At 67.1% G+C, this 229,174-nt stretch carries 214 protein-coding genes and 7 pseudogenes (1 of these 221 only partly in view); 92 read left to right on the top strand and 129 right to left on the bottom strand.

Annotated elements, in window-relative coordinates; genetic code table 11:
- From K0O64_RS01390 to K0O64_RS01380, 3 genes are all read right to left on the bottom strand, one after another.
- Positions 1-1,187 carry the 5' portion of an amidohydrolase family protein gene (locus K0O64_RS01390; RefSeq protein ID WP_220045936.1) on the bottom strand. The gene continues 127 nt to the left of window position 1, outside the view, so the window shows 1,187 of its 1,314 coding nt (coding positions 1-1,187); it begins with the start codon at positions 1,185-1,187; the stop codon falls past the left edge of the window.
- Positions 1,181-2,254 (bottom strand): CoA transferase, encoded by a 1,074-nt coding sequence (locus tag K0O64_RS01385; RefSeq protein WP_220045935.1) that lies wholly within the window; start codon positions 2,252-2,254, stop codon positions 1,181-1,183. The genes K0O64_RS01390 and K0O64_RS01385 overlap by 7 nt, the downstream gene beginning before the upstream one ends.
- 76 nt (positions 2,255-2,330) lie before the next feature.
- Positions 2,331-3,344 carry a MaoC family dehydratase gene (locus tag K0O64_RS01380; protein WP_220045934.1) on the bottom strand — a complete coding sequence of 338 codons (1,014 nt, stop codon included), beginning with the start codon at positions 3,342-3,344 and terminating at the stop codon, positions 2,331-2,333.
- A gap of 75 nt (positions 3,345-3,419) precedes the next feature.
- On the opposite strand from K0O64_RS01380, the gene K0O64_RS01375 reads away from it, so the two are divergent.
- Together K0O64_RS01375 and K0O64_RS01370 are read left to right on the top strand one after the other, a co-directional pair.
- Positions 3,420-4,577: an acyl-CoA dehydrogenase family protein gene (locus K0O64_RS01375; protein WP_220045933.1), complete on the top strand. Its 1,158-nt coding sequence runs from the start codon at positions 3,420-3,422 to the stop codon at positions 4,575-4,577.
- 6 nt (positions 4,578-4,583) lie between these two features.
- Positions 4,584-5,303 carry a GntR family transcriptional regulator gene (locus K0O64_RS01370; protein ID WP_220045932.1) on the top strand — a complete coding sequence of 240 codons (720 nt, stop codon included), beginning with the start codon at positions 4,584-4,586 and terminating at the stop codon, positions 5,301-5,303.
- Here K0O64_RS01370 and K0O64_RS01365 read toward each other — a convergent pair.
- The 5 genes from K0O64_RS01365 to K0O64_RS01345 all read right to left on the bottom strand — a co-directional run bounded on the left by K0O64_RS01365 (position 5,300) and on the right by K0O64_RS01345 (position 12,129).
- Positions 5,300-6,238, bottom strand: coding sequence for an enoyl-CoA hydratase/isomerase family protein (locus K0O64_RS01365; protein WP_220045931.1), 939 nt, complete (start codon positions 6,236-6,238; stop codon positions 5,300-5,302). The genes K0O64_RS01370 and K0O64_RS01365 overlap by 4 nt on opposite strands.
- Positions 6,239-7,774: a fatty-acid--CoA ligase FadD4 gene (fadD4, locus tag K0O64_RS01360; protein ID WP_096309585.1), complete on the bottom strand. Its 1,536-nt coding sequence runs from the start codon at positions 7,772-7,774 to the stop codon at positions 6,239-6,241.
- 64 nt (positions 7,775-7,838) lie between these two features.
- Positions 7,839-9,665, bottom strand: coding sequence for a phosphoenolpyruvate carboxykinase (GTP) (locus K0O64_RS01355; RefSeq protein WP_096309584.1), 1,827 nt, complete (start codon positions 9,663-9,665; stop codon positions 7,839-7,841).
- Between the two features lie 125 nt (positions 9,666-9,790).
- Entirely contained in the window at positions 9,791-11,251 is a 1,461-nt protein-coding gene (locus tag K0O64_RS01350) for a hypothetical protein (RefSeq protein ID WP_096312641.1), read from the bottom strand.
- Positions 11,248-12,129, bottom strand: coding sequence for a hypothetical protein (locus tag K0O64_RS01345; protein ID WP_425574754.1), 882 nt, complete (start codon positions 12,127-12,129; stop codon positions 11,248-11,250). The genes K0O64_RS01350 and K0O64_RS01345 overlap by 4 nt, the downstream gene beginning before the upstream one ends.
- A 102-nt stretch (positions 12,130-12,231) precedes the next feature.
- Here K0O64_RS01345 and trmB point away from each other — a divergent pair, with 102 nt between their 5' ends.
- The 3 genes from trmB to mmpL3 are packed head-to-tail and all read left to right on the top strand — an operon-like array spanning position 12,232 to position 16,671.
- Positions 12,232-12,990, top strand: a complete 759-nt coding sequence (gene trmB, locus K0O64_RS01340; RefSeq protein ID WP_096309582.1) for a tRNA (guanosine(46)-N7)-methyltransferase TrmB — start codon at positions 12,232-12,234, stop codon at positions 12,988-12,990.
- Positions 12,991-12,995: 5 nt separating this feature from the next.
- Entirely contained in the window at positions 12,996-13,679 is a 684-nt protein-coding gene (locus K0O64_RS01335) for an NYN domain-containing protein (RefSeq protein ID WP_425574756.1), read from the top strand.
- A 49-nt stretch (positions 13,680-13,728) separates the two neighbouring features.
- The gene (gene mmpL3 / locus K0O64_RS01330; protein ID WP_096309581.1) at positions 13,729-16,671 is read left to right on the top strand and encodes a trehalose monomycolate exporter MmpL3; all 2,943 of its coding nucleotides are present in this window, start codon (positions 13,729-13,731) and stop codon (positions 16,669-16,671) included.
- A 67-nt stretch (positions 16,672-16,738) separates the two neighbouring features.
- Here mmpL3 and K0O64_RS01325 read toward each other — a convergent pair whose 3' ends face one another.
- Positions 16,739-17,893 carry an AI-2E family transporter gene (locus K0O64_RS01325; RefSeq protein WP_096309580.1) on the bottom strand — a complete coding sequence of 385 codons (1,155 nt, stop codon included), beginning with the start codon at positions 17,891-17,893 and terminating at the stop codon, positions 16,739-16,741.
- Between the two features lie 309 nt (positions 17,894-18,202).
- Positions 18,203-18,637, bottom strand: coding sequence for a hypothetical protein (locus tag K0O64_RS01320; RefSeq protein WP_096309579.1), 435 nt, complete (start codon positions 18,635-18,637; stop codon positions 18,203-18,205).
- Here K0O64_RS01320 and K0O64_RS30115 point away from each other — a divergent pair.
- The 3 genes from K0O64_RS30115 (at position 18,594) to K0O64_RS01305 (ending at position 23,122) form a co-directional block, all read left to right on the top strand.
- Positions 18,594-21,464 carry a hypothetical protein gene (locus K0O64_RS30115; protein WP_096309578.1) on the top strand — a complete coding sequence of 957 codons (2,871 nt, stop codon included), beginning with the start codon at positions 18,594-18,596 and terminating at the stop codon, positions 21,462-21,464. The genes K0O64_RS01320 and K0O64_RS30115 overlap by 44 nt on opposite strands.
- A gap of 71 nt (positions 21,465-21,535) precedes the next feature.
- Positions 21,536-22,708, top strand: coding sequence for a lysylphosphatidylglycerol synthase transmembrane domain-containing protein (locus K0O64_RS01310; RefSeq protein WP_096309577.1), 1,173 nt, complete (start codon positions 21,536-21,538; stop codon positions 22,706-22,708).
- A gap of 30 nt (positions 22,709-22,738) precedes the next feature.
- Positions 22,739-23,122 (top strand): DUF3054 domain-containing protein, encoded by a 384-nt coding sequence (locus K0O64_RS01305; RefSeq protein WP_096309576.1) that lies wholly within the window; start codon positions 22,739-22,741, stop codon positions 23,120-23,122.
- Here the strand turns inward: K0O64_RS01305 and K0O64_RS01300 are convergent.
- From K0O64_RS01300 to K0O64_RS01285, 4 genes are all read right to left on the bottom strand, one after another.
- Positions 23,113-24,384 (bottom strand): HAMP domain-containing sensor histidine kinase, encoded by a 1,272-nt coding sequence (locus K0O64_RS01300; RefSeq protein ID WP_225933803.1) that lies wholly within the window; start codon positions 24,382-24,384, stop codon positions 23,113-23,115. The two genes, K0O64_RS01305 and K0O64_RS01300, sit on opposite strands and share 10 nt — an antisense overlap.
- 64 nt (positions 24,385-24,448) lie before the next feature.
- A complete protein-coding gene (locus K0O64_RS01295) occupies positions 24,449-25,117 on the bottom strand; it encodes a response regulator transcription factor (RefSeq protein ID WP_170310646.1) in 669 nt (222 codons plus the stop codon).
- Positions 25,118-25,174: 57 nt separating this feature from the next.
- On the bottom strand, positions 25,175-25,546 hold the full coding sequence (locus K0O64_RS01290) for a heme-binding protein (RefSeq protein ID WP_071948119.1): 372 nt from the start codon (positions 25,544-25,546) through the stop codon (positions 25,175-25,177).
- 165 nt (positions 25,547-25,711) lie between these two features.
- The gene (locus tag K0O64_RS01285; RefSeq protein WP_096309574.1) at positions 25,712-26,299 is read right to left on the bottom strand and encodes a hemophore; all 588 of its coding nucleotides are present in this window, start codon (positions 26,297-26,299) and stop codon (positions 25,712-25,714) included.
- Positions 26,300-26,575: 276 nt separating this feature from the next.
- Between K0O64_RS01285 and K0O64_RS01280 the strand changes: the two genes are divergently transcribed.
- The 3 genes from K0O64_RS01280 to K0O64_RS01270 are packed head-to-tail and all read left to right on the top strand — an operon-like array spanning position 26,576 to position 30,425.
- Positions 26,576-29,512 carry an MMPL family transporter gene (locus K0O64_RS01280; protein WP_071948121.1) on the top strand — a complete coding sequence of 979 codons (2,937 nt, stop codon included), beginning with the start codon at positions 26,576-26,578 and terminating at the stop codon, positions 29,510-29,512.
- Positions 29,509-30,003 carry a transcriptional regulator gene (locus K0O64_RS01275; RefSeq protein ID WP_096309573.1) on the top strand — a complete coding sequence of 165 codons (495 nt, stop codon included), beginning with the start codon at positions 29,509-29,511 and terminating at the stop codon, positions 30,001-30,003. Before K0O64_RS01280 ends, K0O64_RS01275 begins: the two co-directional genes overlap by 4 nt.
- Positions 30,003-30,425: a CoA-binding protein gene (locus K0O64_RS01270; protein WP_174714095.1), complete on the top strand. Its 423-nt coding sequence runs from the start codon at positions 30,003-30,005 to the stop codon at positions 30,423-30,425. Before K0O64_RS01275 ends, K0O64_RS01270 begins: the two co-directional genes overlap by 1 nt.
- Here K0O64_RS01270 and K0O64_RS01265 read toward each other — a convergent pair.
- Together K0O64_RS01265 and K0O64_RS01260 are read right to left on the bottom strand one after the other, a co-directional pair.
- Positions 30,412-31,101: a hypothetical protein gene (locus K0O64_RS01265; RefSeq protein WP_096309571.1), complete on the bottom strand. Its 690-nt coding sequence runs from the start codon at positions 31,099-31,101 to the stop codon at positions 30,412-30,414. The two genes, K0O64_RS01270 and K0O64_RS01265, sit on opposite strands and share 14 nt — an antisense overlap.
- Positions 31,098-31,685 (bottom strand): hypothetical protein, encoded by a 588-nt coding sequence (locus K0O64_RS01260; protein WP_220045930.1) that lies wholly within the window; start codon positions 31,683-31,685, stop codon positions 31,098-31,100. Before K0O64_RS01260 ends, K0O64_RS01265 begins: the two co-directional genes overlap by 4 nt.
- 70 nt (positions 31,686-31,755) lie before the next feature.
- On the opposite strand from K0O64_RS01260, the gene K0O64_RS01255 reads away from it, so the two are divergent.
- Positions 31,756-33,768: a M13 family metallopeptidase gene (locus tag K0O64_RS01255; protein ID WP_225933595.1), complete on the top strand. Its 2,013-nt coding sequence runs from the start codon at positions 31,756-31,758 to the stop codon at positions 33,766-33,768.
- 53 nt (positions 33,769-33,821) lie between these two features.
- On the opposite strand, the gene K0O64_RS01250 is transcribed toward K0O64_RS01255, so the two are convergent.
- The gene (locus K0O64_RS01250) at positions 33,822-34,169 is read right to left on the bottom strand and encodes an ArsR/SmtB family transcription factor (protein WP_096312639.1); all 348 of its coding nucleotides are present in this window, start codon (positions 34,167-34,169) and stop codon (positions 33,822-33,824) included.
- Positions 34,170-34,282: 113 nt separating this feature from the next.
- Here K0O64_RS01250 and K0O64_RS01245 point away from each other — a divergent pair, with 113 nt between their 5' ends.
- Positions 34,283-35,494 (top strand): MFS transporter, encoded by a 1,212-nt coding sequence (locus tag K0O64_RS01245; protein ID WP_096309569.1) that lies wholly within the window; start codon positions 34,283-34,285, stop codon positions 35,492-35,494.
- On the opposite strand, the gene K0O64_RS01240 is transcribed toward K0O64_RS01245, so the two are convergent.
- From K0O64_RS01240 to K0O64_RS01220, 5 genes are all read right to left on the bottom strand, one after another.
- A complete protein-coding gene (locus tag K0O64_RS01240) occupies positions 35,460-36,911 on the bottom strand; it encodes an alpha/beta hydrolase (RefSeq protein WP_425574742.1) in 1,452 nt (483 codons plus the stop codon). The genes K0O64_RS01245 and K0O64_RS01240 overlap by 35 nt on opposite strands.
- Positions 36,912-36,960: 49 nt before the next feature.
- Positions 36,961-38,004: a L,D-transpeptidase gene (locus tag K0O64_RS01235; protein WP_220045927.1), complete on the bottom strand. Its 1,044-nt coding sequence runs from the start codon at positions 38,002-38,004 to the stop codon at positions 36,961-36,963.
- A 144-nt stretch (positions 38,005-38,148) separates the two neighbouring features.
- Positions 38,149-39,360 (bottom strand): MFS transporter, encoded by a 1,212-nt coding sequence (locus K0O64_RS01230; protein WP_220046456.1) that lies wholly within the window; start codon positions 39,358-39,360, stop codon positions 38,149-38,151.
- A gap of 82 nt (positions 39,361-39,442) precedes the next feature.
- A complete protein-coding gene (gene ricR / locus K0O64_RS01225) occupies positions 39,443-39,733 on the bottom strand; it encodes a copper-sensing transcriptional repressor RicR (RefSeq protein ID WP_220045926.1) in 291 nt (96 codons plus the stop codon).
- Positions 39,734-40,327: a DUF305 domain-containing protein gene (locus K0O64_RS01220; protein ID WP_096309567.1), complete on the bottom strand. Its 594-nt coding sequence runs from the start codon at positions 40,325-40,327 to the stop codon at positions 39,734-39,736.
- A gap of 79 nt (positions 40,328-40,406) precedes the next feature.
- On the opposite strand from K0O64_RS01220, the gene ilvD reads away from it, so the two are divergent.
- Positions 40,407-42,104, top strand: a complete 1,698-nt coding sequence (gene ilvD, locus K0O64_RS01215) for a dihydroxy-acid dehydratase (RefSeq protein ID WP_071948129.1) — start codon at positions 40,407-40,409, stop codon at positions 42,102-42,104.
- 79 nt (positions 42,105-42,183) lie between these two features.
- On the opposite strand, the gene K0O64_RS01210 is transcribed toward ilvD, so the two are convergent.
- The 3 genes from K0O64_RS01210 to K0O64_RS01200 all read right to left on the bottom strand — a co-directional run bounded on the left by K0O64_RS01210 (position 42,184) and on the right by K0O64_RS01200 (position 45,883).
- Positions 42,184-43,647, bottom strand: coding sequence for a PE-PPE domain-containing protein (locus K0O64_RS01210; protein WP_220045925.1), 1,464 nt, complete (start codon positions 43,645-43,647; stop codon positions 42,184-42,186).
- A gap of 113 nt (positions 43,648-43,760) precedes the next feature.
- A complete protein-coding gene (locus tag K0O64_RS01205) occupies positions 43,761-44,543 on the bottom strand; it encodes a DAPG hydrolase family protein (protein WP_220045924.1) in 783 nt (260 codons plus the stop codon).
- Positions 44,543-45,883 carry an FAD-binding oxidoreductase gene (locus K0O64_RS01200; protein WP_220045923.1) on the bottom strand — a complete coding sequence of 447 codons (1,341 nt, stop codon included), beginning with the start codon at positions 45,881-45,883 and terminating at the stop codon, positions 44,543-44,545. Before K0O64_RS01200 ends, K0O64_RS01205 begins: the two co-directional genes overlap by 1 nt.
- A 109-nt stretch (positions 45,884-45,992) precedes the next feature.
- On the opposite strand from K0O64_RS01200, the gene K0O64_RS01195 reads away from it, so the two are divergent.
- Together K0O64_RS01195 and K0O64_RS01190 are read left to right on the top strand one after the other, a co-directional pair.
- Positions 45,993-46,733, top strand: coding sequence for an IclR family transcriptional regulator (locus K0O64_RS01195; RefSeq protein ID WP_220046455.1), 741 nt, complete (start codon positions 45,993-45,995; stop codon positions 46,731-46,733).
- Positions 46,734-46,799: 66 nt separating this feature from the next.
- On the top strand, positions 46,800-49,022 hold the full coding sequence (locus K0O64_RS01190) for a molybdopterin-dependent oxidoreductase (RefSeq protein ID WP_096309566.1): 2,223 nt from the start codon (positions 46,800-46,802) through the stop codon (positions 49,020-49,022).
- Between the two features lie 86 nt (positions 49,023-49,108).
- Here the strand turns inward: K0O64_RS01190 and K0O64_RS01185 are convergent, their stop codons facing one another.
- From K0O64_RS01185 to K0O64_RS01165, 5 genes are read right to left on the bottom strand one after another with little or no spacing between them, the layout of a single operon-like run.
- Positions 49,109-49,723 carry a pyridoxamine 5'-phosphate oxidase family protein gene (locus K0O64_RS01185; RefSeq protein WP_096309565.1) on the bottom strand — a complete coding sequence of 205 codons (615 nt, stop codon included), beginning with the start codon at positions 49,721-49,723 and terminating at the stop codon, positions 49,109-49,111.
- 27 nt (positions 49,724-49,750) lie between these two features.
- Entirely contained in the window at positions 49,751-50,248 is a 498-nt protein-coding gene (locus K0O64_RS01180) for a TIGR04338 family metallohydrolase (protein ID WP_096309564.1), read from the bottom strand.
- Positions 50,245-50,994, bottom strand: coding sequence for a DUF2786 domain-containing protein (locus tag K0O64_RS01175; protein ID WP_071948137.1), 750 nt, complete (start codon positions 50,992-50,994; stop codon positions 50,245-50,247). The genes K0O64_RS01180 and K0O64_RS01175 overlap by 4 nt, the downstream gene beginning before the upstream one ends.
- A 48-nt stretch (positions 50,995-51,042) precedes the next feature.
- Positions 51,043-52,074 (bottom strand): alpha/beta hydrolase, encoded by a 1,032-nt coding sequence (locus K0O64_RS01170; RefSeq protein ID WP_425574741.1) that lies wholly within the window; start codon positions 52,072-52,074, stop codon positions 51,043-51,045.
- Entirely contained in the window at positions 52,071-52,910 is an 840-nt protein-coding gene (locus tag K0O64_RS01165; RefSeq protein ID WP_096309563.1) for an alpha/beta hydrolase, read from the bottom strand. Before K0O64_RS01165 ends, K0O64_RS01170 begins: the two co-directional genes overlap by 4 nt.
- A gap of 64 nt (positions 52,911-52,974) precedes the next feature.
- On the opposite strand from K0O64_RS01165, the gene K0O64_RS01160 reads away from it, so the two are divergent.
- Positions 52,975-53,970 (top strand): sigma-70 family RNA polymerase sigma factor, encoded by a 996-nt coding sequence (locus K0O64_RS01160; RefSeq protein WP_225933594.1) that lies wholly within the window; start codon positions 52,975-52,977, stop codon positions 53,968-53,970.
- On the opposite strand, the gene K0O64_RS30110 is transcribed toward K0O64_RS01160, so the two are convergent.
- The 4 genes from K0O64_RS30110 to K0O64_RS01145 are packed head-to-tail and all read right to left on the bottom strand — an operon-like array spanning position 53,967 to position 56,521.
- Positions 53,967-54,092, bottom strand: coding sequence for a hypothetical protein (locus K0O64_RS30110; RefSeq protein WP_256385467.1), 126 nt, complete (start codon positions 54,090-54,092; stop codon positions 53,967-53,969). The genes K0O64_RS01160 and K0O64_RS30110 overlap by 4 nt on opposite strands.
- A 42-nt stretch (positions 54,093-54,134) precedes the next feature.
- The gene (locus K0O64_RS01155) at positions 54,135-54,551 is read right to left on the bottom strand and encodes a nitroreductase family deazaflavin-dependent oxidoreductase (RefSeq protein WP_071948141.1); all 417 of its coding nucleotides are present in this window, start codon (positions 54,549-54,551) and stop codon (positions 54,135-54,137) included.
- A 16-nt stretch (positions 54,552-54,567) separates the two neighbouring features.
- Positions 54,568-55,521, bottom strand: coding sequence for an L-lactate dehydrogenase (locus K0O64_RS01150; protein WP_096312637.1), 954 nt, complete (start codon positions 55,519-55,521; stop codon positions 54,568-54,570).
- 37 nt (positions 55,522-55,558) lie between these two features.
- Positions 55,559-56,521 carry a ferritin-like domain-containing protein gene (locus K0O64_RS01145; protein WP_220045922.1) on the bottom strand — a complete coding sequence of 321 codons (963 nt, stop codon included), beginning with the start codon at positions 56,519-56,521 and terminating at the stop codon, positions 55,559-55,561.
- Between the two features lie 492 nt (positions 56,522-57,013).
- Between K0O64_RS01145 and K0O64_RS01140 the strand changes: the two genes are divergently transcribed.
- Positions 57,014-57,412, top strand: a complete 399-nt coding sequence (locus K0O64_RS01140) for a heme-binding protein (RefSeq protein WP_071950166.1) — start codon at positions 57,014-57,016, stop codon at positions 57,410-57,412.
- Positions 57,413-57,528: 116 nt separating this feature from the next.
- Here K0O64_RS01140 and K0O64_RS01135 read toward each other — a convergent pair whose 3' ends face one another.
- Entirely contained in the window at positions 57,529-57,975 is a 447-nt protein-coding gene (locus K0O64_RS01135; protein WP_071948144.1) for a MarR family winged helix-turn-helix transcriptional regulator, read from the bottom strand.
- 92 nt (positions 57,976-58,067) lie between these two features.
- Here K0O64_RS01135 and K0O64_RS01130 point away from each other — a divergent pair, with 92 nt between their 5' ends.
- Positions 58,068-58,823, top strand: coding sequence for a pirin family protein (locus K0O64_RS01130; protein ID WP_071948145.1), 756 nt, complete (start codon positions 58,068-58,070; stop codon positions 58,821-58,823).
- Positions 58,804-60,075: a PQQ-dependent sugar dehydrogenase gene (locus tag K0O64_RS01125; protein ID WP_096309561.1), complete on the top strand. Its 1,272-nt coding sequence runs from the start codon at positions 58,804-58,806 to the stop codon at positions 60,073-60,075. The genes K0O64_RS01130 and K0O64_RS01125 overlap by 20 nt, the downstream gene beginning before the upstream one ends.
- Positions 60,076-60,078: 3 nt before the next feature.
- Here the strand turns inward: K0O64_RS01125 and K0O64_RS01120 are convergent, their stop codons facing one another.
- Entirely contained in the window at positions 60,079-60,357 is a 279-nt protein-coding gene (locus K0O64_RS01120; RefSeq protein ID WP_071948146.1) for a GlsB/YeaQ/YmgE family stress response membrane protein, read from the bottom strand.
- Between the two features lie 279 nt (positions 60,358-60,636).
- Here K0O64_RS01120 and K0O64_RS01115 point away from each other — a divergent pair.
- Positions 60,637-61,671, top strand: a pseudogene (locus K0O64_RS01115) (phosphodiester glycosidase family protein).
- On the opposite strand, the pseudogene K0O64_RS01110 reads toward K0O64_RS01115, so the two are convergent.
- The 16 genes and pseudogenes from K0O64_RS01110 to fadD5 all read right to left on the bottom strand — a co-directional run bounded on the left by K0O64_RS01110 (position 61,664) and on the right by fadD5 (position 78,524).
- A pseudogene (locus tag K0O64_RS01110) lies at positions 61,664-62,479 on the bottom strand (fructosamine kinase family protein). The pseudogenes K0O64_RS01115 and K0O64_RS01110 overlap by 8 nt on opposite strands.
- Positions 62,480-62,487: 8 nt before the next feature.
- Positions 62,488-63,312, bottom strand: coding sequence for an SDR family oxidoreductase (locus K0O64_RS01105; protein ID WP_071948148.1), 825 nt, complete (start codon positions 63,310-63,312; stop codon positions 62,488-62,490).
- 10 nt (positions 63,313-63,322) lie between these two features.
- Positions 63,323-64,027: a YoaK family protein gene (locus K0O64_RS01100; RefSeq protein ID WP_071948149.1), complete on the bottom strand. Its 705-nt coding sequence runs from the start codon at positions 64,025-64,027 to the stop codon at positions 63,323-63,325.
- Positions 64,028-64,052: 25 nt separating this feature from the next.
- Positions 64,053-64,715: a mammalian cell entry protein gene (locus K0O64_RS01095; protein WP_071948150.1), complete on the bottom strand. Its 663-nt coding sequence runs from the start codon at positions 64,713-64,715 to the stop codon at positions 64,053-64,055.
- Entirely contained in the window at positions 64,682-65,239 is a 558-nt protein-coding gene (locus tag K0O64_RS01090; RefSeq protein ID WP_071948151.1) for an Rv1363c family protein, read from the bottom strand. Before K0O64_RS01090 ends, K0O64_RS01095 begins: the two co-directional genes overlap by 34 nt.
- Entirely contained in the window at positions 65,236-66,231 is a 996-nt protein-coding gene (locus tag K0O64_RS01085; RefSeq protein ID WP_083542766.1) for an RDD family protein, read from the bottom strand. The genes K0O64_RS01090 and K0O64_RS01085 overlap by 4 nt, the downstream gene beginning before the upstream one ends.
- On the bottom strand, positions 66,228-66,866 hold the full coding sequence (locus K0O64_RS01080; protein ID WP_071948152.1) for an Rv1363c family protein: 639 nt from the start codon (positions 66,864-66,866) through the stop codon (positions 66,228-66,230). The genes K0O64_RS01085 and K0O64_RS01080 overlap by 4 nt, the downstream gene beginning before the upstream one ends.
- Complete coding sequence (locus K0O64_RS01075; protein ID WP_071948153.1) at positions 66,836-68,386, bottom strand: virulence factor Mce family protein; 1,551 nt, start codon at positions 68,384-68,386, stop codon at positions 66,836-66,838. The genes K0O64_RS01080 and K0O64_RS01075 overlap by 31 nt, the downstream gene beginning before the upstream one ends.
- A 14-nt stretch (positions 68,387-68,400) precedes the next feature.
- A complete protein-coding gene (locus tag K0O64_RS01070; RefSeq protein ID WP_276040912.1) occupies positions 68,401-69,546 on the bottom strand; it encodes a virulence factor Mce family protein in 1,146 nt (381 codons plus the stop codon).
- Between the two features lie 8 nt (positions 69,547-69,554).
- A complete protein-coding gene (locus K0O64_RS01065; RefSeq protein ID WP_220045921.1) occupies positions 69,555-71,195 on the bottom strand; it encodes a virulence factor Mce family protein in 1,641 nt (546 codons plus the stop codon).
- Positions 71,196-71,198: 3 nt separating this feature from the next.
- Complete coding sequence (locus K0O64_RS01060; RefSeq protein WP_071948155.1) at positions 71,199-72,746, bottom strand: MCE family protein; 1,548 nt, start codon at positions 72,744-72,746, stop codon at positions 71,199-71,201.
- Positions 72,743-73,783, bottom strand: a complete 1,041-nt coding sequence (locus tag K0O64_RS01055; RefSeq protein ID WP_071948156.1) for a virulence factor Mce family protein — start codon at positions 73,781-73,783, stop codon at positions 72,743-72,745. Before K0O64_RS01055 ends, K0O64_RS01060 begins: the two co-directional genes overlap by 4 nt.
- Positions 73,780-74,991, bottom strand: coding sequence for an MCE family protein (locus tag K0O64_RS01050; protein ID WP_071948157.1), 1,212 nt, complete (start codon positions 74,989-74,991; stop codon positions 73,780-73,782). The genes K0O64_RS01055 and K0O64_RS01050 overlap by 4 nt, the downstream gene beginning before the upstream one ends.
- Before the next feature lie 5 nt (positions 74,992-74,996).
- Positions 74,997-75,866 (bottom strand): MlaE family ABC transporter permease, encoded by an 870-nt coding sequence (locus tag K0O64_RS01045; protein ID WP_071948158.1) that lies wholly within the window; start codon positions 75,864-75,866, stop codon positions 74,997-74,999.
- A 1-nt stretch (position 75,867) separates the two neighbouring features.
- The gene (locus K0O64_RS01040; RefSeq protein WP_071950170.1) at positions 75,868-76,668 is read right to left on the bottom strand and encodes an MlaE family ABC transporter permease; all 801 of its coding nucleotides are present in this window, start codon (positions 76,666-76,668) and stop codon (positions 75,868-75,870) included.
- A 230-nt stretch (positions 76,669-76,898) separates the two neighbouring features.
- The gene (fadD5, locus tag K0O64_RS01035) at positions 76,899-78,524 is read right to left on the bottom strand and encodes a fatty-acid--CoA ligase FadD5 (RefSeq protein WP_071948159.1); all 1,626 of its coding nucleotides are present in this window, start codon (positions 78,522-78,524) and stop codon (positions 76,899-76,901) included.
- A 155-nt stretch (positions 78,525-78,679) separates the two neighbouring features.
- On the opposite strand from fadD5, the gene K0O64_RS01030 reads away from it, so the two are divergent.
- A complete protein-coding gene (locus K0O64_RS01030) occupies positions 78,680-79,372 on the top strand; it encodes a GntR family transcriptional regulator (RefSeq protein ID WP_071948160.1) in 693 nt (230 codons plus the stop codon).
- Positions 79,373-79,461: 89 nt separating this feature from the next.
- Here the strand turns inward: K0O64_RS01030 and K0O64_RS01025 are convergent, their stop codons facing one another.
- Positions 79,462-79,899: an SRPBCC family protein gene (locus K0O64_RS01025; RefSeq protein ID WP_071948161.1), complete on the bottom strand. Its 438-nt coding sequence runs from the start codon at positions 79,897-79,899 to the stop codon at positions 79,462-79,464.
- 19 nt (positions 79,900-79,918) lie between these two features.
- Positions 79,919-80,566 carry a TetR/AcrR family transcriptional regulator gene (locus tag K0O64_RS01020; RefSeq protein ID WP_071948162.1) on the bottom strand — a complete coding sequence of 216 codons (648 nt, stop codon included), beginning with the start codon at positions 80,564-80,566 and terminating at the stop codon, positions 79,919-79,921.
- 168 nt (positions 80,567-80,734) lie between these two features.
- On the opposite strand from K0O64_RS01020, the pseudogene K0O64_RS29795 reads away from it, so the two are divergent.
- The 4 genes and pseudogenes from K0O64_RS29795 to K0O64_RS29785 all read left to right on the top strand — a co-directional run.
- Positions 80,735-80,845: pseudogene (locus tag K0O64_RS29795) on the top strand (CAP domain-containing protein); the annotation flags it as partial.
- Between the two features lie 21 nt (positions 80,846-80,866).
- Positions 80,867-82,015 (top strand): low temperature requirement protein A, encoded by a 1,149-nt coding sequence (locus tag K0O64_RS01015; protein ID WP_164519993.1) that lies wholly within the window; start codon positions 80,867-80,869, stop codon positions 82,013-82,015.
- Positions 82,012-82,236 carry a hypothetical protein gene (locus K0O64_RS29790; RefSeq protein ID WP_225933593.1) on the top strand — a complete coding sequence of 75 codons (225 nt, stop codon included), beginning with the start codon at positions 82,012-82,014 and terminating at the stop codon, positions 82,234-82,236. Before K0O64_RS01015 ends, K0O64_RS29790 begins: the two co-directional genes overlap by 4 nt.
- Positions 82,233-82,478 carry an acyl-CoA thioesterase family protein gene (locus K0O64_RS29785; protein ID WP_225933592.1) on the top strand — a complete coding sequence of 82 codons (246 nt, stop codon included), beginning with the start codon at positions 82,233-82,235 and terminating at the stop codon, positions 82,476-82,478. Before K0O64_RS29790 ends, K0O64_RS29785 begins: the two co-directional genes overlap by 4 nt.
- Here the strand turns inward: K0O64_RS29785 and K0O64_RS01005 are convergent.
- Both K0O64_RS01005 and K0O64_RS01000 read right to left on the bottom strand, forming a co-directional pair.
- Positions 82,475-83,680: a sensor histidine kinase gene (locus K0O64_RS01005; protein WP_083542767.1), complete on the bottom strand. Its 1,206-nt coding sequence runs from the start codon at positions 83,678-83,680 to the stop codon at positions 82,475-82,477. The two genes, K0O64_RS29785 and K0O64_RS01005, sit on opposite strands and share 4 nt — an antisense overlap.
- A complete protein-coding gene (locus K0O64_RS01000) occupies positions 83,673-84,317 on the bottom strand; it encodes a response regulator (protein ID WP_071948164.1) in 645 nt (214 codons plus the stop codon). Before K0O64_RS01000 ends, K0O64_RS01005 begins: the two co-directional genes overlap by 8 nt.
- 147 nt (positions 84,318-84,464) lie before the next feature.
- Between K0O64_RS01000 and K0O64_RS00995 the strand changes: the two genes are divergently transcribed.
- The 3 genes from K0O64_RS00995 to K0O64_RS00985 all read left to right on the top strand — a co-directional run bounded on the left by K0O64_RS00995 (position 84,465) and on the right by K0O64_RS00985 (position 86,840).
- Positions 84,465-84,629, top strand: a complete 165-nt coding sequence (locus K0O64_RS00995) for a hypothetical protein (protein ID WP_156909850.1) — start codon at positions 84,465-84,467, stop codon at positions 84,627-84,629.
- Positions 84,630-84,831: 202 nt separating this feature from the next.
- Complete coding sequence (locus tag K0O64_RS00990; RefSeq protein WP_096312636.1) at positions 84,832-86,049, top strand: acyl-CoA dehydrogenase family protein; 1,218 nt, start codon at positions 84,832-84,834, stop codon at positions 86,047-86,049.
- On the top strand, positions 86,046-86,840 hold the full coding sequence (locus K0O64_RS00985; RefSeq protein WP_071948166.1) for a tyrosine-protein phosphatase: 795 nt from the start codon (positions 86,046-86,048) through the stop codon (positions 86,838-86,840). Before K0O64_RS00990 ends, K0O64_RS00985 begins: the two co-directional genes overlap by 4 nt.
- Here the strand turns inward: K0O64_RS00985 and K0O64_RS00980 are convergent.
- The gene (locus tag K0O64_RS00980; RefSeq protein WP_071948167.1) at positions 86,829-87,314 is read right to left on the bottom strand and encodes a DUF456 domain-containing protein; all 486 of its coding nucleotides are present in this window, start codon (positions 87,312-87,314) and stop codon (positions 86,829-86,831) included. The genes K0O64_RS00985 and K0O64_RS00980 overlap by 12 nt on opposite strands.
- A 290-nt stretch (positions 87,315-87,604) precedes the next feature.
- On the opposite strand from K0O64_RS00980, the gene K0O64_RS00975 reads away from it, so the two are divergent.
- Positions 87,605-89,137 carry a Re/Si-specific NAD(P)(+) transhydrogenase subunit alpha gene (locus K0O64_RS00975; RefSeq protein ID WP_096312635.1) on the top strand — a complete coding sequence of 511 codons (1,533 nt, stop codon included), beginning with the start codon at positions 87,605-87,607 and terminating at the stop codon, positions 89,135-89,137.
- Between the two features lies 1 nt (position 89,138).
- A complete protein-coding gene (gene pntB / locus K0O64_RS00970) occupies positions 89,139-90,560 on the top strand; it encodes a Re/Si-specific NAD(P)(+) transhydrogenase subunit beta (RefSeq protein ID WP_071948168.1) in 1,422 nt (473 codons plus the stop codon).
- 15 nt (positions 90,561-90,575) lie between these two features.
- On the opposite strand, the gene K0O64_RS00965 is transcribed toward pntB, so the two are convergent.
- From K0O64_RS00965 to K0O64_RS00945, 5 genes are all read right to left on the bottom strand, one after another.
- Positions 90,576-91,298: a haloacid dehalogenase type II gene (locus K0O64_RS00965; protein WP_071948169.1), complete on the bottom strand. Its 723-nt coding sequence runs from the start codon at positions 91,296-91,298 to the stop codon at positions 90,576-90,578.
- A gap of 2 nt (positions 91,299-91,300) precedes the next feature.
- The gene (locus K0O64_RS00960) at positions 91,301-92,164 is read right to left on the bottom strand and encodes an SDR family oxidoreductase (protein WP_071948170.1); all 864 of its coding nucleotides are present in this window, start codon (positions 92,162-92,164) and stop codon (positions 91,301-91,303) included.
- Positions 92,165-92,241: 77 nt separating this feature from the next.
- Positions 92,242-93,177: a class I SAM-dependent methyltransferase gene (locus K0O64_RS00955; protein WP_071948171.1), complete on the bottom strand. Its 936-nt coding sequence runs from the start codon at positions 93,175-93,177 to the stop codon at positions 92,242-92,244.
- A 150-nt stretch (positions 93,178-93,327) separates the two neighbouring features.
- A complete protein-coding gene (locus K0O64_RS00950; protein WP_071948172.1) occupies positions 93,328-93,963 on the bottom strand; it encodes a TetR/AcrR family transcriptional regulator in 636 nt (211 codons plus the stop codon).
- Positions 93,964-94,271: 308 nt separating this feature from the next.
- Positions 94,272-95,672: an aldehyde dehydrogenase family protein gene (locus K0O64_RS00945; RefSeq protein WP_071948173.1), complete on the bottom strand. Its 1,401-nt coding sequence runs from the start codon at positions 95,670-95,672 to the stop codon at positions 94,272-94,274.
- A gap of 135 nt (positions 95,673-95,807) precedes the next feature.
- Here K0O64_RS00945 and K0O64_RS00940 point away from each other — a divergent pair, with 135 nt between their 5' ends.
- On the top strand, positions 95,808-96,368 hold the full coding sequence (locus tag K0O64_RS00940; protein ID WP_071948174.1) for a TetR/AcrR family transcriptional regulator: 561 nt from the start codon (positions 95,808-95,810) through the stop codon (positions 96,366-96,368).
- Between the two features lie 34 nt (positions 96,369-96,402).
- Positions 96,403-98,532, top strand: coding sequence for an FUSC family protein (locus K0O64_RS00935; RefSeq protein WP_225933591.1), 2,130 nt, complete (start codon positions 96,403-96,405; stop codon positions 98,530-98,532).
- Here the strand turns inward: K0O64_RS00935 and K0O64_RS00930 are convergent, their stop codons facing one another.
- The gene (locus K0O64_RS00930; RefSeq protein ID WP_096309557.1) at positions 98,533-99,504 is read right to left on the bottom strand and encodes a pirin family protein; all 972 of its coding nucleotides are present in this window, start codon (positions 99,502-99,504) and stop codon (positions 98,533-98,535) included. It abuts the gene before it with no gap.
- Between the two features lie 34 nt (positions 99,505-99,538).
- The gene (ptsP, locus tag K0O64_RS00925; protein ID WP_425574740.1) at positions 99,539-101,236 is read right to left on the bottom strand and encodes a phosphoenolpyruvate--protein phosphotransferase; all 1,698 of its coding nucleotides are present in this window, start codon (positions 101,234-101,236) and stop codon (positions 99,539-99,541) included.
- 103 nt (positions 101,237-101,339) lie between these two features.
- On the opposite strand from ptsP, the gene K0O64_RS00920 reads away from it, so the two are divergent.
- The 4 genes from K0O64_RS00920 (at position 101,340) to K0O64_RS00905 (ending at position 105,473) form a co-directional block, all read left to right on the top strand.
- Positions 101,340-102,119: a DeoR/GlpR family DNA-binding transcription regulator gene (locus K0O64_RS00920; protein WP_096309555.1), complete on the top strand. Its 780-nt coding sequence runs from the start codon at positions 101,340-101,342 to the stop codon at positions 102,117-102,119.
- Positions 102,116-103,093, top strand: a complete 978-nt coding sequence (gene pfkB / locus K0O64_RS00915; RefSeq protein ID WP_096309554.1) for a 1-phosphofructokinase — start codon at positions 102,116-102,118, stop codon at positions 103,091-103,093. Before K0O64_RS00920 ends, pfkB begins: the two co-directional genes overlap by 4 nt.
- Positions 103,094-103,110: 17 nt before the next feature.
- Positions 103,111-105,153: a PTS fructose transporter subunit IIABC gene (locus K0O64_RS00910; protein ID WP_096309553.1), complete on the top strand. Its 2,043-nt coding sequence runs from the start codon at positions 103,111-103,113 to the stop codon at positions 105,151-105,153.
- A 62-nt stretch (positions 105,154-105,215) separates the two neighbouring features.
- The gene (locus tag K0O64_RS00905) at positions 105,216-105,473 is read left to right on the top strand and encodes an HPr family phosphocarrier protein (protein WP_047328422.1); all 258 of its coding nucleotides are present in this window, start codon (positions 105,216-105,218) and stop codon (positions 105,471-105,473) included.
- A gap of 7 nt (positions 105,474-105,480) precedes the next feature.
- Here the strand turns inward: K0O64_RS00905 and K0O64_RS00900 are convergent, their stop codons facing one another.
- From K0O64_RS00900 to K0O64_RS00890, 3 genes are read right to left on the bottom strand one after another with little or no spacing between them, the layout of a single operon-like run.
- Entirely contained in the window at positions 105,481-106,683 is a 1,203-nt protein-coding gene (locus tag K0O64_RS00900; RefSeq protein WP_096309552.1) for an NAD(P)/FAD-dependent oxidoreductase, read from the bottom strand.
- A gap of 18 nt (positions 106,684-106,701) precedes the next feature.
- Entirely contained in the window at positions 106,702-108,081 is a 1,380-nt protein-coding gene (locus K0O64_RS00895; RefSeq protein ID WP_096309551.1) for an MBL fold metallo-hydrolase, read from the bottom strand.
- 29 nt (positions 108,082-108,110) lie between these two features.
- Positions 108,111-108,986, bottom strand: coding sequence for a sulfite exporter TauE/SafE family protein (locus K0O64_RS00890; RefSeq protein WP_096309550.1), 876 nt, complete (start codon positions 108,984-108,986; stop codon positions 108,111-108,113).
- Positions 108,987-109,163: 177 nt separating this feature from the next.
- On the opposite strand from K0O64_RS00890, the gene K0O64_RS00885 reads away from it, so the two are divergent.
- The gene (locus K0O64_RS00885) at positions 109,164-110,609 is read left to right on the top strand and encodes a chloride channel protein (protein WP_096309549.1); all 1,446 of its coding nucleotides are present in this window, start codon (positions 109,164-109,166) and stop codon (positions 110,607-110,609) included.
- A 118-nt stretch (positions 110,610-110,727) separates the two neighbouring features.
- Complete coding sequence (gene aqpZ, locus K0O64_RS00880) at positions 110,728-111,486, top strand: aquaporin Z (RefSeq protein WP_096312634.1); 759 nt, start codon at positions 110,728-110,730, stop codon at positions 111,484-111,486.
- Between the two features lie 9 nt (positions 111,487-111,495).
- Here aqpZ and K0O64_RS00875 read toward each other — a convergent pair whose 3' ends face one another.
- The 8 genes from K0O64_RS00875 to K0O64_RS00840 form a co-directional block, all read right to left on the bottom strand.
- Positions 111,496-112,047 carry a Dps family protein gene (locus K0O64_RS00875; RefSeq protein WP_096309548.1) on the bottom strand — a complete coding sequence of 184 codons (552 nt, stop codon included), beginning with the start codon at positions 112,045-112,047 and terminating at the stop codon, positions 111,496-111,498.
- Between the two features lie 80 nt (positions 112,048-112,127).
- Entirely contained in the window at positions 112,128-113,039 is a 912-nt protein-coding gene (locus K0O64_RS00870) for a DNA-3-methyladenine glycosylase family protein (protein WP_096309547.1), read from the bottom strand.
- Between the two features lie 4 nt (positions 113,040-113,043).
- Positions 113,044-113,421, bottom strand: coding sequence for a DUF427 domain-containing protein (locus tag K0O64_RS00865; protein ID WP_071948186.1), 378 nt, complete (start codon positions 113,419-113,421; stop codon positions 113,044-113,046).
- Between the two features lie 59 nt (positions 113,422-113,480).
- A complete protein-coding gene (locus tag K0O64_RS00860) occupies positions 113,481-114,851 on the bottom strand; it encodes an NAD(P)/FAD-dependent oxidoreductase (RefSeq protein ID WP_096309546.1) in 1,371 nt (456 codons plus the stop codon).
- Positions 114,852-114,860: 9 nt separating this feature from the next.
- Positions 114,861-115,634, bottom strand: coding sequence for a class I SAM-dependent methyltransferase (locus K0O64_RS00855; RefSeq protein ID WP_071950175.1), 774 nt, complete (start codon positions 115,632-115,634; stop codon positions 114,861-114,863).
- Positions 115,635-115,696: 62 nt separating this feature from the next.
- The gene (locus tag K0O64_RS00850) at positions 115,697-116,056 is read right to left on the bottom strand and encodes a cupredoxin domain-containing protein (RefSeq protein ID WP_071948188.1); all 360 of its coding nucleotides are present in this window, start codon (positions 116,054-116,056) and stop codon (positions 115,697-115,699) included.
- Positions 116,057-116,098: 42 nt separating this feature from the next.
- Complete coding sequence (locus K0O64_RS00845; protein ID WP_096309545.1) at positions 116,099-117,154, bottom strand: NAD-dependent epimerase/dehydratase family protein; 1,056 nt, start codon at positions 117,152-117,154, stop codon at positions 116,099-116,101.
- Positions 117,151-117,651, bottom strand: a complete 501-nt coding sequence (locus K0O64_RS00840; RefSeq protein WP_096309544.1) for a nuclear transport factor 2 family protein — start codon at positions 117,649-117,651, stop codon at positions 117,151-117,153. Before K0O64_RS00840 ends, K0O64_RS00845 begins: the two co-directional genes overlap by 4 nt.
- A 117-nt stretch (positions 117,652-117,768) precedes the next feature.
- On the opposite strand from K0O64_RS00840, the gene msrB reads away from it, so the two are divergent.
- The gene (gene msrB / locus K0O64_RS00835) at positions 117,769-118,230 is read left to right on the top strand and encodes a peptide-methionine (R)-S-oxide reductase MsrB (RefSeq protein ID WP_096309543.1); all 462 of its coding nucleotides are present in this window, start codon (positions 117,769-117,771) and stop codon (positions 118,228-118,230) included.
- Complete coding sequence (gene msrA / locus K0O64_RS00830) at positions 118,227-118,736, top strand: peptide-methionine (S)-S-oxide reductase MsrA (protein ID WP_096309542.1); 510 nt, start codon at positions 118,227-118,229, stop codon at positions 118,734-118,736. Before msrB ends, msrA begins: the two co-directional genes overlap by 4 nt.
- 80 nt (positions 118,737-118,816) lie before the next feature.
- Here msrA and K0O64_RS00825 read toward each other — a convergent pair whose 3' ends face one another.
- Positions 118,817-120,145, bottom strand: coding sequence for a cytochrome P450 (locus K0O64_RS00825; protein WP_096309541.1), 1,329 nt, complete (start codon positions 120,143-120,145; stop codon positions 118,817-118,819).
- Positions 120,146-120,255: 110 nt separating this feature from the next.
- On the opposite strand from K0O64_RS00825, the gene K0O64_RS00820 reads away from it, so the two are divergent.
- A complete protein-coding gene (locus tag K0O64_RS00820) occupies positions 120,256-120,873 on the top strand; it encodes a TetR/AcrR family transcriptional regulator (RefSeq protein ID WP_071948194.1) in 618 nt (205 codons plus the stop codon).
- Here the strand turns inward: K0O64_RS00820 and K0O64_RS00815 are convergent.
- Positions 120,863-122,041: an alcohol dehydrogenase catalytic domain-containing protein gene (locus K0O64_RS00815; protein WP_096309540.1), complete on the bottom strand. Its 1,179-nt coding sequence runs from the start codon at positions 122,039-122,041 to the stop codon at positions 120,863-120,865. The genes K0O64_RS00820 and K0O64_RS00815 overlap by 11 nt on opposite strands.
- Positions 122,042-122,092: 51 nt before the next feature.
- Entirely contained in the window at positions 122,093-122,611 is a 519-nt protein-coding gene (locus K0O64_RS00810) for a hypothetical protein (RefSeq protein ID WP_220046454.1), read from the bottom strand.
- Between the two features lie 101 nt (positions 122,612-122,712).
- Between K0O64_RS00810 and K0O64_RS00805 the strand changes: the two are divergent.
- The 3 genes and pseudogenes from K0O64_RS00805 to K0O64_RS00795 all read left to right on the top strand — a co-directional run.
- Positions 122,713-122,895, top strand: a pseudogene (locus K0O64_RS00805) (BatC protein); the annotation flags it as partial.
- Positions 122,896-122,906: 11 nt separating this feature from the next.
- Positions 122,907-124,115, top strand: coding sequence for a cupin domain-containing protein (locus K0O64_RS00800; RefSeq protein WP_071948198.1), 1,209 nt, complete (start codon positions 122,907-122,909; stop codon positions 124,113-124,115).
- Positions 124,112-125,032, top strand: a complete 921-nt coding sequence (locus tag K0O64_RS00795) for a ferredoxin family protein (protein WP_220045920.1) — start codon at positions 124,112-124,114, stop codon at positions 125,030-125,032. Before K0O64_RS00800 ends, K0O64_RS00795 begins: the two co-directional genes overlap by 4 nt.
- Here K0O64_RS00795 and K0O64_RS00790 read toward each other — a convergent pair.
- Positions 124,980-125,435, bottom strand: coding sequence for a PPOX class F420-dependent oxidoreductase (locus tag K0O64_RS00790; protein ID WP_071948200.1), 456 nt, complete (start codon positions 125,433-125,435; stop codon positions 124,980-124,982). The two genes, K0O64_RS00795 and K0O64_RS00790, sit on opposite strands and share 53 nt — an antisense overlap.
- A 67-nt stretch (positions 125,436-125,502) precedes the next feature.
- Between K0O64_RS00790 and K0O64_RS00785 the strand changes: the two genes are divergently transcribed.
- From K0O64_RS00785 to K0O64_RS00760, 6 genes and pseudogenes are all read left to right on the top strand, one after another.
- Entirely contained in the window at positions 125,503-126,543 is a 1,041-nt protein-coding gene (locus K0O64_RS00785) for a zinc-binding dehydrogenase (RefSeq protein WP_071948201.1), read from the top strand.
- A gap of 84 nt (positions 126,544-126,627) precedes the next feature.
- Positions 126,628-127,281 carry a TIGR03085 family metal-binding protein gene (locus tag K0O64_RS00780; RefSeq protein WP_220045919.1) on the top strand — a complete coding sequence of 218 codons (654 nt, stop codon included), beginning with the start codon at positions 126,628-126,630 and terminating at the stop codon, positions 127,279-127,281.
- 148 nt (positions 127,282-127,429) lie between these two features.
- A pseudogene (locus tag K0O64_RS00775) lies at positions 127,430-128,682 on the top strand (GTP cyclohydrolase II).
- Positions 128,682-129,890, top strand: coding sequence for a URC4/urg3 family protein (locus K0O64_RS00770; RefSeq protein WP_220045918.1), 1,209 nt, complete (start codon positions 128,682-128,684; stop codon positions 129,888-129,890). Before K0O64_RS00775 ends, K0O64_RS00770 begins: the two are co-directional and overlap by 1 nt.
- Complete coding sequence (gene upp / locus K0O64_RS00765; RefSeq protein ID WP_220045917.1) at positions 129,890-130,519, top strand: uracil phosphoribosyltransferase; 630 nt, start codon at positions 129,890-129,892, stop codon at positions 130,517-130,519. Before K0O64_RS00770 ends, upp begins: the two co-directional genes overlap by 1 nt.
- 25 nt (positions 130,520-130,544) lie before the next feature.
- The gene (locus tag K0O64_RS00760) at positions 130,545-131,285 is read left to right on the top strand and encodes an LOG family protein (protein ID WP_220045916.1); all 741 of its coding nucleotides are present in this window, start codon (positions 130,545-130,547) and stop codon (positions 131,283-131,285) included.
- Here K0O64_RS00760 and K0O64_RS00755 read toward each other — a convergent pair.
- Positions 131,282-131,899 (bottom strand): phosphatase PAP2 family protein, encoded by a 618-nt coding sequence (locus K0O64_RS00755; RefSeq protein WP_225933590.1) that lies wholly within the window; start codon positions 131,897-131,899, stop codon positions 131,282-131,284. The two genes, K0O64_RS00760 and K0O64_RS00755, sit on opposite strands and share 4 nt — an antisense overlap.
- A gap of 75 nt (positions 131,900-131,974) precedes the next feature.
- Here K0O64_RS00755 and K0O64_RS00750 point away from each other — a divergent pair, with 75 nt between their 5' ends.
- Positions 131,975-133,885, top strand: coding sequence for an ArnT family glycosyltransferase (locus K0O64_RS00750; protein WP_096309532.1), 1,911 nt, complete (start codon positions 131,975-131,977; stop codon positions 133,883-133,885).
- Here the strand turns inward: K0O64_RS00750 and K0O64_RS00745 are convergent, their stop codons facing one another.
- Positions 133,886-134,983 carry a fatty acid desaturase family protein gene (locus K0O64_RS00745; protein ID WP_096309531.1) on the bottom strand — a complete coding sequence of 366 codons (1,098 nt, stop codon included), beginning with the start codon at positions 134,981-134,983 and terminating at the stop codon, positions 133,886-133,888.
- An 18-nt stretch (positions 134,984-135,001) separates the two neighbouring features.
- Positions 135,002-136,048 (bottom strand): ferredoxin reductase, encoded by a 1,047-nt coding sequence (locus tag K0O64_RS00740; RefSeq protein ID WP_096309530.1) that lies wholly within the window; start codon positions 136,046-136,048, stop codon positions 135,002-135,004.
- Positions 136,049-136,118: 70 nt separating this feature from the next.
- Between K0O64_RS00740 and K0O64_RS00735 the strand changes: the two genes are divergently transcribed.
- The 5 genes from K0O64_RS00735 to glgX all read left to right on the top strand — a co-directional run bounded on the left by K0O64_RS00735 (position 136,119) and on the right by glgX (position 141,019).
- On the top strand, positions 136,119-136,829 hold the full coding sequence (locus K0O64_RS00735; RefSeq protein ID WP_096309529.1) for a TetR family transcriptional regulator: 711 nt from the start codon (positions 136,119-136,121) through the stop codon (positions 136,827-136,829).
- Between the two features lie 78 nt (positions 136,830-136,907).
- Entirely contained in the window at positions 136,908-137,579 is a 672-nt protein-coding gene (locus tag K0O64_RS00730) for an HAD family hydrolase (protein WP_071948210.1), read from the top strand.
- Between the two features lie 41 nt (positions 137,580-137,620).
- Positions 137,621-138,364, top strand: coding sequence for a pyrimidine reductase family protein (locus tag K0O64_RS00725; protein ID WP_225933589.1), 744 nt, complete (start codon positions 137,621-137,623; stop codon positions 138,362-138,364).
- Positions 138,361-138,786, top strand: a complete 426-nt coding sequence (locus K0O64_RS00720; protein WP_071948211.1) for a hypothetical protein — start codon at positions 138,361-138,363, stop codon at positions 138,784-138,786. The genes K0O64_RS00725 and K0O64_RS00720 overlap by 4 nt, the downstream gene beginning before the upstream one ends.
- A gap of 100 nt (positions 138,787-138,886) precedes the next feature.
- Positions 138,887-141,019: a glycogen debranching protein GlgX gene (glgX, locus tag K0O64_RS00715; RefSeq protein WP_096312631.1), complete on the top strand. Its 2,133-nt coding sequence runs from the start codon at positions 138,887-138,889 to the stop codon at positions 141,017-141,019.
- 233 nt (positions 141,020-141,252) lie between these two features.
- Here glgX and K0O64_RS00710 read toward each other — a convergent pair whose 3' ends face one another.
- The 7 genes from K0O64_RS00710 to K0O64_RS00680 form a co-directional block, all read right to left on the bottom strand.
- Positions 141,253-141,576: a hypothetical protein gene (locus K0O64_RS00710; protein WP_071948212.1), complete on the bottom strand. Its 324-nt coding sequence runs from the start codon at positions 141,574-141,576 to the stop codon at positions 141,253-141,255.
- Positions 141,577-141,622: 46 nt separating this feature from the next.
- Positions 141,623-142,228 (bottom strand): GNAT family N-acetyltransferase, encoded by a 606-nt coding sequence (locus K0O64_RS00705; protein WP_071948213.1) that lies wholly within the window; start codon positions 142,226-142,228, stop codon positions 141,623-141,625.
- 9 nt (positions 142,229-142,237) lie between these two features.
- The gene (locus K0O64_RS00700) at positions 142,238-143,122 is read right to left on the bottom strand and encodes an SDR family NAD(P)-dependent oxidoreductase (RefSeq protein WP_096309528.1); all 885 of its coding nucleotides are present in this window, start codon (positions 143,120-143,122) and stop codon (positions 142,238-142,240) included.
- A complete protein-coding gene (locus K0O64_RS00695) occupies positions 143,119-143,922 on the bottom strand; it encodes an enoyl-CoA hydratase/isomerase family protein (protein WP_225933588.1) in 804 nt (267 codons plus the stop codon). The genes K0O64_RS00700 and K0O64_RS00695 overlap by 4 nt, the downstream gene beginning before the upstream one ends.
- 386 nt (positions 143,923-144,308) lie before the next feature.
- The gene (locus tag K0O64_RS00690; protein WP_096309527.1) at positions 144,309-145,547 is read right to left on the bottom strand and encodes an NRAMP family divalent metal transporter; all 1,239 of its coding nucleotides are present in this window, start codon (positions 145,545-145,547) and stop codon (positions 144,309-144,311) included.
- Positions 145,544-146,368: a PRC-barrel domain-containing protein gene (locus K0O64_RS00685; protein WP_071948215.1), complete on the bottom strand. Its 825-nt coding sequence runs from the start codon at positions 146,366-146,368 to the stop codon at positions 145,544-145,546. Before K0O64_RS00685 ends, K0O64_RS00690 begins: the two co-directional genes overlap by 4 nt.
- Before the next feature lie 93 nt (positions 146,369-146,461).
- Positions 146,462-147,205 carry an SDR family oxidoreductase gene (locus K0O64_RS00680; RefSeq protein ID WP_096309526.1) on the bottom strand — a complete coding sequence of 248 codons (744 nt, stop codon included), beginning with the start codon at positions 147,203-147,205 and terminating at the stop codon, positions 146,462-146,464.
- 246 nt (positions 147,206-147,451) lie between these two features.
- Here K0O64_RS00680 and K0O64_RS00675 point away from each other — a divergent pair, with 246 nt between their 5' ends.
- Positions 147,452-148,747, top strand: coding sequence for an acyl-CoA dehydrogenase family protein (locus K0O64_RS00675; RefSeq protein WP_096309525.1), 1,296 nt, complete (start codon positions 147,452-147,454; stop codon positions 148,745-148,747).
- Positions 148,748-148,758: 11 nt separating this feature from the next.
- Complete coding sequence (locus K0O64_RS00670) at positions 148,759-149,397, top strand: TetR/AcrR family transcriptional regulator (RefSeq protein ID WP_096309524.1); 639 nt, start codon at positions 148,759-148,761, stop codon at positions 149,395-149,397.
- 80 nt (positions 149,398-149,477) lie between these two features.
- On the opposite strand, the gene K0O64_RS00665 is transcribed toward K0O64_RS00670, so the two are convergent.
- The 5 genes from K0O64_RS00665 to K0O64_RS00645 all read right to left on the bottom strand — a co-directional run bounded on the left by K0O64_RS00665 (position 149,478) and on the right by K0O64_RS00645 (position 152,951).
- Positions 149,478-150,047 (bottom strand): hypothetical protein, encoded by a 570-nt coding sequence (locus K0O64_RS00665; protein WP_125477362.1) that lies wholly within the window; start codon positions 150,045-150,047, stop codon positions 149,478-149,480.
- A 32-nt stretch (positions 150,048-150,079) separates the two neighbouring features.
- A complete protein-coding gene (locus K0O64_RS00660) occupies positions 150,080-150,418 on the bottom strand; it encodes a hypothetical protein (RefSeq protein WP_125477361.1) in 339 nt (112 codons plus the stop codon).
- A 193-nt stretch (positions 150,419-150,611) separates the two neighbouring features.
- Entirely contained in the window at positions 150,612-151,409 is a 798-nt protein-coding gene (locus K0O64_RS00655; protein WP_096309521.1) for an acyl-CoA thioesterase, read from the bottom strand.
- Entirely contained in the window at positions 151,406-152,620 is a 1,215-nt protein-coding gene (locus K0O64_RS00650) for a CoA transferase (protein ID WP_096309520.1), read from the bottom strand. The genes K0O64_RS00655 and K0O64_RS00650 overlap by 4 nt, the downstream gene beginning before the upstream one ends.
- Positions 152,621-152,645: 25 nt before the next feature.
- Complete coding sequence (locus tag K0O64_RS00645; protein ID WP_083542769.1) at positions 152,646-152,951, bottom strand: hypothetical protein; 306 nt, start codon at positions 152,949-152,951, stop codon at positions 152,646-152,648.
- A gap of 76 nt (positions 152,952-153,027) precedes the next feature.
- Here K0O64_RS00645 and K0O64_RS00640 point away from each other — a divergent pair, with 76 nt between their 5' ends.
- Genes K0O64_RS00640 through K0O64_RS00620 form a run of 5 tightly spaced genes read left to right on the top strand, consistent with a single transcriptional unit; the run spans position 153,028 to position 155,814 of the window.
- Positions 153,028-153,204 (top strand): hypothetical protein, encoded by a 177-nt coding sequence (locus K0O64_RS00640; protein ID WP_096309519.1) that lies wholly within the window; start codon positions 153,028-153,030, stop codon positions 153,202-153,204.
- 16 nt (positions 153,205-153,220) lie between these two features.
- Entirely contained in the window at positions 153,221-153,721 is a 501-nt protein-coding gene (locus K0O64_RS00635; protein ID WP_096309518.1) for a metallophosphoesterase family protein, read from the top strand.
- Positions 153,722-153,747: 26 nt separating this feature from the next.
- Positions 153,748-154,194: a MarR family winged helix-turn-helix transcriptional regulator gene (locus tag K0O64_RS00630; RefSeq protein ID WP_071948225.1), complete on the top strand. Its 447-nt coding sequence runs from the start codon at positions 153,748-153,750 to the stop codon at positions 154,192-154,194.
- Positions 154,191-155,000: an ATP-binding cassette domain-containing protein gene (locus K0O64_RS00625; RefSeq protein ID WP_096309517.1), complete on the top strand. Its 810-nt coding sequence runs from the start codon at positions 154,191-154,193 to the stop codon at positions 154,998-155,000. Before K0O64_RS00630 ends, K0O64_RS00625 begins: the two co-directional genes overlap by 4 nt.
- Positions 154,990-155,814 (top strand): ABC transporter permease, encoded by an 825-nt coding sequence (locus K0O64_RS00620; protein ID WP_096309516.1) that lies wholly within the window; start codon positions 154,990-154,992, stop codon positions 155,812-155,814. The genes K0O64_RS00625 and K0O64_RS00620 overlap by 11 nt, the downstream gene beginning before the upstream one ends.
- 28 nt (positions 155,815-155,842) lie before the next feature.
- Here the strand turns inward: K0O64_RS00620 and K0O64_RS00615 are convergent, their stop codons facing one another.
- The gene (locus K0O64_RS00615) at positions 155,843-156,289 is read right to left on the bottom strand and encodes a nitroreductase family deazaflavin-dependent oxidoreductase (RefSeq protein WP_096309515.1); all 447 of its coding nucleotides are present in this window, start codon (positions 156,287-156,289) and stop codon (positions 155,843-155,845) included.
- A gap of 180 nt (positions 156,290-156,469) precedes the next feature.
- On the opposite strand from K0O64_RS00615, the gene sigI reads away from it, so the two are divergent.
- Positions 156,470-157,321: an RNA polymerase sigma factor SigI gene (gene sigI, locus K0O64_RS00610; protein ID WP_096312629.1), complete on the top strand. Its 852-nt coding sequence runs from the start codon at positions 156,470-156,472 to the stop codon at positions 157,319-157,321.
- Positions 157,322-157,396: 75 nt separating this feature from the next.
- Here sigI and recD read toward each other — a convergent pair whose 3' ends face one another.
- Genes recD through recC form a run of 3 tightly spaced genes read right to left on the bottom strand, consistent with a single transcriptional unit; the run spans position 157,397 to position 165,686 of the window.
- Positions 157,397-159,130, bottom strand: coding sequence for an exodeoxyribonuclease V subunit alpha (gene recD / locus K0O64_RS00605; protein WP_220045915.1), 1,734 nt, complete (start codon positions 159,128-159,130; stop codon positions 157,397-157,399).
- Positions 159,127-162,426, bottom strand: coding sequence for an exodeoxyribonuclease V subunit beta (recB, locus tag K0O64_RS00600; protein ID WP_220045914.1), 3,300 nt, complete (start codon positions 162,424-162,426; stop codon positions 159,127-159,129). Before recB ends, recD begins: the two co-directional genes overlap by 4 nt.
- The gene (recC, locus tag K0O64_RS00595) at positions 162,426-165,686 is read right to left on the bottom strand and encodes an exodeoxyribonuclease V subunit gamma (protein WP_220045913.1); all 3,261 of its coding nucleotides are present in this window, start codon (positions 165,684-165,686) and stop codon (positions 162,426-162,428) included. Before recC ends, recB begins: the two co-directional genes overlap by 1 nt.
- Positions 165,687-166,248: 562 nt before the next feature.
- Here recC and K0O64_RS00590 point away from each other — a divergent pair.
- Complete coding sequence (locus tag K0O64_RS00590; protein ID WP_225933587.1) at positions 166,249-169,368, top strand: Calx-beta domain-containing protein; 3,120 nt, start codon at positions 166,249-166,251, stop codon at positions 169,366-169,368.
- A 206-nt stretch (positions 169,369-169,574) separates the two neighbouring features.
- On the opposite strand, the gene K0O64_RS00585 is transcribed toward K0O64_RS00590, so the two are convergent.
- From K0O64_RS00585 to K0O64_RS00575, 3 genes are all read right to left on the bottom strand, one after another.
- On the bottom strand, positions 169,575-170,855 hold the full coding sequence (locus tag K0O64_RS00585; RefSeq protein ID WP_220045911.1) for a maltokinase N-terminal cap-like domain-containing protein: 1,281 nt from the start codon (positions 170,853-170,855) through the stop codon (positions 169,575-169,577).
- 68 nt (positions 170,856-170,923) lie between these two features.
- Positions 170,924-171,898, bottom strand: coding sequence for an NADPH:quinone oxidoreductase family protein (locus tag K0O64_RS00580; protein WP_071948234.1), 975 nt, complete (start codon positions 171,896-171,898; stop codon positions 170,924-170,926).
- A 7-nt stretch (positions 171,899-171,905) separates the two neighbouring features.
- On the bottom strand, positions 171,906-172,391 hold the full coding sequence (locus K0O64_RS00575; protein ID WP_220045910.1) for a GreA/GreB family elongation factor: 486 nt from the start codon (positions 172,389-172,391) through the stop codon (positions 171,906-171,908).
- A 131-nt stretch (positions 172,392-172,522) separates the two neighbouring features.
- On the opposite strand from K0O64_RS00575, the gene K0O64_RS00570 reads away from it, so the two are divergent.
- The gene (locus K0O64_RS00570; protein ID WP_220045909.1) at positions 172,523-173,200 is read left to right on the top strand and encodes a Crp/Fnr family transcriptional regulator; all 678 of its coding nucleotides are present in this window, start codon (positions 172,523-172,525) and stop codon (positions 173,198-173,200) included.
- Here the strand turns inward: K0O64_RS00570 and K0O64_RS00565 are convergent.
- From K0O64_RS00565 to K0O64_RS00550, 4 genes and pseudogenes are all read right to left on the bottom strand, one after another.
- Positions 173,197-174,246: an ABC transporter ATP-binding protein gene (locus tag K0O64_RS00565; protein WP_071948237.1), complete on the bottom strand. Its 1,050-nt coding sequence runs from the start codon at positions 174,244-174,246 to the stop codon at positions 173,197-173,199. The two genes, K0O64_RS00570 and K0O64_RS00565, sit on opposite strands and share 4 nt — an antisense overlap.
- Positions 174,243-174,958: pseudogene (locus K0O64_RS00560) on the bottom strand (ABC transporter permease). Before K0O64_RS00560 ends, K0O64_RS00565 begins: the two are co-directional and overlap by 4 nt.
- 65 nt (positions 174,959-175,023) lie before the next feature.
- A complete protein-coding gene (locus tag K0O64_RS00555) occupies positions 175,024-175,869 on the bottom strand; it encodes an ABC transporter permease (RefSeq protein ID WP_220045908.1) in 846 nt (281 codons plus the stop codon).
- Positions 175,870-175,875: 6 nt separating this feature from the next.
- The gene (locus tag K0O64_RS00550) at positions 175,876-176,994 is read right to left on the bottom strand and encodes an ABC transporter substrate-binding protein (protein WP_220045907.1); all 1,119 of its coding nucleotides are present in this window, start codon (positions 176,992-176,994) and stop codon (positions 175,876-175,878) included.
- A 111-nt stretch (positions 176,995-177,105) separates the two neighbouring features.
- On the opposite strand from K0O64_RS00550, the gene K0O64_RS00545 reads away from it, so the two are divergent.
- Positions 177,106-177,906 carry a HugZ family pyridoxamine 5'-phosphate oxidase gene (locus K0O64_RS00545; RefSeq protein ID WP_096309505.1) on the top strand — a complete coding sequence of 267 codons (801 nt, stop codon included), beginning with the start codon at positions 177,106-177,108 and terminating at the stop codon, positions 177,904-177,906.
- Position 177,907: 1 nt separating this feature from the next.
- On the opposite strand, the gene K0O64_RS00540 is transcribed toward K0O64_RS00545, so the two are convergent.
- Positions 177,908-178,153, bottom strand: coding sequence for a hypothetical protein (locus K0O64_RS00540; protein WP_096309504.1), 246 nt, complete (start codon positions 178,151-178,153; stop codon positions 177,908-177,910).
- Between the two features lie 118 nt (positions 178,154-178,271).
- Positions 178,272-179,276 (bottom strand): VWA domain-containing protein, encoded by a 1,005-nt coding sequence (locus K0O64_RS00535; protein WP_225933586.1) that lies wholly within the window; start codon positions 179,274-179,276, stop codon positions 178,272-178,274.
- A gap of 94 nt (positions 179,277-179,370) precedes the next feature.
- Between K0O64_RS00535 and K0O64_RS00530 the strand changes: the two genes are divergently transcribed.
- A complete protein-coding gene (locus K0O64_RS00530) occupies positions 179,371-180,375 on the top strand; it encodes a VWA domain-containing protein (RefSeq protein WP_174714093.1) in 1,005 nt (334 codons plus the stop codon).
- A gap of 8 nt (positions 180,376-180,383) precedes the next feature.
- Here K0O64_RS00530 and K0O64_RS00525 read toward each other — a convergent pair whose 3' ends face one another.
- The 3 genes from K0O64_RS00525 to K0O64_RS00515 all read right to left on the bottom strand — a co-directional run bounded on the left by K0O64_RS00525 (position 180,384) and on the right by K0O64_RS00515 (position 184,651).
- The gene (locus tag K0O64_RS00525; protein WP_220045905.1) at positions 180,384-182,183 is read right to left on the bottom strand and encodes a hypothetical protein; all 1,800 of its coding nucleotides are present in this window, start codon (positions 182,181-182,183) and stop codon (positions 180,384-180,386) included.
- A 327-nt stretch (positions 182,184-182,510) separates the two neighbouring features.
- Positions 182,511-183,599, bottom strand: a complete 1,089-nt coding sequence (locus K0O64_RS00520) for a sulfotransferase family protein (protein WP_198044332.1) — start codon at positions 183,597-183,599, stop codon at positions 182,511-182,513.
- A gap of 26 nt (positions 183,600-183,625) precedes the next feature.
- The gene (locus K0O64_RS00515) at positions 183,626-184,651 is read right to left on the bottom strand and encodes a 3-oxoacyl-ACP synthase III family protein (protein ID WP_071948247.1); all 1,026 of its coding nucleotides are present in this window, start codon (positions 184,649-184,651) and stop codon (positions 183,626-183,628) included.
- A gap of 472 nt (positions 184,652-185,123) precedes the next feature.
- Between K0O64_RS00515 and K0O64_RS00510 the strand changes: the two genes are divergently transcribed.
- The 3 genes from K0O64_RS00510 to K0O64_RS00500 all read left to right on the top strand — a co-directional run bounded on the left by K0O64_RS00510 (position 185,124) and on the right by K0O64_RS00500 (position 187,660).
- The gene (locus tag K0O64_RS00510; RefSeq protein ID WP_071948248.1) at positions 185,124-185,348 is read left to right on the top strand and encodes a hypothetical protein; all 225 of its coding nucleotides are present in this window, start codon (positions 185,124-185,126) and stop codon (positions 185,346-185,348) included.
- A gap of 88 nt (positions 185,349-185,436) precedes the next feature.
- A complete protein-coding gene (locus K0O64_RS00505; protein ID WP_071950185.1) occupies positions 185,437-186,240 on the top strand; it encodes an SGNH/GDSL hydrolase family protein in 804 nt (267 codons plus the stop codon).
- Positions 186,241-186,418: 178 nt separating this feature from the next.
- Positions 186,419-187,660 carry an MCE family protein gene (locus K0O64_RS00500; protein WP_071948249.1) on the top strand — a complete coding sequence of 414 codons (1,242 nt, stop codon included), beginning with the start codon at positions 186,419-186,421 and terminating at the stop codon, positions 187,658-187,660.
- Here the strand turns inward: K0O64_RS00500 and K0O64_RS00495 are convergent.
- The 3 genes from K0O64_RS00495 to K0O64_RS00485 form a co-directional block, all read right to left on the bottom strand.
- Positions 187,650-188,558 (bottom strand): LLM class F420-dependent oxidoreductase, encoded by a 909-nt coding sequence (locus K0O64_RS00495; RefSeq protein ID WP_425574739.1) that lies wholly within the window; start codon positions 188,556-188,558, stop codon positions 187,650-187,652. The genes K0O64_RS00500 and K0O64_RS00495 overlap by 11 nt on opposite strands.
- Complete coding sequence (locus K0O64_RS00490) at positions 188,551-189,273, bottom strand: TetR/AcrR family transcriptional regulator (protein ID WP_225933585.1); 723 nt, start codon at positions 189,271-189,273, stop codon at positions 188,551-188,553. Before K0O64_RS00490 ends, K0O64_RS00495 begins: the two co-directional genes overlap by 8 nt.
- Before the next feature lie 100 nt (positions 189,274-189,373).
- Positions 189,374-192,571: a hypothetical protein gene (locus K0O64_RS00485; protein WP_071948251.1), complete on the bottom strand. Its 3,198-nt coding sequence runs from the start codon at positions 192,569-192,571 to the stop codon at positions 189,374-189,376.
- Between the two features lie 253 nt (positions 192,572-192,824).
- Between K0O64_RS00485 and K0O64_RS00480 the strand changes: the two genes are divergently transcribed.
- The gene (locus K0O64_RS00480) at positions 192,825-194,492 is read left to right on the top strand and encodes an acyl-CoA synthetase (protein ID WP_071948252.1); all 1,668 of its coding nucleotides are present in this window, start codon (positions 192,825-192,827) and stop codon (positions 194,490-194,492) included.
- 66 nt (positions 194,493-194,558) lie between these two features.
- On the opposite strand, the gene K0O64_RS00475 is transcribed toward K0O64_RS00480, so the two are convergent.
- Positions 194,559-195,383, bottom strand: a complete 825-nt coding sequence (locus K0O64_RS00475) for a mycofactocin-coupled SDR family oxidoreductase (protein ID WP_096309499.1) — start codon at positions 195,381-195,383, stop codon at positions 194,559-194,561.
- A 22-nt stretch (positions 195,384-195,405) separates the two neighbouring features.
- Here K0O64_RS00475 and K0O64_RS30105 point away from each other — a divergent pair, with 22 nt between their 5' ends.
- Positions 195,406-195,531 carry a hypothetical protein gene (locus K0O64_RS30105; protein WP_256385465.1) on the top strand — a complete coding sequence of 42 codons (126 nt, stop codon included), beginning with the start codon at positions 195,406-195,408 and terminating at the stop codon, positions 195,529-195,531.
- Positions 195,528-196,199 (top strand): YoaK family protein, encoded by a 672-nt coding sequence (locus K0O64_RS00470; RefSeq protein ID WP_164519991.1) that lies wholly within the window; start codon positions 195,528-195,530, stop codon positions 196,197-196,199. The genes K0O64_RS30105 and K0O64_RS00470 overlap by 4 nt, the downstream gene beginning before the upstream one ends.
- Here the strand turns inward: K0O64_RS00470 and K0O64_RS00465 are convergent, their stop codons facing one another.
- The gene (locus tag K0O64_RS00465) at positions 196,200-197,000 is read right to left on the bottom strand and encodes an SDR family NAD(P)-dependent oxidoreductase (protein ID WP_071948256.1); all 801 of its coding nucleotides are present in this window, start codon (positions 196,998-197,000) and stop codon (positions 196,200-196,202) included.
- A gap of 4 nt (positions 197,001-197,004) precedes the next feature.
- Positions 197,005-197,850 (bottom strand): LLM class F420-dependent oxidoreductase, encoded by an 846-nt coding sequence (locus K0O64_RS00460; protein WP_071948257.1) that lies wholly within the window; start codon positions 197,848-197,850, stop codon positions 197,005-197,007.
- Between the two features lie 97 nt (positions 197,851-197,947).
- On the opposite strand from K0O64_RS00460, the gene K0O64_RS00455 reads away from it, so the two are divergent.
- The 3 genes from K0O64_RS00455 to K0O64_RS00445 all read left to right on the top strand — a co-directional run bounded on the left by K0O64_RS00455 (position 197,948) and on the right by K0O64_RS00445 (position 202,027).
- Positions 197,948-199,420: an adenylate/guanylate cyclase domain-containing protein gene (locus tag K0O64_RS00455; RefSeq protein WP_071948258.1), complete on the top strand. Its 1,473-nt coding sequence runs from the start codon at positions 197,948-197,950 to the stop codon at positions 199,418-199,420.
- Between the two features lie 64 nt (positions 199,421-199,484).
- Complete coding sequence (locus K0O64_RS00450) at positions 199,485-201,611, top strand: elongation factor G-like protein EF-G2 (protein WP_096309497.1); 2,127 nt, start codon at positions 199,485-199,487, stop codon at positions 201,609-201,611.
- A 32-nt stretch (positions 201,612-201,643) separates the two neighbouring features.
- Positions 201,644-202,027: a PaaI family thioesterase gene (locus K0O64_RS00445; RefSeq protein WP_096309496.1), complete on the top strand. Its 384-nt coding sequence runs from the start codon at positions 201,644-201,646 to the stop codon at positions 202,025-202,027.
- A 3-nt stretch (positions 202,028-202,030) separates the two neighbouring features.
- Here the strand turns inward: K0O64_RS00445 and K0O64_RS00440 are convergent, their stop codons facing one another.
- The gene (locus tag K0O64_RS00440) at positions 202,031-202,816 is read right to left on the bottom strand and encodes a thioesterase family protein (protein WP_071948261.1); all 786 of its coding nucleotides are present in this window, start codon (positions 202,814-202,816) and stop codon (positions 202,031-202,033) included.
- Between the two features lie 86 nt (positions 202,817-202,902).
- Here K0O64_RS00440 and K0O64_RS00435 point away from each other — a divergent pair, with 86 nt between their 5' ends.
- The 3 genes from K0O64_RS00435 to K0O64_RS00425 all read left to right on the top strand — a co-directional run bounded on the left by K0O64_RS00435 (position 202,903) and on the right by K0O64_RS00425 (position 206,819).
- Positions 202,903-203,469 carry a TetR/AcrR family transcriptional regulator gene (locus K0O64_RS00435; RefSeq protein WP_071948262.1) on the top strand — a complete coding sequence of 189 codons (567 nt, stop codon included), beginning with the start codon at positions 202,903-202,905 and terminating at the stop codon, positions 203,467-203,469.
- An 8-nt stretch (positions 203,470-203,477) separates the two neighbouring features.
- The gene (locus K0O64_RS00430) at positions 203,478-205,727 is read left to right on the top strand and encodes a molybdopterin-dependent oxidoreductase (protein ID WP_096309495.1); all 2,250 of its coding nucleotides are present in this window, start codon (positions 203,478-203,480) and stop codon (positions 205,725-205,727) included.
- Between the two features lie 123 nt (positions 205,728-205,850).
- Complete coding sequence (locus K0O64_RS00425) at positions 205,851-206,819, top strand: enoyl-CoA hydratase/isomerase family protein (RefSeq protein ID WP_096309494.1); 969 nt, start codon at positions 205,851-205,853, stop codon at positions 206,817-206,819.
- Here K0O64_RS00425 and K0O64_RS00420 read toward each other — a convergent pair.
- A complete protein-coding gene (locus K0O64_RS00420; protein WP_425574738.1) occupies positions 206,767-207,429 on the bottom strand; it encodes a TetR/AcrR family transcriptional regulator in 663 nt (220 codons plus the stop codon). The genes K0O64_RS00425 and K0O64_RS00420 overlap by 53 nt on opposite strands.
- Positions 207,430-207,657: 228 nt before the next feature.
- Between K0O64_RS00420 and K0O64_RS00415 the strand changes: the two genes are divergently transcribed.
- Positions 207,658-208,464: a lysophospholipid acyltransferase family protein gene (locus K0O64_RS00415; RefSeq protein ID WP_071948265.1), complete on the top strand. Its 807-nt coding sequence runs from the start codon at positions 207,658-207,660 to the stop codon at positions 208,462-208,464.
- Position 208,465: 1 nt separating this feature from the next.
- On the opposite strand, the gene K0O64_RS00410 is transcribed toward K0O64_RS00415, so the two are convergent.
- The 5 genes from K0O64_RS00410 to K0O64_RS00390 form a co-directional block, all read right to left on the bottom strand.
- Positions 208,466-209,899, bottom strand: a complete 1,434-nt coding sequence (locus K0O64_RS00410) for a WS/DGAT/MGAT family O-acyltransferase (protein ID WP_071948266.1) — start codon at positions 209,897-209,899, stop codon at positions 208,466-208,468.
- 77 nt (positions 209,900-209,976) lie between these two features.
- On the bottom strand, positions 209,977-211,200 hold the full coding sequence (locus K0O64_RS00405) for a cytochrome P450 (protein WP_096309493.1): 1,224 nt from the start codon (positions 211,198-211,200) through the stop codon (positions 209,977-209,979).
- Complete coding sequence (locus tag K0O64_RS00400; RefSeq protein ID WP_071948268.1) at positions 211,200-211,904, bottom strand: NIPSNAP family protein; 705 nt, start codon at positions 211,902-211,904, stop codon at positions 211,200-211,202. The genes K0O64_RS00405 and K0O64_RS00400 overlap by 1 nt, the downstream gene beginning before the upstream one ends.
- Before the next feature lie 3 nt (positions 211,905-211,907).
- A complete protein-coding gene (locus K0O64_RS00395; protein ID WP_096309492.1) occupies positions 211,908-212,102 on the bottom strand; it encodes a ferredoxin in 195 nt (64 codons plus the stop codon).
- A 14-nt stretch (positions 212,103-212,116) separates the two neighbouring features.
- Positions 212,117-213,358, bottom strand: a complete 1,242-nt coding sequence (locus tag K0O64_RS00390; RefSeq protein ID WP_174714092.1) for a cytochrome P450 — start codon at positions 213,356-213,358, stop codon at positions 212,117-212,119.
- 105 nt (positions 213,359-213,463) lie between these two features.
- Between K0O64_RS00390 and K0O64_RS00385 the strand changes: the two genes are divergently transcribed.
- Both K0O64_RS00385 and K0O64_RS00380 read left to right on the top strand, forming a co-directional pair.
- Positions 213,464-214,009 carry a TetR/AcrR family transcriptional regulator gene (locus K0O64_RS00385; RefSeq protein ID WP_083542772.1) on the top strand — a complete coding sequence of 182 codons (546 nt, stop codon included), beginning with the start codon at positions 213,464-213,466 and terminating at the stop codon, positions 214,007-214,009.
- Positions 214,010-214,044: 35 nt separating this feature from the next.
- Positions 214,045-214,940, top strand: a pseudogene (locus K0O64_RS00380) (LLM class flavin-dependent oxidoreductase).
- Here K0O64_RS00380 and K0O64_RS00375 read toward each other — a convergent pair.
- Positions 214,937-215,947, bottom strand: coding sequence for a zinc-dependent alcohol dehydrogenase (locus tag K0O64_RS00375; protein ID WP_096309490.1), 1,011 nt, complete (start codon positions 215,945-215,947; stop codon positions 214,937-214,939). The pseudogene K0O64_RS00380 and the gene K0O64_RS00375 overlap by 4 nt on opposite strands.
- A 125-nt stretch (positions 215,948-216,072) precedes the next feature.
- On the opposite strand from K0O64_RS00375, the gene K0O64_RS00370 reads away from it, so the two are divergent.
- Positions 216,073-216,825, top strand: coding sequence for an SDR family NAD(P)-dependent oxidoreductase (locus K0O64_RS00370; RefSeq protein ID WP_096309489.1), 753 nt, complete (start codon positions 216,073-216,075; stop codon positions 216,823-216,825).
- Position 216,826: 1 nt separating this feature from the next.
- On the opposite strand, the gene K0O64_RS00365 is transcribed toward K0O64_RS00370, so the two are convergent.
- A complete protein-coding gene (locus K0O64_RS00365; RefSeq protein ID WP_096309488.1) occupies positions 216,827-217,873 on the bottom strand; it encodes a phosphotransferase family protein in 1,047 nt (348 codons plus the stop codon).
- A complete protein-coding gene (locus K0O64_RS00360; protein ID WP_096309487.1) occupies positions 217,873-219,033 on the bottom strand; it encodes an Rv3169 family protein in 1,161 nt (386 codons plus the stop codon). The genes K0O64_RS00365 and K0O64_RS00360 overlap by 1 nt, the downstream gene beginning before the upstream one ends.
- A gap of 37 nt (positions 219,034-219,070) precedes the next feature.
- Here K0O64_RS00360 and K0O64_RS00355 point away from each other — a divergent pair, with 37 nt between their 5' ends.
- Together K0O64_RS00355 and K0O64_RS00350 are read left to right on the top strand one after the other, a co-directional pair.
- Positions 219,071-219,694, top strand: coding sequence for a TetR/AcrR family transcriptional regulator (locus K0O64_RS00355; protein WP_096309486.1), 624 nt, complete (start codon positions 219,071-219,073; stop codon positions 219,692-219,694).
- A gap of 167 nt (positions 219,695-219,861) precedes the next feature.
- Positions 219,862-220,779, top strand: a complete 918-nt coding sequence (locus K0O64_RS00350; RefSeq protein ID WP_096309485.1) for a phosphotransferase family protein — start codon at positions 219,862-219,864, stop codon at positions 220,777-220,779.
- Here the strand turns inward: K0O64_RS00350 and K0O64_RS00345 are convergent.
- Positions 220,776-221,984 carry an FAD-dependent oxidoreductase gene (locus tag K0O64_RS00345; protein WP_096309484.1) on the bottom strand — a complete coding sequence of 403 codons (1,209 nt, stop codon included), beginning with the start codon at positions 221,982-221,984 and terminating at the stop codon, positions 220,776-220,778. The genes K0O64_RS00350 and K0O64_RS00345 overlap by 4 nt on opposite strands.
- 36 nt (positions 221,985-222,020) lie before the next feature.
- Positions 222,021-223,922, bottom strand: coding sequence for a potassium transporter Kup (locus tag K0O64_RS00340; RefSeq protein WP_096309483.1), 1,902 nt, complete (start codon positions 223,920-223,922; stop codon positions 222,021-222,023).
- A 96-nt stretch (positions 223,923-224,018) separates the two neighbouring features.
- On the opposite strand from K0O64_RS00340, the gene K0O64_RS00335 reads away from it, so the two are divergent.
- The 4 genes from K0O64_RS00335 (at position 224,019) to K0O64_RS00320 (ending at position 227,362) form a co-directional block, all read left to right on the top strand.
- Positions 224,019-224,762, top strand: a complete 744-nt coding sequence (locus tag K0O64_RS00335) for a (Fe-S)-binding protein (RefSeq protein WP_096309482.1) — start codon at positions 224,019-224,021, stop codon at positions 224,760-224,762.
- A complete protein-coding gene (locus K0O64_RS00330) occupies positions 224,759-226,216 on the top strand; it encodes a lactate utilization protein B (protein WP_096309481.1) in 1,458 nt (485 codons plus the stop codon). Before K0O64_RS00335 ends, K0O64_RS00330 begins: the two co-directional genes overlap by 4 nt.
- Complete coding sequence (locus tag K0O64_RS00325; RefSeq protein WP_096309480.1) at positions 226,213-226,833, top strand: LutC/YkgG family protein; 621 nt, start codon at positions 226,213-226,215, stop codon at positions 226,831-226,833. The genes K0O64_RS00330 and K0O64_RS00325 overlap by 4 nt, the downstream gene beginning before the upstream one ends.
- Positions 226,834-226,909: 76 nt before the next feature.
- Positions 226,910-227,362 carry a hypothetical protein gene (locus tag K0O64_RS00320; protein ID WP_096312626.1) on the top strand — a complete coding sequence of 151 codons (453 nt, stop codon included), beginning with the start codon at positions 226,910-226,912 and terminating at the stop codon, positions 227,360-227,362.
- A 1-nt stretch (position 227,363) separates the two neighbouring features.
- Here the strand turns inward: K0O64_RS00320 and K0O64_RS00315 are convergent, their stop codons facing one another.
- A complete protein-coding gene (locus K0O64_RS00315) occupies positions 227,364-228,227 on the bottom strand; it encodes a rhomboid family intramembrane serine protease (protein ID WP_096309479.1) in 864 nt (287 codons plus the stop codon).
- 475 nt (positions 228,228-228,702) lie between these two features.
- Here K0O64_RS00315 and K0O64_RS00310 point away from each other — a divergent pair, with 475 nt between their 5' ends.
- The gene (locus K0O64_RS00310) at positions 228,703-229,134 is read left to right on the top strand and encodes an STAS domain-containing protein (RefSeq protein WP_083542973.1); all 432 of its coding nucleotides are present in this window, start codon (positions 228,703-228,705) and stop codon (positions 229,132-229,134) included.
- Positions 229,135-229,174: the final 40 nt, after the last annotated feature.

Genomic DNA, 229,174 nt, shown 5'->3' with positions numbered 1-229,174 from the left:
TGGCCGGCGTCGATGGTCCTCGGCACGTCGGGGCGATCGGCGTGCCCGGTGAACAGTGTCAATGCCGTTGTGGGCGTGACGCATTCGCTGCCGTTCACCACCGCGCCGGTCTTGGTGGCGCGGTGCACCGCGGCGCGCATGGACGCCCACGGGTCGGCGTCGCCGAACGGCAGGTCGGTCGACAGCGCCACCCGCACACCGGCGTCGAGCAGGGATGCCAGGCGCCACAGCGCGGGCTGGTCGTGCGGTTCGACGTCGATCAGGTACTGATCTCCGCGTTCGGCAACGAAGTTCGGCTGGGTCACCACCAGCACGCCGATGTCGGCGAGCTCGGCCAGGGAATCGGCGGGCACCACGGCGGCGTGCTCGATCCGGTCGCCGGGATGAACGCCCGCTGCCCGCAGCGCGGCCAGCGTGACGACCAGCTGGCCCGCCGTCACACAGTGCAGGGCGACAGCTCTGTTCTCCCGGTGCGTTGCGCGGATCCAGTCGGCGAGTTCGTCGAGATCGAGGGAATCGTCATGCAATATCCGCTTGCCCGGCGCCAGCCAGTGCACCCGCTGATGCAGAAAACCATGCCGGTGTTCCTCGGTGAGCGTGACGATGTCATCGGCCCCGAGGTTCGGGGTGGCGTCGGTGACACCGGTGACGCCGTATCGGAGAAGCCGGCGGCTGATCGCGGCCAACGAGGTGTCACGGCGCGCGACCGCATCCGACCAATTGTCATAGCTGCGCAGCCTGCCGTCCGGGTGATCAGGCAGCCCGACCGCGGCCAGCCCGGCCGAGTTCAGGTACCACAGCACGCCGCTGCGGTGTTGAATGCGCACCGGCACAGCGGGAGTGAGTTCATCGAGCAGCTGCCGGTCCAGTGGGCCGGCAGCGGATTCGTGGTAGCCGACCGCCCGGATCCAGCCGTCCTCGCCGACCGGCGCGTGGGCCAGCACGTCGGCGAGCTCGGTGCGGTTATGGACCAGCGCCGGTCCGACCTGGACCGAATCCCGTGCAGCTGCAGCCGCCCGCAAATGTACGTGGTGGTCGTGCAGGCCCGGTATCACGGTGCCGCCCGCAGCGTCGAAGGTGTCCTCACCAAGGCGCGGGGTCAGCCGCTCGGCAACCTCGTCGATCTCGGTGCTCACCCGGATGTCGACTATCCGCCCGTCCAGGAGGTGCGCCTGGTGGATCAACATGCGACCGAGCTCCGCTGTTGGACGAGCGCTTCCACAGTGGCATTGTCGGCGCCCAGCGCCGAAGCCGCTGCAGTGATCTGCGGCGGTGACGACGGTATGGGTGTCTCGGCGGGCAGCGCCGCGTACGTCGCGGCGACGGCGGCCATTGCCACCTCAATGGTCTCGCCACCGCCCCGCTGAAGTGAATGCGCCACGGCGAGTGCAGCTTCCAGGCCGGTAAGGGGATCGGCGATGGCGTCCCCACGGAACACCGGCCCGCTGGGGCTGGTGTCGACCAGTCCACCCGCGACAGCCGCGTCGTCGCCGAAGGCCGCGCGGGCCGAGTCCGGTCCGTGGCCGGTGATGCGGAGCCAGATTCGGCCGTCCGGCCCGGTCAGCGTTTCGGGACTCAAACCCCGCCGCGCCAGGACACCGGGTCGCGAGCCTTCGATCACCACGTCAGCGACCGCCAGCAATGCGGCAATGCGGTTGCTGTCGAAATCGACGGTGTACGACAGCTTTCCGTGATTCATCCAGTCGTAGAACCTCTGGTCGCCGGTCCTGGTGCCGTCGGGGCGGGCCGGGCTTTCCACCTTGACGACGGTCGCGCCCGCGGCCGCGAGGAGTTGGCCGCACAGCGGGCCTGCCCACATCGACGACAGGTCGGCGACCAGCAGGCCGGTCGCCGTACGAGCTTCGGTGCGCCGCCCCGACATCCGCACGATCGGCGCCGCGGGCGCCGTCTCACCGAGCCGTGCGGCAGGCAGACCCAGCAGCGCCGCCCGCTCGACAACGTCCTCGCCACCACGCGTGGCCGCCCACTCCTCGATCGCAGGCCACGGGTCGGCGGGCACGGCGTCGGCTTCGACGAGTGCGGGTACAGCCTCGATGTCGTCGGCGCGCGAGAGCGTCAGCGCCCACCAGCCGTCGCGCGTGGGCATCAACCGCGTCGCGCCGCCCGCCGAGATGCGCCCCCGCCGCCGCAGGCCGAGCAGCGCGGCCCGCCCGGTCACGATGGTGGCAGCGTCCACATGGACGCCCAGCACATCGGTGAGCTCGGCGGCAACGGCCTGAGCGCGGGTCAGCATGCCCCTATCTTCGCCCAGACTGCACTTCGTGAACACATCGCCCGAGTACGGGCGCAAACAAGTGCAGTCTCGGCGCCTAGAAATGCAGCGCGCTGAACCGCCAGTTCAGCACCGGACGGTCGTCGCCCTCGTCGGCCACCGCGTAGACCACCGAGCGCAAGGTCAATACCCCGCCGCGGTCGTCGGGCAGCGGCTCGGCGGCCTCGATGTGCAGCTCGCTGTACAACGTGTCGCCCTCGTGGACCGGGCCGGTGTGATCGCATGACGCCCAGCCCAGCACCGTCGCGAGGTTGGGCAGCAACCGGCTGGCCTGAGCCAGCGCCAAGCCGATGGTGTGCCCGCCGTACACCAGCCGCTGACCACCCACCCGCGAATCATGATGTGTGGCAGCGATATTCAAACTCAGCCGAGCCAGCTCCGGTGCCGAGCTCACGACATCGCCGGTGCTGCGCAGGACTGAGCCCGCCATATCGGGGTAGAAGTGCGGGCCGGGAACGCGCTCGCGGAACGCCACCGCATTCCAGTCGGCCGTCGGCTGCGGCGCGGCGGGCAAGTTTGCGCCGATCAACGACAGATCATCCGCATGTCCGGTATCCGGGGCGTCCGGACTCAGCGGCAACATCGCGCAGCGGTAGAAGTCGAGCACCAGCCGGCCAACCTGGTCGATGGTGGTCATCCGCAGCGCCGCCAGACCCGTCGGCGCCCGACCGGGCTTGGCGGTGTTCTGCCGCAGCCCGACCACCTCGGTGCGGGTGAACAGGCTGTCCCCGATGACCGGATAGCGGTAGAAGGTCAGTCCGCGGTAGAACAGGTTGGCCTTGACCCGCTGGGTGGCCAGCGTGCTCTGCCCGATCGCGACGTCACACACCAGCGCCGGATGGGCCAACGGGGCGCCTGCCCCGACGACGGCGTAGGCCAGGCCGGCATCCAGGGACAGCCGCAGCCGGTCCCCGAGGATGGCCTGATGAGTCGCGGCGGCGCCGGAGGTCAACGTCATCGAGGGCGCCCAGTCGAAGACCTGGCCGACAACCAGGTCGTCGAAGTACGGGCCGCCAGCCTCGCCACCGCCAATATGGCCGTACAAAGTCACAGTCGCCCATACTGGTGCTTCACCCAAGACCGTGTCAATATGGCCGTACATTTCGGCGATCTTGGAGCGAACCTGGTGAGCACTGCACTCAACGACGAAGAAATGATGCTGGTGGAGACCGTGCGGGCGTTCATCGACCGCGACGTCAAGCCGTCGGTTCGCGAGGTCGAGCACGCCAACACCTACCCCGAGGCGTGGATCGAGCAGATGAAGCAGCTCGGCATCTACGGCCTGGCGATCAGCGAGCAGTACGGCGGCAACCCGGTGTCGATGCCCTGCTACGTCGAGGTCACCCAGGAACTCGCTCGCGGCTGGATGAGCCTGGCCGGCGCGATGGGCGGGCACACCGTGGTGGCCAAGCTGCTGGAGATCTTCGGCACCGAGGAGCAGAAGCGGACGTACCTGCCGAAGCTGGCCACCGGCGAGGTGCGCGCGACGATGGCACTGACCGAGCCCGGCGGCGGTTCGGATCTGCAGAACATGGCGTGCGTCGCCCGCCGTGACGGTGACGACCTCGTCATCAACGGGTCCAAGACCTGGATCACCAACGCCCGCCGGTCCGGCCTGATCGCGCTGCTGTGCAAGACCGATCCGCAGGCCACGCCACGCCACAAGGGCATCTCGGTGGTGCTCGTCGAATCGCCGATCGGCGGCCTGACGGTGTCGCGCGATCTGCCGAAGCTCGGCTACAAGGGTGTCGAGTCCTGCGAGCTCTCGTTCGACGGCTGCCGGGTGTCCGCGTCGGCGATCCTCGGTGGCGAGCCCGGCCGCGGATTCGGCCAGATGATGAAAGGCCTTGAGACCGGCCGCATTCAGGTGGCTTCCCGAGCGCTTGGCGTGGCGACGGCGGCCCTCGAAGACGCGCTGGCCTATGCCCAGGACCGGGAGAGCTTCGGCCAGCCGATCTGGAAGCATCAGGCCGTCGGCAATTACCTGGCAGATATGGCCACCAAGCTCACCGCCGCGCGCCAGCTGACCCGCTACGCCGCCGAGCGCTACGACAGCGGCGACCGCTGCGACATGGAGGCCGGGATGGCCAAGCTGTTCGCCTCCGAGGTGGCGATGGAGATCGCGCTCAACGCGGTGCGAATCCATGGCGGCTACGGGTACTCCACCGAATACGACGTCGAGCGCTATTTCCGCGACGCACCGCTGATGATCGTCGGCGAGGGCACCAACGAGATCCAGCGCAATGTCATCGCCGGTCAACTCGTCGCGCGGGGCGGCATCTAGTCGGCCATGAAAACCGAGCCCGCGTATCAGGTTCTGCGGCAACGGCTTCGCGACGAGATCGCGGCCGGGGCCTACCCCGAGGGTGTCCGGTTGCCGACGGAGTCGGAGCTGGTGGCCGAGCATGGGCTGTCCCGGCAGACGGTGCGCCGGGCGTTTCAGGATCTGGTGGCCGAGGGAGTCGTCTACCGGGTGCCGGGTCGCGGGACTTACGCCAATCGCGGGTACTTGAGGCAGCTGGGTTCGATCGAGGACCTGATGAGCCTGTCCGAGGACACCACGATGGAAGTGCTCCAGGGTCTGTCACGCCGTGTCGACGTGTCGGCCGCCAGCAGGCTGCGGCTGGAGCACGACGTGGTATACACCGTGGTGTTCCGGCGGCTGCACGACGGCATGCCGTTCGTGGTGACCACCGTGCACCTGCCGGAGTCGGTGGCGCGGCTGGTGTTCGACTCCGCGGAGTTGGCCGACGGCGCGGTCGGCACCAACACCGTGATCGGTGTCCTGGAGCCGCACCTCGATCAGCCGATTGCCGAAGCGGCGCAGTCGATCACCGTCGCGCCCGCCGACGAGCAGGTCGCCGACGCGCTGGGCTGCGCCATCGACCACCCGATGCTGAGGGTGGACCGGCTCTACTCCGATACCACCGGCACCCCGGTCGAGTTGTCGGTCAGTCACTTCCTGCCCGAGCAGTACACCTACCGGGTGACGCTGCGGCGCTCGAGCTAGACGATCTCGTCGACCAGGCCCCACGTCAGCGCCGTCGCCGGATCGATGGTCTGGCCGGACAGCACCAAATAGGCTGTGCGCCAACGCCCGATCCGCCGGGGAATGCTCACGGTGCCGCCCGCGCCGGGGATCAGCCCCAGCATCAGTTCGGGCAGGCCCAGCACCGCGTCGGGCCGGCAGCTGACCCAGCCGCAGAACGACGCCATCTCCAAACCGCTGCCCAGCACGCGGCCGTGGATCTCGGCACGGCAGGCGCGGCCGAGCCGCCCGGTCAGTTCGTCGAGCGCCAGTGCAGGGCTGTGCCGAGTCCGCGCCAGGTGCGCCGCGGCCGGATCGACGAAGGTGCCGAACTCACCGAGATCTCCACCGCTGCAGAAGGATGCGCCGGCGCCGCTCAACACCACCTCGGTGACGGTGTCGTCCAGCAGGGCGACGGTCAGCGCCTCCAACAGCAGGGCCCGGGCGTCGGTGCTGAATGCGTTGTGTCGCTGCGGCCGGTTGAACCGGATTCGCAGGGTGCCACCGTTCCGCTCGGCGAGCACCGGGTCACCGATGTCGGGCAGGCTGGCCGGTCCCCGCGAGTCCAGCCAGCGAGCGAATTCAGGTCCGGCCTGCAGCGTCGAGTACGCCAGTGATTCGGTGATGACCCCGGGCAGGGCGAGGCCGGTGACGTCGACGGACCGAAGCACGTCGTCACAGACCGCAGAGGCATGCGGCCAGCGTTCACACCGCTCCCGCAGTTCGGCCACCGCATCATCGACCGACGCGACGACGACGCACCGCCGGTCTTCCTGCTCACTCTCGACAAGGGCGAATGTGGCTGTGTCGAGCCAGAATTCACCCTCCGGAGTCGATGACTCCCCGACCGCCACGACGACGCCCGGCGGACCGGTCACGCCGATCGGGGGCGGGTCTGCGAGATCGACAACCCGCATTTAGCCGGTGGGTGCGGGCGAGTACTTGGCGATCAGTTCCTGCTTGTACAGCTTGCCGGTGTCGGTCCGGGGCAGCTCGGCCTCAAACGAGATCGATCGCGGGCACTTATAGTGCGTCAAGCGATCTCGCAGCCACGCCAACAGCTCCTCGGCGAATTCGTCCGTTGCCTCCGCGGGATCGACCAGTTGGACCACGCCCTTGACGCTCTGGCCCATCTCCTCATCCGGCACACCGAAGACCGCGGCGTCCATCACCTTCGGGTGCGTGACGAGCATGTTCTCGGCCTCTTGGGGGTAGATGTTCACCCCGCCGGAGATGATCATGTGGTGCCTACGGTCGGTCAGGTACAGATAACCGTCCTCGTCGAGATAACCGATGTCGCCGACCGTCTTCCAGCCGTGCCCGTCGCGCGACTTCGCGGCCTTTTCGGCATCGTTGAGGTACTCGAAGTCCAGACCGCCCTCGAAGAAGATCTCGCCGGCCTGCCCGGGGGGCAGCTCGTTGCCGTCTTCATCGAGGATGTGCAACGCACCCATCATCGGCTTGCCGACCGACCCGGGATGGGTGAGCCAGTCCTCGGCGAAGATCAGCGTCGAGCCGATCGCCTCGGAGGAGGCGTAATACTCGTCGACAATCGGACCCCACCAGTCGATCATCTGCTTCTTGATGTCCACCGGACAGGGCGCGGCGGCATGCATGACTCGCTGCAGGCTCGAGATATCGTACGAAGCACGCACGTCCGCAGGCAGTTTCAGCATCCGGGTGAACATCACCGGGACGAACTGGCCGTGTGTGACCTTGTGCGTCTGGATCGCGTCGAGGCAGCCCTGCGCGTCGAACTTCTCCAGGACCACCGTGGTAATACCGGCCGCCAGCGTCTGCATCGACCACACTGACGGTGCGGTGTGGTACAGCGGGGCGGGGCTGATGTACACCGCATCCGGGGTCATCCAGAACCCGATGAGCCCCGCCATCATGCCGGGTACCTCGGTCGGCGGCAGGTGTGGCAATTCGCGCTTGATTCCCTTGGGCCGCCCCGTTGTTCCCGACGAGTACTGCAGCAGGTCGCCCTCGATCTCGTCGTCGATGGGCGTAACGGGTTGATCCGCAACACATTCCGGATAGCTCAGCCAGCCGTCCAGCTGACCGTCGATGATGACGCGCAACTGCGGCAACCCGTTGGGCAGCTCGGCGGCGAGCCCGGCCAGCGTTTCGCGCAGCGCGACCGAGCCGATGACGGCCTTGGCCTCGCTGTTGTCGATGATGTACGCGGCTTCGGCCGCGTTCAGGTGCGTGTTGATCGGCACGTAGTAGAGCCCGCAGCGCCGCGCCGCCCACAACACGGTGTGGAAATGCTCGTTGTTCTCGATGAGCACGGCGACGGCGTCGCCCTCGCGCAGTCCAGCCTTCCGGAACAAGTGCGCGAGCTGGTTGGCTCGGGCTTCCATCTCGCCGAACGTGACGGTTTTTCCGGAGGGATACAGGATGACGGCCGGCTTGTCGGGATTGGCCTCGGCATGCTCGCGGATCTGCATGGGAGCACTGTACGACAGAGCCAGTTGACAGGTGTCAACTGGCTCCCCGTTAGTCGCTCAGCAGTTACTCGGCTTCGGCCAGGCGCTGCTTGAGCGCCTCGAACTCGTCCTTCACGCCGGTCGGCAGCTTCTCGCCGACGAACTCGAACCACTCTTCGATCTGCGGCAGTTCGTCGCGCCACTCCTGGACGTTGACCGCCAGCGCCTCGTTCACGTCGGCCGGATCGGCGTCCAGGCCCTCGAGGTCGAGATCGTCCGCGCTCGGCACGATGCCGATCGGCGTTGTGGAGCCGTTGGCCTTGCCCTCGACCCGCTCGATGATCCACTTCATCACGCGGCTGTTCTCGCCGAAGCCCGGCCACAGGAAGCGGCCGTCGTCGCCGCGGCGGAACCAGTTGACGAAGAAGATCTTCGGCATCTTGGACTCGTCGGCGTTCTTGCCGAGGTTGATCCAGTGGGCGAAGTAGTCGCCGACGTTGTAGCCGAGGAACGGCAGCATGGCCATCGGGTCACGACGGACGGTGCCGACCTTGCCCTCGGCGGCGGCGGTCTGCTCGGAACCCAAAGTGGCGCCGATGAATACGCCGTGCTGCCAGTCGCGGGCCTGCGTCACCAGCGGCACCGTCGTCTTGCGGCGTCCGCCGAACAGGATGGCCGAGATCGGCACGCCCTGCGGGTCGTCCCACTCCGGAGCCAGCGTCGGGCACTGCGACATTGGGGTGCAGTAGCGCGAGTTGGGATGGGCAGCCTTCTCGCCGGACTCCGGCGTCCAGTCGTTGCCCTTCCAGTCGATCAAGTGCTGCGGATCGCCTTCGAGGCCTTCCCACCAGACGCCGCCGTCGTCGGTCATCGCGACGTTGGTGAAGACGGTGTTGCCTGCGGCGACGGTCTTCATCGCGTTCGGGTTCGAGCTCCAGTTGGTGCCCGGCGCGACGCCGAAGAAGCCGAACTCCGGGTTGGTCGCGTACAGCCGGCCGTCCTTGCCGAAGCGCATCCAGGCGATGTCGTCACCGACGGTCTCGGCGCGCCAGCCGGGGATGGTCGGCTGCAGCATCGCAAGGTTGGTCTTGCCGCAGGCCGACGGGAAGGCGGCAGCGACGAAGTACGACTTGTTCTCCGGGGAGATCAGCTTGAGGATCAGCATGTGCTCGGCGAGCCAGCCCTCGTCGTGGGCCATCGCCGAGGCGATACGCAGCGAGTAGCACTTCTTGCCCAGCAGCGCGTTGCCGCCGTAACCCGAACCGAAGCTCCAGATTTCGCGGGTCTCGGGGAAGTGGGTGATGTACTTCGTGTCGTTGCACGGCCACGGAACGTCTGCTTCGCCCGCCTCGAGCGGAGCGCCGAGGGAGTGCAGCGCCTTGACGAAGAACCCGTCGTCGCCGATCTTCTCCAGCGCGGCCTTGCCCATGCGCGTCATCGTCCGCATCGAGACGACCACATATTCGGAGTCGGTGATCTCCACGCCGAGCTTGGGGTCGTCGGCACCGAGCGGACCCATGCAGAACGGCACCACATACATGGTGCGACCGCGCATCGACCCGCGGTACAGGTCGGTCATGATGCCGCGCATCTCGGCCGGGTCCATCCAGTTGTTCGTCGGGCCGGCATCGATCGCCCGCTCCGAGCAGATGAACGTGCGTGACTCGACGCGGGCAACGTCCGACGGCGCCGAGCGCGCGAGGTACGAGCTGGGCTCTTCCGAGTCGCTCAGCTTGGTGAAGGTTCCGGCGGCGACCAGTTCGTCACACAGCCGCTGGTACTCCTCTTCGGAGCCGTCGGCGAAGACCACCCGGTCGGGCTGCGTGAGTTCGGCGACTTCCTGGACCCAAGCGAGCAGGCCCTCATGCTTGGTCGGTGCGCTATCCAGACCGGGGATGGTCGCTGAAGTCATCGCTCTAATCTCCTGCTTACTTTTATGGCCAGGACGCAGGCCGGATTCCGCGTCGAGACACGGTCCTCCCTGAAAAGTAGGTTAACGCGGGTGAGATACCCGCGGTTAATCGGGATTATGTCCGATCACTCACAGGAACGATTCAGAAGCTCATAATTGGCGCCTTTGCATCGATTCAGTGCGTCGAGTTCCTCGCGGACCGCAACCAGCGCACTCTCGATCACTGGGACATGCCGGTCTCGGGCCGCGGCCGCCCGGGCCCCGGCGACGGCGTGTTCGCGGATCTCCCGGTCGATGCGGGCGACCGATTCCGCGGTTCGCGCGCTGTCCGCGGCATCGCGTTCGGCGGCGGATCGGCCCAGCGATGCCTCGGCCGCCAGCACGCTCCGGCCCACCCACTCCTCCATCGCGGTGCGCACCCGGCCGGTCACCTCCACTACCCAGCGGTCGAGCACTGCCCGGTCCTGCAGCAGGCTGCGCACACCGACCACCCACAGCGTCAGGACCACGCCGAGCACCGCCCCGCCGATGGCACCGCCGACCGACCACTGCGGGGCCAGGTCGGCGAGCATCCGGCTCAGCGTCAGTGCGACGCCGAGGCCGAAGCCCGCGCCGAGGAGCAGCATCAGCCGGTTCTCCGGACCATGGGGGCGCAGGGGCGCGGCACCCACCTCGACGACGGGGCGCGAGTCCACGGGTTCGACGGCCAAGTCGAGTTCCTCGCCGATGTCGGCCAGCTGCCGGGACACGCCCACGGCCACGTCGTCGGCCACCTCCGTCGCCCGGCGCCGAACCTCGTCGCTGAAACCGTCCACGGAGCGTCGGCTCAAACCCGCGATGTCCTCCTGTAGTTCGGCCCGCACCGACGCACACCGGTTGCGCGCAAAGTAGGACAGCTGCAGCCGGGCCTGCTGAATCTGGCTGCGCAGGGCGATCGAACGCTGCGACTTGTCCAACCGGAACTGCTGCAGCACTGCGGTGCGCTGCTCGCGCAGGGTTGCCAGCCGCGCTTCTCGGCCTGCGCCGGCCACGTCGCGATCGAGTCGACTCCGCAGTGTCAAGAGCCGATTCTCCCACGCGCGCAATCGGTTTCGTCGATCCAGGGTGTCTTCGGCGAGGGCATGCCGAAGGCAGTCGACGAGCTCCTCGACGACGGGTGTCCCCAGATCCGGGGCAGCGGCGGCACCCACCCAGGGCACATCGCGGTATCGGGGCGCCCGCTGCGCCAGCAGCGCACGGTCGGCGTCGAGCACCTCGCGCCATGTGCGGTGCACGTCGATCTTCGACACGACCCCGATCACCGCGTCGGTGTCGGCGGCGACGGAATCCAGCAGCGCACAATCCGACTCGGTCAGCGGTGCGGTCGCCGAGACCACGAACACCACGGCGGTCGGCGCGTCCCCGGCGGCGAGTGCGTCGGCTTCGACGACGGTGCACTCGGGCAGCCGGTCTCCCAACGCGGCGACCACACTGCTCACCCCGGCCAGCCACGGACCGGACACCAGCACCACGTCGCGACGGACGATCGACGGCGCGGGCAGCCTCGGGTCGATCTGCGATACCAGGGTGTCGACGGGGTCGGTCACGGCGTGCGCTCCACCGGCTCGGGGATGCCGCCGGCGCACTCCCACAGCCGCAGCGAGCCGCGGGCAATGTCAGCGCCGCAGCGGGCGTGCAGTCGCGAGACCGGCCCCCGCGAATACCGCTGCCAGACGATCGCGCGCCGCAGGTGCGCGGCCGCTCCCGCACCGCCGTCGACCGTCATCCCGGCGGCCTGCACGACATCGATCGCCGCGGCCATCCTGGCGGCGACGGCGTCGTCGTCGGCCGACTCGGCTAGCCGCTCGTAGCGCATCGGCGCCGCGGCCGCGTCGATCCCGGCCAGTAGTCCGTCGAGTGCACTGGCCCGCCGCAGCGCCGCCACCACCCCGGCCCGGTCCGCGCCGTCGCGCAGTGCCCGCACCGCGTGCGCGATCCCGAACAGGTCGAGGTGGGCAAGCAGCCGCTGCCGCGTCGACCCGGGCAGCCGGTGGTGCCCGGCCGCGAACCGGTCGGTGGAGCCGAGGTCGGCCGGTTCGGTGGTCAGCACCCGCAGCGCGGCGAGCATGTCGTCATCGAGCACCGAGTCGTCGACGGCCGCGAGCGCGGCGAGGGCGGCCAACGGATAGACGGGCACGGTGTCGCTGAGCAGCCGGCACCGTTCGGCGGCCGCCGCCATCGGTCCGGCGCCGCCGAAACCGGTCAGATCCGCCTTGGTGAGGACCGCGACGACGGGCCGCGGGCAGTCGGCCAGTGCGCGTCTGTCCTCGGGTTTGAGGGTTTCGGCGAACACGTAAACGTCCAGGTCAGATGGCTGCGACGGGTCCGCCACCGCCACACCGGCCCCACGCAGCACGCCTGTCACCGTGCGCCGCCCGCACCCGGGCCTGCCGACCACCCCGACGCGCACCGGCTGCCCCACCACACCGCACATGCTGGCATCAGCGGGCGTGTGGCGCGAGCCACTACCAGGAGAAGGCAACTGTTGGGTATCAATCTGCACCACGAGGCGGGTACTCCTCTGATCATGAGCGACCATGGACGGATGCATGCGCAGCGCCAAGGCGGCTCAACCACGCCTGATGCCTGGCCAGCGCATCCGTATCCCCGCATCACCAGCTTCCGTTCACGCCGATCCACCCTGACCGAATCGCAGCAGGAGGCGTGGGACAGGTTGTGGCCCGAGATGGGCACGCAGGCCCGGATCGGTGAGAAACCTGCGGATCTGCTGGACACGGCCGCGTGGTTCGGCAGGCAGGCGCCCGTCGTCCTGGAGATCGGCTGCGGAACCGGCACCTCCACTCTCGGCATGGCCATGGCCGAACCGGACATCGACGTGGTGGCGGCCGAGGTCTACAAGCGGGGCTTGGCTCAGCTGCTCAGCGCCGTCGACCGAGAGGGCGTCTCCAACATCCGGCTGGTCCGCGGCGACGCCGTCGACGTCCTGGAGCACATGTTCGGCCCGGGCTCGCTGACTGGTATTCGGGTGTTCTTTCCTGACCCGTGGCCGAAATCACGGCATCACAAGCGGCGGCTGCTGCAGCCCAACACGATCGCCCTCATCGCCGACCGGCTGCGTCCGGGCGGTGTCCTGCACGCCGCCACTGACCACGCGGGTTACGCCGAGCAGATCGCCGAGGCCGGCGACGCCGAACCGCTGCTGCGTCGTGTGCAGCCCGGCGACGAGCTGCCGATCTTGGTGCGGCGACCGACGACGAAATATGAGACGAAGGCCGCTGCCGCGGGTAGCCCGGTGGCCGAACTCTTGTGGGTGAGGCGACGATGAGTGTGATGGAAGACGCGGCGGCGGCGCCCGCATTGCCGGACAGCGGAGATCAGCTGGTGACTCCGCCGATTCAGCGGGTACTTCTGGTCTGGGACGCACCCAACCTGGACATGGGGCTGGGTTCGATCCTCGGCGGCCGGCCCACGGCCGCACACCGGCCGCGGTTCGACGCGCTGGGCCGCTGGCTCTTGACCCGCACCGCCGAACTGTCGGCCGGCCACCCGGACATCTCGGTGGAACCGGAGGCGACAGTGTTCACCAACATCGCGCCCGGCAGCGCGGACGTCGTCCGCCCCTGGGTGGAGGCGCTGCGCAATGTGGGATTCGCGGTGTTCGCCAAGCCCAAGGTCGACGAGGACAGCGACGTCGACTCCGACATGCTGGCCCATATCGAACTGCGCCGCACCGAGGGCCTGGCCGCCGTGTTGGTGGCCTCGGCCGACGGGCAGGCGTTCCGCGCGCCACTGGAGGAAATCGCCAGGGCGGGCACCCCGGCCTACGTGCTCGGATTTCGCGAACATGCCAGCTGGGCGTTAGCGTCGGATACCTTGGAGTTTGTCGACCTGGAGGACATTCCTGGTGTTTTCCGAGAGCCGCTGCCGCGAATCGGCCTAGATTCGCTCCCAGAGCAGGGGGCATGGTTGCAACCGTTCCGGCCGCTGTCCTCATTACTGACATCGCGCGTCTGAGTAGGAGAAACCGATGCGCAGGTCGCAGAAGATTTGGTTAGGAGCTTAGGTGTTCGCCTGGTGGGGTCGAACTGTGTATCGCTACCGATACATCGTGATCGCGGTCATGGTCGCGCTGTGTGTCGGCGGCGGCATCTACGGAGCCAGCCTCGGCAAGCACGTCACCCAGAGTGGGTTCTACGACGAGGGCAGCTCGTCGGTGAAGGCGTCGCTGCTCGCCGACGGTGCGTACGGCCGCGACACGTCGGGCCACATCATCGCCATCTACACCGCGCCGGACGGTAAGACCGTCGACGACCCGGACTTCCAGAAGAAGATCCTGGACAACCTGGCCCAGGTCGAGCGGGACCACCCCGACGAGATCCTGCGGTCGATCGGCTACTTCAAGAGCCCGCAGCTGCTGTCCAATATGGCCGACGCGAGCAAGAAGCACGCGTTCATGTCGATCCAGCTCAAGGGCAATGACGACGACACGATCCTGAACAACTACAAGAAGGTCGACAAGGACTTCTTCATCAAGGACGTCGACGTCAAGCTCGCCGGTCTGCAGCCGCTGGCCGCCGAATTGACCGGCACCATCGGCGAGGACCAGCAGCGCGCCGAGGTGGCCGCCATCCCGCTGGTCGCGGTGCTGCTGTTCTTTGTCTTCGGCGGCGTGGTCGCCGCCAGCCTGCCCGCCATCATCGGCGGTCTGTCCATCCTCGGCGCGCTCGGCATCATGCGGTTGATCGCCCTGGTCACGCCCGTGCACTTCTTCGCCCAGCCGGTCGTGACGCTGATCGGTCTGGGTATCGCGATCGACTACGGGTTGTTCATCGTCAGCCGGTTCCGGGAAGAGATAGCCGAGGGCTACGACACGGAGGCGGCGGTCCGCCGGACGATGATGACGTCGGGTCGCACGGTCATCTTCTCCGCGGTGATCATCGTGGCGTCGTCCCTGCCGCTGCTGCTGTTCCCGCAGGGCTTCCTGAAATCCATCACCTACGCGATCATCGCCTCGGTCATGCTGTCGGCGGTCCTGTCGATCACCGTGCTGGCCGCGATCCTGGCCATCCTCGGCCCGAACGTCGACGCGCTCGGTGTGCGGACGCTGCTGCGGCTGCCGTTCCTACGCAACTGGGGTTTCTCGCGCGCGATCATCGACTGGTTCGCCGAGAAGACGCAGAAGACCAAGACCCGCGAAGAGGTCGAGGCCGGTTTCTGGGGCAAGCTCGTCAACCGGGTGATGAAACGCCCGATCCTGTTCGCCGCCCCGATCGTCATCTTCATGATCGTGCTGATCGTGCCGCTCGGGAAGCTGTCGCTGGGCGGCATCAGCGAGAAGTACCTGCCACCGGACAACTCCGTGCGTACGGCCCAGGAAGAGTTCGACAAGATCTTCCCCGGTTTCCGCACCGAGCCGATCACGCTGGTGATGAAGAACACCGACGGCCAGCCGGTCACCGACCAGCAGGTCGCCGAGGTCCGCAACAAGGCGATGGCCGTCAGTGGGTTCACCGATCCGGACAACAACCCCGACGCGATGTGGAAGGAACGTTCCTACCTCGACGGGGCCTCGAAGGACCCGTCGGTGCGGGTGATCCAGAACGGTCTGGTGAACCGCAACGACGCGGCCAAGAAGATCGCCGAATTGCGGTCGATCACGCCACCCAGGGGGGTGTCGCTCTACGTGGGCGGCACGCCTGCGCTGGAGCAGGACAGTATCCATAGCCTGTTCGCGAAGCTGCCGCTGATGGTGGTGCTGCTGATCGTGACGACGACGATCCTGATGTTCCTGGCGTTCGGATCGCTGGTGCTGCCGATCAAGGCCGCGTTGATGAGTGCGCTGACGCTGGGATCCACGATGGGCGTACTGACGTGGATGTTCGTCGACGGGCACGGCTCCGGGGTAATGAACTACACGCCGCAGCCATTGATGGCGCCGATGATCGGGTTGATCATCGCGGTGATCTACGGCCTGTCCACCGACTACGAGGTGTTCCTGGTGTCCCGCATGGTGGAGGCCCGCGAACGCGGCATGTCCACCACCGAGGCCATCCGGATCGGTACCGCCACCACCGGTCGGCTGATCACCGCGGCCGCCCTGGTGCTGGCCGTGGTCGCCGGCGCGTTCGTGTTCTCCGACCTGGTGATGATGAAGTACCTGGCGTTCGGTCTGCTGATCGCACTGCTGCTGGACGCCACGATCGTCCGCATGTTCCTGGTGCCGGCGATCATGAAGCTGCTCGGCGACGACTGCTGGTGGGCGCCGCGCTGGATGAAGCGTCTGCAGAACAAGATCGGTCTCGGCGAGACGCACCTGCCCGACGAGCGCAAGCGGCCCGTCGTGCGCGAGCCGGACCCTGCCCTGGTCGGTGCGGGCGCTCCCGTCGCGGCCGCGCGTCCCGTGCACGATCCGACCCATCCGGGCATCGAAGGCCGGGCCCGTCCCCGCGTGGTGGGCCGCGCCGAGTACCGCAACCCGCCGCCGCAGGAGGCGCCGTCGGCCGCCGGTACCGCGCGGATGCCCGACCCGGTCGAAGCCAGCACTGACGCACCGACCACCCGATTCTCGGTGGCCAAGAATGCCGTCAAGAACGCGGTGAACACCGCGGCCTCGGCGACCCGGGCCAACCGTCCGCCCGCGCCGCCCGCGCCCGACCGCGAGATCGAATCGTGGCTGGGCGAGCTGCGCGGCAAGCCGGGTGCCGGTGGGCCCACTCCCCCGCCGCAGCCGTCGGCCGAGCCCACTCGGGCGATGTCGGGTCCGGAGGACACCACCACGGCGATCCCGAACCCCACCGACAAGAACGGCGCCGACGACGTCTCCCCCGCCGTCAGCGCCGAGGAGACCCGCGCGATCCCGGTCAGCCGCCCCGATCAGGGCGACTCCGAGGTGGCCACTGAGAAGCTGAACTCCCGCGGCAAGAAAGAGGGCGAGGAGCAACGCCGTCGCGGTAGCGGTGGCGGGGTCAGCGCCGCGGATCTCTTGCGCCGCGAAGGACGCCTGTAGTCCATTCAGAACGGAGAGCGCCGACCCAGCCGGTACGTCGCTCTGAGTTCTGACTCGGCGCTGTGCACTAGTCCTTGTCGCGCCTCGGCGGGACGACGTCGGGTTCGGCGTTGATGACGACGGCGTCGTCGCTGTCCTCGAGTTCGGCCGCCTCCTTGGCCGGATCGTCGGCGGCCAGCACCCGGATCGCGCTGTTGAGGAAGGCCAGCAGCGGGACCGACAACAGGGCGCCGACGATACCGGCCAGCACGCCACCGCCGGCGATGCCGAGCACCACCGCCAGCGGATGCAACGAGACGGCACGGCCCATCACCAGCGGCTGCAGAATGTGCGCCTCCAGCTGCTGCACCGCGACGATCAGCCCGAGCGTGATCAGCGCGTACACGACACCCTTGGCCAGCAGCGCCACCACGACGGCGAGGAACCCGGTGACGACGGCACCGACCAGCGGGATGAACGCACCGAGGAAAACCAGTGACGCCAGCGGCAGCGCCAACGGGATGCCCATGATCGCCAGGCCGGTGCCGATGCCCACCGCGTCGACGAGCGCCACCAAGAACGTCGCCCGCACGTAACCGATCAGCGAGCCGAACCCGGCGCGCCCGGCGTCGCGCACCCGCTCACGGGTGTGGGACGGAACGATCTTGGTCACGAACGCGTAGATGTTGCGGCCACCCTGCAGCAAGAAGATCAGCGTGAAGAACACCAGCAGCGCACCGGTGACGATCTCGGTGAGGGTGGCCGCCGTCGACAAGGCTCCGGTGGTCAACTGCTCCTGGTTGTCGCGCAGTGCCTTGATGGCGGTGTTGCCTGCGTTGTCGATCTGCTCGCGGCTCAGATGTGCCGGCCCGTCGACGAGCCAGCGGCGCAATCCGTCGATGCTGTGCGTGACCTGCTCCACCAGTCCGGGTAGGCCCGAAACAAATTGGCTGACAACGAAAGTCAGGATTCCGCCAAAGATCGCGAATCCGCCCAAAAGCACAAGGGCCACCGCGCCGCCGCGCGGTGCACCCCGGCGGTCGAGCCAGTCGACCGCTGGCAGCAGCAGCGCCGCGAGCATGGTCGCCAGGGCCACCGGAACCACGATGACCTGGAGCCGCTGCACGAGCCACAGCAATGCGATGATGGCCGCGCCGACCACCAGTAAGCGCCAGCACCACGCGGCGGATTTGCGGAGGAAGGGATCGACCGAATCGTCGTCCAGGGCTCGGGTCGCCGGCATGCGGCCAAGCGTAGTGGGAGAGGGTTCGACTGCTTGATGGAAGCGTGGTTTCCCGCACGACCAACGGCCGGCCGTGACGGTCGTTCAGCAAAAAAGATAGGCAATACAACCTTGCACTGACAACAAAAGTAAGCGCGGTTATGGACAGCGGCGTGAATTGGCTTTACGCTCCCATTTGCTGCGTCGTCAAAAACGTTGGTGGCGGCTGGCTTTCCTGTCGATTCAAACCCAAACGGGGGGTGGGGTCGTGGATTCTGTCGGCTCAAAAACAGTTCATGAGGGTGCGCGCTGCACCGGCTCGGGCGGTCGTCACAGTGGCCGCGCAACCAAGATGCAGTTGAACCGGGTCGAATTCGGCCTTGCCGCACTTGCCAATTCGCACGCATTGACATGGCTCGGCGCGTCAGCCGTTGCGTTGGGTGTCGGGGCTGCGATCGCATCGATGCCCGCCGTGGCCTCCGCCGATGCCACCGGTTCGGCCGGGCCGAAGGGACCGTCGACGTCGAGTAGCTCGTCGGCGGGTGCGCCGTCGAAATCCACCGGGCATTCCGCGGCGTCGAGGTCCAACGTCCGACCCAAGGCGTCGAACAACGCCGTCTCCGGCTCCGACTCTGCCCAGCAGAACTCCGAAACAGCAACCTCGAGCAAGAAGTCGACCAGCACCCGGCTCGCCACCCCTTCGGCCGCCGCGACACCGCGCGTGTCGGCACTGCCGACGCCGGAAGCCGCCGCCCAGAACCTCATCAGCTTCTTCGTCGGCGACGGAACCGCCGCGCACCCCAACGCCGGGATCATCGCCGGTAACGGCTACAGCTGGACCGCCGACACGTGCCCGTCGAACACCTCCTGCAAGGGCGGCAACAGCGGCGTCTTCGGCAACGGCGGCGCAGGTTTCAACGGCGGCAACGGCGGCAGCGCGGGCTGGTTCGGTAGCGGCGGCGCCGGTGGCGCCGGGCTTGCGACAGTCAACGGCGGCGCAGGCGGCAACGGCGGCCGCGGCGGCATCATCACCGGCAATGGCGGCGAAGGCGGCGCGGGCGCAACCACGCTGGCGGGTTCGACTGGCGGCCAAGGTGGTTCGGCCGGCCTGTCCGGCAACGGCGGTGCCGGTGGCGCCGGCGGGACGTCGACCGGTGATTTCCGCGGCGGCACGGGCGGTGGCGGCGGCGCTGGCGGCCTGTACATCGGCAATGGCGGCGCAGGCGGCGAAGGCGGAAACGCCATCCTCAACGGCCAGACTGGTGGTACGGGCGGCAACGGCGGCGACACCGGACTCGTCTCGTTCTGGGGCATCGCCGGTGACGGCGGCGAAGGCGGCGGCGCCGGTGCAGGCGAGGGCGGCGCCGGTGGTGCGGCGAGTTTCGGCGGCCGCGGTGGGAACGGCGGCAACGGAGGTTTGTTCTCGCTCTTCGCATTTGGCGGTGACGGCGGAGCCGGCGGCGACAGCCCGGCGAAGGGTGTGACCGCGACCGACCACGGCGGGAACGGCGGCAACGGCGGACGCGGCGGACTCTGGGCCGGCAGCGGCGGCGACGGCGGCAACGGCGGAATCGGTGGCGGCGACGGCGGCAACGGCGGCAGTGTCGGACTTCTCTCGTTCTTCGGCGCGGGCGGCGACGGCGGCGCGGGCGGTGTCGGCCAGGGCGGCATCGTCGGCACCAACGGCGCCGACCCCGGCAAGAATCCGTCGTACTCGATCGACGGCGGCAATGGGGCGCCTGGCGGTAAGGGCGGCTCGGGCGGCAACGGCGGAAACGGCAGCTCGGTCATCGGCACCGGCGGCCATGGCGGAAACGGCGGCCAAGGCGGCGACGGTGGCCAGGGCGGGACCGGCTTCTCGCCCGACGCCCAGAGTATTGATCCCGGGCTGAATGGCGGAAACGGCGGAAACGGCGGCGCCGGTGGCGCAGGCGGGGCTGCTGGTGGGGCCGCGGGTACGGGCCGGGTCCTGTTCCTCATTGCCTCGAACGGGAGCGCCGGCAGCAGCGGTGCCGGCGGTGCAGGCGGAAAGGGCGGGCCCGGCGGATACGGCCGTTCGCTCAACGGGCTGACCGGCGGAAACGGCGGAAACGGCGGAAACGGCGGCCCCGGTGCGACCGGTGGCGCCGGTGCGGCCGGCGGTGACGGCGGCGCAGGCGGCGCAGGCGGCGGGGGCGCGTTCGGCGGCGGCTCGGGCGGCTCGGGTGGCAACGGCGGCCCCGGCGGGGACGGCGGTGTGGCTACCGCCACGGACGGTCCCGGCCGCGGCGGTGCGGGTGGCTCGGCCGGTGACGGCGCAGCCGGCGGCGACAGTGACCTGGACGCCGGCCCCGGCGCGGCCGGCGGCGACGGCGGGAACGGTGGCGACGGCGGGAGCGGCAGCGAGGCCGGTTTGGGCGGCGATGCCGGGCAGGGAGGCATCGGCGGCACCACACGCGGTGGTTCGGTCGGCCAGCAAGGCACAACCGGAACCCGCGGGGCCGACGGAAGCTCGACGACGGCGAGCGCGCTGGCGGCGCGATCGGCGTCGGCACAGCCAGCAGGTCCGCAGGCGTTCTTCGAGGAGATCGGCAAGCAGATCGCCTATATCTTCTTCAACCGCGCTCCGAGCGTGGATCCCGATGTCGGCGGCCAAGCCGGCCCGGACAAGCAAATCACCGTGAAAGTCAACGGCGAGGGCAACAACGGTTACGGGGTCAGCTATACGGTCAAGGACGGCCCCCGTTACGGCACGGTCGTGGCGGGCAGCACGCCGGGTTCGTTCGTCTACACGGCCAACGACGCGTTGATCCAGCCAGGGATCGTCGACCACTTCACGATCACGGTGAACAACGGGACCGCGGCCAAGCTGCCGGGCATCGCCGGCATGATCCAGGGAATGCTGCATTCCTTCGCGATCATGGTCGGTGCGGCCAAACCCGACACGTTCGACAAAGAGATCTGGGTGACCGTCGACGGCACCGGCCAGTACGGCAACGCCGCGGCCGCCGCGGACTACTGGGTGAACCAGAGCTATTCGAACTGCCAACTGCAGGCCGCGGCATCAGCCGTCCTGCAGGCGACCAAGACGCTGCCGACGTCGACGACCGAGCAGACCTGGGTCGACTGGGCGAAGACCACCGACAGCGTCAAGACGCCGGGCGCCAAGATGTACCTGGACGCCAATATCGAGGAGGGTGTGGCGACCGAGGACGCCGTGGCGCTGATCAACGAGCACTTCAATGTCACCGCGACCTACCGGGAGTACGACAAGACCCAGGAGGCGGGCGAAGAAGCGCTGCGTGACCTACAGGCCGCGCTGGCCGAAGGCAAGGCGACGATGGTCGCATACCCGGTGTCAATCGTCTGGACGGCGGTCACCGACTTCAAGCCCACTCCGAAGGACAGTTACTTCGTCGCCGATCACGCAGCGGTGGTGACGCAGGTCGACCTGAAAAACGGGCTGGTGTACGTCAACGACAGCTCGATGACGAACGCGAACCAGAGCGTGGGGCAGGCCAAGGCGCTGCCGATCGGCGTATTCATGAGCGGGTGGCAGGCCGCCGGCTACGACCTGACGATCATTACCCCGAACGCCCCGGCCACCGTCTAGGAAGGCCGGGCCGGACCGACATCCCGCGGCGGACACCGTCGCGGGATGTCGGCGGCGTTACGCTGATCGGCGTGTCCTATGACGCGTCGGTCGACACCGCCCGCGAGGATCACGAACCCCCGGCACGCGGGAAGTACTGGTGGGTCCGCTGGGCGGTGCTCGGCGTCGCACTGATCGTGCTGGTCGTCGAGGCCACCCTGGTGTGGGATCAGCTGGCCAAAGCTTGGAAGAGCCTGATTTCGGCCAACGGCTGGTGGGTGCTGGCTGCGGCCGCCGCGGCCATGCTGTCGATGCACAGCTTCGCCCAGATCCAGCGGACGCTGCTGGGTTCGGCCGGGGTGGTCGTACACCAGTGGCGTTCCGAGGCCACGTTCTACGCCGGCAACGCGCTGAGCACCACGATGCCCGGCGGTCCGGTGCTCTCGGCCACGTTCAGCTACCGGCAGCAGCGGCTGTGGGGTGCCTCCCCTGTGGTCGCGTCCTGGCAGCTGGTGATGTCGGGCGCTCTGCAGGTAGTCGGACTGGCACTGCTGGGCCTCGGCGGCGCATTCCTGTTGGGCGCCAAGAACAATCCGTTCTCGCTGCTGTTCACCCTCGGCGGATTCATCGCGCTGCTGCTGCTCGCGCAGGCGGTCGCCACCCGGCCCGAGCTCATCGACGGCATCGGGGTGAAGGTTCTGGGCTGGGTCAACTCGGTGCGCAACAAGCCGGTCGACACCGGCCTGCACAAGTGGCGCGAGACGCTCAAGCAGCTGGAATCGGTCAGCCTGAGCCGTCGCACTCTGGGCGTGGCGTTCGGCTGGTCGTTCTTCAACTGGGTCTGCGACGTGGCGTGCCTGGCTTTCGCCGCGTACGCGACCGGTGGCAGGCCGTCGCTGGCCGGACTCACCGTCGCCTACGCCGCCGCCCGCGCCGTGGGTTCGATCCCGCTGATGCCGGGCGGGCTGCTGGTGGTGGAGGCCGTGCTGGTGCCCGGCCTGGTGTCCAGCGGGATGGCCCTGCCTGCCGCGATCTCGGCGATGCTGATCTATCGGCTGGTCAGCTGGATCTTCATCTCGACGATCGGCTGGGTGGTGTTCTTCTTCGTGTTCCGCACCGAAGGACCGCTGGACCCGGATGCCGTCGCCGACGAGATCGCCGCGGCGGAGGCCGAAAGCGAGGCGGCCGCGGATCCGGCCGACACCGCGCTGCAGGGCCCGCTGCCCCCGCCGTGCCCGGACCCAGACGACGACGCCCCGCGCTGACGCCGTCGGCAGGCGTGCTTGAATCCGAGCATGGCAGTTCGTACCGACACCCGTACCGTCGCGCTCGCGCTGGCCGGTGACGTCGTCTGCGTCGTGGTGTTCTGTGCGATCGGCCGGCGCAGCCACGCCGAAGGCCTTACGCTCGCCGGAATTGCCGAGACCGCATGGCCGTTCCTGTCCGGCACGCTCCTCGGTTGGGTGATCCCCCGCGGCTGGCGGGCGCCGACCGCGATCGCGCCGACCGGCGTCATCGTCTGGCTGGCCACCGTCATTGTCGGAATGTTGTTGCGCAAGGCCAGTTCTCAAGGCGTGGCGGTGAGCTTCATCATCGTCGCGTCGGTGGTGACCGCGCTGCTGCTATTGGGGTGGCGCGGGGTGGCGGCTGTCCTACGCAGGCGCCGTATTCAGGCCTGACCCGTCGGGGCGGCCGGCTCGGGAGCCGTCGACACCGTCAACACGGCACGCAGGCCCCCGAGCGGACCGTCGGAGAGCTCGATGGTGCCACCGTGCAACGCGGCCTGCTGCGCCACCAGCGCCAGCCCGAGGCCCGAGCCGCCGGCGGTGGCGGTGCTGCCACGAGCGAAGCGGCCCAACACTTTTCGATGTTCCTCGGCGGGTAGGCCGCGCCCGTTGTCGTCGACGGTGATCGCCAGCAGCGGTCCCTGCCGGTGGGCGCGCAGCACGATGCGGGTGGCCTCGCCGTGCGTGATCGCGTTGCGCACCAGGTTGTCCACGGCCAGCCGCAGCCCGGCAGGCCAGCCCCACACCGTGCCGGCCTCGTCGGCTTCAACGATGATCTCGCCCACCCCGGAGCGGATATTCTCCCGCGCGACGCGGTCGAGCATTTCGGCGACGTCGATCGTCTCGCGGTCCTCGGCACGGGCCAGCTGCCCGGACGCCAACTGTCCCAGCGCGGTGATGATCGCCTCGACGCGGCGCTGCGCGCGGGATAGGTCGGTCACCACCTCCTCGCGTTCCTCCGGCGGCAGGTCGTGGATGCGCAGCGTGTCCAGGTCGGCGCGCATCGCGGTCAGCGGGGTCCGCAGCTCGTGGGCGGCATTGGCCGCGAAATCCTGGGCCGCCTGAAGCGAATTCGTCGTCGCCGCTTGGGCATCCGCCAACCGGTTCAGCATGGCGATCATCGCCTCGGAAAGGTCTTCGGCCTCCCGGGAGCCGTGCACCGGATCCAGCCGGTCGTGGCCCGTGCCGAGCCGGCGGGTCTGCTCGGTGAGCTTCAGCAGCGGCCGGATCGCCGGGCCCGCCAAAATCCAGCCCAGCGCCAGCGCAACCATCACGGCAAGGCAAACGATCAACACATAGAGCGGAATCCTGGCCCGGCTCAACAGGATGCTGTCGGCACGGATACCGATGGAGACCAGGATGCCGCCGGACTGTTCGACGTTCACCGTCCGCACCCGATAGTCGACGCCGTTGACGGTGACCGTCGCGGTGCCGGGCGGCAGCGGCGGCAATTGAAATCCGCGCTGGAACATCACCTGTCCGGTCGACCGGGATCGTCCCGTCGTCACCACCCGGCTCGGATCACGCAACTGCTCGGGATACATGCTGGCGTCGACGATCGAGTCGAGCCGCTTATCCAGTTGCGCCTCATCGTTGTTCGCCAAGACGATCGACGTCAGCACCGCCAGCAGCGCGACCACGATCGCGGCGGCCATCGCGGCGGCCAGGGCGACCCGGCTACGGAGGGACAGGCTCTGGCCCAGCGAACTCACGACCGGATCACGGCTCCGACCGGAGGACGTACCCGATGCCGCGCACGGTGTGGATCACCCGCGGCACACCCTCGCGCTCGAGTTTGCGGCGCAGGTAACTGATGAACACATCGGCGACGTTGGTGTCGACGTCGAAGTCGTAGCCCCACACCAACTCCAGCAGCCGCTGCCGGGACAGCACCACACCGGAGTTCTCGGCGAGCACCGCCAGCAGGTCGAATTCTCGTTTGGTCAGTTCGACCCGGTCACCGTTGACGAACACCAGCCGCCGGGCGGTGTCGATCGTGAGCGGCCCGATCGTGACGGCGTCGGAACCCTCATGGGAATGCGATGCCCGGCGCAGCAGTGCGTGCAACCGGGCCACCAGCTCGCCCAGATCGAACGGCTTGGTCAGATAGTCGTCGGCACCGGCCTCCAGACCGGCGATGCGGTCGTTGACGGTGTCGCGTGCCGACAGCACGCAGATCGGAATGTCGTTGCCCAGTGCGCGCAGCGCGGTCACCACCGCGACGCCGTCGAGCTCAGGCATTTGGACGTCGAGCACCAACGCGTCGTGATTCTCATTCGCCAACAGCCGCAACGCTTCCTTGCCGGTCGCCGCGACCCGGACGTCGAATCCGGAGTGCCGCAAACCGCGGGCCACCGAAGTCCGGACATCCGGGTCGTCGTCGACCATCAGGACGGTGCGGCCGGCGCCTTCCTGCGCGGGCTGCTGTCCTACCCGCACCGCGGGCTAGGCGCCAGGGACGTCGGGCGCGTTACCGCAGCGGTTCTTGAGATCGACCAGCGGCTGGCGAATGCCCTGCAGGTCGGCCTTCACCGAGGGGTTGTAGTCCAGGTACTGCTTCACCTCGGACCGGATGGTGTCGCGCGGCGCACCCTCCAGACCGGTGAAGAACGCGTTGACGTCCGGATGGGTGAACAGGTAGGCCGAGGTTGCCGCGGACACGCCCGCAGCCACGCCGGCAAGGTCAGCGGCGGTGCAGTTCGGCGGCGGATCGGCCAGCGCGGACGGCGCTGCGGCGATCAGCATCGCGCCGGCGACGGCGCCCGTGCCGATCGCTCCGACGACCGCGCGACGAGCCAGACGGGCATTAAGCAACATGCTCGGACTCCTTAACGTAGGGAGAAGCAGTGCCAGTAACCGCTACTGACAGGGGAAAGCTAAGCAGAATTGCTTCAGACTTTCGCGCCTTGAGCTTAACCAATCGTGAGAATGTTCCGACGTCGCTGCTCAGAGCGTTTCCCAGCGGATGCCGAGCCGCGCCGGTCAGCGGGGGCTGACGACGGCCGGACCGGGTAACGGACCGTTGCTCAGCGGAGCCGGCGTGCCCGACGCCGGGGCCGTCGCGCCGGAAACCTGTTGTGCCGTCGTGATACCCGGAAGCGCCCCCGGACCGATTCCGGGGATGCCACCGGTCGCCGGCCCCGTGCCCGGCGCGCCGCCGGTCTGAGCCGACTGCAGCAGACCGAGCAGCTGCGGCAGGCTCACCGGCAACTTGCATTGGGTGGACATGCTCGTCAGCGGCTGCTGGATCGCCTGCAAGTCCTTGGCCGCTTGCGGGTTGGCGTCGAAGTAGGTCTTGAGCGCCACCACGGTCTGCGGGCCGGCCTGCTGCTGGGAGATCGTCGTCAGCGCCTGGTTGGTCTGCGGGTGCGCATCCAGATAGGTGCCGGTGTTGGTGGCCACCGTGCCGACGGTCTTGGCGAGCTGGCTGGCCGCGCACGGATCGGGGGCGGCGGTCGCCGACGACGTCGACAGCACCAGCGCGGCCGCCCCGCCGGCCGCAGTCGCGGCCAAAACCACGCACAAACCGCGGCGCACGCCGGCAATCGACGACAGGGTGGACGCAGACATGAGGACTCCTCGAATTCGCTGACGTTTGGCTGACGTCACGCCGCGGCGCAGCATCGCTGCGACCCGGCACAGTCCCCGACCCCGGACGTGGTCATCGGACATCCTGCCATCGGCAACGGTTGGGTCGCCAATCGAGGGCGGGTAACGAGGGCCTGATCAACAGGTCTCAATCCAGCTAAGACCGCCGGTCACGACGGGTCAGCGCACAGTCATCTGCGGTACGCTCGCAACCACGCAATCCGGGGAGAATGCGGGGAGATCGCCATCCAGCAGTTCATGATGCGCCTGAGCAGCAACCTGCGCAGATTCCGCTGGCTGGTATTCACGTGCTGGTTGCTGGCTTTGGTGCCGGCCGTCTATCTGGCCCTGACGGAGTCCAACCACCTGACCGGTGGCGGCTTCGACGTCGCCGGCTCCCAGTCGCTGCATGTGCAGTACCAACTCGAGGACCACTACCCGCAGCAGGGCGCCTCCCCGCTTGCACTCGTCGCCGCGCCGCGCGCCGACGCCAGCTACGCGGACATGAACACCGCCGTCGCCCAGCTGGAGGAGGCGGCCAAACAGGTTCCCAGCGTCGTGGTGGTTCCCAACCCGGGCCAGCCGGCGCCCGCCCCGGACCGGCCGTATGTGGTGTCGCTGCGGCTGGACTTCAACAACACCGGCGCCGTCGACGTGGCCCGGCAGCTGCGGCAAAAGATCGGCGTGACCGGTGACCAGCCGGGCCAGATCGACAACGGCCGAGTCAAGCTGTACGTGATCGGCCAGGGCGCGCTCGGTGCGGCCGCCCAGACCAGCACCAAGCACGACATCGCCGAGGCCGAGCAGTGGAACCTGCCGATCGTTCTGATCGTCCTGCTCGCGGTGTTCGGTTCGCTGGCGGCCGCGGCGGTGCCGCTACTGCTCGCGGTCTGCACCGTCGTGGTGACGATGGGCGTGGTCTATCTGCTGTCGACGGTCATGAGCATGTCGGTGTTCGTGACGTCGACGGTGTCGATGTTCGGTATCGCACTGGCCGTCGACTATTCGCTGTTCATCCTCATGCGATTCCGTGAGGAGCTGCGAGCCGGCCGCGATCCGCAGCAGGCCGCCGACGCCGCGATGGCCACCTCAGGTCTGGCGGTGCTGCTGTCGGGTCTGACGGTGATCGCCTCGCTGACGGGCATCTATCTGATCAACACCCCGGTGCTGCGCTCGATGGCCACCGGCGCGATCCTCGCCGTGGCGATCGCGGTGCTGACCTCGACCACGCTGACGCCCGCGGTGCTGGCGACGTTCGGGCGCCCGGTGGCTCGGCGCTCGTCGCTGCTGCAGTGGTCGCGGCGCGGTGAGGCTACGCAGTCCCGGTTCTGGACCCGCTGGGTCGGCGAGGTCATGCGACGACCATGGCTGTCGGCGTTGGGGGCGACGGTCGTGCTGCTGGCGATGGCCGCGCCCGCGTTCTCGATGGTGCTCGGCAACAGCATGCAGCGTCAGTTCCCGGCCACCCACGAGGTCCGCGGTGGCGTCGCCGCCGCAGCGCAGGCGCTCGGGCCCGGCGCCCTGGGACCGGTCCGCGTCCTGGTCACCTTCCCCGGCGGGGCGGCGTCCGATCCGAAGAACGCCGCCGCCCTCGAGGCCATCAACACCGAGATCTCGAAGGCGCCCGACGTCGTCTCGGTGTCCACACCGGTGTTCGCCGACAACAACGGCAGCGCACTGATCTCCGCGATCCTTTCGGTGGACCCCGAAGATCTCGCCGCCCGCAACTCGATCGACTGGATGCGCAGTCACCTTCGCGCGCTTCCAGCGGCGAATGGGGTGCAGATCGATGTCGGCGGCCCGACCGCGCTGATCAAGGATTTCGACGACCGGGTCGGCCATACCCAACCGCTGGTGTTCGTGTTCGTCGCCGCGATCGCGTTCGTGATGCTGCTGATCTCGGTGCGCTCGGTGTTCCTGGCCTTCAAGGGCGTGTTGATGACGGTGCTGTCCGTCGCCGCGGCCTACGGCAGTCTGGTGATGGTCTTCCAGTGGGGCTGGCTGGAAGGGCTGGGCTTCCACCGGATCACCTCGATCGACAGCACGATTCCGCCGCTGGTGCTGGCGATGACGTTCGGCCTGTCGATGGACTACGAGATCTTCCTGCTGACCCGCATCCGGGAGCGTTATCTGCAGGCCGGTGACACCCGCGACGCCGTCGCGTACGGGGTGTCCACCAGTGCTCGCACGATCACCAGCGCCGCGCTGATCATGATCGCGGTGTTTATCGGGTTCGCGTTCGCCGGTATGCCACTGGTCGCCGAGCTGGGTGTGGCGTGTGCGGTGGCGATCGCCGTCGACGCCACGATCGTCCGGCTGGTCCTGGTGCCGGCGTTGATGGCGATGTTCGACCAGTGGAACTGGTGGCTGCCCGGCTGGCTGGCGCGCATCCTGCCCTCGGTCGACTTCGAGAAGCCGCTACCCAAGGTCGACCTCGGCGACCTCGTGGTGATCCCCGACGACATTTCGGCGCTGGTGCCCCCGAGCGCCGATTTGAAGATGGTGGTCAAGGGGGCGGCACGGCTGAAGAGTCTGGCGCCCGACGCGGTCAGCGTGGCCGACCCGCTGGCGTTCACCGGGTGCAGCGAGCTCGCGGGCAAGGTCAAGGGCAGCGACGACGCCCGCGCCCGGCCGATGCGCATCGGCCCCGGCGGCACCTCGACCGTGAAGCTGATCCGCGGATATCGCAGCGCCCGGATGGCGACGGCGCGGCCGGTTCATCCGGTCACGATGTGGCGTGGCCGGCTCGCGATCGCCCTCGACGCCCTGGAAACCGGCGCCGACACCCGACATCCCGCGGTGGAGCGGCTCAGCCCGGTGGAAACCACCCACGTCCAGCTGCCGACCGGTGACCGGCTTCAGATCCCGACGTGTGCCGAGACCCTGCGGATGCAGGCCTACCTGGTGCTGTGCCGCAACAGCCGGTCGGACTTCGCCGAGTTCGCCGACCTTATCGGCGGGATGGATACCGAGACCGTTGCGGTGGTACTCGCGGGGATGGACCGGTATTACTGTTCTGGACAAACTGAGCGACAATGGGTGGCGACCCAGTTGGTGCGCCGGCTCGCCGACCCCGACCCGTCCGACGTCGAGGACGACGACAGGTGGGCTGGGCCGGAGGGGGCCGCCGAATGGGAGCGGATCAGGCAGCGTTGCCTTGCGGTGGCGGTGGCGATCCTGGAGGAGGCGAGGTGACGGTGGCAGCGGAACGCGATGCCGTACCCGCATCGGCCACGCAGTCATTCCCCGATAGCCGTCCCGTCGAGTTCTGGCCCACCGCCTCGATTCGCGAAGCGCTGGAGACTGGCGACATCACCGTCTGGCAGCGGATCGTGATGGCGATCAAGCGCGATCCGTACGGCCGAACCGCACGACAGGTCGAGGAAGTGCTCGAGCATTCCCAGCCCTATGGCATCTCCAAAGCGCTGTCCGAGGTGCTGGTGCGCGCCCGCGGTCACCTGGAGGCCAACGAGCGCGCCGAGGCCGCCCGTCATGTGCGATTGCTGCTCGACCGGTCCGGTTTGGCCGAGCAGGAATTCGCCTCACGGATCGGGGTGGCCCAGTCGGATCTGGCCGCTTACCTCGAGGGCACAGTCAGCCCGCCTGCGTCGCTGATGATCCGGATGCGCAGGCTCTCGGACCGGTTCGCCAAGATGCGCGCGCAGCGCGCAGCAGGCGGAGCATAGTGGCAGCCCCGAATTCGGCTGAGCTGCAAGAGATTCTGCGTGACACCCGCACGGTCGCGGTGGTGGGTGCGTCGAACAATCCGGCCCGGCCCAGCTACCGCGTGTATCAATACCTGGCTCGCTTCAGCCATTACGAGCTGTATCCGGTGAATCCCACGATCAGTGACATCGACGGCACGCCGGTCTATCCGTCGCTGGCCGATCTGCCCGTGGTGCCCGACATGGTCGACGTATTCCGCCGCTACGACGACCTGCCCGCCGTGCTGGCCGATACGCTCGCGCTGACCCCGCACCCGAAATACCTGTGGCTGCAACAGGGTTTGTGGCATGACGAGGTCGGCGAGCAGGCCGAGGCCGCCGGGTTGCGCGTGGTGATGGACCGGTGCTTGAAGGTGGACTACGCGCAGCTCATCGGACGTTGATCGGCGAGATGTCCGTGACCAGCCACTTGCCGTCCTGCTTGGACAGGCCGACCCGCAGCGCCAGCACCGCCGTGCTCGGCTGTTGACCCGGCTGGCTCTGCGTTCCTCGCATCACCACCGCCACGCTGGCCGCCGCGGGGCCTAGTGCCTCCAACCCGGCGGACATGGTCTGCGCGGTCGCGGAGATGTTCTTCTTCGCCAGATCCGATGTGGCTTGGCCGAATTCGTTCTTGAAGGCGTCGGCCCGGTCGGGCGCCATGAACGTGGCCGCCCGATTGATCGACGACGTCGGGTCGGCCGGGGTGAACGTCGCGGTGGCCTCGGCGGCGGCGGTGGCGATGCGGACCACCTCGGCGGAGTCGCGGGTGAAGGTCTGGTCTGTGCGGGTCCACTGGGTGTAGCCGACGACGACGGCGGCCACCAGCGCCGTGGTGGCCAGGGCGACGACGGCAAGACGCAGGCCGGGGCCGTCGTCGTCGGTGCCGACCGTCACCGAATCCCGGCGGAACAACACGACGTTGACGATCACGCCCTCGACGATGAGCAGGCACAGCATCGAGCACACCGCGACCCACCACAGTGGCCAGCCCAGCACGACCCCGATGGCCAACAAGCCGGCGATCGCGGCCAGCGGCGCCGCGACGTCGAAGGCCAGGACCCGAGCGAGGTTCCTCATCGCAGCGACTCCAGCCGCGAGATCATCAGCTTGCCGTCGACGTCGGAGACGCCGAGCCGCAGGTTCCAGCGCACCGTCGTCGGCTTGTTGCCGGCGTTCTCGCTGACCGAGGTCGCGACCACCAGCACGGAGTCGGTGCGCTTGGCCAGTTCCGGCGGCAGGCTGGCGGGGGCCGGCGGCTGACCGGGTTGGGCGTTCAGGTCGTGGTGGACCGCCTCGAAGGACACCGACTCGATCTGCCCGGTGGTGCGGGCCTGCAGGGTGCGGACCACCTCGCGGTAGGGCTTGATGGCGGCCTCGAAGTCGGAGTTGAGCTGCCCGGCGGTTCCGTCATGCAGTTTCGCCAGGCTGGTGTCGACGTTGTCGACGTTCATGTTGATCAAGACGCCGGTCCAGTCCGCGGCAGCCGACATCACCTTGGATTGGTAGGCCCGCTCGTCGGTGGCGTCGCGATGCCCGGTCCAGATCAGCACTCCCAGCACGACGGCTGCGACGGCCACCACACCGAGGACCGCGGAGCCGACGCCGTAGCCGGTGAAGACCCGGTCGGGCGCCTCGTCGGCGGTCGGTTCGGCGTCAGGCATGCAGGCGAGGCTACCGGGCGGTCACCTGCGTGCCGTACACCGAGGTCGGACCTCTGGTATGGATGGTTGGGTGACGGTAGAAACGCTGCGCTCGGGTATCGACTTGTCCCACGTCGAAGCCGAGGTTCGCCCTCAAGACGATCTGTTCGGCCACGTCAACGGACGCTGGCTGACCGAGTACACGATTCCGGGCGACCGGGCCACCGACGGCGCGTTCCGGACCTTGTACGACCGGGCCGAGGAGCAGGTCCGCGAGCTCATCATGCAGGCTTCCGGCGGGCAGGAGCGCAGCGACTCGGGGAATGGCAGCGGGGAGCCGGGCACCGACGAGCAGCGCATCGGCGATCTGTACGCCAGCTTCCTCGACGAAGACGCCGTCGAGCGCCGCGGGGTGCAGCCGTTGCTCGACGAGATGGCCCGTATCGATGCGGCGGCCGACCCGGCCGCGCTGGCCGCGGTGATCGGTGGGCTGCAGCGCACCGGAGTCGGCGGTGGTGTCGGCCTCTACATCGACACCGATTCGAAGAACTCCTCGCGCTACCTGGTGCACGTCACGCAATCGGGGCTTGGCCTGCCGGACGAGTCGTACTACCGCGACGATCAGCACGCCTCCATCCTGGGCGCCTACCCGGCGCACATCGCCACGATGTTCTCCCTCGTGCTGGGGGGCACGGCCGACGATCACACCGAGCGGGCCGCGCGGATCGTGGCGCTGGAGACCAAGCTCGCTGCCGCGCACTGGGATGTCGTCAAGCGTCGCGACGCCGATTTGACCTACAACCTGCGCACGTTCACCGATCTGCCCACCGAGGCGCCCGGCTTCGACTGGGCGGGTTGGGTCGGCGCCCTGGGCACCTCCCCGGATGTGGTCGCCGAACTGGTTGTACGCCAACCGGATTACCTGACCGCATTCGCCGAGCTGTGGTCGAGTCACGACTTCGCCGACTGGCAGGACTGGGCACGCTGGCGGCTGATCAACGCCCGCGCCGCATACCTGACCGATGCGGTGGTGGAGGCGAACTTCGACTTCTACGGCCGCACCCTGTCGGGAACCGAGCAGATCCGCGAGCGCTGGAAGCGGGCTGTGTCACTGGTCGAGGCCCTGATGGGCGACGCCGTCGGACGCGTCTACGTCGAGCGCCATTTCCCACCGGATGCCAAGGCGCGCATGGACGTGCTCGTCGACAACCTGCGCGAGGCCTACCGGGTCAGCATCAACGACTTGGAGTGGATGACGCCGCAGACCCGCCAGCGCGCGCTGGCCAAGCTGGACAAGTTCACCGCCAAGATCGGCTATCCGAAGAAGTGGCGCGACTACTCCACGCTGGTGATCGATCGCAATGATCTGTACGGCAACGTGATTCGCGGCGCCGAGGTGGAGCATGACCGCGAGCTCGCCAAGCTCGGCGGCCCGGTCGACCGCGACGAGTGGTTCATGACGCCGCAGACGGTCAACGCCTACTACAACCCGGGGATGAACGAGATCGTCTTCCCCGCCGCGATCCTGCAGCCGCCGTTCTTCGACGCCGACGCCGACGACGCGGCGAACTACGGCGGGATCGGCGCGGTGATCGGCCACGAGATCGGTCACGGCTTCGACGACCAGGGCGCCAAGTACGACGGTGACGGCAACCTCGTCGACTGGTGGACCGACGAGGATCGGGCTGAATTCGGCACGCGCACCAAACAACTCATCGAGCAGTACGAGGAGTTCGTCCCGCGCGGGCTCGAGCCGTCTCATCACGTCAACGGGGCGTTCACGGTCGGTGAGAACATCGGCGACCTCGGTGGGCTGTCGATCGCGCTGCTTGCCTACGAGCTGTCACTGGGCGGCAAGCCCGCACCGGTGATCGACGGGCTGACCGGCCAGCAGCGGGTGTTCTTTGGCTGGGCTCAGGTGTGGCGGACGAAGTCCCGTGAGGCCGAAGCGATTCGGCGACTCGCGACCGACCCGCACTCGCCGCCGGAGTTCCGCTGCAACGGCGTCATCCGCAACATGGATGCCTTCTACGAGGCGTTCGACGTCAGCGAGGACGACCAGCTGTACCTGGAACCCGACCGGCGCGTCCGCATCTGGAACTAGGGTTCGCCGAGCCTGTAGTTATCGACTGAAAGTTCGAGTAACCCGCACGGTAACTACAGGCTGGCTGAGGAGTGGGCGCCCGCTTCGCGGTTGGCGCCGTCGACCACCGAGGCCAGCAACCCCGGTAGCGCCTGGTCGACTTCCTCGGCGCGCAGTCGCTGATGAGTGAGGCCGCCGAGCACCAGTCGTTCCAGCAAGCCCGCTTCCCGCAGGATCTTGAAGTGGTGGGTGGCGGTGGACTTGTTGATGCCGTCGTAGAGCGCACTGCACTGCAGCGGCGCACCCGCGTTGTGCAGTCGCCGGATCATCTCCAGCCGCGCCGGATCCTGGAGCGCGGCGAGCACCTGATGCACGGAGCCGACCGGATGCACCGGATAGCTGTCGGCGTGGAATGCCTCCACCTCAACCACGGTTGTCTCCTGTGTCCGCCGTCACGGCCTGCGAAGTTTGATCGCTATCAAACCCAGCGTACGCTCGAACGAGTTCGATGACCATCAAACTACCGGGAGTCCTCATGGCGTGTGTGCACGAGGCACCCGCGGGCCGCGCCACCAGCCAGCGCTGGGCGTATCCCCTGCTGCTGGTCCTCAGCGGTGTCGCGCTCGGCGTCTCGGGACTGCCCGCGCCGCTGTACGGGATCTACGAATCGAACTGGCATCTCTCGCCGCTGGCCACCACGATCGTGTTCGCGGTCTACGCGTTCGCGGCATTGGCGGCGGTGCTGGTGTCCGGCCGGATCTCCGATGTCGTGGGCCGCAAGCCCGTGCTACTCGGCGCGTTGATCGCGCTGATCGCCGGGCTGGGCATCTTCCTGATCGCCGACAGTATCGAGATGCTCCTGCTCGCCCGCACCATCCACGGTGCGGCGGTCGGCTCGATCGTGGTCGCCGCCGCCGCGGCACTGCTCGATCTGCGACCGCAGCACGGCGTGCGCTCCGGACAGCTCAGCGGTGTCAGCTTCAACATCGGCATGACGGTGGCCATCGTCGGCTCGTCGCTGCTGGCGCAGTACGTGGCGCATCCGCTGCGCACCCCGTATGCCGTCGTCGCGGTGGTGTGCGCGATCGTCGGCATCGGTGTGGTGGCGCTGCGGGAGACCCACGCCGGCCGCACCGGCGGCCGCATCCGGATCAGCAAACCTGCTGTGCCGCCACAGATTCGCGAGGACTTCTGGTTCGCCGCCCTTGGCGCGATGGCGTCCTGGTCGGTTCTTGGTGTGCTGCTGTCGCTGTACCCGTCACTGGCCGCGCAGCAGACCCATGTCCACAATCTGGTGTTCGGCGGTGGTGTGGTCGGGGTGACCGCCTTCGCGGCGGCCATGGCTCAGCTGGTGGCCACCCGCGTCCCGGCCCGCCGCTCGGCGGTGATCGGCGATATCGGGATGGCCGCCGCGCTGCTGCTGACGATCCCGGTGCTGCTGACCCACCGCTGGCCGCTGGTGTTCGCCGCGGCCGCACTGCTCGGCGCGACGTTCGGGCTCGGATTCGGTGGCTCGCTGCGCCACCTGTCCGACGTGGTGCCGTCCGACCGGCGCGGCGAGACGATGTCTGCGTTCTACCTGTTGGCCTACACCGCAATGGCGTTGCCGACGATCGCGGCAGGCTGGGCCGCTACCAAATGGCCGCTGGCGCAGGTCTTTCCGTGGTTCGCGACGATCGTCGCGCTGGCCTGCCTGGGGGCGGCGGTGGGCGTCAGGCAGCCGAGTCCGTCGCGCCCGGCGTCTTGATCTGAGCTGCCAGCCACGGCAGCGCATCGGAGAACGCCCGCTCGGCGAACTGCCAGGTGTGAAAGCTGATGATGCGGTGCACCGAGCAGGAGATACCCACCGATTGCGCTGTCGCGCAAAGGTCGTCGGCCGCTCCGGCCTCGTCGGAGTCCTTGAAGTCGTCGCGCCCGCCGAACCCCGACGGCGCGTCGGACTGCGGCCGGTGCCCACCGCCTTTGCCGTACGGTGACGCGGTGTTGGTGGGGGTGACGGTGTCCTCGAACCAGCCGGCGACACCCTGATACGGTCCGTGCTTCTGCATCACGGTGCGCGGATCGAACATGTCCCACAGCGCGGCGTCGCCGCCGTAGAGCCGGCTGATCGTCTGCTCCTTGGTGCCCGCGGTGGGGCCGTGGTCACCGGCGATGTCCTCGAACGTGCTGAACAACTCGGGGTGCATCACAGTCAGGTCGATCGCGCAGGTGCCGCCCATCGACCAGCCGACCACCGCCCAGTTGGCCGCCTGGTCCGATGCGTTGAATTGCTTGACCAGATAAGGCCGGACGTCCTTGGTCAGATGGTCGGCGGCGTTGCCGCGGGGACCGTTGACGCATTCGGTGTCGTTGTTGAAGCTGCCACCGGAGTCGACGAACGCAAAGATCGGGGCTTGTCCCCCATGGCTTTTGGCGTAGCCGTCGATGATCGGCATCGCGTTGCCGGTGCGGATCCAGTCTGCCGGGGTATTGAACTCACCGGCCACCATCATGATGACCGGCAACTTCGGCGGGGTGGCACCGGCAAACCAAGCCGGCGGCAGGTAGAGATACTCACTGCGGTGTTTGAATCCGCTTGCGTCTGACGCGATGTCGACCTCGACGAGCTTGCCCGTGGACTGCACGGTGTTTCTCAGTTCGGGGAGCTCGGAGGCGTCGACCTGGTTGGGTAGCGGGCCGGCCGTCAACGCGCCCCACGCGGTCTGCACGCTCGGGTAGTAGCCGACCCACTTGTTCAGCGCGACCAGCGCCGCCAAGAATGTCAATGGAATCGCCAGCACCGCGAAACCCCGCCGCCACCAAGAGTTCCCACGCCAACCCAAGACCGCCACCCCGATGCCGACGACGAAAACGCCGACCCAGACCCACAAATAGAACGGCGCCGGGTCGGAGGCCAAACCCTCGGAGTTCACGTACATGCGCGCGGCGAGCGCCCCGAGCACGCCGAGCACGGCGCAGACCGGCAGCCACAGCAGCCACCAACGCCGGGTCCGGCGCCACCCGATGGCGACGATCAGCGTGATGGCAGCGACGATTTCGATCGTCAACGGCAGCCAGCCACCCAGCAGCGAGATGCCGTGGGCGTACTGATGCAGGTCAGGCGCCGGCAGCTGAGGCAGGGGCGCCGGCGGCGTTGGCGACGGGGTGGGCGGCACGGACCCCATTGTGGAGTCCGATTCTGTGCCTAAGCTTTGAAACTCCGTGGCCCACTGGCTAAGCCAGTTGCCACTGCCAGTCGTCGGCGCCGTCGGGGTTGTTGTACAGCCCCACGGAGTTCTTCACCACGATCGGGTCACCGCTGCCGAAGTTGTCGTAGAACCACTTGGCGTTGTCCGGCGAGAGGTTGATGCAACCGTGGCTGACATTGCGCTTGCCCTGATCGGCCACCGACCACGGCGCGCTGTGCACGAAGGCGCCACTGTTGTCGATGCGCACCGCCCACTGGACTTTCAGCTTGTAGCCCTCGGGGGAGGTGTTGGGCACGCCGTAGGTGGCCGAGTCCATGATGATGTCCGGGAACTTCTCCAGCACGTAATAGGTGCCGTTCTTGGTCTCGTGCTTGCCGTCGGGCTTGCCCATCGAGACCGGCATGGTCTTCTCGACCTTGCCGTTGCGGGTGATGGTCATCTGGTGGGCCTTGTCGTCGACGGTGGCGACCAGGGTGTCACCGACGCGGAAGCTGGACTTGGCGCCGCTGGCGTCGATGTTGACGACCGTGCCCTGTGGCCAGAAGTTGTAGGGACGCCAGCGGACCTGGGTGTCGGTGGTCCAGTAGAACGCGCCGGGAACCGGCGGCACCGACGAGATGTGGATCGCCGACTCGGCCAGCGGCCGGTTGGCGATCGGCCGGGCGAAGTTGATGATGATCGGCTTGGCCACGCCGACCATCGCGCCGTTCACCGGGTTGAATGACGGCGGCGCGAACACCGGGTCACCGGTGTAGGGCGTCGGGTTCTGACCCTTGACCGGGCCGGCTGCTGCCGCGGCGGCCTGCTGGGCGGCCACCGGGTCGACCGGCGGTGCGGGCGGCGGCGCGAACGGATCCGGTGCCGGGGGCGGGAAAGCGGCCGGGTCGGCCGGCGGCGGAGCGAACGGATCAGGCGCGGGCACCTGCGCCGGTGGCACGTCGACGATCCCGGGATCGCCCGGCGCGAGGTCTGGATCGGCCAGCGCCGAACCGCTGCCAAGACTGATTCCGGCGGCCACTCCGACCACGCAGAGCGCGGTGGCGATCGCCCCCTTCACCCGCAGCGTCATAACGAAAACTCCCTCGAACCGACGTTGACCCAGTCTCGCATAACACGCTGGGTGCACCCATGGAGTTCATTCGCCAGCGAACCTGGCCACAAACCCCGTCACTGCCCTGAACTGTGCAGATCGTCGGGATGGGGGTGAGAAGCGTTACTTTTCGCTGGTAGCCGGACGGACCGCGAACAGGCCCCGGCTGATCATCACGCAGGCCAATGCGGCGAGCATCAGGCCCGCCGACGCGCTGAGCATCGCCGGCACCCCGGCGTGCTGATAGAGCAGTCCGCCGGTCAGCGATCCGGCCATGATGCCGACCTGGAAGCACGCCACATACAGTCCTGACGCGCCGTCGGGATCCTCCGGCGAGTGCCGCATCGCGGCGGCTTGCAGCATCGGCGGCATCGCGTTGGCCGTCGCTCCCCACCCGACGATCGCCACCGCACCGACCGCCGCGACGGCGACGGTGTGCCAACTGAGGTAGCCCAGGGTCGCCAGCACCGCGAACGCCAGTGACGACCCGGCCAGGCAGCCGAGCACGGCCGTCTTCGGCCGCCGGTCTCCCGGCCGCGCCAACACCGCCATGCCGGTCAGGCCGGCGACCCCGTAGGCGGCGAGCAGCCACGCCAGATGCGCGCCGTGCACGCCGACCACGTCGCGAAGGATGACCACGATGAACGTGTAGGAGATGAAGTGAGCGGTGACGCCCACCAGCGTCAGCACGCTCAGCACGACCAGCGGCCGGTTGCGGTGATGCCCGATCGGTCGCGGACGGACGCCGTCGACGGCGTCGGTCATCGTCATCACCGGCAGCGCGAACCGCGCCGCCACCAAGACCACGACCGACGCGACGGTGATGGCGCCGACCGCCAGCCGCCAACCCCACAGCTCACTCATGGCCGCGGTGAGGGGGCTGCCGACCACCAACGCCAGACCGGTGCCGACGTAGACCGCCATGGTGGCGCGCCCTGCGTGACTCGGTGGCACCAGCCGCACGCCGATCGGGGCGATCACCGACCACATCAGTCCGTGGGTCAGCGCGCACAGCACTCGGCCGACGGCCAAGACTTCGAAGCTCGGGGCGAGCGCTGAGATCAGTTGCGACACCGAAAGGCAGGCCAGCGTCCACAGCAGGGTGCGCCGTCGCGGCCAGGCCGCCGTCCAGCGAACCAGCGGCATGGTGGCCACCGCCGCGACGAGGGCGTAGCTGGCCAGCAAGGTACCCACCACGGCCTCACTGACATGGAGGTCGCGCGCGATCGCGGGCAGCGCACCGACCGGCATGATCTCGGCGGTGACGTAGATGAACGCCGCGGCGGCCAGCACGGCCAGCGCTGTGGCGACTCGCGGTGTCCACGTGCGCTGCACTGTGGGCACCGGTTCACGGTATCGGCTGTGACGCCGAATGAGCCGTACGTTGCCCGGTGTCGCACTGCGCGGATCGAAGGCGTCAGGACCGGACCAGACGGGCGATCGCGGCCGATGCCTCGGCCAGCTTCTTGTCCGCCTCGTCGCCGCCCTCGGCGACGGCGTGGCTGACGCAGTGGCCGAGGTGCTCCTCGAGCAGGCCCAGGGCAACCGACTGCAGGGCACTGTTGACGGCGCTGATCTGGGTCAGCACGTCGATGCAGTACTTGTCCTCGTCGATCATCTTGGCGATCCCGCGGACCTGACCCTCGATGCGGCGCAACCGCTTGGTGTAGTTGTCCTTGCGCGCTGAATAGCCATGTGCGCCAGTCATTTAGCCTCCAAGCATCTGCTTCATCTGGTCGATCTCGGCCTGCTGCGATGTGACGATGGACTTGGCCATCGCGGTCAGGTCGGCGCTCTGACCGTTGGCGATCTCGGCCTTGGCCATCTCGATGGCGCCCTGGTGATGGCCGATCATCGCCTGCAACCACAGTGTGTCGAACTCCGGGCCCTTGAGCGACTTGAGTTTGGTCATCGTCGCGTCGTCGACCATGCCCTGCATCGCGGCGCCGTGCCCGCTGTGGTCACCCATCGCAGGGTCGACGTCCCACTGCAGCAGGAGCGCCTTCATCGCGTCGATCTCCGGCTGCTGGGCGCCCGCGATGGTCGATGCCAGCTTGAGCAACGCCTGGTTGTCGGTGTGCTGCGGCGCGAGTCCACTGAGCTCGACCGCCTGCTGGTGGTGCGGAATCATCATCTGCGCGAACATGACATCGTCGGCGTTGTGGGCGGCCACCGTGGCACTGCTGCTGGTGGTCGAGGTGGCGTGCTGGCTGTGATCCTCGGTTTTGCTGCACGAGGAGACGACGACGGCGGTGGCCAGGGCTGCGGCGACCGCGACAATGCGGACGGGCGTGGATGTCATGTTTCCACCGTACCCGAATACCCCTCGGGGGTATGAAAAGGATTTTGGTGGGCACCCTCGACCACGGCATACTTGACCGGTGAGCCAAAGCCCCGATCTCAAGCCCCGCAGTCGCGACGTCACCGACGGTCTGGAGAAGGCCGCCGCCCGCGGGATGCTCCGCGCGGTAGGCATGGGCGACGAGGACTTCGCCAAACCGCAGATCGGTGTGGCGTCGTCCTGGAACGAGATCACTCCCTGCAACCTGTCGCTGGACAGGCTGGCCAAGGCCGCCAAGGACGGTGTGCACGCCGCGGGTGGCTATCCGATGGAGTTCGGCACCATCTCCGTGTCCGACGGCATCTCGATGGGTCACGAGGGCATGCACTTCTCGCTGGTCTCCCGCGAGGTGATCGCCGACAGTGTCGAGACGGTGATGATGGCCGAGCGCCTGGACGGTTCGGTGCTGCTGGCGGGCTGCGACAAATCACTGCCGGGCATGCTGATGGCCGCCGCGCGACTCGATCTGGCCGCGGTGTTCCTCTACGCGGGTTCGATCCTGCCGGGCCGGGCCAAGTTGTCCGACGGCACCGAGATGGACGTGACGATCATCGATGCCTTCGAGGCCGTCGGCGCGTGCGCGCGTGGACTGATGTCACGTGAAGACGTCGACACCATTGAGCGCGCGATCTGTCCGGGCGAGGGTGCGTGTGGTGGCATGTTCACCGCGAACACGATGGCGTCCGCGGCCGAGGCGTTGGGGATGTCGCTGCCGGGCAGTGCCGCACCGCCGGCCACCGACCGCCGCCGCGACGGCTACGCCCGGCGCAGTGGTGAAGCGGTGGTCGAGCTGCTGCGCCGCGGGATCACCGCCCGCGACATCTTGACCAAAGAAGCGTTCGAGAACGCGATCGCGGTCGTGATGGCGTTCGGCGGGTCCACCAACGCGGTGCTGCACCTGATGGCGATCGCGCATGAGGCCGGGGTCAAGCTGGACCTGTCGGACTTCACCCGGATCGGCGCCAAGGTGCCGCACCTGGCCGACGTGAAGCCGTTCGGCAAGCACGTGATGTTCGACGTCGACCGCATCGGCGGTGTGCCGGTGGTGATGAAAGCACTGTTGGACGCTGGCCTCTTGCACGGTGACGTCATGACGGTCACCGGCGAGACGATGGCCGCGAACCTGGCCCACATCGCTCCGCCGGATCCCGACGGCAAGGTGCTGCGTGCGCTGAGCAACCCGATCCACCCCACCGGAGGCATCACGATCCTGCACGGCTCGCTGGCGCCCGAGGGCGCGGTGGTGAAGTCGGCCGGCTTCGACTCGGACGTGTTCGAAGGCACTGCACGGGTTTTCGACGGCGAGCGGGCGGCGATGGACGCGCTCGAGGACGGCACGATCGTGGCCGGCGACGTCGTCGTCATCCGCTACGAGGGCCCCAAGGGCGGCCCGGGGATGCGCGAGATGCTGGCGATCACCGGCGCGATCAAGGGTGCCGGGCTCGGCAAGGATGTGCTGTTGATGACCGACGGCCGGTTCTCCGGCGGCACCACTGGCCTGTGCGTTGGGCACATCGCGCCGGAGGCGGTCGACGGCGGCCCCATCGCGTTCGTCCAAGACGGTGACCGGATCCGCCTCGACGTCGGCAAGGGGACGCTGGACGTCCTGGTCGATGAGGGCGAATTCGATTCGCGCAAGGCCGGATTCACCCCGCCGGCGCCGAAGTACACCACCGGTGTGCTCGCCAAGTACCGCAAGCTGGTCGGCTCGGCGGCGAGCGGCGCAGTCTGCGGGTAGGCCTGTCGTCGACTGTGGGGGTCATGCAGGGAAATCGCTCAGATTCCCTGCATAAGGCCCACACTCGCGGTGACCGCCGCTAGCTGGCCGCGCGCTTCGATCCGCCGACACCCTTCTTGGCCGACGCCTTCGGTGCTGAACTCTTGCTGCGGGAAACCGAATTCGACTTCTTCGACGGCTTACCGGACTTCGCGCTGGGCTCCGCAGCAGTAATCGCCACCGTCGCGGTAGCCGTTGACGGCACAGCCGCCACCGGCAGTTGCGGGGCATGCGGATCCGGCACGTTCGGTGCCGATGTGGACTTGCCGGACAACACATCCCGGAATCCGTTCACCAGCGCCTTGACCACATCGCCCGGGACCGCGGCCCACTCCTGCGGAGTCAGCGTGGCCCGCGACAGGAACGGAACATACTGTCCCGATTGGTCATACGTGCGGTTGTAGGTGCCGCCCTCGCTCGGCGTCTGCACATCGGTGTAGCCGATGTTGACCAGGATCGATAGCGCGGGCTGCAGCGCGTCGGCCAGCGGAGTGCCCAAGGTGATCGGCACGCCCACCTGTTTGAAGACTGCGTTGAGGATGCGCGACGGCAGCCGCAGCGGCTCCAGCAGCGGCAGGTCGTTGGGGGCGAATGTGCTGTAGGAGGTCGTGCTTGTGCCGGCGAGTAGCAGCGCAGCGAGATTGCCGATGATCGTGTCGGTGCCATCGCCCTTGATCGTTCCGCCGTCGACCAGGTAGGTCGGTAGGAGGCCGGCAAGGAAAGAGTTGGCGAGCGAGAACGGGTTCAGTGTCTCCGGGAAGTCCGACAGGAAGTCGTAGCCGAGCGCGACATTAACGATCGAGGAGTTGAACTGGATACCGGTGCTCGAACCCGACTGCGCGTTGGGGCTCACCGGGTTCGAGCCGAACAGATTGAAGATCGGGGCAAACCGCGCGTACAGCCCGCCGTTTGGCGTTTCGGGATTGCGGATCAACGCAATTGGCAGGTTGGTGACGTTGGTGCCCTGCAGACAGCCGAAGCCTCCGGTGCAAGACTGGCCGAGTGCGTTGACCTTGCCCGCCGCCTCCAACGGGTCATAACCAGGCAGTGTGTTCCCTTTGGCACTCGACAACATCGCCTGATACGCCTGAATCGCGGCAGGCACGCCCGTCCCGACCGCAACCAGCAGCGGCCCGGTACCGCCACTGGCCAATAGATTTGGGCGCGTCGCGGTATACGCCAGAAAACCACTGAACGGTGCCAGGTTGAGCTCGTTGTTCAGCGCAACCGGATCGGCTTTGGTCCAGTCGAGGTTGATGGTGAGCGGCCCGATCGGCGCAGGCACGCCGGGGATCGTGATGCTGTCCACGCCCAGCTCGTTGATCAGCCACAGCAGCGGCCCGGTGGTGGTCGCATCCAAGGTCAGTGCGTTTGCCGACGGTGCCACCGGTTCGGCGACCGTGCCCATCGTCATGGTGACCGCCGTGGCTGCTGCCGCACCGAACAGTGCGGCCTTCCTGCCCCCGACCGCGAATCCCTGCCGAATCTTGTGTGAAAACGCCACAGCTACCATTTGAAACCCCCGATGCCCGACCCATGGAACTGTTCAGCGAACATAACCCTTGAGGTCGGTGGCGGTGGCGATTTGGCGATCTCCGTTAGGAGTAACCCCGAGCCTCAGGACTCAGCGAACTCCGCGTAAATTTCCGGCAGGAAGCCCGCGAGGTGGTTCATCTCCTGCGAGCAGTGCACCAGCAGGTCGCGAGGATCCGGCAGCTGATGGGCGGCGATCGGCCGGATCACCGAGTCGGCCAGTCGGTTGCCCCGGCGCACACCGATGTACGGTCCGCCCATCCAGAACCGTGACCGCATCTCGGCTCCGCCGGCGACCGCTCGCACGTGGTGGACGAACCAGCCGATGTCGACCGGCACCTCACTGGACCCCAGCCGTGCGCACACCGCGACGTCAGTGCCGAGCCGCGACACGTCGAACCCGAACGTCGACGGCTCGACGAACGCGATGGCCGCCTTGGCGTACGCCGACCCGAGGTACTCCTCGATGATCGACGTCCGTCCGACGTAGCTTCCGTCGGGCCCGCTGTCACCCCAGTGCGCCGAGGCGTGCGCGCGCGGATGCCACAACTTGTAACGAGTGGACTCGCTGCCATGCCAGCCGAACCACCAATCCCACATTGCCGGTGTGACACCGGGCATGTCGGTGCGGATCGCGACGTGGAATCCGCCACCGCGCAGCGTGCCGTAACCATTTTCGGTCTGCTGGTATCCGGCATCCAGAAGTGTTGCTGCCGAATCGAATCCGAGCATCACCTGGTCGGCCTGCGGACCGTGCTCGAGCGCGACGACGGCGTGCCGGGGCAGTTCGGCCATCTCCGGAGTGAAGTACTTGCCCCACGCGGTGTCACCGTCGCCGGGACGGTAGCCCAAGTATGTCTCGGCCATTAGACCCGGCCCATCCAGCTGTGGAACCGGCCGTCGGGATCGTATTGCGCGCGCACTTCATCGAGCCGCGCCATGTTCTCGTCGGTGACGAACTTGGCCGGCCGGCGGCCCAGGTTCTCGTCCGCCAACTGGATTCCGGTCGCCAATGAGGCCATCGACGCCATGTTGGATCGTGGCCAGTCTCCGTACTTTTCGTCGTCCGCGGGATCCATCCAGCCGGCGTACAGCGCCAGGTAGATCTCGCTCTCCAGGCTGTAGGCCATGTCCTGGCGCTGCGGTGACGGGCCCCAGTTCAGCCACAGGAAATGCGAGGGGTGCGGTGGCAGGGTGTCCAGGATGCGGTGAATGCCCGGCATCAACTCCTCGGCCGAGGCGTTCGTCCACATGTTGTCGGCGGTGTAGCGGTGGTCCTCGAGGTAGTTACTCATGACTGCGGTGTACCAATCCGCAAGCGGCACTGGAGCATACGGGAACGCGGCCAGCGCCTTGTCGACGACGGGGCACCGGTCGAGGATGCCGAACGCCTCCTTGGCCTCTTCCTCTGTGTCGGCGAACGCCGGGGAGGCCATCACGATCGCGGGCCGGTCGATGCCGGCGTTGGGCACGCTCTTGGTGGCGACGATCTGCAACTCGACGCGACGGTCGACCTCCGCGGATATACCCCGGGCCCAGGTGAAGATCTCGTCGGCAAGCTCGATCGGGTAGGCGTAGAAGCTGCTGCCCAGCACCGCCGGCTTCTTGTAGAGCTTGAGGTGGAATGCGGTGACCACGGCGAAGAAGCCGGGCCCGGCGCCGCGGGCGGCCCAGTACAGATCGGGATGGTTGTCGGCGTCGATGTAGATCTTGTCGCCGTCGGCGGTCACCACATCCAGGCCGATGACACTCTCGCAGGCCGGCCCCACCACCCTGCTGTTCCAGCCATAACCGCCCTGCAGCAGATAACCGCCGATGCACACCCCCTTACAGTGGCCGGCGGGAAAGAACAGTCCGACCGCGTCGAGTTCGGCGGCCAGCACGCTGCCGCCCTTGCCCGGCCCCGCGACCGCGGTCATCGCGTCGGCGTCGATGCTGGTCTGGTCCACCCGGCTCATGTCCAGCAGCACCGCGCCGTCGCGCAGGTGGCTCGCCGCCCAGCTGTGCCCGCCGGATTTGATGCTGACCTTCTTGTTGTTGGCCTTCGCATAGCGCAGTGCCGCGACGACGTCGTCGGCGTCGACCGCCTGCACGATGACGTCCGGGTAGCGGTTGGGCACGCGCTGGTTCCACACCGTGGCGCGGCGTGCGTCCTCGTAACCGTCGTCGCCGTGAAAGAAATGGCGACCTTCAGGAAGTGACCCCACCAAAGCCTCCTATGGTTCACATAGCGAATCGCTATGATCCGTATTGCGGCACACTACCGCTGCGGGAACGCCGAGGGAAGGGATGTAGTTGACTGACGCGAAAATTTCTATGGTCGACGGCGGACGCCCATCGAATGCCCGTGACGACGGCATTCAGGTGCTGCGCCGCGCCGCCGCCGCCCTCGAGGAGATCGCGACCGCCCCGGGCCGGCTGCGGCTCGTTGACCTGCACAGCCGCCTCGGACTGGCCAAGTCGACGGCGCGGCGACTGCTCGTCGGTCTGGTCGAGGTGGGATTCGCCGCGGTGGACGACGACGGGCGCATCGTCCTCGGCGAGCGACTGCTCGGCCTGGCCAACGCCGACGCCGCCCACATCACGTCCGCATTCCGGTCCACCCTGGACCGGGTGGCCGAGGCCACCGGTGAAACCGTCGACCTCTCGGTCTACCGGGGCGGCCAGATGCTGTTCATCGACCAGATCGAGTCGCCGCACCGGCTCCGCGCGGTCTCGGCGATCGGCGGCCGATTCACGCTGCCCGACACCGCCAACGGTAAGGCGGTCTTGGCCCTGTTCGACGACGCCGATGTCGACCAGGTGCTCGCCGCCCTCGACCCGGCCGAAGCCGACCGGGTGCGCGCCGAGATCCGGGGCATCCGCACCGACCGGGTGGCGTTCGACCGCGACGAGCACACCGACGGCATCTCGGCCGCCGGGATCGCGGGCCGCGGGGCAGGCGGCAACATCGTCGCGATCTCGGTACCAGCGCCCACCGAGCGGTTCAACGCCAACCGAGATCGCATCGTCGCCGCATTGCATGACGCGCTGGCGTCACCAGTCTGGACCAGCTGAAGCCAAATCTGACCATCCGGTGGTTGGGCTTGCCACCGGGGTCGGTCGCAGAGCACAGTGACAGGCATGAGCCGCACCGCTTTGCGAATCTGCCCGCTGTGCGAGGCCACCTGCGGGATGGTCCTCACCATCGACGACAACGACCGGGTCAGCGCTGCCCGGGGTGATCGCGACGACGTGTTCAGCCACGGCTTCATCTGCCCCAAGGGCGCGAGCTTCCCCGAACTGGACAACGATCCCGACCGGCTGCAAAACCCGCTCGTGCGCCGCGACGGTGAACTGGTCGAGACCACCTGGGCCGAGGCCTTCGCGGCAGCCGCCGAGGGCCTGCAGCGCGTGATCGCCGACACCGGCGGTTCATCGGTCGCGGTGTACCTCGGCAACCCGAATGCGCACACCATCGCAGGCTCGCTCTACGGACCCGTCGTCATCAAGTCGCTGGGCACCCGGCAGGTGTACTCGGCCAGCACACTGGACCAGATGCCCAAGCACGTCTCCTGCGGGTACCTGTTCGGAAACCCGGTGGCCTTCACCCTCCCCGACCTCGACCGCACCGACTATCTGGTCGTGATGGGCGCAAATCCGTTGGTGTCCAACGGATCCCTGGCCACCGCGGCCGACTTCCCCGGCAAGCTCAAGGCATTGCGCCGCCGCGGCGGCAAGTTGGTGGTGATCGATCCCAACCGCACCCGCACCGCGGAGATGGCCGATCGCCACCTCGCGCCGCGCCCCGGCACCGATGCCGCGCTGCTGTTCGCGATCGCTCATGTGCTCTTCGACGAGGATCTGGTCGACCTGGGCCGGCTGACCGAGCACGTCAGCGGGTTGGAGCGGGTGCGGGCGGCGGCGCTGGATTTCCCGCCGGAGGCGGTGGCCGGACACTGCGGTATCGACGCCGACGAAATCCGTACGCTGGCACGCGAACTCGCCGCGGCCCCAACGGCGGCGGTCTACGGCCGCATCGGCACCTCGACCGTCGGGTTCGGCACGCTGACCAGCTGGCTGGTCGACGTGGTGAACATTCTGACCGGCAATCTGGACCGCCCCGGCGGGGTGATGTTCGCGCACTCACCGATCGCCGGTGCTCCGCGCCCACCGCGTCCCGGTCGGGGTTTCGCCACCGGGCGTTGGCGCAGCCGGGTCTCCGGTCACCCCGAGGCGCTCTCCGAATTGCCCGCGGTCGCGCTGGCCGAGGAGATCGAAACACCCGGCGAGGGACAGATCCGGGCGATGATCACGATCGCCGGCAACCCCGTGCTGTCCGCGCCCGACGGCGCACGGCTGTCCGATGCCCTCGACGGCGTCGGCTTCATGGTGTCGGTCGATCCGTACCTCAACGAGACCACCCGGCACGCCGACGTCATCCTGCCGCCGCCTCCGCCTTCTCGCGCAGCGCATTACGACCTCGCGCTCAGCGGGGCGGCGGTGCGCAACAACGCCAGGTACTCCCCACCGGTGCTGCCCTTGGAAGACGGGCGGCCCGACGAGTGCGAGATCCTGGCTCGCCTGGCATTGATCGTGCTAGGGATGGGTGCCGACGCCGACCCGACATTGGTGGACGACCAGGTGATCGCGACGACGCTGGGCAAGGAGGTCGCCGACGAGCACTCCCCCGTCGCAGGCCGGTCCGTCGAGGAACTGACCGCGATGCTGCCCGACGGCCGCGGCTACGAGCGACGCCTCGACATGATGTTGCGGCTCGGCCCGTTCGGCGACGGCTTCGGCGCCAACCCCGACGGCCTGACCCTGCAGAAGCTCAAGGGGGCGCCGCATGGGATCGACCTCGGTGCGCTGAGCCCGCGAATTCCGGAGATACTCCGGACTCCTTCGGGCACAATCGAATTGGATCCCGAGCCGATCCTCGCCGACATCCCGCGACTGCATGCGGCGCTCACGTCGGAACCCGGCTTCCTGCTGATCGGCCGCCGACATCTACGGTCGAACAACAGCTGGATGCACAACCTGCCTGCGCTGTCCGGCGGAACCAACCGCTGCACACTGCAGATCCATCCCTCCGATGCCACACGGCTGGGCCTCGAGGAGATGGCGGTGGTCACCGGTCCGGGCGGGAAACTCGAAGTGCCCGTTGAGATCACCGACGCGATCCGCCCCGGCGTGGTGTCATTGCCGCACGGTTGGGGGCACACCGAGCCGGGCACCCGGATGCGGGTGGCTGCCCAGCACCCGGGCGTGAACGTCAACAACCTCAACGACGGCACGCTGCTGGATCCGTTGTCCGGAACCGCGGTGCTCAACGCGCTGCCGGTGGAGGTGGCTCCAGCCGGCTAGCACCCTCGGCGAGGCTGTAAAAGTACCGCGAGGCTTACTCGCATTTCGTGTCGATAACTGCAGCCTGGGCGACATAGCGCGGCCGGCTAGTACAACACCTTGCGAATGTTGTCCTCGCAGTAACGTTCCTCGAGTTCGGCGTCGGTCCAGTCGTACCGCAGCGCCTTGGCCATCTGGGCCACGCTGGGCAGCGCGGTCGGATTCCAGGTCTCAGGTTTCCAGGTGTCCGACCGCAGGAACGCCTTGGAGCAGTGGAAGAACACCTCTTCGATGTCGACCTCGAGCGCCAGCAGCGGCCGCTTACCCTTCACCGCCATGGCGTCGAAGTAGTCGGCGTCGGCGAGGATGCGGGCCCGCCCGTTGATCCGCAACGTATCGCCGCGGCCGGGGATCACGAACAGGGTTGCGACCTGCGGGCGCTGCAGCACATTGAGGTAGCCGTCGACCCGTTTGTTGCCCGGCCGATCAGGAATCGCGATCGTGCGGTCGTCGATGACGTGGACGAATCCGGCTGGATCACCTTTCGGTGAAACATCAACGCGGCCTTGGGCATCGGTGGTGGCGACAAACGCCAGCGGCGAATGTGCCAGCCAGTCCCGCTGCACGGCCGAGAGCCGGTCCTTGACCTTGTTGGCGACGTAGTGGTCGGGCTCGCCCACGATCTCCCGAAGCTCGGCGACGGTCGTCACTTCACGGTGCATCGCTCGAGTATCCTCCACCGCGGCCGTCTAGCGCACGCCTTCCTTGGCGTACACGACGCGCAGCACGTGCCCGACTTCAGGACCCATCACCACGGTGGCCAGCTCACAGAAGGTCGCGACGAAGTTCGGGCCGTGGGCCGGCCCCTGCGGCGTCAGGTGGTGGGCGATCTCGTGCAATAGCACCAGCTCACGCATGGCCCAGTCGGCCGTCGACCGGTCGGGTACTGCGATAACGCCTGTGCCGCCGATGTTTTCGTAGTGCGCAGCGGTGGCGGCTCGGCGGGCGCGCACGCTAAGCGGTCCCGGCGCGGGCCATCGGGAGGTCACCGCGGGCAGTCCCAGCACGTCGTCGACGTAGCGCTGCACCGACGGCATGGACGCGAACCGCCCTTCCGGAGGCAACGTGAGCTGTGCGCCGAAGAAGTCGATGGTGCGTGAACTGTGTTGGGCGGCACGGTCGAAGAGTGTTCGGACGAACTCCTCGGCCGCGTAGACGCGGGAGCGTTGGCTGTCGCGCGCCGTCACCGCGGCAGCCGGGTCCGCGCCCCCGGCAACTCGGGGCTGGACCCCAGCCGGGCTTGCTTGCCGGCTCGGTCACCGGCGCGCCGGGCCGCCGACGAATAGCCCGCCGACGCGCGGCTGGCCTGCCAGGTGCCGCGCGCTTTGGACGTCTGCCGATAGTGCTCGCGCAGCTCGAGTTCCTTGTTGCGCAACGCAATTGCGGTTCCCGGCGCGGACTTGCGATCCCGGGTGGCTTCCTGCCGGGCTTCCTCCCGCGCCTGCGCCAGTCGTTGGGCGACACGGGCGCCGAAGGCGAGCTGAAAGTTCAGCCGAGCGGTAATCGTCGGCGTCGGCTTGTGCGCACCGGTGGCGAGGTAGGCGTCACAGGAGCGCACCATCTGCACCACCAGGCTCGCGTACAGCGCGTGGCTGGCGTCGATGTCCTCGGCGAACCCATAGGCGTAGACGAACGCGGAGTTCGACGCCACATCACACTGCACGTCGTTGGCCGCGGCGATACCGGCGAACAGCTGCACATAGGTACGCAGGCCGCGAGCGCCCGGCTCGCCGATGGTGATCGTGCGCTGGGTCGGCGCCTGCGCCGCACTGCGGGTGGCCGAATGTGCCCGCGCGACGGCCAGATCGATCGACGTCGCGGTCGCCAAGCGCTGGGCGGCGGCCATGAACGCCTCGGCCTCGTGCGCGTTGTCGGTGCCCTCGGCTTGCCGCAGGAGCGCGGCGATCCGCGCCAGCATCTTGTCGTCGGTCACGTCTGGCAACCTAGCCGAGCGCGACGACATCGGTGCGCGGGCACGAAGTCAATTGTTGATGAACCCGTTCAGCGCCGCCGTCAGCTGCGGCGACAGCGGCGCCGGCTTGGAGTAGTTGCCGACGTTGTCGGTCGGGTCGTCGCGCAGCACGTGGTTGACCCCCTTGAGCGCCACCAACGACAGCGACGTGTGATCCAGCGCGTCGGTGAGCGGCTTCATATCGGCGCAGTTGGCCTGACCGTCGGAGTCCGAACACGTCAACAGCACCGGTGTTCCGGCCGGAATCGCGGCGGCCAGCTTCAGCGGGTCGATGGCGTCGGATTCGACGACGGCCTTGACGTTGTTCGGGTTGAGGATCGCGCTCAGCCCGTCGGGCAGCGTGGCAGGCGCCGTCGATGTGGTGCGGGCCTGCGCGACGGCGGCGTTCCAGTCGGCGATCGTCTTGTCGGCCTGCGCTTGCGTTTTCTGACCGCTCTTGACGGCGGCGGCCACGTCGTTGCGGACCCGGTTGGTGATCAGGTCGAGGTAGCGGCCCGCCAGCGGCTGCAGCAGACCGAGGGAATGGACCCTGGGCGCCCCGGCGGAGGTGTCGTCGGCCAGCGTCATCGCGTGGACGGTGCCTTCGCCGAGGGCGTACACCGAGATGCGCTTGGGGTCGGTCGCGGCTTCTCCGGCCAGGAAACGCACCGCGGCCTTCGCGCCACTGGTGTAGACGGCGCTGCCCACATCGGCCGGATGGCTGGCGTACGGACCGAGGCCGGTCTTCCCGGTGCCGACCTTGTCGTAGCGCAACGACGCCACCCCGTGGTCGGACAGGTATTCGGCGAGCTGGCGCATGTTGCCGATCGGCCCGGCGACGTTGTTGTCGCCGTTGCGGTCGGTGCGGCCGCTCTCCGAGATCAGCAGCGCCGCGGGTCCCTGCTGGTCACCGTGCTGGTGGCGGTAGGTGCCGTAGATGGTCAGCCCGTCGGCGACGAATGTCACCTCGTCCTCGACCCAGGTGTTGGGTGATTCGGTCTTCGAGCAGCCCGCCACCAGCAGCAACGCTGTCGCCACCACGGCGACGAAGCGCCATCTCACAGCCTGGCCTCGATCCACGCGGTGACGTCGTCGAGCACCCGGTCGCGCTCGGGCTCGTTGAACACCTCGTGGTACAGGCCCGGATACACCTTGAGGTGCACGTCGGAGGAACCCACGCAGTCGACGAGCAGTTGGCTGCCGGCGGCGGGCACCAGCGCGTCCTCGGCGCCATGCACCACCAGCAGCGGCTTGGTGAGCTGGCGTGCGCGCTGCGGCATGGTCTCGCCGACCGTGACCAGCGCCTTGGCGATGCCGGCGGGGATCTTGCCGTGCCACACCAGCGGGTCGGCGTTGTAGGCGGCGACGACCGCGGGGTCGCGGGAGATGGCGTTCGAGTCGAGTTCCTCGACGGGCAGGTCGGGCAGCAGCGAGCCGACCGCCTTGCCCAGGAGCAGCTTGCCCCGGGAGACCCCGGTCTGGGCGGCGACCGCCGGGCCGGACAGCACCATCAGGTCGAAGTCATCCTGGTGGTCGACGCCGTAGGCGAACACGATGCCGCCACCCATGCTGTGCCCGAGCACGATTCGCTTCAGGCCAGGGTGCGCTGAGGTGGCAATTGTGACGAGTGTGTCGAAGTCGCCGGTGTACTCGTCGATCGACCTGACGCGCACCCGCTTGCCGCCGGACCGGCCGTGTCCGCGGTGGTCGAGCGCATAGGTGATCAGACCGGACTCGCCGAACCGCTCGGCGACGTGGTCGTAGCGGCGGGCGTGCTCGCCGAGGCCGTGGGAGAGCACGACGACGCCGCGCGGCTCGGTGTCCGGTGTCCACACGTCGTAGACGATGCGGACGCCACCGACGCCGTCGAAGGTCCGCTCGGTACGTGTTGTGACCATCTGGGGAGCCTAACTGTGTGCGCAGGCCGGTGACGTGTCGGTGCTGGTGCGTAAGCTCGGGTCCGTGAGCGTGCTCGCACAGAGTTTGGACGACGGGCTCGACCCGAGCCGGGGCGATTTCCTGGCGCAGGCCGAGCCGTACCGGCGCGAACTGTTGGCGCACTGCTACCGGATGACCGGCTCGCTGCACGACGCCGAAGACCTGGTTCAGGAGACCTTCCTGCGGGCGTGGAAGTCCTATGACCGCTTCGAGGGCAAGTCCTCGGTGCGTACCTGGCTGCATCGCATCGCCACCAACACGTCGCTGACCGCGCTGGAGGGAAGGCAGCGCCGGCCACTACCGACCGGACTCGGCGCGCCCAGTTCGAACCCGACCGACGAGCTCGTCGAGCGCGCCGAGGTGCCGTGGCTGGAGCCACTGCCCGACGACGCATCGGATCCGTCGGTGATCGTCGGGTCACGCGAGTCGGTTCGGTTGGCTTTCGTTGCGGCACTACAACATCTGTCGCCGCGGCAGCGGGCTGTTCTCCTGCTTAGGGATGTGCTGCAGTGGCGGGCCGCCGAGGTGGCCGAGGCCATCGACACGTCCGTTGCGGCCGTCAACAGCCTGCTGCAGCGGGCCCGGGCCCAACTCGAGGCGGTCGGCCCCAGCCAGGACGACGAACTCACACCGCCGGACTCTGACGAGGCACGCGAACAGCTGGCCCGTTACATCCAGGCTTTCGAGGACTACGACATCGACCGGTTGGTGGACATGTTCACCGCTGAGGCGATTTGGGAGATGCCGCCATTCGACGGCTGGTATCAGGGTGGCCCAAACATCGGTGCGCTCATCCACCAGAACTGCCCGGCCAATCACGCCGGCGATATGCGGCTACTGCCGCTGACCGCCAACGGCCAGCCGGCCGCGGCGATGTACATGCGCCTGCCCGATACCGGTGGTCGTCATGTTCCGTTCCAGCTGCACGTTCTGGATATGCGCGCCGACGGTATCTCGCACGTGGTGGCATTCCTGGACACCAGCGTGTTCGCGAAATTTGGCCTGCCCGAACTGCTTTAGCCTTCCGTCTCGCCCGGATCGTCGGCACCTTCGGCCTGGTCCGGCTGGGTCGGCACACGGTCGGCGGATTGCAGCATCTCGGGATCCCCGTCGGGATCGAGGTCATTTGGATCTGTGCTCATGGGCTCACCGGATTCCCCGGGGGCGGGCGTCGAAACCCGCAGTCAGGACCGCTGCAGCTCGACTACCGGGATGATCCGCGACGTGCTCTTCTGGTAATCCCCGAACTGTGGTTGCGCGGCGACCTGCTTGGCGTAGATCTCGTCGCGTTCGGCTCCGTCCAGCACCCGGGCGGTGACACCGAACGTCTCGGTCCCCAACTCGACGGTGGTCTCCGGGTGGGCGACGAGGTTGTGGAACCAGTCCGGGTTGGTGTCCGCGCCGGCCTTGCTGGCGAAGATGAAGATCCGGCCGTCTTCGAGGTACGGCACCAGCGGCGTGATCCGTTCGGTTCCCGATTTGGCGCCGACGTGGTGGACCAATACCAGCGGCTTGCCCTCGAACATGCCGCCGGCCTTGCCGCCGTTGGCTCGGAACTCGTCGATGACCTTCTGGTTCATCTCGTTGAAGTTGGCTGTCATGACTTCACCGTAGCCGTTAGAGACCCAACGAATGCTGGGCTTGTCGCAAGGTTTTCGCCGACGCCTGCAAGCCGAGAAGCTCGGGCACCGCGAGGGGAACCTCAAGCACCTCACCAGCGGCGCCGGCCGACACGACGGTCGGCAAAGACAGTGCCACATCGGCGATTTCATACGCGCCGCGTTGGACCGTGGAGATAGGCAGCACCCGATGCTGGTCACCGAGCACCGCTTCGATGATCCGTGCGGTGGACAGGCCGATCGCCAGGTTTGTCGCACCCTTGCCCTCGATGATCTCGTAGGCGGCGTTGACCACGGCGGCGGAGATCCCGGCCTGGGCGGCCTCGTCGAAGACGAGCATCCCGTCACGGCGGAAGTGCGCCGCCGGCACACCGCCGATCGAGACGCTCGACCACAGCGATATCTCCGAGTCGCCGTGCTCACCCACGATGAACCCGTGCACATTGCCGACGGCGAGCTCCGCGCGCTGGGCGATGAGATAGCGAAAACGGCTGCTGTCCAACACCGTTCCCGATCCGAAGATGCGCCCGGATGGTGCGTCGACGGACTGGGCGGCGGCGTAGGTGACAACGTCGACGGGGTTGGTGACGAACACGATCACCGCGCGTGGGGACAACTCCAGGAGCTGCGGCGTGAGTTCTTGCGCCATGGCCACATTCGTGGCTGCCAAGTCCAGCCGGCTCTGGCCGGGATGCTGTCTAGCCCCGGCCGTGACCACCACGACCGCCGACCCGGCGGTGATGTCGATCTGGTCAGATCCGGTCACCGTGCAGTGCGGCACGAACTGACTGCCGTGATTGAGGTCGAGGACCTCGGCCCGCACTTTCTTCGGATTGGTGTCGTAGAGCGCCAAAACGCCTGCCGATCCGCGGATCAGGCAGGCGTAGGCGATCGCGGTGCCGACGCTGCCGGCCCCGATGATGGCTACTTTGCGGTTCCGGTGTTCGGACACCTCACCATCATCGGGTACGGCGCGCGGCCCGGCCACATCAGTCGATGCCGACGATCTCCTGCGCGATGGCGGCTACTCGGGTCTGAGCAGCCGACACCAGCCGCTGACGATTCTTGTTCGCCTCTTCGTAGGCGATGATCGCCCGGATGTCGGCCGGATCGTCGAGATCCTTCACCGCCGCGACGGCCTCGTTGAGGTTCAGCTCGTCGTAGCCGGCGATCGGCAGTTCTTCCGACGTCAGAATGCCGGTAGAGCTACGCAGCGAGTGGATGGCGTCGGCGGCGCCGTCGGCGCCCTCGCGATGAGCCACCTTCTCGGCGGTCTCGAGCGCCGCGTCGCGTGCTCCGGCTGCCGCCTTGACGGCCACCTCACCGGCGTGGGCACTGCGGTTGACCAGCTGGTCCACGGCAGGCCGGGTGTTGCGCAGGGCCTCCAGGGTGCGGTCGATGCCGCGGACCGAGGAGATCACCGGCCAGTTGGCCACCCGAACAGTCAGCCCGGTCAGGATCTGCAGCGGCGTGCGCCGCAAAGCGGCCGGCCCACCGAGAGCGTCTTCGGCCAGGACGGTGGTCAGCCAATCGACGGTCGCCGAGTGCGCCGTGATCAGGCGGTTGGCCAGGGACTCGATCTCGGGCTGCCGAGCTGCCACGGCCAGCGCCTTGACGTAGCGGGCGCGGTCGAGCAGCTGGCCCTCGAGCGCGAGGTCACCCAGCAGCGCCTCGTCGAACGGCTGCGCCTGCTCGGTCAGCGCCTCGACGGCCGCGGCAGCGCGCCCGAAGAACGGGCCGATCACGTCCGGGAAACCGCCGAGGTCGCGGATCGCGTTCTCGATGGCCTCGGCGCGCTCACGCCCGTTGGCCGCGTTCTGGGTGAGTTCGGTGCGCACCGCGTCGGTGCGCGCCTGCGCCACCCTGGTCTCGGCGATCTGGACTTCGGTGTTGGTCAGGTCGAGGATCGCTCGCAGCTGGGCGAGCAGAGAGGTGGTATCGGGTTCAGTCATTTGTGTTTGTCCCCTAGTGCGTTGACGGATTTCGTGCCGGCGCGGGGTTTGCACCTCGACGGGCCGTCTACCCGATCCCACCGATCGGTATGCGCGTCGACGGGGTCTCCAGGCTTTCTGCAACCCATCTCACAGTCGTGCGGCGCGCTGGCCAGGCACTGGTGTTTCGATCTGCCAAATTTCCAAATACGTCAATTCCCTTCGGAATTCACCCCCGGCGGCTTGCGTTTGCCGGTGTCTCAATTCCATAACACCGGTTATCACGATCACTTAAGAGACCGGCGTGGCGATTAAGGCTTCTCAGAACGCGCCTACCGTTGACTAGACGGGAGTGCGCCAATTGAGAGCCAACTCACCGGGTTGGGCTGTAACACTTCGCAATTCGGTGCATCCTGTTCGCCGCGTGCGGGTTTGCTGCAAAACCTCATGGGTACTTTGGGTTCCAGGACGGGGGAAACAATGACCGAATGTGAGTCGGAGAGAGAAGTGATCATGAAGTTCAGCGGTATCGCGTCGAGTAAGAGGGTCGCGGCCGTGGGTACCGGTTTGCTCATGGGGGGCATGGCGGTGGCCACGATGGCCGCACCGATGGCCTCGGCGGCGCCGGATTGCAGCAGCGCCGGAGTTGCCAACACCGTCAGCTCGGTGACCGGTTCGGCCAACCAGTACCTGGACGGCCACCCCGGCGCCAAGCAGGTGTTGACGGCCGCCTATGGCCAGCCTCGCCCGCAGGCCGAGGCCAACGTGCGTGGCTACTTCACCGCCAACCCCGGTGAGTACTACGACCTGCGCGGAATCCTGGCCCCGATCGGCGACACCCAGCGGGCGTGCAACGTCACGGTGCTGCCGCCGAATCTGGCATCGGCCTATGACGCGTTCATGGCCGGCTGATTGATGTCGAGATAGAACTCAGAGCGAAGAGCGTGCGAAAAGTACGCTCTCAGTTCTGAATCGACGCAATAGACGACAATCCGCCGCCACGGCCCACGCTGTGGCGGCGGATTGCTTTATTCCGCCAGCCGGTTCAAGGCCGTGGTGAGCACCGTGTCGAAGGCCCGCAATTGCGTCGCGGTCATCCCGTCGAAAAGCACCGAGCGAACCAACGCGACGTGATCGGGCGCCGCCGTGCGCAGCGCCTCGCTGCCGGCGCCGGTGATCTCGACCGTGGCGCCTCGCCGATCGTGCTCGCTGTCCTGCCGTTCGAGCAGGTCGCGACCGCGCATCCGGGTGAGCTGATGAGACAGCCTGCTCTGTTCCCACCCCAGCGCGGCAGCCAGTTCGAGCACGCGAATCGGGCCGCGCTCGGACAGCACAACCAGCACCTCGTAATCGGCCAGAGACAGGCCGCACCGGGCTTGCAGCTGGCGGTTCATCGCGGCCTGCAGGCGACTGCTCAGCGCCAGGTAGTTGCGCCAGATCCGCTGTTGTTCTTCGGTCAACCAGCGCTGGGCCATTCCCTCACGATAGCGGAATACATGACACGTCATCTATGTTGTCGCTGGCAGTGTCAGCCACCTAGGCTGGCAACGACCCGAGGGGTGATGACATGGCCGCAACCGTCGACATCAGACGTGCCGCCGACCGCGCTGCAACGAAGATCGACTGGCTCGATTCCAAGCACTCGTTCTCGTTCGGCCACCACTACGAACCCAACAACACCCACCACGGCCTGCTGTTGGTGAACAACGACGACATCGTCAAACCCGGCACCGGCTTTGACACCCACCCGCACCGCGATATGGAGATCGTCACCTGGGTACTGCAGGGATCGCTGGTCCACCAGGACTCCACCGGGAATTCCGGCGTGATCTACCCGGGTCTGGCGCAACGCATGTCGGCAGGCCGCGGAATCCTGCACTCGGAGAAGAACGACTCGTGGCGACTCACCGGCAACGAAAGCCACAGTGAGCCAGTGCATTTCGTTCAGATGTGGGTGGTCCCCGACGAATCCGGGATCGACCCCGGCTATCAGCAGCTGGAGATCGACGACGAGTTGTTGCGCGGCGGACTGGTGACGATCGCATCCGGCATGCCGGAACACAAGGACCAGACCGCGATCGCGATCCGCAACCGGTACGCGGCGCTGCACGGCGCCCGGCTGCAGGCCGGCGAGGCCGTCGAGCTGCCCGAAGCGCCCTATCTCCACCTGTTCGTTCCGCGCGGCGAGGTGACGTTGGAGGGCGCCGGCGAGCTACACGAGGGTGACGCGGTGCGATTCACCGCCGCCGGCGGTCAGCGGGTCACCGCCACCCAGCCGTCAGAGATCCTCGTGTGGGAGATGCATGCCGGGTTGGCGGGCTAGGGTCTGCGGCGCCGCGGCCGCGGTGCTGATGGCGGCGTGTGGGCATCCCGCGCCGCCGGCTCCGCCCGCATCGGCGCCTAGTGGCTTGAAGCCGGCCACCGTCGCGGTTCCGGCCGGTCTGGACGACGCGCCGTTCGACACCCCGCGTCAAGCCCTGGTCCCGTCGGGCTGGTCGATGTCGGTATGGGCCCGGATCCCCAAGGCGCGGCTGGCGGCATGGGCTCCGGACGGTGCGCTGCTGGTTTCCGTGCCCGCCGCGGGCCAGGTGCTGCGACTGGTGCCCGCCGAGCCTGGACCGCAACGCTCGGTGCTGCTCGACGGGCTGGATCAACCGCATGGCCTCGCCTTCGACGGCGGCAGACTGTACGTCGCTGAAAGCGACGCGATCGACGCGTTCGATTACCGCGGTCCGGTGGCCGATGGGCGCCGGGTGGTCGCGGGCGGACTGCCCGACACACGCAGTCCCGAGCTCGGCGGCGCGTACGCGCATGCCCTCAAGAGCGTGGCGGTCGACCGCGACGGCGCCGTGTATTTCTCGATCGGGTCGACCGGCAACATCACCGCCGAAGACCGCACGGCCCAACCGCCTCGCGCCACGATCATGCGGATTCCGCCCGGGGGCGGTCCGGAAAGCCCGTTCGCCACCGGTGTCCGTAACGGCACCGGGTTGGCCGTCGCACCCGACGGCTCGGTATGGACGGCGGTCAACAACCGCGACCAGATCGCCGACCCGCGACCCGGTCCGTCGTACGCGGACGTGAACGACTACGTCAACGACAACCCGCCGGAGTCGCTCGCGCGGCTGACGCCGGGCCGCGAACTCGGTTGGCCCTATTGCAATCCCGGCGCAGAAGGCCAGCCGGCATTCACCCGGGATGTTCAGACCAATGCCGACGGCAGCAAGCTCGACTGCGGGGCGCTCCCGCCGGTCGAACAGACGCTGGGGGCACACTCGGCGCCACTCGGCTTGAGTTTTACCGACGGCGCGTTGCCACCGCCATACGCCTCCGGCGCCCTGGTCGGGGTGCACGGCTCGTGGAACCGCACCCCTCCCAGAGCGCCGGAGGTCTCGTTCTTCAGTTGGGAAAACGGCACTTTGGGCCCGCAGCGGACCTTGGTCGGAGGCTTCCAGGACCAAGATGGTTCGCGCTGGGGACGTCCCGTGGCTGCCGTGGCCGGCCCGGACGGCGCGTTCTACATCACCGACGACTATGCCGGTGCGGTGTATCGCCTTGCGCCGCCGGGCCGCTGACCTCTAGTGGTGAACTCGGTTGCTGCGTCCGGTGACCGAGACGTAGATCGCGATCAACACTGCGGCGACCACAATGCCAACCAAGAAGGGGATGATCGCAAAGCCGCCATTGGAGTTGGAGTACCCGACCTGGTAGGTGATCCACGAGCCCAGGAAGGAACCCACCGCACCGAGCAGGATCGTCATGATGATGCCGATGTTCTGCTTGCCGGGCATAACCAGTCGCGCCAGCGCGCCGACGATCAGGCCGACGACGATGGCTCCGATAATCGTTCCGATCATTGCTGCTCCTCATGTTCCGGCGGGCCCAGGCGAGCACCGCGTGAAGCAGTCATTCCCCACTCGCGCCGCGGATAACCATTCGCTGACGAAATTTGCCGCGGAGCAAATCATTGCCGCTGGTCGTGACGACGCCGGTGCCGAACCGCCGCACGACTGTTACCTAAGTTGACTGTGTGGTTGCTGAGAATGAAGGTCGACATGCCGTAGGGCTACGACCGTCATGAAAGGGCAACTGTGCCAACGATCGCCGCGACGCTGCGCCGCCTGGCCGCGGGCAGCATGGCCGCGGTGAGCTGCCTGACGCTGGCGGCCACCACCGGCATGCCCGTCGCGTCCGCCGACGGCCGCGCCCAACTTGCCCAGGCGATCGCCACCACGCGCGGCAGCTACCTGGTCTACAACTTCGGAAGCGGCTTCCCCGCACCGATGCTGGGCGCCGGCGGCAACTGGTACGAGCTGACCAACGGCGGCCACCTGATGATCATCAAGTCCGCCTCCAGCCGGTTGACTCCCCGCCTGCTGGTCGACAGCCACAGCGGGTATCAGTCGCGGTGTGAACGCACGCCGGGCACCCGCACCCGCGAGGGCCTGGTGCAGGCGTCGGAGACGTATACCCCGCTGCAGGCCTGGCAGGCGCTCGGGCAGCCGACGATCGCGGTCAACGCCAACTTCTTCGATGTCCGTGGGCAGCAGGCCGGTTCGTGGAAATCCACCGGCTGCAGTTCACCGCTGGGTGCCTACGTCGACAACACGCAGGGACAGGGCCGGGCCAACGCCGCGGTGACCGGAACCATCGCCTACGCGGGCAAGCAGGCGCTGTCCGGCGGCGACGAGGTATGGACCGCGCTGACCACGATGATCCTGCCCGTCGCCGGTGCACCGTTCGTCGTGACGCCCAAGACCAAGGACGACTACGACGCCGCGACCCCGGTCATTTAGGGCCTCCTCGACAAGGGCACCCGCTTCGTCGCGGTCAGCGGGCTCGGCCTGCTGGCGCCGGGCGACACCGGACAGATGAACGACGGTGGACCCAGCGCGGCCCGCACCGCCCTGGCCTACGCGCGGGACAAGGACGAAATGTACGTCTTCCAGGGCGGCAGTTACACCCCGGATCAGATCCAGGATCTGTTCCGCGGCCTGGGCAGCGACACCGCGATCCTGCTCGACGGCGGCGGCTCGTCGGCGATCGTGCTGCGTCGCGACACCGGTGGCATGTGGGCCGGTGCCGGTGTGCCCAAAGGCTCGTGCGACACGATGGCTGTGCTGTGCGATTCGCGTGAGCGTGCGCTGCCCGCCTGGCTCGCTTTCAATTGAGTTCCAGCGCTACCCGGGCGGCGCGCACCGTCTGAGCGACATAGCCGCCGCCGAACAACGCCACATGCGCCAGCAGCGGGTAGAGCCGATGCAGGGCAGGGCAATGCGATCGCGCCAGCCCGGACGAAGCGGATGCACGCCGTGATAGCCGTCGTAGACGCGCTCCAGATGCGGACAGCCGAACAGCCCCAGCATCGCCAAGTCGGTTTCGCGGTGGCCGCCGTGCGCGGCCGGGTCGATGAGGACGGGCCCGGCATCGGTCCACATCACGTTTCCGCTCCACAGGTCGCCGTGGAGACGGGCTGGTGCGTCTCCGTCGTCGAAATCGCCTTGGCGACAACGGTCTATGACGTCACGAATTATCTGGTGTCCCGCCGGGTCGATGCCGGTGGTGAGGTCCAGCATCGGTGCCAGCCGCTCATCGGCATAAAACGAACCCCAGCGGGCGTGAGCGGTGAGGCTCATCGGCATAGAACGAACCCCAGCGGGCGTGAGCGGTGAGGCTCATCGGCGGAGGACGATCCAGTGGACCGAAGAAACCTCCGCCCTGCCACCCGTCGGGTGCGGCGCCGAATCCGGCTGCACCTGCGTCACGGGTGATCGCCAGTCGCCGGCCGAACTCCGTCGCCGCCTCGGCACTCGGCGGCACCGACCGGAGCCGCTCCAACGTCAGGCTGGTGTCGTCGTACCGGAGCACCTGCGCACACCGGACCCCGCCGTGCGCGCTCGACAACCACGCCAAACCTGCTGCCTCACAGGCGAAGAAGCCGGCCGGTGCCGAGCGACTCTGTTTGACGAACTCGGCCATGCGCCCGCTCAGGGCTGGCCGAACACCCGGCGCAACAGCGCGTCCCGCGCACGAGTGGGTAGTTTGGTCATCAGGGTCATCTGCACTGCGGTGGCCAACCCGACCGGGTAGCGCGCCCGGGGCTTACGGGCGGTGAGCGCCTCGAGCACCACCTTGGACACCTTCTCCGGATCCACCGCAAGACGCTGGGACATCGGAATCGCTTTACGCATTCCCGCAATGTGTTTGGTGTAGAGCGCGCGGTGCTGCGGCGTCAGCGCGGCCTCCATCTCCGCGACGCTCTGGTCGGCATTGCGCCACAGGTCGGTGTCGGTCTGGGCGGGCTGAACCACACTGACCGCGATGTGCCACGCCCGCAGCTCGAGTCGCAGCGCGTCGGCGGCCGCCTCGAGCGCGAACTTCGACGCGCTGTACGCCCCCATCATCGGCGCCGAAAGTTGGCCGTTCACACTGGAAATGAAGACGATGCGGCCGCGAGACTCCCGCAGCAGCGGAAGCACAGCCTGGGTGACGGCGAGCTGACCGACGACATTGACTTCCAGCTGCTGCCGGATCTCAGCTGGGGTCAACCCCTCCAGCGGTCCACTGACCGCGATGCCGGCGTTGTTGACCACCGCGTCGAGTCGTCCTGGTAACGCGCCGGAAAGGGCGGCGACCTGCGCCTCGTCGGTGACGTCCAGCATGACCGCGCTGACCCGCGGCAGCGCCGAGAGGGCGTCGGCGTCGGCGGCACTGCGCACCCCGCCGATGACGTCCCACCCGGCAGCGGACAGGTGATCGACAATCGACTTACCGATTCCCCGGGCTGCGCCGGTGACCAGAACTGTGGGCATACGCGCGACTCTAGTTATCCGGCTCGGGTGCCGTCACGGGTTGCGGACCGTACCGGAAGACGGCCAGGCTGGCGGCCACCACGGCTGCCGCCAAAGCGATGACGGGAGCGACCATGAAGCGCGACATCGTCGCACCGACGGTCGCCCCGGCACACATCGTCAGAACGACGCTGTAGCGCAGCTTTTCCCGCTGCCCGGTTCCGCCCGCGAGCCGGCTGTCGAAGCCGATCCCCACCAGCGTCGTCGTGAGCACGGTGGTGCTGAGTTCCTGGATCCCGAACTGGCGGGCCGCGGCGTTCTGAAAGCCGAACGCCACCGCCAGACCGGCGATGAGGATCAGCTTGCCGTCGTCGTGGTACTGCAGGACACCGGTACCGGCGAGCACGGACAGCACCGCCAGCAGCACCACCTCGGCACCGAGCGCGGCGGTCAGCCAGACCCGAACCGCCACCTCGTGGTCGAGGTGACGGGCGAACCGGCCGCCGATCACCGTGCCGGTGAGGAAGAAGACGAACGCGATCACCGCGGCGGTCATGTCCACCCCGGAGTGCGGTACGAACCAGAAACCCAGGAAGATCACGTTGCCGGTCATGTTCGCGACGAACACGTGCCCGAGCACCAGCACGCTGATCGCGTCGACCAGGCCGGTGGCGAACGTCAGCAGCAGCAGCGCGACGACGGTGGAGCGTTCCGAGACGGGCGAGGCGACGGCCATGGGGCAAGTATCGCCAATGATCCGGCTACAGCTTGGGCGTGAGGTCCAGTGAGGTCACCGTGGTCATCTTGGTGACCAGCCAGTGCGACCCGTCGCGGACCAGCTGCACGCGGTAGGACAGGTACTTCGTCGCCGGGATGTCCTTGGTCAGCGGGCTCTTGGAGGTGGTGTTGGTGTAGACGATCGCGGTGGCGTCCGAGCCGTTCAGCGACTCGACGGCCGCGCCGACCACCTCGGTGCTGTTGGTGACCTTCGCCTGCTTGTTGGTCGGCACGATGGCGTCGACGTACTTGCGGTACTGGTCCTCGAAATCCCCGGACAGGTACTTCGCCGACCGATCCGGCAGCTTCTCCATGTCGTCCGGTGTGTAGGTCCACAGCGTCGTGATCGCCTCGGCGGCGGTGCGGGCGATCACCAGCTTGGTGTCGACGGTTGCCTGGTCCACCAGATATGGCTGAACGGCCGCACCGGCGAAACCACCGGCCGCGACAAACAGGGCCGCCGACGTGCCCACGGCGAGCGCAGTCCTGTTGCGACGCAACCAGTTCGGTCGCTTCGGCGCCTCGGCGGCGGCCGTTGTCTCGCTGTCAGCCGCGGTTTCGGCCTCGGTTTCGGCGGCCGTGCCCTCGGTCGTGGCCTCCGGTGCGGCGTCGGTCAGATCACCTGCAGCAGGTTGCTGATCTTCCACGGACCTCCTGCACCTCCTTCTTGGGTCACGGTGACCACCCAGCGACTGCCGCTTTCCACGGTCTTGCCGTCGGGCATACGGGTTTTCGTCGTGGCGGCCGCCACCACGTCGGCGCTGCCGTCGCGGTTCCAGCGTTCGATACCCACGGCCTGCACGGTGCCCGTCGTCGGCTCGGCCCGCGCCACCTGGATGACGACCTCATTCATCTTGTCCTGGTACAGCTTTGCGAACTGCCCAGTGCCCTGCGCCAACACCTTGTCGGCATAGTCGTTGGCGTGGAACGGGTCGATCGACGTGTAGTGCGTGACGAATCCGCGGACGAAGCTGAGCACGGCCACATCTCGGACCGCGTCGTGTCGCTGGGTTTCGCGTTTCACCAACAGCAGCGTGCTGGTCGTGATCGCGGCGATGATCAACACCGCCGCCAAGCTCGCCACCAGCGGCAGCACCCAGCGCCGCGGCTGCCGATCGGGCAGCCGGAACAGCTCCTTGTCGTCGGCGTCGACCTTGCGGCGGGGACTCATTTCGCCTCCCCCGCCGGGTTCGGCTTGGCCAGCACCGACAGGTTGGCCACCTGCCATTGGCCGCTGGCGGACCGCTCGAAGCTCACCTGCAGGGTGGCGGTGATCAGCCGCTGCTTGGGAGCCTCGCCGCGCTGGCCCTGCATGAGCAGTAGCATCTCCGCCCGATCCCGGGTATTGGTCAGCACGGCGCTGTTGGTCACCCAGTAGTCGTTGTCGACGGGGCCGCTCTTGCGCACCGAATCCTGTTCTGCCACAAGCTTTTGCCGATAGCTGTCGGTGGCAAGGCCACGGGCGCGGGCGAAGTCGCTGTCGATCGAGGCGACGTCATAGCTCAGCATCTGTGTGACGATCTTGGGTCCCTCGACCGCGAGCTGCTGGCGGGCTTGCTCGACGGCGCGTTCGGGCCGGTACACCCCGAAGTAGGCCAGTGCCGTAGCGCCGACGGCCAGCACGGCAAGCATCCCCAGCACCACCCCGGCCAGCCTGCGCCGGTTGGGCAGTTCGCCCTCGACGCGGTGGACTTCGGTGCGGGTCAGCAGGTCGGCGAAGGTTCTCCCACGCGAATCCCACAGCGGCCACAGCCAGCCGAGCAGCACCGCGACGGTGTCGAGCAGATGTGCCAGGTCGCGGACCAGCAGTCGCCACGGGCCGACCGATCCGCCGTCACGTGTGACGACCGCGATCCCGGCCAGCGAGCGGCCCAGCGTCCACCCGGTGATCGCCGGCAGCAGCCATCGGTTGACGGCGACCGCCAGGAACACCGCGCCGGCCAGCGACACCGCGACCCACCACAGCCATCCGCGCAGCGAGGCGGTCCATGCCACCAGCAGACAGGTGGCCACCACGCCGATACCGAAGAACACGTCGACGGTGAACGCGCCGGCACGCGCCGGCCAACTGGCCGGCACCCCGGCCACAGCCACGTGGGCAACCTCGGTGGCGTCGACGTCGGCCTCGGTGCCGGTGTCCGCTTCGGGGACCGTCACCGTCACTTGCTCACCTGGTCGAGGTTGGCGATCTTGTACGTGCCTCCCTCGGGCATCATCTTGACGCGCAATCGGTAGCCCTGTTCCTGATCCTGGGCCGCGGAGTTGGACACCTTCACCCGCACCGCCACCAGGACGTTTATCGAGCCGTCGTCGTTGTGCTTCTCGACAGCCGCGCGCATGTTGGAGACCTGGACCTGAACCTTGGCGGCCTGATAGGCGTCGACCAGCAGTCCGCTGTAGAGGCTGGCCTGCGCGGCGAAATCACCGGTCGAGCACTCGACGATCTTCTGCTGGCTGGCGGCCATTGCGTTGGCGTCCGGCGCCTGGGTGGCGGTGACGCAGTCCTTGGCCGCGGCCAGCGCGACGGTCTCGTTCCGCGCAGCGGTCACGCTCTTCTGGTGCGACCGCAGGGCGAAGTACCCACCGGTCGCGACGAGCAGGCTCGCGATCACGAGTCCGGCGACAACAAAGCCCAGGCGGCGACCGCTCAGCCGCGACCCGCGCGGCGCAGCGTCGTCGGCTGTTTCGGTCTCGTCGACCGGTTCCACATTCGTCGACTGTTCCGCCTCATCGAGTGCGGCGTCGTCGTCGGCTGGCGGGTTGGGGGTCAGCCGGCCGGAGCCAGCATCTCCTTCCATCCGTCGTCTCCTGTACTGCTCGAGTTCTTGACGTCGTATTTCACGCCGTCAGGACCGGTCACTTCCCCACTCTGGGGGCTATAGACGGCCGTATTACTTGCTGCCGGAGTGTACGTGCAGGGGTTTGGTTGTTGGCCGTTGCACTGCACGGTGCCCGTCCCGGGTGGACTGAGCGGGTCACTCGTCGGTGGCGTCGGACCTGGCAGCAGATCGGCCGGCAGCGGGTTCATCCCGTTGTTGATCGACGGTGCCGGTATCACGGTACCGGGGTTCACCGGCTGATCGCACCGAGCACCGGGGGCCGGGCAGTTCAGCACCTGGTTCGGGTCGCCGTACCAGGGGTTGTTGCCCAGCGGGGTGTAGGGCTCGTTGCTGCGGCATTCCATCGGTGTCGCGGCCCGCTTGCCGGGCACGTCGACACAGGGGAAGTTACGCGCGCCGCGGACCACGTTGGCCGGGGTGTCCTTCGGGATCTTGCAGTAGAGGTTGTTCTCCACCGGCATCGGCCGAAGGTCCGCCGGAGCACGCCACTGGCTGGCAGGCAGGAAGCCGGTCAGACACGGCGGCGGCTGGTTGATCGTCAACCCGAAGTCCAGCGCGGCCTGCCCCGGATACGGCGCCGACACCGACTGGGCCACCGAGGCACCCTGCGGAAGAAGCACCAGGGACTGCTCGACGCCCTTGTGATAGCGCTTGAGCATGTCCAGGATGATCTCCAGGTTCGCCAGCGTCTGCGGCAATGACTCGCGGACATCGCTGAACACCGCGTTGACCGCATCAGCGGTCGGCGCGGCCTGCCTCAGCCCGTCACGCAGCGCCTGATCCTGCTGGGCGGTCTGGGTGGTGATCGTGTCCAGATTGGCCGCCCACCGCTGGATCGCATCGCCGGAGTTCACCTGGCTGTCCACGATCGGCGCCGAATTCTGGATGATGTCGTTGACGTCCTGAATGTTCGTCTTGAAATCAGTCACGATCGCCTGGGTGCCGTCGACCAGCCGCTGCAACGCCGGGCCCAAACCGCCTACGGCTTGGGCGGTTTCGTTCAGCAACACCGGAATCTTGTCGGCAGGCAGCGCCGCGAGACCCTTGTTGGCCGCATCCAGCGCCGGGCCGATCTCCTCCGGGACAGTCGATTTGGTGATCGTCTGCCCGGCGGAGAAGTACTGCCCGGGATTGCCGTCGGACACCAGGTCGAGATACTGCTCGCCGACCGCGGACACCGAGTGCACATTGGCGGTGGCATCAGCGGGGATCTTGTACTTGTCGCTGATGCTCATCGTCGCCCGGACACCGTTCTCGGTGGGCTCCACCTCGGTGACGCGGCCGATGGTGATGCCCCGGTAGGTGACGTTGGCGGTCGCGTACAGGCCGCCCGAGGACGGCAGGTCCGCCTTCAACTCGTACTGCCCGATGCCGGCCAACGTCGGCAGCCGCAGGAAGTACCAGCCCAGCACCAGCAGGGCGATCACGGTCAGCACGCCGAACATGACGAGCTGTGTCTTGATGAAACGGGTCAACATCTAGTCGTCATCCCTCACTCGCCGCGCTCGACGAACGGTCCGCCACCGTCGGTCATGTTCGGGTGAGGCGTGAACCGAACATCCGGGATCATCGTCTGCGGATCGCGACCCCAGGCCTGCTCGAGCGCACGCAGCATTCCGGAGACACCGGTACCGGTGAGGAATGCGTTGTCGATCGAGCTCAGCGTCAGGTCGAAGGTGGCCGACGTGTTGATGTAGTCACCACGAATAACCTTCGGGATGTTGTCGATCGGGTATGGGGCCGTGATGACCAGCTTCAGTGAGTCGATCAGGTAGGGCGCCGCCCGGCCGAGCTGCTTCAGCGGTCGCTGCAGCAGCGCGAGGTTGGTGTCGAAGTTCTCCCGTGCTTCCGAGAAGGTGTCGGCGGTGACCTTGCTGAACCGGCCGAGCGCCTCGACAGCACCGGTGAACCGGTCCCTGGCGTCCGCGAAATACTTGATCAGCGGCGGGAATTCGGTCAGCACCCGATCCAGGGTGTTGTTCCGCGCTGCCACGATCGTCAGCAGTTCGTTGGTCTTGTCAATCGCCCGGGTCAGGTCGTCACGCTGCTGATTGAGCTGATCGGTGAACGTGTCCAGCTTGGTCAGGAAGTCGCGGATCTGTTCACCGTTACCGTCCAGGATGTTGGCGACCTCGGTCTGGATGACCTCCAGGTTGGAGATGCCGCCGCCGCGCAGCACGGTGGCGATGCTGGCCAGGGTGCGCTCGGTGGTCGGGAACGACTGCGAGTTCTTCAGCGGAATCGTCGCACCGTCGCGCAGCGGCTCGGACGACGGATTCGGCGGCGGATCCAACTCGACGTGCTGGGTGCCCAAGAGACTGGTCTGGCCGATGCGCGCAATTGCGTTGGCGGGCAACTTGACTCCGGGCTGCAAGCCAAGCGTCAGCGTCGGGATCCAGTTCTTCAGCTCGATGGCACGTACCGTACCGACGAAGACGTCGGCAACCCGGACCCGGCTGTTGACGTTGAGGGCCAAGGTATCCGGCATCTGGACGTACACCGTCATGGCCTTCTCACCGGTTCCAGGGCCACCCGGAATCGGGACGTTGGCGATCCCGCGCCAGCCACACGATGTCAGTATCATCGCCGTCAGGACCAATACGAAACCACGCCAGCCGAACCGACGGGTGGTGCTCAGGATCGCGCTCACTGTGCACTTCCCATCTCAGCGGGCAGCGGCGGACCCGCGGGTGCCGGTGCGGCCGGGGCCGGGGCAGCCGGACCCGGGGCGGTGCCTCCGCCATAGATCTGCTGCGAGACCGGCAACGGTCCGGGGATCACGTTCGGGCCTGGCGGTGGCGGCGGGATCGCGCCCGGATACCACGGCGGCGGCAGCGGATTGAGCTGGTCATAGGAGTTCGACGGAGCGCCACCGCGCGGACCACCCGGCGGGTAGTTCACGGGATCGGGCCCACCCATCAACGCGGCCAACGAATCCGGCGTCAGCATGTTGGCGGTGAACGCCTGGACGTCCACGCCCTGCATACCCGGCGCGACGATCCAGCCCTGCTCATGGTTGCCGTGCGAGAACAACGTGTCGCGCGACCAGATGCCCGGCACGGTCGTGTCCTTGTATCCGGGAGGCGGCCGCAGCCGTTCCTCGGAGTAGGCGATGTACTTCGGCAGCGTCTCGGCGGTCGAGAACTGGTTGACGCCGAACGGCGGGAAGTTGAACTTGATCGCATCCATGATCGGCGCCAGGTACTGCGCGCACATCTCCGCCGAATCCTGGTAGCCCAGCCGGCTGCCGGACTGGATCGCGCTGCAGATGAACTGCATCGGGTTGGCGAAGCTCGCAATCGTCGGAATGGTCACCAGCGCACCGTGTGTCGGGTGGTAGATGTTCTGCAGGTTCGCGGCCAGGGTCGGGTAGACGTGCAGGACCGTCTCCAGGCCGTTGCGCGACTCCGGCTGCAGGATCGCGGTGGTGACATCGCTGAGGTTGTTGATGTCCTTGCTCAGCAGCGAGCCGTTGTCGTTGACGAACTTGCGCGCGGTGGTCAGCAGGCTGTCAATGTCCTTGACCGCTTTGGCCACTTCCTGATCGGAGTTGCTGAACGAGTTCGTGAACGTGGCCAGGTCGTTGTTGAGCGCCACGAGTTGCTGATCGCTCTTGTGCAATGCGTTGACGAACAGCGCCAGGCTCTTGAGGACGGCGAAGAAATCACCGCGGCCCTCGTTGAGGGCGCTCACCGCGTCGGAGAGCGCCTTGAACGTGGTGTTGATCTGCTGGCCCTTGCCCTCAAGGCCGTTGGCGAAGGATTCCAGGACATCACCGAAGGGGCCCTTGGGCTGTTCGGGTGTCGGGCCGAGCTTGGTGACGATGTCGGAGATCTGGTTGCGCAGATCGTCCCACTCCACCGGCACCTGGGTGCGATCGATCGGGATGACGGCGTTGTCGGCCATCACCGGACCACCGGTGTAGGCGGGCGCCAACTGGATCACGCGGGAGGCGACCAGGCTCGGGTTGAGGATCGTCGCCGTGGCGTTGGCGGGCACCTTGTACCTGTTGTCGTAGTGGAAGGTGACCTTCATCTTGTCGCCGGCCGGCTCGATCTTGTCGATACCGCCGACTTTCACGCCCATGATCTGAACGCGGTCTCCGGGGTACAGCGCGAGTGCTTCGGGGAAGTACGCCACGACCGTGTTGGTGGTCAGCTTCTCGTACAGCTTGTAGCCGACCACGGCCACCACGAGCGCGATGACCACCACGAGGGTGCCGACGACGACTGAAGTCCGAGACATCTTCGGCAGGCCCAGATTACGAATGTTGAAGACCGTTGACATCGCTTACGCTCCCCCTCCCTGATCGACGGGTGCCAGGTCACCGACCGGCGGCACTTGTGGTCCCGGTCCCGGTGGCGGGATCGGTCCGATCAGTGCGTTCGGCGGCGGGGCGTATCCGGGAATGTCGGTGGCGGGTCCCGGTGTCGGGGCGACCGGCACCGTGCGTGCTCCCGGCGGACCGGGAGCCAGCGGCGGTGCGGGCACACCTTGGATGGCCGGCGAGAGCTCACCCGGGTAGGCGGCACTCGGGACACCCGGGCGGTAACCCGCGTCAGGGTTGGGCGCCGAGATCGGCACGTCGGCGCTCGGGTAGCCCGGTCCCCCGAACGGTCCCTGGGTCAGCCCGGCGCACGGCAGCGGGTTGTTGTTGGTCGGGATTCCGTCCGGCGGCGGGGTGTAGGAGCACGGCGAGCCGGGGCCGACCGCGGGACCGGGGTGGTCCGGCGTGCCTTCGAGCGGAATCGGAGCCGGCGGCGGAGCACCGTTGGGCTGGCGCTGGCCGTTGGGATCCGGGAAGCGGAAGGCCGGCAGGCCCGCGTTGCGCCAGAACTCCTCGGGGTCGATGCCACGCTTCTTGAACGCGGCGTCCACCCACGGCTGCAGGATCTGGTACGGCAGCAGGTTGACCACGAGCACCTTGAAGTACGGGCCGGAACCGATGGCCTCGGCCAGAGCGCCCATGAACTTGGAGGCGGTGATCAGCACGTCGGACAGATCCGTCTTGTGCTTGACGAGCACATCACTGATCGTCTTCAGCTGTTCCAGAACATGATTCAGATTCGGATTGTCGTTGACGAATCCGGTGAACTGCTCGGAGATCTCCGAGATGTTGGACAGCAACGCGTCGACCTCGGACCGGCGCTCGTTGACCGCGGCCAGCAGCGTTTGGGCGTTGACCGCCAGGCGGTTGATCTGCTCGCTGCGGTTGCCCAGCACGGCGGCGACCTTGTTCGCGTTGGCCAGCAGTTGCTTGAACTGCTCGTCACGCTTGCCGATGGTGTCGGAGAAGCGCGCCACACCGTCGAGTGCCGCACTCAGGTGCGGGTAGGTCTGATCGATGGTCTCGGACAACACATTCAGCGATCGCTTGACGGTGTCGATATCCCACCCGGCGGCTGCCTTCGTCACGTCGAACACCGCGTCGTAGATCTGGTACGGCGTGGTGGTCTGTCCGACCGGCAGTACCCCGCTGGCCTGCAGCATCTTGCCGCCGCGCGGTTCGATCTCCAGCACACGCTTGCCCAGGATCGTCTCGGTGCGGATGGCGAGTCGGCTCTCGGTGCCAATCTGCCTGGGGCCCAAGTTGAATCCGATCAGCACCTTGTCGCCGTCGATCTTCAGCGACTTGACCTCACCGACGTCCATACCGGCGATGCGGACCTTGTCACCGGGGTTCAGGCCGGCGCTGTCGGTGAACTGGCCGTAGTAGGCAGGCTGGGCGAAGAGCTGTGGAACACCCGAAAAGCTCTGTCCCACAGCGATTACCAGGATGATGATCAGGATGCCGGCCAGGCCGTTCCTGATGCGATTCGAACCCTCTAGCGTTCTCATTGCGGCGTGCACCTACCCGAGGGCTGCTGAGTGATCTTGACCGTGCGGACGGGGCCACCGGGCTGTAAGCCGTTGAGCTTCAGGTTGATATCGCACAGGTAGAAGTTGAAGAAGTCGCCGTAGATACCGCCGGCGCGACCGATCATCTTCACGGCCACCGGCAACCTCGTCAGCAGGTCGTCCAGTCGGTCCTGGCCGTCGGCCAGCGGCTGCTGGATGGTCTCCAGCTTGGCGATGGTGTTCTGTAACTGCGGGCGGTCGTCAGCCAGCAGATCGCCCAAAGTCCCTGTGGCGTCGCTGATGTCGGCAACCGATTGGGCCAGTGGGTCAGCGCGGTTGCGCAACCCGGTGATGAGCACCTCGAAGTTGTTGACCGTCTGGTCGAAGTCCTTCTCGTGCTTGACGGTGGTGTCCAGGACGGTGTTGAGGTTGGTGATCACCTCACCGATGGCCTGATCCCGGTCGGCCAGCGCGGATGTCAGCTGGGCGGTCTGATCGAGAATGTCGTTGATGGTGCCGCCCTGTCCCTGGAAAACCGTGATCAGCGACGAGGCGATGGTGTTGACCTTCTGCGGGTCCAGTGCCTTGAACAATGGCTTGAACCCACCGATGAGCGCGTCGAGATCCAGCGCGGGCTGCGTGCGCGACATCGGAATGAACCCACCGGCAGGCAGGATCCGGTCGGCACCCTCGCCGGTGCCGCGGTCGAGATTGACGTAGCGGTTGCCGATCAGATCTTGGTATCGAATCTGAGCAGTGGTCGACTGATACAGCGGGAGCGTCCGATCGACGTTCAGTGTCACCAGAACTCGGTCGCCGTTGCCGACGAGCTTGATATCGGAGACCTTGCCGACCTCGACGCCACCCGCGCGGACGAACTGGCCGTCACGCAAACCGCTCGCATTGCTGAATTCGGCTGTGTACGCGGTGGTTCGGTCGAAGCGGAGCTGGCCGAACACGACGATGATGATCGCGGTGAAGAGCAGCAACACCAACGAGAATGCTGCGAGTTTGACTGCTGTGCCGGTGATTCTCATGGGTTGATCGTGTTCTCCCCGACTTGGCGACCCCACACGTACTCGGTGAGGAGGGGCTGGCCGAGCTCGAAGTGGTTGTACGGGGCGATGGAAGCACCGTCGTCGACCACCATGTGCGGTGCCGGCCAGAAGTTGCGATCGACCTTCTGCCAGCAGCCCGGCGCACCGCCGGGGCCGCCGTGCCCGTTGACTCGGGGCAGGTTGTCCGGATAGACGTACGGGTTGGGGGCACCGAGGAATTCGGTGACGGTGTTCAACGAATAGCCGTTGCCGCCGAACGCACCGAGCGCATCCGGGAGGGCTTCTGCTTCACCCTGGATCTGGCAGTAGAGCTGAGGGCTGTAGGTGTCCAGCAGCTGGGCGGTCGGCACCAGATCGGCCTGCCCACGCACGAAGTACGGCTTGGCGCGCTCGAAGATTTCGGCGCCGGTGTTGCCGAACCCGGTCGACGCCAAGAGCGCCGCGTCGAGGTCTTTCTGCTGCTCGTTCAGCGTGCGCGCGGTGGTGACCGCATGGTCAAGGGCGTCCCACAGGTCGGGGCTGGCCTTGATATAGACGTCGGCGAGGTTCGACAGCTGCCGAATGTCCGTGCGGATCTGCGGCATCTGCGGATTGACGTCGTCGAGAACCGCGTTGCCGTTGACGATCGACTGGCCGAACTTGGTGCCCAGCCCGTTGAGCGCTTCAGCGGCCGCGCTCAGAGTCATGTTCAGCTTGACCGGGTCGACCTTCTCCGAGATCGAGGTGACGGTCTCGAACAAGGTGTTGAACTCGGTGGTGACCCCGGAGGCCGTGATGACGTCGCTGCTCGAGATGCGGTTCTTGACCGGATCCTTCGGGCTGGTGAACGACACGGACTTGTTGCCGAAGACCGTGCTGGCCTTGATCTGGGCGTCAACGTTGGCAGGGATCAGCGAGATGTAGCGCGGAGCGACCTCGAGGGTCAGTTCGGCTGCCGACTTTCCGTCGCGGTTGACCTCGGAAACCTCGGTGACTCGGCCGATTTCGACGCCGTTGTAGGTGACCTTCGAACCCGGGTCCATCACCAGACCGGCGCGGCCGGACACCACCGTGAGCGTGGTCTTGGGCGTCAGATCCCCACGGAATTGGAGGTACACCAGCGTGGCCAACACGACGGCCAGCAGTAGAAACACCACACCCGCCAACTTGATGGGCGGGCGCCGGGATGAGTTGAGTGGCGACGTCATCGGCGCTACACCGTGAGATTGAAGTTCGGGTTGGTGCCGTAGAGCGCCAACGAGGCCAACAAAACGGTCGTCGCGACGGCGACGATCGATGCGCGCATCGAGATTCCGACGGCCTCACCCACGCCGACCGGACCGCCGCTGGCGTTGTAGCCGAAGTAGCAGTGATTGATCATCACGAACATCGCGATGATGATCGCGACGACGAACGACCAGAACACGTCGTCGGGCCGCAGGAAGGTCCGGAAGTAGTGATCGTAGGTACCTGTCGACTGGCCGTAGAACACGGTCGTGGTCAGCTGCGCCGCCAGGAACGACAGCAGCAGCGCCATCGCATAAAGAGGAATGATCACGACCATGCCGGCGAGGATGCGGGTCGACACCAGGTAGCTGATGGACTTGATGCCCATCACCTCGAGTGCGTCGATCTCCTCGCTGATGCGCATGGCACCCAACTCGGCGGTGGCGCCGGCGCCGACCGTTGCGGCCAGTGAATGACCGGAGACCAGGGGCGCGACGACGCGGACGTTCACCAGCGCCGCGACGAATCCGGTGAAGGCCTCGACGCCGATGTTGCCCAGCGACGCATAACCCTGGATCGCAATCAGCGAACCGCCGGACAGCGTCACGAAACCGACGATCGCGATGGTGCCACCGATGACGGCCATCGCGCCGGTGCCCATTCCGATCTCGGCGATCAGTCGCAGGGTGGCGCGGCGGTAATACCGCAGTGCGTGCGGGATCTGGCCCACGGCGGTGACGGTGAACCAGGCCACGTCACCGACCCGGTCGATGAACCGGCCCGGGGCCGACGCCCACTTGCTGGCGCTGGAATAGGCGCGGGGAAAACGGGACCGAACGACTGCGGCGGTACTCATCTCAGTGCCCCGTTCCGAACTTGACGCCGATGGTGGTCAGCACGACGTTGACCGCGAACAAAGCGACCACGGACAGCACCAGCGTTTCGTTCACCGCGGTGCCCAGGCCCTTGGCGCCGCCGGAGACGGTCAGACCGCGGTAGCAGCCGACGAGTCCGGCGATGAGTCCGAAGGTGAGCGCCTTGACGATCGAGATGATGACCTCCGGCAAGCCGGTGATCAGCGTGAGGGTGGAGACGTAGGCGCCGGCGGAGATGTTCTGCATGTACACACCGAAAATAAAGCCACCGACCAGGCCGACGGTGATCACCGCGCCGTTGAGCAGCACGGCGACGAACGTCGCGGCGACCACGCGGGGCAGAACCAGTCGGTGGATCGGGTCGATACCGAGGACTTCCAGGGCGTCGATCTCTTCGCGGATCGTGCGCGCGCCGAGGTCGGCGCAGATGGCCGTCGAGCCGGCGCCGGCGACGACGAGCACGGTCACGATCGGGCCGAGCTGGGTCACCGCGGCCAGTGCGGCACCGGCTCCGGAGACGTCGGCCGCGCCGAACTCCACCAGCAGGATGTTGATCGTGAAGATGATGAGGATGGTGTTGGGCACCGCCACGGCGATCGTGGGCAGGAAGGTCACCCGGAACTGGAACCAGCCCTGAAGGATGAACTCGCGCCATTCGAACGGCCACTTGGTCGTCGCCTTGGCGGTGAGCACGCACATGCGGAAGAAGCCGCCGATGGCCGTGAGGGCCGGGCGGGCCTTGTCCTGGAGGTACGCGCCGACGCCGGGGTTCGCGGTCGTCACCGGATCACCCACATGACGGGACCACGTCGGTCGTCGCGTGACGGCAGTCCGACTGGCACATATCCTCCTTGCCCCGACCCGCAGTGAGTGAGTGTCGTCTCCCTACTACTGAGTAGTAAGGCGGACCACAGGAATGTACCCGATGCCTGACGGGCCGTGCACCGCATCTGCACTATTGACCCTCCATCCCCACTACTCGATTTTTGTCGCATCCGTAATACTTCGTTCCGCTAGCTGGGATCTGCTGCATCCGAACCGGATTCAGCTCTCACGTCAGTTCCCGGGCTTGCGCTGAAACGAATTCGCAATTCGGTCTTCAGCACCTTGCCGGCGGGGTTGCGGGGCAACGCGTCGACGATCTCGAGCCCCTTGGGGTGCTTGTAGCGGGCCAAACGTTCGGTCAGGAACTCCTCGAGTTGCTCCAGCCGGAGTTCGGCGGCGGAGATCGCGGCGACCGCCACCGGCACCTCACCCCATTTGGGGTGGGCCCGGCCGATGACCGCGACCTCGACGATCGCCGGGTGTGCGGCCAGCACGTTCTCGACCTCCGCGCAGTAGATGTTCTCTCCGCCGGAGATGATCATGTCCTTCTTGCGGTCGACCACCCAGATGTAGCCATCGGAATCCGCGCGGACCAGGTCGCCGGAATGGAACCAGCCGCCGGCGAACGCCTCCGCGGTGGCTTCCGGGTTGTTCCAGTAGCCGGCCATCAGAGTCGGTGCGCGATAGACGATTTCGCCGACCTCGCCGACCGGGACGTCGTTCATGTTCTCGTCGACGACGCGGGCGGCGACCGTCGGGATGACCTTGCCCACCGACCCGCGCTTACGGATCGCGTCGTCACCGAGGAGCATGCACGTCACCGGAGACATCTCGGTCTGGCCGAACGCCGCCAGAATCTTGCTGTCCGGGAAGGTCTCCGACATCTCCCGCAGCAGGGTGTCCGACGCCGGGGCGGCCCCCCACGACAGCGCCCGCAGTTTGATGTCGCGCGGCTTGGCCTTCTGGGCCGCGCAGACCGCTTGCCACTGCGCGGGCACCAAGAAGATGCCGGTGACCCGTTCGGCCTCCAGCACGTCGAGCAACTGGCCCGGGTCGAAGCCGCCGAGCGGGTGGATGACCGTCGGGGTGCCGAGCATCAGGCCGCCGAGGGTGTTGCCGATACCGGCGATGTGGAACAGCGGAACCCCGATGAATCCGACGTCATGGTTGATGTCGGGCCCGGTGGTGTACATCCCGGTCATCGCCTGACCGGCCAGGTTGGTGTGGGTCAGCACCGCGCCCTTGGGCCGGCCAGTGGTGCCCGAGGTGTACATGATCAGCGCCGGACTGTCGTTGGGGATGTCCACCGGCTGGTGCTGCTCACCCTCTTCGCCGATCAGGTCCTCGTAGCCGAGCACCCCGTCGTCCGTCGCGCCGCCGGCCACGATCACGGTGGACAGCGCCGGCGCCAGGTCGCGCACCGCCTTGGCGACATCGGCCAGCACGGTTTCGGTGACCAGCACGGCGGCCTCGCAGTCCTGGACCAGGAACACCAGCTCGGGCGGGGTCAGCCGGAAGTTGACCGGCACGGCAATCGCCCCGAGCTGATTGGCCGCCAGCGTGGCTTCGATGAACTCGGGTCGGTTGAGCATCAGGATCATCACCCGGTCGCCGAACTTCACGCCGCGGCGGTGCAGCGCGTCGGCGAGCTTGGTGACCCGGTGATCGAACTCGGCCCACGTCGTCGTGCGGCCCATGAACCGCAGCGCGGTCGCGTCGGGCTGCATGAGCGCGTGCCGCGCCAGCTGGTTCGTCCAGTTCTGGCGGCGCGCCAGGTACGGCTGCTCGGTGGTCGCGGTCAGCTGACTGGTCACTGGTCTTCGTTGCCCTCTCAACAGTTCCTATAGGCATAAATGGTGCGTGAACCCGGTGGCTGGAGAACGCAGAAATCGTTATATTTGATCAAATCTGTTGTTGCTTGGGTCACAGTATTGCTTCGCCGCTCGCCACACAAGTCCTCGGAGGTCACGTGAACGCACCGGCTTCCGCACGGGTCGGCAACCGCCGGGCCAGCCGTCGTTCGCAACTGTCTGACGAGGTCGCCGGGCACCTTCGCGAAGCGATCATGACCGGGGTGCTGCGCCCCGGGACGTTCATCCGGCTCGACGAGACGGCCGCCCGGCTCGGGGTCAGCATCACCCCGGTGCGGGAGGCGCTGCTGACCCTGCGCGGCGAGGGCATGGTGGCGCTCGAGCCGCGGCGCGGCTACGTGGTGCAGCCGCTGAGCCGGCAGGACGTCGCCGACATCTACTGGTTGCAGGCCACCATCGCCAAGGAGCTCGTGAGCAGCGCGGCCGACCGGCTGACCGACGAGCAGATCGACGAGCTCGAACGCGCCAACGAGGCCTTGGCCGCGGCGGTGGTCGAGGGCGATCCGGCCACCGTCGGTGCGGCCGAGTTCGCGTTCCACCGGCTGCTCAACCGTGGGGCGGGCCGGATCAAGCTGGCCTGGTTCCTGCTGCATGCCGCGCGGTACATGCCGCCGCAGATCTACGTCACCGACCCGTCCTGGGGCGAGTCGTCGGTAGAGACCCATCGCCGGCTGATCGAGGCGTTGCGCCGGCGCGACAAGTCCACCCTGGTCGAGCTGTCCGCGGCGGAGTTCAGCGACGGTGTGCACCGGCTGATGGACCAGCTCGAGCGCAACGGGATGTGGCGTTAGGACGCGCGTGACCCGGACTCACGTCAGGCTGTACTTATGGTGCCGTTCACTCGAACTTCTGCCCGATAACTACAGCTTCGGCGAAGCCGCTAGCTCGCCAGCTGCTCGGCGCGCGTCTTGAGATTGTTGGCCAGGTGCTCGAGCACATCGTTGACGAGCTTCTTGACCATCACCGCAGGCACCGGCAGCGACACCTCGACGTCCAGGTCCACCGTCAGCAGGCTCGACGGGCCCATCGCGACCACCGAGAAGAGCTGATCCTGCTTGGTGAACACCTCGCCCTGCTGGAGCACGGTCTGGATCTGGTTCTCGCCGGGGTAGTACACCGCCTGGATGAAGGTGCCCGACTGCCCCTGGATCTCCATATCGAGGCGCAGCTGGCTGGGCCGGCCGTCGTCATAGCGGGCCAGGACGTAGACGGCCTTGGCCTCGGGATTCCATTCCGGGAACTTCTCGAAGTCGGCGACTATCCGCAGGATCGTGTCGGCATCGGCGTTGACCTCAACGGTCTTACTGACGAGCGGCATCGGCCGAGTCTAGCGATGGCTAGACGTTCGCCTTCTCGGTGCTCTGCGGTCCCAGCGGTGACTCCACCCGCACACTGTCTTCCCGAATCAGGCCGCGCAGCAACGCGGTACTGAACTCGGCGGCGATCTCCTTGGCGGTGCGCCGGCCGTCCGGGCGCAGCCAGCGGTAGGCACCCAACGTCATCCCGATGTAGCCCAGCGCCACCACGTGGGTGTCGCACTCGAAGAACTCGCCGCTGGCGATGCCCCGCCCGATCAGGCCGTGCACGTGCTCGTAGACCTGGGTTTCCTTCTCCCGGACCTCGGCGACCTGATCGTCGGTGAACCACTCGGTGATGTAGGGCGCCTCCTGGAAGTACACCGCCGCCCCCTCGGGATTCTCGGCGATGTTCGTCAGCAGCCGCACGGTGTATTGGTAGAGCGCCTCGCGGGCCGTCCACGACGGGTCGTCGTGCACGGCTTCCAGGGTGTTCTCGGCCGCCCGGCGGTAGATGTCGAACAGGATCAGCGACTTGCTGGCGTAATAGTGGTAGACCGTGGCCTTGTTCAGGCCGACGACATCGGCGACGTCATCCATCCTGGTGCCGTGATAGCCCCTCGCGGCGAAGAGCTTCGTGGCGACGGCCAGCAATTCTTCGCGCCGGGTCATCCCGTTCTCGGCTGGCATGATGTCCTCGCTTGTCCTACGCCGGCCGCGGTCGGCACGGTGTCTTCTTGTTCGCCGACGGAGTCGGCTCTCTCTATCAACTGGTTGAATAGTTTAATGACCGGTGTCGCGGCAGGGGCCCGCGGACTAGACTCCGGTTGTGTCGGGGTGACCTGGGAGGTGCGAGGGATGGATCCGAATCCGGATTACGACGCGAGCGATGAGGTCGAGTACTTCTTCACCTGGCTGCCCTGGGCACTGCGCGGCGTGTACCCACCGCCTGCGTACCCGCCGGTTTAAGACACCGTTCGAACCATCCCTTTGCCGGCCGGCCTGCGGGCGATGCTCGCCCGCGACCCCGATGAGCCGCATCGCGCGGCAAGCTCGCTCGAGCTTCTCTTCGACCTCGTTTTCGTGGTCGCCGTCTCCCAGACTTCCGGTGCGCTGCACCACCTTTGGGAAGAACACCATTTCGTAACCGGTCTGGCGTCGTACGCGATGGTGTTCTTCGCGATCTTCAACGCCTGGAAAGACTTCATCTGGTTCGCCAGTGCCTACGACACCGACGACTGGCTCTACCGGCTGACCGCGTTCGTCCAGATGGGCGGAGCCCTGGTCATCGCCGCCGGGGCGCAGAGCGCCATGCTGGCCAACGACTTCGGGGCGATCGTCGCGGGTTACGTCATCATGCGGGTGGCGACGGCGGCGCAGTGGATCCGGGCGGCGGTCAGCGATCGCGCATCACGCGGAACATGTGTGCGGTATGCGGTCGGCATCGTGGTCGTGCAGGTGCTGTGGGTGTCCTGGTATGTCCTCGACGGCCCGGTGTGGCTGTTCCCCGCGCTCGCGGTGGTGGACCTGTCCATGTCGCCGATCGCCGAACGGTACCGGCCGACGCCGTACCACCACCATCACATCGCCGAGCGGTACGGCCTGTTCACCTTGATTGTTCTCGGTGAATCTATTCTGGCCGCGGCCAATTCGATCATCGGCGGGTTGTCGAACGACGATGCCCGTCCCGGTTTGATCGCCGTCGCCGCCTGCTCACTGGCGATCGTGGCATCCATGTGGTGGATCTATTTCGACCGCCCGCAGCATCACCAGACCGCCACCATGCGGCGTTCGTTCTTCTGGGGCTACCTGCACTACTTCATCTTCGCCGCGGCCGCGGCATTCTCGGCGGGGGTGGAGGTGGTGGTCACCGAGCACCTCGGCGAGGGCCACCTGCCGCACACGGCGGCCGGACTGACGCTGACGATTCCGCTGGCCGTCTTCCTGCTCACGACATGGTTGATCCTCGACGCCGGGCGTCGCGACGCCATCCAGACCGCCGGCGTGGTGGTGCTGACCGCAGCGATGGTGGGGGCGGCGCTGCTGCCGGAGCCGACGATCGGTGCCGCGGTCATCATGGTCGCTGCGGCGGCGCTGGTGAGCTGGCGGCACGCGGCCGATAAGCTTCCTCAGCTGTGAGCGACTGGACAACGACCGCGGCCCGCCCGCACGAGATGCGGCTGAAGCTGGACACCTACCCCGTCATCGACGCCATCCAGGCGCGCTACGGCGACATGGACTCCAACGCCCACCTCAACAATCTGGCGCTCGAAGCGCTGCACGAGAACGCTCGGGCAACCATGAACCGCAGCCTTTTCCCGACATCTACGACGTCACCACGCGTCGGCTGCGCCTGGTGACGTCACAGAACGCCGTGCATTTCCTCGCCGAGGTGCATTGGCCGGGGACCATCCAGACCGGTGCCGGGGTCGGCCGGATCGGGCGCACCTCGTTCGTGGCATCGACCGGGCTGTTCGTCGACGGCAACTGCGTCGGCGTATGCGACACCGTGCTGGTGCTCCTCGGCGACGACGGTCCGGTGCCGATTCCCGACGACGCCCTGGCGGCGCTGGAGACCGTGCGGCTGAAGTCGCCGAATTAGCTTGGCGCTAACGCTCTTTCGGGTACCGTCACAACCGCCGTCGTACCGCCGCCCGGGGTCTCGAGGAACCGCACCGAACCGCCCATCGCTTCGACGCCGACCACCAACGACGACAACCCGATATGCCCCTCGGCCACCTTGCGATCCAGGACGGCCGGGTCAAAGCCGACACCGTTGTCGACCACCCGCAGCACCAGCGCACCGCGCTCGTGGTCCAGCTCGACCCGTAGACGAGTGGCCCGAGAGTGCTTGTGCGCGTTGGCCAGTAGCTCGCGCGCCGCGCGATAGAGCAATGCCTGCGACGCGGGCTTGCCCACTTCCTCGACCTCGCAGTCGATGCTGACGTTCCAGCGTCGCTCGTATTGACCGACCAGTTCCCGCAGTGCGGCGCCGAGTCCGACCTGGGCCAGCACCTGCGGATGCAGCGTGGAGACGGCGCTGCGCAGCATCGTGACGGCCTCCTGCAGGGCGGCGTCGACCCGTTCGAAACCGACGGCGGAGGGCTGTTCGCGCAGGTCCTCCAGGTCGAGGCGGGCGGCCAGCAGGTTCTGCAGCGGTCCGTCGTGCAGTTGTTCGGACAGTTGCCGGTTGTTGCGCTCGTCGGCCTGCATCGACTCCGAGACCAGCCGGCGCCGCACCTCGAGAAGCGCCCGCACCCGGGCGCGGCGGCGGGCCAGCACCAGGCACAGCGCCGTGGTGGCCAGGGCCAGCCAGACCAGGCACCCCACCTGGACGTAGACCACGTTCGGCAGGCCCATGGTGTCGTCGCGCTTGGAGTAGATGATCCAGGCCACCAGGTAGCCGACCGCCGTGCTGGCGCCGATCAGCGCGGTGATCTCCGGGCGGTCCAGGAAGGCGACGGTGATCGGGATCAGGAAGAAGATCGGCAGCAGCCAGCTCGTCGCGCCTCCGGAGGCGACACACATCGCGAGCACCGCCACCACGTCGATCGCGGTCGACGCCCAGCCGAACCACCACCGCAGCGGCCTGCGGACCACGACGGTCAACCACACCGCGGCGGTGGTCGTGTAGACGATCAGCACCGACCAGTAGACCGCCGGCAGCCAGTGGTCGACACCCTCGATCCACACCAGCAGCCCGATCAGAACGATCAGCGGCAGCCGAAGGACGGCCGCGACCCGCACCGGCTCGGTGCCCAGAAAATCGGCCGCGCGGCTCAGTGGGGCCGGCAGATTACTCAAGCAGTCCCCGCCGCATCGCCTCGGCGACCGCCGCAGCCCGGTCCCCAACACCCAACTTCTCGTAAAGCCGCTGCACGTGGGTCTTGACCGTCGACGGCGCCAGGAACAGAGCCTCGGCGATCGCCGGGATGCTGCGTCCGCTCGCGATCATGCCAAGCACCTCGCGTTCCCGCGAACTCAGCGACGGCCCGGAAGGCTCAGCGCGGCGGCGGATTTCGACGGCCAGACCCGATGCCAGTCGCGGCGCCAGAACGTCACGGCCCTTGGCGCAGTCCAGCACGGCGTTGACGATCTCGGATCGGCTGGAGTCCTTCGGCAGGTAGCCGGCCGCCCCCTGCTGCAATGCGTGATAAACGATTTCGGCGTCGTCGTGCGCGGAGACCAGCAGAACCCTCGTCGACAGCTCGTCGCGGCGCACGGCGGCGGCCACTTCGGCGCCGTCCATACCGGGCATCCGGTAGTCCAGCAGCGCGACGTCGGGGGTGTGCTCCTTGATCGCCGCGAGCGCCGACGCACCGTCCTCGGCTTCGGCCACCACGTCGACCTCGCCACTGCCGGACAGGGCCCGAACCAGACCGTCGCGAAACAGTGGATGGTCGTCGCCGACGACGACTCGCACCTTCCGGTTATCGGGCATGCCAGGAGCTTTCCACAGGGGTCCGCCAATCGGGGGACAAACACTTCATCCCCCACCAGGTCCTATCAGCGGACAGACAGCCCATGGCCTGCGCGCGATAGTCGATTCATCGCCGAAACCCTCGGCCGCAGGAGCAAGGAGACGGACATGGACCGCACATTCACTCGTCGCTTCACCACCGCCCTGGCGGGACCCACGCTCGCGGTGGGCGTCTTGGCCGGCACGTTGATCGTCGACACTCCCGCCGCCAGCGACACCATGGGCCTGAACCTCTCCGCCTCGCCCGCCAGCCTGGTCGACATCCACCTGTAACTCCACCCAGCAGCCGCGAAACTGCGTACAAGCGAGGAGGCCACAGATGAGCACCACCCGTCACCCGTCCGCCGAAACCCGGAGGTCTATTGGTCGATAACCCGCTTACTCCACATGCCTACGAGGCCCTCCCTATGGTCATAAGGGAGGGCCTCGTAGGTGTTTAGACGGGTGTCATATCGTGGCGGTCATGGATTTCGCCATGTCTGCCAAGGGTGCTGACTACCACAAACGCCTCACCGAGTTCATGGTCGAACACGTCTTCCCGGCCGAGAAGTCTTACGACGAATACCGCGAGGCCGCAGGCCCCGGCGACTTCACCGTCCCGCCGGTGGTCGAGGAGCTGAAGGTGCTGGCGAAGAAGCAGGGTCTGTGGAACCTGTTCCTGCCTGCCGAGTCGGGGCTGACCAACCTGGAGTACGCGCCACTGGCCGAGCTGACCGGCTGGAGCACCGAGATCGCGCCCGAGGTGATCAACTGCGCGGCGCCCGACACCGGCAACATGGAGACCCTGCATCTGTTCGCTACCGAGGAGCAGCGCAAGAAGTGGCTCGAGCCGCTGCTGGCCGGCGAGATCCGCAGCGCCTTTTCGATGACCGAGCCGTCGGTGGCCTCCAGCGACGCCCGCAACATCCAGACCCAGATGGTCCGCGACGGTGACGACTACATCATCAACGGCCGCAAGTGGTGGACGTCGGGCGCCAACGACCCGCGCTGCAAGATTTTGATCGTCATGGGCCGCACCAACCCCGACGCCGCATCGCACCAGCAGCAGTCGATGATCCTGGTGCCCACCGACACTCCCGGGGTGAAGATCCTGCGGTCGACGTCGGTGTTCGGCTGGCAGGACCAGCACGGTCATGCCGAGGTGATCTACGACAACGTGCGGGTGCCTGCCTCGAATCTGCTGGCCGAGGAGGGCATGGGCTTCGCGATCGCCCAGGCGCGGTTGGGGCCGGGCCGCATTCATCACTGCATGCGCGCGATCGGGGTGGCCGAGCGTGCGCTGGCGCTGATGACCCACCGCGCCCGCACCCGCATCGCGTTCGGCAAGTCGCTCGCCGAGCAGGGTGTAGTGCAGCAGCAGATTGCCTTGTCCCGCAACGAGATCGACCAGGCGCGGCTGCTCTGCCAGAAGGCCGCCTGGACCATCGACCAGCATGGCAACAAAGAGGCCCGCAATCTGGTCGCCCAGATCAAGGCCGTCGCGCCGCAGATGGCCTGCAACGTCATCGACCGCGCCATCCAGGTGCATGGCGGCGGCGGGGTCAGCGACGACTTCCCGCTCGCGCGGATGTACGGCTGGCAGCGCGCCATGCGCATCTTCGACGGCCCCGACGAGGTCCACATGCGCAGCATCGCCCGAGCCGAAATCGGCGCGGAGCAAAGCGCTTTCGCTGCGGCGGTGACCGGCGCGTGAGCCATACTCAACTGTCGGGGGCCTGGAACTTCCGAGATATCGCCGATACCACCGGGATCCGGCCGGGGAAGTTCTTCCGGTCCAGTGAGCTCAGCCGGCTCGACGACGACGGCCGGGAAGCTTTCCGGGGCTTGGGCATCACCGATGTGGCCGACCTGCGCTCCCCCCAGGAGCTCGAGCGCCGCGGCGCGGGCGCGGTGCCCGACGGCGTCGCCATTCACCTGCTGCCGTTTCCCGACCTGTCGAATACGACGGCGGAGGCACCGCACGAGACCAGCTGGCAGAAGATGATGACCGAGAAGGTCGACGACGAGGACGTCGAGGACGCCGCCGAGCGTTTCATGACCGGCGAGTACGAGAAGTTTCCGGTCCTCGCCGGTGCGCAACGCGCTGTGCGGCAGGTTTTTTCGTTGCTCAGCGCGGGACGCCCGGTCATCACGCACTGCTTTGCAGGCAAGGACCGCACCGGGTTCACCGTCGCGGTCGTGCTGGAATCCATCGGGGTGCCGCGGGACAAAGTGCTCACCGATTTCCTGCGCAGCAACGACGCCGTCGAGTCCTTGCGTGAGCGGATCATGGAGTCGATCGTCAGCCGGGCCGGCGAAACCCCGGAGATCGCCACGTTCGCCGAGGCGCGCCTGACCAACGGGGTGCTCGGCGTGCGAGAGGGCTATCTGGAAACCGCGCACCGGGTGATCGCCGAGAACTACGGCGACCTGAACGGCTTCCTGCGGACCGCCGGGGTGTCCGAAGAGGACGTCGCGCGCACGCGCAAAGAGCTACTGGGTTAGCAGTACACCGGCCACCCACACCGCGGTGGCGATCAGGCCGCCGGTGAGCTCGACGCCGACTGACAGCGCGGCGGCCTTCAGCGCCAGCACCGTCGCCGCCCATGCGCGCCGCTGATCTCGGCGGGTCGCCAGCTCGGCGAGGTATACGCCGAGGACGAAACCGAACAGCAGCCCGATCACGGGCACCACAAAGAAGCCGATGATGCCGAGCACCGCGCCGGTCGCCATCGTCCACGTGCCAACCTCGCCCGCGCGCATCCGCCGAGCCGGCCACAGGTACTTGATCAGCAGGCTCGCGCCGAGCACCGCGGTGACCACCCCGAGCACCACCCAGGCGACCATGGTGTGCTCGATGACCGCCCAGACGGCGATCGCCGCATAAACCAGCAGCGTGCCCGGCAGCAGCGGCACGATGACACCGACCAGCCCAACGGCGATGGCCAGCCCCACCAGGACGATTCCGCCGGTGCTCACCCGCTCGAGCCTAGAGCCACATGCGGTGACTCAACTGGACACCTGTCCTGCAATCGAACAGATCGGTGCCGGTCGCACTGTCGCGAAGCGATGAAGCTGCACGACAACAGTGGTTCAAGAATGGACAGCTGTCCATTTCGGGATATCGCTGCCGCGTTCGATCTCGACTCAGCAGCTCCGGCCAGCGCCGACCGATACTCGGGGTACTGCATGTGCGGTCGAATCCCGCCGTTCCATACACTTGCATCTTCAACCCGCCTCCGCACGACCAACCAGATCGGATCGCACTGATGATCATCGGGATTCCACGTGAGTCTCTGCCTGGGGAAACACGTGTCGCCGCCACACCACAGACGGTCGGACAGCTCATCAAGCTCGGTTACGAGGTACTGGTGGAGTCCGGTGCGGGCGTCGCGGCGAGCTTCTCCGACGAGGCATTCGTCGAGGCCGGTGCCGCCGTCGGAACCACCGCGGAAGCGCTGGGCGCCGATATCGTCCTCAAGGTCAATGCACCCACCAGCGCCGAGATCGCCGCACTGCGCGACGGGGCAACTCTGATCAGCCTGATTTCCCCCGCACTGAAACCAGAACTCGTCGAGGAACTGTCCACGCGGCCCATCACCGTGCTGGCCATGGACGCGGTCCCGCGGATATCGCGAGCCCAGTCTCTGGACGTCCTGTCGTCGATGGCCAATATCGCCGGGTACCGCGCGGTCGTCGAGGCGGCACATACCTTCGGCCGGTTCTTCACCGGCCAGGTGACTGCGGCAGGCAAGGTCCCGCCGGCCAAGGTGCTGGTGGTCGGCGCTGGTGTGGCCGGGCTGGCGGCGATCGGCGCCGCGGGCAGCCTCGGTGCCATCGTGCGTGCCACCGACCCTCGCCCCGAGGTCGCCGATCAGGTCAAATCCCTTGGTGGTGAGTATCTTTCGATCGAGTCGCCGGAGGCTGAGGTATCGGCTACCGGGTACGCCAAGGAGATGGGCGACGATTACAAGGCCCGCGAGGCGCAGCTGTATGCCGAGCAGTCCGAGGATGTCGACATCATCATCACGACGGCGCTGATTCCGGGGCGGCCCGCACCGCGCATCATCACCGCCGACATGGTCGCGTCGATGAAATCGGGCAGTGTCATCGTCGATATGGCCGCAGCCAACGGCGGCAACGTCGAGGGCACCGTCAAGGACCAGGCTGTCCTGACCGACAACGGCGTGACGATCATCGGCTACACCGACCTCGCCGGTCGGCTGCCCGCCCAGGCATCACAGCTCTACGGCACCAACCTGGTCAACCTTCTCAAACTGTTGACCCCGGAAAAGGACGGCACGCTCGTCCTCGACTTCGACGACGTCGTGCAGCGGTCGGTCACCGTGGTCCGCGACGGGGAGACGACGTGGCCACCGCCACCGGTTCAGGTATCTGCTGCCCCGGCACCGGCCGCGACAGCCGCCCCGGCAGTGCAGCAGACCAAACAACCGATGACGATGGGCCGCCGGCTCGGCATCACCTTCGGCGCCGCCGCGCTGCTGTTCCTGCTCATCGCGTTGTCCCCGGCCGCACTGCAGGTGCACCTGACGGTGTTCGCACTCGCGATCGTGATCGGCTACTACGTCATCGGCCACGTGCACCACGCCCTGCACACCCCGTTGATGTCGGTGACCAACGCCATCTCGGGCATCATCGTCGTCGGCGCGCTGCTCCAGATCGGCCACGGTGACGTCATCGTCACGACATTGGCCGCCGTCGCCATCCTGCTTGCCAGTATCAACATCTTCGGTGGCTTCGCGGTGACGCGTCGCATGCTCGCGATGTTCTCGAGGAGCTGACTTGTTCACATTGGAAACGGCCGCCACCGCGGCCTACGTCGTCGCGGCCCTGCTGTTCATCCTGGCGCTGGCCGGGTTGTCCAAGCACGAAACATCGCGGGCCGGAAACACATTCGGTATGGCCGGCATGGTCGTGGCCCTGGTCGCCACCATCGCGCTGGCACTCGCCCGCCACATCGAGTCGCTCGGACTGGGCCTGCTGGTCGGCGCCATGGCCATCGGTGCCGCGATCGGGTTGTGGCGTGCCCGCGTCGTCGAGATGACCGGTATGCCCGAGCTGATTGCCTTGCTGCACAGCTTTGTCGGTCTGGCGGCGGTGTTGGTCGGCTGGAACGGCTACCTGCACGTCGAACACGATCTGGCCGGCGCCGAGGCCGCAGTGCTGAGCAACGAGGGCATGCTTGGCATCCACTCCGCCGAGGTCTTCATCGGCGTCTTCATCGGCGCGGTGACGTTCACCGGATCGATCGTCGCCAACCTGAAACTGTCGGCGCGGATCAAATCGGCGCCACTGATGTTGCCCGGCAAGAACTTTCTCAATGTCGGCGCCCTGGTGTTGTTCGTCGTGTTCACCGTCTGGTTCGTCATCGAACCGCAGCTGTGGCTCCTCATCGTCGTCACGGTGTTGGCGCTGCTGCTGGGCTGGCACCTGGTCGCCTCGATCGGCGGTGGCGACATGCCCGTCGTGGTGTCGATGCTCAACAGCTATTCCGGCTGGGCCGCAGCAGCTTCGGGCTTCTTGCTGTCGAACGATCTGTTGATCGTCACCGGCGCCCTGGTCGGATCTTCGGGTGCCTACCTGTCCTACATCATGTGCAAAGCGATGAACCGCTCGTTCATCTCCGTCATCGCCGGTGGGTTCGGTATCGAAGCGGGACCGGCCGAGGACAAGGACTACGGCGAGCACCGCGAGATCACCGCCGAGGGAGCCGCCGAACTCTTGTCGTCGGCCAGTTCGGTGATCATCACCCCGGGCTACGGGATGGCCGTGGCCCAGGCCCAATACGGCGTGGCCGAACTGACCCGCAAGCTGCGCGAGCGTGGTGTCACCGTGCGCTTCGGTATCCACCCCGTCGCAGGTCGTCTGCCCGGACACATGAACGTGCTGCTGGCAGAGGCCAAGGTGCCCTACGACATCGTGCTCGAAATGGACGAGATCAACGACGATTTCGAGAACACGTCGGTGGTGTTGGTGATCGGTGCCAATGACACGGTGAACCCGGCGGCGTCGGAAGATCCGGGCAGCCCGATCGCCGGCATGCCAGTGCTGACGGTGTGGAATGCCGAACACGTCATCGTGTTCAAGCGGTCGATGGCCTCCGGGTACGCCGGGGTGCAGAATCCGCTGTTCTTCCGCGAGAACACCCAGATGCTGTTCGGCGATGCCCGCGACCGGGTCGACGACATCAACGCCGCGCTGTAAGACCGTGCGTCGAACCTAGAGCTTGTCGGCCAGCTCCACGAGGTCCGTTGCGGTGACATCGAATTCGTCGGCCTCGAACGGAACCCGATAGCGCCCTGGCTGTCCCCATTCCAGCGGCCGGTCGACGTAGGCGGTCCGCAGGCCGGCGTCGCGGGCGGCCCGCAGGTCGTTGGGGTGCGCGGCGACCAGCATGGTCTCCTCGGGCGCTACGCCCAGGATGTCCGCGCATCCCAGGTAGGCCTCGGGATCAGGCTTGTAGTGACCGAAGATCTCGGCCGACAGCACGCAATCCCACGGCAGCCCTGCATGTTTGGCCATCTCGGTCAGCAGCGAGACGTTGCCGTTCGACAGCGTGGTGATGGTGAATCGTTCCTTGAGCCGGTACAGGCCGGCCACGGCGTCCGGCCATGGAGCCAACCGGTGCCACGCGCGGTTGAGGTGATCGACGTCGTCATCGTTCGCCTGGATGTCGGCATCGCGGAGCAACTCGTCGAGGATCCGGCGGTGCAGGTCGTCCAGGCGTGTCCAGGGCAGCTCGCCGCGACGGACCAGATTCATCGCGGGAACGTAACCGGCCCGCCAGCCGTCGGCGAATGCGGCCCAATCTCGTTGCAGTCCTTGATGATTCCCGAACTGCTCGAGCTCGCCGATGATGCTCGTACGCCAGTCGACGACGGTGCCGAACACATCGAAGGCCAGCACGCGAACCGCTTGCGTGCTGACCCACGATGCGCTCATGTTCAGCCGAGCTTGAAGGAGGCGTGCTCGGCGGCGGACAGGTCGTCGATCGTGGACCACTGCGCGGCGACGTCCTCGACGCTCGGAACGTGGTCGAAGGTGACGCCTTCGTTCTGGAACAGCGCGGCGCGCTGCACCTTGCCGCCGCCGACGATGAACACCGACGCCGAGTCCGGCACCTCTTCGGTGCACAGGTAGCCGACCACCGGCGCGACATACTCCGGCGTGAGCTTCTTGAACACCTCCGGCGGCAGGATGTCCTCGGTCATGCGGGTCGCGGCGATCGGCGCCAGCGCATTGGCCTTGATGTTGTACTTGGCGCCTTCCTGGGCCAGCGTGTTGATCAGGCCGACCAGGCCGAGCTTGGCGGCGCTGTAGTTCGCCTGGCCGAAGTTACCGAACAGGCCGCTGGTGGAGGTGGCGACGACGATCCGGCCGTAGCTCTGCTCGCGGAAGTGCGGCCACGCGGCGCGGATGACGTTGTACCCGCCGTAGAGGTGGACCTTGAGGACGGAATCCCAGTTCTCGAACGGCATCTTGTGGAAGGTGCCGTCACGCAGGATCCCCGCGTTGCTGACAATGCCGTCGATCTTGCCGAACTCATCGAGCGCGGTCTTGACGATGTTCTCGCCGCCCTCGGGCTCGGCGACGGAGTCGTAGTTGGCGACTGCGCGGCCGCCGGCATCCTTGATCTCCTGCACGACCTGGTCGGCCATGTTGTGGCCGGCGCCGGTTCCGTCGCGCGCGCCGCCGAGGTCGTTCACCACAACACTGGCCCCTTCGCGGGCCAGTGTCAGCGCGTATTCGCGACCCAGACCGCCACCGGCTCCGGTGACGACGATGACTCGATCAACAACTCCGGGCATGGGCCTTCCTCTCCTGACGACGGAATGTAACTCTCTGTATACGTGGGCCGTCGGAGCTGCGGGCAGCCGGGTTCAGGTCAGGCCTTCTGCGCGACGACGAAGGTCGCGAACGCGTCCGGATCGTCGGCCATCGGGATGTCGATCCAGCGGCCGAGTCGGCGCATCTCGTCGATGGCGTGCTGTCCAGTCGCAAGCCAGCCGTGGGCGTTGAGCCAGTCGGTGACGTCGGCGCGGTCCGGATCGTTGTAGGTCAGGTTCTGCATGTCGATGGTGCGCTCGATGCCGAGTTGATCGGCGAACGTGTCGAAGCGTTCCCGCATTTCCTGGCGGCGCTCCTCGGAGTGGTGCCCCATGGTTTCGGCCGAGACCCGGCTTCCGGGTGCACTCAATTCGGTGACCATCTCGAACAACCGGTCCTGAGCGTCGCCGGGCAGGTACATCAGCAGTCCCTCGGCCAGCCAGGCAGTCGGTTGCGAGGGATCGAAGCCCTGCTCCTTGAGCGCCGCCGGCCAGTCCTGGCGCAGGTCGACGGGAACCTCGTGGCGCTCGGCCGTGGGCCGCACGTCGTGCTCGGCCAATTTGTTGGCCTTGTACTCGAGAACCAGCGGCTGGTCGATCTCGAAGACCCGGGTGCCGGCCGGCCAGTCCAGCCGGTAGGCCCGTGAATCCAGGCCCGACGCCAGGATCACGATCTGACGGATCCCCGCGGCCACCGCATCGGCGAAGTAGGCATCGAAGAAGTGGGTGCGGACGGCCTGATAGTTGAGCATGTGGCTGAACATCGCGGCGGCCTCGGACTCCGCCTTGGCCAACTTGTCGGCCATGGAATCGTCGAGGAAGTGCTCCCACATCCCGGTCCCGGCGCCCTCGACCAGGATCCGCGCATACGGGTCCTGGATCAGGGCATCGGGCCGGTCGGTCTCGCTGGCCCGCGCGGCGGCCACCAGCACGGCGGTCGAACCCACGCTTGTCGCGATATCCCAGGTGTCGTCATCAGTGCGCACAGTGCTCATGGCTGCGGTATCCCATTCGGCGTCGCGTGACGGCTGATCGTTGGGTGCAGTCCCGACGATGCGGGAAGTCAGCCCAGTTCAGCCAGGCTTATACGACGATGGTACCGAGAAACTTAGCCAGACTATGCGCCTGTGGCACAGGTCACCGGTTCAGTGAACGGCGCGCCACGCCTGACCGTCGAGCAGCTGCAGGAACTGGTCGGTGATCGCCGTCAGACGGTCCTGATCTCCGACGAAGCCGGCGTAGAAGCCCAGCCCCCACATGACCGCCATCAGCATCTCGGCAGCGGCCTCGATGTCGACGTCTGGCCGGACCTCGCCCGATTCGACGGCATCCTTGATGGCCGCCTTCACGTATCCGCGGGTGAACTCCCGCGAGTCGTGGTTGGACTCGGCCAGTTCCGGATGTCGCTCGGACTCCAGCACCGAAGTAACCAGGAAGGCCGCTACCGAGCGGTCCTGACCCTGAGCGTGGACGGCCGCCTCGATGAAGACGCGGATCTTCCCGGCCAACGTGCTTTCCCGCTGCGACTGATGCACGGCGGACTCGATCACCGAGGCGTTCGTCTGGTCGACGACCTCTTGATAGAGCAGCCGTTTGCTGGCGAAGTAATGATTGATCGCAGGTCGGGTCAAGTCGGCACGGATGGCGATTGCCTGGAAGGTGGCAGCGTCATACCCCAATTCGCTGAACACCTCACGGGCAGCGCGCATGATGCGCTCGCGCGTTTCCGCTGCCTTAGCTGCTGGGGGGCGACCCGGGCCCCGACTCGCTGTATGCGGCACAGTCAAATTGTGCCACAAGTTTCCCCATATTTTTGACGGCGAACGACATTTGCTCAGGTCAACAAGATTAGAAATGTGTTCATAATTTGCCCGGCCTTCGGAATCCGTTGCCACAGGGCCGATCTGGCTTGAGATCCGCGTCTGACATGCGGTTTCCGGTTCGGTTATCGGAGAGTGACAGTTGCGACAAATTTTTTTGCCGAGCAATTCGCACGGATATTCGCTATATCTGCACGGCCGTGCGGATGTTCGCGGCCGAAAGATTGCTGGACATTCTCAAGGACTTTGCTAGAGCCGTTTTTGGCGCATCAGAAGGCCTTGCGCATTAGCCTGATCGCACGATCAGTATACGGCGGGTACATGAGTTTGAGGTCAAATTTCGTAGGTTTGGCGAGCACGGCGCGTCGGTGACTGAGCGCCTCGAAGCCCCACTTGCCGTGGTACGCACCCATACCGCTGGCGCCCACTCCGCCGAACGGGAGTTGCGGAACGAGGCAGTGCACAGCGACGTGGTTGATGACGGCGCCACCCGACGGCATGCGGTCGACGAGATCCTTCGCCGTCGACTGCGAGCCGGTGAAGATGTACAAAGCCAGGGGCTTGGGCCGGGCGTTGACGAACGCGACGGCTGCATCCGGCGAATCGACGGAGATGATCGGCAGGATCGGGCCGAAAATCTCGTCCGACATCACCGGGTCGTCGGCGGGCGGATCGACGATCACCGTGGGCTCGATCCGCAGCGCAGCGCGGTCCGACTTGCCGCCGGTGACGACGGTGCCGCCGGTCGCGCTGATCAGCGACGCCAGCCGGTCGAACTGCCGCTCGTTGACGATGCGCAGCGACGGGTCCTTCTCTTCGGCGCGGAACTGCGCGATCGTCGCGACGATCTTGTCGGCCAGCTCGGCCGCGATCGTGCGGTCGGCCAGCACGTAGTCCGGAGCGATGCAGGTCTGCCCCGAGTTCAGCATCTTGATCCAGGCGATCCGGCGTGCCGCCACGTCCAGGTCGGCGTCGGGGAGCACGACGACCGGACTCTTGCCACCCAGCTCGAGGGTCACCGGCGTCAGGGTCGGCGCCGCGGCGGCCATGATCTTGCGGCCGATCTCGGTGCCCCCGGTGAACAGCGCGTGGTCGAAGCCCTGCGCCAGCAGATCCTGGGTGACCGCCGCGTCGCCCTCGACCACACGGATGGCCTCGGAGTCGAGGTACTCCGGAACCAGGCGCGCAATCAGCGCCGAGGTGGCCGGCGCGAGCTCTGACGGCTTGATCACCACGCCGTCACCGGCGGCGATCGCGGCCACCAGCGGCGCCATGCACAGATAGAAGGGGTAGTTCCACGGCCCGATCACCAGGATCACGCCCAGCGGGTCGAACTGCACCCAGGCCTTGCCGGGCTGCTGCGCCAGCGGCAACCCGAACTTTTGCGGCTTGACCCACTTCTTCAGATGCTTGCGGGCGAAGGCGGCTTCGGCCTTGGTCGAACCGATATCGCCGAGCCATGCCTCGAACGAGGAACGGCCCAGATCGCGGGCGAGCGCGTCGGCGATGTCGGACTCACGCTCGTCGCACATCCGCTCCACGGCGCGCAGCTGCTCGGACCGCCACGCCAGCGAGCGAGTCCGACCGGTGTTGAAGACGCGGCGCACGTCAGACAGCACGCCGGCGGCGCCGCCCTCGGTTGCGTGGTCACTGGTGATCTGAACGGTCATGCCAACTCCTCGATTCGATCGCGTGCTTCCAGCTTGCCCCAAGATCGACCGGTGTACACCGCCCGGTCGGGCAACTTGGTCACGATCCTGCACGTCACCGCGTTCTACGCGGGCGCGCACACTATCGTTTGACCCATGGCAACCGTTGCCAACCGGGAGGCGTACTTCGAGACAGGTCTCGAAGTACTCGCAGACGTCGGATACGGCGGGCTGAAACTGGCCGAGGTGTGTAACCGGCTCGGCGTCACGACAGGGTCGTTCTACCACTATTTCACCAGCTGGCCGGCCTACACCCGGGACCTGGTGTCGTACTGGGTGCAGGACCGGACCGTGCGGCTGATCGGTGCCATCCGCGAGGTCTCCGATCCCCGCCGTCGCATCGAGGCGATCATCGAGGTGGGGTTGTCGCTGCCGCACGGCGCCGAGGCCGCGATCCGATCGTGGGCTTCGGTCGACCCGTACGTGCTCGGGGTCCAGACCGAGGTCGACAAGGCGCGGTACAAGATCCTCTACGACTCCGCCCTCGAAATCGTCGGCGACGAGCGCCAGGCCGAAGTCTACGCCGCTTGGGCGGTGTACGTCTTCGTCGGGTATGAGCAGGCCACCCTGCCGCGCGAGCCGGGGATGTTCGGCTGGATCGCCCGCTACATGCTCGACGCGCTGGATTCGGGCAGTTTCGCCAGCGTGCCCCATTAAAGGGGCGTTGACGCCAGCCGTCCTCTGGCGGCGGGTGGTCGATCGGATTCGATCGCGCGACCCCGAGAACGACGGTGCACGACGCGCGGCGCGGGCCGCCATCGTCATCCCGATCGCCGCGGCGGTCAGCTTCGCCGTCGGCGGTGGATCTCAGACACCGCTGTTCACGATCTTCGGGTCGATCGCGCTGCTGATCGTGGTGGACTTCCCCGGCAATATGAACGCCCGGGCGCTGGCCTACGGCGGGTTGGGGTTCAACGGCGCCGTGCTGATCACCCTCGGCACGCTGGCCGCACCGATCCCGTGGCTGGCGATCACGTTGACCTTTCTGATCGGGGTCGCGGTGACGTTCTCCGGGGTGCTCAGCGAGATCGTCGCGGCCGGTCAACGCGCCACCTTGCTGACGTTCGTGCTGCCGGTGTGCACGCCGGCTGGGCCGCTCGGCGAGCGCCTGCTCGGCTGGCTGATCGCGCTGGCGATCTGCGTGCCCGCCGCGTTGTTCCTCTTCCCGCCGCGCCATCACGGCGAGCTGCGCCGCCATGCCGCCGCGGTGTGCGGGGTGCTGGCCGACCGGATCGAGGGCACCGCGTCGGCCGCCGACGTGACCACGGCGATGGACGCGCTGCGGGCCAACTTCCTCGGCGCGGCCTATCGGCCGGTCGCGCTGACCGCGGGCAGCCGTGCGCTGGTGCGGGTCGTCGACGACCTGCAGTGGCTCTGCGATCGCGTCACCGGCGATACGGGTGAGCTGCTCGGGCCGATCGGTGAGCCGGTGGTGCGGGTGCTGCGCGATTGCGCGCAAGTCCTGTTGATCAGTCATCCGGGTGCACGAGCCGACGAGCGTGCCTTGTTGGCCGCTGCGCTGGCTGACCTGCGGACGGTCGCGATCGGCACATACCGCCAGGACATCGTCGACATCCTCGGCGAGCCGGACGACGAGGCCGCCGTCGCACTGGGCCGCACCCTGCTCAACCGGCGCACCGTCGGCGCGGCGACCGGCGTGACCGGGCGGTTGATCGCGAGTGCCGCGGCCGCCGATGCTCGTCCGGTCTGGGCGCGGGTACTGGGCCGTCGGCTGCCGGAAACCGGCATCGCCGACCGGGTGTACTCCGAGACCGAGGCGGTCACCGCCCTGACCAGTGGGCATCTGGCGACCCGGTCGGTCACCGCCCGCAACAGCCTGCGCACCGGTCTGGGCTTGGCGCTGGCGGTTCTTGTCACGTTCGTGTTCCCGGTGCAGCACGGCTTCTGGGTGGTCCTCGGCGCGCTGTCGGTGCTGCGCAGCAGCGCGCTCACGACCGGCACCACCGTCGTGCGTGCGGTCGTGGGCACCGCGATCGGGTTCGGAATCGGCGCCGTCGTCATCGAGCTGCTCGGCGTGGATCCGATCGTGTTGTGGGTGTTGTTGCCGATCGTCGCGTTCGGTTCGGCCTACGTTCCCGAGATCGGTTCGTTCACCGCGACGCAGGCCGCGTTCACGATGATGGTGCTGATCGTGTTCAACCTGATCGTCCCGAGCGGCTGGGCGGTCGGCCTGATCCGGATCGAGGACGTCGTCGTGGGCGCGTCGGTGGGCGTTGTGGTGTCGCTGCTGCTGTGGCCGCGCGGAGTCAGGACGGCCGTGCAGCAGGCGATCGACGCCGCCCGGGAAGTGGGCGCCCGTTATCTGCGGGCGGCAGTCCTGCGGGTCACCCGCGGCGCCTTCGAGCAGACCGAGAACCAGGTGAATGCGCTCAGCCACGACGCGCTGACGGTGTCGCGGACTCTGGATGACGCAGTGCGCCAATACCTTTCGGAGAACGGGGGTCCGACGGATTCCCGCGCACCGGTGGTGCGCGCATCCAGCCGTGCGGTGCGACTACGCGCGGCGGCCGACCTGATCGCCGATATCGTGCCGCCCCCGCTGGCGGTCTACCCGCGGGCGCGGGCGGTGCTCGAGGCGCATGCCGCGGCTCTGTGTTCCCGTTTCGACGGCAGCGGCGGCACCGAACTGACCGCACCGATCAGCGACGACCTGGTGCCCGCGCTGCGGGCCGAAGCCGGGCAGGGTGAGCTCGCCGTCTCGGCAGCCTTGCCGCTGGTGACCGTCGCGGCCAACCTCGGCGAGCTCGAACTGACGTATCCGCCGACGGTCGCCGCCGAGCCGGCGTCGAGATCGACGTGATCAGCCGGCTCGGTGGGGCATCAACGCGCCGGGCGGGACGGTGCCGAACCGGCCGGCGTTGAAGTCTTCGAGCGCCTGGATGACCTCGGACTTGGAGTTCATCACGAACGGTCCGTAGTGGAACACCGGTTCGCGAATCGGCTTGCCGCCCAACAGAAGAACCTCCACGGCGGGCCGGTGGGAGTCCTGGGACGCGGCCGCGGCGACCGTGATGCGGTCGCCCGGGCCGAGCACCGCGAGTTGACCTTGCTGGATCGGGTGTCCGATCGGACCGACCGTGCCACGCCCGGAGAGCACATAGACCAGTGCGTTGTAGTCCCGCGGCCACGACAGGTTCAGCTGCGCCCCGGCCTCGATAGTGGTGTGCGCCAACGTGATCGGAGTATGTGTCGCGCCCGGGCCGGCCCAGCCGTCGACCTCACCGGCGATGACGCGGACCAGCGCCCCTCCATCGTCGGAGGCCAGCAGGCGCACCGCCTGACCCTCGATCGACTGGTAACGCGGCTCGGCGAATTTGTCGGCGCGGGGCAGGTTGACCCACAGCTGGATCCCGTGGAACAGCCCGCCGCTTTCCACGAGCTCGGCCGGTGGTGTTTCGATGTGCAGGATTCCGGCGCCCGCGGTCATCCACTGGGTGGCTCCGTCGGCGATCAATCCGCCGCCTCCGTGCGAATCCTGGTGGGCGAAGCGGCCGTCGATCATGTAGGTGACGGTCTCGAAGCCGCGGTGCGGGTGCCAGTCGGTGCCCTTCGGCTCGCCGGGCGAGTACTCGACCTCACCCATCTGGTCCATGTGAATGAACGGGTCGAGGTCGGCGGCGCTGACTCCGGCGAACGCGCGGACGACCGGGAAGCCCTCGCCTTCATATCCGCGCGACCCGGTGGTGATGGACCGGACGGGGCGTTCGGTATCGGACGGGGCGGCCGCGCTCAGGCGCGGCAGGGACAACGTGTCTGCGGTGACTGCTGGCATGCCCTAATTAACCGGACCGCGGTCCGATTAATTCCTAACCGAGGCTCTGCAGCGCCGCCGCGCGGGCCTCGGCCGCGCTGGCCGTGGTCAGCACCGCAGCGGCAGCGTCGCGGCACTGCTGCAGGGTGACCGATGCGAGTTTGGCGCCGACGCCGGTGACGGCCGCGGCCGCCGCGGACAGCGACGTGATACCGAGCCCGGTCAGCACGCAGGCCAGCAGCGGGTCGGCGGCCGCCTCGCCGCAGACCCCGACCGGCTTGCCGCGGCCGGCTCCGGCGCGCGCGGTCGCAGCGACCAGCGCCAGCACGCCCGGCTGCCACGGATCGGTCAGTGTGGCCAGCTCGGCCGACATCCGGTCGGCGGCCATCGTGTATTGCGCCAGGTCATTGGTGCCGATGGAGAGGAACTCCACGTGTTCGAGGATGTGGTCGGCCAGCAGCGCGGCGGCGGGCACCTCGATCATCACGCCGGGGACGAGGCCACGCGCTCGGGCCCGATCGGCGAACCGCTTGGCCTCGTCGGGGGTGGCGATCATCGGCGCCATGACCCACGGCGCAGTGCCGGTCTTCCCGGCCGCCAGGGCGATCGCGTCGAGCTGACGGTCGAGGATCTCGGGCTGAATGGATTCGATGCGGATGCCCCGCACGCCCAGCGCAGGGTTGGCCTCGTCGGGATGACCGACGAACTTCAGCGGTTTGTCCGAGCCGGCGTCCAGGGTGCGGATGACGACCTTGTGTCCGGCGAACGCGTCGAGCACCTCGCCGTAGATGGCGGCCTGTTCCTCGACGGTCGGTTCGGTATCGCGGTTGAGGAAGCACAGTTCGGTACGGAACAGCCCGATGCCCTCGGCCGGGGTTTCGCGTGCGGCGCGCGCCGCCGAACCGTCTTGCACATTGGCCAGGATCGACACCGGGTGACCGTCGGCGGTCGCGCCCGGGCCCGCCCAGCCGGCCATCGCGGCGGCTTCCGCGTCGGCGGCTTCCACGGCGGCGGTGGCCTCGGCCGGGTCGGGCGAGACCGTGATGGTGCCGCGGGTTCCGTCGATCAGTACGTCGGTGCCTGCCGGCAGTTCGTCGAGCCCGTGCACGGCGACCACACATGGGATGCCGAGCTGGCGGGCGATGATCGCGGAGTGGCTGGTGGGCCCACCCAGTGTGGTGGCAAGTCCCACAACGAGTTTGGGGTCCAGACCGGCAGTGTCTGCGGGCGCGAGGTCTTCGGCGCACAGAATGGCAGGCGCATCCGGTACCGGAACACCGGGTTCGGCCAGCCCGCTCAGTTCGGCGATCACCCGGTCGCGGATATCGCGCAGGTCGGTGACGCGTTCGGCCATCAGTCCGCCCATCTTGGTGAAGAGGTCGACGAACTGGGCCGCCGCTTCGGCGGTCGCGCGAACCGCCGGGGTGCCTTCTTTGATGCGTTTCTCGGCGGCGCCCAGCCACGCGCGGTCCTGCGCCAGCATCGCGGTGGCGGCCAGTACCTCCGAGGCGGCTCCGGTTGCGTGGGCGGCACGCTCCCGCAACCGGCCGGCGACGGCGGCCGCGGCTGCGGTGAACCGGGAAGCCTCCGATTCGCGATCCGCGTCGGCGATCTGGCCCCCGGGGTCGAGCTCGGAGATCGCGGGCAATCGGCCGGGTCGGATGACCGGCGCAAAGCGGACGCCGGGGACGACCGGGACGCCGCTGAGGACCTGTCCGGCACCGAGTGAGGTAGGTGTGGAAGAGACGCTCATGTGAACTACATTACAACTTTCCATTGACAAGTCAACACGTTCGGGAGTAAAACAACACATATCAACATTCAAATCGGCGCGTAACCCACACAAACGGAGAATCGTGTACCCGGAAGAACGTCAGCAGGCGATCGCCGACCGAGTGCTGTCCCAGGGACGGGCCTCGGTCGCCGAGCTCGCTCAGGCCTATGACGTCACCACCGAGACCGTCCGCCGGGATCTGGCGGCACTGGATCGCGCCGGCGTGGTGCGGCGGGTGCACGGCGGCGCCGTCCCGGTCCGGGCGCTGCACGTTGTCGAACCCGGTGTCGACGAGCGCGAGACCACCCGCGCCGACCACAAAGAGGCCATCGCCCGGGCAGCGGCCGATTTCGTTCCGCTGTCCGGCGCCTCGGTGCTGTTCGACGCCGGCACCACCACCGCCCGGGTCGCGGCCCTGCTGCCGACCGACCGAGAACTCGTGGTGGTCACCAACGCCGTGCCGATCGCCGCTCGGCTGGCGGCGATGCCCTCGGTCACCCTGCAACTGCTGGGTGGGCGGGTCCGCGGCCTCACCCAGGCCGCCGTCGGTGAACCGGTACTGCGCGCCCTCGACACACTGCGCGTGGACATCGCATTCATCGGAACCAACGGCATCACCGTGCGACACGGGCTGTCCACCCCCGACGGCGAGGAGGCCGCGGTCAAACGGGCGATGGTCCGCTGTGCGAACTACGTCGTCGTGCTCGCCGATTCATCGAAGATCGGGCGCGAGGAGTTCGTCAGCTTCGCCCCGATCGACAGCGTCGACGCGTTGATCACCGATCCCGAGATCAGCGCCTCGGACCGCGCCGCGCTGACTGAGCGCGGCGTCGAAGTCGTTCTGGCAGGAGGGGATTCATGATCGTCACCGTCACTCCCAATCCGAGCATCGACCGTACGGTGACGCTGCCCGCGGAATTGATCCGCGGCGCCGTGCACCGCGTGCAGTCGGTGACGACGGAACCGGGCGGCAAGGGAGTCAACGTCGCGCGGGCCCTGACGCTGGCCGGGCTGGACACCGTCGCGGTGCTACCCGCCGCGCGGCACGACCCGATCATCACGGCGCTGCTGTCCTGTAGCGTGCCGTTTTTCGCGGTGCCCATCGACGGCGCGGTGCGCACCAACCTGGCCATCACCGAATCCGATGGCACCACAACCAAAATCAACGAGCCCGGCGCGCCGATAGATGAGATCACGCTGGCCGCGCTGACCCAGGCGATTCTCGACCGCGCCGCCGATGCCCGGTGGGTGGTGCTGTCCGGATCGCTGCCACCCGGCATCCCCGACCGCTGGTACGCCGATGTGGTGGCCCAGTTGCAGCCCTATGACTGCAAAGTGGCCGTGGACACCTCGGACGCGCCGCTCGCCGCGCTGGCGGCCGGCTTCGCCACCGCCGCGCCCGATGTGATCAAGCCGAACTCCGAAGAGTTGGCGAGCCTCGCCGGCGTCGACGCCCAGGAGCTGGAAGACGCTCTTGCCCAAGGTAATCCGGATCCGGTGGTGGCTGCCGCACAGCAGCTCATCGACCGCGGCGCCAGGACCGTGCTGGCCACGCTCGGTGCTGCCGGAGCACTGCTGGTCAACGACACCGGCAGCTGGCTGGCCACCCCACCCCCGATCAAGCCCAGGAGCACCGTCGGCGCCGGCGACTCCTCCCTCGCGGGCTATGTGCGCGCCGACGTCGGTGGCGCCGAAGCGCCACAGCGGCTGCAGATGGCCGTCGCCTACGGCAGCGCCGCTGCGGCACTTCCCGGTTCGGCGCTGCCGACACCGGCCCAAATCGACCTCGATGACGTGGCGGTCACCTCGATATCGCCCTACCCCGCGCGCCCCTAGAAAACCGGAAGGCCACCATGACGAACTCCACGATCATCAGCACCGATCTGGTATTGCTCGACGTCGATGCCGGCACCGACAAGGAGTCGGTGATCGGCCGGCTCGCGAGCCGGCTCGCTGACAGCGGCCGGGTCAGTGACGGTGCGGCGCTGCAGGCCGCGGCCATGGCGCGCGAAGCGCAGTCGGCCACCGGACTTCCGGGCGGCATCGCGATCCCGCACTGCCGATCGGCCGCGGTGTCCGCACCGTCGATCGGGTTCGCCCGGCTTTCACCGAAAGTGGACTTCGGTGCGCCCGACGGCCCGGCGGATCTGGTGTTCCTGATCGCCGCCCCGGATGGCGCCGGCGCCGAGCACATGAAGCTGCTGTCCAGTCTGGCGCGTGCGCTGGTGCGCCCCGACTTCGTGCAGTCGCTGCGCGAGGCCGCCTCCGCCGACGACGTGGTGGGCCTGGTCGACGGCGTGGTGAATCCCGACGGAGCCGCGTCCGCCGCCGCGCCGGCCGCCAAACCCGTTGCACAGCAGACGAAGTCTATTGTGGCGATCACCGCGTGCCCCACCGGCATCGCGCACACCTATATGGCCGCCGACGCGCTCAAGCTGGCCGCGGAGCGTGCCGGGGTGAACCTGACGGTGGAGACCCAGGGTTCTTCGGGCAGTACCCCGGTGAGCGCCGACACCATCAGCGGCGCCGACGCCGTCATCTTCGCCACCGACGTGGGTGTCAAGGACCGGCAACGGTTCGCCGGCAAGCCGGTGATCGCCTCCGGCGTCAAGCGGGCCATCAACGAGCCGGACACGATGATTGCCGAAGCCGTTGCCGCCGCGGACAACCCGAAGGCCGCCCGGGTCGAGGGCACCGCGACCGCCGCGGACAGCGGCGCGCCGGCCGGCAATGTCGGGTGGGGCACCCGCATTCGGCAGATCCTGCTGACCGGTGTCAGCTACATGATCCCGTTCGTGGCCGCAGGCGGTCTGCTGATCGCCCTGGGCTTCCTGCTCGCCGGGTACGACATCGGTAAGGACCTGGATGGTGGAAAACCCGTCGGCTACGGGATGAATTCGGTGGGCGCACACATCGCCACCACCAACTCGCTGGCCAACCTGCCCAGCGGAGGCTTCTCCCAATACCTGGGTGCGGTGTTGTTCACCATCGGCGGGCTGGCCTTCATGTTCCTCGTCCCGGCGCTGGCCGGCTATATCTCGTTCGCGATCGCCGACCGGCCCGGTATCGCACCGGGTTTCACCGCAGGCGCCGTGGCGGTGTTCGTCGGTGGCGGCTTCATCGGCGGCATCGTCGGCGGCCTCATCGCCGGTTTCGCGGCGCTGTGGATCAGCCGGATCAACGTGCCGCAATGGCTGCGCGGCCTGATGCCGGTGGTGATCATCCCGCTGTTCGCCTCCCTGATCGTCGGCCTGCTGATATTCCTGCTGCTGGGTCGTCCGCTCGCTGCCATCACCTCTGGTCTGACCCACTGGCTCAACGGGCTCACCGGCGCCTCGGTGATTCTGCTCGGCGTGATCCTCGGCCTGATGATGTGCTTCGACCTCGGCGGCCCGGTCAACAAGGCGGCCTACGCCTTCGCCACCACCGGGCTCAACGTCGCCGATCCGGCCTCGCTGCGCATCATGGCCGCGGTGATGGCAGCCGGTATGGTGCCGCCACTGGCGATGGCGCTGGCCACCACTGTCCGGCCGGGTCTGTTCAGCGAGCCGGAACGTGAGAACGGCCGCGCCGCATGGCTGTTGGGCGCCTCGTTCATCTCCGAAGGCGCCATCCCGTTCGCGGCCGCCGACCCGCTGCGGGTCATCCCGTCGATGATGGCCGGCGGCGCGGTCACCGGTGCGCTGATCATGGCCTTCGACGTCACCCTCAAGGCACCGCATGGCGGGATCTTCGTGTTCTTCGCGATCGGCAACCTGGTGTGGTTCCTGGTCGCCCTGGCCGCGGGCACGGCGGTCGGCGGGTTCGCGGTGATCGCTGCCAAGCAGTTCATCCGTAAGGCGGCCGATACCGACACACCCGCCACCGCCGCTCCCGTCGCCCAAACGGCAGTTTGACCGCAGAAGTACGAGTAGACATCGACAAATCGTCGAGTTCGACACCCCTAGAAGGAGACCCCATGCACACCAAGACCGTCATCGTCGGCTCGGCGATCGGCCTGCACGCCCGCCCCGCCGCGATCATCTCCGAAGCCGTTGTCAACGCGGGTGTTCCGGTGACGCTGGCGGTGGACGGCGGGGAGCCGGTGGACGCCGGTTCGGCGCTGATGATCATGACGCTGGGCGCGGGCAACGGCGCGCAGGTCACCGTCGCCTCCGAGGACGAGGCCGCCTGCAAGGCGATCGCCGAGCTGGTCCAGCAAGACCTCGACGCCTGAGATCCGGTCAGACCAGACCCTTCAGCATCAGGTTCCAGTACAGCCACGGCAGTCCGTACTTCTTCATGTACCAGTACGGCCGATGCGGCTTGGTGGGATCCAGAATCGGGAACGACGGCTCCAGCTTCATGTCGTAGTCGAACTCGGCCAGCAGCATGTCGTGCGATGACGTGACGATCGGGCATGACGAGTAACCGTCGTATCGTGCCTGCAGTGGCCGGCCCGTGAGGAAGGCGTCGATGTTCTCAACGACCACCGGAGCCTGTTTGCGAATCGCGGCGCCGGTCTTGGAGTTCGGCGTCGAGCCGGCGTCGCCCAGACCGAAGACGTTCGGGTACCGCACGTGCTGCAGGGTGAACTTGTCGAGCTCCACGTAGCCGTTGTCATCGCCGGTCGACAGCGGGCTGGTCTTGATCCAGTCCGGTGCCGACTGGCGGGGGACCGCGTGCAGCACGTCGTAGGCCAGCGTCCCGTCGGTGCCGCCCTCGCCGACGGCGGTCAACGTCACCTTCTTCGAATCCCCGTCAACTGCAGTCACTTCCGACATCGTGTGCAGCTGGATGCCGTAGCCGGCAATCACCTTGTCGAGGTTGTCGGCGATCGCGGGAATGCCGAAGGCCCGCGGTGTCGGAAGCACCAGATGTACGTCGATCTTGTCCAAGACGCCCTGCTTGCGCCAGTAGTCGCTGGCCAGGTAGGCGATCTTCTGCGGTGCGCCACCGCACTTGATCGGACCCGAGGGCATCATGAACACGGCTGAGCCCGATCGAGTTTCGCGAATGAAGTCCCAGGTGCGCGGGGCGAGGTCGAACCGGTAGTTCGACGACACACCGTTGTGGCCGACCGCCTCTGCGAGTCCGTCGGTGCGATTCCAGTCCAGCTGGATGCCCGGGCACACCACCAGCGCGTCGTACTCATAGGTCGCGCCGTCGGCACAGGTCACTGTGTTGGCATTGGGGTCGAATACGCTGGCTGCCTTGCGGATCCAGGTTGCGCCCGATGGCATCACCGAAGATTCGGGCCGCGCGGTGGTCGCGGCTTTGGCCTGTCCACCACCGACGAGTGTCCACAACGGCTGGTAATAATGCTGGTCCGACGGTTCGATGACCGCGACGTCGGTGTAACCCTTGCGTAGCAGCCGGGCGGCGACGGTGATTCCCGCGGTCCCGCCGCCGACGATCAAGATCTGGTGCTTGGCTGTGATGGTCATGATCTCTTGCGTTTCCTTTCAGGCGTTCTGGACGGCTGCTTCCCAGGCGCCGTAGCCGCCCAGGACATCACTGACATCGGCGAAGCCGTGCTGCCGCAGCAGACTCGCAGCCACCGAGGAGCGGTAGCCGCCTGCGCAGTACACGACCGTCGGCTTGCGGGGGTCGAGTTCATCGACGCGAGCGGGAAGCTGACCGACCGGGATGTTGACCGCACCGGCGATCATCCCGGCGGCGGCTTCGCCCGGGTTGCGGACGTCCACGATCTGCAACTCGGGCACATCGGCCATCCGCTCGCCGAGCCCGTTCGCGGTCAGCCGGGAGGCGACCTCGACATCGTCACGGTGGGTGAACATCGTCTGGTAGGGCTCAGCGAGATAGCCGACCACGCGATCGAAACCGATTCGCGCCAAACGGTTCTTGCCTTCGCGCTCCATGCCCGGCTCGGTCATCAGCACAATGTCGACATCGGGCCGAACCACCGACCCGGCGAACTCGGCGTAGCGACCCTCCAGGCCGATGTTGATCGCACCACGGAGGTGACCCCGCGCGAACTCCTCGGGCGTGCGCCCGTCGACCAGCATTGCGCCGGCGTTCATGGCCTCGCGCACCTGCGAGTAGGTCATCGGTGCGGGCATCTGAGCCTCGTCGAGCAACGCGCGGTCCTTGCGGTTGAGTATGGCGTCGTAGACGAAGTAGCCCGGCGCCGGAGGCTGGCCCTCGGTGACGAGTTCCATGAACGTCGCTTTATCACCGGCCCGCAGCGCGTAGTTGGTGCGGCGCTGTTCACCCATCGTCGACCACAGGTCGGTCGAGAGGTTCTTGCCACACGCCGAACCGGCGCCGTGTGCGGGATACACCCGCGTGGTGTCGGGAAGCGTCATCAACTTGTCGTGCAATGAGTCGTACAACTTGTCGGCGAGTTCCTCGCGACTGAAACCGATCGAGGCCAGCAGGTCCGGGCGCCCAACGTCACCGACGAACAGGGTGTCACCGGTCAGCACGCCATACGGCTGGGTGTCGTAGGGATGCTCGTAAATCACGATGCTCAGCGACTCGGGGGTGTGCCCGGGGGTGTGCCGAAACTCCAACTGCACCTGCCCCAGGGAGTAGCGCTCGCCGTCCTCGACCGCCATGAAGTCGAACTCCGGTTCGGCAACCGAGGAGTACACGATCTTGGCCCCGGTCGCGGCGGCCAATTCCAGGTGGCCGGACAGGAAGTCGGCATGGAAGTGGGTTTCGATGACGAGCTCGATACGCATCCCGAGTTCCGCTGAGTCACTGAGGTATTCGGACACATCGCGTTGGGGGTCGACGACAACCGCGCGGCCCGTCGATTCATCACCGATCAGGTAGGACGCGTGCGACAGACAATCCAGGTAGTACTGGTTGAACTTCATTGTGGGTTCCTTTCTGGACGTGCGGACGATCAGGTTGCGGCGGCCGTCACGGTGTGGCGGTTCAGTGCCCGCCGCAGCGGGCATGCGGCAATGTGGTTGCAGGCGAACGCAGATGCGGGGACCAGGCAGGTGAGCGCCACACCGACGTAGCCGACGATCGGGTTCAGTTGTTGGCCCAGGACGACCGAGGCCATCACCAGGACGAACCACCCGAACGCTCGACGCAGCACCTCGGGATTGATCCGGTCGGCGAACCTCACCCCGACCAAGGCGCCGGCAACGGCCGCGGCGGTCACCATCGCCGCCACCGCCCAGTCGATCCGCATGACCGACAGGTAGCCGGCCAGTCCGGCGAACGAGTTCATCGCGATGATCGCCAGCGAGGTTCCCACCGCGGCCGGCATGGTCAGTCCGCCCAGAAGCACCAGGGCCGGCACCACCAGGAAACCGCCACCGGCACCGACAGTTCCGGTGACGAGGCCCAAGGCGAGCCCGATCGCAGCTGTCTTGACCAGGGGCATGCGGCGCTGCGGAGCACCGGCTCCTGTCGATCGCCGGCCCCGCAGCATCGCGATCGCGGTCGCGACCATGATCACCGCGAACGCCACGAGCAACGCGTCGCCCGGAATGAACCGGGTCAGCTGACCGCCGCTGTAGGCGCCGATCATCGACGACGCACCGAAAAGCATGGCCGTGCGCCACTGCACCCGCCCGGCGCGCGCATGTGAGAACGCCCCCACGACACTCGTCACGCCGACGACCAGCAGTGAGGTCGCGATCGCCACTTTGGCGTCCATGCCGGCGACATAGACCAGCAGCGGCACCGTGAGGATCGAACCGCCGCCTCCGAGCAGGCCAAGGGAGACGCCCACGAGCACGGCCAATCCGACTGTCAGCCCGATCATGCGGCACCTCCTGGCCTCACTTCTGATACCCCATGGGGTATCTTCTTGGCTCAGCTTATATACCCAAGGGGGTATGTGCAACTGAGAGCGCCGGCCCGGTGCAGACTGGGGTCTTTGGTCCCTACAGATGCAGGCGGTCGGCCATCTGCCCGACCGGCGCGCTGCTAGCATCCGTCCATGGCCGAGGCGCCGGGTGTCAGGAAGGCCGGCGGACGGCTGGGCCAGTTTCTGCGAGACTCCGGCTATCTGCGTAAGTGGTTGATCCTCGGAGTCGCGATCGGCATCATCGCCGGGCTCGGCGCGGTGGTCTTCTATCTCGCGCTGGATTACACGGGGCGTGTGCTGCTCGGCTACCTCGGCGGCTACCACCCGCCGCAGGCCTATGCGGACGGCGGTGGCACCGGATCAGCCGGCTTCGTCCGTCCCTGGGCGATTCCGCTGATCGTGTTCGGCGGCGCACTGGTGTCGGCCTTCCTCGTCGCGAAACTGGCGCCCGAAGCCGAGGGGCACGGCACCGACAGCGCCATCGAGGCCGTCCACACCGACCCCCGTTCGATCCGCGTCCGCGCGGTGTTGGTGAAGCTGGTGTCCAGCGCGCTGACCATCGGTTCCGGTGGCTCAGCGGGCCGCGAGGGACCGACCGCCCAGATATCGGCGGGCTTCGGGTCGCTGCTCACGCGGATGTTCGACCTGTCGGACGCCGACGGACGCGTCGCGGTTTCGCTCGGAATCGGCTCAGGCATCGGCGCGATCTTCGGCGCCCCCCTCGGTGGCGCGGTGCTGGCCGCCTCGATCGTGTACCGCGAGGACTTCGACTACAAGGCGCTGATTCCAGGCTTCGTCACCTCGGGCACCGCGTATGCAATCTACGGATCGATTCTCGGCTTCGAGCCGATGTTCGGCTTCGTCGCGCACGACTATCAGTTCGACCCGGCCCAGCTGGGCTGGTTCGCTCTGATCGGAATCGTCTCGGCGGCAGTGGGGTACGCTTACGCGCGGATCTTCTACGGCGCGGTCGCGCTGACCCACCGACTGCCCGGCGGAAAGATCATCAAGCCCGCTGTCGGTGGCCTACTCGTCGGTCTGCTGGCGCTGGTGATCCCGCAGATCCTCTCCAGCGGTTACGGATGGGTGCAGCTTGCCACCACACGCGACGGGCTGCTGACGATCCCGTTGTGGATCGTCCTCGTGCTACCCGTCGCGAAGATCGTCGCAACGTCGTTGTCGATCGGAAGTGGCGGATCCGGCGGGATTTTCGGGCCGGGCATCGTGATCGGTGGCTTCACTGGTGCGGCGTTGTGGCGGCTGGCGGATCTGGCGGGCGCGCCGGCTGTGCCTGGCGGGCCAGCCGTTTTCGTGATCGCCGGGATGATGGCCTGCTTCGGCAGCGTCGCCCATGCGCCGCTGGCGGTCATGCTCATGGTCGCCGAGATGACCGGTTCGTTCGCGGTGATTCCGGGTGCGATGATCGCCGTCGGCATCGCGTACCTGATCATCATTCGCACGCCGGTGTCGATCTATCAATCGCAGCGGCTCAACCGGGAAACGGCTGCCGCCGAACGCGTCACCGTCCCCGCCCCGGAGATCCTCGCGGCCGACGACGACGACGAACCGGTGAAGTGAACTCCGGCAGCCGTTCAGATCACTGTCTCAACACGATTGCGCAAAGTTCGATGCTTTTGACTCGGTGACACTGCGATCATCACGTGAGATCGACCCGTTCGACGAGAAGGGTTACCCAGTGACAGCTCCCACGATGGCGCACCGACTGGCCGCGGAATTCATCGGCACGTTTCTGTTGGTTCTGGGTGGCTGCGGCGCCGCCGTTTTCGCCGCCAACCCCGCCGGTGACGGCTCGGTGGGCATCGGGTTCCTGGGTGTGGCGCTCGCATTCGGGCTGACCGTGCTCACCGGCGTCTACGCGTTCGGAACCATTTCCGGCGGGCATTTCAACCCAGCCGTCACCTTCGGGGCCGCGCTCGCCCGACGCGTGGAGTGGAAAGCTCTGCCTGCCTACTGGGTCATCCAGGTGGCCGGCGGTCTGGCCGGCGGTGCCGTGATCTATTGGATCGCCTCTGGCAGAGCCGATTTCACGGCAACGGGGCACATGGCCGCCAACGGATTCGGTGAGCACTCACCGTTCCACTACTCGCTGGCCGCGGTGGTGATCGCCGAGGCGTTGCTGACGTTCCTGTTCCTGCTGGTGATCTTGGGCGCCACCGATGACCGGGCACCAAAAGGATTCGCCGGCTTGGCAATCGGCTTGATGCTCACGCTCATCCACCTGATCTCGATCCCCATCTCGAACACGTCGGTCAACCCGGCCCGTTCGATGGGCGTGGCGTTCTTCAACGGTGACGGTGCACCCGCGCAGCTATGGGTGTTCTGGCTGGCGCCGCTCGCCGGCGCGGCCGTGGCGGGTGCGCTCTACCCGCTTCTGTTCGGCCGCGCCGAGGAGCTTGCTGACCGTCCGGTCCGCGACGACGCGCTGGAGCGCTGAGGGTCAGGCTCAACGGGCCGCGTCCGCGGCGCCCTTCTCCGTCGACTTGCCCTCGTGTGACAAAGTGCCACCGGCGTTTTCGAGGTGGGCACGCACGAACCACTGGAACTTCTCCAACTCGGCGGCGTGGCCGATGAGGATGTCCTGGGTCACCGGGTCGAGTTCCTCGGTGGCCTCGATGCTGTTGCGCAGGTCCTCGATGACGCCGTCGTAGACCAGATCGACTGCCGCGAGGTGGGCCTGGACAGTGTCACGGCCGACGGAGTAGTCGTCCCACGTGCGATCTTTCAGGATCGCGCCCGGCGTGCCCTGGGGCGATGCACCAAGAGTGGCGATTCGCTCGGCGACTTCGTCGACGTAGCCGCGAACGAGTTCGACCTGCGGGTCGATCATCTCGTGCACGCCGATGAAGTTGGGGCCGACCACGTTCCAGTGCACATGCTTCAGAGTCAGGTGCAGATCGTTGTAGGTGCTCAACTGCTTCTGTAGGAGGTCAGCCACCTTGCGGGCCTTGGCTTCGGTCAATCCGGGGACAGTGAACTTAGAACCCTTGGAACTCATTTCGCTCGCTCCTTCCGCTTTTCGGTCTCGAACGGCTCATACCCGAGTCGTTGCGCAGATAATCGGATGTAAGAGCGGCGTCACAAATTGCTGATCTGCTGCACCGGCAGACGCGCGCCGAAACGCGGCTTGTACGCCAGCCGGCTGGCTTCGAGCAATCGGACCGCGCGGTAGCGGTGGGGACGCTCCGGTTCGAGCAACTCCACCATGCCGGCGTCGTCGACCGGTGTGCCGATCAGCGTCCAGCCGATCATCTTGGAGATGTGGTAGTCCCCGATCGACAGCGCATCGGTGTCACCGAACGCGCGCTGCGCGGTTTCGGCCGCCGTCCACACTCCCACTCCGGGCAGCGTGGTGAGTGCGTCCCGCGCCGCGGGCACTTGCCGGGCGGACAGGCGTTCGAGCGCGTCGGCGCGCTGCGCGCATCCAACGATCGTTCGGGCGCGGCCGGGATCGACGTTGGCGCGGTGGAATTCCCACGACGGGATCCGTCGCCAGACCTCAGCCGGTGGCGGCACCCGCATCCGGGCGGGAGCCGGGCCCGGCGCCGGGGTTCCGAACTTGGTGACCAGTAGCCGCCAGGCACGAAAGGCGTCGGCGCCGGTCACCCGCTGTTCGATCACTGCGGGAATCAGGGCCTCGAGGACTCGCGCGGTGCGGCCGAGCCGAAGGTGCGGGACTCGTTTGGCTGCAGCTTGGATCACCGGGTGCTGTGGACGGTAGGCACCGGGGTCGTCGTCGACGCCCAACAGTGCGGGCAGCGCCTCGACGAACTCCTCGGCGCCGTCACCCCATGCCTGGCATCCCACGGCGTCGGGCGCGGTGCGATAGATCCGCGCAGTCACCGGCCCGCTGGCCTGCAGGCTGGTGCGCCAGATCGACCGGTCGGCATCCAGTTGGTAGCACGGATCGCCCGGCCCGCGGCGCTGCGGTGCCAGCGTCAGCCCCGGGCTGGCTGGACCGGGGAAGGTGAGGATCCGCTGGACGGCCACCTGCTCAGTCCGGCGCGACGCTGATGTCGGCTTTGTTCGGATAGAACGCCACGTGACCGGCAATCGCCGCGACTGCGGGATAAGGCTCCTCGTATGTCCAGATCGCGTCCTCGACTGTGGTGCCTCCGGCGTTGACGCTGTAGTAGCTGGCTTCCCCCTTGTACGGGCAGTAGGTCCGGGTGTCGGTGCAGCTCAGTACCGCGGGGTCGACGTCTCCGAGCGGGATGTACTGCACCACGGGATAGGTGGATTCGGCCAGGCCGAGCGCGGCACGGGTGTCGGCGACAAGCGCGCCGTTGACCCGGACCTGCACGCGGCCCGCGGTCGGGGTGATCGTGATCGGGTGCTCGGCGGTGGGCTCTTTGATCTCACGTGTGCTCATCGGTGTCCCTCCTCAAGGCGTAGTCGGTGCAACACCGTCGCACCCCCATGATTCCCCGTTCACGGGCGGCGGGCGATCGCGTCGGCGACCACCGCGATCGGTGAGGTACTGGACCGCCCACCCTCTTCATGCCGGTCGGCCAGCTTGTAGGCGGTGTACATGCCGCGCACACCCAGCCACCGCAGCGGCTCGGGTTCCCACGTGGCCGAGTGGTGACCGACCCAGGGCAGCTCGGTCAACGGCGTCGACCGTTTGAGCACGAGGTCGGTCAGCGTGCGCCCGGCCAGGTTGGTCGCGGTCACGCCGTGGCCGACGTAACCGCCAGCCTCGCCGAGTCCGGTGACCGGATCCAGGCTGACACCGGCCGACCAGTCACGCGGCACACCCAGAACGCCGCACCACCCGTGGGCGATCGGTACCCCGCGGGTCTGCGGGAGCGCGGTGTTGAGCACCCGGGTCAGGTAGGCGATCGTGTCGGCGCCGACGGCCCCGTCGTGATCGATGCGGGAGGCGTAGCGATACGGCACCGCCCTGCCCCCGATCGCGATGCGGTTGTCCGCGGTGCGCTGGGCGTAGAAGAACCCGTGCGCCAAGTCGCCGAGCGTTTCCCTGCCGGCCCAGCCGATCTGAGCCCAGATGTCGTCCGGCATCGGCTCGGTGGCGATCATCGCGCTGTTCATCGGCAGCCACCGGCGCCGCAGTCCGGGCATCCGCGCGGTGAATCCCTCGGTGGCGCGCAGCACGACCGGTGCTCGCACCGCACCCCGCGGGGTCTGCGCCCGGCCGGGGCTGATCGTCGTCACCGGGGTCTGCTCGTAGATGGTGACGCCGAGGCGTTCGACGACGTCGGCCAGACCGCGGGTCAACTTGGCCGGCTGGATCCGCGCGCAGTGCGGGTTGAACGACCCGAGCACCAACCCGTCGACCCGAACCCGCGCGGCGGCATCGGCTGCGGTCAGCAGCTCGATTCCGTCGGTGCCCCACTCGCGGTCCTCGTCCGCCTCGGCGCGCAGCCGGCGCGCCTGCGCCGCGTTGCGCGCGACCTCGAGGTTGCCGCCCTTGACGATGTCGGCCTCGATGCCTTCGTGCGAGGCCACCGCGATCACCTCATCGACGGCGGCGTTGAGGGTCTGCTGCCAGGCCACCACGCTGTCTCGCCCGTATTTCTTGGCCAGCAACCCGCGGTGGCCGGGCGCGAGCCCGGACAGCCAGCCGCCGTTGCGTCCCGATGCGCCGAACCCGGCGAACCGCGCCTCCAGCACGGTGATCCGCAGCGAGGGGTCGGCCTTTTTCAGGTAGTAGGCGGTCCACAATCCGGTGTAGCCGGCGCCGACGATGCAGACGTCGGCGTCTCGGTCGCCGGGGAGGGCGGGGCGTGGTTGGGGAAGCTCGGTGAACCAGTGCGACACCGCGCCGTTGATCGTGACCATGTCAAGAATCTAGAACGCGTACCGGTGGTACTGCGCCATCATTTTCAGCGCCGGTATCGCCGACATGACCCGGGCCATCACCCGATACTCGCGCGGCACCGCGTGGAAGCTGGGCGATTCGAACGGCGACACCCACGCCAGCAGCCGCACACCCGGTACCGCGTCGACGATGTCGCGGGGATTGTCGATACCCCAGTGCAGCGTCGACCCCGATCGGCGGACCACGCTGTTGAGCCACTGACTTCGTATGCCCCAGCGGCTGAATGCGTCGAATTGCAGCTCGCCGGACGGGAAGCGGTCGACGATCCGCCGGAGCAGCGCGAGGCCGTCCGATTTGGTGAGGTACATCGTCAGGCCCTCGCCCAGGGCCAGCACCGGACGGTCGGCCGGGATCTGGTCGAGCCAACCGGGTTCGGTGACCGAGGCGGCAATCCGGTGGTAGTGCAGCCGCGGCGGGTAGAGCTGTTCGCGCAAGGCCATGATCGACGGGTAGTCGACGTCGTACCACTCGACGCCCGGGCCCGGATCGACCCGGTACACCCGGCTGTCCAGTCCGGCACCCAGGTGGACGACGACAGCACGATCATGGCGGGCCAGAAACTGACGAGCCCAGATGTCGAAGTGCAGCGAACGGGTGGTGACCGACGGTGACGTCCGGTCGGTGATCGTCGTCTGGGACCAGTCGTAGTCGATGCGGGCGACCGCTTCGGCGGCCCACACATCGCCGAGGATGGGCTGTTCCCGTTGGGCGTCAAGGGCTTTGGCGTACAGCGTCGCCAGCATCGTCTGCGGCGGACCGTGCAGATCGACGTCGATTTTCGACACCCGACAAGGCTAGTCCGATCTCACTGAACTACAAGCTGTCCGTGCATCGTCGGGTGGTAGTTGCAGTGGTAGGCATAGGTTCCCGGCTGATTCGGCGCGGTGAATGTGGCGGTGCCCTTCTCGTCGACCTCGACGTTGAACGCGTTGCCGGCGTCGGCGGTGACGGTGTGTTCGACCCCGTCGGAATTGGTGACGGTGATCTTGGCTCCCGGCGTGACCGCTGCCGGCGAGGTGAACTTCATGTCGGAGATGCTGATCGTCGAACCGGCCGTAGGCGGGGCAGACGGCGGTGCGGCCTTGGTTCCCGCCGAGCACGCCGCCACCAGCAGGACGGCAGCGATCGCGACGGCGGCGGACAGGGCAAAGATGCGTGGCGTCATACGCGGGACACGTATTGGCCGTCGAACCGGTTCAGCGCCGGGTCAATCCGTCCTCGCCACCTTCGCCTGCCGCTTGGCCTCCCGCAGTCCGACCCAGAAGCGTGCCGCCTCGCGGATCGACTCCTCGACCGGGCGCGGCTGCCAGCCCAGTTCTTGAACGGCCTTGGAGCAGTCCAGCGGTCCCTCGGCACGCATCAGCCGCAACGAACCGAGCGACAGCTTCTCGTCGGTGCCACGCAGCCGGGCTTTCGCGGTGCCCATGGCGGCCAGCGCGTAGGCCATCGGCAGCGGGATCGTCTTGGCCGGCGGCGGCATCTTGGCCTCCAGCGCGGCGATACGCGCCACCTCGGCATTGCTGATCATCTTCTCCGAGATCAGGTAGCGCTCCCCGACCCGGCCACGCTCGGCGGCCAGGATCATCGCGCGGGCAGCGTCGTCGACCCCGACCGCTTCCAGCTCGATGCCGCCCATCACGAATGGCAGCTTGCCGAAGGCAGCGCCGGCGATGATCGCGCCATGCGGGGTGCGCCCCCAGTCACCGCCGCCGTAGGTGGTCGACACGCACATCGCGATCGCGGGCAAGCCCTGTTCCCGCGCGTACCGCAGCACCAGTTCCTCGGCCTGCACCCGCGAGCGGACATAGGGGGTGAGCCCGCGGTCGGTGATGATGTCGGTTTCATTGACCGTCCGGCCACGTTTACGCCCGACAGTGACGTAGCTGCTGGTGAAGATGAACCGATGCAGCCCAGCGGATCCTGGGGCAGGAGCGGAGCGACCCGGGGAAAATTCGAGCGCAACATTGAGGACGTTGCGGGTGCCCTCGACGTTGGTGTGGAACAGCGGCGCGGGGTCACTGAGCCAGCCGCGGGTGTCGACGACGCAGTAGTAGACGTCGTCGACACCGGCCATCGCCTGACGCAGCACGTCGTTGTCCCAGATGTCGCCGATGAAACGTTCTACGTCGCGGTCGTCGATCGAGATGGTGGAAGCGTTCGGCCGCACCATGACTCGAACCTGATGGCCGTCGGCGACCAGCTGGCGCGTGACGTGCGACCCGAGGAATCCGTTGGCTCCGATGACGAGCTTGGGCGCGCTCACTTGAAGCCTCCGTTGGCGCGCATCCAGGCCGCCGCCTCCGCGTCGAGGGTCCCGAGCTTCTCGGCTTTCTTGCACCACTTCATGCCGGCTTGCAGGAAGCGCAGCGGGTTGTAGATGTCCTCCTGCCGCGACCACAGCCCATCGCCGGCGTAGGTGACGATCGAGATGTTGGTGGCGCTGATGATCGTGCCGTCCCCGGGGTCGCGCATCGGGTTGTCCAGCTCGCAGATCACCCGGCCAGTCTCCTCGTCGAACACCTTCCACAGCGACGGGAACTCGGTCATGTAGCTGCCGGGAAAGCTGCCCATCGTCTTGGTGATCCAGGCCCGCACTTTGTCGCGGCCCTTCATCGTGCCCATCGCGTGCTCGATGTAGTCGACGTCGGGGGTGTAATGACTCACCCAGGCGTCCCAGTCTTGGGTCCGGGCCGCGTCGTCGACCGTCTTCTCGAAAACTGCGAAGGCTTCGGTCAGTTCTTCACGGGAGAATCGCGCCACCCACAAACTAGAACACGTTCTATCTGCGTTTGTCGAGCTTTTGATCGCAGGCAGGAGGCATTTCTGACGGAACGGTGACGTGGGAATCCTTGACGACCCTTCAACCGTTAAAAGAGCATGTCGCATGACTATCACCGCAATCCCGCCGCGGTTTCCGCGCTGTCCCCGGAGCAATACCGGGTAACCCAGGAGAACGGAACCGAGCGGCCCTTCACCGGCGAGTATTGGGACAACCACGAGCCGGGCATCTACGTCGACGTCGTCTCCGGCGAACCGTTGTTCGCCTCGGTCGACAAGTTCGACAGCGGCTCCGGGTGGCCCAGTTTCACCAAGCCGATCGAGAAAGCCAACGTAGTGACCAAACGGGACTTCAGTCACCTGAGGGTTCGCACCGAGGTCCGCTCGGCGGCAGGCGACAGCCATCTGGGGCATGTCTTCAAAGACGGGCCCCGCGCGCAGGGCGGGTTGCGCTACTGCATCAACTCCGCTTCGCTGAAGTTCATTCACCTCGACGACCTCGAGGCGCAGGGCTACGGCGAGTACAAGAGCTTGTTCGAGACTTCAAAGGAGGACGCATGACCGAGACCAAGAGGGCGATCCTGGCGGGCGGTTGCTTCTGGGGCATGCAGGATCTGATCCGCAAGCAGCCCGGCGTGGTGTCCACCCGCGTCGGGTACACCGGCGGCCAGAACGATCACCCCACCTATCGCAATCACCCCGGCCATGCCGAGGCAGTCGAGATCGAGTACGACCCGGCGCAGACCGATTACCGGGCGCTGCTGGAGTTCTTCTTCCAGATCCACGATCCGAGCACGAAGAACCGGCAGGGCAACGACGTCGGGACCAGCTACCGGTCGGCGATCTTCTACCTCGACGACGAGCAGAAGCAGGTCGCGCTGGACACCATCGCCGACGTCGACGCGTCCGGGTTGTGGCCCGGCAAGGTTGTCACCGAGGTGACGCCGGCCGGCGATTTCTGGGATGCCGAGCCCGAGCATCAGGACTACCTGCTGCATTACCCGAACGGCTACACCTGCCACTTCCCGCGGCCGGGCTGGAAGCTGCCCAAGCGGGCTGAGGTCTAGTCACGCTGCACCCGCCGACTGTGCGGTCCCGTACGCAACACACCGTCGTGGGCGTATCGGGACGCACATTCGGTCGGGTTTCAGCCGCGCCGGTGTACGACGACGCGGCCACCCTTCTTCGGGGTGAACGCCACGCCGCGGGAATGCCACTTCTCCCCCGGCGCCGCGGTGGTGGCAATCGTGAAGTGCCGCAACACAGTCCGTAGCACGACGTCCATCTCCATGTTGGCGAAGGCCGCGCCGATGCAGCGGCGGGTACCGCCACCGAACGGGACCCAGGCGAACGTGTTGGGCTTGGCGTCGAGGAACCGCTGCGGGTCGAAACGCTCCGGATCGGGGAACATCTCCCGGTTCTCGTGCAGCTGGTTCAGGCTGACCATCACCGAATAACCTTGCGGCACACGCCAATCGCCGAGTTCATAGGTCGGCACCGCGACGTGGCGCCCGGAGAAGTCGATCACCGTCCGGTTGCGCTGGACCTCCAGGATCGTGGCCTGCCGATAGGCGTTGTCCTCGGTATCGGCCTCGGCGACCAGCCGGCTCAACACCTCGGGATGGCGCGAGATTCGTTCGAACGCCCACGCCAGCGTCGACGCCGTCGTCTCGTGACCGGCGGCCAGCAGGGTCAGCAATTCGTCGCCGATCTCGCCGCGCGTCATCTTTGAGCCGTCTTCGTAGGTGCTGCGCAGGAACAGCGACAGCACGTCGGTGCGGTCCTCGAAGTTGGGATCGTTCTGTGCCCGACTGATCAGCGTGTCGACGAGCGACTCGTATTCGCGGCGGTACTCGACCAGACGTCCCCATGGCGTCCAGGGCAATTCGCGCTTCGGCGAGGGCAGCACCGCCAGCCGCGATCCCAGGGTCACCCACTTCGGGATGAGCTCGCGCAGTCGCTGGAGTTCGAAACCGTCGGCGCCGAAGATGGCTCGCAGGATGATGTTCAGCGTAATGTGCATCATCGGTTCGAGTGTTTCGAATTCGATTCCCTGCGGCCAGGATTCGATCTCGCGCAACGTTTCCTCGACCACGATCTGCTCGTAGGCCCGGATGCTCTTGCCGTGGAACGGCGGGGTGAGCAGCTTGCGCCGCACCCGGTGCTCGACCCCGTCGAGAGCGAACACCGATCCGGGTCCCAGCAGCCGGCTCAGGTTCGGCTGGATGTTGTAGAGGATGTCGGGGCTCGTGGTGAAGATCTGCTTGGTCAGCGCCGGGTCGGAGACCACGACGGTGTTGCCGAACACCGGTATCCGCACCGTGAGGCAGCGCCCGTAGCGTCGGGTCAGCCAGTCGGTCGTGGGCCGACGGGCGAGCATGAAAGCCAGGCTGACGAGCGCATTCGGCAACCCCGGGGAGGGCGGCAGCTTCGGATCGACGCGGACCGGCGCTTCGACGGTTGGCGCTTCGCTCATCGGTGGGGCCCTCCCGGGATTCGCGTGGTACCGCGTTGTACCACTGGCTTGTGAGGTACGGTACCCCTCGGTACCAGCCCTGACAAGAGCAGCCCGTGAAAGGAGGTCGGATGACCACGACGGCCGTTGATGACTCGCCCGCCGTCGGCCGCAACGACGACTTCCGGCGGCGATTGCTCGATGGGCTGGCGGCGTCGATCGAGGAACGCGGCTACCGGGACACCACGGTCGCCGACATCGTCCGGTATGCCAGGACCTCCAAGCGCACCTTTTACAGCGAGTTCTCCACCAAGGAGGATTGCTTCGCCGAGCTGCTCACTGCCAACAACGACGAACTCGTCGAGACCATCAGCGCTGCCGTCGACCCGCAGGCCCCCTGGCATGAGCAGATCCGCCAGGCCGTCGTCACTTACGTGCAGCACATCGACGAGCGACGGGCCATCACGCTGAGCTGGATCCGCGAACTCCCCGCTCTCGGCGAATACGCCCGACCGACGCTGCGCCGCGGGTTCGCCCGGCTCGCCACGATGATCGTCGACCTGTCCGCCAACGACGGGTTCCGTTCCGCCGGTCTTCCGCCGATCTCCCACGCGGTGGCCGTCATTCTGGTCGGGGGCTTGCGTGAACTCACCGCCCAGACCATGGAGGACGGCGATCCCGCCGCCGACATCATCGAACCCGCGCTGGCCGTCTCGCTGGCCCTGCTGGGACCGAAACCTACGGTTTGAGAACGACTTTGAACATGCCGTCGGCTTTCTTCTGGAAGGTCTCGTAGGCCTTCGGCGCATCCGACAGCGGCAGCCGGTGGGTGGCGAAGGTGTCCACGCCGAGCGGATCGTCGTCGGTGAGCAGCGGCATGATGTCGGGAATCCAGCGCTTGACGTTGGCCTGACCCATGCGCAGCTGGATCTGCTTGTCGAACATCACCATCATGTTGATCGGGTCGGCGGCACCGCCATAGACACCCGACAGTGACACGGTCCCGCCGCGGCGCACCACCGCGATCGCGGTGTGCAGCGCGGCCAGCCGGTCCATTCCGGCGTTGCGCATGACGGCCCGGCCTACCGGCGAGGGCAGGAAACCCGCTGCGGTCTGGGCGAATTCAGCGACCGGCGACCCGTGCGCCTCCATGCCGACGGCGTCGATGACGGAGTCGGCGCCGCGACCCTCGGTCTGGTCCTGTATCCGCTCGACCACATCACCCGCGCGCAGGTCGATGACGTCGTCGCAGTAGGGCCGTGCCCGCTCCAAGCGGTCACTCACCAGGTCCACGCCGATCACCCGATACCGATTGCGGTGCGCGGCGATCCGGCAGGCCATCGCCCCGATCGGTCCGAGGCCGAGCACCACCAGGGTGCCACCGTCGGGTACCTCGGCGTACTCCAGCCCCTGCAACGCGGTGGGCAACACGTCGGACAGGTAGACGTACCGGTCGTCGGCCCCGCCGACCGGGACCTTGATGTGGGTGTAGTTGGCCTGCGGCACGCGCAGATACTCCGCCTGCCCACCGGCCACCTCGCCGTACAGCTTCGAGTAGCCGAACAGTGCCGCGCCGGTACCCTGGTCGCGGTTTTGTGTTGTCTCGCACTGGCTTTGCAGACCCTGGCCGCACATGAAGCAGTGGCCACAGGAGATGTTGAACGGAATCACCACGCGGTCACCGACTTTGAGCTGATCCACCTCGCCGCCGACCTCTTCGACCACACCCATGGCCTCGTGCCCGAGGATGTCCCCCGGAGACATGAAGGCACCGAGCACCTCGTACAGGTGCAGGTCGGATCCGCAGATGTTGGTGCTCGTGACGCGGATGATCGCGTCGGTCGGCTCCTTCAACTGGGGATCGGGAACGGTGTCGACCGAGACATTGCGACGGCCGTGCCAGGTCACTGCGCGCATGAGTTCCTCCTCGAACGTGGGTCAAGGCCCGCATGCCCGCTCGTCAATTCCTCAAACATAGTGCGGCGTGACGAACGCGAACGCGCGCGGAAATCCCAGGCGCGCCAACCGGCCGTCCCGAACGTCGTCGATCGCAATATCGAGCAGCGCGGCCGAGGACGGCTCATAACACCGCAGCGCGGCGCCCTCGATCTCGACGATCAGCATCCAGTGCCGCGGCAGCACCGCACCGATCAGCATCGCCACCGGCCAACCCGCGGCCACCGCATCGCAGACGTCGGCCAGTCGGTCCCCACACCGGGCCGGCCGCCACCGGTAGCGAACACCGCGGGCGGCGCTGTGCGCGGTCATGGCCCGCGCGACCGCGGCCGGGGTGGTCCCCAAGGCGCGCGGCCACACCATGTTCACCGCCCGGTGCACCCGGGCCTGCTCGGCGTCGAACCACCGTTGCGGGTGCTCGGATCGCAGTGGGGTGCCGTAGTCGGCATCGAGCAGCGCACCCGCCATCACCGCGACACTCGGCCCACAGCTCACACCGTCGCGCTGGCGCGGCCACCCGGACACATCCATCTCCCTCGACGGAGTTTCGTTCTCTGCCGGTGCGGTAACTCCCATCGCACCCATCCCTGCACACTGTGCCGCGCTTTTGCGCTTTTGAGAAAGGATCTGTCATGGCGCTCGACGACGACGACATCACGACCTCCACCCCGGGTGGCGAAGGCACCGCTGACGGCGGTTCCAACCCCGAGGGCCACGACGGCGGCGCCGACGGAACCGCGGGTGGTAGCGGCGAAGGCCCGGCCGACGGTGGTTCGAACCCCGAAGGCCACGACGGCGGCGCCGACGGAACCGCCTGACCTTCCCCATGCTGAGCCGCTGCAGTGCGGTCGACGCCCGGACGTTCGCCGATCAGTACTGGGGCCGTCGGCCGTTACTCAGCACATCCGTCGACCTGCCCCGGGATTTCAGCGATCTGCTGTCTCCCGGGGCGGTCGACGAGTTGATTGCCGAGCGCGGTGTCCGGGCGCCCTTCCTCAGGCTCGCCCGCGACGGCGAGATCCTGGGCAAGGACTGCTATCTCGGACCGGCGGGGTTCGGCGCCGAGATCGCCGACCAGGTCGACTCGGCGAAGGTCTTGGCCGAATTGGCCTCGGGCGCAACAGTTGTCCTGCAGGGCCTGCACCGGTTGTGGCCGCCGCTGATCGACTTCGTACGGGAGGCGGTCGACGACCTCGGCCATCCGGTGCAAGCCAACGCCTACATCACGCCGCCGGGCAGCCGCGGCTTCGATCCGCACTACGACGTGCACGATGTCTTCGTGCTTCAGGTGTCCGGGCAGAAGCGCTGGGTGGTGCACGAACCGGTGCACCACCATCCCCTGCCGTCGCAACCGTGGACCGAGCACCGGACCGCGATCGCCGAACGGGTGCGCGACGAGCCGTTCATCGACACCGTGCTGGCCGCCGGTGACGCGCTGTATCTGCCGCGGGGCTGGCTGCATGCCGCCGAGGCACTCGATACGACGTCGATCCACCTGACCATCGGCGTCTCGGCAACAACCGGCCTGGACGTCGCGCGCGCCGTGCTTGACGAGTTGTCGACCATCGAAGCCTTCCGCCAACCCCTACCGATGGGTGTCGCTCCGACCGATCGGGACGAGGCCGTCGCCACGGTCACCAAGGTGATGGCCGAAGTGGTTGCGGCCTTGCAAGACAACGCCGCCGCACTGAGTTCCGGGGCGGCCGCCCGGTTGTCGAACCGCTATGCCACGCAGACTCGGCCGGTTGCGGTCCGTCCGTTGGCCAGCCTGACCGCCGCTGCCGAAGCCGATATCGAGGTCTGCTGGCGACACGGGCTGGTGAGCACCGTCGAGCACACCGAAAACCGGGTGGTGCTGCGGCTGCCCGACCGAACCATGACCTTCCCCACCTCGTGCGCCGAGGCCCTGCACGCGCTCCACCGCGGTGACGTGCTGCGCTCCGCCGGCCTGCCGGGGCTCGACCCGGCCGACGGCGCGGTGCTGATTCGGCGGCTGCTCAAGGAAGCGGTGGTCGTCCCCGCGCCTGCCCGATGAGCAGAGCCGGGCAGGGCTGCAGCGACCAGTCGCTGGCCCGGAACGACCCGATGTACGGAACCGCGTCGGCCGGCACCTCGTGGCTACTTCTCGAATTGTCCGGCGGCTGGGGTCCTTCGGCGTTTCTGCAGTCGCCGGCCTGCATCGACCCGAAGCTGGGGCTAGCCGTCGTCCGGCGCGCCGAGGCGGCGGGCATGCGCATTGCGGCGATCCGCAAACACGGCCGCCGGACGGCCGCCCCGCGCTGGCGCTGGTTCATCGCCCAGTGCGCGGTCGGTAGTGAGGCGTTGTACGGCGGGGAGGTCGACGACCCGCGCGGATATCTTGAGTTAGCGCTCGACGGCTCGGACGGCACGGCCTCGACGGATCCGCTCGTCGCCGTCTGCGCCCACGGTCGTCATGACATGTGCTGCGCGGTGCGCGGCCGCTCGGCCGCGGCGGCGATCGACGCCGCCTACCCCGAATTCGCCTGGGAATGCTCACATCTCGGTGGCGACCGGTTCGCCGCCACGATGCTCGTGCTGCCCACCGGACTGTGCTACGGGCGGGTGGACAGCACCGACGCCGCGGAGTTGGTGGGCCGCTACCTGGACGGCCGGCTCAACGACGAGTTCCTGCGCGGTCGGACATCGCTGCCCCACCCCGTCCAGGCCGCGCAACACTTCGCCCGCGCGGAATTCGGTGACGACCGCATCGACGCCTTTCCGCCGCTGGACATCGAGCCGGGTGACGGCACCGTCCGGGTGGTGCTCGGCGCGGATCCTCCCGTCGAGGTGGTGCTCAACGAGGAGCTCTCCGAGCCGCTGCTGTCGCAGTGCCACGCGAAAACGCCGGGGCGCGTGCGCGTTTACACGCTGGCATCGCTCAGGACGGTGGAAAGCCGCCTGTCGCCACCGGACCCCAGCGCTGCGGAGTGACCCGGATCAGGCACTTGCCCTGTTTGACCATCGCCTCGCGGTATTCGTCCCAGTCCGAGTGCTCGCCGGCCACAGCGCGAAAGTAGTCGACCAGCGGTTCGACGGCGTCGGGCAGTTCGATCACCTCAGCGGGCCCGTCGATCTGAACGTAGGCGCCGTTGAACTCGTCAGAGAGCACCACCACACTGGCGCGCCCGGTACGACGGATATTCGCCGACTTGGCTCGCTGCGGGTAGCTGGCGATCACCAGGCGACCCTGTTCGTCGACCCCGCCGGTCACCGGCGAACTCTGCAACGATCCGTCGGCGCGGAAGGTGGTGAGCACCATGTGGTGGCGAGGACGGACGAACTCCAGCAGCTGCTCGAGGCCGACGCTGTCAGCGGTGGCGAACTTGGGCGACATATTGCCCACTCTAGGCCTGCCGCACGGGCGCACGGCGTACGTTTGTCACTGACCTCAGGAGGAAGCCATGGGCACCATGCGCGCGGAGCGCTTCTACGCCGACACCAAAACCGTTGTGCTGGAGGATGTCCCGATCCCCGAGCCGGGCGAGGGTGAAGTGCTGGTCAAGGTGGCGTTCTGCGGGATCTGCCATTCCGACCTCAGCCTCATCAACGGCACCTTCCCGGCCCAGCGTCCGGTGGTGATCCAGGGACACGAAGCGTCCGGAACCATCGCCAAGCTGGGCCCCGGGGTGACCGGATGGTCCGAGGGCGACCGCGTGGTCGTCGCCGCAGGCCGGCCCTGCGGGGCGTGCGCCAACTGCCGCCGCGGTGACATGGCCAACTGTCTGCGGATGCAGCTGATGGCGTTCGCCTACGACGGCGCCTGGGCGGAGTACACCGTCGCGCAGGCCACGGGCCTGACACGGGTGCCGGACAACGTGCCGTTGGAGCAGGCCGCGATCCTGGCCGACGCGGTGTCGACTCCGTTCGGTGCGGTGGTCAACACCGGCAAGGTGGTCATCGGCGAGTCGGTCGGGGTCTGGGGTGTGGGCGGCGTCGGCACCCACATCGTCCAACTGGCCCGGCTGGTCGGCGCGGTTCCGATCGTCGCGGTCGACATCAACCCGGCGGTCCGCGACCGTGCGCTGGAACTCGGCGCCGACTACGCATTCGATTCGCGCGACCCGGATCTCGCCGACAAGCTCGGCGAGGTCACCGGCGGCCGGGGACTCGATGTGGCGTTTGACGCCGTCGGGCTGAAAGTCACGTTCGAGCAGGCGCTGAACTCGCTGACCGGTGGTGGCCGGCTGGTCGGCGTCGGTATGAGCGCCGAGTCACCGACGGTGGGGCCCACATCGATGTTCGGCCTGACGCGACGGCAGGCGCTCGGCCACCTCGGTTACCACAACAAGGACATCGAAACGCTGGCGCAGCTGGTGTCCCGGGGTCGGCTGGACCTGTCCCGATCGATCAGCCAGATCATTCCGCTCGAGGACATCGCCGAGGGCATCCGCATTCTCGACGAGGCCGAAGGCAATCCGATCCGGGTGCTCGTACAGCCTTGAGCGAGGCCGGAATCGCCGAGCGTCACACCAGCGTCACGCTGGGTGCCGAACGCAACTCTGGTGTGACGTTCGGTGCGACAGCTCATGCCGAACACTGAACTACCGTTCGACGCCCGGGAGCGCGTGGCGCTGTGCGATCTCTTCGACCGCCTCGGCCCGGACGCACCGACCCTGCTCGACGGCTTCACCACCAAACACCTCGCGGCCCACCTCCTGCTGCGCGAGCGAGATCCCATTGCTGCGCCCTGTCTGGTCTTGCCGGGTCCACCCGCCCGGTTCGCCGAGCGCCGCACCGCCGCCATGGTTCGCCACCGAGACTTCCCCTGGCTGGTCGCCCGACTTCGACACGGTCCCCCTTTTGGATTCTTCCGGCTCGGCTGGGTGCGCGACTTCCCCAGCCTCAACGAGTTCTTCGTCCACCACGAGGACGTCCGGCGCGCCAACGGCTTGGGACCTCGTGATGACCTGCCTCCGGACCTCGAGGACGCGCTCTGGCGCAACGTCGGACGCGGCAGCCGATTTCTGTCCCGCCGGCTGTCCGGCATCGGGCTGGATATCGGCTGGGCCGGGACAGCGCAGCGGATCACAGTCCGCGCCGGGGAGGCGACTGCCGAGCTCAGTGGCTCGCCGGGTGAACTGCTGCTGTACCTGTTCGGACGCCAGGACGCGGCGCGGGTCGATGTCCTCGGCCCGCCGCACGCCGTCGCCGCCGTGCAGCGGACACGCTTCGGGATGTGACTCCTGCGCCGAACGTCACCCGAGCGTCACGCTGGGTGGCGACCGCGACTCTGGAGTGACGCTCGGCGTTCATGTCGACGTCGCATCGCCGCACGGCGCGAACCGCGCAAAGTGACTAAGCTGGCGAGCTTCTCCGGAAGGAGTGCACATGTCCGCTGCAGCACAAGGCCCCGGCCACATCCGGTTGACGTCGCACCGCGGCGCCGACGACGCGCTGCCGATCAGATGGGGCGCAGCCACCGCCGCTGAGCGCGGTCCCCTGATCGGCACGACCAGTACGCGCAGCCACCGCAATGTCGTCGGGACCCACAGCGGTTCCTACAGCGTGTACCGCGCGCTCGCGGTGGCGGCCGGCGCGCTGTCCCGCGACCACCGGGCCGATCTGACCAACACCGCACCGACCGACCTCATCGGTCCGTATCCCCAGTGGAGTCGTCCCGAGGCGATCGTCAGCCTGGACCCGTGGGGTGCGATGGTGGCCGATGCGTTCGCCGCCGAACTGGCCGCTGGTCAAGACATCCGGCCGACCATAGCGGTGACCAAGGCGCACGTGATCCTCCCGGAGATCGCCGACGCGATCGGCAAGGGCCGGCTGGTTCCCGACGGCCGGGTCTTGCTGCCCGGGGCGCCGCATTGGTGACGAAGGCGGCGATCGAACCGGTCTGGTTCCTGCCCGGCGTGGCAGAACGCTTCGGCTGCAGCGAAGCCCACCTGCGGCGGGTGCTGTTCGAAGAGACCGGCGGCATGTATCCGGAGCTGGTCACGCGCGGCGATCTCGAGGTGTTCCTTCCGCCCATCGGCGGCCAGACCCTCTACATCTTCGGCAGCCCACGTGATCTCGCCGATCCCGAGGTCGAGCTCACCGCCCGGGTGCACGACGAGTGCAACGGCTCCGACGTGTTCGGCTCCGACATCTGCACCTGCCGGCCATATCTTACGCACGCGATCGAGGAATGCATCCTGGGTGCGCAGCGCGGCGGCGTCGGGCTGGTCGCCTACTCCCGTAAGGAGGGGCGCGCGCTGGGGGAGGTCACCAAGTTCCTGGTCTACAACGCCCGCAAGCGGCAGCAGGGCGGTGATACCGCCGAGGGTTACTTCGCCCGCACGGAATGTGTTGCGGGGGTTCAGGATATGCGGTTCCAGGAGTTGATGCCCGATGTGCTGCACTGGCTGGGGATCCAGAAGATCCACCGGTTGGTGTCGATGAGCAACATGAAGTACGACGCCATCGTCGGCTCGGGAATCGACGTGGGCGAACGGGTCAACATTCCCGACGAGCTGATCCCAGCGGACGCCAGGGTGGAGATCGACGCCAAGATGGCCGCCGGCTACTTCACCCCGGGTCCGGTACCCGACGCCGAGGAGCTGAAGAAGGCCAAGGGCCGCGGGCTGGACCACTGATGGGCTCGGCCACCGAGATCGGCGTGGACAGCCCGCCGGGGGCTGCCGCGGCGTTGCGCAGCACCCGTGCCATCCGCGAGCGAGCCGCTGTCTTGACCGACCGGGCGCGTGCCGGCCAGTCACGGTGGTTCACCGTGGACGACGGCGCCCTGCACTCGGCGGCCGCCCTGGTGGCCGACGTGACCCGAAGCAACTATCCGGATCTTCGGATCCCGTTCCACAGCCGCTGGCGCCACTTCGAGGCGGGCGGCGTCGACCGGAAGGCACTTCTCGGTGACGCCGACCCCCGCGCCCTGGTCGATCTCACCGTGGTCAGCGTGCTGCTCGACGCCGGCGCCGGACCCGCCTGGTGCTACACCGAGCCGGGGACGGGCCTTCGACTGAGCCGTTCAGAAGGGTTGGGGGTAGCCAGCTTTCACGCCTTCACCGCGGGCCTCTTCTCCTCGGACGCCGATGATCCGCTGCGCGTCGACGCGCCCGGGCTCGCCGGTATCACCACGCATCAGTTGGCGGAGGCATTCCAGGTCGGCGAGGCCAACCCCCTTATCGGGCTCGACGGCCGGGTCGCGCTGCTGCATCGGCTGGGCGCGGTCTGCGCTGCCTCGCCGGAGATCTTCGGAGCCGACGGCCGGCCCGGCGGGTTGCTCGATTTCGTCGGCGGACAGTCAGTACCCGCGCACGACATCCTGTCTGCAGTCCTGACCGCACTGGCACCGATCTGGCCGGGCGGCAGCAGGATCGGCGATCAGCCGCTCGGCGACTGCTGGCGGCATCCCGCACTGGACGGTCCAGGGCTCACCGCGGGCTGGATGCCGTTCCACAAGCTGTCGCAGTGGCTCACCTATTCGCTGCTGGAACCGTTCAGCTGGGCCGGCGTGACGGTGACCGACCTCGACGAGCTGACTGGGCTTCCCGAGTACCGCAACGGCGGACTGCTGCTGGACACCGGCGTGCTGCGGCTGCGGGACGGCAACGACCGAAGTCTCACCGCCGCAGACGAATTGGTGGTCGAATGGCGGGCGCTGACGGTCGCGCTGCTCGATGAGCTGGCGCCGTTGGTGCGCGCACGACTCGGCGTGGACGCCGCAGAGATGCCGCTGGCGCGGGTGCTCGAGGGAGGCACCTGGGCGGCGGGTCGGATGCTGGCCCAGCAGCATCGCGGTGGGCTGCCGCCGCTGTCCATCGTCAGTGATGGCACGGTGTTCTGATGCGCGACGTTCACGTCATCGACCACCCCCTGGTGCAGCACAAGTTGACCTTGATGCGACGCAAGGAGACATCCACCAACACGTTTCGGCGCCTGGCCAACGAGGTGGCCACGCTGCTGGCCTATGAGGTGCTGCGCGACACGCCGACCCACGAGGTCGCGGTGGAGACTCCGCTGGAGACGACCAGCGGCACCGTCATCGACGGCAAAAAGCTGGTGTTCGTCTCGATCATGCGGGCGGGCACCGGCATCCTCGACGGGATGCTGACCGTCGTGCCCGGCGCCCGGATCGGCCACATCGGCTTGTACCGCGACCCGAAAACCCTTGTGGCCGTTGAGTACTACTTCAAAATGCCCAGCGACCTGCACGAGCGCGAAGTGGTCGTGGTCGACCCCATGCTCGCCACCGGTAACTCGGCGGTGGCTGCGGTGGACCGGCTCAAGGAATTCCGGCCCCGCTCCATCAAGTTCGCCTGCCTGCTCACCTGCCCGGAAGGCGTCGCCGTCCTGCACGACGCGCACCCGGAGGTGCCGATCTACACGGCGGCGGTCGACCGCGGACTCGACGAGCAGGGCTACATCGTGCCGGGTCTCGGCGACGCCGGTGACCGGCTGTTCGGCACGAAGTAGCCGCGATTCCCCTTACCCTTGATCGATGGTGCCTGCGCAGCCCCCGACACCGCGTGCTCCGGCAACCCTCGACGAGGAACTGCTGCACTGCCTGGGACCGGGTTTTCCCGACTTCGCCGACAGCGATCCCATGCGGGTGGCCCGCATCCGCGACGAGATCGCCTACGGCTTCGCCGCTCTCGCGGACGTCGCGCACGCGGTGTCGATTTTCGGGTCGGCGCGCACGCCGACGGATGATCGCTATTACGCTCTGGCCCGCGAGGTGGCGAAATGCCTGGGAGACCGCGGATTCGACATCATCACCGGCGGCGGTCCGGGCACGATGGAGGCAGCGAACCGGGGAGCGTGCGAAGCAGGTGTGCGGTCCATCGGCCTGAATATCGAGCTGCCCCATGAGCAGAGCGTGAATCCGTTCGTGACCGTACCCCTGCGGTTCCGGCACTTCTTCGTCCGCAAGTTGATGTTCATCCGCTACGCCTCGGCGTTCGTCGTGTTTCCGGGCGGCTTCGGAACACTCGACGAACTCTTCGAGGCGCTGACCTTGATCCAGACCGGCAAGATCCTGCATTTCCCGGTGGTGCTGGCCGGCTCACAGCACTGGAGCGGGTTGGCGAATTGGATACACGACCAGCTGCTGGCCTCCGGGATGGTGTCGGCCGAGGACCTCGAACTACTGACGGTCGCCGACGATCCCGACGTGATCGCTGACATCATCGATCGAACGCACCGCCATCAGACCGAGACCTATCAGTCCGCGACCACCTAGGCGTCGCTTCGCGGCAGGGCGACCAACGGTCGCAGCCGGCTTTCCGAGACGACGTCGATCATGCGCGTCAACGGCCGTCGCAGCAGCACGTATCCGACGAAACCCACCGCCGCCCCGAGCGCAAACCCGGCCACCACATCTTGTGGGAAGTGGGCAGCCACGTACACCCGCGCACAGCACATCAGGACCGACGCGAGCAGGGCGACAATGCCGAGGCGCCGCTGTACCAGCCATACCCCGACCGTCGCCGCACCGGCCATGACCGCGTGGTCGCTCGGGAATCCGGCATCGGTGTTGCAGTGCAACACGACGATGTCGTGTAGCGCGTTGCAGGGACGCACCTCGGCGACGGCATCGGCGATCGGCTGGTTGATCGCCAATACCGCCAGCACCCCGAGGGGCGCCCACACAGCGGCGGCCATCTTCGCGGAGCCCTGACCGCGGGCGACCCACCAGCCCGCCAGGATCAGCGCGGCGAACAGCGCGGTCCCGTAATTGGCGTACGCCGCCACGATTGGTTGCAACCACGGGGTGTCCCGGGCGAACTGGTTGACGGCGTAGAAGATTCGGGTGTCGAGTGGCACGGTGAGTCCGATCGCTTGGTGACTGGCCATCATGGCCCGGCCGGGGCCGTCAGGGAAAGGGGCTTACAGCGTCCTTTCAGCCAATGGTCAGGCGGGAATGGGTCAATGGCTGATGTGACAACGACGATTTCGGCCGAGGCGCCGGAGGACTCCGGCGAAGTAGGCCCGTCACCGGTGCGGCCCTCGCTACGAGAGCGGATCGGACTGGCGGTCCTGCTGGCCGCGACGGCGGTCATGTACCTGTGGAACATCACCATCAACGGGATGGGCAACCAGTTCTACGCGGGCGCCGCGCAGGCCGGTTCCAAGAACTGGGAAGCGCTGCTCTTCGGCTCGCTGGACTCGCAGAACTTCATCACCGTCGACAAGCCCCCGGTATCGCAGTGGGTGATGGGATTGTCGGGTCAACTGTTCGGCTTCAGCAGTGCCAGCATGCTGGTGCCCGAGGCCCTGATGGCCGTGGCGACGGTCTGGCTGCTCTACGCAGCGGTCACCCGGATCAGCGGCCCGCGAGCGGGCCTGCTCGCGGGGGCGGCGCTGGCGCTGACTCCCGTGGCCGCGTTGATGTTCCGGTTCAACAACCCCGACGCCGCGATGGTGCTGCTGATGATGGCCTCGGCGTACTGCACGGTGCGTGCGCTCGAGCGGGCCAGCGGCAAGTGGCTGGCATGGGCGGGGGTCGCGCTGGGATTCGCATTCCTGGCCAAGATGCTTGAGGGCCTGATGATCGCTCCGGCGATCGGTCTGGCTTACCTGGTCGCCGCGCCGACGACGCTGCGCCGCCGGGTGCTGCACCTGCTGGGTGCCGCGGCCGCGTTCGTGGTGTCGGCCGGCTGGTTCGTGGTGCTCACCCTGGTGTGGCCGGCGTCATCGCGGCCCTACATCGCCGGCTCGACCGACGACAACTTCATGAATCTGGTGCTGGGCTACAACGGTTTTGCGCGAGTGCTTGGCCGCAATCACCAGAGTTTCGGACCGAGCGACCCGCTCGGCAACTCGGTCGGCAACGGGCTGCGGCACGCCGGCGGCTTCGGCGGGATGGGCAACCAGAAGGAAGGGTTGAGCCGCCTGTTCACCGGCGAATTCGGTTTCGAGATCGGCTGGCTGATTCCCGCAGCGCTGCTCGCGGTCCTGCTCGTGTTGATCGCACGCGGGCGTGCACCGCGCACCGATCTGGTTCGCGCCGGGGTGCTGCTGTTCGGCGGCTGGCTGGTGATCGACGGTCTGGTGCTCAGCTACATGAAGGGCATGGTGCACCCGTATTACTGCCTCTCGCTGGCGCCCGCGGTCGCGGGCACGGTCGCCATCGGGGCCCACGAGATGTGGGTACGCAGGCAGTCATGGTTCGGCCGGATCGGGGTGACCACGCTGATCGTGGTGACCGGCATCTGGAGTTGGGTGGTGTTGGGCCGCAACGCCGACTGGATGCCGGCCTTGCGATGGACGATCCTGGTCGGTGCCGTTGTCGCTGCCGTCGTGGTCGCGGTGTCGGCCTCGCGCCCGCGCCGGGTGGCGGTGGCCGCCGCCGTACTGGGTGTGGTGGCGGTGCTGGCCGGCCCGACCGCCTATGCGGTGGCCACGCTGGGTACGCCGCATCGGGGTGGCGGACCCACCGTCGGGCCGTCTCGGCCGAAGACCGGTTCCGAAGCGGGTTTCGGTGAGTCGAAGGACAATCCGAAGTTGGACGATCTGCTGCGGGCCACCACCACGAAGTGGTCGGCGGCCATCTCGGGTTCGTCGGCCGCGGCCGGTCTCGAATTGTCCACCGGCACTGCCGTTATGGCGATCGGCGGCTTCACCGGAAGTGATCCGGCGCCGAGCCTGGGCCAGTTCAAGGCGGATGTGTCCGCGGGTGAGATCGCCTACTACATCGTCGAGAAGGACTGGCGCGGAAAGGCCGGGGGCTGGCCCGGCACCACTCGCAGCCACAGCGGCATCACCGACTGGGTGGCCGCGACATTCCCAGTCACCCAGGTCGGCGATACCGACGTCTATGATCTGTCGCGGCCCAAGTGATCAGGCCGCCTCGACCAGCGCCTCGTCCTCGCGCCGCTGGCGGGTGGGCAGCGCCAGTTTGACGATCTTGCGCACCACGGTGGCGAACTGCTTGGGCAGCGGCCCCGAGTTGTAGGGAATGCCATACCGCTCGCACACCTCGCGGACGTGGGGGGCCATCTCGGCGTAGCGCCGGGCCGGGACGTCGGGGAACAGGTGGTGCTCGATCTGGTGGGACAGGTTGCCCGACAGCAGGTGGAACAGCTTGCCGCCGGTCAGATTCGCTGAGCCCAGCACCTGCCGAAAATACCACTGGCCGCGCGACTCGTTGCGAGTCTCCTCGACCGTGAATTCCTGTGTGCCATCCGGGAAATGGCCGCAGAAGATGATCATGTACGACCAGACGTTGCGCATCAGGTTGGCAGTCATGTTGCCGGTGAACACGAACGGCGCCATCGGGCCGGCCAGCAGCGGGAAGGCCACATAGTCCTTGAGCAGCTGTCGGCGGGTCTTGCGCCAGATCTCGCGCAGCACGTCCCGCTTGTCGTCGAGCGAGATCTCCCCGGAGCGAATGCGTTCGGTCTCCAGTTCGTGCAGCGCGACCCCGTATTGGAACAGCACCATCAGCAGGAAGGCGTACACCGGGTTGCCGAGGTAGTACGGATGCCAGCGCTGATCGGGGCTCATGCGCAGGATGCCGTAGCCGATGTCGCGGTCCATGCCCACGATGTTGGTGAACGTGTGGTGGGAGTAGTTGTGCGAGTGCCGCCACTGGTCGGCCGGGCAGGCGGTGTCCCACTCGAACGTGCGCCCGCGCAGCGCCGGATCGCCGGTCCACTCGTACTGCCCGTGCATGACGTTGTGGCCGATCTCCATGTTGTCCAGGATCTTCGAGATCCCGAGCAGTGCGGTGCCTGCCAGCCAGGCCGGCGGGAAGATGCCGGCCATCAGCAGCGCACGACCGCCGATCTCCATGGCGCGCTGGGTCTTGATCACCCGGCGGATGTAGTCGACGTCGGTCTGGCCGAGGTCGGCGATCACCCGGTCGCGGATGGCGTCGAGCTCCCGGCCGAACTCATCGGCCTGCTCGCGAGTCAGTGTGATGTGTTGCTGGGTCATGGTTTTCCCTTTCAGCTCTTACAGTGCGATCTCGACATCACCGACGGGCACGGACACGCAGATCTGCACGTCCTCCTCGTCGGCGGTGGAGACGGCTCCGGTGGTCAGGTTGCGCACGGCACCGCGGTGCTTGCGGCGGGTGCAGGTGTGACAGATGCCCATGCGGCATCCGCTGGTCGGGTTCAGTCCGGCGTCCTCGGCTTGGTCCAGCAGGGGACGTCCGTCGTCTTGGGCGTCGATACCGCTGTCGCGGAAGCTGATTCGGCCCCCGGACGGAGCATCGGGCACCACGAAGGGCACCGGGACGAAGCTCTCGGACAACGCGTTCGGGCAGTGTTCGCGCACTGCGTCGACGAGTGCGGGCGGTCCACACACGTACACGGCGTCGGGATCGGGCATCGCGGCCCGCAGGTGCTCGGGGCCGAAGCGGCCGTCGAGCTCGCGGCCGGGTGAGCGGGTGTAGCCGTGCAGCACCCGGACTCCGGTCGCGGCGAGCTCGGTTCGGTAGCAGGCCTCGGCCGGGGTGCGGGCGTAGTGGACGAAGGCGATCTCGCCGTCGAAACCCTCGGCCTGCAGGGTGCGCAGCATGGACATCACCGGGGTGATGCCACTGCCGCCGGAGACGAACAGGATGCGGCGGGGACGTTCGTCCGGGAGCACGAAGTCGCCCGCCGGTTCGGACAGGTCGACCACCATGCCCGGGCGGGCGTGGCGGTACAGGTGGCCCGACACCAGGCCGCCGTCGTGGGCTCCGATCGTCAGCTCGATGAGCGGGGAACCCTCGGCGCTGGCCGGTGAGTAGCAGCGGGTGTGGCGACGGCCGTCGATCTCCACCGTCAGGTTCAGGTGCTGGCCGGCGCGGTAGCCGGTGACAGCCGCATTCGGGTCGAGGAGCAGGGTGACGCTGCGCGGGGTGGACCGGCCCACGTCGACCACTCTGGCGCGTGCGTCGGTGGTCCAAGTCGGGTCCACCAGCTCCGTGTAGCGGTCGACGCCATGCGGACCGGTGAGCAGATCGACCAGCGGTGAGCGAAGCACCTTCTCGGTCAAAGTTTGAGTGAACATGTGTACACTGTGAGTCGTGAAAGCGCACGTCGTCAAGGAATCAGGCCAGTCTGTGGTAGGGTTCACACCAGTGAACAGTCGTACGCCCAGCTCACGTCGTGAGCGTTCCGGGAAGTCCCGCTCCCGGGAAACACCGTCGCGAGAAGAGCGCAAAGAGGCCACCCGCCGGGCCATCATCGCGGCCGCGCTGAAGCTCCTCGACGAGCGCAGCTTCAGCGGTCTGAGCCTGCGCGAGGTCACCCGTGAGGCGGGCATCGTGCCCGCGGCGTTCTACCGCCATTTCGAGTCGATGGACGCGCTCGGCCTGGTCCTCATCGACGAGTCGTTCCGCACGCTGCGCGAGATGTTGCGCAGTGCCCGCGCGGGCAAGCTGGACCCAAACCGGGTCATCGAGTCCACGGTGGAGATCCTGGTCGCCGGAGTGGCCGAGCAGCGTGAGCATTGGCGGTTCATCGGGCGTGAACGCTCCAGTGGCGTGACCGTGCTGCGCTACGCGATTCGCACCGAGATCCGGTTGATCACCTCGGAGCTGGCCACCGACCTTGCACGGTTCCCCGGCCTCAACGAATGGAGCACCGAGGACCTCAACATCCTCGCCAGCCTGTTCGTGAACTCGATGATCATCATCGCCGAAGCGATCGAGGACGCCCACGACGCGGCCGCGCTGGACGAGATCAAACGCACCGCGGTCAAGCAGCTGCGGATGATCACCGTTGGCGTCAACGCCTGGGAGCCCGCGCCTGAGGCCGACGAGGACGACTCCGAGGCGCCCACTCTGTAATTGTTGTACGCATCGGCCGAGTAGACCCGCGAACAAGTGCAGTCTCAGCGCCGCTGAAAACCGGGTACACCACCTCCCATGGAAAAACCCCGGCCCGCTGTGCTGTTCGATATCGACGGCACCCTCGTCGACTCGAATTACCTGCATGTTCACGCCTGGCAGCAGGCGTTCGACGAGGCCGGCCTGCCCGTCCAGGCCTGGCACGTCCACCGCTCGATCGGCATGGACGGGTCCACTCTGGTCGATGAGCTGTCCAACGGTGCCGACGACGATGTGCAGAAGCGGCTCAAGGACTTACACACCCGCCATTACGAAGCCAGTGCCGACCTGCTGAAGGCTCTGCCCGGCGCACGCGACCTGCTGCACCGGGTGGCGGACCTCGGCCTGCAAGTGGTGCTGGCGACGTCCGCACCGGAGAACGAACTGGCCCTGTTGCGTAAGACGCTGGGTTGCGACGAGATCGTCTCGGCGATCACCTCGTCGGAGGACGTCGATCAGGCCAAGCCGAAACCGGACATCGTCAACGTCGCATTGGAGAAGGCGGGGGTGACCGCGCAACAGGCGGTGTTCATCGGCGACACCGTGTGGGACGTCGAGGCCAGCGCCCGCGCCGGGGTGCCGTGCATTGCGGTGCTCTCCGGTGGCGTGTCCCGCGGCGAGCTCGAAACAGCCGGAGCGGCAGCCGTTTTCGACGACGCACAAGACCTGTTGGAGCACCTCGACGGATCGCCGATCAGCGCACTGCTGTGAGGCGGGGTTTCACCCAACCCACCGCCGGGTAGAGACTGCCCATGACGCAGGCGGTGCAGCAGCCGAAACGGGTGATGGCACCGGAGGAGCTGGTCGCGCTGTACCGGGACCCGCCCGACGGGCTGCGCGCCAACATGATCCTGTCGCTCGACGGAGCCGCCGCCTTCGACGGCGTGGCCGGCCCACTCTCCGATCCGAACGACCAGAGCCTGTTGCTCGCGCTGCGCTCCTACGCCGATGTGGTGCTGGTCGGTGCGGGCACGGTGCGTGCCGAGGGCTACGGCCCGGTGCGCTTGACCGCCGAGCAGCTGGCCGAACGCCGGGACCGGTGGGGCACCGACGTGATCCCGCCGATCGCGGTGGTCACCCACACCGGACGGGTGCCGGCATCGCTGTTCGCCGAGCCCGCGCAGCGCCCCATCCTGATCACCACCGCGCTTGCCGCGCGGGAGCGCCCGCAGTTGGCCGAGCACGCCGACCTTCTGATCGCCGGGGACAGTGCGGTCAACCTGGAGTCCGCCCTGCGCACGCTGAATGCTCGGGGCATGCGCCGGATCCTCTGCGAAGGCGGCCCCACGCTGCTCGACGAACTGGTCGCGGGCGACCTCGTCGACGAGATGTGCCTGACCATCTCCCCCACGCTGGCCGCGACCGCCACCACAGCCCGGCCCGGCGCACCGGCGCTCACGGTGCCGACCCGGCTCACGCTCGGCCATGCCGTGACCTTGGAGAACTACGTCTACCTTCGCTACGTGCGGGACAACGAGAGGCAGGCCAGCACATGAGCGGCGAGGAATTGCGTAGCCGCCGACCCGACGGCGTCGACGACGACACGGTTGAAGCGGTCGGGTCGTTGTCCGAGGCGCTGGAGTACATCGAGCGGGCACGGGGCCATCTGTACTCGTTTCATCAGCTGATGGGTCATGCCGACCTGCTGCTGGGCGACACCTGCGACAAGTTGCGCGACGCGGGCCACGCCGATGTCGCCGACCGGCTGTCCGACGAGTTGGTCGGCCGCAACGTCCTCTACGGGCGATGGACCTTCCAGATCGTCGAGGAATTCGACGACAACTACTGGTCCCTGATGCGCGAACGGGAACGGGAGGTCCGCGAGCAGCTGATGGGTGGGCAGCGCCACGTGTTCGAGGCCGAGATGAAGGACCGTCGGCGGACCCATGGCCGGCCCGGTCACGAAGCGACTCCGTAACGTCAATTGTCACGCCTGTCACAAACACGTTTCCAGTGATTTGGCGCGCCCCGTTCCGGGGTACACGCCACAGTCCACCCTGACGATCGAGGAGTTCCACGTGACCAACGCTGCCGCTACCGAGGTGTGGCCCGGTAAGGCCTATCCCCTGGGCGCCTCCTACGACGGCTACGGGACCAACTTCGCGGTGTTCTCCGAAGTGGCCGAGCGGGTGGAGCTGTGCCTGTTCGACGAGGACGGCACCGAGACCTGTATCCGGCTGCCCGAGGTGGACGGTTTCGTCTGGCACGGGTATCTGCCGAACATCGAACCCGGCCAGCGTTACGGGTATCGCGTGCACGGGCCGCACGCGCCCGACGAAGGCCATCGCTGCAACCCCAACAAACTGCTGCTCGACCCGTACGCCAAAGCGATCGACGGCCACTTCGATTGGAACCAATCGCTGTTCGGCTACAACTTCGGCGACCCCGACAGCCGCAACGACGACGATTCGGCGGCCAGCATGCCGAAGTCGGTCGTCATCAACCCCTACTTCGACTGGGGTGTCGACCGTCCGCCGCAACGCGAGTACGCCGACAGCGTCATCTACGAGGCGCACGTCAAAGGTTTGACGCAAACCCATCCCGACATCCCCGAAGCCATGCGCGGCACGTACTCGGCCATCTCGCACCCGGCGATCATCGACCACCTCAAGGCGATCGGCGCCACGGCCATCGAGTTGATGCCGGTGCACCACTTCGCCAATGACTCCACTCTGATCGACAAAGGCCTGTCAAACTATTGGGGCTACAACACGATTGGGTTCTTCGCCCCGGACAGCAAATACTCGGCCAGCACGACGCCCGGTGGTCAGGTGCAGGAGTTCAAGGCGATGGTGCGGGCGCTGCACGAAGCCGGCATAGAGGTGATCCTCGACGTGGTCTACAACCACACCGCCGAGGGCAATCACATGGGCCCGACACTGTCCTTCCGCGGTATCGACAACGCCGCCTACTACCGGCTCGTCGATGACGACAAGAAGTACTACATGGACTACACGGGCACCGGTAACAGCCTCAACGTCGGGCACCCGCACTCGCTGCAGCTGATCATGGATTCGCTGCGGTACTGGGTGACCGAGATGCACGTCGACGGTTTCCGCTTCGACCTCGCCTCCACGCTGGCCCGCGAGTTCTACGACGTGGACCGCCTGAGCGCGTTTTTCGAACTCGTGCAACAGGATCCGACGGTCAGCCAGGTCAAGCTGATCGCCGAGCCGTGGGACGTCGGCCCGGGCGGCTACCAGGTCGGTAACTTCCCGCCGCAGTGGACGGAGTGGAACGGCAAGTTCCGCGACACCGTGCGTGACTTCTGGCGCGGTGAAGACGCCAGCCTCGGTGAGTTCGCCTCCCGGCTGACCGGTTCGGCCGATCTCTACGAGCACACCGCGCGCAGACCGGTCGCGTCGATCAACTTCGTCACCGCGCACGACGGCTTTACCTTGCGAGACCTGGTGTCCTACAACGAGAAACACAACGAGGCCAACGCTGAGGACAACAACGACGGCGAGAGCAACAACAGTTCGTGGAACTGTGGCGTAGAGGGTCCCACCGACGACCCGGAGATCAACGAACTGCGAGCGCGCCAGCAGCGCAACCTGATTGCGACCACGATCCTGTCCCAGGGCGTTCCGATGGTCTGCCACGGTGACGAGTTGGGCCGCACACAGGGCGGCAACAACAACGGGTACTGCCAGGACAACGAGATCACCTGGATCGACTGGGATTCCGCCGATGAGGATCTGCTGAAATTCGTGGCGTCGGTCTCGGGGCTGCGCGCCGCCCACCCGGTGTTCCGTCGGCGACGGTTCTTCAACGGCAGGCCGGTGCGGCGCCGTGGCAGCGAGGGATTGCCGGACATCTCGTGGTTCCGTCCGGACGGTTCGGAGATGAACGACGAGGATTGGGACTCAGGCTTCGGCAAGTCCATCGCGGTATACCTCAACGGCCACGGCATTCCCGATCTGGACGCCCGTGGTCAGCGCGTCACTGACGACTCGTTCGTGCTGTGCTTCAACGCCCACCACGAGCCCATCGAGTTCGTCCTGCCGCCGGGCGAGTTTGGTAAGGCTTGGCAACCTGTCGTCGACACCGCGGCCGGCTCCGGGGAGATCGATGAGGCGGCGGTCGTGAAGGCGTCTACCCCGGTACGGGTGGAGTCCCGCTCGATGGTGGTGCTTCAGGCGACGGAGTAGCGCCCAGCCTGCGCAAACAACGAACCATGGCCGATCCCCTCCCCTCCGGGGGACCCGCCATGGTACGCAGCAGCACTGGGCCGATTATCACAATCTTCGAACGTGCGCTGCGCGGTTTTCACCAACTTGAATTCAAGGAATTTCGCTAGACAGCAAACGTCCACGATGGATCATCGCGGACGTCAATTCGCTGTAACGGAAGCGGTTACATCATGCGGAAGGAGTGGACGCGCTCACTCCACCACCGGGTACAGCGGGTCACCGTCCTCGGGGGTGCCGCTGACCTGACCATGGTGGGCCCGATCGGGCGGGGTGTCGTCGGGTTCGATGTCCGCGATCACGTCGGGCTCCTCTTCGCCGAGCCGTGCGTCCAAAGATTCGCCCTCGCGCTCCTCACGCGCCGTCATCCCGAACTTGGTTGCCCCACTCCAGCCTTCGGGCGGGTCGACGACATCATCGCCGTCGTTGTTGCGCACCTCGTCGGAGTCGAGCGACTCGGTTCCGCTCAGAGTGTCGCCGGGGCCGCCTTCTTCGGGGAAATCCGCTGGATTGGTCATGGGAACGGCGTGCCCTGCGGTCGGGGCGGCTAAACCGCCGGCACCCTCATCGAGGCGCCCGCCACATCGGCCACAGCGACGGACCGCCCTCGGGCAGTGCGAGCTCACCGGTCACCTCGAAGCCGAACCGTTGGTAGTAGGGGATGTTGTCGGGGTTGCTGGACTCCAGGTAGGCCGGGGCGTACTCGGCGTCGCACCGGTCCAGCCGGGAGTCCATCAACGCGTGCCCGAAGCCGCCGCCGCGCACCGCCGGGTCGCTGCCGATGATGCCCAGATACCAGTGCGGCTCCTCGGGGTGGTTCTCCTTCATCAGGTCGGTGACGATCCGGCCGGCCGCCAGCCGGCCCCGGAACGCGCGGATGACGCCGGGCAGCATCGCCAGCTGTTCGCGCGGCGACTGCTGCCACCCGCCGGGCGGATCCCACAGCGCGGCCGCCGCGATCCCGTCCGGCGACACCGCCACCTCGGTGCCGCGCCCGGCCAGAAAGTGGTGGCGGGTCAGGGCGCTGAACAGTCCCGGCAGCGCGGCCTTGCGGCGCGCGGCGTCCGGTTGCACCCACGCCATCACCGGGTCGTCGTAGAAGGCCCGGGCCAACACCCGCGCCAGGGCCGGGATATCGGCCTTGCGGGCGGGACGGACGTCGATCGACATCACTGCAGGCTAGTCACTCAAATTAAGCGCAGCCTGGGCCTGCGACCACTCCCACAATCGGGCGGCCTGCTCGGGGTCAACGGCCCATGGTGCGTAGCCGCCCTCGACACCGTCGACCATCGCGTCGGCGACGCGGCAGTCCTCGAGATAGAGCCCACCGCGGCCATCGAGCTCGGGGCTGGTGGCCGCCCACACCGTGGTGGCCGCTCCGTGCTCGACGTCGGTCACCTCCAGGTTGGCCAAGGTGCCGCCCTCACTGAAGTCGGCGCGGGTCATGTGCCGGGCCAGGTCGGTGAACACCACCCCGGGATACACCGCGAACGAATGGACTCCGCGCGGGCCCCATCGCCGCTCAGCTTCCACGGTGAACAACACGTTGGCGGTCTTGCTCTGCCCGTAGGCCTGCCATTTGCCGTATGCGCTTTCGTCGTCGTAGTTCGGGTCGTCCCAACGGATTCCACCGAGCTGGTGACCGCGACTGCTGAGGTTGACGATGCGGGTGCCGTGATCGAACACGTCGGCCATCTCGGTGGTGAACACGAAGTGGCCGAGATGATTTGTGCCGAGCTGCATTTCGTAGCCCTGCGCGGTGCGCGTCAGCGGTGGCGCCATCACTCCGGCGTTGTTGATCAGCACGTCGACGCGGTCATGACGTCCGGCGATCGTCTCGGCTGCGGCGCGGGCCGAGCGCAGGTCGCCGAGCTCGAGTTGTACGGTCTCGCAGTCGATTGCGGCCCGCGTCTTGTCCAGATCGCGTACCGCGGCAACGATTTCCGCGCCGGCGGCTTGCATGGCGCGGGCGGTCTGCAACCCCAGTCCCGTCGACGCCCCGGTGATGACGACGGTGCGACCGGTCAGGTCGACACGAGAGAGAACCTCGCCGGTGGTCGTCATGCAGGGTCTCCCGTCTCGCCGGCCCTCGACTTCCACACCGGGGGCCGGTTCTCCCGCCAGGCGGACGGCCCCTCGGCCGCGTCCGGGCCGCCCATCAGTTTCAGGTGCACCGTAGTCTCCTCGGCGGCCACTGCGTCGGCGTCGATCTCACTCCACAGCAGCCGCTTGCTGTAGGCCACCGAGGCGGGGTTGGCGGAGCGCGCCACGTCGCGGGCCAACTCCAGCGCCGCGGGCAGCACCTCGTGGGCGGGCAGCGCCCGGCTGGCGATGCCCAGAGCGGCAGCCTCGGTCCCGGTGAATCCGCGGCCAGTGAGCAGGACGTCGGCGGCCACCGCCAGTCCCACTGCACGTTTGAGGGTGTAGTGCACGGCGCAGTCGCCGATCATGCCGCGGCGCACCTGCGGGATGGCGAGCTTGGCGTCGTCGGCCACCAGTCGGATGTCGCACTGGAGGGCCAGGGTCAGCCCGATGCCGATGGCGGGACCGTTGATCGCGGCGATCACCAGTTTGCGCACTCGCCAGGCCGGCGGCTGGATGGGCGAGGCGCTGAAACCCTCGGCGGGGGCGTCGAACGCCGCGGCCGCGGCGGTCATGTCGGCCCCGGCGCAGAATGCCCGCCCGGCACCGGTGACGACAACGGCGCGGACGGCGTCGTCGGCGTCGCACCGGCGGTAGGCGTCGCCGAGCTCACGGGCGGTTTCGGGTGAGAACGCGTTGAGCCGCTCCCGGCCGTCCAGGGTGATCAGGGCGACGCCGGAGTCGTCGACGTCGAGAGCGATTGTCGTGGCGTCGTTGCTCACGCCGCGATCCTGACATACCCGCGCGGTATGCACTCGGGGCGAGTCATTCGCCACCGTCGGCGAGGACAAATGTCCCTCGCTACCGGTGACCGCAGCCTGTGACCACAGCTGATGTCAGCGCCATACCGTCGATCACGTGAGATACCGCATGGGGTATCTACCGACCGGAGGGGCTCACTAAGTCCGGCCATCGGAGCAGCGCGACTGCGCAGCCCGGAGTGGCCGGGACGTGAGCAGCGGCGGGGCGGCGACAGTCGCGGCGCAGGGGGCACGGGCGGCGAGGGCGCGAGGGGTGCCGACCGCCACACCGGCAACGGTGGCCATGGGGGTGTGCCGCCTCGTCCGCGTGCTGCCCCGTCGGCTCCGGCAACGAAGCCCGGCTGCTGTCAGCCGAAGAGCGTGGTGATGCCGAGTGCAGCCACACACACCACGACAACGACGGTGGTGACGCCGTAGACGATCGTGCCGGCCCGGCGCATCGCGAACCGGCCCATGAGCTCACGATCGCGACCCAGGCCGATCATCGCGACCATCAGCGGCACCAATAGCACCGCGTTGAGTACCTGGGTGCCGACCAGGATCGGGACCAGCGGTGCATCCGGGACCAGGACGATGGCAGCGCCGACCACGGTGACGATCCCGTACGTCAGGTAGAACGTGCGGGCTTCGCGGTAAGGATCGTCGATCGCCGCCTCCACACCCGCGTATTCGCAGACGGCATAGGCCGTCGACAGCGGCAGGATCGAAGCGGCCAGGAACGCCGCGCCGATCAGTCCGACGGCGAAGAGCGTGCCCGCCGCCTCGCCGGCCAACGGCTGCAGCGCGATGGCCGCATCGGCGGCGTCGGCGATGCCACGCCCGTCGCGATGCAGGGTCGCCGCGCACGCGACCACCACGAAGAACCCGATGACTCCCGTGAGCACCGCGCCGGTGATCACGTCCACCCGCTCCAGCGGAAGGTCATCGGTACGAAGTTTCTTGTCGACGGCGTAGGACTGCATGAACGACAAACCCCACGGCGCCAATGTGGTGCCCAGCGTGGCGGTCACGATCGCGATCGCAGGCCCGGTCATCGGCATGGTCGGCACGAACGTTCCGTGCAGAGCGGCCGACCAGTCCGGCTTGGCCAGGAACCCGGAGGCGACGTAGGCCAGGAACACCGTGGACAGCGCCAGCAGCAACCGCTCGACACGGTGAAAGCTGCCGCGCAGCACCAGAAGCGAGACGGCGACCGCCGCGGCTGGCACGCTGACATACCGGGACACCCCGAAGAGCTCGAATCCGGCTGCGATACCGGCGAATTCGGCACAGGTGGTCCCGACGTTGGCAATCACCAGGGCGGCCAGGATGGCCGCCCCCACCCGGACGCCATAGCGCTGCCGCACCAACCCGATCAACCCTTGACCGGTGACCACCCCCATCCTGGCGGCCAGGCTGTGGAAGACAATCAGCGCGACGGTGGACAGCAGCAGCACCCACAGCAGCTGGTAGCCGTGATCGGCACCGAGCACCGAGTAGGTGGTGATACCGGCCGGATCGTCGTCGGACAGGCCGGCCAGCAGTCCGGGTCCGAGGACGGCGAGCAGTGCACCGAACCGGGTGGTGGTGCGGTTGAGGACCGTCATGAACCCGGCCGCCTGGACTGGCGGCGCCGCGGCCAGACCCGTGAGCGCAGGAAGTGCCGCCCTGGGGCGTGTCTCAGCCGCGCCCGCCACCGCCCCGCGTGTTCCTCGGGCATCGCCGCGACGATCTCTGCGGCATCGGTGTCGGGTAAGGCCCGCAGCACCCGTTCGCCGACCACCGGGTGGGCGGCACGCACGGCGTCAGCGGCGGCGGTCGGGTCCTTGGTCGCCAGGATCTCGGCCGCCGACTCGGTGTCCACGCGGCTGACCAGAGCGGCCAAGCCTCGCGCGTCGAGGTGATGCACGGCAGACCGCGGGCAGGCGAGTTGGGCGGCATGGCCCCGTTCGGAGGTCAGGTGCACGTCGGCCCAGTCGATGACGTCACGACCGGTGTCGGCGGCGAGGCGTTTCATTCGCAGGCGTCGCAATACCGCGCCGAATCCGACCTCCACACCGACGAGTTCGATACGGCCGGCGTCGGTGCGAGTCAGCACCACGTCGGCGACACGAGCCAGCCGCTGGCCCACCACGTCGATCACCTGGGTGTCCAATACGTCTCGCTTCAAAAGGATTTCGTGCTCGGGGAGTTCGACATCGGTGAACTCGTCACCGGCCGCGATGGCGATCCGGTTCCGCTCGAAGCGGATCACCTGCTCCCATGGCACCAGCAGCGGCACATCGTGGCGGCGGTTGACCAGCAGCCGTTCGACGAGATGCCGGCCGGACTGCTGCCCCAGGCTGACGGTGAGATCAGCCAATCGGCCGACCACCTGCCCGTCGGCCCCACAGACGTCCTGGCCGGTGACCAGGCTGAGCAGCAGCACGGTGGAAGCATGCCTGATCCGAATGGCTGCGGGCAGCGAGTCCGGTCGTCCCGGCTCAGCCCGGGCTCCGCTTCGTAGGTACCGACGCAGCGCTCATTCGGCTGCTAGCCAATCCGTCAGCGTCGTATCGGTGATCACGGCACCGTGTCCGGTGACCAAGCTGTGTTGGTCAACCGGGGTGCCGAAGTAGGTGGCAGCGGAATCCACAACGATCGGCGCCTGCCGCCCCCGGACTGCAGAGACGACGCGAACCAGCTGGCCGAAAGTCATCTTTTCCGGACCGCCGACGTCGAGCACACCGTTCACCGGGGCGGCTTGCGCCGCGTCGGCGACCACGGCGGCCACCTCTGCTGCGGATATTGGTTGGATTCTGGCATCCGGTACCCGGTAGGTGCCGTCGACCAGCAGTGATCCGACAATCCTCTCGGTGAACTCGTGAAACTGGGTGGCCCGCACGATGGTGTAGGGCACACCCGAACCAATGACGGTCTTCTCCTGCACAACCTTGGCCCCCGCATAGCCGCTGTCGGGCAACGCATCGACGCCGACGATCGACAACACCACGATGTGGTTGACCGCTGCGGCCTTGGCCGCCGCGACCAGATTCGCAGATTCGGCGGTGAAGAATGTCATGACAGGTTCGGCGTCCAACGACGGCGCATTCGTGACGTCGACGACCACGTCGGCGCCGGCCAGCGCCCCGTCGAGTCCCTTTCCGGTCACCGCATCCACACCTGCGCTGCGAGCAGCAGGTGTGACCTCATGTCCGGCCGCCCGCAGCAAGGTGACGACGCGACTGCCGATCAGTCCGGTGGCTCCGAGGACGGTGATCTTCATGATCCGAATACCTTTCGTAGGGTGGCCGTTCGACCACCTTGCCCTGGGACCACCACCGACTGAGCCCCGGAAAACCCGTAGTCCGGCGCCGCAAACCCGTGGTCCGGCGGGACGACGAGCGGCGAGAAACCCAGAGCACTCCGCAAGACGTGTGGAATCCCGGAGGTCCGCAGCGTGATTGATTAATACAGCTGCATGAAGTTATGATCGCGGCGCCTTAACGCTGCCGACCCCGAGGACGACACCATGTGGGACTTCGAAACCGACCCCGAGTACCAGAAGAAGCTCGACTGGGTCGAAGAGTTCATGCGCGACAAGCTCGAACCGTTCGACTTCGCCCCGCTGGACCCGTACGAGAAGACCAACCCGCAGGTGCTCAGAGTCTTGCGGCCGTTGCAGCAGGCGGTTCGCGAGCAAGGTCTGTGGGCGGCGCATCTGAGCCCGGAGCTCGGCGGCCAGGGCTACGGACAGGTCAAGCTGGCGCTGTTGAACGAGATCGTCGGGCGCTCTCGTTGGGCGCCTTCGGTTTTCGGATCGCAAGCACCCGACTCCGGCAACGCCGAGATCTTGGCCATGTTCGGTACCGAGGAACAGAAGAAGCGCTATCTGCAGCCACTGCTCAACGGTGAGATCTCGTCGTGCTACTCGATGACCGAACCGCACGGCGGCTCGGATCCCGGCCTGTTCACCACGCACGCCGAGCGTGACGGCGATGAATGGGTGATCAACGGAGAGAAGTGGTTCTCCTCCAACGCCCGCAACGCGAGCTTCTTCATCGTCATGGTCGTCACCAACCCCGAAGCCCGCACCCACCAGAAGATGTCGCTGTTCATCGTGCCTGCCGAGACACCCGGTATCGAGATCATTCGCAATGTCGGCGTCGGCGGCGAGTCGGACGACCGCGCCGGGCACGGCTACATCCGCTACAACGACGTGCGGGTGCCGGCCGACCACGTGCTCGGCGGCGAAGGGCAGGCGTTCGCGATCGCGCAGACCCGGCTCGGTGGCGGCCGCGTGCACCACGCGATGCGCACAATCGCATTGGCCCGCAGGGCTTTTGACATGATGTGCGAGCGCGCCGTGTCGCGCCAGACCCGTCGCGGCCCGCTCGGGGATTACCAGATGACGCAGGAGAAGATCGCCGACAGCTGGATCCAGATCGAACAGTTCCGGCTGCTGGTGCTGCGCACCGCGTGGAAGATCGACAAGTACCACGACTACCAGAAGGTGCGACGCGACATCGCCGCCGTAAAAGTCGCCATGCCGCAGGTGCTGCACGACGTCGTGCAGCGCGCCATGCATTTGCATGGCGCACTGGGGGTTTCCGACGAGATGCCGTTCGTGAAGATGTTGGTGGGTGCGGAGTCACTGGCGATCGCCGACGGCCCCACCGAGGTGCACAAGCTGACCGTCGCCCGCCGGACCCTCAAGGAGTACGAGCCGGTCGACACGCTGTTCCCGTCGCAGCACATCCCGACCCGGCGCGCGGCGGCGCAGGCCAGGCTCGCCGAGCTGCTCGAGCACGAAGTCGCCGAGCTGTGACGGCGCGCTAGATGGCCGCCGACACCTCGGCCAATCTGGTGGCGACGGCCGAGCGGCTGTTCGCCGAACGAGGGGTCGACGGCGTCAGCCTGCGGGAGATCGCCCGTGAGGCCGGGGCCCGCAATGTGATGGCGGTGCAGTATCACTTCGCCGACCGCGCCGGGGTGCTGGCGGCGATCGCCGACAAGCACCTTCCGGTGGTCGACGCCCGGCGCGATGCGCTGCTCGACGCGATCGAGGACGAGTCGAAGCCATCGATGCGGGCGATGGCGTCGGCGCTGGTCCGTCCGCTGGCCGCCAAACTGGCCGACCCCGACGGAGGCCCAGCGTTCCTGCGCGTCCACGCCGACCTGCTGAACCGGCCGGTGCCCTCGTTCGACCTCACCGGACGCTCCGGCAGCGTGCAGCGCTGGCGCGCTCTGCTCGAGCCCATGCTCGACCCGGTGGCAGTCACCCTGCATCCACGACTGGGTGCGCTGGTGTACGCCGCGGTGGAGTTGGGCCGCCGCGCGGCCACCGCACCGCACGCCGACGACCGCCTGTTCGTCAGCCATCTGGTCGACACCGTCGCCGCGATGCTGGGCGCACCGTTGTCGGACGAGACCCGCGCGCTGGCCACCGACCGGCAGGCCCGGCGGTTGCGGCGCTAGCTCCCTCTCCCCGTGCGGCAGCTCAAAGGCGTTCACCGTACGGCCTTTATCGCGGCTTCCACTCTGGATGCACGCCAGCGCTACTTGTCGGCGACTGCGATTTGTTTACCCAACTCAACCACGTATGGAGTCAACTCCGGGTTATAGGGCAACCCGGTCAGGCTGAAGTTGTACCACGCGCTGCCATCAGTGGCGACCAACATGCTGTGCGTATCGTAAAGCGCTGCGCCGCCGCCAATCTCCGGGTGCAACTCCGCGTATCTGGCTTTCTTCACTTCGGGTGCATTGGCCCATCGAACGAACGATGCGTAGGTTTCGGCGGGCGTCGACCCCCCAATTTCCCACGTGTGCTGGGTGCTCGTCGATCCTCCGATCGAGCTGGTATTCCACTGTCCCGCGTAGGGATAACGCGCCATGTGAATGCCCGATCGGTGGCCATCCAGACCCATGTCGTAGTTGCATATGCTCCCGTCCGAATCGGCGACAGTCGCCGGTGAGGTGAGTGCAGAGCCCAAAGCGTTGGCGATCGCCTGGGGCGTCAGGACACAAGGATCAACGGGCGCCTCTGCCTGCGCCGAGGAGGTGGATGCATCCGCATCTTGCTGCGACGACGACTCGTTACTGGCGCAGCTCATGCAGGTCGCGGTCACCGCGACCACCGCGACGGTCAGCGTCCTCCGTATCACTTCTTGACCTTGGTGAGGTTGTCCAGCACGGCGCTTGCATTTTGGTGATCGTCATCGAAGCGTCCAGTGCAGGTGAACTTGTAAGACTTCTGCGGCTGGTTCTTATAGATGCCCCAGTCAAAGGTGCCTTCGTCACTAAACGATGGATTGAAGTCACCGCTGAGATTGTGTGACCAGTTGAAGTTCACGCCCAAATTCGGCATGCCGTCGGCATTCTGACAAGCCTTTGTGGCTGCCTTCTGGAGTACCGGGTCGCTCGAATATTTGTCGGCGCTACCGCCACAGGCGGTCAACAGGATTCCAACGGCTACCAATAGGACCACACGGAATGTCATGTACTTCGAGCTTCCCTTCATACGTTGCTATGGAGGTGGAAATGCCCGAAGTCGACAGCGTCATCACCCCTGCACGGCCCCCCGCGAGAACGATCGGAATTCCGATCCAAGCAACTTATTACACGATTGACAGGTGATTCACAACAGATACACAGGAGCCCTGCGTCAGTCGCACGCCTGCGGATTGGCGGTCTCAGGACCGCACGATCGCCAGCCCTTCCTGAACCAGCGTGGCGGTCAAGATCTTGTCGGCGTCGTAGAGATCCAGGGTCACCAGGCCTCGGCCGCGCGCGGCGGCCGGAGACCGCGATTCCAGCAGGTTCCACCGTTCGGGGTGGATCGGCCGGTGGAACCAGATCGACGAGTCGGTGGTGGCGGTGCGATGGCTGCGGTCGACCATCGAGTGGCCGTGCACCTGCAGCACCGGGTCGATGCCGTAGATGTCGGTGACGTAGACCGCCGCGCAGGCACCCAGCCACGCCGGCCCGTCCAGCGGCACGGTGATTCGCCACCACAACCGGCGCACGAATTCGCCTGTGCTGCGGTCATCTTCGTAGCGAATGTCGATCTCATCGAGCGGCAGCGACGGGGCCGCCCCGATCGGGCCGGTCGCGGCCAGTTGCTCGGGATCACCGGACGTCGTCGCCGTTGCCGCATGCTCGGGACCGTCGGCCTGCGCCGAGAACGAGACGGTCGCGACGGTCAGCAACCGCCCCTCCTGGCGGGCCAGCACCCGTCGCGACGCCGCGGTGCGTCCGTCGTAGACGTGCTCGACCTCGTAGTGGACCGGCGCGCCCGCATCGCCGCCGCGCAGGAACTGCACGTGCATGCTCGTCGGCGATTTGTCGGCGTCCACGGTGTGGCAGGCCGCCGCCATGGCTTGCGCGGCGAGGTGTCCGCCGTAGGCGCGCTTGTCCGCCGGTCCGCTCGCCTCGCCCACGAAGCCGGATTCATCGGCAACGACATTCAACAGCCGGGAAAGGGAGCTCACGCGCGCTCGGATTCCGTTGTGACAGTTCCAGATTCGACGAGCGCTGTGATCTCACTGTCGGTCATCCCGAGCTCGGCCAGCACCGCCGCGGTGTCGTCACCGAGTGCGGGGGCGGGCTGCGCACGGACGTGCTTCCCGTCCACCGACATCGGCAGTCCCGGCGCGAGATAGCTGCCGATGCGGGGCTGCTCCAGCAGGCTGAACAACGGGTTCTCCGTTACGCGCGGGTGCCGGGCGACCTCGGCGAAATCCAGGTAGCGATCCCACAGCAGCGAACTGGCAGCCAGCGCAGCGGTCACCTCGTCGGCGGTGTGGCGGGCAAACCACGGCGCGAACAGTCCGGTCAGCACCGCACGATGTTCGTAGCGCTGACCCTCGTCGGTGAAGTCCGCACCCAGCGCTTCGGCCACGGCGGCAACGGCTTTCGTGGTTCCGGTGAGCTCGGCGAGGTCGCGGAAGTGGCGGTTGGTCAGCGCCACCAGCATGAAAGTGGCCCCGTCGCTGCTGGTGTAGTTCTCGCCGTATTGGCCGTAGATCGAGTTGCCCAGGCGCGGGCGCTGCTCGCCGGTGACCATCGGCTCGGTGAGGAACCCGAGGTTGGCGGCGGTGGCCAGGGCCACGTCGTCCAGTGGCAGCCGGATGCGGCTGCCCGCCCCCAGAGTGTCGCGTCGGCGCAGCGCCACCAGGATCGCCAGTGCGGCGTACAGACCACAGCTGACATCCCAGGCCGGCAGTACATGGTTGACCGGGCCGCTCTGGGTCGGTGACCCGGTGACCAGGGGGAAACCGGTGGCGGCGTTGACGGTGTAGTCCACCCCGGTGGATCCGTCTGCGCGCCCGACCACTTCCAGATGGATCAGATCGGGACGGACCGCACTGAGTTCTTCGTAGGAATGCCATTGCCGCCCAGCGACATTGGTGATCAGAATGCCGGCATCGGCGATCAGCCGGGCGACCAGCTGCTGGCCCTCGGCCGTTCGCATGTCGGCGGCCACCGAGCGTTTGCTCTTGTTGAGCCCGGCCCAGTAGATGCTCGTCCCGTCGTCGGTCAACGGCCAGCGCTTGTAGTCGGCGGCGCCGCCAACCGGGTCGACCCGGATGACCTCGGCGCCCAGCTGGGCCAACGTCATCCCGGCCAGCGGCACGGCCACGAAGCTCGAAATCTCGACGATGCGGACACCGGCCAGCGGCAGGTCAGGCGTATCGGTCACCCGACGAGTATGGCGGGTGCCCGGCTCACCACACCGCGACGGGCACTCCCAGGCACAGCAGCATCAGGGCCAGCAGGAACCAGCCCGCGCCCTGCCAGATCGGCCAGGTGCCCTCAGCCCGCCACACCCGATAGGTCTGGACCAAGGCGCCGACCCCGCCCACGAACAGGATGGCCGGAACCAGAACACCCGCGACCCGCGAGTGCCACAGCAGCGTCGCCGCCAGTGCGACGCCGGCGACCACCACGACGGCGACCACGTAGGTGACCGCCGCCCGGAAGGCCGCCGGATCGTGCCAGCGCTTCTCCACATCGTCGCGGTTCATGTTCATCGCGTTTCCAGCCTAGGTCCGGATAAACACCGGTGCGAGGGGTTGACCGGCCCGGGCACGGGGTAGTCCCGCGTCCATGACGAACGCAGAAGACGACCAGAGCGAAGAGGACGTCCACGAGGACCCGAAGGTCGCCTCGTCACGGGCGGGCAAGGACGGCGACGACGGCACCTACGTCGGCGAGACCGGTCCCGACGATTCGTTCGACGCCGGCGAGAGCGGAGCCGAGGCCCGCGCCGAGGGCGGGGGTTAGTGGCAGGATCGGCCCCATGCGCCTGCTGCTGCTGGCCGATACCCACATCCCCAAGCGCGCCCGCGACCTGCCTGCACAGGTGTGGCACGAGGTCGACCAGAGCGACGTCGTCATCCACGCCGGTGACTGGGTCGAGGTGGGCGTGCTCGACGATCTGGCGGCGCGCTCCAAACGCCTGGTCGCCTGTTGGGGCAACAACGACGGCCCGGAACTACGGGCCCGGTTGCCGGAGTGCGCCGACGTGACGCTGGACGGCCTGCGGTTCACGGTCGTGCACGAGACTGGCGCCGCATCCGGCCGGGAAGCGCGCATGGCGCAGCAGTACCCGCACACCGATGTCCTGGTCTTCGGCCACAGCCACATTCCGTGGGACACCACCGCGAAGACCGGCCTGCGGCTGTTGAATCCCGGCTCGCCGACCGACCGGCGACGGCAGCCGTTCTGCACGTACATGACCGTCCTCACCCGCCCGGGTGCGCTGGCTGACGTGCGGCAGCATCGCATCGAGAAGACTTAGCTCTGCAACAGAGGTAAGTTGGTCGGGTGAGCCTTCGCACCGATCTCGTCGCCGACTTGTTCGGCACTGTCGGCAGATTCCGTCGCACCATCCGTCGCGCCGCGGGCGCCTCCTTCGTGGGACTGACCGAGTCGCAGGCCGAGCTGCTGCGGCTGGTCGCCAGGCAGCCGGGCATCTCCGTGAGCGCCGCCGCCGCCGAACTGGGTCTGGCCGCCAATACCGCGTCGACACTGGTGTCCAAGCTGTCGTCGGAGGGCTTGCTGATGCGAACCCCCGATCCCGACGACCGCCGGGTCGGCCGCCTGGAGCTCACTGCGCCGGCACAGAAGCTCGCCGATGCCTCCCGGGCCGCGCGGCGCGCAGCGCTGGCCGAGGCACTCGACGAACTCGACGAGGACGACACCCGTGCCCTGGCCGAAGGCCTCCGCGTGCTGGCCAAGCTCACCACCACACTGCGAGAGAAGCGATCATGACCGCGCCCGCGATCGACTGCCAGAACCTGACCCACCGCTACGGCGACTTAACGGCCGTCGACGATTTGACGTTGCAGGTCCAACCCGGCGAGACGCTGGGTCTGCTGGGTCCCAACGGTGCAGGCAAGACGACAGTGGTGCGGGTGCTCACCACGCTGACCCCGGTGCAGCACGGAAGGGTCCGCATGTTCGGACTGGACTCCCGGCGCGACACCATGGACATCCGGTACAACCTCGGCTATGTGCCGCAACAGCTTTCGATCGAACCCGCGCTGACCGGTCGGCAGAACGTGGAATGGTTCGCCCGGCTGTACGACGTGCCGCGCGCGGCGCGTAAGAAGCGCGTCGACGAGGCACTGGAGGCCATGCAGTTGGTCGACGTCGCCGACCGGTTGGCCAACACCTACTCCGGCGGCATGGTCCGGCGTCTGGAACTGGCTCAGGCCCTGGTGAATCAGCCGTCGCTGCTGATTCTCGACGAGCCGACCGTGGGCTTGGATCCCATTGCCCGCGACAGCGTGTGGACGCAGGTGCAGAGCATGCAACAGGAGTTCGGTATGACGGTGCTGCTGACCACCCACTACATGGAGGAGGCCGATGTGCTCTGCGACCGGGTGGCGCTGATGCACCACGGCCGGCTGCGTGCGGTCGGCACGCCGGCCGAGCTCAAGGCGAAGGTCGGTCCGGACGCGACCCTGGAGGACGTCTTCCGGCATTACGCGGGATCCGGACTGGACGACGCCGCAACCCAATCCGGCCTTGGCGGGATCCGGGCCGGGCGGAAGGCAGCACGAAATGCCGGTTGACTCCGTTCCCGGCGCCCGGCTGCTGCGGGCGCCCCGCGGCTGGCATCGGGTGCCGAGCATGGCCGCCCGGATGCAGACGTTCGCCTGGGTCGAGTTGCAGAAGCTACGCCACGACCGCACCGAGCTGATCACCCGAACGGTGCAGCCGGCGTTGTGGCTGTTGATCTTTGGCACCACCTTCAACCGGCTGCATGTCATCAACACCGGATCGGTGCCGTATCTGGAATTCCTGGCGCCCGGCATCATCGCCCAATCGGCACTGTTCATCTCGATCTTCTACGGCATCCAAATCATCTGGGATCGCGATGCCGGCATCCTGGCGAAGTTGATGGTGACCCCCGCCCCGGCGTCCGCATTGGTGACAGGCAAGGCCTTCGCCGCCGGAGTGCGATCGGTGGCGCAGGTGATCGGCGTGCTGGTGCTGGCCTACCTCATGGGAATCCAGATGACGCACAACCCGTTACGCATCGTGGCCGCGATGGGCGTGGTGATGCTCGGGTCGGCCTTCTTCGCCTGCCTGTCGATGACGTTGGCCGGGCTGGTGCGTAACCGGGACCGGCTGATGGGCATCGGCCAGGCCATCACCATGCCACTGTTCTTCGCGTCGAACGCCCTGTATCCGGTGGCGGTGATGCCCGAGTGGCTGCGGTGGCTGTCCCGGGTGAATCCGCTCTCCTACGAGGTGGATTCGCTGCGGTTGCTGCTGGTGGGCATCCCGTCGGAGCATCCGTGGCTGGATCTCGGCGTGCTGGCGCTGGCGGCGGTGCTCGGCATCGCGGCGGCGTCGGCGCTGCTGCGCCGGCTGGTGCGCTGACCTTCTGCCGCCGAGCGTTACACCAGAGTCACGTTGGCAGCTCGTCGAAGCGGAACACCGCGAGTGTGCCTGCCAGCGCTTCAAATTCGTCGGGTGTGCCCTGCTGCACCAGGCCCGACCGCTTGGCGAACATCACCCCGACCGGTACCTGTTCAGGGAATGCCCGCAGCACCGGTTTCGATTCCTCCGCACCGAGTTCGACGATCCTGACCCTTCGGGATCGGCGCCCGCGGCTGAGCGTGCCGGTGCCTGCCGCCTTGGCGTTGCGCGCCCAGTCCGCCCCGGGATAGCCGGCGACGGTGTACAAGCCGCCGCCGTAGGAGAAGGGAGTCATCGGCGTGCTGCGCGGCTTGCCGGATTTGCGACCGGGAACGGTGAGCACGTAGGCGGGTCCGGTGTGCAGCCCGAGCTTCTGCACGGCCATCATGAATCGGTTCATCGGTTTGAGCCAGCGGGGTGGTTGCGGGTTGGTCATGACATCTCCTCGGTTAACAGGGCTGTGTGCTGCGCAGAACCATTCATTGAGCGTCCACGTCGCATATCTCAGCCGATGATCGAACATGAGTGCTCAATCGATCTCTAGGACGAGACGACTTTGTGGAAAGTGACACCGCACGGCGGTAACTTTCTGCCATGCCGATTCGTCGTCTATGACATGAGCGATCCGTTTCCAGGCCTGCTGCAGGCCCACCGCCCGTACCTGATCAATCTGGCCTACCAGATGGTCGGCGATATCGGCGATGCGGAAGACATTGTGCAGGAAGCATTTCTGCGACTGTCACAGGCGGACCCGCAGAGCATTGACGACCCGCGCGGCTGGCTCACCGTGGTCAGCAGCCGACTGTGCCTGGACCAGGTTCGCTCCGCCCGGCACCGGCGGGTCACCACCGCCGAGCCCGACGTGATGGAACGGGCGACACCGCTGAACCACGGCTCCATACAAGATCCGGGTGACCGGGTGACGCTCGACGACGAGGTGCACGACGCGCTGTTCGAGGTGCTGGGCCGGCTCAGCCCGCCCGAGCGGGTGGCGTTCGTCCTGCACGACGTGTTCCGTGTGCCGTTCGACGACATCGCCGAGACGGTCGGCCGCCCGGCCGCGACCTGCCGCCAGTTGGCTCGCCGTGCACGCACGAAGATCCACGCCGCCGCACCGATGACCGCCGCGGTTGACGACACCGAACACCATCTGGTCACCGAGCGGTTCATCGCCGCCTGCGCTGACGGCGACCTGCAAGCGTTGACCGCGGTGCTGGCTCCCGACGTGTGGGGCGTCGGCACGATCCTGGCCGATCCGGCGCCGCCGCCGCAGGTGAATCACGGCCAGCAAGCCGTCGGCCGGAATCTGCTGCGCTACCTCACCGGCGCAACACTTGTCAGCGGTCCGGTCGGACGGCCCGTCGCGTTGGCGTTCAGCGAGCGGCGACTGTTCGCCGTCGTCGTCCTCACCATCAAGGACGGGCTTGTCACCAAGATCGAGGCGACAGCAGACCCGTCGGCGCGCTGACCGCGATCACCGAGCGTCACACGAGAGTCACGTTCGACGCCCAGCGTCACCCTGGGGTGACGTTCGGCGAAGACATCACTCCGTCAGCCGACGGCTGAGCCCGCTCGCGCGCGCCGCCCGGCGGCCGACCGCTGCACGGAGCTGCTCGGCCGAGCCCACCACCCGCACCTTCGTCTTGGCCCGTGTCACCGCGGTGTACAACAGCTCTCGACTCAGCAGACGCGAATCAGTCGGCGGCAGAAGCACAGTCACCTCGGAAACCTGGGAGCCCTGACTCTTGTGGATGGTCATCGCATGCATGGTCTCGATATCGGCCAGCCGGCTGGTCGCGAACTCGGCGGGACCGTCGGCGCCGGCCATCACCGCGCGCAACACCCCGTCGCGCAGCACCGTCACGCCGATGTCGCCGTTGTACAGCCGCAACCCGTAGTCGTTGGCGGTGACCAACACCGGTCGTCCCGCATACCAGGACGCCCACAGCGGCGCATCGGTCTCCTCGGCCAGCCACCGCTCGACCTGACGGTTCCAGTACGCCACCCCATGCGGTCCGCGCCGATGCGCACAGAGCAACCGGTGCTCGTCCAGCGTGGTCAATGCGGCCTGCCCGTTACCCAGCACCGCCGCCTCACGCAGCCGAATCGCGTGCGGCACCAGCACGCGGCGCAGAGCATCGGCCGGTTCTTCGGTGTCGACCCACTCGATGTGCTCACCGCCGGCGTTGAGAACGTCGATGGCGCGGTTGGCGTCACCGACCCGGATCGCCAGGGCCAGCGCGCCGATCGACGCACCGAAGCGGTGCGGGGTGATCAGTTTGGCCACCGGGGTGTCGCCGCGCGCGCTGAGCCCCTCCACCAGATCGGCCAGTACCGCACCGGCTTCCACCGATGCGAGCTGGTCGGGATCGCCGACGAGGAGCAGCCGCGAATCCGGCCGGACCGCCTCGACCAACCGCGCCATCATCGTCAGCGACACCATCGACGTCTCGTCGACGACGATCACGTCATGCGGCAGCCGGTTCTCACGGTGGTGCCGAAACCGTGCCGACGTCCTGGGCAGCGGACCCAGCAGACGGTGCAGCGTGGTGGCACGCAGTCCCTGCAGCCGGGCTCGGTCGGCGGACGACAGCTTGTCGACCTCGGCCTGCACCGCCTCCTGCAGCCGAGCGGCGGCCTTACCGGTCGGCGCGGCCAGCGCGATGCGCAGCGGTGGCTTGGCCTCCAGCTCGGCCTGCTCCGCCAGCAGCGCCAACAGCCTGGCCACCGTGGTGGTCTTGCCGGTGCCCGGTCCGCCGGTCAGTACGGTCAGCCCCTGGGACAGTGCGACTTCGGCGACCCGGCGTTGCTCGTCGTAGCCCGCCGGGAAAAGCCGTGCGATGTCGGGCAATTGACGCCTACTTCGAGCACCGGCCAACGTCAGTACATCGGTGGCGACTTGGCGTTCCTCCAGCCAGTACCGGTCGAAATACAGCAGGTCGTCGTCGAGGTGCAGCACGGCCGGCGCGCTGAGCAAGGGGCTGGCGGCGACGGCAGCCAGCCACGCCTGAGGTTCCGGCCACGGCAGGCCGTCGATGTCGACCTGCTCGGGCACTGCCGCGAGTTCCACACACACCGAGCCGCCGCGCACCGCGCGCACCACGAACGCGATCGCCAGTGCTACCAGCTCGTCGGACTCCTTGCCCAGAGCTGTCAGCCGTTGTGCGACAAGGACATCGGAGGCCTCGATCGCGCCCGCGTCGTTGAACGCGCGCAACAGGCCGGTGGCGTCGACGCACAGCCGCCAATCTGCCGGGTCGGTCACTTCGATGGTCATGCCGCCGCCCGCCGTCCGTCGAGCAGGTCGGACACTGACATCACCAGCGTCGCCGGCGGCCGCCAGCTGAAGACTCCGGCGGGGTGCCCGTCGGTGGTGGGGGTGTCGGGTCCGCACATGCCGCGGACGAACAGATACAGCACACCGCCGAGGTGGTGTTCGGGGTCGTAGCCGGGCTGGCGCCACCGCAGGAAACGGTGCAGCACAACGCTGTACAGCAACGCCTGCAGCGAGTAGTCGGAATGCAGCATCGCCTCGGCCATCCGCGCGCGGTCATAGTCGGCGGCGGACAGCGGGCGGTCGGCCTCCCCCAGCCAGTTGGTCTTGTAGTCGACCACCAGGTAGCGGTGCCCGACGCCGTCGGGTATTCGCAGCACGGCATCGACCGACCCGGACAGGTAGCCGCGCAGCGACTGCCCTCCGAGTGCGCCGCCGCTGAGCCGCTCGACGTACGGCACCAGCGGGTCATCAGCCGGCAGATGTTCGCCGAGCAGTCGGCCGACGTCAGCCAGCCGGATGTCGGGTCGCACCGCAGCCAGATCACCCCCGGCCAGCGGGAATTCGAAATCCATCTCGCACAACCGATCACGCAACCCGATCTGGCGCAGGGTCAGACCGTCGGCCAACGGCCCCAGCGGGGTGTCGTGCATCGGCACCAGCGCCGCCGCCAACTCGGCGGGGGCGACGTCCACCGGCCACCACACCGCGTGCCGGTCGATCTGGGTCTGCAGCTCGCCCGCCAGATCAGCGGCGAACGGGTCGGCGGTCTCGAGCACCGCGTGCACCAGGCTGCCGAATTTCGCGCCGGTCGGCAGGTCCGCCATCGGCGACGGCAGGTCGGCGCCGGCCGGGGGCGTGCTGACCGCGATGTCGGTTACCTCGTCGTCGAGCTGGATCACCTCCGGCTCACTGGTCACTCCCGTGGTCTCCGCGGCGCGGATCAGCCCGGAATAGGAGGTGCGCCGCCACGTCGTGTCGATGCCACGGTGAAAGTGTCTGACGCCGAGGTCTTCTCGCTGCGCCGGGCCGGCCAGTTCAGCCGCCGGGACGATGACCGACTCCTCGAGCACCGGTCCTCCCGCCGTCTCCCAGGCCCGCAGCAGGGCCATCGCATCGGCGTCGTCGACCCGCTCGGGATCACACCGGTCCGGTACCGTGCTCTGCCCGGGACGGCGGCCTCGCAGCAGACGCGACAGGCCGCCGTTGGGTTCGTCCCACGACGGCGCCCACCACGCGACCACCTGCGACTGAGCCCGGGTCATCGCGACATAGGTCAACCGGGTCTCCTCGCCGGCAGACTCCTGCCTGCCGAGCCGCTGGGCGGTAGCCAGCTCGGCGCTCTGGTCGCCACCGACGTGCAGGCAGCGGCGTTCCTCGTCGTGGAACCGGACCAGGTCTTCGCTGCGGACATAGCGATTGAACGCCAACGGCAGGTACACGATCGGGAATTGCAAACCCTTACTGACCCACACCGTCATGATTTGCACCGCCGCCGCGTCACTGTCGAGCCGGCGGTTGCGCTCCGGGGCGCCGCTGCGCTCATCGCGCTGTGTGCGCAGCCAATCGCGCAAGGCGGTCAGGCTCAGATGTTCCCGATGCGCGACGTCGTGCAGAAGCTGGGTGACGTGCGCGAGGTCGGTCATGTTGCGTTCACCGCCCGCCCAGGACAGCACCCGCCGGCCCATACCCGCCAGCTGAGCAGCCTCGAACACCGCCGCCACGCCCGCCTCACGGGCATGATCGGCCCACTGCCGCAACGTATCTGCGATCCGGTCGGTCAGCTCGTCACCGCCGTCGGCAAGGTCTTCGGCCGTCTTGCCGAAGAACATCGTGGTGGCCGCGGCCCGGACCAGCCCGGGCCGATACAACTGGTCGAAGGCCTCCAGCAGGCTCAGCCAGTCGTCGGCGGCCTGAGATTTCAGCACGTCGGTGTCACCGGTGTAGACCGCAGGCACACCGGCGGTCACCAGCGCGTCGAAGCACGCCCGCGCGTCGGCGTGGCTCTCGGTGATGACCGCGACGTGATGCGCTTTCAGCGGCTCACCACAGAACGTGGCCGTGCTCGCCAACAACCCGGCGATGTCGGCAGCCAGGTCGGCGGCGATGTGCGCGCGCAGCGCATCCATCCGGATGGTGCGGGTTCCCCTCTGGCCGAAGCTCTCTCGGCTGACGACTCGCAGCCGGAACGGATCGTTGTGCGGGGCGCCGGCCAGCCGGTGTCCGTCGTGGCGTGCCTGCACCGGAAGGACCTTGATGTCGGGATCGCCGAGTTCGGCTCCGCCGAGCACTGTCTGCAGGCGATCCACCAGTAGCGAGTCGCTGCGCCAGTTCACCCCGAGCGTGCGACGCTGGCCCGCGGTCTTGGCGGCATGCAGATAGGTAAAGATGTCACCGCCACGGAAGGCATAGATCGCCTGTTTCGGATCGCCGATGAGGATCAGGGTCGACTGACCGCTGAAGGCCCGCTCGATCACTTGCCACTGCACCGGGTCGGTGTCCTGGAACTCGTCGACCATCACCACCGACCACCGTTGATGCATCCGGGTTGCGGCCGGTGAGTCCGGCGTTTCCAGCGCGTCCGCAAGCCGGCCCAGTAGGTCGTCGTAGCTGAGGATGCCGCGCCGCCGCTTACGCCGGTCCAGCTCGGCGAGAACGTCATTGGCGAACCCGACCCGCACCGCGGGTTGCGATCCGGGCTCCGGGTTCAGCGGTCGCAGCTCGGTACACGGGTTGGCGACCACCTCGCGGGCCAGTTTGAGGGCCTCGCTGCGGGTGATCGGCGGATGCTCGCGCTCCTGGCCGAAGTGGGCCAGGTACAGGTCGTCGACGATCTCAGCGACGAGCTCGTCGAGGCTCTCGGCAAGTGTGACGCTGCTATCGGTATCCCCTGCAACCCCAAGGGATTTCAGCACCAGGTGGCAGAACTGATGGGTGGTGGCGATCGTCGCCGCGTCGAAGCCGGCCAGCGCGTCACGCAGGCGCCGCTTACGGTCGGCGAGGTCGCCCTCCTCCCCGGTGGTCAGCGCGGCCAGCACATCGTTGTGCTGGGCCAGCTCCGAATCGTCGAACGCGCGCAACGCATCCTGCAGCGCCTGACGCACCCGCTCCCGCAGTTCCTGGGTGGCCGCCCGGCCGAACGTGATCAACAGCATCTGATCCAGCCTGGCCCGGCCTTCTGCCACATAGCGCGTCACCAGTCCGGCGAGCGTGAACGTCTTGCCGGTCCCGGCGCTGGCCTCCAGAACCGTCGTCGAGCAGTGTTCCGGCAACGGTCCCAGCAGATCGAATTGGTCCATCACACACCGTCCTCGGCGCGCAGCAGCGGTGCCCACAGCCGCGCGGCATAGCCACCCAATCGGGTGCTCTCACCCGGTGCTTCCTCACCGGTATGAGGCTCGGTCAGCAGCGGGTCGAGGTCAGGCTCTCGGCCCCAGACTCGCTCGATCGCGCGGTCATCGCGTTCGTACCGCCACTTCTTCCACGCTTCACCCCGAGCGTCCTGGCCGCTGATCCGCGCTACCGCCCAGGCATGAGAGGTCTTGATCGGCAACGGGATCGGCTCCCGGCGGCCGGCATCGTAGATCGCGACCAGATCCCGCAGCAGCGCGACGGGATCCTCGTGCGGCGCCCCCAGCACCCGCTCGGCCACCCCGCGCCGCCGCTGCCTGCCGATGCACACCGCAGACCACTGCCCGGGATGTGCTGCGCACAGGGCCAACATCGGGATCCAGGCGCGCAGCAGATGCGGAGCGTCGAGCTTCGAGAACGTCACCTCCAGCAGCCGCTTACCGAACACTCCGGACACGGTGCCGGTGAGGCGACGGCCGCCACCCAGGTCGACGTCGATATCGTAAGCCTGCGGCGTGCCGGTTCGATAGGCCAGCGCCGCTCGCGCCAATTCTGTTGCTTGGTCGCGCAATTCGCTGGCGGTCCGCCATCCCAGCCGCCCGGGCGGCAGCGCGCCGCGGCGCCACTCCGCCTGTCCGGCCCGTTCGGGGTCCATGCCGGCCAACATGTCGGTGAGCAGCCGTTGGCCGACGGTCCACTGCTGCAGGTTGTCGATCTCGACGGGCATGGCATCCTCCACACCCTCGACATCCCACGGCAACGTCACGTCGAGCGCGGTGAAGAATCCCTTGACCGGGTTGGCGAAGAACTTCGACAGATCTGCCAGCGTCACATCGTCGGGGGCCGGTGCCGGCAACGGCCGCGCCAGCAGATCGGGTTGTTCGGGACGCTGACCGCCGGTGATCGACGCCGCCGCCAGCACGCTCGAGTCGAAGGTGAACGGTTCACCGGCCACCCCGAGCGCGCCTGGCGTGACATTGCGAACATCGAAGGGCTGCAACGGGTGCCGGATGAGGATCTCCTCGCGCACCGGCGCCTCGGTGGTGCGGTCCAGCGCGTCGAGCAATTCCGCCAGCGGAACCGCGGGCGGGCGGGGTTGCCCGGAGTACTCGTTGGCGCCCGTATAAGTGATCACCAACCTGTCGGTGGCCGCGCATATCGCGTCCAGCAGCAGCTGGCGATCTTCGGACCGGATATCCCGCTCACCGGTCCGCGGGTTTCGGGCCAGAACATCGTCGCCGTCGACGACCCCGATTCGGGGAAAGACGGTGTCGTCCAGGCCAACCAGGCACACCACCCGGTGCGGCACCGACCGCATCGGGACCATCGTGCAGACCGTCAGCGTGCCGGTGCGGAAGTTCGCCCGCGTCGGGCGCCCCGCCAGATGCCGGCCCAGGAGGGCGGTGATGTCAGGCAACCGCAGGGCGATATCCGCGCGCTGCCCCGCCGAGGTCTGCACCTCGCCGAACTCGCGCTGAAGCTGACTGGTCTGCCAGGCATCGTCGCCGCTGGTCAGCGTCAGCAGGCCGACGCCGTCCTCTAAGGCGGTCAGCCACTGCACCAGCGGCCGCACGCCGCTCAGCGAGTCGACGGTGCGCTGCAGCCGGCCCACGTACTCGGCCAACCGGCCGGCCAACTCCACACTGTTGCTGCCGACGTCGTCCAGCGGCAGCGTCACGTCCAGCCAGTCCTTCGAGTCGTCGGACATCGCGACCCCGGCCAGCACCCGGTCAAGACCGAACCGCCACGTGTTCTGGATGAACGGAATTCCGAACGGAGCGCGGTGTTCGGCGTCGAAGCCCCACCGGATATTGGCCTGCTGCACCCAGCGGGTGATGGTTTCCAGGTCGTCATCGGTGAACGCGAATCGCGCCCGCACCGGCTCGAGATGAGCGAAGTCCAACACCTCGGTCGCGGTGACGCGGCTGCCCGCCAGCGTGAGCAGCTTCGCCGCCACCCCGAGCAACGGGTTGGTCTGGATCAGCGCGCGGTCGGCCAATCGCACCCGCAGCTGGTGGGCGGGATGGGCGCCGGGAACCACCTCACCGAGGCCGAAGTCCGCGACGATCAGCGGGGCGTAGGTGTCGATATCCGGGCACATCACCAGGATGTCGCGGGGTTCCAGCGTGCGATCCTCGGCGAGCAGGCCGAGGAGAACCTCCCGCAGCACGTCGACCTGGCGGGCCGGCCCATGACAGCTGTGCACCTGCACAGAACGATCGCCCTTGTACGAACGACCCTGCGGCCGTGCGATATTGGCGGCGATATCGGATTGCAGCCAGCCAAGCAGCGTGTCCGGGAGGTGGGCGGCACCCAGGAACTCGTCGGTGGCCGCCGATGCGGGCAGGCTGCGCTGCAGCTCCCGGACGTCGCGGCCGAGCGTGGCGAGCAGCGGATGTACGGCGAGGCGGTGGCTGGTGTCCGCGCTGCGCGCCACGGTGCCGCGCACATCCTCTAGCGCTGTCCACAGCGCGGCGCTGGGATGCGGCAGCCACAGATGCACGTCGTGCTGTTCGGCCAGCGCGCCGACGAGTTCGATCTCGGTGCTCGGCAACCGGGTGTGCCCGAACAGCGACAGCCGGGCAGGCAGGTCTGCTCCTGATTGACGCAGCCGGGCAACGGTTTTTACATGCCGCTCGTGTGGTGGGTCGATTCCCATCGTGGCGACCAGGGCGCGCCACAAGTGCGGCTGCCAGCGCAGGTCGGCGTCCAGGCCGTCGGGCTCGCCGGCCAGCCACTCCATCAGGAGCTGCGGGCGTTGCCGGGCATAGGAGGCGAACAGCCCGGCGAGCCTGCGGGCCACGGCGTACCGCCTGCCCTGCCGGAGTTCTTTTTCCTCCCCCGCCACGAAGTGCCCGAGGTGGGTGGCCAGGGTGCGACACCACGGTTCGTCGAGGCTGGCGTCGATGACGTCGAGCAACGGCCAGGCCATTGCGTCGGCCGACCAAGGGTCGTCGTCACCGGTTCCCGCGATCTCACTGATCAACGACGCCGGCGACCGAAACGCCACACCCGCGCAGACGCCACTCCTCGCCTCGCCACCGCCCAGGACATGCGACAGCCGCTGACTGAGCCAACGCTCCACCCCGCGGGCCGGCACCACGACCAATTCCTCGGCGAACGGGTCGGCTTGCGGAACGGCCAGCAGCGCACCGAGGCCGTCAGCGAGCAGGTCTGTTCGCTCGGCGCGGTGCAGGTGCAGGGCCATCGGCACTACCGTAACCGCGCCGGCGGACATCGCGACGGCGCGCGGCTTCAGTGCGCGCTGCCCATCACCGCTGCGGCACGTCCACACCATTGACGCTCCCGCTGGTTTTGTCCAGCCCCTGTACACAGCAAAGACTTTTTGAGCGTCTTTTCGGCAAAATGCGTGACTTGCGCCGCCCATTCAGCAAAGCTGTGAACTCTCGTGGAGGAAGGGCAGAGCGATGAATGCTGCGGAACGTCGCACCGGGAATGTAGCCAGGGCCCACAGCGGCCGGCACCGCCGCCGGCGACGCACAGAGCCCTACGCCTGGCTTGGCGCCGGTGCGCTCAGCCTGGGGGTCGGCGCAGCTCTGGCCACCGGCGCAGGCGTCGCACATGCCGATACCTCCGCTGACACCGGCGCTTCGTCGACCGCGGACGCGGCTCGTGGTACATCCGCGGGCACGTCACCCGGTGGCCACACGGGTCGGCAGTCCGCATCGAAGACCAGCACCGGCGCGGGCCGAAAACCGGGAAACAAAGCACCGAGGCCGGCCCAAGCGCTAACTTCATCCACCCGCACTGTGTCGACGGACAGCAACACCGTCGCAGCCGACGCCAGCTCCGGGAGCGGTAACACTCCCAACGCGTTGAGCAACGTGACCGCGTCGTCGACACCCGCCGCCGCATCGACGCTCGAGAGCACGGCGCGCACGGTGGTGTTTGCGTTCGCACCGCCGAGTGTGTTGCACATTCCGGCGGTACTCCCGTCACCGGCACAGGTGCTGCGGTCTCTGGGCATAGCTCCGGTTGTTCCCTCGCTGCCGTCCGGCAACCCGATTCACGACCTGCTCTGGGGCCTCTACCGGCAGGTCGAGTCGCTGCTGGCGCCACCGCAGACCACCGGGAAGTCGGTTGCGCTCACCGCGACGACGACGAGTTCGACACCGACCGTCACCTACGGCGTGGTCAGCGACTGGGGTTCGGGACACACCGCGAACATGACCGTGACCGCCGGCAGCACGGCCCTCAACGGCTGGACGGTCGAGTTCGATACCCCCGCCCAGATCTCGAACATCTGGAACGGTCAGATCACCAGCCACGTCGGCACCCACTACGTGATCAGCAATATGTCCTACAACGGTGCGGTCGCCGCCGGGCAGAGCACCACGTTCGGCTATCAAGCCACTCCCGGGGCGCTCGCATCAGCACCCACCGACCTGAAAGTCAACGGCGTCGCAGTCAGCACCCCGCCGGCCACACCTAGCATCTCGATCGCCGATACCACCGTCGCCGAGGGCAACAGCGGCACGTCGAATGCCACCTTCACCGTCACCCTGTCCAAGTCGGCCACCACCCCGGTCACCGTCACGTACGCGACGGCCAACGGCACCGCCACCGCTGGTGCCGACTTCACCGGCAGCACAGGCACTCTCACGTTCAACCCCGGGGTCACCTCGCAGACGGTGACCGTCAAGGTCATCGGCGACACCGCCGTCGAACCCACGGAAACCTTCACCGTCGCACTGTCCAACCCGACCGGCGCCACCATCTCCCGCGGCACCGCGACCGGCACCATCACCAACGACGACGTCGCGACGAACCCGGGCACCAACTCGGCGACCTACACCGTGGTCGACGACTGGGGCTCCGGACACACCGCGAACATCACCGTGACCGCCGGACAGAGCCTCAACGGTTGGACGGTCGAATTCGATTCACCCGCAACACTGGTCAACGTCTGGAACGGACAGATCACCAGCCACGTCGGCACCCACTACGTGATCAGCAACATGTCCTACAACGGTGCGGTCGCCGCCGGGCAGAGCACCACGTTCGGCTATCAAGCCACTCCCGGCGCCGTGGGTTCGGCGCCGACCAACCTGAAGGTCAACGGCGTCGCGGTCAGTACCCCGCCGACCACACCCAGCATCTCGATCGCCGACACCACCCTCGCCGAGGGCAACAGTGGCACATCCAACGCCACCTTCACCGTCACCCTGTCCAAGTCGGCCACCACCCCGGTCACCGTCACGTACGCGACGGCCAACGGCACCGCCACCGCCGGTGCCGACTTCACCAACGCCACAGGCACTCTCACCTTCGCCGCGGGCGTCACCTCCCAAACCATCACTGTCAAGGTCACCGGCGACACCGCCGTCGAACCCACCGAGACCTTCACCGTCGCACTGTCCAACCCGACCGGCGCCACCATCTCCCGCGGCACCGCGACCGGCACCATCACCAACGACGACGTCACCACCACACCAGGCATCAGCATCTCCGACGCGTCGGCCACCGAGCCGGGTTCGGCGGGCATGGCGGCCGGCTTCCTGCATACCTCGGGTAACCAGATCGTGGATGCACAGGGCAAGCCGGTGCAGATTTCGGGTGTCAACTGGTTCGGCGCGGAGGGCAGCAACGGCGTGCCGGACGGCCTCTGGACCCGCAACTACAAAGACATGATCGACCAGATGTCAGCTCAGGGCTTCAACACCATACGGATCCCGTACTCCAGCGAGATGTTGCACACCACCTCGGCTCCGTCGGGTATCAACTACGCCCTGAATCCGGACCTGGAGGGCATGTCCCGGTTGCAGGTGCTCGATCAGATCATCGCCTACGCCGGCCAGGACGGGATGCGGGTCATCCTGGACCATCACCGCAGCACCGCCGGAGCCGGGACGAGTGAGAACGGTCTCTGGTACAACAGCCAGTACTCCGAAGACCAGTGGGTTTCCGACTGGCAGATGCTGGCGACCCGCTACAAGAACAACCCGACCGTGATCGGTTTCGATCTCCACAACGAGCCGTACAACGGAACCTGGGGTGGCGGCGGCGCGAACGATTGGGCGCGTGCCGCCGAACGCGCCGGAAACGCTGTCTTGCAGGTAAACCCGGATCTCTTGATCTTCGTCGAGGGGGTGGGCACCTATCAGGGCCAGAGCTACTGGTGGGGTGGCAACCTGATGGGCGTCAAGGACCGGCCGATCGTGCTCACCGTGCCCAACCACCTCGTCTACTCGCCGCACGACTATCCGAACTCCGTCTATCCCCAAAGTTGGTTTCAATCAGCTAATTTCGGGGCCAACCTGCCGAACGTGTTCCGCCAGGCCTGGGGATACATCTACGAGCAGAACATCGCGCCGATCTACCTCGGCGAGTTCGGGACCAAGCTGCAGGACCCCAAGGACGCCGTCTGGCTGGAAGCGCTCACGTCTTATTTGTCGGGAGACTTCGACAACAACGGCACGATCGACATTGCGTCCGGGACCGAAGACATGAGCTGGACGTTCTGGTCCTGGAATCCGAATTCCGGTGATACCGGCGGGATCTTGGCCGACGACTGGCGAACCATCAACGGCAACAAGATGACCTATCTGACTCCGATCGAGTTCACCGGCGGAAGCGGTACGTCGTTGGCTTCCTTCGTGGTGACGCTGGCCGCCCCGTCCACCCAGACGGTGACGGTGCAGTACGCAACCTCGAACGGCACGGCGACGGCCGGCCTCGACTACATCTCCGTCGCCGGGACCGTGACATTTGCGCCGGGCGAAACCCAGAAGATCATCACGGTTCCGGTGAAGAGCGATTCTCTGGTGGAACCCAACGAAACATTCACGATCCTGCTGTCCAGCCCGACCGGCGCCACGATCAGCGACGGGTCGGGCACCGGCACGATCATCAATCGCAGCGTGGCGTAAACCAACGTCACCAGCGGCTCAGTGTGGCGCTCGCCTACACGGGTATCCGTGCAGTCGCGCTCGGGGTCGTCATCGTCGGCCTGATCATCTGGCGCCGGCGGCGCCGCTGAGTTCAGGACTGTGGGCCCTATGCACGAAAATCGCATCAATCGCGTGCATAGCCCCCACACTCGGCACGATCTCGATCCGCCGTTAGAGCCCTCAGCTCACAGACGCGCGATCGAGCGCATCGGAATGTTCAACCAGCTCGGGCGGAACTTCGCCTCATAGCCGGCTTCGTACACCGCCTTGTCCAGCTCGTAGGCGGACAGCACAGTCGCGTGATCACGCGGGTCGGTGCCGGATTCGGCGGCATACCCGTCGCAGAAGGATGCGCAGTTGCGGTCGACCCAGTCCCTCACCCGGGTTGCCAGCTGCGGGTCGGGTTTCTGGTCCACCAGCTGTTGGTACGCCGCGTATTCGAAGGAGCGCAGCATGCCGGCGACGTCGCGCATCGCCGAGTCGGGCCTGCGGCGTTCCTCCACCGGTTGGCCCGGCTCGCCCTCGAAGTCGATCAACAGCCAATCGTCGGCGGTACGCAGCACCTGGCCCAGATGCAGGTCGCCGTGGACGCGCTGCACGGTGACCGGCTCCTCGGCCAGCTTGGCGTAGCGCTCCTCGATCCCGGCCCGGTACTCGGCGAGATCCGGTACCGCCGACGCGGCCGCCGCCAAGCGCTCCCGCATCACCTCGACGGGCAACACCGCGGTCGAGGTCCCCAGCTCCTGAGCGAGTGTCGCGTGCACCGACGCCACGGCCTGGCCCAGGCGGTAGGCCTCCCCGGCGAAATCGTCGCCGGCGTCGTCAGCGGTAAGGCGCCGAGTGCTCGCGGTGGCCATGTCCCAGCCTTCGGTGGACTTCGCGGCGAACGCCGTCACCATTCCCAGGGGGCAGGGCTGACCGTCCATGGTGGTTTCGAACGACCCCAGCAGCCTGGCGACATGCCGGTTCTTGGCCCGGCCCAGAACCCGGTTGAGCTCGATATCGGGGTTGATCCCCGCCGCAACCCGCCGGAACAACTTGAAGATCGCCTGGTCGGCGAACACCACACTGGTGTTGCTCTGCTCGGCCTTCGACACCCGCGGAACGACGTCGAGCGGCAGCGTCACGTCGGGTTCCTTGATGAACGTGACGTTCCCGATGGTGGCGCCCGAGTCGATCAACGACAACAGGAACTGGGCTGACGCCGGATCGTGCAGCCCGTCGAAAGCGCGGTCGTCGATCCTGGCGCCGTTGCTCGATGGCGGAGCCGAATCCCATTGAACGACAACCTGATAGCGCTCCGCAGAGCCATTGGTGTAGGTGACGTCGACGAGGATCAGGTCGAGGTGTGGCCGCAACGGCACCACCTCGACGGTGTCGGCCGACGCCAACGTGCGGCTGCGACCGGCGTACCACCGCTGGGTGGGCAGCCACTCGGTCCAGGGCAGGTTCACCGGTGAGCTCATTGCTTCTCCTCGGACGGACGCATCTAGGTTCCCTACCCGCCCCCGGGGGAACCGAACCGTCGCCCAGGTCAGTCCCGGACGCGAACCACGACCTTGCCTTTGGCGGTGCGATTCTCCAGTGACGCCACCGCCGCGGCCGCCTGGTCGAGCGGGTACACCTCGGGCTGCGGTGCAGCGAGTTTGCCGGAGATCAGCAGTTCGGCGAGTCCGTCCCACTGCTCGGTCAGCGCCCCGGGATGGCTCATCGTCCACGCGCCCCACCCAACCCCGACGACGTCGATGTTGTTGAGCAACAACCGGTTGACCTTGACGGTGGGGATCTCACCGCCGGTGAAGCCGACGACCAGCAGCCGCCCGGCCGGAGCCAGCGAGCGCAGCGAGTCGGTGAACCGGTCCCCGCCCACCGGATCCATGACGATGTCGACGCCCTTGCCGCCGGTCAGCTCGGCCACCGCGTCTTTGAAGCCGTCCGCCAGCACCACGTCGGTGGCCCCGGCCGCCCTCGCGACATCCGCCTTCTCGTCGCTGCTCACCACCGCGATCACCCGGCTCGCGCCCAGCGCAGGTGCGAGCCGCAGCGTCGACGTGCCGATACCGCCGGCCGCGCCGTGCACCAGCACCGTCTCGCCTTCGGCCAGCCGACCCCGCACAGTCAGCGCGAAGTACACGGTCAGGTCGTTGAACAGCAGGCCCGCCCCGGCCTCGAAGCTGACGTTGTCCGGCAGCGGGAACACCCGTTCCGGTGTGAGCACCACGGTCTCGGCCATCGCACCCGTGATCATCGTCAGACCGACCACCCGGTCGCCGGCCTTCACCGGCGCGTCGGCGGGAGCCGAACGCACAACGCCGGCGACTTCGGCGCCGAGGGTGAACGGCAGTTCCGGCTTGTACTGGTAGAGCCCGCGGGTCAGCAAGGCGTCGGGGAAGGCCACACCGGCGGCGTGAACGTCGACCAGGATGGCGCCCTCGTCGGCGGGCTCGTCGATCTCGACCAGTTGCACCGACTCCGGACCGGCCAGCTCGGTCACCCTTATCGCCCGCATAACACCTCTATCGCTCGTTCGGAATATCGATGGCGAGCAGCTCGACCTGCAGTTCACCCCGCGGAGTCGAGTAGGTGACGGTCTGACCTGCTTGCCGTCCGAACAACGCTAGACCGAGCGGACTATCGGAGGTCAGCGTGGTGTCCTCTTCGCCGGCCGGAGTCTCCTCCAGGAAGTGCACGATCCGCATCCGCACCGGCTCGTCACCCGGGAAACGCAGAGTCACCTCGGTGCCGTTGGGCAACTGCCCTGGGGTGTCCTCGTTCCCGCCGGCCAGCAGCCAGGCCAACCGGTTGATCTGTTCCTCGATACCGGCCAGATCCTCGGAACGCTGCAGCGCGTCGGCGGCGTCGCCGCGATCGCCCACCGTGTCGGCATCGCCTTGAAGTTCGGCGCGCATCTGATCGCGGCGGCGACGCAGGTCGGCCAATTCCTCTTCGATCCGGTCGCGCTCCTGCCCGGCAAATTCCAGCGATCCCTCGTCCTGAGTCATGCCCGACAAATTACCTGCGGGAATGCCTCGGAGATGCTGTCTTCGGCCACTTTCCGTTTGGCGGCCGCGGCGACGGGTACCGGCATTCACAGCCCGGCTGAGTACAACGCCGGTTCCGACGTGAGGACGCTATGCATCCCAATCTCGCCGGCGCCGCGCTGTTTCGTGGTGTCGATCCGCGTGACGTGGCAGAACTGTGCGACAGCCTGGATAGGCGCTACTTCAACACCGGTGATTTCATCTTCGAGCAGGGCGAACCTGGTGACCTGCTGTACATCATCGTCACCGGCAAGGTGAAGATCGGCAGCTCGGCCGAGGACGGCCGAGAGAACCTGTTCCACATCCTCGGGCCGTCCGACATGTTCGGCGAGTTGGCGATGCTCGATCCGGGACCGCGGATCTCCAGCGCGCGGGCACTGACCGACGTGGCGGTGGTGACGATGGATCGGGAGCTGCTGCGGGAGTGGATCGCACCGCGGCCGGAGGTCGCCGAACAACTCATGCGCGTCCTGGCCCGCCGGTTACGGCGGATGACGACCAGCCGTACCGATCTGGTGTTCACCGACGCGCCCGGCCGGGTGGCCAAACTGCTTCTGCGGCTGGCACAACGGTTCGGCGTACAGCGCGACGGCTCGGTCCTGGTCAACCACGATCTGACCCAGGACGAGATCGCTCAGTTGGTCGGCTCGTCGCGCGAGACCGTGAACAAGGTGCTCAGCGACTTCACCAACCGCGGCTGGATCGAGCTGCGCTGCAAGGGATTACTGATCTCCGACACCGAGCGGCTGGCTCGGCGGGCACACGTCTAGGCCGCCGACGGGATCACCAGCACTTCGGACTGTTCGACGCGGACGGCGACCCGATCGCCCTGGCTCAGAGCGGCGGCGTGGGCGCTGGAACTCTGAGCGATCACCCGCGTGCCGTCGTCAAACGTACAGTGGATCAATGAGATCGGGCCGAGGAACGACACCGAGGCGACGGTCGCCGGACCATTCGGGTCGGTGTCGATCCGCACCGACTCCGGCCGAACCAGGGCAACGCCACCGCCGGTCGACACGGAGCCGTCCGCCACCGGCAGCGACGTGCCTAGCAGGTGGACGCGGCCGTCGGCCACCTGAACATCGACCTTGTTGTTCAAGCCGACGAACTCGGCGACGAACGGGGTGGCCGGATGGGCGTAGACGTCGGCGGGTGCGGAAATCTGTTCCAGCCGGCCCTGGCTCATCACGCCGACCCGGTCGGCGACGGCGAGCGCTTCTTCCTGATCGTGGGTGACGAACAACGTCGTGGTGCCGACTTCGAGCTGGACGCGCCGGATTTCGTCGCGCAGCTGCGCGCGCACCTTGGCATCCAGCGCCGACAGCGGCTCGTCCAGCAGCAGCACGCGCGGCTGGATGGCCAGTGCACGTGCGAGTGCCACCCGCTGCTGTTGGCCACCGGAGAGCTGGCTGGCGTACTTGTGCTTGTGCTCTGACAGACCGACCAGATCGAGCATGTCGGCGGCCTTCGCTGTGCGGTCGGCTTTGCCCTTGCCGCGCAACTTGAGTCCGAATGCGACGTTGTCGAGCACGGTCAGATGCGGGAACAGGCTGTAGGCCTGGAACACCATGCCCATATCCCGTTTATTGGGTGGGACATCGGTGATGTCGGTGCCGCCGACCGCGACCCGTCCCGACGTCGGCTCGTCCAGGCCGGCAAGGATGCGCAGCGCGGTGGTCTTGCCGCAGCCCGACGGACCGAGCAGGGCCACCATTTCGCCGGGCTCCAAGTGCAGCGTCAACCCGTCGAGCGCGCGGACCGACCCGTAAATCCGTGTCACATCAGTGAACTCGACGGCCACACCGTTCCCGGTCATGGGCTTCCTTTCCCGCCGGCGAGACCGACGTGCCGGTGACGGCGCGTCACCAGCGAGAGGACAAGCAGCAGAACGAAACCGAAGACCAGCGTCGCCAGCGACGCCGCCACCGACGTCGGCCCTCACTCTTGCCGATCGCGACGATCACCACCTGCAGGTTCTGGTATCCGCTGAGCGAAGCGATCGTGTACTCGCCCAGCACCACCGCGATCGAGATGAACGCGGCCGACAGAATGCCCGACCAGATATTCGGCACGACGACCCGCAGGATCGTGATGGTCCAGCCCGCACCGAGGGAACGGGCCGCTTCGGCAAGGGTTTTCAGGTCGATCGAGGACAGGGCGCCATCGAGTGACCGGTAAGCGAACGGCAACACCAGAACCACATAGACAAATGTCAGTGTCAGCGCGGACTCGCCGAGGAAGTACACCACCCACAGATACACGTTGCGCAGCCCGACGACGATCACCAGCGCGGGGATGGTCAACGGCAGCAGACACAAAAACTCCACCAGCCGCCTGCCCCACGGCGCGCGCAGCCGGACCCAGATCATCGTCGGCACCAGGATCGCCAGCATCAGCACGACGGTGAACACCGCCAACAACAGCGAGATGATGATCGCTTGGTACAGCATCTCGTTCTGCACCAGGTTCTTCCATGCTTGCAGGGTGCGGCCGCCGTGGATCAGGTTGCGGGTGCTGAAGTCGGCCATCGCGTAGAGCGGGAACAGAAAGAACACCGCGAACACCGTCCACAGGACTGCGCGTCCGACCCGAGTCACTGCAACCACCGCGAGGTCCGCCGCACCAGCACGTTGTAGGCGAGCATCACCACGGTGACCACGACCACCATCTCCAGCGCCAGCGCGTAGGCGAAGCCGGACTGGCCGAGCACCACCTCGGAGGTCAGCGCCGCACGGATCAGCAGGGGCAGGATCGGACTGCCCTGACTGACCAGCGCGGCGGCGGTGGCATAGGCGGCAAAGGCGTTGGCGAACAACAACAGCGCCGAACCGAGGAATGCCGGTGTGAGAAGCGGGAAGCCGACCTCGCGCCAGTAGGCCCACCGCGAGGCACCCAGGCTGACCGCGGCCTCGCGCCACTCCGACCGCAGCCCCTCCAGGGCCGGGGTGAAGACGATGACCATCAGCGGGATCTGAAAATACGTGTAAACCAGAACCAGTCCGGGCATCGAGTAGAGCCAGCCGTCGCCGGCCAGGTTGAACCCGAAGCGGTCGGACACCCACACCGTCAGCACACCGTTGAGCCCGATCGTCGCCAGGAACGCGAAAGCCAATGCCACGCCGCCGAATTGGGCCAACACGCTGCACAGTGACAACGCCACCCGGCGCATCGGGGACGTGGCCGCGCTGGTGACCACCAGCCAGGCCAGCACCGCGCCCAGCACCGCCCCGATCACCGCGGTGCTCGCCGAGAGCAGCACGCTCTTCCCGAGGGCGGCCAACGCGGTGCCGGAGAACAGCAGACCGATGCGCTGCAGCGAGAACACGCCGTCGAGGAAGAACGCCGACACGATCACCGTCACGGTCGGGATGATCAGGAAGACCGTGATGAACGCTCCGAACGGCACGAGCGGGAGTGCGTCGCGCACATGCCTTCCCACCGTGCGTCAGCCGATCGCTTTGGCCCAGTTGTCGGCCAGATAGCGGGTGGCGGCATCGGTCTGCGCCTGGGTCAAGATGACCGGCTTTCCGCTGACCGGCGGCAGCTTCTCGTAGGCGGCGGTGTCGATCGTGCCTGCCTTCACCATGGCGTCGGCGCGCACCGGTCGGGCACCGCCGGCCAGGTACAGGTTCTGCCCCTCGTCGCTGAAGAGGAACTCCTGCCACAACCGGGCCGCCGCCGGGTGCGGAGCCTCCTTGTTGATCGCCTGGAAGTAGTAGCCGCCCAGCACCGCGTCCTGCGGCACGAAGACCTTCCAGCTCGGGAGCTTCTTGGTCTCGGCGGCGTTGAGGTAGTCCCAGTCGATGACGACGGGTGTCTGGCCGGACTCGATGGTCGCCGGCGTCGGGTCGACCGGCAGGAAGTTACCCGCCTGCTTCAGCTTGGTGAAGAACTCGACCCCGGGGGCGATCTTGTCGGCCGAGCCGCCCTGGGACAGCGCCACCATGGCCACACCGGAGAACGCGGCGCCGGCCTGGGTCGGGTCGCCGTTGAGCGCCACCTTGCCCTTGTAGTCCGGCTTCAGCAGATCGTTGACGGTGCTCAGATCCGGCACCTTGGCCGAGTCGTAGCCGATCGACATGTAGCCGCCGTAATCGTTGACCAGCGATCCGTCCACCGCCTTCATCTCGGTGGGGATGCTGTCGAACGTCGCGACCTTGTACGGCGCGAACATCGCCTTGTTGGCCAACGCAACCGACTGACCGAGGTCGAAGACGTCCGGTGCGGTGCTGCGGCCCTTCTGCTGGTTGGCGGCGTTGATTTCGTCCTGGCTGGCGGCGTCGGGTTGCGCCGAGTTCACCTTGATGCCGTACTTGTCGCCGAACGTCTTGATGATGACGCCGTAGTTGGCCCAGTCCGGTGGCAGGGCGATGACGTTGAGTTCGCCCTCCTTCTTGGCCGCCGCGATCAGGCCGTCCATGCCGCCGAAGTCGGCCATCGACGTGGCCTGGCCGGCTGCAGCGCCATTGCCGGTCGTGCCGCCCTTCTTTTCCGGTGGAGCACAGGCGACGGCGGCGACCACGACAGCGGCGGCGACAACAGAGATCAGACGTACGTTCTTCATGACCGGACCTTCTCGGGTGCAGGAGGTGATGCGGTAATGGGATCGTCACGACGCTTTGACACTACCTCCGCACCCCCGCGTCGAACGGAGTGAGCGCGGTATCGTGCCGACGTGGCATCCCGTGACCATGGCGACCCGGGCGACGCCCCCTCGGTCCCGCCGCCGCTGACCACCGTCGTCGACGCGACCCGGCCCTCGGCGGCCGAGGAGGCGCGCAGCATCGCCGCGTCGACCAATACCGCGACGTTGGCGTCGCTCACGGCCACCGGCGATCCGTGGGCGTCGTTCGTCACCTACGGACTGCTCGACGGGCAGCCGGTGCTATGCGTGTCGAACATGGCCGAGCACGGCCGCAACCTCGCCGGCGATCCACGCGCCAGTCTGGCCATCGTGGCGCCGACCACCGAGACCGATCCCCTGGCCAGTGGTCGGATCACCCTGGCCGGGGTGGCCGAACGCCCGACCGGGGACGAAGCACACGCGGCGCGCGACGCGCACCTGGCTGCCGTCGCGGCCGCGAAGTATTACGTGGACTACTCGGACTTCACCCTCTGGGTGTTGCGCGTCCACCGCGTGCGCTGGGTGGGCGGCTACGGCCGCATGGATTCCGCGACCGCGGCGGACTACGCGGCAGCCACCGCTGACCCGGTGCGCCCGCAGGCCGCCGGCGCGATCGCCCACCTCAACGCCGACCACGCCGACTCGCTGGCGGAGATGGCACGCGCCCTGGGCGGCTACCCCGATGCGACCGCCGCGGTGTGCACCGGCATCGACCGCTACGGACTCGATCTGCGGGTCGACACCCCGCGCGGCGCCGGATACACCCGTGTCGGGTTCGGCGGACCGTTGTCGTCAGCCGACGAATTACGTTCGGCCTCTAAGGAATTGGTCAAGCGCGCCCGAGACGCGTGACCTACCCGCCCAATTCGGCGACGGCGGTTTCGAGCAGCGCTGCCTGCTCGACGAGTTCGCGATCCGACAGCTGCTCGCTGCCGGCCTGTTCGACCAGTTCCGCACGGGTGATCACCTGGAGCGCGCCCCGGTAGTCGTCGGTGTCGAGGGCGGCCGGCTCGACGACCTCGGTGCGCCCCTCGACGAGAACCAGCACTGAGTCGGAGTCGCCTTCGAGTAGGTGGCGGACGTCATCACGCGTGATCATCGGGCACCTCCTCGCCGGACCGGTCTTGCTCGGGGTTCTCCCGATGCGTTGTGTACTCAGTCATCGCGGGTGGACCTCCTCTGCTGTCGGGAGTAGCTATGCCCACCGGAGGGGACCTCTACGCGGGCAGATTCCGATTCACCGCCAACGCGAGGAACGCCGCGACGGTAAGCACGACGACGGCCAGCCGCAGCCAGCCGGTGGTCGCGGGCGCGCTCACGGTCTGGTACCCGACCTGTTGGAGCACAGCGCCGTAACTCTTGTTCAATTCGTCGATGTTGGTGGCGCGGTAGCTCTGCCCGCCGGACAGTTGGGCGATCCGCTTCATCTGTGTGTCGTCCGACGGGACCGGGATGGTGTCGTCCTTGAGGGTCACCACGCCCTGTTGGGTGCCGAAGGTGATCGTGGACACCGGCACACCCTGGTCCTTGGCCGCCCGCGCGGCGGTGAAGTCCCCGCGTGGATTGTCGGGGTTGGCGGGCTTGTTCTCACCGCCGTCGGACAGCAGTACGATGCGCGCCGGCGGCGGTGTCGCGTCACCGGCGGTGAGCACCGTGCTCACGGTTTGGATCGACTCCAGGGCGGTGAACATCGCCTCGCCGGTGGCGGTGGAGTTGTCCGGTTGCAGCTTGTCCAGGGCGGTCACGGTGGCCGCGTGATCCGGGGTGGGCGAGACCAGCAGATTGACGTTGCCGCCGAAGGAGACCAGACCCAGATTCACGCCCGGGGTCAGCTGCTGGGCGAAGGTCTTCGCCGCATCCTGCGCGGCCCGCAGACGAGTTGGCGCAACATCTTTGGCCTGCATGGACTGCGACACGTCGATGACCAGCATCACGACCGCACGATTGCGGGGAATCCGCGCCTGATGGGTCGGCCCCGCCAGCGCAACTATGAGCAGCAGCAGCGCACAGATCGCCAGCGCAATCGGCAAGTGCCGCAGGCGATGTGGTCGCTTGGTAGCAAGTCGCTGCACGGCCGCCGCGTCGCCGAACTGCCGCAGGCGCTGTCTGCGCCGACATTGTGCGGCCACGTACAGTCCGGCGAGCAGTGCGGGGATCACCGCGAGTAGCAGCAGCCAGGGATGCGCCAGTCCGCTCAACGGCAACGGGCCGAAACCGGGCAACAACCCACTCCTGTCATCACTGTGAGCTAGTACCTGGGAAATGTGGTTAACGTGTCCTTTGTACCCGGGTTAGTTGAGAGGTGGTCCCACCGGCGTGGAAGCTGTGAATTCGCTGTCACTTTCGGGCTTCACATCCCCGTGGTTGTTCCTGTACCTCGGGGTCGTTGCGCTCGCGGTGGTGATCTACATCCTGGTTCAGCGGACCCGACGCAGACGGGTGCTGCGCTTCGCGAACATGGCGGTGCTGGAGCAGGTCGCCGCCGGCCAGAAGCCACGTCGGTGGCGGCATCTGCCCGCGGCGTTGTTGGTGGCGGCCCTGGCTTTGCTCACCACCGCGATGGCCGGGCCTACCGCGGATGTGCGTATCCCTCGCAACCGGGCTGTCGTCATGCTCGTCATCGATGTCTCCGAATCGATGTCGGCCACCGACGTCGCGCCGAGCCGGATCGAGGCGGCCCGCGAGGCCGGTAAGCACTTCGCCGACATGCTCACGCCGGGTATCAATCTCGGCTTGGTGAAGTTCTCGTCGGGAGCCACGCTGTTGGTCGCGCCGACCACCGACCACGAGCAGGTCAAGCAGGCTATCGGCAAGCTGGTCCCCGAACCGCGCACCGCGACGGGCGAGGGCATTTTCACTGCGCTGCAGGCGATTGCGACCACCGGTGCGGTCATGGGCGGCGGTGACGGCCCCCCTCCGGCCCGCATCGTGCTCGAGTCCGACGGTAAGGAAACGGTGCCGCCGGATCTGGATGCGCCACGCGGTGCGTTCACCGCCGCGCAGGCAGCCAAGGAACAGGGCGTGCCGATCTCGACGATTTCCTTCGGCACGCCGGACGGCATCGTCGAGGTCGACGGTCAGTCGATTCCGGTTCCCACCGACGACGCATCGCTGGCCAGAATCGCCGATCTCAGCGGTGGACAAGCGTTTCGCGCGGAAAGCCTGGGCGAGCTGAACCGGGTGTATTCGACACTCGACGAACAGATCGGCTACCAGGTGGTGCGCGGTGACGCCAGCGCGGGCTGGGTCGCACTCGGCGCGTTGGCGCTTGCGTTGTCAGTCGGTGCCGGCATTCTGCTGAACCGGCGACTGCCCTCCTGACGCACGCTTCAGATGGTTACGAACGGACTGTAGAACGAATAGTCATCCGGGTTCAGCGCTTCGTTATAGGTCGTGTAGAGCGGGATGTTCCCCAGCGGTGTCACGAGATTGAAACGGATGACGTCACCGGATTCAGCCGGCATCGCCGAGTAGTAGAAGCCGAACCCGCTGTTGCCGAAGGATGCGTATTCGAACCGAGACCCGACCGGTGGGACTTGCCCCGACTCGGTGCCTGCGGTACCGTCGGTCACTTTCGTCACGAGAATGGCTTGGCTGACGATTCCCAACAGATCCCATTGGGTGGCAACGTCGGCATCGAAGCTGCCCGTTTGGGCACCCGTCGAGTCATACACGCCAAACTGCTGATAGCCCTGGAGCTCCACCTCCCTGGGCGGAAGTCCGTTGATCCCCACGGGTTGGAAGTCCGAAATGGGATAGAACCGCTGACCATTGGGGCCCATCAGCGACTGGACGACCGGCAGCGCCGATGCATCCAGGATGTTCAGGGGGAAGACGCGAGTATTCGTTACCCCGTCAGGAGAGATGTCGAGCAGCGACACGATGTCCCCCGACAAGGAGGGCATCGACGTGTAGAGCACGTAATGATCGTCACTACCTTCGTACAGCACGTTGTAAACGGTCCCGACGGGCGGCACCTGACCCGGGTCGGTGCCGACGTTAACGCCGTCATTGCCCGTGACGAGGATGGCCTGCGTGTAGGCGCCCAGCAGGTCATGGGTCGGGGTATAGACGCCTTCGAAGCTACCGACCACGTGGCCGTCCGAATCGTAGACGTTGAAGACCTGCTTGCCCTGAACCGTCGAGAAGAGGGGAAGCACGCCGCTCGTGGCGAGGATGGTTGCCGACGCCGGGTCCGCCGGCGCCACGCTGTATCCATTGCCGAGGCTGAACGGCCTGATTTCCATGAGTTCGGTCGCGTCGAACGTCATCGGGATGGGGAGGTCACCGAACGGTGTCAGCAGCTTGAACGAGACCACAGTGCCAGTGGGCTCCCGCAGCGCGGAGTAGGACCACCCGAACCTACCGAACGTCTGGCTGGCGATGATCGACCCCACCGGCGGCTCCTGTTCGCCGGCATTATTCGACGTGACGAGTATTTCCTTGTACTGGCCGAAGGACAGCGGCCCGAGGAAAGCGAAGGGCGTACCCGAACTCACCAGTGCCCCAAAGGTACCCACCGTTTCGCTGGTGGCGGGATCTACCACGTTGAACTCCTGCGTTCCCTGAACGAAGGTAGGTCCGCCGGGAAAGTTCGACCACTGGCCGTAGAACGATGTCACGTTTTCAGTGGAACTGGGCAACAGGTTGTAGCCGTTGAGTGTGAGCGTCGGGCTGCTCGGCATGGGACCCCAATGGGTCGCCATTGAAATCTCTCGGCCCAGCTGTAGGGCGAGGCTGCCGACAGTGGTGACGACGGCGATCAGAATATCTCTGGGATGCGGTTCCGGCGCAGTCGCAACAGGCGTCAACGAACTCTGAGTAGTCGACAAGCCCGACAACGTCGTCAGCGTTGCTCCGGCAGTCGGCGTTGTGGGAACGACGTCTGCCGTTCCCGTCGTAACGCTGTTCGTCACGACGGACGGCGAGGCTCCTGATCGGCGGGAAAGGGTGGCCGAACTTAGCGATGGGCCACCGATACGCGCCGACTTCGCGCGGCCGAGGCCGGCGGCCGGGGCGGAGGGAGCCGTCGGTTCGTCCGCGGTGGTATCGGCGACGGTCGAGGCGTCGCCACCCGACGATGCCGCAGCGCTGGCGGACGGCTTCTTGGACGCCTTGCCTGCTGACACTGCTTTCGACCGCGCCGGTCCCGAACGCTCACTGCCAGACACCGAGTGGCGGTTGGCCGTGTCCGAGGAGTGAGACGAGTCCGATGAACCAGAGTCGGCCGAGGCGATCGCACACCCCATCAAGACGCCGGCCCCGACGCCGAACGCGACCGCTAATCCCCCGACGCGACCGACATACCGCGAAGCCCCCATTTGCAATACCAGCCTTTCAGCAAAGACCCCCGCGGTCTCTCAGGTAGCGTATGAGAATTTCTCAGGAAAAATCAAGGTTTGCGCATCGATCGCCCGGCCGTGCAGCTAACTCGGCCTGGGTGATCGAGGACGGGATCACCCGGCCTTACCGGAGAGGCCGTAAGCGCCATAAACGAATTCCAGATCTTTCCTGATCCGCTCGGGACTGAGGCCGAATCGGTCCGGCGAGTGCGAGTGACGGCTCTGGTAATTGCGTTGCCGTTCAGCCTGCGCGCGGACCTCCTCGCGGAAAGCCGGGGTGGGCTCGATCTCGAGGAATTCCAGAATTCGTTCGATCGTCGGCTCGAGATCTTGCAGAAGATCGGTGTAGCGCACTACACACAAATTCCGTTCCGGAATTTGACCGGCCATCTGTTGCTCATAGAACGTTCGGAGCATGCTGCAGGAGGCTTGGTAGAGGTTTTCCACCCAGCGCTGTTGATCCTCGTCGCGCGTCCGGTTGAACACGTCGTAGCCATTCTCCAACACACCGGCCAACAGCGACATGCCCGACGGAATGACCTCGACCGGATCGCGGATGATGTACACGAGCTTGCAGTCCGGATATCGCTCGAGCACCTCTTGGAGGCGAAAGGTCAACATGCTTGTCTTCGCCAGGATGCGACCGCTCCGCTTATAAGCCAGATTCCGGCGCCAGCACGCCTCGTAGTAACGAAAGAAGCGCTCCTTCTCCTGTTGTGAGACTCCCTCGATTCCCAGTGAGCGCCGCGACAGCTCACTGCCCCAGGTGTCCTGCCAAGCAAGGAAATATGCCCACGCGAACGGCCCGTCGAGAGTGCGCAGGAACCAGGCGACGTCATCGGTCTCGATGCCGCGCAAACTGGTGTCGTGGACATCAGAAGGGTGATACCGCGCGGGCGAAAGCCGGTCTAGGCGCGGAACGATTCCGCCGAGCAACTTTCGCGCCGTGATGGCGGGAAAGAGCATCTCCCACAGCTCGAAGGCCGCCATGTCACCGGCCCCGAGCAGCAGCCTGTGCAGGAAGGTGGTGCCGCTGCGGGGATTCCCGATGATGAAGATCGGTCGGTCGATCGGCTGTTTGCGATGGCTGGGATAGAAGACATGGTCGAGACCCAGAGTGGTCGCCGAAATCAGCTGGCGCAGTTGAAGCATCATGAAGGTGCCCAACGGCCGCAACCGCATCCCGAACGTCTTGTTGATCACTCGGTAGAGCCGCAGATAGTGGCTCATCAGTCCTCCCACACCGCCGCGGCGGTCGCCATGGTGAATCCGGCCGCCGCGGTCGCCATGACGATCTTGTCGCCATCCTGCACGGTCGCATGGCGGAGCCGATAGTCCAGCGCCAATGCCCACGAGGTGCTCGCGGTGTTACCGAATAAAGCGTGCGTATGGGCACACGCCTCGGGCCGAGCTGCCAGATCGCTGATGATCTGCTCCAGCACCACCTCACTGGGTTGGTGAAACGCGTAATGGTCGACTTCCGCCGGGCTCCACCCGACCTCACTGAGTAGTCGCACAATTTCCGGGGCTGCGTGGGTCGCGAGCGCGAACAATTCGGTGGAGCGCGATTCGAAGTGGCCGTCGACCGGCGCTCTGCACAGCTCCCAGTGCTCACTCAGTGTCTTGTGAGTCAATCCCAGGACCCGGGCACCCCCAACCGGCAACCGGTTTCGGGTGACCAGAAACGCGGCGGCAGCATTGCCCAGCGTCAGTCCGGCGACGTCGACCACCGCGTCCTCGACCGACTGGATGTCGTAGCTGATCCGGTCACGAGTCAGCTCACCTGCGCAAATAAGAGCTGTCTGGAGTTCATCATGGATGGCGAAATACCCCGCAACCACATGGAGTGCCTCGAGCAGTCCGGCGCAGGCACAGGTGACGTCCATGGCCTGAAGCGGCTTCGCACCGAGACGCCCGGCCACCTCGGCCGCCGTCGCCGGCTCGAACGCATCGCGCGCAACGCCGCCGTAGATCAGCAGATCGACCGCATCGGCTGCGACGCCGTTCTCCTGCAGACATCTGATCGCCGCACGAGAGGCGAATTCACCGGGCGACAACGTCACATCTTGCTCGAGATACCGCATCTTGCTGTTGCACCGGTCGAAAACATATCTAATGATTTGCTCGATCGGCCGCCACTCCGCCGTCGTGCCACGGAACAAGTTCCGTACTCGTGACACCAGTTCTTCGTTGTCGACGCCCGCGTTCGGGAGAACCGTTGCGGGCCGCGAGAGATACAGTTGCGGAAGTGTCATGCCGCGCAGCCTTTACCTTGCCGACATCGACTCGACATATTCACGAGAAAACCCCCCGATCGTAGATTGATATTTCAATTAGTCCTGCGGTTTGGGTCATGATACGCGTTGAAAATTCGTTTGCTGGGCATCGGGCCTTGACACTAGGTGCTCGACCGTCCAGACCCCCGCCGACGGCTCTTGGGACACGGACTGTCTCTCCGACTCCCAGGTGACGCGTGCGTGCCACGGAACAATCATCCCGTCAACCAATCCAACCACTCAGGAAAAAATTAGAAGCTCTCAGGAAGAGTGCCTGTGCCTCTCAGGAAAATCAAGGGTAAAAGGTCCATGGTCCCGCCTCCCCCCGTTACTACGCGCTAATCCCGGGCCGCCGGGCTGGGGTGCGGCCACTGCAACCACACCCCCTCCCGTGCGCCGTATCGTTGCTTCCTGAGGCGTCGCGTAGGCGCGCTAAAAGGAGTGGTCATTGATGTCTAGCACCGACGAGCGGCAGGCTCTTTCCGCGGCCGGAGAGCAGCAGGGTTGGCAGCGCCGAGAAAGCGGTCGTACTGACGTCTTCCTTCGAAACCAGTACCGCATTCGGGTCATCTGGCAGGGCAACGAGACCATCAGCGGCGCATCGTTCTTCACCGACGAGATGTACGAGCTCTACACCCGCGATCTGGCTAAGGTTCGTGCCTGGCTGAAAAAGTAACCGACGCAGGCGACTTCACCGTTTGTACACCCCGCCTTCTCTTCGCTTGCCGACCGTGCTGCGGTGCATGGCACTAAAGTTGGAGTTCATGTCGGACATCGGCTTCTCCCGCTATGTCGCGATCGGCGACAGCCAGACCGAAGGTCTGTGGGACGGCGACGACACGGTCGGCGTGATCGGATTCGCTGACCGGCTCGCCGCCATCCTGGACACCCGCTATCCCGGTGTGCAGTACGCCAATCTCGCGATTCGAGGCAAGCGGGTCATCGACGTCCTGCAGGACCAACTGCCCCGCGCGTTGGCCATGCAGCCGGATCTGGTCACTGTGTGCGTTGGCATGAACGACGTGACGCGGCCCGGCCGCACGTTCGCCAAGGCGATGGCCGATCTCGACGACGTGTACCAGCAGTTGGCCGATTCGGGTGCGACGGTAGTGACGACGACGTTTCCCGACGTCGCCAAGATGCTGCCGGTGGGCCGGTTGATCAGCGCGCGCATTCAGCAGGTCAACGCGGTCATCCGGGCCGCCGCCGACCGGCACGGATTCGGACTGGTCGACCTCTACAACGCCGAGTCGATGAACGAGACGTCGAACTGGAGTCACGACCGCATGCACGCCTCAACCCGGGGCCACCGCCTGTTTGCCGATGCCGCCGCCGAAGCTCTGAATCTGCCCGGTAGCAACCATGATTGGGCGCAACCCAGCGGTGAGGCGATCCAGGACAGCTTCTGGCAACGGATGTACGCGCAGGCTCAGTGGACGCGCGGTTTGCTGATCCCGTGGATCTGGCGGCACGCCCGTGGCCGGTCGTCCGGGGACGGCAGGGATCCGAAATACGCTGTGCTACATCCCGTTTCCGACCTTCCGTTCCGCGCACAGCAGACCGCCTGACTTCTGGCCTGTGAGCCAGGTCACGCTGCGGCTGACACCCGGCGTTCATCACTGATATCGATTGGTCTGAAAACCCCGACGCCCCCGACCTGCGTGGGATAGTGTCAGGGCAACGAATGGCGATCTGCGGGTGAACCGCAGTCGGTGGAGGGGACCCGGTCATGGGTAGGCGCGGACGATGAGTGACCGCGACGGCGCTGCGCCGGGGTGGCTCGAGTCCCGCGCCCGGCACTGGCAGTTCTCGCCGCCACTGAAGACCGCGTTCACGGTGACAGCCGTTCTGCTCACGATCATCGTGGTGCTCGTTTTCATGCAGTTTCGGGGCGATTTCACCCCGAAGACCGAGCTGACGTTGATCTCGCAACGCGCGGGACTGGTGATGGACCCCGGTTCGAAGGTCACCTACAACGGCGTCGAGGTCGGTCGCGTCACCGGCGTCGACTCCATCGAACGTGACGGCATCACCCAGGCCAAGCTGTCGCTCAACGTCAACCCCAAGTACGTCGCGCTGATCCCGGCCAACGCCATCGCGGAGGTCAAGGCCAGCACCGTCTTCGGCAACAAGTACGTGTCCTTCCGCAGCCCGCCCAATCCGACCAAGCAGCGCATCTCCAGCGGTGACGTGATCGACGTGTCTCACGTGACGACGGAGTTCAACACGCTGTTCGAGACGCTCATCTCGATCTCGGAGAAGGTCGACCCGGTCAAGCTGAACATGACGCTCAGCGCGGCCGCCGAGGCATTGAACGGGCTGGGCACCAAGTTCGGGCGGTCGATCGTCAACGGCAACGCGGTCCTCGATGACGTCAATCCGCAGATGCCGCAGATCCGTAGCAACGTCCGGCAGCTGTCGAACCTGGCCGACGTGTACATCGAGGCCAGCCCGGAGTTCTGGGATTCGCTCGACCACGCGGTCACCACCGCGCGCACGCTCAACGATCAGCAGAAGGATCTGGACGCCGCGCTGCTGGCCTCGACCGGTTTCGGCAACACCGGCGCCGACATCTTCGAGCGCGGCGGCCCGTACTTCGTGCGCGGCCAGGCCGACCTGATCCCGACCGCACAGCTGCTCGACACCTACAGCCCCGCAATCATGTGCACCGTGCGCAACTATGCGACCTCGGACGCCAAAACGTCAGCCGGCGGCAACGGTTACTCGATCGACTTCCACATCGGGCTGACCGGTGCACCCAACCCGTACGTGTATCCCGACAACCTGCCGCGGGTGAACGCCAAGGGCGGTCCGGGTGGAGCGCCCGGCTGCTGGCAGCCGATCACCCACGACTTCTGGCCCGCACCATTCTTGGTGGCCGACTACGGCGCCTCGCTGGCGCCCTACAACCATTTCGAACTGGGCCAGCCACTGCTCACCGAGTACGTCTGGGGACGTCAGGTCGGCGAGAACACGATCAACCCCTGAGGTTCAGCACGCCGGCCAGTTCACGCAGGGCCGGGCGCGGATCCCAGGACGGGTCACCGTCGCCAAGCACCTGCACCACCACATGGTCCGCGCCGGCGTCGAGGTGCGCGGTCACCGATGCGGCCGCCTGCTCGACGGAGCCCTGCCCGACGATGCGGCCGGCGAGCCGATCGGAACCGCCGCGCACCAGATCCGATTCGTCGAAGCCCTGCCGCAGCCAGGAGTTGCGATAGTTCGGCAGACCCGAGTAGACCTCGAGATGCAGGTGCGCCCGGCGCATCTGCTCCTCGGCACTCTCGCCGACGACGATGGCCTGCTCGGACACCACCCACTTGTCCGGTCCGAGGATGTCGCGGGTGGTCGCGGTTTGTTCAGGCAGCACCAGATAGGGGTGCGCACCGTCGGCGTGGGTGCCCGACAGCTCGATCATCTTGGGGCCCAGGGCGGCGAGCAGACGGGTCGGCCGTCCCGAGCCCGGCTCGACGAATTCCGGCAGACCGGCCATCCGCTCCAGATAGCCGCGCATGGTCGCCAGCGGCTTGGCGTAGGTGCCGCCAAGCATGTTCTCCACCAGCGGGCCGTGGCTGACACCGAGACCGAGGACGAACCGGCCCGGGTAGGCGGCGGTCAAGCTGCGGCCGCCGCCTTCGGCAATGGTGGCCAACCGGGCGTGAATGTTGGCGATCCCGGTGCCGAGCACCAGGCGCTGCGTCCCGGCCAGGAAGATCGCCGACTGCACCATGCAGTCCTTGAGTCCGACCTCGGGGATGAACAACGATCCGTAGCCGAGCTCTTCGATCTCCTGTGCCACCTCGACGGCCGCGGGCATCGGCCAACTCTCGCTCGCCCACCACACGCCGATTCGGGCCGGGAAGTCGATGGTCGGGCGGTCAGTCAAAGTCACTCCTGGGGTTAGCTGGTTCGGTCGGCGGAAGGGATTCGAAGCGCAACGTATCCCCGGTCAGCATGGCGATCGAACTGCGGAGCTCTTCAGCCGGGGTCGGCGGCGGTAGCCCTTCCCGCGGGCCGACGCGGAAGGCATCAACCATCAGCGCGGCGAATCGGCGCCACGCATCGGGTGCGTGCTCTCGGGTGGCCTCGAGCACGCCCTGGTCGGCAAGCAGCATCACCACGATGTCGCCGACGCCGATGTCCGGCCGCAGCGTCCCGTCTTGCTGAGCGCGGGCGATGACCTGGCCGAGTTTGTCCATGGCTTCGGTGGCGCGCTGTTCGATTACCGAGCTGGCCGGGAACGCGGTGGTCAGCAGCGCCCGCAGGCCGGGGTCGGAGGCCTGCAGAGCGCACACCTGGTAGACGAGGTTCTGGAAGGCTTCCCACGGGTTCGGGTTCTCGAGTGCCTTGTCGACGGCTTCTTCATACGACGCCATATTGCGTTCGAACGCAGCGATCGCGAGGTCGGTGCGGGTGGGAAAGCGTCGGTAGAGGGTCGCCACACCCACGCCGGCGGCCCGGGCCACGTCCTCCAACGGAACTGACAGCCCCTGCTCGGCGAACAGTCGCGCAGCAGCGGAGACAATCCGCTCCCTGTTGCGTTCGGCATCGGCCCGTAGCGGCTTGGATCGCTCCGCACCCCATCGTGCGTCCGGAATCACCAGGTCATCGTACTCCCGGAAGTGGAGGCACACCACCATTTGTGCTGCTGATACTGATCGCGACGCGCGGCACAAGCGGGCTATCAGGATGCCCGGCGGTTCATGCCAGCCCAAGGACTATGAAGACTCCGCCCAGGATGACGCCCGCAGACGCCACGATGCCCGTCTTGCCCAGGTTCGCTCCATCGAGGGGCTTGATGGGCAACAGCGTCGAACCCGCCATGATGATCGCGGCGATGGCCAGGGCGAGGGTCAGGGGCACTCCCAGCCAGGCCGCCTCCACGAACAGCACCACACTGAGGCCGGCCAGAACGGCTGGGGCCGCCAGGTGGACATGACCGGACTCGGCGTCGGTGGTCGCGACTGGCAGCGGAGCCCAGGGAGTCCCGATAGCACCGGTGATCAGACCGAGCGCCAAGCCCGGCGGCCACGCCCCTTGCGTCACGACGACGTTCCGACGAGTCGCGACGACCTTGCGGCCAACCAGTGCCAGGGCGCCAATCGCAGCCACGCCCAGGCAGTAGGCGACGATCTCTGTCGGTCCCGTTGCGTGCCGGAAGTAAGTGAGCAGGAAGGCGAGAACCGTCACGATGATTCCTACTGCGGTCCGGCGCAACCAATCGGGACCGCGGATCCTGCTGAGTCGTTCCGAGAGCGGTTCGAGCCACTGCCGAGCCAACTCTCCGCCGCGGTCGCCGGATGACCGAACCAGGCCAACCGCCACGAGTGCCGCGGCGAGTAAGCCGATGCTCGCGGCCGGCGCAGCCTTCTGAGATTGCGCCAGGCTCCATTGCGGCGGAAGCGGTTTGGACAGGTCCAATGCCGTCCGGTACACCGACCCGTCGATGAGCAGATCACGGCGGCGGTCTTTCAAGGTGGGGTCCAACCGGAAGGCCCGGGCGAATGCCCCTTGAGAGGCCAGGAGATGCAACGGTCCACGCCGCGCTTCGACGATCCCGAGGTTGAACCACCCCAACGCGTAGTCGGGCTTGGCACCTATTGCCTGGCGCAGGGCCGCCGCGGCGGCCGCATCGTCGCCAGCACGCGCCAGCTGAACGCCGAGATCATTGGCCGCAGGGAATGCGCCGGGGTCGGACTGAAGTGCACGCCGGTTGTCGCTCACTGCCTCGGTGGCGATGCCTGCCCGTTCGGCGATGAAGCCCGCAGACATGAGGAAGACCGGATTCTTGGCATCCGAGTCCACCGCGGCCGCCACGCTGTCACGTGCCTTCACGAGGTCGCCAAGACCGAGGTAGGCCAAGGCGAGATTGTTGTGCACCACCTCGGGTTTGATTCCGTTGCCGGCAAGAAGCGGTGCCAGCGCAAGCGCCGACCGGTAGTTGTCGACGGCGCCGTTGAGGTTGCCGGTCGCTGCGTAGTGATCGGCCAGCTGAACCGACGCGTGGTAGGCCAGCGCAACGAATTTCGGCGCGACAAGCCGGTCGCCTTTGGACATGCGGTAGGCATATCCCTTTGTCCCGGCGTCCTGGAGGTCGAGCAATATCGGCATCGCCTCGTCGTTGCGTCCTGCCTTCAACAGTGCGGCCGCGCGGTCGAGCTGCGCCCGACCAACCCCCAGGTCGTCGTTCCACTCGGCGAGCCGAGTCCGTTGGGCGGCCTCGGCGAACCGAGCCGCGGCGTCGTTGTATTTGCCGGCCAGGAACTCCACTTCACCCAACCGGTACAGCGGCGCCGCATTGTCCTCACCGACCTGGGCCTGCCAGCGTGAAATCGCTTGGTGCGCAGCGTTGAGATCACCAGCCCAGCGCAGGAGGTTCTGCCAGCTGTCGAAGGCCCCGTCGATGGTGCGGTAGTTCGCCGACGTCAACGGGCGCCCCGCAGCCACCTCGGCGACGGCCCGCAACGGGCCGTCCGGGTACTGGCAGACGCCGGCGGGGCGGCTGCCGGTGAACGACGGCGGCCAGTCAGCGAGCGCCTCGGCGGCGTGACCAGCCGCGATGGCATCTCGGCGCCAGGCCAGCGCCGCACAGTCGGTGAGTGCGGCGGTGACGACACCGTCGTCGCGATACTGCGGGATGAAGGACAGATCCTCGACCGACCCGCCGGCGCCGCCGACGGGCGCCAGCGATACATGCAAGGGTGCGAGAGTGTTCGCACCCGAGGACAGCGGCAGCGTCGTATCGAACGGAAGGCCCCGATCGGTGGTGGTCGGCATCGGGAAGAACTCGGAGACCGGCGGATAGGCTGAGGCACCCGCACGGTCGAGGCGCCGCGCGGCATCGATGGCGGCGGGCATGTCGTGAGCGGTTTGCCGGGCATTGAGCAGCACCTCCAGTGCGGCTCCCGGGCGGGACGACCCGGCGGCACGAGTCGCCAGCGTCGCCGCCTGGTCCGGTTGGCCCAGACCGACCAGAGCGCGGGCACGGCCCACGTCGGCGCCCAGGGTGTCGCCAAACTCGGCGGCGCGGTTGTACTGGGCCACCGCCCGCTGCAGATAGTCGCGGGCGGTGAAGGGCTGGCTGTAGAGCGTGCGCAGACCCGAGCGAAGATAGCTGTCGCCCAGTCCGCTTCGTACCCACGCATCACCGGGAAAGCGCTCAGCCAGATGCTCAAAAGTGGCCCGCGACGCCGCCATGGCACCTGTGGTTGTGGTGTCGACTTGCGTCGGCCGTGGATCGGATTGGTATGTCGGCGAGCGCATCTGGGCCTGGCCGACCACCCATCCCGGAGTGGGGTCACCAGGGCAGGCACGTTCGGCGTGTGACGACTCATCCGCCAGAATCTGCGCCGTGGTATTCGTATCGGCCGCGACCAGCAGCAGCAGGTTCAACGCGACCTCACACCCACCGGCCTCGCGGACGTGGTCGAGCACGGCGTAGGCGACCCGTGCGGGATTGGCCGATACTGTCTGCGCGACCGGTTTGCCCGCGAACTTGATCAGTGCTGCGGCCAGTGTGGTTGCACCACTGCGCAATTGGTCTGCCGACGCCTTGGTCAGTATGTCGTCGATGGCCGGGTAGCGGTAGGGATAGGCGAAGTCCAGCGACGAAGACGGGTTCGGCTTCGTCACCGGATCGACGTCGGGAGCCGAAGTGAGAAAATTCGCCAATTCCTGCCCACTCGAAAGTCCCAGGGCCGCAATAGCGAAGGGCCGAATTTCGGCGATCGATGAGATGGTGACATCGACTGGGAGGCCGATGGGAAGGGCACGCACCGCCGTTGCGTCCGACCGTGGTGCCCCGTCGGCAATGGGTGTCGGGTCAGCAGGCGCCTGGGGCAACCGGTCGGCGACGATATGGGCCATCGGTGCCAGCCCGACGAGCAGCAAAACGGTCATGGCGACGAGCGCTATCACCCAGCGTCGCCTTGCGGCGCGCGGCGATGGTGTTGGCCCTGAGCTGGGCGTCACGGGACAAGTAAATCGCACGTCGTCGGCTGTGTGCTTGACATCGACAGAACCACGATGCGACCGCCGGCTTCGAAGAGTCGGCTTGTGGTGGTCCCGGTAAGTGAAGAACCACCAGGGGTGTGCCCCGGCGCTCGTGGCAGACTAGAACGCGTTCTAGTCTCGGCCACCCGGAGGAGCGCCCATGAGCAGCGACGTCAGCTTCGACCTTTCGTCGGTGTTCCGTACCGTCGCCCAGACCCTGCCGGACAACGAGGCGCTGATCTGGCGCGGGCAGCGTCTGACCTACGCGCAGCTCGACGCCCGCATCGATGGCGTCGCGCACTATCTGGTCGAGCAAGGGCTGGGCTGCCACACCGAACGCGACCAGCTGGCGCCCCATCAGTCCGGGCAGGACCACGTCGGGCTCTACCTGCGCAACGGCAACCAGTACATCGAGGCCATGATCGCCGGCTACCGGGCCCGGGTTGCGCCGTTCAACGTCAACTACCGCTACGTTGAGGAAGAACTCCTCTACCTGCTCACCGATTCTGCGGCAAAGTCGCTCGTGTACGGCGCTGAGTTCGCGCCGCATGTCGCCGCCATTCGCGACCGGCTGCCCGAGCTGCGGGTCCTGATCCAGGTCGCCGACGGCTCCGGCAACGAATTGCTGCCTGGCGCAGTCGATTACGAGTCGATCATCAGCACGCCCGCACCGGCTGCCGGCATGCCCACGCCCACCGGCGACGATCTCTACATCCTCTACACCGGCGGCACCACCGGTATGCCCAAGGGTGTGCTGTGGCGTCAGCACGACATCTTCATGTCGGCGATGGGTGGCCGGCCGTTCGGCGCGGAGAAGTCGCTGGAGTCCTACGCCGACCTCGCCGAGCAGGCCCGCACCAATGCCGGATTCCGCTCGGTCCTGATGATTCCGCCGCTCATGCACGGCGCGGCCCAGTGGGCCGCGTTCAACATGTTCAGCACCGGCGGCTGGATGGTGCTGCCCGACGACGTCGACCGTCTCAACGCCCCGGCAGTGATGAAGCTCGCCGAACGGGAACGCGTACTGAGCATTCCGGTCGTTGGCGACGCGATCGCCCGTCCGCTGCTCGACGAGATCGAGACCGGCAAGTACGACCTTTCCGGGCTGGTGACCATCACCAACGGCGGGGCGCCGCTATCGCCGACGGTCCGTGAACGACTGCTGGCGGCGCTGCCCAACCTGATGGTGCTCGATGCCGTCGGCGCCTCGGAGACGGGCATGCAGATGACGACGATGGCGGCCAAGGGCGTCGAGCAGAAGGCGGCCACGTTCACTCCGCAGCACGACACCGCTATCATCTCAACGGATTTCACGCACGTGCTGGCGCCCGGCGAGGGCGAGGGCTGGCTGGCCCGGCGTGCCTACGTACCGCTGGGTTATCTGGGCGATGCCGAGAAGTCCGCACGCACCTTCCCCACCATCGACCGCGTGCGCTGGTCGGTGCCCGGTGACCGGGCCCGGTTCCTGGAAGACGGCCAGATCGAACTGCTTGGCCGCGATTCGGTGACCATCAACTCCGGCGGGGAGAAGATCTTCGCCGAGGAGGTCGAGCGCGCGGTCGCCAGCCATCCCGCGGTGTACGACGTCGTCGTCGCCGGCCGGCCCTCAGAGCGGTGGGGCAACGAAGTGGTGGCGATCGTGCAGTTCGCCGAAGGTCAGAGCGCCACCGACGCTGAACTCGCCGACGCCTGCCGCGCGCATATCGCGCAGTACAAGCTGCCGAAGGCGTTCATCCGCACCGACAAGGTCCTGCGCTCCCCCGCAGGCAAGGCGGATTACCGCTGGGCCAAGGAGCTGGCCGTGGAAAGCCTTGCCGCACAGACCTAGTCGCCGAATGTCACACCAGAGTGACGCTGAGCGCCGAACGTCACACCAGAGTGACGGTCGGCGCGGTCACACCTTCATGTATCCCTTGTCGGCGGGAATCTGGGCGGCGGTCAGCAGCGCCGACGCATCGCTGGCCAAGAAGAGCACGACCTCGCTGACCTGATTCGGCGCGATCAGTGATTCGGTGGGCAGTGCACCCGGCGAGAAGCTGTAGACGTAGTGCGGATGCTTCTCGAACATCGAATACATCGAGAGGTCGTTGCCCAGCGCGGTATCGACCCCGTAGGTGTGCACGGAGTTCACCCGGATCCCGTACTCGCCCACCTCGAGCGCCAACGAATTCGCCAGTCCCACAACACCAAACTTGCTGGCGCAGTAGTGCCCGGCGCCGGGCACGGCCTTGATCCCCGCGGATGAACTGATCGCGATGATCGATCCGCCGTTGCCGGCTTCGATCATCGCCGGGACGCATGCCTGCACGGTGTTGAAGAACCCGGTCAGGTTGACGTCGATGATTTCCTGCCACATCTCGGTGGGGATCTCCCAGGCCCGGCCCCAGCTCATCACCCCGGCATTCGCGACGACGACATCGAGGCGCCCGAATTGTTCGATGGCCCTGGCGATTACCTGCTTCTGCCCGTCGTGGTCGCGCACATCGACCCGCTCCGCGCTGATCTTGACGCCCTCGTCCTCGACCAGCCGGACGGTGTCGGCCAGGTCTTCGGGTGTCGCCGGCTCGTAGCCGATGTGGTTGCCCACCGGCCCGCAGGCGTCGATGGTGACGATGTCGGCACCGGCCTGAGCCAATCGGACACAGTGGGCGCGGCCCTGACCCCGGGCCCCGCCTGTCACGTACGCAACCTTGCCCTCCAGCGGGCGTTCGTTTGTCACGGCCTCACCATACGTTCGCCTGGTGCGTGGATGGTCTGGAATTCCGGAACCGCTGCGAGCGCTTGTGCACCGTATGCACATCAACGTCGGCACGCACCGGCCGCAGTCGGTCGTGTACCTGAGCTACGTCGACGCGATCCTGCCGTGACCACCACCGCACCGGTGACGTCGCGGTCGACCATCGCGGCGCTGCTGAGCCTCACCGCGGGCACCGGGGTGATCGACGCGGTGTCCTACCTCGGCCTCGGTCACGTCTTCGTCGCCAACATGACCGGCAACATCGTCTTCCTCGGTTCCGCCGCCAATCCCAGCTCCGGATTGTCTGCGTCGCTGGCCCTGATCGCGCTGGCGGCGTTCATGTTTGGTGCGTTGGTGGGCGGCGCCTCGGGTCATCGATGGGCCGCGTCGCCGACCTGGCCGACGTCGGTGCTGCTGGCGCAGGCGGCGCTGCTCGGTGCCGTCGCCGCGGCTGGCGCGGTATTCGGCATATCCGCGATGGGCCGCCCGGTCGTCGTGGCGGTGCTGGCGTTCGCATTCGGCTTGCAGAACAGCACGGCGCGGCGGATGGCGGTCGCCGATCTGACCACCACCGTGCTGACGTTGACGGCGACGGGATTGGCTGCGGACAGCCGGGTCGCAGGAGGTCCGGGCGCGAAACCGGTTCGCCGACTGGCATCGATCACGACGATGTTGGCCGGCGCGGTCGTCGGAGCGCTGCTGGTTCAGGTGTCGGTGTCGTTGACGATCGCGATCGCGGCACTCTGCGTGCTGATAGCGGCGGTGCTGCTGGGTATGGACCGCCGAGTCCGCGCCTGATCAGGCCGGGCCGAACCGGGCGCCGCCCTCGGCGTGGTACCAGCCGCCCGCCGCCTGGGTTCCACCGTCGACGTGCAACGTCTGGCCGGTGATATAGCGGGACATATCGGAAGCGAGAAAGACTGTGGCCGACGCGATTTCATCGACATGGCCGGGCCTGCCCAACGGCACGGCCTGGCTGAGTTCCTGGCGTATGCCGTCCGGAGACAGTGCCAGCAGGCCCTCGGTGATGGTGATGTCGGGGGCGATGGCGTTGACGCGGATGTTGTGCGGCGCCAGTTCGAAGGCGGCCGTGCGGGTGTAGTTGATGACCCCGGCCTTCGCCGCGGAGTAGGCCGCGTACCCGGGCGCCGCGCGCACTCCCTCGATCGAGGTCACCGAGATCACGCTCCCCCCGCGGCCGTCGGCGACCAGGTGCCTTGCCACCCGCTGCGTGCACAGCAGAACGTGCCGAAGGTTGGCCTTGTACAAGGCGTCCCAACCGTTTTCGGTGGTGTCCAGTAACGGCGAGGCGAACACCCCGCCGGCGTTGTTGACCAAGATCTCGACCGGCCCGAGCTCGTCACGGGTGCGCGTCAGCGCGGCGTCGACCTGCCCGCTGTCTCGGACGTCGGCGACGATGCCGAGCGCACCCAGCTCGTCTGCGGCGGTGGCGCAGGTGTCGGCGTCACGCTCCCAGATGGCGACCTTGGCCCCGAATCGGGCCAACCCGTCGGCGATCCCACGACCGATGCCGGTGCCGCCGCCGGTGACGACGGCCACCCGATCGGTGAGCAGGATGTCCGCCGGCGCGATCGTCATCGCGCTAGCTGCTTCGCGTCAGGACGTCATCGGCGAAGCGGGCGATCCCGTCGAGCGCCTCCCGGGTGCGTCGCCACGGCATGACGATCATCCGGTCGATGCCGGCGTCGGCCGCCCGCGCCACATCGTCGGGTGACTCGGCCGGCGCCGAAGTGGTCACCTCCGGCTTGCCGTCGCGGCCGTGCTCGGCCCACAGTGCCGAGAGCTTCTGCACCGATCCGGGAATCTGGTCGAGGGTGTGGTTCATCGGGATCCAGCCGGAACCGAACCGCGCCACCCGGCGCAGCGCGGGCATTCCGTCACCGCCGACGTGGATCGGCGGTCCGCCCGCCTGGACCGGTTTGGGTTCGAAGGCGACCGCGTCGAAGTCGAAGAAGCGGCCGTGATGCTCGATGGTCGGCTCGGTCCACAACGCGCGGCACACCTCGAGGGCCTCGTCGACGCGGGCGCCGCGGGTGCTGAAGTCCAACCCGACGGCGTCCCACTCCTCGCGCAGCCAGCTGGCGCCGACGCCGAAGTCGAAGCGGCCGTTCGAGACGATGTCCAGCGTCGCGGCCGCACGGGCGCTCACGAAGGGGTGACGCAACCCGATGTTGTAGACGTAGGTCCCCATCCGGATAGTGCTGGTCTGCCCCGCGAGATACGCCAGGTAGGCGATCGCGTCATACATCGGGGTCTTCGACGGAATCGGCGGATGGCTGTCGCCGTGATGCGGGCTACCGGACATCTCCGCAGGCAGCACCAGATGCTCGGGGAGCCACACCGACTCGTAGCCGAGTTCCTCGGCGCGCACGGTCAGGTCACGCCACAGGCCGGGGTGAACGCCACCCAGCGGAATCCCGAACTTCACAGCGCGGATGTTACGCAGCCGCGTGCGTCGGCGGAAGTACTACTCTCAGTTTCGGAGAGCGTGATTCTGCGAGGTCGCCGCAGTAGCGTTTGGGCCTATGACGGCGAGCAGGCTGAAGGTCCGCTACGCCCTGGCTCTCGTACTCGCCCAGATCCTGGCGGCCGTCGAGTTGACCTTCCTGGTGATGCCGCTGCGCCACGAATTGGTGCCGCAGGCGGAGACCGTGTTCGGAACCGACACCTTGGTCGCCTCGATCGCACTGTCGGTAGTCGGCTTCGCCGCCTCGATCGTTTACGCGATCCTGGCCGTCGATCGCCGATTGCGCTGGTTCACCACGGGTCAGCCGCCGACGGCTCGGGACCGTCAGTTCGTCGAGGGCCTGCTGCGCAATCAGTCAGCGCTGCTGACGGTCATCTGGTTGATCAGCGGCACGGTCATGTTCGTCATCAACCGCGACGGCGGGGCGGTGGCGGCGTGGCTGATCGGGATGGCGGTGTTGTTCGGTCTCACCACATCGACCGGCGCCGCTCTGTTGCTCATCCAGCGGCCCATGCGTCCGATCACCGCAGCCATCATGGGGTCGACGCCGGGCCGCGATACCGCGCCGGGAGTGCTGCCCCGGCTGTTGTTGATGTGGCTGATGACCAGTGCACTGCCGAGCATCGGCATCGCGGTGGTGGTGCTGATGCGCTCGACCGGCTGGATCATTCAGAAGAACGCGTCGATCGAGATACCCGTGATCGTGCTGTCGGTCATCTCGGTCCTGGTCGGGCTACGCGGGATGGCGATCGTCGCGCTTTCGATCTCGGATCCGGTGCACGACGTCGTCGCCGCCATGGCCCGGGTCGAACGGGGCCAGATCGCCACCCGGGTCGACGTCTACGAACGTTCCGAAATCGGCCGTCTGCAAAGTGGTTTCAACCGGATGGTCGCAGGGCTGGCCGAACGCGACCGGCTGCGCGACCTGTTCGGCCGCCACGTCGGGACGGATGTGGCACTGCGCGCGGTCAGTGACGCCGACTCTCTCACCGGCGAAGTGCGGGAGGCCGCCGTCCTGTTCGTCGACCTTGTCGGCTCGACCCAACTGGCGCAGAGCCGTTCACCGGCCGAGGTGGCCCACGTGCTCAACGAGTTTTTCCAGATCGTCGTCGACGCCGTCGACGAGCGCCACGGGCTGATCAACAAGTTTCAGGGTGACGCGGTGCTGGCGGTCTTCGGTGCGCCGCTGCCCAGCACGCATTCGGCGTCCGATGCGCTGGCGACCGCTCGTGCGCTCACGGTCGCGCTGCGCCGGCTGCCGGTGGTGGACTTCGGCATCGGCGTATCGGCCGGGCCGGTGTTCGCCGGAAACCTCGGGGCCGAGCATCGCTACGAGTACACCGTGATCGGTGATGCGGTCAACGAGGCTGCGCGCCTTGCCGATCGGGCCAAAGCCGCCGACGAACGCGCCCTCTGTTCGCAGCCGGCGCTGGACAGGGCCGACCCCGCCGAGCGTGCCCACTGGCGCGAGCACTCCTGCGAAGTGCTGCGCGGCCGACTCAAGCCGACCCGGATGTCCGTCCCCACCTGACTTTGCCCATCCTCTTGTGCCCGCGCCGCCATCGGGTGAATGGTGGAAGGGCAGGAGGTTTGTCATGGCCGACAAGACGAACACTTCCCAGGCCGCCCGATCGGCTCCCGCCGCCGATAGTCCGGCCGCAGTCCGCAATGTCGTGCTCGTCGGCCCGTCCGGTGCGGGCAAGACGACGCTCGTCGAAGCGCTCCTGGTCGCCTCCGGAGTGCTGTCGCGAGCGGGGTCGGTGGTCGACGGCAGCACGGTGTGCGATTTCGATGACGCGGCGATCCGCCAACAACGGTCGGTCGGGCTCGCGCTGGCACCCATTCCGCACGAGGGCATCAAGGTCAACCTGATCGACACCCCCGGCTACGCCGACTTCGTCGGCGAACTGAGAGCCGGCCTGCGCGCCGCCGAGTGTGCGTTGTTCGTGATCGCCGCGAACGAAGGCGTCGATGAAGCGACCAAGGCGTTGTGGCACGAATGCGACGACGTCGGCATGCCCCGGGCCGTGGTGATCACCAAGCTCGACCATGCCCGCGCCAACTACGACACCGCCCTGCGTGCCGCGCAGGACGCCTTCGGTGAGAAGGTGCTGCCGCTGTACCTGCCGATCGAGAAGGGGTTGGTCGGGCTGCTGTCGGGCAGCCAGTACGACTACCGCGACGGCACCCGTACCGTCCACCCGCCGGACGACGCCCACACCGACCGGATCGCCGAGCATCGCGGCACGCTGATCGAGGGCATCATCGAGGAGTCCGAGGACGAATCGCTGATGGAGCGCTATCTCGGCGGTGAGGTGATCGACGAGGCCGTGCTGATCGACGACTTGGAGAAGGCGGTCGCACGCGGGTCGTTCTTCCCGGTCATCCCGGTGTGCAGCGGCACCGGGGTGGGCACCGTCGAGCTGCTGGACGTCGCGACCCGGGGCTTCCCGTCGCCACTCGAACACGTGCTGCCCGAGGTCTACAACCCGCACGGGGTGGGCCGCCCGGGGCTGTCCTGCGATCCGGACGGGCCGCTGCTGGCCGAGGTGGTCAAGACTACGTCGGACCCCTACGTCGGCAGGGTCAGTCTGGTCCGGGTGTTCTCCGGCACCATCAGGCCCGACACGACAGTGCATGTGTCGGGCCATTTTTCGGCCTTCTTCGAGGCGAACACCCACGCCGACCACGACGAGGACGAACGCATCGGCACCCTGTCGTTCCCGCTGGGCAAGCAGCAGCGCCCGGCCACCCAGGTGGTCGCCGGTGACATCTGCGCGATCGGCAGGCTCACCCGCGCCGAGACCGGAGACACGTTGTCGGACAAGACCGATCCGCTGTTGCTCAAACCCTGGACGATGCCGGAGCCACTGCTGCCGGTGGCGATCGCGGCGCGCGCCAAGACCGACGAAGACAAGCTCTCGGTCGGCTTGCAGCGGCTGGCGGCCGAGGACCCGACGCTGCGCATCGAACAGAACGCGGAGACCCACCAAATCGTGTTGTGGTGCATGGGCGAGGCGCATTCCAGTGTGGTGCTCGAGGCGCTGGCGAACCGCTATGGCGTGAACGTCGACACCATCGAGGTGCGAATCCCGTTGCGCGAGACCTTCGGCGGTTCGGCCAAGGGACACGGTCGCCACGTCAAACAGTCCGGCGGCCACGGCCAGTTCGCGGTGTGCGACATCGAAGTCGAGCCGCTGCCCGGCGGCTCCGGTTTCGAGTTCGTCGACAAGGTCGTCGGCGGCGCGGTGCCCCGGCAGTTCATCCCGAGCGTCGAGAAGGGGGTACGCGCCCAGATGGAGCGTGGCGTGCACGCCGGCTATCCGGTCGTCGACATTCGGGTCACGCTCGTCGACGGCAAGGCGCACAGCGTCGATTCCTCCGATATGGCGTTCCAGATGGCGGGCGGCCTGGCGTTGCGCGAGGCCGCCGCCCAGACTCGGATCGACCTGCTCGAACCGGTCGACGAGGTCACCATCAACGTGCCCGACGACCTCGTCGGCGCGGTCATGGGCGATCTGTCCGGCCGGCGCGGTCGTGTGCTGGGCACCGAGCAGGCCAGCGAGAACCACACCTTGATCCGGGCCGAGGTGCCCCAGGTCGAGCTGACCCGGTACGCCATCGACATGCGCAGCCTCACCCACGGTGCGGCCTCGTTCACCCGGTCCTTCGCCCGCTACGAGCCGATGCCGGAAACCGCCGCCGCGAAGGTCCAGACGTAACGGTCCGCGGTCGCGCGGTAGCGTCGTTCTCCATGACTGCACCGCGCTCGCTTCGGGAGTTGTTCGACCAGCTCGGCCTGCAGGTCGTCGAGTCGACGGACGACACCGTCGTCATGGAGATGCCGGTGGACGAACGCACCACGAACACCGCGGGCGGGCTGCAGGGCGGCCTGATCGCCACCATGGCCGACGTGGCGGCGGGGCAGCTGGCATCTCGCGCGACCCCGTTCGGCTTCGGCATCGCGACGACGGATCTGTTCGTCCGCTACCTGCGGCCGATCAAGGTCGGCCCGGCCCGCGCGGTGGCCAAGATTCTGCGCACCGGCAAGCGCTCGGTGGTGGTGCAGGTGGACATTCATCGCGGCGAAGACAACGAACTCGCGGCGACCAGCACGATCAACTTCGCGGCGGTCTGAGTCCTACCCGATGCCGGCGCCCGGCCGTACGGTCAAGCTCTGCGAGAGCGCGCCGATCGGACCGGTCTCGTCGTGAATGATGCTGTGTGTCAGTCCGATTCCGCTCGGTCCGATCGACACCGCGGTGTCGAAGCCCACCCACTCGCCGACCGGTGTCGCGAAGAAGTGCGCGGTGAGATCCAGGTTCGGAAACGCCACCTGGCGGGGATCGACCCGAACCGTCATCCCGTTGGCGATGTCGAGCAGCCCGGCGACGCGGGCCAACGAGCTCACCGCCTCGTCGTCGAGTAGCGGCACCGAAGTCCGCACCCAGTACGCCGCCCGCCCCGGTTCGTCTTCGGCACGTCGCACCTCGGCCGACGCGATGAAGCCACCCGGCCACACCCGACTCGGGTCCCACGCCGGCAAGTCCTGCGGCGGCGGGATCGGACGCAGGCCGCTGCCACGAAATGCCGCGGTGTCGTACTGCTTCATCAACCAGGCTCGCGCCAGAACCACACCCCGGCCCTGGTAGGTCAGGGCGGCTTCGACGAGTTCGATGGTGCGGCCGGGGCGCAGCACCCGCACGTCGATGTCGACGACGACGTCGACGGGCACCGTGCCGAGGATGTCGTAACTGAGCCGCGCCGTCACCAGGTGCCCGTTGCCGCGAGCGTCCCGGTCCATCTCGATGGCATGCGCGAGCAGGCCGAACGACGGGGCGATGTGCTGCTCGGCGAGGTTCCACGCGCCACCGGTGTGCTCGTTGGCCCGATACGAATGATCCGACACCCGGCTGAAATACGACATTCGCGCGACGGTACCTCTGCCGTTATCAGCCCCGGCGTCCGGTCACCCCTGGTGCCACCGGATTATGTATGGTTACATACATAGGCATGACGAGCCCCCGCGAACGGATGGTCGCCTCCGCCGCCCTGCTGATCCGGGAGCGCGGAGCGCAGTCGACGGCGATCGCCGACGTCCTGGCCCACAGCGGCGCGCCGCGCGGCTCGGCCTACCACTACTTCCCCGGTGGACGCACCCAATTGCTCAGTGAGGCAGTCGATTACGTGGCCGACTTCGTCGCCACCAAGCTGGCCAAAGCGCCCAGCAGCATGGAAATGCTCGACGGGCTGACCCGCTTCTATCGCAAGAACCTGCTCGAGACCGACTACCGCGCCGGCTGCCCGGTGCTCGCGGTTGCCGTCGAATCCGGTGAGCCGGGCAGCGCCAATCCGGTGATCGACCGCGCCGCCGAGGCGTTCACCCGCTGGAACGAGCTGATCGCTCAGCGCCTGATCGCCGATGGCATCGCGCAGGACCGTGCCGAGGACATCGCGGTGACGACGACCGCCGCCCTGGAAGGCGCCATCGTGCTCGCCCGCGCCGCGCGCGACACCAAACCCCTCGACATCGTCCACCGGCAACTGCGCGACCTGCTCGAAGCCGAACTGCCCACCTAGGAGATCCGATGTCCGCTGACTGGCAACCCACCGCCTGCATCCTCTGCGAGTGCAACTGCGGCATCGTGGTGCAGACCGAAGGTCGCACCCTGGCGCGCATCCGCGGCGACAAAGACAATCCCGCCTCGCAGGGCTACACCTGCAACAAGGCGCTGCGCCTGGACCACTACCAGAACAACCGCGCGCGCCTGACGTCGCCGATGCGCCGCCGGCCCGACGGCAGCTACGAGGAAATCGATTGGGACACCGCGATCACCGAAATCGCTGAGGGCTTCCGGCGCATCGCCGACACCTACGGCGGGGAGAAGATTTTTTACTACGGCGGCGGCGGCCAGGGCAACCATCTCGGTGGCGCGTACAGCGGCGCCTTCCTCAAGCTCCTCGGATCCCGCTACCGGTCAAATGCGCTGGCGCAGGAGAAGACCGGCGAGGCGTGGGTCGACTTCCAGCTCTACGGCGGGCACACCCGCGGCGAGTTCGAGCATGCCGAGGTGTCGGTGTTCGTCGGCAAGAACCCGTGGATGTCGCAGAGCTTCCCGCGGGCCCGCACCGTGCTCAACGACATCGCCAAGGACCCGGCCCGCTCGATGATCGTCATCGACCCGGTGCTCACCGACACCGCCAAGATGGCCGATTTCCATCTGCGGGTGCGACCCGGCACCGACGCCTGGTGCCTGGCCGCTCTGGCCGCGGTGTTGGTGCAGGAAAACCTCTGCAACGAAGCCTTTTTGACCGAGCATGTGCACGGTGCCGACGAAGTCCGCGCGGTCTTGGCGACGGTCCCGATCGCCGAGTATGCCGAGCGCAGCGGAGTCGACGAGGAGTTGTTGCGGGCGGCCGCGCGCCGCATCGCCGGTGCCGACTCCGTCGCGGTGTTCGAGGACCTCGGCGTCCAGCAGGCGCCCAACAGCACCCTGTGCTCCTACCTCAACAAACTACTGTGGATCCTGACCGGCAGCTTCGCCAAACCCGGTGGGCAGCATCTGCATTCGACGTTCGCACCGCTGTTCAGCCTCAGCGGCGTCGGTCGATCACCGGTGACGGGCGCACCGATCATCGCCGGTCTGGTGCCGTCCAACGTGGTGCCGCAAGAGATCCTGACCGATCACTCGGACCGGTTTCGGGCCATGATCGTCGAGAGCGCCAACCCCGCCCACTCCATCGCCGACTCACAGAATTGCCGGGCCGCGTTCGAGTCTCTCGAGCTGCTCGTGGTGGTCGACGTCGCGATGACCGAGACGGCCCGGCTCGCCCACTACGTGCTGCCCGCGGCCAACCAGTTCGAGAAGCCGGAAGCCACCTTCTTCAACTTCGAGTTCCCACGCAACGAATTCCACTTGCGCCACCCACTTTTCGAGCCGACCCCCGGCACGCTGCCGGAGCCCGAGATCTGGGCGCGACTGGTGCGTGCGCTCGGGGTGGTCAGCGATGACGATCTGCGTCCGCTGCGTGAGGCCGCCAAGCAGGGCCGTGACGCCTACACCCAGGCCTTCTTCACCGAGCTCGCCGCGAATCCCGCATTGGGCAAGGTGTTGCCGTTCGTGCTCTACGAAACGCTGGGTCCGACGCTGCCCGACGGCTTGGCCGGGGCGGCTGCCCTGTGGGGGTTGGCGCAGAAGGCCGCGGTCACCTATCCCGACGCGGTGCGCCGGGCCGGGCACGCCGACGGCAACGCGTTGTTCGACGCGATTCTGGCCGGCAAGTCGGGGGTGACGTTCAGTGTTCACGAGTACGCCGACGACTGGGCGCTGATCAGCCACGCCGACCGCAAGATCGCACTGGTGATCCCGGAGATGCTCGACGACATTCGCGCTTTGGCCGATACACAGCCGGAACTGACGAACCCGGAATTCCCGATCGTGCTGTCCGCCGGCGAGCGGCGCGCGTTCACCGCCAACGACATCCTGCGGGATCCGTCCTGGCGCAAGCGTGACGCCGACGGCGCGCTGCGTGTCAGTGTCGAAGACGCCGATGCGCTCGGCCTTGTCGACGGCGGCCGCGCCCGGGTCACCACGGCCGCAGGCAGCGCCGAGGCCACCGTCGAGATCAGCGAGACCATGCTGCCCGGGCATGCCGCCCTGCCCAACGGCTTCGGTCTCGACTACGTCGACGCCGACGGGCAGACCCGGGTGCCCGGCGTTGCGCCGAATGCACTGACCTCCACCGATTGGCGTGACCCCTACGCCGGCACACCGTGGCACAAGCACGTCCCGGCCCGCATCGAAGCGGTCCCGGCGGAGGTCGCAGTAGCCGGCTGAACCTCGGGCCCCTACAAAGTAAATTGCGTGATTTATTGCCGGTGGCGCGTGAATCCCGTTATGTTGCACGCATAGCGCTGCCAGTCGGCAGTGCAGCCGCGTGCACGACGGGAGCTCCGCGCCATGGATCACGATTACGAGCAGATGAAGTGCGAAGCGGAGCCCTTCATTAAATTCGAGAAGGATCTCGTTAATCGTATTGCTTACATCACCTTTGACCGGCCCGCCGAGCTCAACTCGACCACGATGGGGATGCGGCAAAACTTCGCTGACATGATCCACAAGTGCAACGTCGACGACGACGTGAAGGTTGTAGTGATCCGCGGGGAAGGCAATGACTTCGGTAGCGGTGGAGACCTGCCGGAACAGCGCGGGATGCTGGAGAATCCGGGAACCCCGCTTCTGCACGAACTTTCGATCAACGACGACAGCGTGAAGTACCCGCCGGGTGATTCCTATCGCTACCTCTACACTCTCACCGATCACTACGCCAAGGCCCGCGCAGGCAACCGGCCCCTGCAGGAGTGCAAAAAGGTCACGATCGTGGAGGCGAAGGGCTACTGCTACGGCTGGCACTTCTACCAAGCCGGTGACGCGGACCTGGTGGTGTCCTCCGACGATGCGTTGTTCGGTCACCCGGCATTCCGTTACGTCGGCTGGGGCCCGCGACTGTGGTGGTGGGCCGAGACCATGGGCCTGCGTAAGTTCTCCGAAATGCTCTTCACCGGGAGACCATTCACCGCGGCTGAAATGTACGACTGCGGCTTCATCAACAGTGTCGTTCCGCGGGAGCAACTGGAGGCGGAGACTCTCAAGTACGCGATGGCATGCTCGAAGTCGCGGCCCACGGACACCGTCGTCGTGCAGAAGACGTTCCTGGAGTTGTACAAGCAGCACAAGGGTGAGTACTTCGGCAGCCTTCTCACCGGTGTGGTCGAGGGCATGCTGCCGATGATGACCAACGACCGCGACAACTACCCGGACCTGACCGAGGGCACCTTCGAGAAGGGCCTCAACAACGTCGTCAAGGACAACGACCTCAACTTCCCGCCAGAGTGGCGGCTGAGCCACTCCGGGCGGAAGAAGCCCTGACCCTGACCTGGGTGGCGCGCGGCCCCACGTCAGGCGCCTTCCACAAGCCGACCAGCGCGTCGACCAACTCCTCGCCGACCACCAGCCAGCTCGAGGTCGATGGCGCACCACCGTTCGCGCGCTCGCCCTCGATCTCGGCGCAGGTGTGCATCAACAAGTTTCGCGCCATCGTCCAGCGCACGACCCGAATGCGCTTCGGGCGGGAGGGGAGGCTTCGATTGATCCCCCGAACGGTTTTCAGCATGCGATCCGACGTCATCGCATCGGATCCCACCACCTCCCGGCAGGCGGGGTCGGCCATCACCTGGGCCGCGAAACGTGCGTAGGTCGACGCCGGGCCCAGCGTGTGGAGATGCTCGGTCAGCGGATACACCAGGATGCCGATCCAATCCCGCAACTGAGCGTCCGGCGGCATATCAGTCAGCATGCGCCGACGGATCTCGTCGATCTCGGCATGGTGCCGGGCCTCGATCGCACGCAGCAGATCGGCTCGAGAACCGAAGTGGTAGCAGGCAGCCGCATTATTGCCCTGCCCAGCCGCATCACTGATCTGCCGGTTCGATACCCCATGCAGACCGTTCTCGGCGAAAAGCCGTTCGGCGGCCACCAACAGCGAGTCACGAGTGATGGACGACCGATCGTTGCGCGCGTCCTTGCCAGGGCTCACCGCAGCCAGTGAACAGCACCCGTCGAAGTAAATCAACGAATTTACTCGCGCAGTAGGCCGCCTGCCGCCGGCACGAGGATGATATTCTCACTTTTGAGAATCCTATAATCGCTGGTGTGACGGTCGTCGGGGGAGACAGCCGCCGGCACACGCAGTGACCCTGGGGGAACAATGAGCGGCGACCAGACCGACCAGGACGAGACCACGAAGTGGGATCCGACGTTCACCGCGAGCGTGATCGGCGCGGTCTCGCCGGTTCTGAAGCGGTGGTTCCGCCCCGAGGTACGGGGGCTGGACAACATCCCCGCCGCCGGCGGGGCGCTGGTGGTGTCGAATCACTCGGGCGGCATGCTGACTCCGGACGTGATGATCTTCGCGCCGGAGTTCTACCGCCGCTTCGGGTATGACCGACCGCTGTACACATTGGCCCACTACGGCGTCTTCATCGGACCGTTCGACGGCTGGCTGCGTCGCGTCGGCGTCATCGAAGCCAGCCGCGACAACGCCGCCACGGCCCTGAATTCGGGAGCGGTGGTGCTGGTCTTCCCCGGCGGCGACTACGACTCGTACCGGCCGACGTTCGCTCAGACCGAGATCGACTTCAACGGCCGCACCGGCTACGTCCGCACCGCGCTGGAGACCGGGGTGCCGCTGGTGCCCACCGTGTCGATCGGTGCACAGGAAACGCAGTTGTTCCTGACCCGCGGCAACTGGCTGGCCAAGCGACTGGGCCTGACCAAAGCCAGGATGGACATCCTGCCGATCAGCTTCGGGGTGCCGTTCGGGCTCAGCGTGCTGATGCCACCCAATCTGCCGCTGCCGTCGAAGATCGTCACCGAGGTCCTCGAGCCGATCCACGTCGCCGAACGTTTCGGACCCGACCCCGATATCGCCGAGGTCGACGCGCACGTGCGGTCGGTGATGAGCGCGGCGATGAAGCGGCTGAGCCGCCAGCGCCGGCTGCCCATCCTCGGCTGACTCACACCGGTGCGACCGGAGGCATCGCGGTCGCGACGTTGAGCACACCATCAGAAAAGCCTGCCGCGGTGTGGATTTCGCCGAATGCGCGCACCATCGCATCAGTCACCTCATGCACGTCGGCAAAGGTGCGGTCGTCGGAGAGGACCGCGATGTCGACCTGGTCGACGTAACTCCACACCGTCATGTTGAACGCGCTCCCGGCGGAAAGCACACCGACGGAATAGATTTCGCTGACCGGCGCCCCACCGATGTGACCGCGCTGGCGGGGCCCGGGCACATTGGAGACCGCGACGTTCATGATCCGGTTGCGGTCGGCTCGGCGGCCCTGCCAGCGAAACGCCGCGGGCGCCAATGCGGTCGGCAGGTACTGCATCACGCGGCCCTGCACGGTCGGCCCGAGCAGCTCGTAGTTCTCCTTGGCGCGCCGGCTGGCCAGTGCCGTCAGCCGCACCCGTTCTATCGCGTCATCGACATGAACCGGCAGGGAAACAGACAGGCCGCCGATCTCGTTGCCGGTCACCCGATCTGGAGACTTGTCGGTGGCGACCGGAACCGCGGCGACCAGTGGCTGGTCCGCACGCCCGTCGTGCCGCAGCAGCAGTTCGCGCAATCCGCCGGCGGCGATCGCGAGGATCACGTCGTTGAAGGTGACGTCGAGACGCTTGGCCGTGTCTTTGACCTGAGTCAGGGCGAGTGTGGCGGTGGCGAACGTGCGAGCGGGCGACACCACGTGGTTGACGAACGAGTCCGGCGCCGAAAACGGCTTCGCCAAGTCGACCTGATCACGGCGGTGCCGCTGCCGTCGCCGCAGCCGGATGAAACCCGCGGCCGCATCCTTGACCAGCGCCGGCAGTTCGGCGGCTTGCCGCAGGTGATCGGCGAACGCCGACTGCAGTAACTCAGGGGCGGGCGGCACCGCACACACCGGATAGGGCTGGGCCGGCTCCGCATCACCACCGGCCAGATCCATCAGGCGCGCAAGCAGATTCGCCGATGCGACGCCGTCGGCCAAGGTGTGGTGGACCTTGCCGATCAGGGCGAACCGGTTGTCGGCCATTCCCTCGGCGAAGTGGAACTCCCACAGCGGGCGATTGCGGTCCAGGGGCGTGCTGGCGATCTGACCGATGACGGCGTCCAGCTCGCGGCGCCCGCCCGGCGCGGGGACGGTGACCCGACGTAGGTGGTAGTCCAGATCGACCTGACAGTTCTCCAACCACATCGGGTGATGCAGACGCCCGGGGATCTCGACCAGCCGATAACGCAACGGTTCCAGCAGATGCAGCCGGTCGGCGACTGTGCGACGGAACACCGCGAAGTCGAAGTCACCGTCAAAGTCGGCGGCGTCGACGATCGCCACCTTCAGCGTGTGGGTGTGCAGGTTGGGCGTTTCGCTGTAGAGCAGCATCGCGTCCATACCGTTGAGTCGCCGCACAGTCCCACCCCTTCAGCGCCCGCCCGGCATCATGCTAGGCGTGCGCTCAGCGGTATGGGTCGGTTTACTCGATGCGCTCAGACCTGGACCGGGATGTTGTTCCAGCCCCACTGGAAGCTCGACGGCGGCCGCAGCGCGTTCTGCTCGTCGATGTGGTAGTCCGGCACGCGGCGCAGCCACTCCTGCAGCATCACCGCGATCTCCAGTCGAGCCATGTGAAAGCCCAGGCAGAAATGCTGACCCCGACCGAACGCCAGTGACCGTTCGATGGGTCGGTCCCAGCGGAACGTCTCCGGCTCGTCGAACTCTCGCTCGTCGCGGTTGGCCGATGCCAGCAGCGTGATGATCCGTTGCCCCGGCGCGATGGTGGTGTCGTGAATGGTGAACGGCCGTCGGACGGTTCGGGCGAACCACTGCGCGGGCGCACAGTAGCGGATGATCTCCTCGCGGGCCACCGGCACGTTCGCGGTCAAGTCGGCGCGCACCGCCGCCAGCTGGTCGGGGTGGCGGCGCAGCTCCCACAGCCCGTGCGCGACGATCTTCGGCACCGTCTCCGTGCCGCCGATGAACACCCCGAGCATCTGGACCGCCACTTCGCTGTCGGTCAGCGCCGAGCCGTCGGGCAACCGGTAGGCCAGGAGGTTCTCGACGATCGGCAGCGGCCCAGGGAAGTCTCCGGCCCGGACCTGCTCAACGACGGGGATCAGGTACTCGAGGTATCCGGGTCTGGCGTTGGCGACCTCGACCCCGCTACCCGGCTCGGCCAGGCTGCCGGCATTCACGGTCGCCAAGACATCGGCAGCCAAATCTGTTGGGAGCCCGACGAGTTCACACACCACCGACGCCGCGACGATACCGCCATACTCCTGGGTGAGGTCGAAGCCGCCACGCGGCAGCAGTTCGTCCAAGCGTTGGTTGGCCAGCTCACGGATGCGGTCCTGCCAGCCGGCGACGGACTTGGGCCGGAACTGACTGGCGGTGCAGCGCCGGACGTCGTCGTAGAGCGGGGCGTCGAAGTTGGCGTGGAACGGCAGGGGATGCAACGGCGGGTCGGGGACCGGGCCGTCGTTGCGGTGTGACAGCACCCCCACCGCGGGCAGCGTGCCCTCGGAGGCGACGAAGGTGCCGTCGTTGATCGCCAGGACATTCCAGACGTCGTCGAACCGCGACAGCGCATAGGTGTCGATATCGTCGACGTAGTACACCGGGTGGTGATCGCGCAGTGTCCGATAGTACGGCCGCGGGTCGGCCATCACCGCGGGGTCGAACGGACTGTACGAGAAGTCCTGCATCACAGTCATTATCGGAGCGGGGACGGTGGCAGGGCCTGCAGGATGGAGTCTTCCCAGCCATCCCGCAGGGCGGGTGCGACGCTCATCCAGGTGACGATCTCGGCCGGTGGGCTGTCCTTCCACGACGGGTAATGATTCTCGAAGCAGTCCCAATCACCGTCGAGCGCCCAGTAATGGATCACCTCGTTGAAGCGGAACGTCGTGATGAACGAGCCCAGCCAGCGCTTGCCGGTGCGCTCCGACCACGGAACGTAGAGCCGTTCCAGTTCGCGGATGTAGTCGTCCTGCTTGCCCGGCTTGGTCTGCATGATCTCTTGGATCACCAGTCCGGCACCGAATTTCGCGTCCTTGAGTTCTTGAAGGGGGCGGTTGCTGCGCCCGGCATACATGATCCGGCCCTCCCCCGACGCACCGACACCGGCGAGGTAGTCCGACCACTGGCCGGCAGCCTCGCGATGGCTGCCGCCGGGAGCCTGCGCCCGCCCGATCCTGGCATAGTCGGCGAATGCGTCGATCTCCCAGATGATCGTCACCTGCGGCCAGTGCCCGTTGTAGGGGGTGGTCTCCCAGATCGAGAAGAGCCGCGCGCCAAGCTGTTCCATCATCGGCTGGTATATGCCGGTGAACTTCTCGGTGAACCGCTCGCTACGTTCGGAACCCAGCGCGATGGTCTCGTGCAGATACAGCAGGGTGTGGCTGTAGTACTTCTTCACCGATCAGTCCTCGACCAGTGTCAGCGCTGCGGCGGGACACTGGGTGACCGCCTGCTGCATCCGCGCCCGGTCCTCTTCGGGCCGCCGGTCGCCGTGGATGCGGACGCTGCCGTCGTCGTCGACTTCGAACACGTCCTCTGCGATGGTCTCGCAGATACCGTGCCCGGTGCACTTGCCGAGGTCCACTTCGATGCGCATACCCTGCCCCACACTCACCGGACGAACGCCGGGAGTCGCTTGATCCCGTGCACGAAACTACTGAGCAGATAGTCGGGCTCGCCGAATTCGACGTCCACCCGGAACAACAACTCGCGGAACAGGTTCCGCAGTTCGGTCCGTGCGAGCTGGTTGCCGAGGCAGAAGTGCGGGCCGCCGCCGCCGAAGCCCAGGTGCGGGTTCGGCGAACGTGCCACGTTGAACTCCCCCGGCTGGTCGAAGGCGGCTTCGTCCCGGTTCGCCGAGCAGTAGAACAGGCCGACCTTGTCGCCGGCCTTCAGCCGCTGGCCGGCCAGCTCGGTGTCCTGGGTGACGAACCGGGCGAATTGCAGCACTGGCGTCGCCCACCGAATGAACTCCTCGACCGCCGTGCCGATCCGGCCGTCGAAATCTTCCATCAGCCAGGTGCGCTGATCGGGGTTGGCCGCGAGCGCCAGCATGGCGTGCGAGGTGGTCTGCTTGGTGGTGTCGTTGCCGGCCGAGGCCAGCAGGACCAGGAACGCGCCGATCTCCTCGTCGGTGAGCCGGTGCCCGTCGACTTCGGCGTTGACGATGCTGGTCATCAGGTCGTCGCCCGGATGCCGACGGCGAAACTTGGCCAGTTCGATGCCGGTGCCGGCCAGCAGGAACATCTCGTTGACAGTCGCCTCGGCCCGTTCCTCGATGGTGGCGTACTCGTCGTCGCTCATCGAGAAGAGCTTCTCGGCGGCCTTGGCCACGGCCTCGCGGTCAGAGGTCGGCACGCCGAGCATCTCCGAGATCGTCATCATCGGCAGCCGTGCCGAGCAGGCAGCGACGAAGTCGACCTCGCCGGCGCCGACCAGTTCGTCGACCACGGTGGCCGCGTTCTTGCGGACCTGCTCGTCGATCTGCGCGACGTTGCGCGGGGTGAACACCGAACTGATCAGGCGGCGGTACACGGTGTGCTGCGGCGGATCCATCATCAGGAAGAAGGTCGCGATCCGCTGAATCTCGGCAGGCATCGGGTCGAGTGCGATGCCCTGCGCCGAGCTGAACAGCTCGGGATGCAGGCTGGCGTGGACGATGTCGGCGCGCCGGGTCAACGCCCAGAACCCGGGCTCCTCCATCGGGAACAACGGCGGGAACGGCTCATGCCAGGTGAGCCCCTCCGTGGCCCGCAACGCGGCGAAAGTCTGCTCGCGGACGTCGAAGGTCTGGCCCCAGAATCGCCGCGACGTGATGTCGTGGGGGCTGTACCCACTCCTGTCCGCCGACACGAGCACAGCGTGACACTTTGGTCAGTATTTGTAAAGACAGTGTTTTCGATCTCGGATGTGTGAACTGCGCGTGACACTAAGCCCGCAACCTGTAATCCTGTACACGTGAGCCCGGCCGGAACCACCGCTGCGATCCCCGACGAGGACGAGACCTCGTCACGGCGCCGCATCCTCAATGCCACTGCCGAGGTGCTCGCCCGAAGCGGCCAGACCAAGCTCAGTCTGTCGGAGGTGGCGCTGCAGGCCGGGGTGTCCCGGCCCACCCTCTACCGCTGGTTCGCGTCCAAGACCGAACTGCTCGACGCGTTCGGCGCCTACGAGCGGGAGATGTTCGACACCGGCATCAGCCGGGCCACCGCCGGGCTGCGCGGCACCGACAAACTCGACGCGGCTCTGCAGTTCATCGTCTCCTACCAACAGACCTATTCCGGGGTCCGGCTCATCGACATCGAACCCGAGGTGGTGATCGCCCAGCTGAGCCGGATCCTGCCGCTCATGCGGACCCGGCTGCAGCGGCTGCTGACCGGGCCTAACGCGGAGATCAAGGCCGCCACCGCAATTCGCGTCGCCGTGTCGCACTACGTGGTGCGAAGTGACGATGCCGATCAGTTCCTGGCTCAGCTGCGTCACGCCGTCGGCATCAAGCAGTGACCACACCTCTGGAAATCGGGATCTACGTCCCGCAGATGGGTTTCAGCTACGCCGACGTCCTGCACCGCGCGCAACGCTGCGAAGAGCTCGGCATCGGTTCGCTGTGGCTCTACGACCACATGTACGGCCCCGGCGTCCCCGACATCGACTCGCTGGAGGCATGGACGCTCGCCACTGCGCTGCTGAGCCGTACCGAACGGCTGCGGGTCGGACACATGGTGCTGTGCAACCAGTTTCGCCATCCGGCCGTACTGGCCAAGATGGCCACCACCCTGGACCAGGTGTCCGCCGGCCGCCTCGAGCTGGGCATCGGCAGCGGATCCATCGAGGATGAACACCACCGGCTCGGGCTGGACTGGGGCACGTTCGCCCAGCGCTCGGACCGACTGCGCGAGACCCTGGAAATCCTGACCCAGGCGTTCGCGGAGCAGCGAATCGATTTCAGCGGAACGCATTACACGGTTCGGGACATGTCGATCAAGCCGGGGCCCGTGCAGCAGCCGCGGCCACCGATCGTGGTGGGCGGGTCCGGCGAGAAGTACACGCTGCCGCTGGTCGCGCGCTACGCCGACGTGTGGAATGTGCCGACCTACGCGCTCGGCGAGATGGGCACAAGCTGGCCGTCCTGCAGTCGTTGTGTGCGGACATCGGCCGGGACCCGGCCACCATCGTGATGTCGGTAGAGGCGGTACTGGCCCTGGCGCCTGATGACGCAGCCCTCGAAGGTGTTCGTGCGGTCGCCGAGAGGCGCTTCGGCGGACCGGGTTTCGGCCTGCACGAGGGCGGCCTGATCGGCACCCCCTCCGCGATCGTCGACCGGCTGGGCGAGCTCCGTGAGATGGGCTTCGGCCAAGTGGTGTTCTTCACCCACGACCGAGCCTCCGACGCCACCCTGGAGCTGCTTGCCGACGCGGTACTGCCGCAGCTCTAGTCGAAGGTGACGACGACCTTGTCGGCGGCACCCGGCGTCGTCGCCGTCCGCAATGCATCCTGCACCTCGTCGAACCCGAAGGTGTGGCTGACGATCACCGCATACTTCTCCCAGCTGGTGACGAGATCCTTTGTCACCTCGAAGATTTCGGTCGGATAGCCCATCGACCCGACAACGGTGATCTCGTTGGCCATGATGTTGATCAAGTCCACCGGCACCGGCTCCTTGTGCACGGCGACCACCCCGAGCCTGGCGCCGCGCTGCGCAGTGGCCAACGCGGTGTTGATCACCGACGGCGCACCGGCGGCGTCGAGGTAGATCGTGGTGCCGGACTTTCCCGGCCACAGCGCATCCCCCGTGCCGTGCAATTCGATGAGGCGCTTCGCCACATCCTCATCACCGGCATTGATTACCGCGTCTGCGCCGACGGTCAGCGCCTTCTCCAACCGTGAGCCGATCAAATCCACCACCGTCACATGGCTGACGCCGAGAGCCTTGTAGGCGATGGTCGCGCCGAGCCCGATCGGCCCGGCGCCGAACACGGCGACCTTGTCCGCAGGTGTGGGCTTGGTCTGATTGACCCCGTGCCGGGCGACCGCCATCGGTTCGTTGAGGGCGGCGACCTCGAACGGAATCTCGGCCGGGATCACCTCGAGGTTCTGGCCACGCACGGCGTTCTCGACGAGGAGGTACTCGGCCAGCGCCCCGGTGGCGCCGCCGTTTCCGATGATTCCGCTCGGCGCGCCGATCGGGTTGATGACCACGTGGTCGCCGACGTTTATGCCGGTCACGTCGCGACCGACCTCGACCACCTCGCCGGCCGGCTCGTGCCCGAGCGCCATCCGCCCCTGATGCGGTGGCAGACCACCCATCGAGATGTAGAGCGCATCGGATCCGCAGATGCCGCAGGCCTTGATCTTCACCAGAACGTCGGCCGGTTTGACCTCCGGATCGGCGACGTCGACGACGTCGGTCTGGCCGGGTCCGGTGACGATCGTTGCTTTCATCTGTTCCTCACAGATCCACTCGCACAATGCTTTTCGAATACTCGACGGTTGACACCGGTGGTGCCGCACCCTAGCGTGACCGTCATGGTAAGGCACACGACCGTCCGGTCGTCGTTGTTCTCCCGATGAGCAAGCCGCTTACCGGACGCCGCGCGGTGGTGACCGGCGCGGCCAGCGGTCTGGGCGCGGCGGCGGTCCGGGCGCTGTCCGAGGCCGGCGCCGAGGTTGTCGCGACCTATCACCAGACCGACCCCGCCGACACGTCGCGGGCGACCTGGTTGCAGTGCGACGCCAGAGATCCCGATGCGGTCAACGCAGTCATCGACGCCGCCGTCGCGGCGATGGGCGGCCTGGACGTCCTGGTCAACGCGGCCGGCCTGTGGCAGCAGGGCGTTCCGGGGCAGATCGGCGTCGCCGATATCGACTTCGTGCTCGACACCAACCTGAAGACGACGATCCTGACCAACCAGGCCGCCCATGCGGTGATGCGCAAGTCCGGTGGCCGCATCATCAACTTCGGCTCGGCGGAGGCCGTGATGGGCAGTCCGATCTCCGCGGTGTACGCCGCGGCCAAGGGTGCGGTACAGGCGTGGACCCGCTCGGCGGCCAAAGCATGGGCGGCCGACAACGTGACGGTGAACGCGCTGGCGCCGGCGATGCAGACGCGCGGCGCGGAGCGGCTGCGCGAATTCCTCGGGCCGGAGGCGGCGCCGTTCATCGATCAGCAGATCAAGGCGACCATTCCGTTGGGCGGCGCGCTCGGCGATCCCGACCGCGACCTCGGACCCGTGCTGGTCTTCCTGGCGAGCGAAGGCTCGCACTTCATCACCGGTCAGCTACTCCCGGTCGACGGCGGCCTGATCATGGTGGGCGGCTGACCTAACGCGGCCGCGGCAGCACCGGTCCGTCGTCGAGCGTGCCGGTGACGCCGAGTTCGGTCAGCCCGAGCTGCGTCAGCAGCGATATGCCGTGGGCATTCATCAGGAATCGCTCGTCGTCGCTGGCACCACTGTCGTAGAGCGCCGAGCCGATCAGGCAGATGACCGCCATTTTGAAGGCATTGAGCGCCCGGTACCAGGGCCGGTTGCGCGGGGTGATCCCGCTGGCCGCCTGGTAGTGCGCCAGAAAGTCGTCGATACTCAGCGCGGCCGGATGGCTGGTGAGGCCGACGGGCTGCATCCAGAGCAGCTCCATCCACCCGAGGTCGGTCAGCGGATCGCCCAAAGAGGTGAGCTCCCAATCAAACACCGCGCTGACATCGTCGCCGACGAAGGCGAAGTTCCCGGGTTTGGCGTCACCGTGGACGAGCGTGACGGTCGGATACTGTTCGGGCTTGCTGCGCTGCAGTTCTGCCAGCAGGCGTTCCAGCGCGGGCAACTCACCGCGTTGCACTCGATGCATCTCGTCGGCCCAGCGCGCGATCTCGCGGTCGAGGTGGTTGTGGCCGTCCCCGAGTTCGGCCAGACCGGTGGCCACCAGATCGACGGTGTGCACGGCAGCGAGTTGCTCAGCCATGCTGACACACATCCGCCGGATGCGGCGATCGGTGACGCCCGGGCCGTCGGGCGCTTCCATCTCGTAGACGTCCCCCGGCACCCGCTCCATGACGAAAAACGGGCGGCCCAACACGTCGCCGGAGTCCTCGAGCCACAACACTTTTGGTGTGCGGACGGCCGTGTCACGCAGCGCGGACAGGACCCGGAACTGGCGGGGCAGGTCGTAGGGCTCCAGGAGCGCCGGCGGATCCGGCCGCAGCCGCAACACCACATCGGTGTGGTCGGTCGACGTCGCGATGGTGAAGACCAACATCTCGGCCGAGTGCCCGAAGTCGACGCGGTCGAGTCCTTCCACGCGGACGTCCTCGCCAAGAAGCGGCTGCAACCACGAGGTGAGCCGGGCCGTCACATCGGGGATCACGGTGCTCATCAGTTGTACGAGACCTTGTGATCGGATTCGGCGGTCAGACCGAGTTCGGGCCATACCCCGCCGATGAGGCTTTCCATGATCCCGTAGCCCACGGCATCGCCGTCGCGCACCCGAACCGGGGTGTCCCGGAATTGTCCTAGAGTGCGCAAACTTTCGTCTGACCAGCAGTCGGCGATGTACTCGCCGTCGAGGTGCAGCGGTCCCCGCCACGAGCCGTGCTTGTGACCCTTCCACGCGCCGTAGCCGCCGGTCTTGAGGAAGAACCCAGATTCGCCGAGGGCTTCGACTTCGATGACGCGGTCCTCGCCGGATTCCAGCGTCATCACCAGTTCACCACCCTTCACGAAGCGGGTCCTGGTGTCGTAAGCGATCTTCGGCGTCACCCGCCGGACCGGGGTCTGGGTTCCGTCGGCCTCGTTGAGGTAGGCCGAGCTGTACTCCCACGGCCCCTCGACGATGAAAATGGCCGTCTCGTAATAGGTTCCGTCGGGACGCTGGAAGAAGGCCGGTGACCACTTCATACCGCCCCGCATTCCGGCCGGTGCCTCAGGTGCCGGGATCAGGTCATCGGGCGGTGACCCGATGGCCTGACGCACGCCCCAGGAGTGGTCGCGCATGCCGAACCACTCGTCGGGTCGGATCTCGTGGGTCTGACCGTCGACAGTCACGGTGCCGCTGGCCCAGCCGCCCTGGTGGTAGCGGATCACGTCGACGTCGACACGGCCCGTTCGCCGGTTGCGCACCAGGTTGCGCTCCTCGAAGAACGGCGGCGTCACCCCGGAGAGCACCACATCGAAGGAGATTGGTTGGACCTCGTTGGGTTCGAGCCGAAACCTCATGGCGCGCAGCGGTTCCACGACTTCGAGGTGAATGGGCCCGACACTGTTGGCTTCTGGTGCCGAACGCAGTTCGCGACTCCCCCGCACGGTCCACTGCTCGCGCCCGCGCGAGATACCGGCGAAACCGTCGATGATCCCCCGGTTCTGGTACTTGCCGAGCCCGAAGTCCAGTTGGAGCGAGCCGTCGGTGCGCGCGATCGACGCCCAGATCTTCTCCGTCCAGGCCTGGTCGGTCTGCGACAGGGTTGCGAAGGTGTCGACGATCTGGTGATTGAGCCCTTCGTCGGCCCCGAGCAGCGGGCCGATGTCCTTGATTGCCACGGTTACCTTCCTTGCGCCCCGTCGTACGATCTGGCGAATGGGAACAGTGAGTCGTCGTTGGGGCGCTGAGCGCGCGCAGCTCGACGGCGACGAGGCGCGCCAACGTCTGCTCGAGGCCGCCAGTCGGTGCATCGTGCGCCGCGGTAACACCCAGATCCGGATGGCCGAGGTCGCCGCCGAAGCCGGTGTGGTCCGTTCGACGGTGTATCGCTACTTTCCGTCGCGCGACGACCTGCTGCTCGGGCTGCTGCTGATGCGCATCGACAACGCGCTGGCCGGCAATGTCGCCTCGCTGCCGCATCCCGATGACGCGGCAGACTCGATCCTGGAGCTGCTGATGGCACCCGTGCAGTCGGTGGTCGGCGACCACTTGAACAAGGCACTGATGTCCAGCGAGAGCATCGCGCTGACGACGGCACTCCAGATCGGCTCCGAGCAGATCGTGGATGTGGTCCTGCGCCACTACCGCCCGCTGTTCGAGCGGTGGCAGGCCGACGGCCAACTGCATGCCGACCTCGATCCACGCGAGACCGCCCGGTGGCTGCACACGGCGGCGTTGTTCCTGATCGCACCCGCCTGGCGGCACCGGCCCGCGGACGCCAAGCGCCGATTCGTCCAGCAGTACCTGCTGCGCGCCCTCGTCCCACAAATCGGACAATAGCTCTATTTTGTCCGATCGGTGCTAGCTTTCTCCGGGTGAGCCTGAACATCCCGGCCTCGGTGGACGATCTGACACCGTCCTGGTTCAGCGAGGCGCTGGGCGAGAAGGTGACTGCCGTCGAGGTGCTCGACGCCCACTCCGGCACCACCGGCTGAGCCCGCGTCCGTCTGACCAGCGAATCGCTGCCCGAGACACTGTTCGTCAAACTGCAACCGTTCACTCCGGAACAGCGGGCGTTCCTGCGCCAGGTTGGTCTCGGAGTTGCCGAGGCGCGGCTCTACGCCAAGCTGGGAAGCGAACTGCCCGGGCGCATTCCGCGCGTCTGGCACTCCGCAACCGACGAGGCCGAGGGCTCATTCGTGATGGTTCTCGAAGACTTGGTCGCGTCGGGCTGCCGGTTCCCGACCCCGCACGATGACGATATCCTCGACGTCGCGCGATCGGCGATGACTGAGCTGGCCGTTCTGCACTCCACCTATTCGGGTCGGGAGATCCCCTGGCTGGCAACGCCGGACGGTATGCGGCGCAAGCCCGACGATCCCAAGACGGCTGCTCGACGGACGCACTTCATCCGGCTCGCGCTCGACCAGTTCGGCGCCGAGATGGGTCCGGAGTTCCGTCGCCTGGCACAGCTGTACATCGAGCGCTCGGGCGACATCATCGGACTGTTCGGCGAAAGTGCGCTCACCCTGATCCACGGTGACACCCACAGCGGCAACCTGTTCGTCGACGACGGGCGCACCGGTTTCTACGACTGGGCGGTCGTCGGCCGCGGTCCGGGCATGCGCGACGTCGCCTACTTCCTGTGCAATTCGCTACCGACCGATGTGCGGCGATCCGAGCAGCACACACTGCTGGCGAGCTACCGCTGCGCTCTCGAGGACAACGGAGTGGCCCTGGACGAACGCACTGCGCTCGAACAGTACCGGTTGTTCTCGCTGTACTCCTGGATCGCCGCGGTGTCGACGGCGGCTGTCGGATCGCAATGGCAGCCCATCGAGATCGCCCGTGCGGCAATGGTTCTCACCACGACGGCGATCGAGGACCTCGCCGTGGTGGAGCTGCTGGAGCGGCGGCTGCCCTAGCGGCGGCCGAACTCCGGCGCGTGTTCGGGCCGCACCCCCACGCCGACCAGGTAAGCCGGGATCGCCGCGAGCCATGGCAACCGCCGGATCAGCGCGACCAGAGCCGCAGGCGGATCGGCGCTCTTTCCGTGCAGGATCGGCCCGACCAGCTGACGGTGCAGGATCCGCTGTACGGCCTGGGTGACCGCGGCGGGCGGCAGTCGGCGCCTGCGCACCGCCGCCAGGTCACGATCAGTGACCACACCGCGGCGCAGCGGCTCGGCCAGCAGCGTCGCCGCGCCCACCGCGTCCTGGATGGCCATATTGATGCCGACCCCGCCGACGGGTGACATCGCATGCGCCGCGTCGCCGAGGCACAGCAGACCGTCGGTGTGCCAGCGGCCCAGCCGGTTGAGCTTCACGTCGAGGAACTTCACCTCGTCCAGGGAGGTCAGGCTGTCGGTGTTGGCCTCGGGAATCAGCTCGGCCAGTTCGGCTTTCAAGGCGTCGAGCCCGCGGGCGCGCAGCTGCGGGTCGCTGCCCTTCGGGATCAGATAGGCCAGCTGGAAGTAGCCTTCCCGCGGGATCATGATCAGCATGCGCCCGGACCCGATCCGGGGGATCAGGGAGTACTGCGCACTGCTGTCCCGCGGCAACCGGAACCACCACACATCGAACGGCACCGGGAAATCCCGCGCGGTCAGGCCGGCGCTCTGTCTCACGATCGATGTCCGCCCATCGCAGGCCACCGTCAGATCGGCCCGCAACTCACCGTCACCGTCGGGCGAGGTGTACGTCACGCCGGTTGTCCGGGCTCCGCTGCGCAGCAGTCCGGTCACCTCGTGACGCAGCCGCAGTGTGTAGGTCGGCTCGGCCTGCCCAGCCTCCGCGAGCAGGTTGAGCAGATCCCACTGCGGCACCATCGCGATGTATGGATGCGACAGGCGCAATCGGCGGAAGTCGACCATGGTGAGCGTCGTATCGCCAACGGTGAATTCCGCGTGGTCGGCCTTGCTCTGCGGAAGAGCGGCGAACCGCTCCCCCAGGCCGAGCTCGTCGAGCAACCGAAGTGTCGTGGGATGCACTGTGTCACCGCGGAAGTCGCGCAGGAAGTCGGCGTGTTTCTCCAGCACGGTGACCTGGATGCCTGCTCTGGCCAACAGCAATCCGAGCACCATGCCGGCGGGGCCGCCGCCGACGATCGCCACGGTCGTGGAGTCGGTCATGGGCACACCGTAGCGACGGCGGGTGAACCGGCGGAGCTAAACCTGAATTCGTGCGCCGATCAAAACTGTCTGCGCGGCCGGCAGCCCGAAGTACCCTGCGGAGTCGGCGGCCATGAACGACGTGGCGATGAAGATCCGCTTGCGCCACGGCGCCATCGTCGGCTGGTCGCCCGGAACCAGCTCGATCTTGGACAGGAAGTACGACGTGTTGTCGAGGTCGATCGCACCGCCGACCTGGTCCGGATCGACCAGGCGCAGCGCCGCCGGCACGTCGGGACGCTCCATGTACCCGAATTGCGCTGCGATATAATAGATTCCATCGTCCCGGTCGCCCAGGTCATCGACCGTGATCCGCTCGGCATCAGGTACGCGAGGTGACGGCGGAACGACGATCGACAGGATGATCGCCCGTTCGGGTACGACGTGGTTATGGTCGACATTCGCCCGCATCGACAAGGGTGCAGTTTCGCTCTCGCGATTGAGGAACACCGCGGTTCCCGGAATGCGGGGGTAGGGCGGTTTGTGATTGTGGATCTCGTCGATGAACGGCTGCAGCGGACCTTCGGCCTTATCGCGGGCAGTCACCACGATCGAGCTGCCCCGCTGCCAGGTGATCAGCACCGTGAACGTCACCAACCCGATCAGCAGCGGCAGCCACGCACCGTGCACGAGCTTGATCAGGTTGGCGGCCAAAAACATCAGATCGACGGTCAGCAACGCGCCGCCACCGATGATCACCATCCACAGCGGCCACCGCCAGCGGGTATGGGCGATGTAGAGGAACAGCAGGGTGGTGATGGTGATCGTGCCGGTGACCGCCATCCCGTAGGCGTAACCGAGCGCTGCCGAACTGCGGAACGCGAAGACCAGAATCAGCACCGCCACCATCAGCATGCCGTTGATCCAGGGCACGTAGATCTGGCCGATCGCCTTCGCCGAGGTGTGCGCGATCCGCAGCCGCGGCAGGTAGCCGAGCTGAGCGGCCTGCGACGCCACCGAGTAGGCGCCGGTGATCACCGCCTGCGAGGCGATCACCGTTGCCGCGGTCGCCAGGATTGCCATCGGCAGCTCCCAGCCGCTGGGCACCAGCAGGAAGAACGGGGCATTCACCACGCTCTGCTTGCCCAGCAGCAGCGCGCCCTGACCGAGGTAGTTGAGCACCAGCGCCGGCAGGACCAGGCCGAGCCAGCCCCACGTGATCGCCTTGCGGCCGAAGTGGCCCATGTCGGCATAGAGCGCTTCGGCGCCGGTGACCGACAGAACGACGGCGGCGAGGGCGAAGAACGCGATGTGGAAGTGGCCGAAGATGAACTCCAGCGCGTACGTCGGGGACAGCGCTTTCAGGATTTGCGGGTGGCCGAGGATGCCGCGGATTCCGCAGGCGCCGATCACCACAAACCACACGATCATCACCGGACCGAAGAATCGTCCGACGGCCGCGGTACCGCGTCGTTGCACCGCGAACAGCCCGACGATGATGACCGCGGTGATCGGCACCACCAGCTCGGACAGCGACGGGTCGACGACCTTCAGGCCCTCGACCGCGGACAGCACCGAGATCGCCGGAGTGATCATGCTGTCGCCGAAAAACAGTGCAGCGCCGAGGATTCCGAGCGCAGACAGGGCGCTGATGACCCGCGGACTGGACCTGCGCCCCAACCTGCGCACCAACGTGATCAGCGCCATCACGCCGCCCTCGCCGTCGTTGTCGGCGCGCATGACCAGGGTGACGTAGGTCAGGGTGACGATGATCATCACCGACCAGAAGATCAGTGAGACCACGCCGTAGACGTTGGCGCGGGTGATCGGCACGGGGTGCGGGTCGCCCGGGTTGAACAGGGTCTGCACGGTGTAGATGGGGCTGGTGCCGATGTCACCGAACACCACGCCCAGCGCACCCACGACGATCCCGGTGCGGGCCTTGGTCGCCGTGCTCACAGGTCAGTCCCCCGATCGGTCAGCCCGGCGTCGGTCCCGGCGACGTGGACGACAATGGTAGCTGCCGAAACGTCGTCCCGACGTACGGTAGAACCGATGCGCATTGCCCTGTTCGCGACATGTCTGGCCGACGCGATGTTCCCTAAGGCCGCGATCGCGACTGTCGAGTTGCTCGAGCGGCTCGGGCATCAGGTCGTCTTCCCTTCAGCCCAGACCTGCTGCGGTCAGATGCACGTCAACACCGGATATCTCGGACAGGCGACCGCCCTGGTCCGTCATCACGTCGAGGTGTTCGAAAGCAGCGGCTGCGATGCGGTGGTGGCGCCGTCGGGGTCGTGCGTCGGCTCGGTTCGCCACCAACATGCGATGGTGGCCCGCCGGGCCGGCGACACCGCACTGGCGGAACGCGCGGAGGCGGTGGCGGCACGCACCTATGAATTGTCCGAGCTGTTGGTGGACGTACTCGGGGTGCGCGACGTGGGGGCCTACTACCCCCACCGGGTCACCTACCACCCCACGTGCCATTCGCTGCGACTGCTGCGGGTCGGCGACAAACCGCTGCAGCTGCTGCGCCACGTGCGCGGCCTGACCCTGGTCGAGCTTGCCGACGCGGAGACCTGCTGCGGTTTCGGCGGCACCTTCGCGATCAAGAACGCCGACACCTCCACCGCGATGCTGGCCGACAAGATGTCGGCGGTGATCGCCTCGCGGGCCGAAGTGTGCACGGCCGGCGACAGTTCGTGCCTGATGCACATCGGTGGCGGGCTGAGCCGCATGCGCTCGGCGGTGCGCACCGTGCATCTCGCCGAGATCCTCGCCTCGACCGAAGCGGTCCGATGACGAAGTTCCTCGGGGTACCCGGCATCGGCAACCTGCGCGGCACCCAACCGTTCCCGGAGGCGGCGCGACGCGAACTCGCGAACACTCAGATGCGCCGCAATGTCGGCCATGCCACCCGCACGATCCGCACCAAACGCCTTGCCGCCGTGGCCGAATGCCCGGACTGGGAGGAACTGCGCGCGGCGGGCAGTGCGCTCAAGCAGGATGTGATGGCGCGGCTTCCCGAGTTGCTCGAGCAGCTGGAAGCCAATGTGGCAGCCCGCGGTGGTGTGGTGCACTGGGCACGCGACGCCGCGGAGGCGAACCGGATCGTGACCGGACTGATCCGGGATACCGGTGCCGACGAAGTCGTCAAGGTCAAGTCGATGGCCACCCAGGAGATCGGCCTCAACGAACACCTGGCAGCCGAGGGCATCGCGGCGATCGAAACCGACCTCGCCGAGCTGATCGTTCAGCTCGGGCACGACACACCCAGCCACATCCTGGTTCCGGCCATCCACCGCAACCGTGCCGAGATCCGTGAGATCTTCGCCCGCGAGATGCCCGGCGCCGGTGAGCTGACCGACGAGCCGCGGGTGCTGGCGATGGCGGCCCGGGCCCATCTGCGGCGAAAGTTCCTGTCCGCCAAAGTGGCTGTCAGCGGTGCGAACTTCGGCGTCGCCGAGACGGGGACGCTGGCCGTCGTCGAATCCGAAGGCAACGGCCGGATGTGCGTGACCCTGCCTCAGACGCTGATCACCGTGATGGGCATCGAGAAGGTGGTGCCGCGCTTCACCGATCTCGAGGTGTTCATGCAGCTGCTGCCGCGGTCGTCGACCGCCGAACGGATGAACCCGTACACCTCGATGTGGACCGGGGTGCATCCCGGCGACGGGCCGCAGAATGTCCATCTGGTGTTGCTCGACAACGGCCGTACCGCGGTGCTCGGCGATCCGGTGGGTCGGGCCGCCCTGCACTGCATTCGGTGCAGCGCCTGCCTCAACGTCTGCCCGGTGTACGAACGCACCGGCGGGCACGCCTACGGCTCGATTTATCCCGGACCGATCGGCGCAATCCTGAGCCCACAGTTGACCGGAACGCACGGGCACGACGACCCGAACTCCTCACTGCCGTACGCATCGTCGTTGTGCGGCGCGTGCTTCGACGCCTGCCCGGTCCGCATCGACATCCCGTCGATCCTGGTGCACCTGCGCGCCGAACAGGTCGACGGCCATCGGGCGGTGGGTCAGGACGTGGCGATGGCCGCTGCCGCGTGGGCGATGGGCTCGCCCGGACGGTTCGCCGCGGCCGAGAAGCTGCTCGGCGCGGGCCGGATGGTGGCCGGTGCCGACCGCCGGATCACCACGCTGCCCTGGCCCGGCTCGCGCTGGACCACCAGTCGCGACGTACCGGCCCCGCCGGCGGAAACCTTCCGCCAATGGTGGGCCCGCACCCATGACGAGGCGTCCCGGTGAACGAGACACGTCGCGTCGTCCTCGACCGGATCCGCGGGGCGCTGGCCGCCGCCCCGCCCGAACCGGTGCAGGTGCCGCGCGACTATGACCGGGCGCCCGCGCACGGGCCGGGTGACTGCGAACGCTTCGCGGAAACCGTGGCCGAATACCGGGCCCAGGTACTGCGCATCGATCCCGCCGCGATCGCGACCACCGTCGTCGCACTGACCGGTGCGGGTGCTCGGGTGGCGGCGCCAGCCGGGTTGCCGACAGAATGGGTCGCCGGCATGGACGTCGTCCTCGACACCCTTGAAAACCCCTTGGCGGTAACCGATCTCGATGGCATCGACGCCGTCGTCACCGGATGCGCGGTGGGCATCGCGGCGACCGGCACCATCGTGCTCGACGCCGGACCAACCCAGGGGCGGCGCGCGCTGACGCTGGTCCCCGATCACCACATCTGCGTGGTGTTCACCGACCAGATCGTCGACACCGTCCCCCAGGCGTTCGCCGCATTGGACCCCCGCCGGCCGCTGACCTTCATCTCCGGACCCAGCGCCACCAGTGACATCGAACTCAACCGGGTCGAAGGTGTGCACGGTCCGCGCACCCTCGACGTGCTGTTGGTCGGCCGGTGACATTGCAGAATCCGCTGGAGTGGCGACGCCGCACGGCATAGATTTCTACAGCGAAGCGACGAAGGGAGCTCCGGCGATGCGGACGTTGGCGATAGGCATTGCGCTCACGGCGGCGGCGGTGACGTTGGCTCCGCCCGCCTCGGCGGAACTGTGGCCCGGCAACTACAACTTCATCATTCCGGACCGGCGCGACTTCCATACCTGGGCGTGGGCCGCTAATCCGTGCCCGGGAGAGATCACGTTCTCACCGACCTGTGTCCGCGTCTCGGCGAACCCCATGCCGATCGCCAAGGCGTATCCCTGGTACGGCATCGCAACGCTGAACAACGGGCAGTACACGATGACCGTCGACAATCCCGACGGATTGCGCTGCGGCGACATCTATTACGGCCCCGTCATCCCCACCCGCGACGTCTTCACCTGGGATGCCAAGACGCTGTCGGGAACCATGGAGTCGTCGTTCGACGTCGGCTGTGACGGCGCCCCAGGCGGCACCTTCACCTATCCGTTCTGGCTGACCCGGCTCTAGGTCAGCCGGTGATCAACGCGCCGTACTGAGCGATCAACTCCGCGCTGCGCCAATAGATCAGCGCGGCGAACACCACGAGCACCGCTGCGGAGACCCCACCCTGTACGAGGTTTCGGCGCTCCCGCGGGGCGTAGGTGTACACCGCGGCGATCAATGCCCCGGTGATCAGGCCGCCGACGTGCCCCTGCCAGCTGATCGACGGAACGGTGAACGTCAGCACCAGGTTGATCGCGATGAGCAGGACCACCCAGCGCACGTCGAGGTTGAGCCGTTTGGCGACCACGAACGTCGCACCGAACAAGCCGAACACCGCGCCCGATGCTCCCGCGGTGGCCGCGCCGATCGGGGCGAGCAGATACACCAGCACTGAGCCACCCAGAGCGCTGAGCCCGTACAGCGCGCCGAACCGTAGCCGGCCCAGCCACGCCTCGAGCGGAGGTCCGATCACATACAGCGCCCACATGTTGAACAGCAGGTGCATCGCGCCGTAGTGCATGAACGCCGAGGTGAGCAGGCGGAAATACTCACCGCCCGCGACACCGGGGGCCCACAGCACCAGCTGGCGCTGCAGGTCCTTCGAGGTCATCTGCAGCACGAGCATCACGACGTTGACCGCGATCAACGCATAGGTGACCAGCGGCTGGCCCGAGCGGCGGATGCCGCCGGCCCCGGTGCGCGCCGGGCGCACGGTCTGCGCGCCGGCCGACACACAATCGACGCATTGATGACCGACCGCGGCGCTGCGCATGCACTCGGGGCAGACCGGCCGGCCGCAGCGCGTGCATTGCACGTAGGTCGGGCGGTCGGGATGGCGGTAACAGGTCGGTGTGCCCGCTGGAGTTTGCGGTGTGTGAGGGATGCTCATAGTTCTGCCACCGAAGATACTGTGCCACCCGCGCGCGACAGCGTCCGACGGCGCCGAGCGGCGCTTTGCCGAGGCGAAGACCGATCTCAGGCTCCCACGGATTCCGTCGTCACGGGCCTGACGGACCGTTCCGACCTGCCCATGACCAGTGCCTGAGACATAACCGGCAAAGTGTCCGAACGCTTTGCTGATCGGCCAACGGATTCGTTTGCGACGGGCGTCAATATTTGCCACATCTGCATGGCTGTGTCCCATTTTCGGGACACCTGGATCCGTGTTGAAGTGCTGATATAGGCGTCCAAAACAATTTGTAGCCAGCCCACGGATTCCGTAGTACATTTCCCTCCAGGTTGAGTTCACAGCCGCCCGAAGACGCCATAGCGCGAGGGCCCCAGAACTCTCGCAGCGAAGCTTCGAGATGGAGAGCTTCGGCTCGGCACATTCGGCACTGCGGAGTACCAATGATGGAGGCGCCATGTCTTTAGCCACCACCGCGGCACCCTTGGCTGTCACCCGCCCGGGCCGCGACCATACCGATCGTGGAGAGTTCCGGGCCAGAGAACTCAGCGCGACCACCCTGCTCATCGCCGCTGTCGGCGAGGTCGATGCCTCCAACTCCGGTGACATGCTCGGCTATGTCGAGCACAACGTCACCGGATACCAGCAGCTCGTCATCGACCTGTCGCGACTCACGTTCTTCGGAACCGATGGGTTCTCGGCGCTGCACACCATCAATGTGCGGTGCTCGCGACGCGGGATCGACTGGGTGCTGGTTCCCGGGCCGGAGGTCGCCCGCGTGCTGCGGGTCTGCGATTCGGAAGGGCTGCTGACCACGGCGGGAAACATCGTCTCGGCGGTGGCCGCACTTGCCCGCGGTCCCCACACCCATCTGCAGCTCGCGAAGTAGTCCCAGCCTCCTTTCCTAGACTGGCCGCTATCGGTTCGGT

This window comes from Mycolicibacterium pallens, from assembly GCF_019456675.1.
GTDB classification, from domain to species: Bacteria; Actinomycetota; Actinomycetes; order Mycobacteriales; family Mycobacteriaceae; genus Mycobacterium; species Mycobacterium crocinum.
The sequence above is the reverse complement of the archived record's forward strand: the minus strand, read 5'-3'. Positions and strand labels throughout refer to the sequence as shown.

Bases quoted from the DNA above. Each gene is read 5' to 3' on its own strand.
- K0O64_RS01385 (WP_220045935.1), bottom strand. From the start codon at position 2,254: ATGCTGACCCGCGCTCAGGCCGTTGCCGCCGAGCTCACCGATGTGCTG.
- K0O64_RS01370 (WP_220045932.1), top strand. From the start codon at position 4,584: ATGAAAACCGAGCCCGCGTATCAGGTTCTGCGGCAACGGCTTCGCGAC.
- K0O64_RS01365 (WP_220045931.1), bottom strand. From the start codon at position 6,238: ATGCGGGTTGTCGATCTCGCAGACCCGCCCCCGATCGGCGTGACCGGT.
- fadD4 (WP_096309585.1), bottom strand. From the start codon at position 7,774: ATGCAGATCCGCGAGCATGCCGAGGCCAATCCCGACAAGCCGGCCGTC.
- K0O64_RS01355 (WP_096309584.1), bottom strand. From the start codon at position 9,665: ATGACTTCAGCGACCATCCCCGGTCTGGATAGCGCACCGACCAAGCAT.
- trmB (WP_096309582.1), top strand. From the start codon at position 12,232: ATGAGCGACCATGGACGGATGCATGCGCAGCGCCAAGGCGGCTCAACC.
- K0O64_RS01335 (WP_425574756.1), top strand. From the start codon at position 12,996: ATGGAAGACGCGGCGGCGGCGCCCGCATTGCCGGACAGCGGAGATCAG.
- K0O64_RS01325 (WP_096309580.1), bottom strand. From the start codon at position 17,893: ATGCCGGCGACCCGAGCCCTGGACGACGATTCGGTCGATCCCTTCCTC.
- K0O64_RS01320 (WP_096309579.1), bottom strand. From the start codon at position 18,637: ATGAGGTTCTGGGCGGCGGCTTCCGGCGTCGGCAGTGCCGACACGCGC.
- K0O64_RS01305 (WP_096309576.1), top strand. From the start codon at position 22,739: ATGGCAGTTCGTACCGACACCCGTACCGTCGCGCTCGCGCTGGCCGGT.
- K0O64_RS01300 (WP_225933803.1), bottom strand. From the start codon at position 24,384: ATGGCCGCCGCGATCGTGGTCGCGCTGCTGGCGGTGCTGACGTCGATC.
- K0O64_RS01295 (WP_170310646.1), bottom strand. From the start codon at position 25,117: ATGGTCGACGACGACCCGGATGTCCGGACTTCGGTGGCCCGCGGTTTG.
- K0O64_RS01290 (WP_071948119.1), bottom strand. From the start codon at position 25,546: ATGTTGCTTAATGCCCGTCTGGCTCGTCGCGCGGTCGTCGGAGCGATC.
- K0O64_RS01285 (WP_096309574.1), bottom strand. From the start codon at position 26,299: ATGTCTGCGTCCACCCTGTCGTCGATTGCCGGCGTGCGCCGCGGTTTG.
- K0O64_RS01280 (WP_071948121.1), top strand. From the start codon at position 26,576: ATGATGCGCCTGAGCAGCAACCTGCGCAGATTCCGCTGGCTGGTATTC.
- K0O64_RS01265 (WP_096309571.1), bottom strand. From the start codon at position 31,101: ATGAGGAACCTCGCTCGGGTCCTGGCCTTCGACGTCGCGGCGCCGCTG.
- K0O64_RS01260 (WP_220045930.1), bottom strand. From the start codon at position 31,685: ATGCCTGACGCCGAACCGACCGCCGACGAGGCGCCCGACCGGGTCTTC.
- K0O64_RS01245 (WP_096309569.1), top strand. From the start codon at position 34,283: ATGGCGTGTGTGCACGAGGCACCCGCGGGCCGCGCCACCAGCCAGCGC.
- K0O64_RS01240 (WP_425574742.1), bottom strand. From the start codon at position 36,911: ATGGGGTCCGTGCCGCCCACCCCGTCGCCAACGCCGCCGGCGCCCCTG.
- K0O64_RS01235 (WP_220045927.1), bottom strand. From the start codon at position 38,004: ATGACGCTGCGGGTGAAGGGGGCGATCGCCACCGCGCTCTGCGTGGTC.
- ricR (WP_220045926.1), bottom strand. From the start codon at position 39,733: ATGACTGGCGCACATGGCTATTCAGCGCGCAAGGACAACTACACCAAG.
- K0O64_RS01220 (WP_096309567.1), bottom strand. From the start codon at position 40,327: ATGACATCCACGCCCGTCCGCATTGTCGCGGTCGCCGCAGCCCTGGCC.
- K0O64_RS01205 (WP_220045924.1), bottom strand. From the start codon at position 44,543: ATGGCCGAGACATACTTGGGCTACCGTCCCGGCGACGGTGACACCGCG.
- K0O64_RS01195 (WP_220046455.1), top strand. From the start codon at position 45,993: ATGGTCGACGGCGGACGCCCATCGAATGCCCGTGACGACGGCATTCAG.
- K0O64_RS01190 (WP_096309566.1), top strand. From the start codon at position 46,800: ATGAGCCGCACCGCTTTGCGAATCTGCCCGCTGTGCGAGGCCACCTGC.
- K0O64_RS01185 (WP_096309565.1), bottom strand. From the start codon at position 49,723: ATGCACCGTGAAGTGACGACCGTCGCCGAGCTTCGGGAGATCGTGGGC.
- K0O64_RS01165 (WP_096309563.1), bottom strand. From the start codon at position 52,910: ATGGTCACAACACGTACCGAGCGGACCTTCGACGGCGTCGGTGGCGTC.
- K0O64_RS30110 (WP_256385467.1), bottom strand. From the start codon at position 54,092: ATGAGCACAGATCCAAATGACCTCGATCCCGACGGGGATCCCGAGATG.
- K0O64_RS01155 (WP_071948141.1), bottom strand. From the start codon at position 54,551: ATGACAGCCAACTTCAACGAGATGAACCAGAAGGTCATCGACGAGTTC.
- K0O64_RS01145 (WP_220045922.1), bottom strand. From the start codon at position 56,521: ATGACTGAACCCGATACCACCTCTCTGCTCGCCCAGCTGCGAGCGATC.
- K0O64_RS01140 (WP_071950166.1), top strand. From the start codon at position 57,014: ATGAAGTTCAGCGGTATCGCGTCGAGTAAGAGGGTCGCGGCCGTGGGT.
- K0O64_RS01135 (WP_071948144.1), bottom strand. From the start codon at position 57,975: ATGGCCCAGCGCTGGTTGACCGAAGAACAACAGCGGATCTGGCGCAAC.
- K0O64_RS01130 (WP_071948145.1), top strand. From the start codon at position 58,068: ATGGCCGCAACCGTCGACATCAGACGTGCCGCCGACCGCGCTGCAACG.
- K0O64_RS01125 (WP_096309561.1), top strand. From the start codon at position 58,804: ATGCCGGGTTGGCGGGCTAGGGTCTGCGGCGCCGCGGCCGCGGTGCTG.
- K0O64_RS01120 (WP_071948146.1), bottom strand. From the start codon at position 60,357: ATGATCGGAACGATTATCGGAGCCATCGTCGTCGGCCTGATCGTCGGC.
- K0O64_RS01105 (WP_071948148.1), bottom strand. From the start codon at position 63,312: ATGCCCACAGTTCTGGTCACCGGCGCAGCCCGGGGAATCGGTAAGTCG.
- K0O64_RS01100 (WP_071948149.1), bottom strand. From the start codon at position 64,027: ATGGCCGTCGCCTCGCCCGTCTCGGAACGCTCCACCGTCGTCGCGCTG.
- K0O64_RS01090 (WP_071948151.1), bottom strand. From the start codon at position 65,239: ATGAGTCCCCGCCGCAAGGTCGACGCCGACGACAAGGAGCTGTTCCGG.
- K0O64_RS01080 (WP_071948152.1), bottom strand. From the start codon at position 66,866: ATGGAAGGAGATGCTGGCTCCGGCCGGCTGACCCCCAACCCGCCAGCC.
- K0O64_RS01075 (WP_071948153.1), bottom strand. From the start codon at position 68,386: ATGTTGACCCGTTTCATCAAGACACAGCTCGTCATGTTCGGCGTGCTG.
- K0O64_RS01065 (WP_220045921.1), bottom strand. From the start codon at position 71,195: ATGTCAACGGTCTTCAACATTCGTAATCTGGGCCTGCCGAAGATGTCT.
- K0O64_RS01060 (WP_071948155.1), bottom strand. From the start codon at position 72,746: ATGAGAACGCTAGAGGGTTCGAATCGCATCAGGAACGGCCTGGCCGGC.
- K0O64_RS01055 (WP_071948156.1), bottom strand. From the start codon at position 73,783: ATGAGAATCACCGGCACAGCAGTCAAACTCGCAGCATTCTCGTTGGTG.
- K0O64_RS01050 (WP_071948157.1), bottom strand. From the start codon at position 74,991: ATGACGTCGCCACTCAACTCATCCCGGCGCCCGCCCATCAAGTTGGCG.
- K0O64_RS01045 (WP_071948158.1), bottom strand. From the start codon at position 75,866: ATGAGTACCGCCGCAGTCGTTCGGTCCCGTTTTCCCCGCGCCTATTCC.
- K0O64_RS01025 (WP_071948161.1), bottom strand. From the start codon at position 79,899: ATGCCGCTCGTCAGTAAGACCGTTGAGGTCAACGCCGATGCCGACACG.
- K0O64_RS01020 (WP_071948162.1), bottom strand. From the start codon at position 80,566: ATGCCAGCCGAGAACGGGATGACCCGGCGCGAAGAATTGCTGGCCGTC.
- K0O64_RS01000 (WP_071948164.1), bottom strand. From the start codon at position 84,317: ATGCCCGATAACCGGAAGGTGCGAGTCGTCGTCGGCGACGACCATCCA.
- K0O64_RS00995 (WP_156909850.1), top strand. From the start codon at position 84,465: ATGGACCGCACATTCACTCGTCGCTTCACCACCGCCCTGGCGGGACCC.
- K0O64_RS00990 (WP_096312636.1), top strand. From the start codon at position 84,832: ATGTCTGCCAAGGGTGCTGACTACCACAAACGCCTCACCGAGTTCATG.
- K0O64_RS00975 (WP_096312635.1), top strand. From the start codon at position 87,605: ATGATCATCGGGATTCCACGTGAGTCTCTGCCTGGGGAAACACGTGTC.
- K0O64_RS00965 (WP_071948169.1), bottom strand. From the start codon at position 91,298: ATGAGCGCATCGTGGGTCAGCACGCAAGCGGTTCGCGTGCTGGCCTTC.
- K0O64_RS00960 (WP_071948170.1), bottom strand. From the start codon at position 92,164: ATGCCCGGAGTTGTTGATCGAGTCATCGTCGTCACCGGAGCCGGTGGC.
- K0O64_RS00955 (WP_071948171.1), bottom strand. From the start codon at position 93,177: ATGAGCACTGTGCGCACTGATGACGACACCTGGGATATCGCGACAAGC.
- K0O64_RS00945 (WP_071948173.1), bottom strand. From the start codon at position 95,672: ATGACCGTTCAGATCACCAGTGACCACGCAACCGAGGGCGGCGCCGCC.
- K0O64_RS00940 (WP_071948174.1), top strand. From the start codon at position 95,808: ATGGCAACCGTTGCCAACCGGGAGGCGTACTTCGAGACAGGTCTCGAA.
- K0O64_RS00930 (WP_096309557.1), bottom strand. From the start codon at position 99,504: ATGCCAGCAGTCACCGCAGACACGTTGTCCCTGCCGCGCCTGAGCGCG.
- ptsP (WP_425574740.1), bottom strand. From the start codon at position 101,236: ATGAGCGTCTCTTCCACACCTACCTCACTCGGTGCCGGACAGGTCCTC.
- pfkB (WP_096309554.1), top strand. From the start codon at position 102,116: ATGATCGTCACCGTCACTCCCAATCCGAGCATCGACCGTACGGTGACG.
- K0O64_RS00910 (WP_096309553.1), top strand. From the start codon at position 103,111: ATGACGAACTCCACGATCATCAGCACCGATCTGGTATTGCTCGACGTC.
- K0O64_RS00905 (WP_047328422.1), top strand. From the start codon at position 105,216: ATGCACACCAAGACCGTCATCGTCGGCTCGGCGATCGGCCTGCACGCC.
- K0O64_RS00900 (WP_096309552.1), bottom strand. From the start codon at position 106,683: ATGACCATCACAGCCAAGCACCAGATCTTGATCGTCGGCGGCGGGACC.
- K0O64_RS00895 (WP_096309551.1), bottom strand. From the start codon at position 108,081: ATGAAGTTCAACCAGTACTACCTGGATTGTCTGTCGCACGCGTCCTAC.
- K0O64_RS00890 (WP_096309550.1), bottom strand. From the start codon at position 108,986: ATGATCGGGCTGACAGTCGGATTGGCCGTGCTCGTGGGCGTCTCCCTT.
- K0O64_RS00885 (WP_096309549.1), top strand. From the start codon at position 109,164: ATGGCCGAGGCGCCGGGTGTCAGGAAGGCCGGCGGACGGCTGGGCCAG.
- K0O64_RS00875 (WP_096309548.1), bottom strand. From the start codon at position 112,047: ATGAGTTCCAAGGGTTCTAAGTTCACTGTCCCCGGATTGACCGAAGCC.
- K0O64_RS00865 (WP_071948186.1), bottom strand. From the start codon at position 113,421: ATGAGCACACGTGAGATCAAAGAGCCCACCGCCGAGCACCCGATCACG.
- K0O64_RS00860 (WP_096309546.1), bottom strand. From the start codon at position 114,851: ATGGTCACGATCAACGGCGCGGTGTCGCACTGGTTCACCGAGCTTCCC.
- K0O64_RS00855 (WP_071950175.1), bottom strand. From the start codon at position 115,634: ATGCTGGCGACGCTGTACGCCAAAGCCCTTGACGCCCAACGGGAACAG.
- K0O64_RS00850 (WP_071948188.1), bottom strand. From the start codon at position 116,056: ATGACGCCACGCATCTTTGCCCTGTCCGCCGCCGTCGCGATCGCTGCC.
- msrB (WP_096309543.1), top strand. From the start codon at position 117,769: ATGTCGCATGACTATCACCGCAATCCCGCCGCGGTTTCCGCGCTGTCC.
- msrA (WP_096309542.1), top strand. From the start codon at position 118,227: ATGACCGAGACCAAGAGGGCGATCCTGGCGGGCGGTTGCTTCTGGGGC.
- K0O64_RS00825 (WP_096309541.1), bottom strand. From the start codon at position 120,145: ATGAGCGAAGCGCCAACCGTCGAAGCGCCGGTCCGCGTCGATCCGAAG.
- K0O64_RS00820 (WP_071948194.1), top strand. From the start codon at position 120,256: ATGACCACGACGGCCGTTGATGACTCGCCCGCCGTCGGCCGCAACGAC.
- K0O64_RS00815 (WP_096309540.1), bottom strand. From the start codon at position 122,041: ATGCGCGCAGTGACCTGGCACGGCCGTCGCAATGTCTCGGTCGACACC.
- K0O64_RS00810 (WP_220046454.1), bottom strand. From the start codon at position 122,611: ATGGATGTGTCCGGGTGGCCGCGCCAGCGCGACGGTGTGAGCTGTGGG.
- K0O64_RS00800 (WP_071948198.1), top strand. From the start codon at position 122,907: ATGCTGAGCCGCTGCAGTGCGGTCGACGCCCGGACGTTCGCCGATCAG.
- K0O64_RS00795 (WP_220045920.1), top strand. From the start codon at position 124,112: ATGAGCAGAGCCGGGCAGGGCTGCAGCGACCAGTCGCTGGCCCGGAAC.
- K0O64_RS00790 (WP_071948200.1), bottom strand. From the start codon at position 125,435: ATGTCGCCCAAGTTCGCCACCGCTGACAGCGTCGGCCTCGAGCAGCTG.
- K0O64_RS00785 (WP_071948201.1), top strand. From the start codon at position 125,503: ATGGGCACCATGCGCGCGGAGCGCTTCTACGCCGACACCAAAACCGTT.
- K0O64_RS00780 (WP_220045919.1), top strand. From the start codon at position 126,628: ATGCCGAACACTGAACTACCGTTCGACGCCCGGGAGCGCGTGGCGCTG.
- K0O64_RS00770 (WP_220045918.1), top strand. From the start codon at position 128,682: ATGGGCTCGGCCACCGAGATCGGCGTGGACAGCCCGCCGGGGGCTGCC.
- upp (WP_220045917.1), top strand. From the start codon at position 129,890: ATGCGCGACGTTCACGTCATCGACCACCCCCTGGTGCAGCACAAGTTG.
- K0O64_RS00760 (WP_220045916.1), top strand. From the start codon at position 130,545: ATGGTGCCTGCGCAGCCCCCGACACCGCGTGCTCCGGCAACCCTCGAC.
- K0O64_RS00755 (WP_225933590.1), bottom strand. From the start codon at position 131,899: ATGGCCAGTCACCAAGCGATCGGACTCACCGTGCCACTCGACACCCGA.
- K0O64_RS00750 (WP_096309532.1), top strand. From the start codon at position 131,975: ATGGCTGATGTGACAACGACGATTTCGGCCGAGGCGCCGGAGGACTCC.
- K0O64_RS00745 (WP_096309531.1), bottom strand. From the start codon at position 134,983: ATGACCCAGCAACACATCACACTGACTCGCGAGCAGGCCGATGAGTTC.
- K0O64_RS00740 (WP_096309530.1), bottom strand. From the start codon at position 136,048: ATGTTCACTCAAACTTTGACCGAGAAGGTGCTTCGCTCACCGCTGGTC.
- K0O64_RS00730 (WP_071948210.1), top strand. From the start codon at position 136,908: ATGGAAAAACCCCGGCCCGCTGTGCTGTTCGATATCGACGGCACCCTC.
- K0O64_RS00725 (WP_225933589.1), top strand. From the start codon at position 137,621: ATGACGCAGGCGGTGCAGCAGCCGAAACGGGTGATGGCACCGGAGGAG.
- K0O64_RS00720 (WP_071948211.1), top strand. From the start codon at position 138,361: ATGAGCGGCGAGGAATTGCGTAGCCGCCGACCCGACGGCGTCGACGAC.
- K0O64_RS00710 (WP_071948212.1), bottom strand. From the start codon at position 141,576: ATGACCAATCCAGCGGATTTCCCCGAAGAAGGCGGCCCCGGCGACACT.
- K0O64_RS00705 (WP_071948213.1), bottom strand. From the start codon at position 142,228: ATGTCGATCGACGTCCGTCCCGCCCGCAAGGCCGATATCCCGGCCCTG.
- K0O64_RS00700 (WP_096309528.1), bottom strand. From the start codon at position 143,122: ATGACGACCACCGGCGAGGTTCTCTCTCGTGTCGACCTGACCGGTCGC.
- K0O64_RS00690 (WP_096309527.1), bottom strand. From the start codon at position 145,547: ATGACGGTCCTCAACCGCACCACCACCCGGTTCGGTGCACTGCTCGCC.
- K0O64_RS00680 (WP_096309526.1), bottom strand. From the start codon at position 147,205: ATGAAGATCACCGTCCTCGGAGCCACCGGACTGATCGGCAGTCGCGTC.
- K0O64_RS00675 (WP_096309525.1), top strand. From the start codon at position 147,452: ATGTGGGACTTCGAAACCGACCCCGAGTACCAGAAGAAGCTCGACTGG.
- K0O64_RS00670 (WP_096309524.1), top strand. From the start codon at position 148,759: ATGGCCGCCGACACCTCGGCCAATCTGGTGGCGACGGCCGAGCGGCTG.
- K0O64_RS00660 (WP_125477361.1), bottom strand. From the start codon at position 150,418: ATGACATTCCGTGTGGTCCTATTGGTAGCCGTTGGAATCCTGTTGACC.
- K0O64_RS00645 (WP_083542769.1), bottom strand. From the start codon at position 152,951: ATGAACATGAACCGCGACGATGTGGAGAAGCGCTGGCACGATCCGGCG.
- K0O64_RS00640 (WP_096309519.1), top strand. From the start codon at position 153,028: ATGACGAACGCAGAAGACGACCAGAGCGAAGAGGACGTCCACGAGGAC.
- K0O64_RS00635 (WP_096309518.1), top strand. From the start codon at position 153,221: ATGCGCCTGCTGCTGCTGGCCGATACCCACATCCCCAAGCGCGCCCGC.
- K0O64_RS00625 (WP_096309517.1), top strand. From the start codon at position 154,191: ATGACCGCGCCCGCGATCGACTGCCAGAACCTGACCCACCGCTACGGC.
- K0O64_RS00620 (WP_096309516.1), top strand. From the start codon at position 154,990: ATGCCGGTTGACTCCGTTCCCGGCGCCCGGCTGCTGCGGGCGCCCCGC.
- K0O64_RS00615 (WP_096309515.1), bottom strand. From the start codon at position 156,289: ATGACCAACCCGCAACCACCCCGCTGGCTCAAACCGATGAACCGATTC.
- sigI (WP_096312629.1), top strand. From the start codon at position 156,470: ATGAGCGATCCGTTTCCAGGCCTGCTGCAGGCCCACCGCCCGTACCTG.
- recD (WP_220045915.1), bottom strand. From the start codon at position 159,130: ATGACCATCGAAGTGACCGACCCGGCAGATTGGCGGCTGTGCGTCGAC.
- recB (WP_220045914.1), bottom strand. From the start codon at position 162,426: ATGGACCAATTCGATCTGCTGGGACCGTTGCCGGAACACTGCTCGACG.
- recC (WP_220045913.1), bottom strand. From the start codon at position 165,686: ATGGCCCTGCACCTGCACCGCGCCGAGCGAACAGACCTGCTCGCTGAC.
- K0O64_RS00585 (WP_220045911.1), bottom strand. From the start codon at position 170,855: ATGAGCTCACCGGTGAACCTGCCCTGGACCGAGTGGCTGCCCACCCAG.
- K0O64_RS00580 (WP_071948234.1), bottom strand. From the start codon at position 171,898: ATGCGGGCGATAAGGGTGACCGAGCTGGCCGGTCCGGAGTCGGTGCAA.
- K0O64_RS00575 (WP_220045910.1), bottom strand. From the start codon at position 172,391: ATGACTCAGGACGAGGGATCGCTGGAATTTGCCGGGCAGGAGCGCGAC.
- K0O64_RS00570 (WP_220045909.1), top strand. From the start codon at position 172,523: ATGCATCCCAATCTCGCCGGCGCCGCGCTGTTTCGTGGTGTCGATCCG.
- K0O64_RS00565 (WP_071948237.1), bottom strand. From the start codon at position 174,246: ATGACCGGGAACGGTGTGGCCGTCGAGTTCACTGATGTGACACGGATT.
- K0O64_RS00550 (WP_220045907.1), bottom strand. From the start codon at position 176,994: ATGAAGAACGTACGTCTGATCTCTGTTGTCGCCGCCGCTGTCGTGGTC.
- K0O64_RS00540 (WP_096309504.1), bottom strand. From the start codon at position 178,153: ATGATCACGCGTGATGACGTCCGCCACCTACTCGAAGGCGACTCCGAC.
- K0O64_RS00515 (WP_071948247.1), bottom strand. From the start codon at position 184,651: ATGACACTTCCGCAACTGTATCTCTCGCGGCCCGCAACGGTTCTCCCG.
- K0O64_RS00510 (WP_071948248.1), top strand. From the start codon at position 185,124: ATGTCTAGCACCGACGAGCGGCAGGCTCTTTCCGCGGCCGGAGAGCAG.
- K0O64_RS00505 (WP_071950185.1), top strand. From the start codon at position 185,437: ATGTCGGACATCGGCTTCTCCCGCTATGTCGCGATCGGCGACAGCCAG.
- K0O64_RS00500 (WP_071948249.1), top strand. From the start codon at position 186,419: ATGAGTGACCGCGACGGCGCTGCGCCGGGGTGGCTCGAGTCCCGCGCC.
- K0O64_RS00485 (WP_071948251.1), bottom strand. From the start codon at position 192,571: ATGACCGTTTTGCTGCTCGTCGGGCTGGCACCGATGGCCCATATCGTC.
- K0O64_RS00480 (WP_071948252.1), top strand. From the start codon at position 192,825: ATGAGCAGCGACGTCAGCTTCGACCTTTCGTCGGTGTTCCGTACCGTC.
- K0O64_RS00465 (WP_071948256.1), bottom strand. From the start codon at position 197,000: ATGACGATCGCGCCGGCGGACATCCTGCTCACCGATCGGGTGGCCGTC.
- K0O64_RS00455 (WP_071948258.1), top strand. From the start codon at position 197,948: ATGACGGCGAGCAGGCTGAAGGTCCGCTACGCCCTGGCTCTCGTACTC.
- K0O64_RS00450 (WP_096309497.1), top strand. From the start codon at position 199,485: ATGGCCGACAAGACGAACACTTCCCAGGCCGCCCGATCGGCTCCCGCC.
- K0O64_RS00445 (WP_096309496.1), top strand. From the start codon at position 201,644: ATGACTGCACCGCGCTCGCTTCGGGAGTTGTTCGACCAGCTCGGCCTG.
- K0O64_RS00440 (WP_071948261.1), bottom strand. From the start codon at position 202,816: ATGTCGTATTTCAGCCGGGTGTCGGATCATTCGTATCGGGCCAACGAG.
- K0O64_RS00435 (WP_071948262.1), top strand. From the start codon at position 202,903: ATGACGAGCCCCCGCGAACGGATGGTCGCCTCCGCCGCCCTGCTGATC.
- K0O64_RS00430 (WP_096309495.1), top strand. From the start codon at position 203,478: ATGTCCGCTGACTGGCAACCCACCGCCTGCATCCTCTGCGAGTGCAAC.
- K0O64_RS00425 (WP_096309494.1), top strand. From the start codon at position 205,851: ATGGATCACGATTACGAGCAGATGAAGTGCGAAGCGGAGCCCTTCATT.
- K0O64_RS00415 (WP_071948265.1), top strand. From the start codon at position 207,658: ATGAGCGGCGACCAGACCGACCAGGACGAGACCACGAAGTGGGATCCG.
- K0O64_RS00405 (WP_096309493.1), bottom strand. From the start codon at position 211,200: ATGACTGTGATGCAGGACTTCTCGTACAGTCCGTTCGACCCCGCGGTG.
- K0O64_RS00395 (WP_096309492.1), bottom strand. From the start codon at position 212,102: ATGCGCATCGAAGTGGACCTCGGCAAGTGCACCGGGCACGGTATCTGC.
- K0O64_RS00375 (WP_096309490.1), bottom strand. From the start codon at position 215,947: ATGAAAGCAACGATCGTCACCGGACCCGGCCAGACCGACGTCGTCGAC.
- K0O64_RS00370 (WP_096309489.1), top strand. From the start codon at position 216,073: ATGAGCAAGCCGCTTACCGGACGCCGCGCGGTGGTGACCGGCGCGGCC.
- K0O64_RS00365 (WP_096309488.1), bottom strand. From the start codon at position 217,873: ATGAGCACCGTGATCCCCGATGTGACGGCCCGGCTCACCTCGTGGTTG.
- K0O64_RS00355 (WP_096309486.1), top strand. From the start codon at position 219,071: ATGGGAACAGTGAGTCGTCGTTGGGGCGCTGAGCGCGCGCAGCTCGAC.
- K0O64_RS00345 (WP_096309484.1), bottom strand. From the start codon at position 221,984: ATGACCGACTCCACGACCGTGGCGATCGTCGGCGGCGGCCCCGCCGGC.
- K0O64_RS00335 (WP_096309482.1), top strand. From the start codon at position 224,019: ATGCGCATTGCCCTGTTCGCGACATGTCTGGCCGACGCGATGTTCCCT.
- K0O64_RS00330 (WP_096309481.1), top strand. From the start codon at position 224,759: ATGACGAAGTTCCTCGGGGTACCCGGCATCGGCAACCTGCGCGGCACC.
- K0O64_RS00320 (WP_096312626.1), top strand. From the start codon at position 226,910: ATGCGGACGTTGGCGATAGGCATTGCGCTCACGGCGGCGGCGGTGACG.
- K0O64_RS00315 (WP_096309479.1), bottom strand. From the start codon at position 228,227: ATGAGCATCCCTCACACACCGCAAACTCCAGCGGGCACACCGACCTGT.
- K0O64_RS00310 (WP_083542973.1), top strand. From the start codon at position 228,703: ATGTCTTTAGCCACCACCGCGGCACCCTTGGCTGTCACCCGCCCGGGC.